This window comes from Spirillospora sp. NPDC048911 (assembly GCF_043198015.1).
Classification (GTDB): domain Bacteria; phylum Actinomycetota; class Actinomycetes; order Streptosporangiales; family Streptosporangiaceae; genus Spirillospora.
Genome location: NZ_JBICUD010000008.1, coordinates 331,338 through 528,475, shown reverse-complemented (window position 1 = coordinate 528,475; position 197,138 = coordinate 331,338). Strand labels below are relative to the sequence as shown.

Genomic DNA, 197,138 nt, shown 5'->3' with positions numbered 1-197,138 from the left:
TCGGCCAGACATCACCGATCAACTACGAGAAAACCGCAGGTAGCCTGGCAACCGCCGTCTGAAACCGGTGTCCACATTCAGGGGTAAGCCCCCGGACACCACGACAACGGTGGCGTCCGCACTGATCCCCACGAGCGCAAGGTCGAACACGAAGGTGGTCACGGGATCCCACCAACGGCCGCCTTCGTCGAGTGCCTCCCCGGACACCTCGCCGGGGAAATGGGTGTTGGTCCACCACCGAGCTTGATCACCGAGTAGCTCGACGACAGCCCGGCAGGCGCTGTGAGCCTCGTGAATCGACCAGGCCCGGCTCAAAGAACGGTACGCCAACTCGGTACAGCAAACCGTCGCGAGCAGATCGGCCATCTGCTCTGCCGACGCCGTCAGCGGACGCAGAATCCCACTGACCTCCGCCACAGTGCAGGGCACGCCCTCACCGGGATATTGCCCCTGCGGCATGTCCGAGCTGGTCACCAACCCGTGCAGCAGTTCGGCAGCCGTCACCCCAGGGTCATCACCAACCTGCAACCGCAGGTGACGGCGAAGATCGGAGTCTTCTCCCGGGACAGCGAGGAGCCGACTGATGTTCAACGCGGTGGTCACACCCACGTTGTATCGAAAAGATCCCACGCTCGGACCAGCGGCACCCTCACCGCGGACCTATGCGCAGACCCATGCGCGTTCGTCGAACCCAGCGCGCTCCTGACGAGGGGCTTGCTTTTCTGACTGGGATTCACAGCACTAAAACGCGCCCGCGCAGTGGCCGTCGTCCGAAACCCCGAGAGATCGAGTTCGCCCGGTATCTGTCTACGGCGGCACGCCGTTCTTCATGGAGATGTCCGTCATGACCAGCACGTTCTCCGATGCGAACGGCATGGCGTCCTGAAGGGTCGGTCCCGGATTTGGCGTGAACGCTGCGCCGAAGGGACGCCCGCGTCGGTCGCGTACGACCCGTCGAACGTTCAGGGTCGTCGACTACGACACCGGCGACCAGGAGCTGCCAGCGTCCGCATGGCGCTGCCGGGTGTAAGGTCGACGCCGCACGCGGGTGTAGTGGCCACGTTGGCGGCGCGAAGCTTGGCCCCCCAGTCTCCTTCCCCCGCTCATCTGGAGGGCGGAAGGCCGGGAGGGGCGGGTGACGGCCCGCAGGACCAGTGACGGAAGTCTTTGGTCCGGGTCCAGATCATGCGGGCGGTCTGGATGTTCCACTCCGGGTCCAGCGCCGAGACAGGGCTGGCCCGAAGCTCCAGCAGTTCCAGGTCGGAGAACTGGAACAGGCCCCAGGTCTGGACGCCGCGGGCGTCCGTCATCTCCCACAGCGGGTCGAGGTAGGACAGGCACCGCACCGGCCTGGTTGCGGTCCTCGGGGAACACCTCGGCGAGCCGCTGTTCGATCTGGACGGCGCTCCAGGCGCGGCGCCGGACTGGCCCCGGTTCAGCCAAGGCACGGCGGGTGCGGTGATCGGCCATACCGGTGGTGGGAGGCCCGGCGAACGCCTGGAGGATAATGATCCGCTGCTTGGTCAGGGGGCCGAACCATGCGTCGTCCGGCAGGGGGATGCCCTTGCGCTGTAACTGCCGCGCGCACGGGCCATAGGTACCCATCATCAGCGGCTCCGGACAGGCGTCGAGCGACGGCGAGCGGGGGTCGGTCGCAGCGGTGTCCGGAACGGTTGGACCACTACCGGCGGCACCCAGCGACATCGCCATGCCGACGGCGACGGCGATCCAGCGCCGGGCCCGCCCGCCGAGGGACTCCGCCTGGGGCGCGCCGTCGCGAACTACACCCGGGAAGCGCGACGCCACCCGACTCGTCAACCAACTCACTCTGACTCGCAGGTCACTCCCTGCCCGCACCGAAGGAGACTAGTGTGCAGCGACGAATGGCCCTCACCATCTTCTCGTTGCACTCTTCGTTGGGTTGCCGATGGCTGGAGCGACGCCCGTCTTTGCCAATACCACCAATGCCGGACACGCTTCTTCGGCCGTTCTCCCGGCGTGTTACTACTGATGTGCGGCGGCCAGCGCTGGTTGGAGTTCGTGGGCGGCGAGGTACGCCTGGTCCAGGATCGCGTTTCGGGAGAAGCCGCCGCCGCGGAGGCTGAGTGCCCGCGTCAGGCGTGAGATCGCCTCCTTGGCGTACTGCGGCTAGGATGACTCCCCTGTTAGGCCTTTCACTTGGGAAGATGTGAGCCTTCGGCCGGGGTCGAACCGGCGACCTCCCCTTTACGAGAGGGGCGCTCTGGCCTGCTGAGCTACGAAGGCGAAGTGGCCTTGTGGCCATCGCTGAGGAACCAGGATTCGAACCTGGATCGCCGCGTCCAGAGCGCGGTGTGCTGCCGTTGCACCATTCCCCATCGGTGACTCCATAGAAGCTCATCGGCCTAATTGCGCACAAAGGGTTTTCCAGGATGATGGCCTCTCGAGGGTCCGGACGGTGCGCGCCCGGACCCTCGGTGACGTGTGATGTTCGTGCATGTGGCTTGAGCGTCCGCCGGAGCACGGGTCGGACTGTCGGCTCGTTCAGAGCCAGGTGGTGGCCAGCCAGGCGGTGGCGGCCGCGGCGACCAGCAGTGCGATGTTGAGCCCGATCAGCCTGGCCTCGCCGCGGGAGAGGTGTACTGCGATTCCGCCTACCTGGATCAGAACGAGGCCGATCGCCGCGGCGATGGCGAGCCAGGGCGCGATTCCGGTCAGCGGCGGCAGGATGAGCCCGGCGGCACCAAGGACTTCGAGGACGCCGATGAGCCGGACGAGCGGCATGGGGACGCGGTCGACCCAGCCCATCATGGGCAGGAGCTGTTCCTGGCTCTGGATGGCCTTCTTGCCTCCGGCGTAGAGGTAGAACGCGGCCAGCAGCGCGGCGATGATCCAGTAAGCGACGTCCATGAAGGCTCCAATGGTTACCGTTCGTAAGTTGCCTCATGATGCGTCACTATCGAGGGGCTTACAAAAGGCACACACGTGTGCGTAAGGCACAGGGGGCTGTCATGTCGGAGTACGAGCACACCTGCATGATCCGCGGCGACGGCGGCCGGACGATCCGTCCGATCCTCGACCGCATCTGCAACAAGTGGACCCTGCTGGTCGTGGCGACCCTCGATCAGCAGCACCTGCGCTTCACCGATCTGCAACGGCAGATACCGGGGATCTCCCAGCGGATGCTGACGCTGACACTCCGGAACCTGGAGCGCGATGGGCTCGTCTCCCGGACGGCCTACGCGGAGGTTCCGCCGAGAGTGGAGTACGCGCTGACCCCTACTGGACGGAGTCTCATCCCGCCTGCGCTGGCCCTCGCCGGTTGGGCCATCAAGCACATCTCACACATCGAGGCCAGCAGAACCGCCTACGAAACCCGAACCTGATGCCGCCAACACGGCGTTGTCTTCGCTACCGCGTGGGGTGCTGAAGACGATGCGCCTGCGGATCCGTCAGGCGCCGGGCGAACAGTGGCTCTCTTCAAGCGGGACGCGGCGCGACGGGCCGTGCCTTTGGAGTGCGAAACCCAGACCTTCGCCCCGACGGCATGGAGCTGCCGATTCCGATCCGACATCTTCTTGCGCGGGCTCGGCCTGTAGGCGAGGTCACGCGTCCCCGATGGGCAAGTGACCTGGTACTCCTGCTGAAGCCACAATTCTCTCGTCGGCCTCAGTGCCGACACCTGACACGACTCGACCCGTTCTGCCCGCGCCGGCGTGATCGTGCCGAGCAGAAGGAGGACGGGGAACGCCACGAAGAGAGCGAGCAGCAGCGTGCCCGTCCCCTGGCCACCACGGCGGCGGGCCAGCCGGACCAAGCCGACCGCCACGCACACAAAGAACCCGAAACCGACCGCGGCTACTGGCCACCGCCACCAACCGTCCACGTCCTCCGTCGCCAGCAGAACGAACAGGACCAGCGGGAACCCGACCCAGCCAGCCGATACCAGCGGCCAGCCCTTCCATGCGCCAGCCCGACCCTGAGCTTCGACCATTGGCAGACCCCCTCCGCGCTTCGACAGGAACAGTGCCAGATCGCACCACGTTCCTCGAACGCCGAACCTGCGCCGCGGAGGGGAGCGCCACTCAGATCGCCTGTCGCATCAGCCTGCCCACCGCGCGGAGAGCAACGTGCAGGTGGCCTTCAACGCCGTCCAGTCACTGCACCGACCTGGTCGAATTCGACCGGCGCGACGGAGTTCGGCCAGTCAGCGGTCTTCGCGACGAACGCGGCGTCCCTGAGCGCGCGGGGGCAGGCAGAGCAGGTCAGCCGGACGACCCGAAACGAACGGAGCGTGCTGGGAGCGGCGGCGGGTTCGTTTGGTCCCAGGTGGCGCCCACTCCGACGATGGCGAGCCCTTGAGTGCACGACCCGTCGGCGTAAACGAACGCCGTGGCGTCGGTGTCATTGCCCGCGTGCGCCGCGCCGCCGTCGAGGGGAAGGCAGACATCGTTGGGCGGATTGAACAGCGCAGCAGCAGCGCCGTTGTCTGCTCTGACGTAGGGGAACTGGCCGTCGGCGGCGTGCGCGCCGGGCGTGGTGGTGGTCAGCAGCATCAGCGTTGCGCCGGCGACCGCCGCGTGGCGGACCAGTCCGCGTGCGTGCATGAACGACCTCCTGAGGGGGTGTCTGTGGCACACCTGTACCCGCATGCCCTCCAGACCACGGCTGCCTCACCGGCCATAGTCGCCTCCCGCGCCAGCGGGCTGTGCTAGCCCCACCGCGGACCCGACGTCCCTCGGTGGTGTCTCCCCGTTCACCCCACAGAAGCTGACCGGCCCAGCGCGGACCAGCCGACCCAGCGCGGACGGGACCACACAACACAGGCCGATCGGCAGGTACGGACCGGTTCACGACGTGGGCGAGTCAACACGGCGCGGGCCAATCAGCACGTCGCGGGCTGATTGGACCGGCGCAGGCTGATTGGAATGGCCTGGGTGGATCGCCACAACGCGAGCCGATCAGCACGGCCTGGGTCGGTCCGCACGACGCGCGTCCGGCCGCATAGCGTGCCTTCACCAGGGCGCTCATAGTCGACCGCGACGCGGTTCCCTGGCGTGGTGGCCGTGCTCGGTCAGATGGCCTGGCGCCAGCGCGACAAGGGGGCCGGTCCGCACGGCACGAGGGCCGATTGATATGACACGGGTTGGTCAGCACCACGCGGATGGTCAGCACGACGCGGATTGGTCGGCACCACGCGGGCTGGCCGGCACGCCGGTTGGTCGGCACCACGCGGGTTGGTTGGCGCCACGCCGGTCGGTCGGGACGGCGTGGGGTACCTTCTTGCCGCTCCGCGGGGCGAGGTGTGGTTCAGGTGAACGGGCGGCCGCGCGATGCCCTTGTGCCTGGTTGGGGCATGGCCGCCGACAGTTGCCGAAAGTACCTTGCTGGCTACTTAGGGTTCTGGGACGCCGTGGTCGAGTGGCCTTCCGGACCCGGCGTTCGGCGACAAGGGGGTAGTGGTGATGCGTAAGACGTCCACTGTGTTCGCGGCGTTGGTTATCGGGGCCACCGTGCTGGCGGCCCCGGCAGGCGCTCAAGCCAGCTCGGCCACCGACGACTGGAAACTCAACCCGGCCGGCACCTGGGAAACCGAGTACGGCTGCGTGAGCGCTGGGAGCCAGGGGTACCTCGGCGGCGCCTGGAAAGAGTTCAGATGCGAGTACATCGGCGCCTTCGGCTGGCGGATGTGGATCCGCACCGGACCCTGACGGCAATACGTCTAGACCCGCCACAGAAGGGGCCTCGCGAGGCTTGGTCTCGTCGAAGTTGAGACGTGTGGGTAATGCCAGCCGTCCGGCACCGCCTGGAAGGTCTGCTCCTCGGTGTGCACACCAGCACACTCTGGCTCGCCAAAGTCCTGAGTGGCGAGGCGAGGTTCGCAGGCTGGACGCCTCGCGGCCGTGCCGCTCGTGGCGCGTCGATCTCGCGACGGTTCGTCTGCCGTACGAGAGCGACGTCCTTTCGGAAAGCGCCGGGGCCTGCGAGGATCGGCAGACTGACCTCGCAGGCATCCTGGATCGCCTAGATGACGGTGCGCCGCCATCGATGTCATTGGCAGTAGCTCGCAGGGACGCCTTGCTTGGCTGGCGACGTACCGAGCCTGCCGCTCCCACTACTCCAAGAACCACCGCAATCGCGCGGCAAAACTGGCGGCCGTGGCGCGGATCGGCCGCCAGGTTCGCCCGCCACAACGGCTTACCCACGTCGCAGAGCGCTGCTCATGTTGCGATGGGTGCTCGCCTGCGGTGATGTCGCGGCTTCTCACGGCGGCAGCATGGCGACTTGCGTGGTCCCCCACGACTCAGTCCGCCAAAAATTGTGAACGACTCCTACGGCGATTTTGACCTCGCGCTTGGTACCGATCTTTCATCTATAGAGACGGACTGGGTTTTTCAGCAGTAACCACGAACGTGCAAGATAGATTGGCGCCCTTTGGAGTTTTCCATGTCCCATCGATATTGTAGCTGAAGAGTCGAATGTAATTAGTGTGACACTTGCCCCAAAAGGCGCCCTCAATGGTGGCCTTCTTTTCTCCGTCTACAGTTTCGTGTTCGTTCACCTCGACTATAGCGGTGAGATTGAAGTTATTTCCTGACACGTATTTGGCCGTGAGGCTCTGGCCCGCGCTGGCGGGCGTGGCCATGGCGGCCGCCAGGGGCAGTGCCGTCATCGGCACGGCGAACATGGCCAGGGCATGCCGGAACGTTCGCGGTGAATAGTGTCGGCGCCGGTAGACACACAGCGAGTATGGTGCGGTGATCACGTCATTCCTCCCGAGCAGGGGCTTGCGGGAACTGCCTGTGGACTGTTCAGTGATGACGGCGGGCGCGAGAGCGGACCGGGCGCCGGCGAGGGCTCGCCTTGAGCAAGAACCCCCGCCCCGGCCGGCCCACCTCGCAATGGCGGCGAGCATGATCGCCCACGAGCGGGGCCGTGCGGCCGGAGTGAGGGTGGCGAGCCCTGCTGGGGCACGCATGATCGCGAGCGGCCGGTGCTACTTCATTGCCTCTTCAGCGAGTTTGCCGGCGGCGCTGGCACCGCCTGCCGTGCCTGTCTGGACGATGTATCGAGCCATCACCGCCTCGACCGCCCACGTCCAAATGGCCAATTGCTCACGCTTCACATGTCGCCGATCGCGTCAGTGCCGGGCGCTGTTCCAGGATGAGGTCGAGCACCACGGTACGGGCGTCGGGGCCGCTTCGAGATCGCCCGATCGGCGCGGCACAGGGCAGGGAGCCGGACGCCGCGCGGCATCGGCCACGCCACGGCCATTCTGCTGCGCGAACGCGGGCCCGGCTGGGCCTGGGAGCAGGCTCGAACCGGATCGTCCTCGGGGGTGGGTGTGGCCCAGCACGAGCAGCCGCTCGTCGTTGCCGAGCCCGAAGGCGTAGGAGATCAGGTCGTGGGCCTCGGGCTGGGTCGTCCCAGTACGGCCGTGACCACCTGCGGAATGCCGACTGGTAGGCCGGTCGCGCCAGGCGGGACAGCGAAAACGAGTTGGCGATCGGCTCACCTTGGACGCCGCGACAGGCGCTGACCCCAGATCTCACCTGGCTGTGGCGCGCGATCCTCTGCTGGTCGATGACGTGACCCACGAGCGAGGCCGACTCGATCGCGTGCACCTGGGTGCGCGAGTAAGGCCGTCCGCCTTGACGGCAAGGTCAGCGCGGGTGGGCCTGCTCGTGAGCCTCTTCGAGAGAAGATCCCGCCAGGATCGCCGCTACCCCGTTCGCGAAGTTGGAGCACTCGAAGATGTCCTGGTGCGGGCAGGCCAGGCCATGGGCGATGGCGGTACGTGCGACCTGAGCCTGGGCGATCCGTTGATCCAGCTCGGTGAGCTTGCGCCGGTAGAGCTCCCGCCAGCCGTCGCCCGACGGCGAACGAGACGCGATGAACGCCTTGATCTCCTGCAACGTGAACCCGACACCTTGCAGTAGCAAGACCATGCCGACCAGCCCGACCATGGACGGCGGATAACGCCGCTGGCCGGAGACGCGCGCCGGGGGCGGCAGAAGGCCGAGCTCCTCCCAGTAGCGCAGAGCGGAGGTGGCGACGCCGGTACGGCTCGCCAGCTCACCGATCGTCAACTGCTCACCCATTGACTTCAAGCGTACTTGAAGCCATTCACTGGCGACCATGCAGAAATCAGGTACATCCCTCAAGCAACGCATACTCAGGAAATTGGTGCGCCAGGCGCACCAGCCCCAAGGCCTCGTCGGGTGGGCGGTCGGCTGGATGTTCGCGCTTCGCCGCTCCAACCGGCAGCGCAACATCTGGGTGGTGTCATTGCTGGACGTGCAGCCCACCGACCGGGTGCTCGAGGTCGGCTTCGGCCCCGGCATCGCCATCGCCGCGCTCGCCGGACGCGCGACCCGGGGCCACGTCTTCGGCATCGACCACTCGGAGACCATGGTCCGGCAGGCCGCCCGTCGCAACGCCGCCGGCGTCCGCGACCACCGCGTGCACCTCACGCGCGCGTCCGTCGAGCAACTGCCGAGCTTCGGCGATCCGCTCGACGCCGTGCTCGCCGTCAACTCCGTGGGGTTCTGGCCCGACCCGGTGGAACGGCTTCGCGAGCTGCGCCGCCTGCTCCGTCCCGCAGGACGCATCGCGCTCGTCAGCCAGCCGCGCTGCCCCGGTGCCACCCGCGACACCACGGCCCGCGCCGCCGAAGAGCTCCAGGACCTGCTCACTCAGGCCGGCTTCACCGATCTGCGAGTCAAGACCCTCGAACTCGACCCGCCCGTGGCCTGCGTGCTCGCCCACAATCCGACTACATGACCAAAGAGACTCCGATCGCAAGGCCATCAACGACCCCGACAACATCGGCGCGGGCAGCGTCGGCGCGGGCAGCGTCGGCGCGGGCAGCGTCGGCGCGGGCAGCGTCGGCGCGGGCAGCGTCGGCGCGGGCAGCGTCGGCGTGGGCAGCGTCGGCGTGGGCAGCGTCGGCGTGGGCGGCGTGGGCGTGGGCGTAGGCGGCGTGGGGGGCGTAGGCGGCGTGGGGGGCGTAGGCGGCGTGGGGGGCGTAGGCGGAGGCGGCGTGGGGGGCGTAGGCGGAGGCGGCGTGGGGGGCGTGCGTGGGCGTAGGCGGAGGCGGCGTGGGCGGAGGCGGCGTCATCGTCGGCACGGGCGGCGGGCGCTTCGGCCGCAGAAACCCGGCGACGCTTGCCCAGCAGCGGATAACTGGCAGGAGCCCGGCAGCCGCAGATCGGCCGCAACCGCGAAGCGGCGGGAGGTTGGCGGGCGCGAAGGTTAGCGGCGGGGTGGGATCGTTTGCGGTCGGCTTGAGTTAGGTTCCAGACGCATATTGCGCCGACTGGCCTGCGCTCAAGGCGATCGGGCGGCCGTACAGCCTGGCGGCGGCCACGGACTCGACTGCATCATGGTGACCGTCCGATCGGGGCGCCGTAGGCCAGGTCCAGACGCGTACGGTCTGGTCCTTGGTCAGTGGCCGATGTCGCGTTCGCCTGCTTCGACCAGTCCGCTCTCGTACGCGAAGATGACGATCTGGGCGCGGTCGCGCAGGCCGAGTTTGGTGAGTATGCCCGACACGTGGGACTTGACGGTGGCGGGTCCGATGAAGAGCTCTTTGGCGATCTCGGAGTTGCTGGACCCGCGGGCGACGGCTGCCATCACCTCGCGTTCCCGGTCGGTGAGGCGTTCCAGGCGATCGGCGACGGCGGTGTTGACGGTGAGACGTTGAGCGAACCGGCTGATCAGCCGCCGGGTGATCGAAGGCGCGAGCAGCGCGCCGCCGTCGGCGACGGTGCGGACGGCGGTCGCGAGCTGGTCGGGCGGGATGTCCTTGAGGACGAAGCCGCTGGCCCCGGCGTGCATCGCCCGGTAGACGTACTCGTCGGGGTCGAACGTGGTCAGGATGAGCACCCGAACAGTCCAGTCGGATTCGGCCAGGATCCGTTCGGTGGCCTCCAAGCCGTCCATGTCCGGCATCCGGATGTCCATGAGGATCACGTCCGGACGATGCCGGCGTGCCACCTCGATCGCCTCGGTCCCGTTCCCGGCCTCGGCGACCACCTCGATGTCGTCGTGAATCTGCAGGATCATGGCGAAGCCGCCGCGGACCAGGGCCTGGTCGTCGACGATGGCGACACGGACGCTCACGCGGGCTCGCCTCCGGTGGGCAGGTGGGCGACGACTTCGAACCCGCCGCCCGGGCGAGGCCCGGCGTCGAGTGTGCCGCCCAACAGTAGTGCCCGTTCCCGCATCCCCACGATGCCGTGGCCTCTCGAGCCGTCCGGGGGGTCGCCCGTTCTCGGCAGGGTGGAGGTGCCGCGGCCGTCGTCGACCACTTCGATGACGATCTCGTCTCCGGTGGCCACTCGCCGCCTGCCGAGCCGCACTTCGGCGTGCGTGCCGGGACCGGCGTGCTTGAGCACATTGGTGAGCGCCTCCTGGACGATGCGGTAGGCGAACAGGTCCACACGGTCGGGCAACTCGGACGGCGGCTTGTGCGTTGAGAGTGCCACCGCGACACCCGTTCCACGGATCTGGTCGGCCAGCCGGGGAATATCGGCAAGGCCGGGCTGGGGCTCCGGCCCAGGGGAACCTTTGTCAGGACGCAGGACGCCGAGCAGGTGGCGCAACTCGGCCAGCGCTTGCCGTCCCTCGTCCTCCACCGCTCCCAACGCTCGCAGGACCTGCTCCGGTATCGGGCCGTCGGCGGCATGCTGGGCCATCGTCTTGGCCGCCCCAGCCTGAATGGTCATGACGCTCACCCGATGGGCGACCACATCGTGCAGCTCGCGGGCGATGCGGGCCCGCTCCTCAGCCACGATGCGGTCGGCCTCGGCGGCCTGCTCGGCCAAGACCCGGGCGGCGTTGCGATCACGCAGCCGGAGCCCACGTCCGATGTACCACAAGCCGGTCATCAACGTGACGCCGAAGGCGACATCACCCCACGGCGCGGAGTCGGTACGCAGGTCGACGGTGACCAGAACGACGGCGGCCATCACACCCGTGGGCCCGCGCCAGGAGCCCGGGCGGGTCGGGTCTACCTGGCGAGGACGATCCTCGGACGAATACCGCCCAGCGCTGTACAGCATGATCAGCACTGGAATGCCGATGACCGTGCGCGTGGTCGGCAACTGCAGCAAGAGCGCCCAAGCCGTCAAGGTGACGCCCAGCGCGGCCAGGGGTGCGCGGCGGCGCCAGTACAGCGCCCCAGCGGACGCGATGAAGACCGGCACGGCCAGGGGGTTGAGATCGCGGAGAGGGCGCCAGGCCAGGTCATCGCCAGGCGTGTCCTGGACCAGAACGAACGCGAGGAAGGCCAGCGCGGCGAGGACGGCGTCCGTGGCGCGGGGCCATCGAGCGAAGGGTCCCCGAAACCGCCGATAGCCGACCCCAGACCCCGTCCCGAATCTAGTCCCAGATCCCGCCCCAGAGCCCTTCCCGACTCCGGCCCCAACACCGACACCAGCGCCCGTCCCAAAGCCCCTTTCGGAGCCGCCCCCAACACCGACACCGGCGCCCGCCCCAGAGCCACTCACGGATCCGGTCCCAACAGCGACACCGGCGCCCGCTCCAGAGCCCGCCTCGGGGCCGGTCCCAGAGCCACCCCCAGATCCGGCACCAGCGCCCGTCTCAGGGTCCGCCTCGGAGCCGGTCCCAGCGCCGATCTCTGAGCTGGTCCCAGCGCCGGCCCCGGAGCCGACCCCGGAACTCCTCCCCGATCCGGCCCCAACACCGACATCGGCGCCCGTCTCAGAGCCAGTCCCAGAGCGCGCCTCGGAGCCGAGGCCGGAGCCCGCACCAGAGTGCCTCCCAGAGTCGGCCCCAGCCCCCGTCCCGGAGCCGACACCAGAGCCGGTTGCAGAGCCAGGCCTGAAGCCGGTCCCGGAGGCGGTCCCGGAGGCGGTCGCGGAACCAGCGCTGGAACCCGCACCGGAACCGGTCTCGGGGCCAGTGCCGGGACCAACCCCGGCACCGGGTTCGGGGTCGTCCCCGTTCGGCGGCCGGGATGGCGGCGTCGTGCGGTTCACCGGCGCTCCACGATGCGAGATGTGGTGGCCCTCCGCGGCTTGTCGGCGGGCGCGGGGCCACCGTATGCGGGAACGGGCCCGCCGGTCATCCGTCCCGAGGCGGAGGCGGCCTCCGCTGCTGGACGGGGAGAACGGCATCCCGCCCTCACCCACAACCCGCCGCGCGGGGGAGGTCCGTTCCGCCGGTGGGCGGGCGACTCAGCCGGCCCGAGCGAGGACGGTTGTTGCGACCGCCCAGCCACCGCGTTGGCCGCCGCGTCCGGCCCCACCGCGCATCCGGCCCCACCGCACATCCGGCCCCACCACACATCCGGCCACGCCGCGTCCGGCTTGCCGCGTCCGGCCCCGCCATATCCGGCCCTCCGAAGGAGCACCGTCATGCATCGCATCATCCGTCGCATCGGCGACGCCAGCGCCCGCCGGCCATGGGTCACGATCGGGCTTTGGACGATGTTGGCCGTCCTGGTCGTCGGTCTGGCGGGCACCGTCGGCGGAAGGTTCGCCGACGACCTCGTCGCCCCGGGCAGTCAGAGCGAGCGCGCGATGGAGCTCTTGGAAGAACGCTTTCCCCAGGCGGCCGGTGGCAGCGCCAAGGCTGTCTTCGCGGCACCGGACGGGCAACGGCTCGACCGTTACCGGCCCGCCGTCCAGGCCGCCCTCACCCAGATCGCCAACACGAAGCGCGTAGCCGCCGTGGCCGACCCCTTCGCCGCCGGCACGGTGTCACCCGACGGACGTATCGGCTACGCCGAGATCACCTTCGATCTCCCATCGACCGAGCTCGGCCCCGAACCGATCAAGGCGATCGGCACGGCGCTGGAGCCGGCCCGGGCCGCAGGCGTGACCGCGGAGGTCGGCGGCGACGCCGCGTTCATCAACGGCGAGACCGAGACTTCGGGCACGGAGGCGGCCGGTCTGCTGGCCGCGCTGGTCGTGCTGCTCGTCGTGTTCGGCACGATCGTCGCCGCGCTGGTACCGATCGCGATCGCTCTGACCGCGATCGGCACCGGGCTCGCCGGCATCGCGCTGCTGGCCCACGCGATGGACGTCACGAGCGCCGCGCCGAGCGTCGGAGCGTTGATCGGGCTGGGTGTCGGCATCGACTACGCCCTGATCATCGTGGCCCGCTATCGCGAGAATCGTGCGGCCGGTCAGGACAACCGCACCGCCCTGTCGAACGCCATGGCGTCGGCGGGCTCATCGGTCCTGTTCGCAGGCGGCGCCGTCATCGTGGCGATGTCGGCGTTGCTGCTGACCGGCTTGGGTCTGCTGGCCTCGGTCGGTCTCGCCACCGCGATGGTCGTCCTCGTCGCCGTAGCCACAGCCCTCACCCTGCTGCCCGCGCTTCTGTCCCTGCTCGGCGACCGCATCGACTCTGGACGCATCATCCGCCGCCGCTCCCCCGCCAGACGACCCGAGGACGGGGCATGGTGGCGCCTGGCCCATCGCGTTTCCGGCCGACCGTGGCCGTACCTGCTCGGCGCGTCGGCGCTGCTGCTCGCGCTGGCCGCCCCGGCGCTGTGGATGCAGACCGGCTATCCAGACGCGGGTGACGACAGAACGAGCACCACTCACCGTCGCGCCTATGACCTGCTGGCCGAGGGCTTCGGACCAGGCCACAACGCCCCGCTGCTCCTCGTCGCCGACCTGCGCCGCCCAGGTGTGACCGCGCAGAGCATCCCCGCGCTGTCCGAACGTCTCGCCGCCGATCCCGGCATCGCCACGGTCGGCACGCCGCGCACATCCGCGCGAGGGGACGCGGTCGTCCTGCCTGCGATACCCACCAGCGCTCCCGCGGATCCAGAGACGTCCCGAACCCTGGAACGCGTTCGCGACCTCGTCCCCGGCAACGTCGCCGTTTCCGGCATGACCGCCATGACCGACGACCTCACCCGGCAGCTCGACAAGACGCTCCCGATCTTCATCGCCGCGGTCCTGGCCGCCTCGTTCGTCCTGCTGATGGTGCTGTTCCGGGCCGTCGTCGTACCGCTGAAGGCCGCCGTCATGAACCTGCTGTCGATCGGCGCCGCGTACGGCGTCGTGGTCGCGGTGTTCCAGTGGGGATGGTGCGCGGACCTGTTCGGCCTGGACGGGACCTACCTGATCGCCTCTCCACTACCCACGATCTTCTTCGCGGTCCTCTTCGGCCTCTCCATGGACTACGAGGTGTTCCTGCTCGCCCGCATCCGCGAGAACTACGACACCACCAGAGACAGCACCGAATCGGTCGCCCGCGGCCTGGCGAGCACCGGCCGAGTGATCACCTCCGCCGCGCTGATCATGACAGTGGTCTTCCTCGGCTTCGTCGCCCACCCGTCACCGCTGGTGAAAATGCTGGGTCTGGGCCTGTCGACGGCGATCCTGCTCGACGCCACGATCGTCCGCATGCTGCTGGTACCCGCCACCATGGCCCTCCTGGGACACGCCAACTGGTGGCTCCCCCGCTGGCTCGACCGCCTACTCCCCCACCTGAACGAGCGCACCCCACAGCCCTCCAGACCAGCGCCCACCCCTGCCTCCGCCACCGCGCCCGGACCTGCATCCGCGTCCATTGACCCAGCTTCCGCATCCGGCGCCGCCCCGTCCGCTGACCCGACGTCCGCCCCCGCATCCGCTCCAGCGTCCGCCCCGGCATCCAGCACCGCGTCTGGGCCTGCATCAGGCCCCATGTCCGGGCGCGCATCCTAGCCTGCACGTGAGCCCGCCCCCGAGCCCCTATCTACGCCCGCAACTGGGTGCGCGTCCGAGCCCGCCTGTGGGCTTGCGCCCGCGCCTGCAAGTGGGCCCGCACCCGAGCCCGCCTGTGGCTCCGCACCCGAGCCCGCGTATGGATCCACGCCCGAGCCCGCGCGTGGGTCCGCGCCCGAGCCCGCGTGTGGATCGGCGCCCGAGCGCGAATGTTGATCGATGTACGAGCCCGCACCTGCGCCTGTGCCCGAGCCTGTCTGCGGGCCTGTGCCCGAGCCTGCGTCCGGGACTGCAAGTGGACCCGCGCACGAGCCCGCAGCTACGCCCGAGCCCGCGTGTGGGCCCGCATATTGATCTGCACACGAGTCCGCACCTGAGCCTGTGTCCGAGCCAGCAAGTGGGCCCGCGTGTGGGCCCGCGCCTGCACGTTGATCTGCGTACGAGCCCGCATCTGGGCCGACGTCCGAGCCCGCGTGTGGATCCGCGCCCGGGCGCGCCTGTCGGCCTGTGTCCGAGCCTGCAAGTCGTCCCCTGAATCACCGGCCGGTTCACTACGACCACACCGCAGCAACCGCACCGCGCGGACCGCACCGCGCGGACCGCACCGCGCGGACCGCACCGCGGGGACTGGACGGCCCCCAGGTCAGCGCGTCACAGAATGATCTCTTTCATGGGAACCGGCGAACATTCCAGGCGGCGACCGGTACTCAGTGATCATGAATAGAGTGATTGCGAAGGTCGCGGGGCTCGCCGCGGTCGTCAGCCTCGGGCTGGCCGGGTGCTCGTCCGGCTCCAAGGCCGCCGACGGTTCCCCGACCGCGAGTGCTTCCGCGACGACGAGCGCTCCGGTGGCGGCGCCCGCCTCCGGAGCGGCCAACCCCGGCAATGGAACCGGCGGAAAGGCCAAGCCGGGCGGTGCCGTCAACCTGACGGTCTCGAGCGAGTTGCGCAGGCTGCTCGGGGACGTCTACTACGCGGCCACCAAGAAGGAGGCCAAGGACAACGCCTCCGGGATCCGCCGCGACAAGGTCATCGGCCCTGAGAAGCTGTCGTACGGGAAGATCTCGGGCTCGACCCCGGCCAAGGACGTCTTCTACGCCATGGGCGACACCGGGTACTCCGACGACCCGACGTCGCGCCAGGACGGGCCGCACGTGTGGCGCAAGCGTGGTGCCTCCTGGGAGTACCTGGGCGACACCGGCGGCGCCTTCTGCGGCAAGGTGCCGGCGGCACTCGTCCGGGTCTGGGGCAAAACCTGCTCCTGAGCACCACCCTGGAGACCCGCATCCGATGCGCAGTCCGACCTGGAGTCCTGCCGCTTGGGCCGCAAGGGTCTGTGCCACGGGGCCTGGGCCTCAGGGGCCTGCGCCATGCGCTGGGCCACTGGGCCTGGGCCACGGGGCCTGGGCCATACTGCGGGCCACGGGGCCTGGGCCACGGCCTGCGCCTTCGAGTACTTACCGGGCTGACCCATGCACGGCGATGCGCTGGTGGTCTCCTTGATGGACCCTTCTGGCTGTTACTTACTGTCGTTTCCGACTACGGAGAGTTGGGAAGTTTCAGGGGTGTCCCCAAGCTGAGGAGCACAGGTGCCCCCGCTTCGTGCCGTCATCACCGCGGCCGCCGTCGCCCTGGCAGTCACCGCGACATCGCACTCCGTCCACGCCGCCGCCCCTCCCGACGCCCCCACCCCCACGTACATCTGCGACAAGACCATCGTCGGTGTCAAGCACAAGGGCTGGGGATGGCTGAACTGCGCCGCTTCCGAAGGCGCCCCACCTTTCGGCGAGGTACAGGGCACCTTTCTGATTCTTTCGCGCAAGAACTCCGGTCCCACGCTCAAGTGCCGGCAAAAGCAGCGTGACAAGTACCCATCCGGACGTGCGCAGTTGCCCGACCAGATCATCGGATTCTTCTGCGCTCCCGTTCCCCCGAGCTGACCCGGGCCGCCCCTGGGCTGACCTGCGGCCAAGTCGACCAAGGTCGGCCTGGCCAACGGTCGGCGGTACGCGGCAAAGCGACGTCAGCGCGCCCCGGACGGCTGGTGAGGAACCGGATCCGGCGCCGGATCTCGTCCTGACGGCATGACGAAAGGCTGGATGATGACCCCTCCCGAGAACCACGACCCGCGGCTGGTCGTCGAGGACACCGATGCGTTCATCGAGGGCGGCAAGCAGGGCGAGAAGCGCCCGAATCCACGAGAGAAGGCCCAGCCCCGGCCCCACACCACGACGCCGGGGCAGGACTCCAAGGCCCACGAGCTGCATGTGTGCATGGGGTTGAACTCATGCCAGGGCCAGGGACGCGACGGTTCCGGATGGATGGCCGGCACGGGCCAGTGCGCCACGGTCTTCCACGAGTGCCACGGCGCGAACGAATGCCGTGGCCAGGGTGGCTGCGGCTACACCGGGCACGATGCCGAGCAGGCCATGCCCGGTGCCCAGCAGTGCCGTTACTCCGGCAGCTGCGCCAGTCCGGTCAACGCCAGCCGGGTGCACGCCGCCGGCCCGTTCCGCGGAACGAGCGTGTGGAAGCGGGCACGCAAGGTCTTCGAGCATCGCATGTACGAGGCGGGCGTCCCGTTCGGCCCGTCGCCGGGTGAGGGATGCCCCGACGACCAGGTGCCCTCCTACGAGACCGGACGCGTCAGCGCGCCGAAGAAGAAATGACGACCGTCCACTCGTCCACGGCGCGCGTTGCGCCGTCCGACGCGGTCGGTTCAGGTCCGCGTCCGAGGCCGGACGGGCGTCTGGGTCTTGGAGTGGGGCTGCGGACGTCGCACCTGCCGTACGTGGTGTCGGCATGGCCGCGGGTGGACTGGTTCGAGATCATCTCCGAGAACTTCATGGACTCCGGCGGCTACCCCCGTCATGCCCTCGGCCAGATCGCCGAGCGGTACCCGCTGGTGATGCACGGGGTGTCGTTGTCGATCGGCAGCACCGATCCGCTGGACATCGGCTACCTGCGTCGGCTGCGCCGCCTGGCCACTGCCATCGGGGCCCGGTGGACGTCGGACCACGTGTGCTGGACGGGCGTCGCCGGGGTGAACACCCACCAGTTGCTGCCGATCCCGTTCACCGAACGGTCCCTGCGGCATCTGGCCCGCCGGATCAGCAGGGTGCAGGACATCCTGGAACGCCCGCTCGTGCTGGAGAATCCCAGCACCTACGCCGCGTTCACCCACTCGACGATGACTGAATGGGAGTTCCTCGCGCGCCTGTGTGAGGAGTCCGGATGCCGGCTCCTGCTGGACGTCAACAACGTCTTCGTCTCCGCGGCCAACCATGGTTTCGACGCCGAGGAGTACATCCGGGCCCTGCCGCACGACCGGATCGCGCAGATCCATCTGGCGGGCCACGCCGACCGCGGCACCCATCTGCTCGACACCCATGACCGCCCCGTCGCCGAACCGGTGTGGCGGCTGTACCGGCTCGCCACCGCGCTGAGCGGGCCCGTCCCGACACTGCTGGAATGGGACGACCGCCTCCCGCCCTTTCCGCAACTGCTCGCGGAGCTGCACAAGGCCAACCGGTACATAGGCGAACCGGACCAGCGCCATGGCTAGGGCATCTCTCGGCGTTTCCACTCCATCGCTTGAAGCGGCCCAGCATTGGCTGCAGAACGCCATCACCATCGCCGCCTTCGCCGAGCCGGAAAGTGAAATCACAGCTGCTACCGACGGGATCACCACGCCTGCCGCCGAAGGCACCGGGATGCTGGCGGGTTTGGCGCGGCTGACCGCCGAGCAGTGCCTGGAGGTCTACCGAATCGACTATCAGGCGCGTCTGCTGGAGACGGTACGGCACCAGCATCCGTCGCTCCGCGTCCTGCTCGGCGACGAACTGTTCGATGACTTCGCCGCCGGCTACCTGCGGTCGTGCCCCTCCCGTTCCTACACCCTGGCACGGCTGAACGAGGGTCTGGCCGACCACCTGTCCGCCCACCGGCCCGACCGGGACGCTCCGCCCGAGCAGCGCGAAGCGTGGATCGACGTAATGATCGACCTGGTGCGCTACGAATGCGCCTTCGCGCAGGTCGCGGACGGTCCTGGGCTAGAAGACGGTCCCGGGCTGGAAGGCCCATCCGACCGGCCCTCGCCGCCGCTCGCACGGCGCCGCGCCGACACCGGTGAGGCCACGGTGACACCGGCGCCCTGCCTGCGCCTGCTGAAGGTCTGCGCGCCGGTGCACATCTACCACGCCGATGTCGGCCAAGGCCGCCGTCCGACTCCACCCGTTCCCTGCCCGGCGCACCTGGTGCTGTTCCGCGATGACTACCGCGTCGTCACCAGTGCGATCACGCCTGGCGCGTTCGCGCTGCTGGATGCGCTCACGCGAGGAGCTTCCCTGGCGCAGGCGGCGGAGACCGCCTGTCTCGACCTCGCCGACGCCCGCCACCATCTGCGCCACTGGACCACTCAACGGTGGGTGCGCATGTCCCACCTCACCGACCAGCTCATCCTCCGTCCGGCCCGCACCCGTCAGGAGACCTCCCGTGAGCAACGGCCCCTCCCCCTCCACTGACTCCGCCCCCACCGCAGGCTCGCCCTCCGCCGGCGGATCCATGGCGGCCGTCCTGGACGCGTTCCCGGTCAATGCCGCCCAAGGCATCACCACCAAAGAGGACCTGCGCAACCACCTCATCCAGGCGGCGGCCGTCGAGACCCAGACGATTCCGATGTACCTGTACGCGATGTATTCCATCGCGGGACAGGGCCATTCCCGATGGGCGGCGGGCACCGGCGCCCACCGCCTGATCCGCAGCATCGTCGTCGAGGAGATGCTGCACCTGTGCCTGGTTCGCAACATCCTGGTGGCCCTGGGCTTCGGCGACCAGGTGCGGTTCTACGATGAGGATTTCGTGCCCGACTTCCCCGAATACATGCTGCACCGCCATCCGGCGTTGCTGCTCCGGCTGAGCAGGTGCGACAGGAACCTCATCAGGAAAATCTTCATGGAATTCGAGCGCCCTGACGCACCGCCGGCCGATGGTGCTCCTCCCAAGGGGCAGTACGCGACCATCGGGCGGTTCTACAAGTCGATCGTCACCGGGCTGGAACGGCTCGACACCGCGGAGCCGCAGAGCCTGTGGGCCGGTAACAAGCCCGAACTCCAGTACGTCGCCGCGTACTGGAACAACGATGGTGGCGGGGAACCCATGCTGGTCAAGGACCTGAAAACCGCCCAGCAGGCTCTGAGGATGATCGTCGACCAAGGGGAAGGGGCCGACCCCGCCAAGCCGTCCGTGCCGATCGATATCCTCTATCCCGTACCGGGCGTCGACGAACTGCCCCACTTCCATAAATTCCAGCGCATCGCCGAGGGAATCGAGCCGATCGGCCCCACATGGAAGGTCCCCACCGATCCCAAGTCCTTCCACTACGCGGACGATGACGCCGCCACCAGTATCAGCGAGCTGTTCAACGCGGCGTACTGCTATGTGCTGCACCTGATAGACGTGCTCTATCAGACCCCGTCGACCGATGTCGTCCCCGGCAAGAAGAGCCTCCGCTACGGCTACGAGCGGCTGTTCATGTCGGCCATGCAGGGAGTGCTGGCCAACATCGCCGAGATCATGATGGCCACTCCCGCCAGGACGGGAGAGATGGCCAAACGTAAACTGCAGATGGCCCCGACCTTCGAATACTCCGCGCTCCCCGCGACGGGCAAGAAGCAGCACTTGATAAAGTTGTGTGACGAGGCCATCGCCCATTTCCCGTCGCTGGGAGGCGACAACGGCGTCCGGTGGCTGCTGGGCAACATGCCCGACGTCTGATGCGCCGACCGGCGGTGAACTACGGAGGCGCCGCTATGGTCGGTGACGTGGGGGCAGGAGTCCTTCTAGTGCTCGGCGCACCTTGGTCACGGCGTCCTCGTCGCCTAGGCGTAGTGCGGTGTTGGCGGCGGTGAGGACGGCGTCGATCTGGAAGGCGGCGAGTTCGGCGTCCAGGTCGGCGATCTCGTCCTCGGTCATCGCGTGCCGCAGTTCGTCGGCGAGGAGCGACAGCCAGTCCTGGTGGTGCCGCGCCAGCGCGTCGCGGACGGGGCCCGGGCGGCTGTCGAAGTCGGCGAGGTTGGCGACCCAGAAGCAGCCGCCGGGGAACAGCGGCGCCTCCGCGTAGTCGATCCAGCGTTCCACCAGCGCTCGCAGCCGCGCGATGCCGTGGGGCACGTCCTGCACCGGAAGCACGACCGCGTCGAGGAACCGCTCGCGGGCGGCCTCCGCGGTCGCCAGGTGCAGGTTCTCCTTGGTCTTGAAGAGGGTCTGGATGCCGCTCTTGCTCAGCCCGAGGTCGGTGGCCAGCCGGCCGAGGCTGAGCCCGTTGAGCCCTTCCAGGGACGCGACGTCCACGGCATGGCGGGTGATCGTCCCGCGAGTCCTGGCCCCACGCAGCAGGCGCCGGTCGTAGACCTCCGAGGTCATGGGCTCCGCACGTTCACTCATCGTCTTCATCCTGCCACACCACTGCCAACAACATACGAACGATCGTATGCACAATCTAGAGTTGTGCGCATGGACATGTTCGAGCTGGCTCAGGAACTGGCCGTCGCCAAAAGCCAGCAGGTCGATCCGGCCCGTTACTACTTCCGGACGAATCCGCTTTTCGAGACGGGAGCCGAGCAGTAGGCGTGGCTGAACGACATCGTCTGCGTGGGGTCGGGATACCTCATCGAAGGCGGAGTCGCCTACAAGGTGTTCCAGGTCCCGTGACGGCGCGGCTTCCGCAGACGGTTCACGAGTCGTCTCTCTGGCGGAGGGCTGAAGCCTGGCTTGCTCCCTCTCATCCTGGCTTGTCCAAGGCCAGTGCGAGGTAGCGGGTCTTGCGCTGCACGTCAGTAGCGACCTGGGCGTAGGTCGCCAGTTGCCGCCAGTCGTCAGTGGAGAGCGCTGCGCTGGCGGGACGATTGAGGCGCAGCGCCATCCGGCCGAGCGCGGTCTGGCCGAGGGCTGTGTAGCCTCGGTAGATACGGGAGATCATGGCCCCGACATGGTGACTCCAGTCGACCATGCGGTTCAGGGTGAATCCGGCTTCTGCGGCTGCGGCCAGGTAGCCCTGCTGCGACTCGAAGTCCTCGAAGTGCCAGAGGTCGCGCATGAGACGTCCCGGGTCCAGTGCGTCGATCTGACCGGGTGCGGGGTCGCGCCAGACCGGGTCGACCAGCACCAGGCGACCACCCGGTCGCAGTACGCGGTGACATTCCCGCAGGAATCGGCGCCGCCCCTCCGCCCCGAAATGGAAAGCCGCCTCCAGGCAGTGCACGCGGTCGAAGGACGCGTCGTCGATGGACAGACCCGCCGCCATGGCGGGCATGCGGGTGACGTCGGCGATGGCGAACCGCGCTGTGGGAATGTGCCCGAACCGCTGCCTCGCCATGGCGATATGTTCCTCCAGCAAGTCCAGGCCCAGCACAGCAGACGCGCGTTCTGCGATTTTGGCCGTGGTGTAGCCGCGTCCGCATGCGGCGTCCAGCACCTGGTGGTCGGCCCGAAGCTCCAGCAGGCCGATCGACCGGCGAACCAGCTGGTGTTGGAAGTAGGTCAGTCCGCCCAGGAGCCGCGGCAGAGTCGGCCAGGTGTAGTAGCCCATGTTGAGCAGGTCGTTCCACCCGTAGATCTCTTGCGCCGCATAGCACAGATTGCTGGAGCTGTAACTTGCCTGCAATGCGTCGATCGACGCTTCGCCCATCATGGCTTCCTTCACGTTCGCGGTCGTGGCGGACCGAAGGCACGAAAGCCAGCGTAGGCAGCCGCCCCGGACGACTCCATGGGAACTAGGTGCAGGTCAGAAGTAACTAGCCATGCCGTCACGCGGTGAAGTGGTACGACATATGGCCATGGCCGACCGGCACGCACTCGAAACACGCCGGCCTGGTGGACGAGCCGCGCGGAGCGTCGGGGGCATGGCCTGACGCGGGTTCTTCGACGTGCTTCCCGCGGTGTCGTTTACCTGGTCGGCGGAATTTTGGTTGTCCGCATCAGGACACGCTCGGTGACAACGCCTGGGACCATGGACCGTCCAGCTAGTGAACGTTCCGTAACCAGGAAAGGGTGTGCGATGAGACGACGGGGGTTGGCGGCACTTTCAGTGCTGGTTCTGCCTGCGGGGGTCATGACCGCCGGCGTGGCGGAGGCGGCTCCCAAGCCGACGCCACAGAAATGGACGCTCGCCAAGCGCGGCAACGTCCCGGGGGATGACGGCCTCGGCGCCCTGGCAGTTACCGGACGCAAGAGCGCCTGGGCGGCGGGCAGCATTTGGCAAGGGAAGCCACTGCTGTTCCGCTGGAACGGCGGCTGGAACCGGGTCAAGCTGCCTGCGCACGTGAACGTCTCGCTCGACGAGCTGGACGCTACCTCGGACAAGAACGTCTGGGCATTCGGCAGCGACAGGTCGTCCGCTCTCAAGGCGTTCCGCTGGAACGGCAAGACGTGGAAGGCCGCCGTCGTCGAAAGGGGCGAGGTCTCCACCTGGGACGCGGATGTGGTCTCCGCTTCTAACGTATGGCTGTCCGTCGAGGAACACTCTGGCCGTGGCCAGCTGCGTAACTGGAACGGCCGTAAGTGGCGGAGCATGCGGGTCCCCGCGGCGAGCCGTCTGTACGGACTGAGTTTCTCGTCGGCCAAGAACGGATGGGCCGTCGGCCTGAAGGCCAATGGCAGCGGGGCCCTGGCCGCGCGGTGGAACGGCTCCTCCTGGAAGTCCACTCCCCTGCCGCGAATCCAGATGCCGAAGGGCGCCACGTCCGAGCTCAGCAGCGTTCTGGCGCTGTCGTCCCGCAACGTCTACGCCGTCGGCTCCTACAGCTGGATGGTCGACGATGACGAGGAGCACCGCCCGATCGTTCTGCACTGGAACGGCTCCAAGTGGCGCAGGCTCGCGGGCCCGAACCTGCACGCCGGCCTCTCCGGCCTGTCCACGGACGGACGCGGCGGCCTCTGGATGAAGGCCGGTGTCGACAAGCTGGCGAACTACCGCGCCGGCCGCTGGACCGTCGCTCCGATCCCGGGCCGGGCGGGCCAGCACGTCAGCGTGGACGCCATGGCGAACGTTCCGGGCACCGCCACGATCCTCGGTGTCGGCTCCATCTGGCCCGACGGCGGCTCGCAGCCCAACACCCAGGACTCCGTCTTCTTCACCGCCCGCTGAAAGGCCGCATGGGTGGGCTCGCCGGAGCCCACCCATGCAGGCTGCGCCGTGGCAACCCCCGGAGCCTGCCCTGCGCGCCGCCTCGGGGGCTTACGTCCAGCCGTTCGATAGTCCACAGTGGACAGCATGGTCGCGAACGTGGTCGTCGTCGGTGCCGGTGTCTATGGCGCGGCGGTCGCCGCCTCCCTGGCACGGCGAGGTGCCCAGGCCGTCGTCGTGGACGCCGGCGCGCCGGCAGGCGGCACATCCGGTGCGACGTTCTCCTGGACCAACTCCTGCGGCAAGAAGCCGCGCTCGTACCACGATCTCAGCGTCGCCAGCATGGAAGCTCACCGGAGGCTGGCGGCCGAGGCTCCCGACGGCTCCTGGTACCACGAGACCGGCAACCTCGAGTGGGCCGCCGACGACGATCGCGAGGAGCTGCGGCGCAAGGTCGCGGGCGTCATCGACTACGGCTATGAGGCGCGCTGGCTCAGCCGTGCGGAGGCGCTGCGCCTCGAACCGGACCTCCAGCCCGCCGAGCTGCCGGACGAGATCGCCTATTTCCCGCGCGAGGGCTGGGTCGAGCCGGCCCGCCTGATCTCCCACCTGCTCTCGAACGCGGTCTCCCGTGGCGCCGAGGTGGTACGGAACCACGCGGTCACCGGCCTGGAGGTGACCGGCGGCAGGGTGCGCACCGTCCGGCTCGCCTCAGGACGACGGCTTTCCGCGGACGCGGTCGTGAACTGCGCGGGGCCGCAGGCCGCCTCGATCGCCGAGCTCGCCGGGCTGGTCCTGCCGATGCGCAACACTCGCGGCGCCCTCGTCTACACCTCGCCGGTCGCGGTGTCGGTGTCTCGCGTCGTTCACGCTCCGCGCGTTCACCTGCGCCCGGACGGTGCCGGACGGCTCCTGCTGCACAGCCCTGACATCGACGGCGCGGCCCATGCGTCCGGCACCGTAGAGCAGGCAGCGGTCGAGAAGCTGCTCAAGGCAGGACGTGAGCTCTACCCGGGCCTGCAAGACGCCACCGTGCAAGACGTTCGGGTTGGTGAACGTCCCATTCCCGGCGACGGCCTACCGGTGCTGGGACGGGTCGCCGAACTGCCCAACTTCCATTTCGCCGTCTCGCACAGCGGCGCGACCCTGAGCGTGCATGCCGGTGACCTGGTCGCGGCAGAGGCACTGGGCGAGGACCAGAACGACGCCCTGGCCCCATTCCGCTTCGAACGCCTCTGACATGGACGCCGCGCCAGGGTCGCCCGAACACGCACTCCGAACGCGCGTCCCGATGGCGGCGCGCCCCGCACAGACGCCCCGCACGCGCGCCTCGAACGGGCGTCCCGAACGCGAGCCCCTATGGCGGCGCGCAGAGGACGACCGCTCGTCCGGTGGCGTTCCTAGCTCGTTCCCTTTCCGCTGGAGATGGCTTTGATGAGGCCAGCGTCGGTGAAGCCGACCATCAGTTGGTGCCCCTGCGGAGAGTCACCTCCGATGACGTCAGCAGACTCCTTCAGGCTGAAGCCGAAGTGCGATAGGAAGCCGCGTACGACCAGTCGATGGTCCGAGGGGAAGACTTCTACCGCCGCCATCAGCAGCCGCGCGGCCGCGAGATGGTCGTACTCCGCCACGGGAAGCTGCGGGTCGTCCAGGTGGAAGTACGCCGATCCCTTGCCATCGTTGATGCGGCAAGAATGGAGGCCGTTGCCGCCAAGTAGTGCTGCGGCCGCGATGGCCATCGTTGTCGCCGCCTGATGAGGCTGCGGGAATCCCGACATGTCGAGGCGGCCTATCACCAGCTCGGGAATGTCGTTCTGCTCCCCGTACTCGCGCAGCTCACGTAGCCGGGCCAGCGCGGGCACGTCCTCGCCAAGGGCAGGGTTGGCCCAGGACCACAGCCAGCTGTTGTCCAGGTGGGAGAAGCTGCCCATATTGGTGACGCCGGTGTACGTCCGCCCGTCCGCGGTAAGAGTCGCCTCGTCCAGGTTGAACCGCATGTCACCGTCACCGAAGGCTCCGTTGAGGATGTCCTGGCGGTGGATCGACGCGGCGGACGTCCAGGCGGCGAACGTCTCGAACTGCGGACTGTAGGCGGTCAGTCCCTTCGTCACCTCGTCCCAGAACTTGGCCTTGGCCGGCTCATCCCGCCGCAGGTAATAGGTGGCGACGTTTTCGGCAGCCTTCTCATGCGCGAACTCCGCTACCGCCTGGCGCCACAGCCCAACCGCCTTGTCCTCGTCACCGTTCTCCAGATGAACAAAGGCGAGACTGAACGCGGCCTGGGGATGCTTGAGCTCGACGGCGAGCCGCCATGCCTCCGCCTGCCCGGCCTTGTCGCCCTGGTCGCTGCGCACATGCCCAAGGTTGTACGCGGCGGCGGCGTTGCCCTTCTCGGCCGCGCGTCCGTACCACTCGGCCGCCGCCGCCAGGTCGCCCTTGCCGTCATCGTCGTAGAGGCGGCCCAGGTTGAACGCCGCCTTGTCGCTGGAGCCCGTTTCCCAGGCGCGACGGTAGAACGTCAGGGCCTCGTCCTTCCGGCCCAGTTTCTCCAGGGCGACTCCGGCGCCCAGCATCCCACCGGTGTGGCCGCCTTCCGCCGCCTGCCGGTGCCAGCGTTCGGCCCCCGCGTAGTCGTTCCGCGTCTCGGCGATATAGCCGAGCTCGAAGGCGGCGCCGGGGTGGCCCGCTTCGGCGGCGACGCGCCACCAGTGCTCGGCACCGTCGACGTCGCGCTGATCGGCCGCCGCCATCCCCCGCTGGTAAGCCTCGGCCGCTTCCGTCGCCTCAGGCGCGTCACCCATCAAAAAGAACCTTCCAGAGAGATCACGAACGTAACTACTGACGCGATCCCCCCTCCGAACGGTTCCCGTGACCTCCCGTCCCAGCAGGTCTAGCTGCGCCGTCCCAGCAAGTCCCAGCTGTCCGTCCCAGTAGGTTCCAGTTGCGCCGTCCAGGTGAACGCCTTGTCCTCCGCCAAGGCAAGCGAGCTCAGTTCTGGCCGGCTTCCTTCGCCACGCGCTCGAGCCGATCCCGGTAGCTCTCCCACCACGCCTGATCGCCGGGCGCCATGTTGCCGTTGCCGACGCGCAAACCCACAGAGCCGTCGATCAGCTCCCTGACGATGTCGGCGTGACCGGCGTGCCGATCGGTCTCAGCGATCATGTGCACCAGGATCCGGTGCAACGTCACCTCGCTCCGCCCGGCCGGCCAGTGCGGCACCCGGCCCGGCGCGTCCAGCGCCAGCGCGCCGATCGTGGCGTCGGCGTGCGCGCACGCCCGGCGGTACAGCTCCGTGATCTGATCACGCGACTCGTCGGCCGCCGCCCACATGTCCGCGTTGGGCTCGGCGTCGTCGGCGAGCCAGGGCAGCGCCACACCGGACGGCCGGTCGAAGGTATCGCCGAAGTAGATCAACTCCATGCCGGCCACATGCTTGACGAGCCCCAGCAGGTTGGTGCCCGTCGGCGTCATCGGGCGACGGACGTCGTACTCCGAGAGCCCCTCCAGCTTCCACATCAGAGCGTCACGCGCAGCTTGCAAGTAATGCTGAAGGTCCGCCTTGGCATCACGTCCAGTCATGCCGAGCAGTCTTCCATCTGCACCAAGTGCCCAGGTGGGAAGCCCGGCCCCCAGAGCGTGACCGCGGCCGTCTCGTGATCGTCACCTACGGCTGCACGGTGATGACCCCGGACATCGCGCCCGTCCTCAGCCACGAGCACAAGCAGCTGGGCCTGTTCGCTCTGAGCGAGGTCCCAGACCTGCACATGCCGGACGGCTACAAACAATCGATCGCCGCCTGGCTCGACCGAATGTGACGCCTGAGGAAGGCGACGCCAGCCGTGCGTCCTCGAAGCTCCCCCGCTCATGAGCCCCGCCCGCTCATGAGCTTTGGTCACGGGCGCATTTGCCAGTCGCCGGGCAGGGTGTCGCGTACGGCTTCGAGTGCTTCGGGAGTGCGTGCCCGCACCCAGATCCATTCCGTGGCGAAGTCGCAGACCAGCACGTCACGGCCGTGGAACCAGCGGATCGGTGGTCCTTCGGGGGTGGTCCACATCGGGTAGTCCGGCAGAGACAGGCGCGTGAAGCGGCGTTCGAGAATGCCGGGGTCGGCGTCGGTGGCCTCCCGGCTGTCGTTGTCCGAGCCGAACAGGGCCTCGTACAGCACCATCTCGATGCAGGCGAGGGAGAGGCGCCCGAGGAACGGGCGCCATGGCTCGGGCGAGTAGTAGGTGGCGTCGAGCTGAAAGATGACGGGCGGATCTGGCAGGCGGAGGTCTTCGACCGGGATGCCCCAGTAAGCGACGCCCTGGTTTTCGCAGCGCCACAGGAGGGCTCGGCCGGTCTCGTCGTAGTCCAGCTGGTCGGGCCGGAACAGGTGGTCCTGGTTGCTGGTGAGGTCTTCGCGCCTGCCGAGCAGCGCGAAGGCTTCCTTGAGCGCCTCGGGCAACTGGACGCCGAGCCGTTGTTCGGCCGCGGACAACTCGTCCTGCCGCCAGCCGTCACCGTCGGCGATCGGAGTCGACCATGCGGCGGCGAACCTCCGGAGGAAACGCCACGCCTGCGCGCGGTCATGGCAAGCGGCCGTCAGGTCGCCGGCGAGATCGAACTCCTCGGACATGGCGCTGACCTTAGCGCTGGCCGGATGTGGCATACGTAGTGCGATCATGCGATCTCGTTGTGTGATCAGGCGGATGGCGTGCGGGGACGTGGCGCAGACCGGTTTCGGACAGTCCGTTTGGGCACGTCCGATTAAAGGTTTGGAACCAGACCTTTCGGGTGGGCCCGGCTCGCGCGTGGTCCGATGGCGGTGCGCCGCACGGCGTCGTCGTCTCATTCGGGTGGAGGTGGGCCCGTGCCCACGATCAAGAACACAGCCGACGCTCCCGGCGGGTACTTCGACCCGCACACGCATTACACGGGGATCGTGCACTACCGGGTGCTCGCGGTCCTGACCGAGGAGGGGAAGACCCTCGTCCGCCGCTGGCGCGCCTCGGACCGCGCCGGAGCCCTCCGCCACCTCACGATCGGCGAGATCGAGGAGTTCCTCGCCCGGCACACGCTCGCTGACGCGACCACGACGGACCCGCCCGTCCATCTGCGTCCGTTCCACGAGGACCAGCCCGCGAAGGCGAAGGCCGGGATCCTCTACGACCTGGAGACCCGGCTGCTGATCCTTCAGGCGCTCGGGCTCGCCTGGGGCCTGGCCGACCCCGACCTGCCCGCGGGCGACCTGAAGCGCGTCCGGGAGAACGCCGGGACGATGGTCGCCATCCTCGCCAACGGCACCGGTGAGGTCCAGAAGAGGTTCACCGGCGCTCTCGCGGGTCGCGGGAAGCTGCTCCAGGCGCGACCGGACGACATGGACGCGCTCTGCGACCAGATCGTCGCGCTGGACATCCCCCAGACGTCCGCCAAGGAGTACGGCGAAGGCCTGCCCAAGCTCGTCCGGCACGTCTGCCAGAACGTGCTTACCGCGACGCCGCAGAACGACTACGACAGCGCCTACGTCGGACGCGGCCTGCTCAAGATCGGCGTCCAGGACCTGATGGACGCGGGCATCCGCGAGCTGGCCCGGCAGAACATCGTCTACTCCGAGCAGTCGCTGCCGCTGTGGTCGCTGACCGGCAAATGGGCGATCCCCGGCATCAAGGAGTCGATCGACAAGGCCGAGCGGTCCGGCGTCGTCGTCCGGTGGCTGCCGATGCTCGTCGGCTCGTTCCTCGGCTGGGTGGGCGACAGCCACGAGAGCCCGACCGAGATCGTGCGCACCCCCGAGGACGGGCCGGCGACCTGGTCGATGTTGCGGTTGTACGACGCGACGGGCTCGGACCAGCCGCCGCGGAAGGCCGAGCCGGTGACGGTGACGCCGTGGCAACCCGGCGAGCGCGGCGCGGCCATGCGGTGCCTCGCGGCCAACCTCGCCCGGCCGCACGACGACTGGACGCTGCGCTGGGCCGAGCCCGCCGCGATGAACTGGCCGGTACGGGCGGGCGTCAGCCTGTACGACGACTTCGACGGCTGGCTCGACAAGCTCGACGGCGCCCTGCGCGGAGCCGTCCCGCACGCGGTCGGCTTCGACATCGCGAGCCCCGAACGGACGTGGTACACCGCGCACGGCGGACGGCTCCTCACCCGCGTCCTGCACCGGATCTTCAAGATCGCCAAGGCCGGGAACATCCGGCTCGTCGCGCACGTCCACGTGGGCGAGGGATACCCGGGGTTCGTCGACAACAGGGCCGCGGCGCAGAACATCGCCGCCCAGGCCAAGCGGTCCGAGCAGGAGCCACTGCGCATCCTGTACGACGGGGAGACGCACCTGCCCGCCCACTACCTGTGCGCGGAGAACAACGTCCAGGTGATGCTGAACGCCGTCGAGGCCCTGCGCCTCATGCTGAGCAAGGACGACCTGGCGTTGTTCGACCACTACGTGCGCGTACGGTTCGGCCACGTCACCCACGCCACGCTGATCCAGGCCCAGCGGATGGCCGAGGCCCGCATCTGGGCGGACGTGAACCTCACCAGCAACCTCGCGACCGGAGCGCTGAGCTTCGTCACCGCGACCGCGGGCCACACGGCCCAGCAGAGCAACCGCACGGACCTGATGAAGCGGGCCGCCGAACTGGTGAACCAGCAGCCCAACCGGGACCTGTTCAAGCACCACGCCCTGCTGACGCTGCTCACCTCCGGCGTGTCCACCGTGCTCGGCACCGACGGCGGCGGCATCGAGCACAGCGAGATCGCGCGCGAGCACGCGCTGGCCGCGGCGCTGCTCGCCAACGCGCGCACCGCGATCGACGAGGAGCTGTTCACGATCCTCAGCTCGGCCAAGGCCGAGAAGCAGATCAAGCTGGAGCCCACGGACGCGCAGACGCTCAAGGACCGCCTGTCCCCGGTCTCCCTGTACGCGGCCCAGGCCGCCCACCACGCGTGGATGGAGGGAGAGGACGACCCGCCGCTCCCGATCGCGCCCGATGCCGAGCTCGACCGGCAGCTGGCCAACGCCTTCATCGAGGCGGTCGCAGGCCACTGACCCCCCTCGCGGCCCCGGCCCGGTCCCCGCACCGGCCGGGGCCGTCCCCGCTTATGCGTCGGCGGGGCGGGCCTGGGCGGACGGGTCAGAGCGGCTGGCCGACGCCGATGAGGTTGCCCTCGCTGTCACGGAACCAGAAGCCGCGCTCGCGGGTCCCCTTGGACGGATAGTTGCCCTCGACCTCGACGATTCCGTCAACGGTCTTGAGCCCGGGAACGTCGACCTCCTCGAACTCCACGCCCCGTCCGCGCAACTCGGCCACGACCGACTCGAGGTCGTCGACGTTGAGGCCCATCTGGGTGAACTCACCGGCCGACTGCCCGGTGCTCTGGAAGATCACGAAGCTCCCCTGCCGGAGGTTGTAGAGCAGGCCGCCAGGGCGTTCCTCCGAGGCCTCCAGGCCCAGCTTCTCGGCGTAGAAGCGCCGAGCGCGTTCCAGATCCTGCGCGGGCAGGCGCGTCGCCACGCCGGCGGCGCCGAGCAGCCCGGTGTGCCCGTGCCCCAGCCGCTCGCGCCGGAGCCGCCAGTAGTCCGCGGTCAGCTCGATGAGCTGCAGGCTGTTGCCGTCCGGGTCGGCCAGCGTCGCGAACCACGCGCCGGCCCCCTCGCGGTACTCCAGCTCGGCGATCCAGGTCACGCCCAGCCCGTCGAGCCGCTCGGCCAGCGCGCGGGCGTCGGTCACGTGCAGGTTGAGGATCACCCGTGCCGGCTCGGCCGCCCGCCCCGCCACGTCGTCCCGCCCGTCGATGAGCACGCCCACCCCACCGAAGTGCAGGAAGCCGTCCCCGTCCGCCTTCATGTCGAAGGCCTGCTCGTACCAGGCGCGCAGCCGGTCAGGCTCGGCGCTCGCCAGCAGAATGCTTCCAATAGGCAGATCCACACGCCCTCCAAAGTCGTTTGCCCATACAGACTGAGCGAAGACCCAAAACTGATCGAACACCAGGCGTTCGCGGAGTCATGGTCGCGTGGCCTGTCGCAGATCGCCGGCCTGGGCAGTGGCCGACCGGACGAAGACCTGCCTGGCCTTCACATCGGTCGAAGTGAGCACGGGCAGCGTGACCGGAACGGGAGGCAACGGCAGGTCGGCCGACAGTGGCAGCGGGAGGAGCCCGAACGGCTTGCCGGAGAGGTAGGTGGTCTCCAGAACCACGTCACCGCGCAGGTCTATGCGTCGCGCACGGACGGTCAACCGGCCATGCCGGTTGACGACGGCCGGGCGGACGGCTTTGACCGTCCAGCGAGGTGGCTGAGATCTTGAAGCTCTTCCCGGAGACGGCGAACGAGGTCGCCAGCGATCCGTTCGCCAGCATCGCGAGCAGCGCCGCGAACGCCGCGGCGGTCGGCACGCCGGCCAGCGCGCACCGTCGCCAGCTGATCCTGCCGCCGGCGGGGCGAGGCCTCGACGAGTTCGGCAACCGGTCACTCCCTGGTCTCGGCGGGCGGCGACGGGACGTCATCCGGCCCGGTGTCACGGGCCGGGGGTTCGTACCAGCGGTGCCGGGCCGCCATCATCGCGGCCTCCGTCCGGCTGTGGACCTGCAACTTCCGGAAGACCGCCTGGACGTAGTTCTTCGCCGTCTTCTCGCTGATACCGAGCTTCCTGGCTATCTGCCGGTTCGTACGCCCGTGGCAGATCTGCTCGAGCACTCTGGACTCCTGCTCGGTCAACAGCGAAGGAGTCTTCTCGCCAGGTGCGGACGTCTCCAGGCGGTGAGACGGCTCGCCCGCACTCGACGCCGAAGGGAACCCGTTCTGGATGGCCTCTGCCTGCCGGAGGGTCTCGGCATTGCAGGCTATGATGCGTCGGCATATTTGCAGCGCGATGTCGAGTTCGTCGATCAATTGCCGCACCGCCTCGGGGTTTTCGTCGATGGCGCCGTCCCCTCCGCGCGGCCGGGGCTCCGAATATCGATTACCTTCGAAACTATAGTTCTTGGCGCAAATAGATGCCTTTACTGCCAGTCCAAAGAAATTATTCTTCCGGGCACCGCACTCTGGCCTTCGAGTGATTGACCGCCGAACCGGAAGGCACTAAGGCCGCCACAATTATGGAGCTATGTCCCGATCCTAGGCATTTGTTTCCATTGCCGGCGCCGCGCCGACCCACCGGCGATAAGCGTCCATGTCGACGTTGCCGCCGCACACGATCGTGGCGATGTGCCGGCCGGCGAAGCGGTCACGGTCTTCGAGGATCGCCGCGATGCCGAGCGCGGCCGAGGGTTCGACGATGAGGCCGGCGTGGTCGTGGAGCAGTCGCATGCCGGTGACGATCGACGCCTCCTGGACCAGGACGGCGTCGTCGGCGACCAGGAGGAGATCGTCCAGGACCTCCGGGATGGGACGCCGGCCGGCGACACCGTCGGCGATGGTGTCGGCCGTGTCGGTGGTGACGACGCGCCGTTGATGCCAGGAGCGCGTCATCGCCGGTGCGCCCAGCGGCTGGACGCAGATCACCTCGACGCCGGGCGCCAGCGCCTTCACCACATGGCCCACGCCGGTGGCCATCGCCCCGCCGCCCAGGGCGATCAAGACGGCGTCGAACGGCGGCGGCGCCGTGCCGGCCAGTTCCAGGCCGATGGTCGCCGCGCCCTCACAGGTCTCGATGTCGAGGCTGTCTTCGACCAGCCGGATGCCCTCATGCCGCGCGATGGCCGCCGCCCGCTCGCGAGCCAGCTCGTGGTCGCCGTCCACCAGCTCCAAGTTGGCGCCCAGCGCGCGGATGCGGTCGAGCTTGGCCACCGTCGCGTTGCGGGACGCGACGACGGTGACGTCGAGCCCCCGGCCGCGGCCGGACCAGGCGAGGGCCTGGCCGAGATTGCCCGCGCTGGCGCACACCGCGGCCCGCGAGCCGTTGTCCGCAAGCCGGCTGGCGACGAGCTCGGTGCCGCGTCCCTTGAAACTGCGGACGGGGTTCGCCGTCTCGAGCTTGATGCTCACCGCGCATCCCAAGGCGGGCTCCAGCGCCTCGCAGCGATACAGCGGCGTGTCGAGGAAGACCGGGTCGATCACCTGGCGAGCCGCCCGTATCCGGGCGAGGTCAAGACGCGTCTCCTGCACGACACAGCAGCGTAACGCCCCAGGCACTGTCCCTCCAGATGAACTGCCCGGCGGTCGGCACAGAGCACATGAACCTGAGCCGAAGTGCTCCTGTCCGGGACCTTTCCGTCCGTGCTTGAGTCGACAGCGAGGACGATTCCAAACGAGTAGGACATGGTGGCAGCAACCCCGCACACCGTCGTTTCCCCGAAGAAACCCCTTACGGGCGAGCACGACGATTCAGCGTCCTTCGCTCCCGATGAGATCACGCGGTGGATCGCCGATATCCGGCGGCCTTTCAGGCTGCTGATCGATCCGTCCACCGGCGGCAGAGGCCTGCAACGCGATAACGGACCTCCACCAGGACCATGGCAGATCGCCGGACTATTGCCCGCGACGTATCCCGAATGGCTCGGCAGCCGCGAATTCTGCGCGGCCCATCACACCCGGTTCCCCTATGCGGCCGGCGAGATGTCGACCGGAATCGCCACGACGACGATGGTGCGGAAACTCGCCGGGGCCGGCCTGATCGGCTTCTTCGGCGCGGCCGGACTGGGCGAGCGGACACTGCGGAACGCCGTCCTGGAGCTCGGCGCCGCGCTGCGCGAACACCGGAACTGGGGCGTCAACCTCATTCACACCCCGAACGAGCCGGCCACCGAGAACCGGACGGCGCGGTTGCTGATCGAACATGGCGTGCCGGCGGTGTCGGCGTCGGCGTACATGGACCTGACGCCGCCGCTCGTCCTGTGCGCGGTGCGCGGTCTGCGCACGGACGGGAGCGGACGCGTCGTCCGGCCCCGGCGGGTGCTGGCCAAGGTCTCCCGTCCCGAGACCGCAGAACGGTTCATGTCACCCGCGCCCGAGTCGATCCTGCGCGTGCTGGTGGAGGAGGGCGCCCTCTCGGCGGAGGAGGCCGGGCTGGCGGCGCGGATACCGGTGGCCGAGGACGTGACGGTGGAGGCCGACAGCGGCGGCCACACCGACAACCGGCCCTTGGCGGCCATGCTTCCCGCGATCCGCGCGATCCGCGACCGGCTGGCGGGTACCTACGGCTGCCCGCGCGCCGTCCGGGTGGGGGCCGCGGGCGGACTGGGCACGCCCGCGGCCGTCGCCACCGCCTTCGCGCTCGGCGCCGACTACGTTCTCACCGGCTCGGTCAACCAGGCCGCCGTGGAGTCGGGCATGTCCGACGAGGGCCGGCGCATGCTGGCGCAGGCCGACATCACCGACGTGGCGATGGCGCCGGCCGCCGACATGTTCGAGATGGGCGTCCGGCTCCAGGTGCTGCGGCGCGGGACGATGTTCGCCGGCCGCGCCGCCCTGCTGTACGACCTGTACCGGGACCACGGGGCGCTGGAGGAGATCCCCGCCGCGCGCCGCGCGATGCTGGAGGACCAGGTCTTCCGTGCCCCGCTCCCGGAGGTCTGGGCCGAGACGGCGCGCTTCTGGGCGGCCCGCGACCCGGACCAGGTCGCCCGCGCCGAACGCGACCCCAAGCACCGGATGGCCCTGGTGTTCCGCTGGTATCTGGGCAAGTCGAGCCGGTGGGCCATCACCGGCGAAGCGGGCCGGCGGGCCGACTACCAGATCTGGTGCGGCCCGGCCATGGGCGCGTTCAACCGCTGGACCGCGGGCTCCTTCCTCGCCGAGCCGCGGCACCGGACCGTCGTGCAGATCGCGCTCAACCTCCTGGAAGGAGCCGCGGTGATCACCCGTTCGCACCAGGCGCGCACCTGCGGGCTGCAGATCACACCGGACGGCTTCACGTTCGCCCCCCGCCGCCTGGCCGAGAGCAGGGAGGCCGAGTGACGACGCCGCACGGTCCCGGCCGCACGACGCCGCACGGTCCCGGCCGCACGACGCCGCACGGTCCCGGCCGCACAGCGCCGCACGGTCCCGGCCGCACAGCGCCGGACGGCTCCGGCCGCACGGCGCCACGCACGTCCGGCCGTCCCCGCCAGGAGCCGATCGCGATCATCGGCCTCAGCGCCCTCATGCCGGGCTCGGCCGGGATGGGCGGGTTCTGGCGCACGGTGGTCGAGGGCGACGATCTCATCACCGACGTCCCGCCCGGCCACTGGCTCGTCTCCGACTACTACGACCCGGATCCGGCGGCACCCGACAAGACGTACGGGCATCGCGGCTCCTTCCTGGACCCGGTGGACTTCGACCCGCTCGCCTTCGGGCTGCCGCCCAGCGCGCTGCCCGCCACCGACACCGCCCAGACCCTCACGCTCATCGCCGCCCAGCGCCTGCTGGACGACGTCGAACGATGCAGCCCGGCGGGGTACGACCGCGACCGGGCCGGCGTCATCCTCGGCGCGGGGCCGCTGGAACTGCTGACCACGATGGCCAACCGGATGCAGCGGCCGGTCTGGACCAAGGCGATGCGCGCGGCGGGCCTCCCCGAGTCCCAGGTGCAGAGCATCTGTGACCGCATCGCCGAGCACTACGTCCCCTGGCAGGAGGCCACGCTGCCGGGACTGCTCAGCAACGTCCTCGCGGGCCGCGTCGCCAACCGGTTCGACCTGCACGGCACCAACTTCGTGACCGACGCCGCCTGCGCGGGCTCACTCGCCGCCCTGTCCGCGGCGGTGAACGAGCTGAGCCTGCGGCAGGCGGACATGGTGGTGACCGGAGGCGTCGACACGCTCAACGACGCCGTCTGGTACACCAGCTTCAGCAAGACGCCCGCGCTGTCGCCGACGGGTGACTGCCGCCCGTTCTCGGCCGGCTCCGACGGCATGGTCCTCGGCGAAGGCATCGTGCTGTTCGCCCTCAAGAGGCTGGCGGACGCCGAACGCGACGGCGACGCCATCTACGCGGTCATCCGCGGAGTGGGCACATCGTCGGACGGGCACGGAACCGCCGTCTACGCTCCCCTGCCGGCAGGCCAGGTCCGTTCCCTTCGGCGGGCCTACCGGGCGGCTGGGTACGGCCCCGCCACCGTCGAGCTGATGGAGGCGCACGGAACCGGTACGCCGGCGGGGGACGCGGCCGAGGTGGCGGCTCTGCGCGAAGTATTCGGAGAAGCCGCCACCTCGTCCGGCGCCTCGTCCGGTGCCTCGTCCGGCACGCCGCCCGCCGCCTGGTGCGCCTTGGGATCGATCAAGTCGCAGTTCGGCCACACCAAATCCACCGCGGGCGCGGCGGGGCTGCTCAAAGCCGTGCTCGCCCTGCACCACAAGGTCCTTCCGCCCACCATCAAGGTGGAGCGTCCGAACCCTCGCCTGGGGCTCACCGACGGTCCGTTCCATCTCAACACCGTCACCCGCCCCTGGATCCGCGACTCGGCCCATCCGCGGCGCGCCTCGGTGTCGAGCTTCGGCTTCGGCGGCACCAACTTCCACGTCACGGCCGAGGAGTACACCGCCGACGACGGCGGCCGCAGCCCGGATCGCCTGAGCACGGCACCGTCCGAGCTGGTCGTGCTGGCCGCGCCTTCTTCGGACGCCCTCCTGCACAGGTGCCGCACCGTACTGGCGGACGACCGGCCGTTCCCGTCGATCGCCCGCGAGACACAACGGGAGTACGACGCGGCCCAGGACGGCCAACGCCCGTCCGACGACCGCGCACGTCCGGAGAACGGCACGACGGCGCGGGCGTCGCAGCCGGCGCGGGCGTCGCGATCGCGGTTGGCGGTCGTCGCCGCCGATGCCGACGAGCTGCGGCGCAAGGTGGAGCAGGCCGCCGCCCGGATCCAGGCGGACCCGCGGTCCTCGTTCAGCACCCCTGACGGTGTCCACTACGGCTGTGGCGATCCGGCCGACCAGCGTGTGGCGTTCCTGTTCCCTGGCCAAGGCAGCCAGTACGTGGGAATGGGCGCGGACCTGGCCATGCACATGCCGGAGGCGCGCCAGGTCTGGGACCGGCTCGCCGACGTCCATCTCGGGGACGCCCCGTTGCACCGCGTCGTCTTCCCGGCTCCGGCCTTCACCGACGACGAACGCGACGCGCAGGCGGCGCTCCTCACCGCGACGGAGTGGGCGCAGCCCGCCGTGGCCACGTACGGCATGGCGATGCTGGCCCTCCTGCGCACCCTCGGCCTGCGTCCCGCCTGCGCCGCCGGCCACAGCCTCGGCGAACTCACCGCCCTCCATGCCGCCGGCGCCCTCGACGCCGAGACCCTGCTGGGCCTGACTCGGCGCCGGGGCGAACTGATGCGGGACGCCGCCCGCGTGCCCGGCGGGATGCTCGCCGTTCAGGCCTCCGCACGGGACGTGGAGGGGGCGATCCGGGCGACCGGGCTCGCCGACCTGTGGCCGGCCAACCACAACTCCCCGGACCAGACCGTGGTCGCCGGGGGAAGCCGATCCATCGACGTCCTCCGCCGGCACCTGGACGGGCAGGGGGTGCGGGCCCGATCGCTCGCCGTGTCGACGGCCTTCCACAGTCCGCTGGTCCAGAACGCGGCACGGCCTCTGCTGGACCACGTCCGCGGCCTGTCCGTCGCACCGTTGACGCTCCCGGTCTACGGGAACCGCGACGCGGCGCCCTACCCCCGCGATTGCGATGCCGGCGACCTCGCGAAGCGGCTCGCCGGGCAACTGATCTCGCCGGTGCTGTTCGCCGACCAGGTGGCCGCGATCTACGACAGCGGGATCCGGACGTTCGTCGAGGTGGGTCCTGGCTCCACGCTGACCGGACTGGTGCGCGCCAATCTACGGGGGCGCGAGCACAGTGCGATCTCGCTGGACAGGCTAGGGAAGAACGGTGTCACGGCGCTCTACGACGGCTTGGCCGCGCTGATCGCGCGCGGTGTGCCACTGAGCCTGGCGGCACTGCGGCGGAACGTCGCGCCCCCGGCCGCACCGGAACCGCCGCGGTCCCCGGCGACCGTGCGGATCTCCGGCACCAACTACGGCAAGGCCTATCCGCCCGCCGGTGGCGTGGACGACCTGCCACCGCCCAACCCGGAGCCGGACGTCGGCTCCCGCCTTGGCCTGGACGACCCGAACACATCGGAGGTAACGACTGCCATGGCGCAGCCAAGCAAGCAGGCGAGTGAACAGTCACCCAACGGCCGAGCCGACTGGCTGCAGACGCTGCGGGAAATTCACCGCCTCGCGGCGGAGACCCATGCGTCCTACCAGCGCTCAACGGCCGACGCCCACCTGGCCTACCTGGCAGCCGTGGACAGGTCGCTCGGCAACGGAAACAGCGTCACCACGGAGAGGCGCAGCTCCGCCCCCGATGACACCGGCACACCGGCCCCTACGGCAGAGGAAATGGCGCCTGCGCCTATGGAGCCGCCTCCGATGGCGCCCGCGCCCGATGCGTTCACCTCCTACACGTTCACCCCCGAACCGACCGCCCCCGAACCGACCCACGTCGAACCCGCCGGCTTCGAACCCGCCAGCTCCGAACCGACCCGCTCCGAATCCGTCCGCTCCGAACCGACCCGCGCCGAACCGATCGCGGCGGACCACGCGCCGGAGACCGGCGCCTCCTCCGAGGCTGCGGCGGATCTGACGGAGCTGACCTTGCAGATCGTCGCGGACAAGACCGGCTATCCCGCCGAGATCCTCAGGCCGGAGATGCATCTCCAGGCTGATCTGGGCGTCGACTCGATCAAACGGGTGGAGGTCCTGTCGGCGCTTCGTGACCGCATCGAGGGGCTTCCGACGCTGGACGCCGCGGAGCTCGGACGGCTCCAGACGATCGGTGAGATCGCCGACCGGCTGGTGTCCGAGGTGCGTGGATGAGAGCTGGGACCGTTGACGGTGAGCTGCACCGGCCGCCGCGGGCCCGGCCGGCCGGCCTGCTGGTGCGCCACCTGGTCCGTGCGACGCCCGCCCCGCCCTCGGGGCTGGAGATGGCGGGGCTCCGCCGAGGCCGGCTGGTGGTGACCGGCGACGGTGGCGGTGTCGCGGTCCGGCTCGCCGAACGCCTCAGCGCCCGGGGCGTCCCCGCGGAGGTCGCGGCGGGGCCCGCCGAGATCCCCGCCGACGCGGCGGGGGTGGTGTTCCTCGGTGGCCTGCGCGAGGTGGACGGCCCGGACGAGGCGATCGCGCTCAACCGGGAGGCGTTCGCGGCGGCCCGCGCCGTGGCCGCACGGTTCACTCGCGACGGCGGGGTGTTCGTCACGGTCCAGGACACCGGCGGCGACTTCGGGCTCGGCGGGCGGCAGGGACACCGGGCCTGGCTGGGCGGGCTGGCGGCGCTGGCCCGTACCGTCGCCAAGGAGTGGCCGGACGCCGCCGTCAAGGCGCTCGACTGCGAGCGGGCGGGCCGTACCCCGGACCAGCTCGCCGATGTGATCGCCGGTGAGCTGTTCACCGGCGGAACGGTGCTCGACGTGGGGCTGCGCTCCGACGGGAGCCGGACGACCCTCGTGGCCAGGGCCGAACCCACGCCCGTGCCGGTCTCCCGATGGCACGCCGGTCCCGCGTGCCTGCCGCCGCGAACGTCGCCCGCGCACCCTCCGCCTGCGCCGCCCGAGTACCCGCCGCTCATCGGCCCGGACTCCGTCGTCGTCGCGACGGGCGGAGGGCGTGGGATCACCGCCGCCGCCGTCCGCGCGATCGCCGCCGCGCACCGTCCACGACTCGTCCTCATCGGGCGCACTCCGCTGACGGACGAGCCGGCGTCTCTCCGCGCCGCGGGCGACGAGACGGCGGTCAGGAGCGCGATCGTGGCGGACCGGCGGCGCGAGGGCGCTCCGATGCCCGCGCCGGCCGAGATCGGCGCGCTGGCACGGCAGGTCATCGCCGCTCGCGAGGTGCGCCGGACGATCGAGGATCTCACCCGGGCGGGCAGCGGCGTCCGTTACCTGTGCCTGGACGTGCGAGACGCGGGGGCTCTCGGCCGGGCGCTGGAGGGGGTGCGGCAGGACTGGGGCCCGGTGACCGGGCTCGTGCACGGCGCGGGGGTGCTGGCCGACAAGCCGGTCGAGGGCAAGACACAGGAGATGTTCGACCGGGTGTTCGGCGTCAAGGTCCATGGGCTGCGTTCGCTGCTCGACGCGACCGCCGATGATCCCCTGTCGTTCGTCTGCCTCTTCTCGTCCGTCGCCGCCCAGTTCGGCAACGTGGGCCAGAGCGACTACGCGATGGCCAACGAGGTGCTGTTCCAGGTGGCGGCGGCGCAGGCCGCGAGCCACCCCGGCCGGGCGGTCACCGCGGTCGGCTGGGGTCCCTGGGACGCGGGGATGGTGACGCCCGAGCTGGCCGGGCACTTCCGCGGCGACGGCGTCGGCCTGGTGCCCGCCGTGGAGGGCGGACGCGCCGTCCTGGCGACGCTGGGCACGGCGCCGCCCGGCAGGCGGCTCCTGGTCGCGGCCGACGGTGACCGGCTCCTGCCCGCCGACGGCCGGCGGCGGAAGGCCGCTCTGCGTGTCAGCCTCGACGGCCGGCCCGAGCTGCGCGACCACGACATCGGCGGTGCCCCGGTCGTCCCGGTCGCGGTCGCCTTGGAGTGGTTCATCGCGGCGGCCAAGGACCTCGACCCGGCCCAAGACCAGATCGCCCTCGCCGATCTGCGCGTCTTCCAGAAGCTGACCGTCGAGCCGGGCCAGACGCGGCGGCTCACGTTGACCATCGACGAGAAGCGAGACGGAACGGAACTGAGAATCCTCGATGAGAACGACAGGCCCTGCCAGTCGGCACGGCTTGCCAACGTCGTGCCAAGCCAGAAGTACGTCGACTGGTCACCGCCAGCGGAGCTGAGACCGCTCAAGCACGCATCGCCCTACGACAGCGACGCGCTCTTCCATGGCCCTTCCTTCCGCGCGCTGCGCACGGTGGACGGAGTGTCGGCCGACGGCGCGGCGGGGACGGTCGTCGGCGCCCGCGAGCTCGGATGGCCCGGCTTGGAACCCGGACGGCCCGGCCGCGACGGTGGAGGGTCCTGCCGGTGCAGGCACCTTGATCCCGCCGCCGTGGACGCCGCCCTCCAGCTCGCCGTGCTGTGGGCCGAGCACATGATGAACGGGGCCACGCTCCCGATGGCGGTGCGCTTCGTCCGCTCGTCCATGAACGGCACCCTGGCGCACCCAGCCCGCTGTGTCGTGCGGGGACGCGAGACCGGCCCTGACCAGGCGCGCTGCGACGTCGCCCTGCTGGAGCCCGGCGGACGGCCGAGCCTGGAGCTCCTCGGAGTCACCCTCGTCAGACGTCCATGACCAGTGCCACGCCCGGACGGAAGGCAGTGATGTTCGAACCCATCGCGATCGTGGGTCGTGGATGCGTGCTTCCCGATGCGCTGAGCCCGTCCGCGCTGTGGGACAACGTCGTCGCCGGACGGGTCAGCCTGCGTCCCGTGCCGGGGACGGACCCGCCCGCACGCGGCGGTCATGTGCGCGGCTTCGAGAAGGTCTTCGATCCGGCCGGTTTCCTCATCGACCAGGACGACCTGATCTCCCTCGACCCGCTCTTCCACTGGGCGATGCACTGTGGCCGCGAGGCCCTGCGCGAGGCGGGCATGGCCGGGCCGCTCCCCCGGGCCGGGCTGATCCTGGGCAATCTCGGCTATCCGTCTCACGGCATGAGCCGGTACGCCGAGCATGTCTGGGCGCGGTCACTGCGAGCGGAGGTGCACCAAGCCGTCGCGCAGGGCCCGGATCGCGATCCGCGCAGGCTGGATCCCGATCCGCGCAACCGGTTCTCCTGCGGCCTGGCCGCCCACCTGACGGCGCGGGCACTTGGTCTCGGGGGCGGCTCGCTCGGGCTGGACGCGGCCTGCGCGTCGTCGCTGTACGCCATCAAGATCGCGGTTGACCGGCTCCACGACGGCTCGGCCGACGTGATGCTGGCGGCGGCGGTCAACCGTTCCGATGACCTGTTCCTGCGCGCGGGGTTCGGCGCTCTGCAGGCGATCAGCCCGACGGGGCGGAGCCGCCCGTTCCACCGCGGTGCCGACGGGCTCGTACCGGCGGAGGGGGCTGCGTGCGTCGCGCTCATGCGGCTGGCGGACGCGACGCGCGCGGACGTACCGGTCCTGGCGGTCATCCGGGGCATCGGGCTGTCGAACGCGGGGCGCGGGCAGGGCCTGCTCGCCCCGTGCCAGGAATCCCAGGAACGCGCGGTGCTCGCCGCGTATCGCGCCGCGCGGGTGCCACCCGCGTCGGTGGCCCTCCTGGAGTGCCACGCCACGGGCACGAGGCTCGGTGACGCGGTCGAGGTGCGCGGCGCGGCGAAGGTCTTCGCCGATGTCCGTGACCTGCCCGTCGGCTCGGTCAAGTCGAACCTGGGGCATCCGGTGACGGTCGCGGGGCTCGCCGGGCTGCTGAAACTGATCGGTGCCCTGCACGCCGGTGTCCGTCCGGCCACGCTCGGCGCCGACGAGCACACCGATGCCCTGGACGGCACGCCGCTGCGGCCCCTCCAGGAGAACGAGCCCTGGGAGGGGCCGCGGCGCGCGGGTCTCAACACGTTCGGCTTCGGCGGCAACAACGCCCATCTCGTCCTCGACGGCTGGCCTTCCCCCGCCGGATCGGTCCGGGAGTCGCCCCGTCCGGCTCCCGACCCCGACCCCGATCCCGGTCCCATCGCCATCGTCGCCATCGGCACCCGGGTGGGCGACGGCCGTGACGAACACGACTTCGCGGACGCGCTGCTCGGCGGCAAGGCGACCGATCCCAGGCGCGACAACATCGAGACGCCCCTCGCAGGTCTGCGGTTTCCACCCAGCGACCTCAAACAGGCCCATGCGCAGCAACTGCTGATCCTCGACGCGGCGCGTGCGGTGGTGGCCGGGCGGCGGCTGCCACGCGAACGCACGATGGTCCTGATCGGCATGGGCTGCGACGCCGAAGTGGCGCGCTACACGGCCGGCTTGCGCGGCCCTTCCTGGCCGGCACGGCCCCTTCCGGACGGGTTCTCGCCGCCGCTGACGGCCGCCGGTGTGGTCGGGACGATGCCCAACATCGTCGCCAACCGGCTGAACTCACAGTTCGACCTGGCCGGGCCGGGGTTCTCCGTCTTCGCCGAGGAGGCGTCGGGACTGGCGGCACTCGAACTCGGGTGCCGTGCGCTGCGCGCGGACGAGGCGGACGTGGTCATGGTCGGCGCCGTCGACCTGTCCTGCGAACCGGTCCACGAAGCGTCCCTCCAGGCCATGGGGCACGCCCGCCCACCGGGAGACGCCGCCGTCGTACTCCTGCTGCGCCGCCTGCCGGACGCCGAACGCGACGGCGACGACGTCATCGCGCTCGTCGACGACTCCGGCTCCCCCGGTACGGAGCCGGGGCTCAGAATCGGTCCCGGTGCGCCGCGCGACGGCATCCCCTCGTTCGACCCCGTGACCCGGTTCGGCAGCCCGCACGCGGCCGAGGGCCTGGTCGCCGTCGCCGCGGCGGCGCTGGCGGTGCGGCACCGGGCCGTCCCCCGCACGCGCGGCCCGGCGGACCCGCTGCTGGGCGAGGCGCTCGCCGACGTGACGGCCGAACCGCTCGGCACCGCCCCCGCCCGGGTCAGGATCCGGGGCGCGGCACCCGCGTCCTGGTCGGCCGGTTCGTACTCCGTCCATCTGTTCCGCGGCCGGGACCGGCAGGAGGTCGCCGCCGCGCTCCACGGCGACCGGGACACATCGGCCACCGGCCCCTGCCGCCTCGCCCTCGTCGAACGGCCCGGCGACGACCTGGCCGATCGCCGGGAGGCGGCGCGGCGATGGCTCACCGGCCAGGGCGAACGGCCCGCCGCGACGGCGTTCAGGACGACGCCGCTGGACGGAGAGATCGCGTTCGTCTACACCAACGGATCGGCGTGCCATCCCGCGATGGGCCGATCGCTGATGCTCGGCTTCCCCGACGTCATGGACGAGATCAAAAGCCATTGCGGGCCCCTCGCCGAAATCAGCGAGCCGGTGCTCGCGGGGCGCCCGACGACCCCCGTCCAGCGGAACCTCGCCGCGACCCTCCTCGCCGACCTGCACACCCGCCTCACCCGGGACCGGCTCGGCATCCGCCCGGACGCGGTGCTCGGCTACTCCTCGGGCGAGGGCAGCGCCATGGTGGCGCTCCGGCTCTGGCAGGACGTCCCGGCCTTCGTCACCGAACTGATCCGGACCGGCGTCTTCACCCACGGCCTGATCGGCGAGCAGCGGATCCCGCGCCGGGCCTGGCGACGCATGGCGCTTCCCGACGACCGCTGGGTCAACCTCCTGGTGGCGGCCCCCGCCGAACGCGTACGCGCCGCGCTCCAGGACGAGCGCGCGGCCCACCTGCTGGTCGTGAACGCGCCTGATTCATGCGTCATCGGAGGAGCGGCGGACGCGTGCGAACGCGTCACACGCAGCCTCGGCGGATCCGTGGTCCCTACCGGATACGACATCGCCGCCCACACCCCCGTGCTGAACGAGGCGCACGAGGAGTTGTGGCGCCTGTACAACCGGCCCGTCCATGCCGAAGGGCCCACGCGCTTCTATACCGGGACGAGCGGAACCGCCTACGTCCCCACGTCCAAGACCGTCGCGGACGCGCTGACGACGCTGACCCTCTCCCAGGTCGACTTCGCGCGCACGGTCCGCACCGCCTGGAACGACGGAGTCCGGATCTTCATCGAACACGGTCCCGGCGGCCTGTGCTCCGGATGGATCTCGACGATCCTCCAGGATCGGGATCACCTCGCCGTCCCCCTGGACGGCGAGGACTCCTGCGGCCGGCTCGTCCAGGCGATCGCCGAACTGGCCGCCGCGGGCGTGTCCATGAAGCAGTCGGCCGTGCTCGACCAGCTGACCTCCGCGTCCAGGACGGCCGCACAGCCTCCGCACACGGTGGTGACCCCCGCGCACCCCCCGCCCGTAGCGGACCGCGCCGACGCCCTCATCACGCGGCAGACCGCTCCGTCGCTTGACCGGACGCAGCTTGAACGCCTCGCTTCGGGGAGGCCGTCGGACATCCTGGGTGAACGATTCACCGCTCTCGATGACCGGGCGCGGCGCACTCGCCTGCCGGAACCACCGATGCTGCTCGTCGACCGCGTGGCCGGCATCGACGCCGAACCGTGCTCCCTCGGCAAGGGCACCATCCGAACCGAGACCGACATCGACCGCGATGCCTGGTACCTCGACGGAAGCGGACGCATGCCCGCCGGACTGCTGATGGCGGCGGGCCAGGGTGACCGGCTGCTGCTCACCTGGCTGGGCGCCGACCTCCACGTCGCCGAAGACCGCGTGTACCGGCTGCTCGGCTGTGACCTGACCTTCCATGCGAGCCCGCCACAGATCGGCGAGACGCTCACCCATCGCATCAGCGTCGACGGCCACGGCACGCACGACGGGGTACCCCTGTTCTTCTTCAACAGCCGGTGCGAGGTCGGCGGGCGACCGAAGCTCACCGTGAGCAACGCGCAGGCCGGCTACTTCACCGACGACGAGTTGACCGCCTCGCAAGGTGTGCCGTGGGATCCGACCGGAACGGCGCCACCGCGCGGACGGGTGGACGCGCCTCCAATCGTGGGATCGCGAACCTCGTTCGACTGCACGCGAGTCAGGGCCTTCTCCGAGGGCAGACCGGACCGTTGTTTCGGTCCCGGCTGGGAGGGGACGCGGGCGCATCTCCGGCCGCCCCGCATCGGAAACGGCCGTATGCAGCTCCTGCACCGGGTCTGCGACTTCGACCCGCAGGGCGGCCCGTGGCAGCGCGGCTACCTGCGCGCCGAGTTCGCCGTCAGCCCGCAGGAATGGTTTTTCCGCGGACACTTTCCCAACGACCCGTACATGCCTGAGGCACTCATGCACGAAGCCTGCCTCCAGGCGATGGCGTTCTACCTGGCCGCGCTGGGATTCACCATCGACCGCGACGGCTGGCGCTTCGAGCCGGTCCCGGCGCAGACCTGCCGGCTCCGGTTCCGGGGGCAGGTCACGCCGGCGAGCCGCTCCCTCACCTACGAGATCTTCGTGTCCGAGGTCGCCGGCGGCCCCCGGCCCGTCCTGTACGCCGACGCGTTGTGCACGGTCGACGGTGTCAAGGCCCTCCACGCCCGGCGTCTGGGCCTGCGCCTGGTCCCGGACTGGCCCTTCGAGCACTGGAGCCGGCTCGGCCGGCCCGCGGCGCAGCACAGCGGAGAGCCCGTTCCACCCGAACGCCTCGGCGGTCTGGTCGGCCACCGGCAGGATCCGGCGACCGTCGAAGACCGCCGGCACGACTATCCGGCCCTGCTGGCCTCCGCGTGGGGAACGCCGGCTCACGGCCGTGAGCAGGCGGCGGTACGGCTGCCCGGTCCGCCGTACCTGTTCCTGTCGCGAGTGTCGGAGACCGGCTCCGCCTTCAACGGTACGGGCGCGGGAGCCGGTGCCGTCGCGGAGTACGACCTGCCGAGCCGTGCCTGGTACTGGCGGCAGAACGGGTTCCCGACAACGCCGCTGGCCGTGCTGCTGGAGATCGCACTCCAACCCTGCGCGTGGCTCATCGGCCGTCTCGAGCTGCCGGCCGCGGCCCGGCCGGGGATCCGCCTGCGCAACCTCGGCGGATCCGCGAGCATCCTGGGAGAATTGTTCCCCGCCAGCGGCGGCGTCCGAACGAACGCGCAGCTCACCGGCGTCCGCGACGACCCCGACGCCACCGTCCTCACCTTCGAGGTCACCTGCCGGACCGGCGACCAGGTGCTCCGCCTCGACACCGAGTTCGGCCTGCTGGCCGTCGACTCCAGGGCCTGGCGATCGGGCGCACTCCCGTCCGCCCTCGAACAAGGGCCGCCTCCGCAGCCCCATGGCGACCCGATCGACCTGCGAACGCGTCCCCGCGACCTGTTCGGCGGCCGGCTCCGGCTGGCCGGTTCCATGCTGCTGATGATCGACCGGCTGACCGGGTGGTGGCCGGACGGCGGCGCGGCCGGTCTCGGCCGCGTCCGCACCGAGACCGACGTCGATCCCGCCGACTGGTACTTCAAGGCGCATCTCTTCCAGGACCCGGTCCTGCCCGGCAGCCTCGCTCTTGAGGCCATGGCCCAGACCCTGCAGCTGTACATGATCGAAAGCGGCCTCCACACCGGTGTCCGCGATCCCCGGTTCGAACCGTTCCGGCTCAGCCACGCCGTCACCTGGAAACACCGGGGACAAGCGGACCCCGGCTCCGTTCGCGTCACCATCGACCTGGAGATCGTCTCGACCGGTGCGGACCCCACCGGCCCTTACGCCGTGGCGGACGCCTGGTTGTGGGCCGACGGCGTCTGCATCTGCGAGGCCCGGGGGATGGGAATGCGCATCGTTCCACGAAGGTCCGCCACCAGCCGTTCCCTGCCACCGCAGTGACCAGAGCAGCGCCGGCGCAGTGCCAGAACACGGTCGGCGCAGTGCCAGAGCAGGGACGATCGACTGTGCGCGGGAGCCGCAGGGCTCGTCCGCCTCACCGGTGCCCAGGCGGCTTCTTGGCGGGGCCGATCTAGGGCAGCGTCGGACGGCCATCGCGCAGGAACACGTAGGTATCAGCGACCTCGTAGGCGTGCGCGGCCGCAAGATGGCGACGGTGCTCGGCGTTCAGGCGCGCCAGCCGCGGCGAGGCCAGGGCCGTGACCAGGTCATGCCGGCTGGCCGCACCGAGGATCAAGCAGCCGTGGAAACGGTGAGCCGCCGGATAGTCGTGGGCCACGTTGGGAGAGTTCCACAGGTGCCGGCACCAGGGCAGGAACACCATGCTGCGCGTCTCGCCCAACGCGTCCAGTCCGGCCAGGCGCGGGGCCAGCAGGTCGTTGACGTACGTACCGAACCGGACACGGCCCACGCTGGGACGGGCCCGCAGCAGAACCACGGTCCGGAACCCGACGGTCTCCGCGTTTCCATGCCAGCGGCCGCCCCTCGGCGCGGTGAGGTGCAAGATTGTGCGCCCGAACGCGTTGGCCTCGTCCCGTTGAACCTTCTGGCTCTGGCGGAAGCCCAGCAGCGGGCCCAGTGCCGTGCTGAAGGTGACTTCGGGTACGCCATCGATGCGCCGCTCGTCCGGGATGCGGGTCTGCACCCCTTCCAGCTCCGGCCACAGACCCTGGCCGTCCGAGGTGAAATGGTGCTGCCGGTACTCGGCATAGCCCGGAGTTCGGGCGACCAGTCGCGCGTGGGGACCACGCCAGTGATCCATCGCTTCCTGCCGGGGAAGGTCTGGTCGCATCCACAGCAACGTTGCCGATGTCCAGGTCTTTCTCATCGTCTCCTCGCTTCGGCGCGTGGACCGCCGAGGCCGGTGCGCCCGGCCACATCGGCCGTTCCCATCGGCCGGAGCGGCCCGTGCGGTTGTGTCAGGTGAGCACGTACGTACCTGGAGCCGGGTCCATGGGGGGATATCGAGCGCTGCCGGTCGAGGGCGGGACGCGCTGTGGTCCTGCCCGTTCGGCGAGCCAACGCGACCAGGGCCGCCACCAGCTGTCCTCGTATTCGGTCGCCTCGGCGGACCAGGTGTCGGCGTCCGGACAGGCGCGGCCGGTGGTCGTCCGGTAACGCGCCCCGGTGTCCGGAGGGGCGATCAGCCCCGCGATATGGCCGCCTACCGAGAGGTAGTACCGGACGTCGCCCGGCAGCAGGGCGACGGTCTTGTGTGAGATGCGCCAGGGGACGAGGTGGTCGTCGCTGGTACCGACCAGGAAGACGTCCTGGGTAATGCGGTCCAGCGGCAGCGGTCTGCCCGCGAGTTCCGCGGTGCCCCGGGCGAAGGCGTTGTCGATGCACAGGTCGCGCAGCAGGTACCGCTGCGCGCGGTGAGGCACGTTCAAGGTGTCACAGTTCCAGTAGAGAACGTCGTAGGCCGGAGGTTCCTTGCCCATCAACCAGTTGTCCTTGACCTGGTTCCAGAGCAGCTCGTTGGACCGCAGGAGCCGGAAGAAGGCTTCGAAGTCCTTGCCTCCGGTGAAGCCCTGGCGTTCGGTCAGGCGATCCAGCAACCGGACACCGGGCCCGCGCAGGAGCCTCCCCACGGCACCGGTCGTTATCAGCCTGGTGATGTCGCCGAAGTCGGCGGGGGTGTTCAGAGCGGTGACGCTGCGCAGCCGGGGCCTGTCGTCGTCGCGGTGCCAGGCCGCGAGCATGAGGCCCAGCAGGCCTCCCAGGCAGGATCCGCAGAAGTTGACCTCCTCTGCACCGGTGATGTCCCTGATCACCTCCAGCACGGGGAGCAGCCCCGCGCACAGGTAGTCGTCGTATCCGACGTTTCGGAGTGTGGCATCGGGATTGCGGTAGCTGATGACGAAAACGGTGTGGCCCTGATCCAGAGCCCACCGGATCAGGCTGCGGTCAGGGGTCAGGTCGGCGAGGTAGAACTTGTTCACCCACGACAGGTTGAACAGCAGCGGCAGCGCATGGACCGTCTCCGTGCGCGGCTCGTACTGGATCAGTTCCACGAGATGGTTGCGGAAGACGACCCTGCCCGGCGTGGTCGCCAGGTCACGGCCGACGACGAAGGCGCCCTTGTCCACGAGCGCGGGCATTCCCCGGTTGTCGCGCACGTCGGTCAGGAAGTTGCGCGCGCCGTGCGCCAGGCTGCGTCCCCGTGTGCTCCAGGCCCTGCGTGCGGCGGTGGGATTGGTGAAGAGGAAGTTCGGCGGAGCCACGGCGTCAGTGGTCGCCCGGGTGAGGACCCGCAAGGCCAGTTGATCGGTCGGGGCGAATGGCAGGGATTCCGTCACGCCGCGGACCAGACCGCTTCCCCGCAGATAGGTGCGCCGCAGCAGCCGCAGGCAGGTGTTCGACTGCCAGGCTGGATCGCAGAAGCGCGGATCGGGCACCGGCGCACCGGCCACGGCCCGGAGTGCGACCGACGGCCGGCGAAGCAAAGCCGGCGGGAGTCCGCCGACATCGACAGGTGGCTTCACAACGGCCCTTCCCCACGTGGTCAGGTGCCGACGGCAGCGGGCTCCACAGATTCATCACGTACGAAGGGACCGAGAGCGTCGACGAACTGACGGTGATAATCCAGATATGCGGCGTGACCGGCGACGTTGAGGACCTTCAGCCGGGCTTTGGGTATCTTCTTGACCGCGGCCCGGGCCTGCCGGACGGGGAACACCTCGTCATTCGCGCCCCAGATGACCAGTGTCGGCATCGCGAGGTCCTTGAGCCGGTCGCCAACGAGCCAACGCTGCCCGCTCAGCCCGTTCGCCCCGCGAATCGCCTCGTACGACGTCCGCAGCAACGTTTCGGATTCGGTGTTGCGGATCTGCTCGATCCATTCCCGGGGCGTCACCCGCCACGGGCGTCGGAACAGCATGCTGACCATCGAAGCCCTCAGCACCTCCCCACCCGGGGCCAGCATGGCTGCAATCATGGCTTCGGTGACCGGACGGGGAAGCATGGCGGTGACGACGAACGAGGGGTGCACGGCGCGGCCGAGCCCCGCCGAATCGGTCATGACCAGCCGCGTGACCCGCTCCGGATGGGCGAGCGCGAGTTCCGCCACTATCAGACCGCCACTGGAATGCCCGACCGCGATGACCTCGTCGATGGAGAGCGCGTCCAGAAAGGAGACAATGAACGACGCGAGCCGACCGGGGGTGACATCGCCGATGGGACTGGTCCCGCCATAGCCCGGTAGCGCCAAGGCCACGACACGGTGGGTGGACATGAAGTCCTCCATCGTCCTCTTCCAGTTCTCCGCGTTGGCGAAGTTGCCGTGCACCAGCAGCAGCACCGGCCCGGAACCCATCTCGTAATACAGCGTGGAGACTCCCTTGACGAGGATACGCCGTTCGATCAGCGCGGTCTCTCCCATCGCCACCTGTCCCTCCATTATCTGATGGTGGTCTGACAGATTCTTATCCCCATTACCTTTGTCCTTCTTGTAACGAAAACACATGCGCACAGCGTTCAGAAAGAAGCACTTCGGGCCGAGTCGAATTCCTTGGCGAACCTATTGCAACGGCGCGGCCGGCAGGTCCGGGGCACCCGCGAGGCCCTCGGCATGTGGCTCGCCGGCCGCGACGCGGTCCGGGACGAGATCACCTTCCGCCGCGGGGGCGGCCGAAGAGCTCCTGGGCCTTGGTCTTGAAACCCTTCCTGGTGAAGGCCCAGGCGTCCGGGTCGCCCTTCATGATGGCCGCGACGATGTCCTTGACCTGCTCGAACTCCGCGTGCGGCGGGATCGGCGGGATGTCGGGGTCGACGTGCACGTCCAGCACGACGGGGCGGTCGGCGCTCAGGGCCCGGTCCCAGGCCGGTCCGATCGCCTCGGGTTCTTTCACCTCGATCCCCTCAAGGCCCAGTGAACGGGCGAACGCGGCGTACGAGACGTCCGGCAGCAGTTGCGACTCGTCGAACCTGGGCTCGCCCTCCATCGCCCGCAGCTCCCAGGTGACCTGGTTGAGGTCGTTGTTGTGCAGGACGGCGACGATCAGGCGGGGGTCGGCCCAGCCGTGGTGGTAGCGCCGCACTGTGATCAGCTCGGCCAGCCCGTTCATCTGCATCGCGCCGTCGCCGACGAGCGCGATCGCGGGCCGGTCGGGCAGCGCGAACTTGGCGCCGATGGCGTACGGCACGCCCGGCCCCATCGTGGCCAGCGTGCCGGAGAGCGAGCCGCGGATCCCGCCGCGGAACTTCAGGTCGCGGGCGTACCAGGTGGCCGCCGAACCGGAGTCGGCGGTCACGATCGCGTTGTCGGGCAGCCGCGAGGACAGCTCCCAGAACAGCCGCATCGGGTTGATCGGGTCGGCGTCGACGTGCGCCTGCCGCTCCATGGTGTCCCACCACCGGGCGACGTTCCGTTCGATCCCCTGCCGCCAGGCGCGGCCGTCCTTGCGGCGCAGGAGCGGGATGAGCGCGCGCAGCGTCTCGGCGGCGTCACCGACCAGATTGACCTCCGTCGGATAGCGCAGGCCGATCATCCGGCCGTCCACGTCGATCTGCACCGCGCGGGCGGATCCGAACTCCGGCAGGGACTGGACGTACGGAAGGTTGGAGCCGACGATCAGCAGCGTGTCGCAGTCGCGCATCAGCTCGTACGAGGGCCGGGAGCCGAGCAGGCCGATCGCCCCGGTGACATAGGGCAGGTCGTCGGGCAGCACGTCCTTGCCCAGCAGCGCCTTGGCCACCCCGGCGCCGGTGCGTTCGGCGACCTCCTTGACCTCGTCCTGGGCACCGCGGGCACCCTGGCCGATCAGGATGGCCACCTTCGAACCGGCGTTGACCACCTCGGCGGCCCGTTCGATCTCGCTCCGCGGCGCGCAGGTCACCGGAGGGGTGTAGCCGGGCGGTGACGACGGCACGTTCTTGAAGGCGTGCACCGGCGGCGAGTACGGCTCCTCCTGCAGATCGGACGGGATGATCACACAGGTGGGGGCCCGTTCCGCCAGCGCGATGCGCATCGCGCGGTCGATCAGGTTGGGCAGCTGCGCGGGCACCGTGGCCAGCTGGACGTACGCGGCGACGTCCTTGAACAGGCACGGCAAGTCGATCTCCTGCTTGGAGCTGCCGCCGATGGCCGTGCGCGCGGTGTGCCCCACGATGGCCACCACCGGCACATGGTCGAGCTTGGCGTCATAGAGCCCGTTGAGCAGGTGGACGGCACCAGGCCCTCCGGTGGCCATGCACACGCCGGGCCGCCCGCTGAACTTGGCGTACCCGACCGCCTGGAACGCCGCCATCTCCTCGTGCCGGCTCTGGACGAACCGCGGCGGGTCGTCTGACCTGCCGAACGCCGCGATGACCCCGTTGATGCCTTCGCCGGGATAGCCGAAGGCATGGTCGACCTTCCATTCCCTGAGCCGTTCGAGAACGTAGTCGCCGACAGTTCGCCCCATACCCACCCCTTGGAGGTTCCGCCCCGAACGTCCCCTGGGCCGCCACCGGCAAACGCGTTCGCACACCACCCTCACCAGCGCCAAGTAACACTGGCGACCCGAACAGTCACGGACGGCTCTCGCCATGGCGGGATGTCGTACCCGTGTGGAAGGCTGCCCGGGTGTTGGAATCGTTCAAGGACTTCGATGAGTTCGACGTCGCCACGTCCGGCACGACGATCCACGGACGTCGCGGCGGCACCGGGCCACCGGTGCTCCTGCTGCACGGCATCCCCGAGACGCATCTCATGTGGCACCGGGTGGCGCCGCGGCTCGCCGAGCGCTTCACCGTGGTCGCCACCGACCTGCGGGGCTTCGGCTTCAGCGGCACTCCGCCGAGCGCGCCCGACCACGCCCCGTACAGCATGCGCGCGATCGCCCGCGACCAGGTCGAGGTCATGCGCGCGCTGGGCTACGAGCGGTTCGCGGTGGCGGGCCACGATCGGGGCGCGCGCTGCGCGTACCGGATGGCCCTCGACCATCCCGAGGCCGTCACCCGGCTGGCCGTGCTCGACATCGTGCCCACCGGGGAGGCCTACCGGCGCGCCGGCATGGAGTTCGCGCTCGGCTACTGGGCATGGTCCTTCCTGGCGGCGCCGGAGCCGGTGCCCGAGCAACTGATCGCCGCGGCTCCCGCCGTCCTGGTCGACCACATGCTCGACACCTGGTCGCAGAAGCCGGACGCCTTCCCTCCCGAGCTGCGGGCCGCCTACACCGCGCAGTTCGCCGACCCGGCCACGGTGCACGCCATCTGCGAGGAGTACCGCGCCGCCGCGACGCTCGACTACGCGCACGACGAGGCCGACCGCGGCAGCCGTCGCATCACCTGCCCGACGCTGGCCCTGTGGAGTGCGAGCGGCCCGGTCGCCGAGTGGTACGAACCGCTGGAGATCTGGCGGGATTGGGCCGACGACGTACGAGGCGGCCCCGTGAACGCCGGGCATTTCCTCCCCGAAGAAGCTCCCGACGAGACGACCCGCCACCTCCTCGACTTCCTCACCTGAACACACCCGCAGTCTGGGGGCGTCCCGGCAGAGGCCGTCATCTCAAGGCCCTCAGCTTTCAAGCTGTGCTGCCACCCCCTCGTCAGAAGCTTCGCTCGGCTTGCCAGCCGTAGGCGCTGAGGGTGTTGTGGAAGTACGTCGAAGGCATGGATCCGACACCGCCGGGCAGGTCGCCCAAAACGATGGAGTAGCTCTTCAGCGTCCGGACGGTCCTCGTCAGACAGTTGCTGTGGAACACGTCGTACTGCGAATGGGCTTGACGGCGGAATTGAGCCACCGCCGCCGCCGAATCCCCTGGGACGTTCCGGCAGCGAAATGCCCGGTAAGGGGTAACTGGCCGCTTGGAACGGAAAGCCGCCAGCAACCGGGGGAATTCGTACGGGCCTGTCATCCAGCTCTTTCCCGGCAGCCTCGGCCAGAACTCTTTGGTCTCCGTCGCTCCGCCGTACCAGAGCCCACTATCGGTGCGCACGGCCCATCCGACATGGCCCATGCCAACGAGCGGCGCATAGACCATGCAGGCCCGCCCGCCGGGCGAACGCGTCGTCACGGCACGCCCCCGGCCCGCCTGCGAGGCCACCGTCACGAGCAGCAATGCACAGAGGACGATCGAAATTCGTCGCCGCATAGGAAATATGCTCCGTTTGCTCCTTGCTCGACATGTCAGCACCGTCGGTGGACTTCCCGGAAGGTCGAGCGCGTATACCTCCGAGTTCGACTTCGCTTCACGTGGATCGAAACCGATCCCTCCGCACATACCTCGGCCCACCCCATATGGGCGATTAGTTTCCGTCGACCTCGGCCACCAAGGCACTTCACTCGCTGTTGGGTCTCCTAGTACCGCCGCATGGCGGTAAGTTCTTACCCCGTTACCCTCCGTATCCATTTGATGGCGCGAGGGTAGGCATTTGCCTATCGAGATGAGCGGTGTCGTTCCCTCCGCGATCCTGCATCGAGAACGGAAGGCCATGAGGAGAAACAGGCTCCGACCTGTCATCAAGGATGTGCTCGGTGCTCCAGCGGTGCAGGCCGAGACCGCCGAGCTCGCCGCCGGGCTGGGGATGCCGGCCGGGAAGGCCGAAGAGAAGCTCACGGCCCATCTGCGGCTGCTGGTGCCGACGCACGAGACGGGGCCCACGCGGCTGCTGCACGCGCTCTTGCATCCGGCGTTGTCCTGCTGGGACCTCCAGGTGGACCGGTCCGTGGCCGCCGAGCTCCGCCAGCTGGGCGGGCTTCACCCGTTGGTGTTCCTGCCCGCACACCGGGGCTACGCCGATCCCATGCTCCTGGCCACGACGTTCCGGGCGGTCGGGCTCCCACCGACCATCCGGTTCGCCGGCGACAACCTGTCCTTCTGGCCCATCGGGCCTCTGGGCCGTCGTACGGGCTCGGTGTTCATCCGGCGCAACTTCGCCGGCGACCGTCTCTACACGCTGGCCATCCGCAGTTTCATCAGGTACGCGGTGCGTCACGGCCACAACCTGGAGTGGTACCCGGAGGGCACCCGTTCGCGCACCGGACAGCTGAGCCCGTTCCGGCACGGCCTCACCCGGACCCTGGTCGAGGTCCTGGACGACAGCCCGTCCGGTGATGCGTATGTGGTGCCGGTCACCATCTCCTACGAGCTCCTCCCCGACGCCGAGCGGCTGGTCGCCGAGGACGCCGGCCGGCCCAAACGGCCCGAAGGGGTGCGATGGCTCATCGAGCACTGCCGGGCCAGCCGACGGCTGCGCGGCGGCCGTGCCTGGATCAGTTTCGGCACGCCGTTCTCGATCCGGGAGCACATCGCCCCGGCGCAGCCGGGCACCGACGCGAAAGACGACGGCCGCGGGGTGACCGCACCGGGCGCCGGCAAGGCCGAAGCCCCCGCCAGCGGGTGGCGAGCGGCCCGCGCGGTGGGCAGGGAGCTGGACTGCCGGCTCCGAGCCGCGAGCCCGGTGACCCCCGGTTGCCTGCTCATTCTGGTCTTGACCGGCGGGCACCGCGAGCCGCGCGACGTGTGGCAGATCATGCGCGAGCTCAAGTCGCTGATGGCGTTCATCGGCAGCCGAAAGATACCGGGGGTCGGGCTGCGACCGCTGAGCTCGCAGCGGGAGGTCCAGCGCGTACTGGGCCGGCTGGTGCGCGCCGGCGCGGTCGCCGTCGACGTTCCCGGCCCCGCCTCTCCGAGCCGCTACCGCATCGGCGCCGCGCAGGCCCACCTGGCCGCGTTCTACCGCGAACAGACCGTCCACTGGTTCGTCACGCGAGCCATCGCCGAACTCGCGCTGGCCACCGCCACGGACGGCACGGCGGCCGAGGTCGAGTCATGGGCCTTGCGCCTGCACGGCCTGCTCGGCGGCCTGATCCCGCTGCCCGAACCCACGGCCTTCTTGGCCGAGCTGCACCACGAGCTGGCAGAGATCGGCTGGCCGGACGGAGAACCGGAGGCCGTCGCGGCCCTCTCCCCCACCCGGCTGCTGGCCGAGCAGCCGTTTCTGCTGGGGCATCGCGTGCTCGGCGGTGCCCTGGAGGCGGCGCTCGCAGCGGCCACCGCTCAGGCCGACTCCCATGAGCAGGCGGGACGTCCGGAGTTCCCCGGCGGTCAGGGCGCGCTCACGGGACGCTGGCCCGAATCGCGCTCCCAGAACCGATGGCGGGCCGCGACCGCCGCCGCGACCAGGGCCACCGCCGCCAAGAACACCGCCGGTCATGACTCCGAGCCTGATACGGCCGACCGCAGGGCCGAAAGACGGCGCGCGTACGTCGCCGACCTTGCCGCCGCCGTCCGCGGCCTCGACCTCGTCGCCGACCTCGACGTCCGAGCCGACCAGGGCCGAGCCGACCAGGGCCGAGCCGCCGGCGACCGGACCACCGACGGGCGGAGCACCGACGGGCGGAGCACCGACGGACGGAGCGCGACCGATGCCGGGGGCCCGCACGCCGAGGCCGCGTCCGAATCAGATGCCGCCGGCGTGCCGCCGCCGTCGCCGGCGTTCGCCGACAGCAGGCCCGTGGCCTCCAGCGGCGGCGTCGCCGACAGGAACGATGAAGAACGAGAGAAGCCATGACCACCACCGAACCCCCGATGCCCGCCGAGGTGGGCATCGAGGCGTCCATGCGGACGTCGATGGTCGAGCAGGCACGGGTCGAGCACATCCTCGCCGGCCCGCGGGGTCCGCACATCGGTGCCTTCTTCGACTTCGACGGGACCGTCGTGGCCGGGTACTCGGCCAGCGCGTTCCTGAACGCCTATCTGCGCCGGCTCGCAGCCGACCCGGCGCACCTGCGCCGGGCGGCCGGAACGATCGGCGTCTCCCAGGTCGTCCGCCTGATGTCCACGACCAGCCGCGCGGAGACCCGCGACCGCGACATGCGGGCCCTCTACGAACTGTGCCTGGCCGTCCTCGCCGGACGCGAGGAGGAAGAACTCGGCCGCCTGGGCGAGCAGGTCATGGCCGCGAAGCTGGCCGCGCGGCTGCACTGCCAGGTCTGGCGGATCATCCAGGCGCACCAGCGCATGGGCCACACCATCGTCCTGGTGTCGTCGGCCACCCGCTACCAGATGGCGGCGCTGGCCCGCGAACTGGGCATCGAGCACATGTTGTGCACCGAGATGGAGCTCGACGGCGCGGCCTTCACCGGCCGGCTGGCCGGCCCTCTGATGCGCGGCCCCCGCAAGGCCACGGCGACCGCCGCGTTCGCCGCTGACCGCGCCATCGACCTGACCCGCAGCTATGGCTACGCCGACACCCACGACGACCTGGACTTCCTGCGGGCCGTCGGAGAGCCGTGTGTGATCAACCCCACCGGCGCCATGGCGCAGGCGGCCGCCGGGGCCCGCTGGCCGATCCTGCCGCTCGGCCGGCGCCCGCCACGGCCGGAGACCCTGGTCCGCTCGCTGCTGGCCTGGGGCAGTCTCGCGCCGACGCTGCTCGCGGCCGCCGGGTTGGGCCTGCCGGCCGGATCCGGAGGGCTGACTGCCGGTCTCGAACTCTCGCTGGCCTCCCGCGCGTTCCTGCGGGCCGCGGGAGTACGGCTGCGGATCGAGGGAGGACAGCACCTCCGCACGCAGCGTCCCGCGGTGTTCATCAGCAATCACCAGAGCCCTCTGGACGCGACGCTCGTCACGCAGCTCCCGATCTCCGGCTTCACCATCGTGGTCAAGGACGAGCTGCGGCGCATACCGGGGCTGAGCCGGGTCACCAACCTGCTGTACGTCGAGCGCACCTCACCGCAGGCGGCGCAGCAACTGCTCGACGAGGCCCTGGGCAGACTCGGCGGCGGTACTTCGGTCGTCATCTTCCCCGAGGGCAGCCGATCGCTCACCCCCACTCCCGGACCCTTCAGGAAGGGCGCCTTTTTCATCGCCAGAAAAGCGGGAGTTCCCGTGATTCCGATCATCATCCACAATTCGGGTCAGCTGATGGGACGTTCTCGCAAGACGGTGACCTCGGGTGAAGTGAGAATCACCGTCGCCCCGCCCATCGATGTCTCCACCTGGAAGATCCGCCAGTTCGACGATCGGATCGCCGAAGTCCGAGACCTGTATCTGAGCACCCTCGCCGGATGGGGATGAGGGGCTTCGTTCCTCTCATACGCAGCCGGGGCCGACAGAACGAGATGGAGAACGATGGACAGCAACGAGACCACTTCGCGCCTGACGTTCCAGCACCTCGCCGAGTTGGTGAGCCGGGAATTCGACGTCCCGCTGGAGCGAGTCACCGAGAAGACGTCGTTCGCAGATCTGGATCTGGACTCGCTGTGCGCGATCGAGCTGGTCGCCCTGGTCGAGGAGGAGTTCGGGACGATGGCCGTCGACTCGTCGCTCAACCTGCAGCAGCCGCTGGGCGAGGTCATGGCCATCCTCGACCGGAGCGCCTCCTGACATGCCGGCTCCTGATGTCGTGATCACCGGTCTCGGCCTGGTCACCGCCGCGGGCATAGGGACGGCGGCCACCTGGCAAGGGGTGTGCGCCGGGCGGTCGCCGGCCGTGCGCCAGCCGCAACTGGACGGGCTGGGGGTGGACTTCGCCTGTCACGTGCCGCAGTTCGACGCCGACGCGATATTGGGCAAACGGCTGGCGCGCACTCTCGACCGGGGGCACCAGTTCGCGCTGACCGCCGCCATGGAAGCCGTGGCCGATGCCGGGCTGGATCCGCGCGGCTGGGACGGCACGCGCGTCGGGGTCGTCCTGGGGTCGGCCATCGGCGGCATCGCCTCCCTGGAGGACGCCCACGGCCGGCTGCTGCGGCAAGGACCGCGCGCCGTGCCGCCGCTCACCATGCCCAAAGTGCTGAACAGCATGGTCGCGGGCCAGGTGGCGCGTGTTCTGGAGGCCCGGGGCCCGTCCCTGGCGAGCTCGGCCGCATGTGCCTCCGGGTCCGCCGCCTTGCACCTGGCAAGGGATCTTCTTCGGGCCGGCAGCGCCGACATCATGATCTGCGGAGGCGTCGACGCCTCGCTCACCCCGCTGGTGGTGGCCGCCTTCGATCGCCTGGGCGCCCTGTCCAGGCGGCGCGACGACCCCGCCGCCGCGTCCCGCCCCTTCGACGCGGACCGTGACGGCTTCGTGATGGGCGAGGGAGCCGGTGTGCTGGTGCTGGAACGCGCCGCCGGCGCCCGTGCCCGCGGTCGCACGCCCTACGCCGGGCTGGCCGGATGCGGATCGACCAACGACTGCCATCACCCCACCGCTCCCGACCCCGAGGGCCGCGGCGCCGAAGCGGCGATCCGCCTGGCCCTGGCCGACGCCGGAGCTGACCTGGCCGACGTCGACCACATCAACGCTCATGGCACCGGCACCCGGCTCAACGACGCCGTGGAGGCCCAGCACATGCACCGGCTCATGCCGGCCGGTGTGCCGGTGACGGCCAACAAGGGGGTGCTCGGCCACACGCTGGCGGCCTCCGGCGCCATCGAGGCGGCTCTGACGGCCTTGACCCTTCGAGAAGGAATGATCCCCCCGGTGGCCAATCTCGACCGGCAGGACCCCGATATCAAGCTCGACATGGTCACCGGCCAGGCACGCTCTGCCGACATCGAGCTCGCTTTGAGCAACTCTTTCGGCTTCGGCGGCCACAACGTGGTCTTGGCGCTCGCCCAGCCCTGAGCAGAACTTCCGAACCATTCACCCGGCGCGCGCCGGCCACCGGCTGAGTCCGCCGCCTTATGGCCCATTGCCTGCATAAACTACAAAGAGTTAAGTTTCGAATTCGTAAGGTCATGGTAGGTGAAGGAGTGCGTCAAGCCCGGGTGCCGTTCTTCAGTTCTTGGGCTGCGCATGCCCAGGACGACCAGCATCGACGCCAAGGACCACTTCTGATGACCGTCCAACATGCCGCTCAGTACGTCGCCCTGCGTCTCCACGGACCTCTCGTCCGGCGCGCCGCGGGCGGACAGAGCGGTGGGCGCCGGTGAGCCGGCCCTGGTATCGGCCGAGGCATGCCCCTCGGTCACGGCGTCATCCCGGTGGTCTGGCTCGCTACGCGCGCTGGTGCGTGATTCATCGACGGCGGCTGCTGGCCGTCGCGTTCGTGCTGATGGCCGTGCTGGGGATGATCTCGCTCGGGCTGGACCGGCGGCTGTCCAACGGCGGGTTCATCGCCGACGGCACCGAGTCGACGCGAGCCGATGCCGTACTGGCGCGGCGGTTCCAGGCCGGCCCGTCCGACCTGGTGTTGCGGGTGACCGCCGACGACCGCGTGGACTCTCCCGAGGCGGCCAGGGCGGGCGTCCGGCTGAGCCGCTGGATCGCCGCCCAGGAGAGCGTCGAGCTCGTCCAGTCGTACTGGCTGTCGCCGGACCCGGCGCTGCGCTCCGCCGACCAGCGGTCGGCGCTGCTCCGAGTGGCCTTCAGGGGAGATGGGGCGGACGCGACGCGGGCGGCCGAAGAACTGGTGCCACGGATGACCGAGCAGGCACGGCCCTTGCGCGTGGCCACGACCGGGCTCGCCTGGGCGGAGGTACAGGCCCTGCGCATGGCCAGACAGGATCTGCACCGCGCCGAACTGCTGACCGCGCCGCTGCTGGCCATCATTCTGCTACTGGCTTTCCGGTCCGCCTACGCGGCGCTGCTGCCATTGCTGATCGCGAGCCTGACCATCGTCGCCACGCTGGCCGTGCTCCGGCTGAGCACCCACGTCATGCAGGTCACGGTGTACGCGCCCAACGTCGCGATGGGGCTGGGCTTCGGCCTGGCGATCGACTACAGCCTGTTCATCACCACCCGGTTCCGCGACGAACTCAGCCGCGGCGCGGGAGTCGAGGAGGCGTTGCAACGGACCATGATGACCGCGGGCCGCACCGTGCTCTTCTCAGGCCTCACCGTGGCCACCGCCACCGCATGCCTGTTCGTCATCCCGCTCGATATCGTACGGTCGCTGGCGTGGACGACGATCGTCGTCGTGGCGATGGGCGCCGCGTCCACCATGCTCGTCCAGCCGGCCATGCTGGCGGCGGTCGGTGCCGGCATCGACCGTGGCGACCCGGTCGGCTGGCTCCGCCGCCGATCCGCCCATCGGCCTTCCCCCGCCGCGCCGGGAACAGACCCCCGCATGCGGCTGCCGTGGGCGCGACGACGCCGAACGGGCGGCCGCGAAACCGCGAAGGGGGCATGGCACCGCATCGCGGCGATGGCCACGCGGTGGCCGGTGTGGGTGGGCGGGTCGTGCGTGGTGGTGTTGTGCCTGCTGGCGATGCCCTTCGCCCACGCCCAGTTCGGGGTCGCCGACGAGCGGGTGCTCCCCGCGTCCGCCGAGGCGCACGCCACCAGCATCGGTATCGGCCGCGACTTCGCCACCCCCCTCGACCGCGATTTCTACATCGTCCTGCCGCACACCGGCGCCACCGGCCATCGTGCCTGCCAGAAGATCGTCAGCTACGCCGAACGGCTGGCCTCCGTGCCCCAGGTGTCAGTCGTCCGGACCGTGACCGGCGTCTACCGGGGCACCACTGTCCGCCCCTCCGCGCCCGATGCGGGGATGCCGTCCGACGAAAGGTTCGCCTGCCGCGACCACCCGCCGTCAAGCCCGTCCGCACCCGAGAACCGACCCGTGCCCGCGAGCAACGCGGGGCATCCGCCGGGTGGCTGGGCGTCGCAGTCGCAGGAAGCACGGGAGGCGTTGTTCGTGCGCCGCTTCACCTCCGGTGACGCGACACTGATCACCGTGTCGGGACCGCATGGCTTCCAGAGCGCCGGAGCCCGCCGCATGCTCGCGCGAATCCGCCAGGTGCCCGCCCCCGGCGAACGTCTGATCACCGGCCGCACCTCGCAGGCGACCGACACGCTCGCGGTGGTGCAGGGGCATCTGCCGCTGGTCGGGACGCTGGTCGCGGGGTCGGTGCTGGTGCTGCTGTTCCTGTTCACCGGTGGCCTGCTGGTGTCGGCCAAGGCGGTGGCGATGGGCGCGCTCAGCCTGACCGCCATCTGCGGCGCCGTCGTCGCCGTCTTCCAGGACGGACATCTGCGCACGGTACTGGGCAGCTTCACCATGACGCACCAGGTCGAACTGCTCGCGCTCATCTTCACGGTCACGGTGGCGTTCGGGCTGTCGGTGGACTACGAGGTGTTCCTGCTGTCACGGATCAAGGAGCACTACCGGACCGGCGGCGACCACACGGCCGCCGTGGTCAAGGGCATCGCCGGCACCGGACGGCTGGTCACCGTCGCGGCGGTGGCGGTGGCGGTGTCGACCGGCTTCCTGGTCGCCTCCAGCATCATGCTTCTGAAGATCATCGGTGTCGGGCTCGCACTGGGCGTCCTGGTCGACGCCACCGTCGTCCGCGGCCTGCTCGTACCGGCCTTCATGCGGCTCACCGGCCCCGCCAACTGGTGGGCACCAAGACCGCTCGCCCGGCTGCAGCAACGCGCCGGACTGACCGAGGTCGAAGTGCCCGAGCACCGGCCACGGCGCCCCCATCGGCTGGCGCGGACGCTGGCGCTCCTACGCGGGCCGGAGCGGCGGACGGGAGATCGGACCGTCCACCACGACCTGACCCGCCCCTGACGCTTCACACGCTCTTCAGTTCATCCATTCCAGCGCAAGGAGTGAGATATGGACGCGACCGACCCGGCCGCCGGCTCCCACACCCCCGGACCGTGGGAGCTGGACCCCCGTGCCGCCGGTCAGCCCGACGCCGGCGAGACCGCGCAACTGGATCTGGAGACCATGATTGCAATGGCCCACCGTGTCCTCATCCTGCAGATGAAGTTGCTACGGCAGCTGGAACAGGCCCGGAACGGCGTCCGCGGGCTGCCGGCGTCCGAACCCGCATCCGTCCCCGGGCCCGGGCCGGCGCCTGAGCAGCGGACCGAACCCATCGCCGAGCTGGTTCATCAGGACGGCGGCGACCTGTGGCTGACCAGCCAGCAGCGCAAGGTCCTGGCGCTCATCGGCCAGGGCATGTCCAACAGGCGCATAGCCCGGACACTGGGCATCGCCGAGAACACGGTGAAGAACTACGTCCACGCCATCTTCCAGAAGCTGGGATTGCAATGCCGGGTCGAGGCCGCCCTCTACGCCCAGCGACACGGCTTGCTGGCGGACGAGCACCACCTGCGGCCGCCGGGCTGACGCGGCGCCGCGGCCCCCGTGACCAGTAGCGGGAACGGGGGCCGCGGGCAGTACTCACCTGTAAGACGGGCTCATTCGCTGAGCGGGGGGCCTGCCACCGGGAAGAACGGCTGGCAGGTGGCGGCACGACCTACCGAGGTGTCGGCGCGCTTCGGGTCGAGTGCGTTCTTGATGTAGTGGAGGGTTCGGGGGTCGTACGTGATGCCGAGGTGGTCGGTGAGGTCGACCTCGCACCCGTTCTGCAGGACCACGTTGTGGACGGACGCTCCGGGACCGGCCGACAGGAACGTCTGCCGGTAGGGCGTGGCGACCTCGTCGTACCGGGTGCCGAGCACGGTGTAGCGCACGCCGGGCATGGTGTCGCCGCCGCGGTTGAGGGCCAGCAGCAGACGCGACCCGGTGCCCTGCTGGACCGCCGCCGTGCTGATCACGCGTCCGGCCTGCTCCTGCACCCCCAGGATGTCCAGGATCGAGTTGACACCCATGATCGAGGTGCCGTGGTGCGTGCCCGCCAGCGTGACCAGCCGGGCCACCTTGTTGCGTTCGGGATGGGCGGGATCGGTGCCTCCCTCGTACTTGAGGTACCAGCGCGGCATCATGCCGCCCTGGGAATGCCCGACGAGGGAGACCTGGCGGGCGCCACTGGCCTTGCGGACACGATTGACGAAATCACGCAGGGTCCGTGCGGACAGGCGGATATCACCGGTGCCCTTGATGGGATTACCGCGACGACCGCCATAGTTCACGGCATAGACGCAATAACCCTCCCTTTTCAAGGCCGGTGCCACATAGGCCCAGGCGTTGTAGGCGTTGGCGAAGGTGCCGTGCACCAGCACCACCGGTTCGGGGTGGGTTTCCGAGGGCTTGCACGACCAGTCGTTCGCCCCCGGCGGCGATTGCTCAGGGGCCAACATCGACAAGGCGAACGCCGCGGGGAAGTTCGTGAGCGGAGTCGGACCCGGCGGCGGTGCCGGCTTCGCGCCGACCTCGGCCCGGGCCGCCTCAGGCGCGACCACCGAGCCGGCGAGTGCCGACGCGGCGATCATCGCCGCCGACAATGCCGCGCTTACCACGCGGCATGAAATGAACATGCAGAAACGCCCCTTGAGTTGTCTTTCTTTGGGTGGATCTGGACCCTAGCAATAACGCCGACCGCGATCAGCCGGAAAGAGCTTTATCCATATCCGCCCGAAGGGCAGGAAATGCACGCCCAGGAGATTTGCCCGAAAGAGCGATGATCTTGGGAATCAAAGAGCGCGGCCGGACCGGCCGGCGTACCGAGCCATCGTCGCGACGCCGCCGGTTATCTGGCGGTTCCGTCATTCGGCGCGCTCACCTCGGTCAGCAGGGTGTGGGCCGCGGCGGAGATGTGCTGCTCGGTGAGCGGCCCGATCCAGACGTCGAGGGTGTGCTCGGTTCCGTCGTCGCCGGGTGAGGCGGCGCGGGCGAGCAGGTGGTCGCCGGCCAGGGACAGGTCCAGCCGGTAGCGGTCGGTGAACACCATCGGGCACGGCCCGGCGGCCGGATGGAGCAGGACGTTGGCGAACACGCGAACGCTCTCCTGGTGGACCGGTGCCGTCAGAAGGTTGGGGAGGTTGATCTGCCACTCGTCGCCGCGTCGTTGCAGCAGCAGTTGCTGGCGGCCGGGGAAGGAGACGACGGTCTCCGCAGCGGTCGGTGCTTGCGGCGGCGTTTCCGTTGCCGCGTCCAGGCGTCCCAGCAAGGTCCGCGCGGACGCGACGAGTCGTTCCTCATCGGGAACGGAACCGGCCAGCGACAGCAGGGACCAGCCCACATGATTGTGGTAGAGCGCCTGCCCGCCGGGCCCGACTCCGGCGAAGTCCTGCTGGCTGTCGTACCAGGCGCTGACCGTCAACTCGATCGGGCCGTCCACGTCGGAGAAGCCGACGCCGGCTTCGACCTGCGCATAGCCATCATCGGACAGAACGACGTCATAGTCGCCGACGCGTGTCTGCGCGGCGGTCAGGATTCCCTGCGCGAACGTGCGCAAGGCCTGGGCGGTGGTGACGTCGCTCTCGTAGCGGATGTCGTACAGCCACTGCCCTCGTCCGGCGTGCCAGTGGACGGTGAACGGGACGTCGTCACCCAGCCCCGTGCGCAACCCCTCGAACCCGGCGACGAGTTCGGCCGCTCGCAGATCCTCATGGCCGATCATGACGGCAGGCTAGCGACGTGGCCGCGTCCTGGCACCGCCTGCGTGAAACCCCATGACCGGCAGGGCCATGGGGCTCACGGAAACCCGCAGGTGCTAGCTCATTGGCCGGGAATCGGCTCGGTGTCGCCGGGGGTTCCGGGGCAGGCCGGGGTGTTCCATGGTGACGTCGGGACTCCTCCCGCGCCGATCGGCGCCGCCAGAGGCAACAGCGTCGAGGTGTCGGTGCAGGGGGGTGCGTCGGCCACGGCGGCGGGGGCGAGGACGAGCAGCGCGACACCGAACGCGAGGCCCGTGAGCGAGACGCGTGAGCAGTTGTGGGTCATTGGCCAACAATAACCGAGAGTTATTGATTGTTACCTTATGTAGCCACTCCGAGACCTGAGGACTCCATGGGAAATAGGTGCGGGCAAGAAGGTACCTAGCCGGGCCACCCCCGGAACGCCCACCCGGCAGTCTGCCTGTGCCGATGGCGGCAATGATCCACAACCGCATCGACACCCGGCCACAATGACACTGGGGATTCGTTTGACTACCTTTAGTCACGGGAATGTTTGGCGCGTGAACACGAAGGGTCCGGCGTGGCCGGGCCCGACTGGCCGTTCCAGCCCCCGCACACGAAGGAGCGCGTTCATGCCTCCCACCCCCAGGCGCCTCGGCCGTCGGGCCGCCCTGTTCGCGGCGGCCACCGCCCTGCTCGCGGCCGGTCCCGTCACCGCCGCCGCGCCCGCGCACGCCGCCGGGCCGAAGTCGTTCTGGCACTACGTCGGCTCGTTCCCCCACTTCCTGCCCTGCAACGCCACCGGGCAGTGGCTGGTGACGATCGGCAGCGCCCGCGACTACCGGTGCCTGGACGGCCGGGACGGCGCGCAGCTGTGGGCGCTCTCGGGCCCGAGGGTCTGATCGGAGTACAGGCCTGGTCCAAGCCTTGAGCTAGGAGGTGCGGTGTCGCAGGCACGGCGTAATCCCCGGCGGGCCGGCGATCGGCCGCTCACCGTCCTGACCCGATGGTCGGTGCGTCAGCAGCACTATGTGCTGGCCATCTCAGCGGTACTGGCCCTGTTCGCGCCGATCCCGGCGACCGGCGCCCTGTACCGGCTGACCGCCGGCGCGGCCGCCGCGCACGGCACCGCGTCGACCGACGCCGACGCGTTCCTCGATCGCCGCTTTCCCCACGACAGCGAACCGGATCTGACGCTGCGGGTGGCGGCCCGCGCGGAGGTCGACTCCCCCCGGGTGTCGGCGGACGGAGGGCGGCTCACCCGCCTGGTCGGCCGGCACCGGGGGGTGGCCGAGGTCCGGTCGTACTGGCCGGACAGGCCCGCCGACCTGCGCTCGCGTGACCGGCGTGCGGCGCTGGTGGTGGTGCGGCTGTCCGGCGACGCGTCCAGCCGGGCGCGCACCGCCCGTCACCTGGTGCCCGCGGCCGCCCGCGTGTCCGACGAGCTCCAGGTGACGGCCGCGGGCAGCACCTGGACGCTGGTGCAGCAGACCCGTGAGCTGCGGCGTGAACTACCGCGTGCAGCACTCCTCACGCTCGCGCTGGCAGTGGTCGCGCTGCTGCTCATCGTCGGGCCGGTGTGCGCGGTGCTCGCGCCGGTCGTGATGGCCGCCTTGGCGGCGGCGCTCGCGCTGGCCCTGCTGTGGCCGATGAGCCGGCTGACTCCGCTGCCGATGGCCGCACCGCCGCTGGCCGGGATCATCGCGTTCGGCCTGGCGCTGTACTTCTGCCTGCTCATCGTGTCCCGCTACCGGCGGGAACTGTCCGCCGGGGCGGGCAGGCAGGCGGCCCTCGAACGCGGCTTGACCACGGCCGGCCACACGGTGGCCTGCTCGACGGCCATCGTGATGGCGACGCTGGTCAGCCTGCTCGTGGTGCCCGTCGACTCCGCACGCATCCTGGCCCTGGCCGCACTGACGGCGACCGTCCTCCCCGCAGTCGTGGCGCTGGTGGTGCTGCCCGCGCTTCTGGCACTGATCGGCGACCGCATTGAGAGCGGCGACATGCTGGCCCGCCTGCGCCGCCGCACCATCCCCGCAACACCGGCCAGGCCCGTACCCACCGACTGGCCGACGCAACAGGCCACCCCGTGGGGCGTCCTCGCCTCAAGCCTCAGTCACATCGCGCGCCTGACCACACCGCCAAGCAAAGGCAGGCGTCCAACAGGGAAGCCAGCCACGGACCTGAGCGAACGCCTGACCGGATGGCTGAGCGGGGAGGCGGCCAAGAGGCTCGGTACGAGGCAGAACGAAAGCCCGAGCGGAGGGTTGAGCCATGCGCCGAGCACGAGCCCGATCGAGACCTCCGGTAGGAAGCCGAACAGCGCGCCGGGCGGGCGGCTCAGCAGGCGGCTGCCCGGAGTGCTCAGCAGAAGACCGAACGGACGGCTGGGCAGGCGGCCCGGCGCAAGGCCGGGCGAAAGGCCTGGCACGGTACTGAACGATGCGCCGAGCGCGAGCCCGAACGGGGGGCCCGGCAGGAGCCCGAACGGGGGGACGGGCGAGGGGCTGGGCTCGGGGGCTCGGAGGAGCTCGGGCCGGGGGCGCGGCATTCGGCGTGTGGTGACGTTCGGCATCGCCGTCGCTGTCCTGCTCAACGTCGCGGTGCTCACTACCGCGTCCGGGCCCGGAGGCGCGTCCCGGCGGTCTCGATCGCGGAGCGACTGGCCGTTGCTGACGCTTCTCATGGGCTACCTGGTCGGCACTGTGCTGCGCGGCGTGAGGCCGCGTGGCGCCACGTCTCGTGCCCAGCCGCCCATCGAGCTTCCCGTGGTACCGATCGGCGGGTTCGGGGAGGGGGCCTGGCTCCGGGTGGCCTCGATGTCGGCGCGGCGTCCGATGGCGCTGGGCTGCGTCGGTCTGCTGCTGGCCGCGGCCGCGGTCATGGTGGGGTCGCAGGCCCGCCTCGGGGTTTCCGACGAGCGCATGCTGGCCGCCGACGCGCACTCCACCGCGCGCCGCATCGGGCGCGAGTTCGACTTTCCTCCCGACCGGCAGCTCAAGGTGGTCCTGCCTGATCTGGACGCCGGCGATGACGGGGAACGCAGGCAGGTCGAACGGTACGCCCGCAGCCTCGCCGAGATCCCCGGGGTGCAGCAGGTGCAGACGGTCACCGGCACGTACGTCGGTAAGGCGCCCGACATGCGGGTGGCGGCGCGGTCCTCGTCACCGTTCCCGCCCGCGCCGCCGAACGGGTCACTGACGTATCCTCGTCCGCCCCGCCGGCTGCCCCCGCCTCCTCCGGACTTCGTCCCGTCCGGTCCCTCCTCCATGGCCGCGCTCCAGGCCGGGCGTGCGGCGCAGGCCAAAAGGGCCCTGCTGGCCAAGAAGGCAGCGCTGATGAGGCAGGTCGCGCAGGCCAGGAAGGCGGCTCTCGCGCAGCAGGCCGCCCTTGCCCAGCAAGCGGCGATGGCGCAGCAAGGCCTCCTGGCTCAGAAAGCGGCGCTGGCTCAGAAGGCAGCGATGACCAAGGCCGAGCTGGCCAAGAAGGCAGCGCTCATGGAGAAGGCGGCGCTGGCTCAGAAGGCGGAGCTGGAAAGGCAGGCGGCCCTGGCCAAGGAGGCGGTCCTGGCCGAACAGGCCCGGCGCGGCGCACCTCCCAGCCGCTTCAGCTATCTCGGCGCGACCCTGGTAACGGTCTCTGCCAAGCAACATTCACAGACGGGCCAGGGCGATCGCCTGCTGCATCGCGTCCGTGCTGTTGAGGCACCGGGCCGGACGCTCATCACGGGGTCCGCTGCCCGCGCCGCCGACACCACTGCCCAGACGAGCAAAGCTCTGCCGCTGGCAACGCTCACCGGGGCACTTCTCGGCCTGGCGCTGCTGTTCCTTTTCTGCGGCGGTCTGATGGCGGCGTTCAAGGGAGCCGTGCTCAGCGCGCTGGCGCCGGTGACGGCCTGCGCGGCGCTGGTCATGGTCATGCAGGACGGCGGGCTGCGCACGCTCACCGGGGCCCTCCGGCCGCCGGGGTTCCTGGAGGCCACCGCCCTGCCGCCTATCCTCGCCGTCGCGACCGGCCTCGCGATGGCGCACACCGCGCTGCTGCTCGCCAGCGCCCGTCAGCACTACGAAGCCGGCCTCAGTCATCCGGACGCCGTGGCCACCGGTAGCGCGAAGGCCGCCGTGCCGGCCTTCACCGCGGCCGTCGCAATGATCATTCCGGCCTGTGTACTGGCGTTCTCCAGCGCCACCGTGATGCGGATGATCGGGCTCGGCGTGGGCGTGGCCGTCCTCGCCGACGCGGTCCTGGTGAGACTGCTGCTGGCACCCGCGGTGCTATGGCTGGGGGGCGGCGCCAACTGGCGGGCCCCGGCCCCGCTGACCCGGCTGTACGAGGACTCCGCACTCGCGCCGGGCGAGCCGCCCCCGCTCCCGCCCGCTCCCCCACCGCCCCGCGGTCTTCAGCGCCTCACGACCATGATCGCTGACCTGGGGCGCCGTGCGGACGACCGTTACCTCAATCGCCGCCCCAGAAAGTAAGGTGCGTCCAACTCCCTGAATCGAGGATGTCAGTGCTCGAATTTGTCACCTATATCCCAAATCTGGCTTCTGCCGGTAAAGCGGCCGAGCTGAGAAAACGTAAAAGAAGTATCTACCGACGGCTACGGGTGGCCAATTATCTGGCGGGTAGGTCATCAACGTTCCACCAGCCGAATCCGGAGACGTGGAGGTAGAATGAAAAAGGTCCCCCCGGTCGTCCGCAGACTCACCCTGGTCTCGATAATGGCGGCGCCGCTGGTCTTCAGCACAGCACCGGCGATGGCAGAGCCCAAGAACTGCAAGACCTTCTATCCCTTCGGCGGCGGCTGCGCAATGACGCACGACCCGCAAACCGGGCCCTTCGCGTCATTCGACAAGGTCATGCAGCTCTTCGGGGCCCCCTAGCCGACATCCCGCCGCTGGAGATCCGGGGGCGACCAGAGAATTGTCGCTCTCATCCGAGGTCCTTGTATCTCGGTTCGGTGCTCGTGTCGGCTCCCGAAGGGGACGGGAGCCGACATCCTTGGCGAGGGAGATCATTCACCTCGCCCCGGCGCTACCTCGTCCTGCCTCTTCCCAGGGTCCGACGAGGAAGGACGAGGTGGCTCCCGGCTCGTTCGTGCCCGTCTTCCCAGTGCCAGGATTCGGTGCGGATTGCGTTTGGCGCTGGTCTACCCGCGCCGGGGCGGCAGGGCCGCCGGTGAGGATCGCTGGTGTTCACCTGTCGAAGAGAGGAAACACCAGCATGAACGGTTCCCTTCGTGTGGCGGGCCTGGTCCTGGCCACTGTCGTGACCACCACGGCGGTGGCCTCCGCGGTGCCGTCCGCCGCCGTCGCGGACGTCGCCGCCCCGCGCACCGCCCGCTCGATCGACCCTGACCGTGGGCTGACGTACCTGCTCGCCCGGTTCAGCAACCTCGGCCCGGTGCGGCGGCTCGGGGCGCTGGGCAAGATGGGTTCCAACCGGCCCGGGGTCGCCGCCGCACTCAACCGGATCCAGAACCTCAAGGTCATGGACCTGCTGGACTCCTCCGCCCCGGACTCGCCCGACCATCCGACGGTCAGCGTCCTCAAGGAGGACCGCGAGTACCAGGCCGCTCTGGCCACCTTCAAGGCGCAGCCCCAGTACAAGCTGGCGCAGGCGATCATGCAGCAGTCGGTGAACCGGGTGGTCTGACCGGCACCGGCGGCCCGCCGCTCGTCGCACCGGAGGCGCCGTTCGCCGCTCGGCAGGCGCGACGCGCGCGTCGCCGCCGACGCGAGGCACCTCATCTGTAGCCTTCTACGTGCCAGCACGATTGAGTGCCGCCCAGGGTGCGGCGATACGCCGTCACCTTTCGGCCGGCAAGCTCACGCAGGCGCACAGCAGAGGGGCCACGACGCTACTCACAGGGCGTCGTGGCCCTTCGTGCGTTCCGCCCCTCGTCTCACTGACGTCGCGGCATGGCGTCCCGGCCCCGCGTCGCGGCATGGCGTCCGGCCCCGCGTCGCGGCATGGCGTCCGGCCCCGCGTCGCGGCATGGCGTCCGGCCCCGCGTCGCGGCATGGTGTCGCGGGCAGATCCATCAAATTAGTTTGATGTATTCTGGGGGCATGGCGCTCCAAGCCCCGGCGTTCGTGCAGATGGCCGCCCACCCGGTGCGGTGGGGGCTGCTGACCGCGCTGGCCGGGAGCGACTACCGCGTCCGCGAGCTCGTCGACCTGCTCGGTCAGCCGCAGAACCTGATCTCGTACCATCTGCGGCTGCTGCGCCGGAGCGGGCTCGTCACCGCCCAGCGGAGCAGCTTCGACGGGCGCGACAGCTACTACCACCTCGATCTGGAACGTTGCGCGAGCGCGCTGGCCGAGACCGGCAGCGCCCTCCACCCCGCGCTGCGCCTCGATCCCATGCCGTCGTCCGGCGAACAGCCGGGTCACAGCCGGGTGCTGTTCGCGTGCACCGGCAACAGCGCGCGCTCGCCGATCGCCGAGGCGCTGCTACGTCACCGCACCGGCGGCCGCGTGGAGGTGACCAGCGCGGGCAGCCACCCGCGGTCGCACCTGCATCCCCACGCCGTGCTGGTCTTGCGCGAGCAGTACGGCATCGACCTCGGCGACCGGCGGCCACGCCATCTGGACACGGTGACCGCCCACCGTTTCGATCACCTGATCAGCCTGTGCGACAAGGTCCGCGAGGTCCGGCCCGAGTTCGGCGACCGGTCGCGGCTGATCCATTGGAGCATCCCCGAACCCGCAGGTTACCCCGCGTTCAGGCGGATGGCGGCGGAGATCGACACCCGTATCCGCCATCTGCTGCCCGTCCTCGCCACGAAACCGGAGGTCCGGTCATGACGACTCAGGAACTCGCCAGCGTCCGTTACATCGTCGACGATGTCGGCACCGCGGTCGACTTCTACACCGCTCATCTCGGCTTCACGCTGCACACCAACCCCGCGCCCGCCTTCGCCGACGTGATCCGCGGGCCGCTGCGGCTGCTGCTGTCCGGGCCTGCAAGCTCCGGCGCCCGGGCCACGCCCGATCACTCCGCCGTGCCGGGCCGCAACCGCATCCATCTCATCGTCGACGACCTCGACGCCGAGATCGACCGCCTGCGCGGTGCCGGGATCGCCTTCGACAGCGAGCTCACCGCCGGGCCGGGCGGACGCCAGATCCTGCTCTCCGACCCGGCCGGCAACCTCATAGAACTCTTCGAACCCGCCACCCACTGATCTCATTCGGGCCTGAATGGGCCCGATCAGTTGACTGTTGGTTTTACCTCTCCGCAGGCGCATAGTGAGGTCCCGTCCTCCCCACGGAGGTTCCTATGCACTCCCGGCGAGAACTCCTCAAGAGCGGCACGGTCGCAGGCGGCTCCGTGCTCTCGGCCATCGCGCTCGACGGCAAGGCCTCCGGCACGGCCCGTGCGGCGGATCAGAGATCGGCGGCCGCCCCGTTCGACTTCGACACCGGAAACGCCATAAGGGAGGTGGTCATCCCCACGGAGAACCCCCTCTTCGTGTCGACGGGGGCCACCGGAGCCGACGTCCCGCTCGCAGTGCGGCACGCCATACTTCTGAACAACGCGTGGTTCGACTCGACCGCCCCCTACCATCCGACGGCCGTCGGTGTGGCCTCCAAGCTCGGTCGCAGGCCCGCGTCCGAGGGCAGGACCAACCGCAATCGCAACATCGCGATCATGTATGCCAGCCTCCGCGTCCTCAACACCGAACTGCCGCAGTTCCGTGCGCAATGGCGCGCGATGATGACCTCGGTCGGGCTGAACCCCGACGACACCAGCGAGAACACCACGACCCCCGTCGGCATCGGCAACAAGGCCGGAAACGCGGTGCTCGCCTTCCTGCTGCACGACGGCATGAACCAGCTCGGCGACGAGGGCGGCCGGAAGTACAACCGGCAACCCTTCGCCAACTACGTCGGATACCGTCCGGTCAACACCGCCCACGTGCTGCGGGATCCGTCCCGCTGGCAACCGAACATCGTCACCACGGGCAACGGGATCTTCCGGGTGCAGGAATTCATCACCCCCCAGATGGCCATCACCCGCCCGTATTCGTTCCGGAACCCGGCGGCGTTCGATGTGCCACCACCCAGTAACAGCGACTGGGCGCACAACCGGCAGGGCTACAAGCGGCAGACGGACGTGGTACTGAAGGAATCGGCCGAGCTGACCGACGCCAAAAAGCTTCTCGCGGAGAACATCGACGACAAATTCAGGGCGTATCCCCCGACCATCTGGTACATCGCCGACTCCCGCGGGTACAGCCTTGAGCGGTACATCTCCCTCAACTTCATGGTCAACGTCTGCATTTACGACGGAACCATCGCCGCATGGCACTTCAAGCGGCACTACGACTCGGTGCGGCCGTTCAGCGCGGTCCGGCTCCTCTACGGCGACAAGAACGTCACCGCCTGGGGCGGCCCGGGAAAGGGAACGGTCAACGACATCAAAGGGAGGGAGTGGCGCAGCTACATCAACACCGCCGACCACCCCGAGTACCCCTCCACCTCGTCCACGCTCTCCTTCGCGCACGCCCAGGCCGCCCGCCGGTTCACCGGAACCGACGAGTTCGGCTACTCGATCACCTTCGCCCCCGGCAGCTCCTTGATAGAGCCCGGCATCACCCCGCGCAGGCAGACCACGCTGTCGTGGGACACCTGGACCGCGTGGTCGCAAGACTGCGCACGCGCCAGGCTCATAGGCGGCGTCCACTTCCCCGACTCCCTCGCGGCCGGCAGCGCGCTCGGAAAGCGCGTCGGTGACATCGTCTACGACTTCGTCACAGCGCACATCCGCGGCCAGACACCATAACCGCACCCGCCCGGCTCGGCTCGAAGAGCGCCGCAGATCTCCCGCGACGCGATCGACTTGGTGAGCGGCTCGCCACAGGGCCTCCTCGTTCGTGCTGGACGAATCCGCCCACCGACTCGGAATGGCCTGGAGGCGTTCAGATGCTGCGGCTACGCCTGCGTTCGGACGGTCTCCAGGAGAGCCGCACGCACCATCTTTCGTAGGTACTCAAGCGAGTCGTCTACCGAGAGGGCGCGGCTCTGGAGGAGAGCGAACGACTTGCTCGCATGGAGCGTATCCGCCGGTCCCCGCCGTCCACGAGGAGTGAGATCGCGTCAGGTTTCAGCACCTCGGCGAGCCGCCGGTGGATCACTTGAGCAGTGCCCAGACGCATTTCCACATCGGGCCGTTCGGCCACAGGGTGGCGTGCCGGTAACCCCAGCGCGCCGCGAGATCATTGACGATCAGCAGTCCCCGTCCCCCGAGGTCTTCCTCGGTGGCGCACTTGATCCGGGGGACCTCGCCGAGAATCGCGTCCCACGCCTCCACCAACGGCCGACCGTCGTTCTCGTAGAGGACGAAGGGCACGTGCCTCGCGGGGCTGCCGTCACGGCTGTTCTGGTGCAGCGCGTTCGTCACCAGTTCCGAGACGACGGTCTGCCCGTCGCCGACCAGCTCCAGGTGGCCGAGATCGGTGAGTGCGCGGGCGGTGGCCTCCCGGGCCCTGCTCACCTCACTCCCGTGCAGGCGGAGGTCGAGCCGCAGATACGGCGGCCCGATCATCGTCATTGCGTCACCCACCGGTACTCCCTGGTGTAGACAAGCCGCGTGACCCTTCGGCCACGGCTGAACAAATGTGCGTTCACGACACAGAGTCACACGGCGACTACTAATCTGGCCCCGTCTCGCGAGAAGGTCGAGAGTCACGGAGGGGCAATGGGCAGCACCGCGGAGTCAATAGACCCGATGGCCGGATTGTGGGAGTGCCTTGCCGTTCAACTGCGCAAACACCGGGTGGCGGCGAAGGAATCGCAGGCGGGGGTGGGCAAGCGCGTGCTCGTCGACCACAAGACGGTCTCGAATTGGGAGGCCGGACGGAATCATCCGCCTGTTGAGGCTCTCAGAACTCTCGATGAGGCATGGGGAACGGGTGGGCTGCTGGAGGCTCTGCATCACTTCGCCAACACCATGCAGGCACCGGCGCAGTTCCTCGCGGTGGTCGAGTACGAGGCGCTCGCGACCATGATGCGCGTCAACGGGGTGGCCATCATTCCTGGCCTTCTCCAGACGCCGGAGTATGCACGGGCGATCTTCACCATGGCGGGTTCTGCCGACGTCGAAGGCCAGGTCGCCCAGCGTGCCGTGCGACAGTCGACACTCACGCGCGCCGACCCTCCCTACATCTCGGTGTTGCTCTCGGAGGTATCACTGATACTGATCCCTCCCGAATACCGGGAGGATCAACTCAAGAAGCTCGCGGAGATCGCGGAGCTGCCTCACGTCACGCTCCGGTTGGTCCCGGTGAACGCTGGGCTTGTGGTGGGCCTTGAGGGCGAGTTCTACCTCTTCAGTACTCCAGAGCGGGAGGTAGGCTGGGCCGAGAGTTCGTCCCGCGGCAGGCTTGTGACAGATCGGGACGACCTGCGTAAACTCGCCGTCAGCTTTGATCGCACCAGCGGGCGGGCGCTCTCGCCGGAGGCCACCCGTGCCAGGCTCCGAGACATGATCGAGGGCAACAGTGACGAAATGGCGTAAATCCAGCCGCAGCGCGAGTTCCGGCCAGGACAACTGTGTCGAGCTCGCCCGGCTTGCGCGGGCGGTCGGCGTCCGAGACTCCAAGGCTCCCGCAGATGGGCACCTCGCCTTGTCGAGCGGAGCATTCGCAGAGCTGGTCACCCGCGTACGGCAGGGTGAGCTGGACCTGTAACGACACGACACCAAGAGAAGAGAGCCACGGCCGACCAGGGCCGTGGCTCTTTTGATATCAGGGGGTGGTGGACTCGCGGATTATCAGTTCGGGTTGGAAGAGGATCTCTTGGTGGGCGTGGTCTTCTGGGCTGTCGCACTCTTCCAGGAGAAGTTCGGCGGCTATGCGGCCCAGCTGGTAGGTCGGCTGGCGGATCGAGGTCAGCTGGACGGCCGAGGCCGTCGCGAACTCGATGTCGTCGTAGCCCATCAGCATGACCCGCTCGGGCACCCGGATGCCCTGCTGGAGGAGGGCCCGCAGGACGCCCATGGCGAGCAGGTCGTTGGCGCAGAAGATCGCGTCGGGGAGCTCCGCCAGGAGGTGTTCGGCCGCCTCTTGGCCTGAGCGGGGGGTCAGGTCGGACGCTTCTACTTCGCGCAGTCTTGCGCCTGGGGTCTGCTCGATCGCCTTGAGGGCGCCTGTTCGGCGGTCGGCGCATTGGCGGATCGTCAGGGGGCCCGAGACGTAGGCGATGTCGCGGGCGCCGCGTTCCAGGAGGTGGGCGACGGCCGTGCGGCCTCCGGCGATGTCGTCGACGCTGACCGAGCATTGCTGGGGGCGGGTGGCGGCGTGGTCGAGCATGACCGTGCCGATCCCGCGTTCGTGGAGGAGCTTAAGGCGGTCGCGGCCATCTTGGACGGGGGTGACCAGGACGCCGCGTACGCCCTGTTCGGCGAGCATGCGGACGTTGCGGTCCTCGCGTTCGACCGAGGTGGCGGAGCTGCAGAGGATCACCGCGTAGCCGCGCTCGCTCATGAGGTCCTCGACGCCGGCGGCGAGGGCGGTGAAGAACGGGTTGGCGAGGTCGTGCACCATCAGGCCGACGAGCTTGCCCTGGCCCGCGCGGAGGCTGGAGGCCGATCCGTTGCGGACGAAGCCGAGCTCGCTGATCACCTGCATCACGCGGGCCCGGGTGGTGGCCGCGACGCGTTCGGGCCGGTTGAGCACGTTGGAGACCGTTCCGGGTGACACCCCGGCCGCGAGCGCGACCTCCTTGATGCCGATCGTCCCGTCACTGCTCGCCATGGGCCCTCGCTGGCTGTCCGTCGATGAACGGGTGAAGCATGCCACATGGTGGCGGGCCAAGTAAAACGTGTCAATTCGTTGCCCGGCAGGTCTTGACTGGTGTCTCAGCTCACATCTACTGTCCACAGGCATCCGGGCATTAAAACGATTTTTGACCACAGGAGGGCGCAGGTGAGCGATCCGACGCCCGTGCTGGCGCTGACCGAGGTGAGCAAGTCGTTCGGCGCCGTCCAGGCGCTGCGCGGAGTGCGCCTGAGCATGTACGCCGGGGAGATCCACGCGCTGGCCGGAGAGAACGGGGCGGGCAAGTCCACGCTGGTGAAGACCTTCGCCGGCGTGCACCGTCCCGACGGCGGCCAGGTCCTGCTGAACGGCGAGCCGGTGGTCTTCCACAGCCCGGCCGACGCGCAGAAGGCCGGGGTCGCGGTGATCTACCAGGAGCCCACCCTGTTCCCCGATCTCACGGTCGCGGAGAACATCTTCATGGGACGCCAGCCGCGCGGCGCGTTCGGCCGCCTCGACCGGGGGGCGATGAACGCGGCCGCCGAGGAGCTCTTCGCGCGGCTCGGGGTCGTCCTGGACCCGGCCGGGCCCGCGCGCGGGCTGTCGATCGCCGACCAGCAGGTGGTGGAGATCGCCAAGGCCATCTCACGCGACGCCAAGATCCTGATCATGGACGAGCCGACGGCGGCGCTGACCGGGCGCGAGGTCCAGCGGTTGTTCGCCGTGGCCCGGACGTTGGCCGAGCAGGGTTGCGCGCTGCTGTTCATCTCGCACCGGCTGGAGGAGATCTTCGCCCTCTGCCAGCGGGTGACGATCCTGCGGGACGGCGCCTGGATCGCCACCGAGAAGGTGTCCGAGCTGAGTGAGGACGATCTCGTCCAGCGCATGGTCGGGCGCGAGCTGACCGAGCTCTACCCCAAGGTCGCGGTCGACCCGGGCGAGGTCGCCCTTGAGGTGTCCCGGCTCACGCGCGAGGGCGTCTTCACCGACGTCTCGTTCAGCGTGCGACGCGGGGAGATCGTCGCGCTCGCCGGGCTGGTCGGCGCGGGCCGCTCCGAGGTCGCGCGGGCGATCTTCGGGGTGGACCGGTGGGACGCGGGGTCGGTGACGGTCGAGGGCAAGCCGCTGCGCGCGGCGTCCCCGAACGCCGCGATGGCCGCCGGGGTCGCGCTGGTGCCTGAAGATCGGCGGCAGCAGGGCCTGGTCATGGAGCTGTCGATCGAGCGGAACATGGCGGTCACCGGGATGAAGCGGCTCCGGAAGGGCCCGATCATCCGCGGCTCGGCCGAACGCGCCCTCGCCACCGACTGGGCCAAGCGGCTCCAGCTCAAGTACGCCCGCCTGTCGGACGCCGTGGGCGTCCTGTCCGGCGGCAACCAGCAGAAGGTCGTCCTCGGCAAGTGGCTGTCGACCGGCCCGAAGGTTCTGATCATCGACGAGCCGACCCGCGGCATCGACGTCGGCACCAAGGCCGAGGTCCACCGGCTGCTGTCGAACCTGGCCGCCGAGGGCCTGGCCGTGCTGATGATCTCGTCCGACCTGCCCGAGGTGCTCGGCATGGCCGACCGCGTCCTCGTCATGCACGAGGGCCGGCTGACCGCCGAGATCGCCCGGGCCGACGCCACCGAGGAGAAGGTCATGGCCGCCGCCACCGGACGCGGGGAGGCCGCCGCGTGAACGGCACGCAAGCGAACGGCACGCACGTGGACGGCTCGGAGGCCGCCGGCGCGCCCGTGAAGGTCGCGCGCATGAACGGCACCCTGGAGCGGCTGGGCCGGATCCGGGAGCTCGGCATCGTCGGCGCGACGGTCCTGCTGTTCGTCGTCACCGGGCTGGCCAACTCCGGGTTCCTCTCGATCGACAGCTTCCGCGACATCCTGCTCAACGCCTCGATCATCGGGCTGCTCGCCATCGGCCAGGCCATGGTGATCATCACCCGCAACGTGGACCTGTCGGTCAGCTCGACCACCGGCCTGTCGGCGTTCATGGCGGGCGTGCTGCTCGCCGACCACAAGGGCCTGCCGGTGATCGTGGTGGTCCTCGCGTGCGTCCTGATGGGCGCGGCGTGGGGCGTCCTCAACGGGGCGCTGGTCGCCTACTTCCGGATCCCGGCGCTGGTGGCGACGCTCGGCACGCTGTACGTGATCCGCGGCGTCGACTACTGGTTCGCGGGCGGCCGCCAGGTCAACGCGGCCGACATGCCGTCGGGCTTCCTGTCGCTCGGCACCGCGAAGATCGTCGGGATCCCGGTGCTGCCGCTGATCACGCTGGCGGTGCTGGCCGCCGTCGGCTGGGGCCTGGCCAACTTCCGGTCGGGCCGCGAGCTGTACGCGATCGGTTCCAACCCTGACGCGGCCGTCCTGGCCGGTGTGCCGGTCACCCGGCGCCTGCTGACGGTCTTCGTGCTGAACGGGGCGATCGCGGGGCTCGCCGGAGTGCTCTGGGCGGCCCGGTTCGGCACGCTCGACGCCACCGTGGCCACCGGCAAGGAGCTCGACGTCGTCGCCGCGGCCGTCGTCGGCGGCGTCGCGATCTCCGGCGGCGTCGGCAGCGCGTGGGGCGCGGCGCTCGGCGCGCTGCTGCTGACCTCGATCAGCAGCGCCCTCGCGGTGCTGAAGGTCGACTCGCTCGCCCAGTACGCCATCAACGGCGCGCTGCTGCTCGCCGCGATCGTCCTGGACCGGCTGCTCGCGCTGCGGCTCGCCGCCCGGCTGCGCAAGAAGAGCCGCGAACGGTCCGTCGAGACGACCAACGGTCGTGGCGGCGGCCCCAAGAACACGGTCGCGGAGGTGACCCGGTGAACGACGTCAAGAGCAGGCTCATGACCTGGGAGAGCGCGCTGCTGGTGCTGCTGATCGGCTCCTGGTCGGTCGCCTCCCTGACCGTCGAGGGCTTCGCCGGCAGCTCCAACATGTCGTTCCTCCTGCTGGACGTGTCGGAGATCGCGCTCATGGCGATCCCGCTGACCCTCGTCGTCATCACCGGCGAGATCGACCTGTCGGTCGCCTCGACGCTCGGGCTGACCAGCGCGATCATCGGCACGCTCTGGGACGCGGGCCTCACCATCGAGTCGATCTTCGTGATCGCGCTCGTCGTCGGGGCCGTCTGCGGCCTGGTCAACGGGCTGCTGGTGACCCGGCTCGGGCTCCCCTCGCTAGCCGTCACGATCGGCACCCTGGCTCTGTATCGAGGGCTCGCGTACGTGGTTCTCGGTGACAAGGCCGTGGCCGACTTCCCGCAGGTCTACACCGGCTGGGCGACGGGCTCCATCGGCCCGATTCCGAAGCCGATCCTGCTGGTCGCGGTGCTGGCGGTCATCGCTGGGGTGATCTTGCACGCCACCCCGCTCGGCCGGTCGGTCTTCGCGCTCGGCTACAACCAGGAGGCGGCCTACTTCGCCGGCATCCGGGTGAAGCGGATCAAGCTCTGGCTGTTCGTCGCGTCGGGCGTCTTCGCGTCGCTGGCCGGGATCGTCTACACGCTCCGCTACTCCAGTGCCCGCGCCGACAACGGCACCGGGCTGGAGCTGGCGGTCGTCGCGGCCGTCCTGCTCGGCGGGGTGTCGTTCTTCGGAGGCCGCGGCACGCTGCCGGGCGTCCTCACCGGCGTGCTCGTCTTCGGCGTGCTGCGCAACGCGCTCATCCTCGCGGACGTGTCCAACGAGGTCCTCAACTTCGTGACCGGTCTGCTGCTCATCTCGTCGGTGCTCGCTCCCAACCTCGCCACGCTCGTCCGGAATCGCAGGTCCCGGACGGTCACACCACCACCTCTCATGGAAGGAACGTCCGTCTGATGTCCCTCTTGCCGAAGCTCACGGCGCTGGCCGTGGCGAGCGTGCTGCTCACCGCCTGTGGCGGAACCACGAAGGACGACGCGAAGACCGAGGCCCCGGCGGCGGGCGGTGGCGCGACCGCCAACCCGAACGCGCCGCTCAAGTCCGGGCTGAAGATCGCCTTCCTGCCCAAGCAGATCAACAACCCCTACTTCACGATCGCCAACAAGGGCGGCGCCGACGCCGTCTCGGCGTTCAAGGGCCAGAGCAAGGAGGTCGGCCCGTCCGACGCCAGCGCATCCAGCCAGGTGTCGTACATCAACACCCTGACCCAGCAGAAGCAGGACGTCATCGTCATCTCCGCCAACGACTCCAACGCGGTCGTCCCGGCGCTGAAGAACGCCCGCAACGCGGGCATCAAGGTCGTCACCTACGACTCGGACGCCGCCGTCGCGGGCCGTGACGTCTTCATCAACCAGGCCAGCGCCGAGGACATCGGCCGCACCGAGGTCCAGCTGCTCGCCAAGCAGATCGGCAACAAGGGCAAGATCGCGGTGCTGTCGGCGACGCCGAACGCCACGAACCAGAACACCTGGATCGACTTCATGAAGGACGAGCTCAAGAAGCCCGAGTACAAGGACATGGAGCTCGTCAAGGTCGCCTACGGCAACGACGACGACCAGAAGTCGTTCACCGAGACCCAGGGCCTGCTCAAGTCCTACCCGGACCTCAAGGGCATCATCTCGCCGACCACCGTCGGCATCGCCGCCGCGGCCCGGTACCTGTCCGGCTCGCCGCACAAGGGCAAGGTCGCGCTGACCGGCCTCGGCACGCCCAACCAGATGCGCAAGTTCGTCAAGGACGGCACGGTGAAGGAGTTCGAGCTCTGGAACCCCGCCGACCTCGGCTTCCTGGCCGCCTACGCGGGCGGCGCGCTCGCGTCCGGGCAGATCACCGGCAAGGAGGGCGAGACCTTCGACGCCGGCAAGCTCGGCAAGAAGACGATCGGCAAGGACGGCGTCGTGATCCTCGGCCCGCCCACCGTCTTCAACGCCGCGAACATCGACAAGTTCGACTTCTAGGCCTGCGCCTGGGCCCAGGCGTGCGCCTAGGTCCACGCCTAGGTCCGCCTAGGCCCAGGCACCTGACACTGAAGGCTCCCATGCGACGCGTTTGTTTTCTCCTGAAGGTCCGCCAAGACCGGCTTGAGGAATACCGCACGGCTCACGAGCGCGTCTGGCCCGAGTTGCTGGACGCGCTCCGTGAGACCGGTTGGCACAACTACTCCCTCTTCCTGCGCGAAGACGGCCTGCTCATCGGTTATCTGGAGACCGACGACTTCGCCGCCGCGCTGGCCGGGATGGCCGCCACCGACGTCAACGCCCGCTGGCAGAGCGAGATGGCCCCCTACTTCGAGGACCTGGACGGCGCCGCCCCCGACTCCGGGATGGTGCCGCTTCCAGAGCTCTTCCACCTTGACTAGAAGCGACGAGAAGCGCCGATTCGGGGATGAGAGACGATGACCGACAGCACTAACCCCCCAGGTCTTTCCGCCGGGCTGGACGACTTGGCGATCGAGACGCCGTCCTGGGCGTACGGCAACTCCGGCACGCGGTTCAAGGTCTTCGCGCAGCGCGGGGTGCCCCGCGACCCGCGTGAGAAGATCGCCGACGCGGCGCGGGTGCACGCGTTCACCGGGGCCGCCCCGACCGTCGCGCTGCACATCCCGTGGGACAAGGTCGACGACTACGCGGCGCTCGCGGAGTACGCGCGCGAGCAGGGCGTCGGGCTCGGCGCGATCAACGCCAACGTCTTCCAGGACGACGACTACATGCTCGGCTCGGTCACCAACCCCGACGCCGGCGTGCGGCGCAAGGCGATCGACCACCTGCTCGAATGCGTCGACATCATGGACGCGACCGGGTCGCGCGACCTGAAGCTGTGGTTCTCGGACGGGACGAACTACCCCGGCCAGGACGACATCCGCGCCCGCCAGGATCGCCTGGCGGACGCACTCGCAGAGGTGTACGAGCGGCTCGGCGAGGGCCAGCGGATGCTGCTGGAGTACAAGCTGTTCGAGCCGAGCTTCTACACGATGGACGTCCCGGACTGGGGCACCTCGTTCGCGCACTGCGTCGCTCTCGGCCCCAAGGCGGTCGTGTGCGTCGACACCGGCCACCACGCGCCGGGCACCAACATCGAGTTCATCGTGGCGATGCTGCTGCGCGCCGGGAAGCTCGGGGCGTTCGACTTCAACTCCCGCTTCTACGCCGACGACGACCTGATGGTCGGCTCGGCCGACCCGTTCCAGCTGTTCCGGATCATGCACGAGGTCGTGCGCGGCGGCGGGCTCGACCCGGCGACCGCGGTGGCGTTCATGCTGGACCAGTGCCACAACATCGAGCCGAAGATCCAGGGCCAGATCCGCTCGGTGATGAACGTCCAGGAGGCCACGGCCAAGGCGCTGCTCGTCGACGCCGCCGCGCTGAAGGCGGCGCAGGACGCGGGTGACGTGCTGGGCGCCAACGCGGTGCTCATGGACGCCTACAACACCGACGTCCGGCCGCTGCTCGCCGACTGGCGGGCAAGCAAGGGCCTGGCGGGCGACCCGATCGCCGCGTACAAGGCGTCGGGCTACTTCGAGAAGATCGTCGCCGAGCGTGTCGGCGGCACCCAGGCCGGTTGGGGGGCCTGAACCACCATGAGCATCGTCGACGAACTGCTGGACCGCTGCCACACCCTCGGCGCGGACCCGCGCAACACCAACTACGCCGGCGGGAACGCCTCGGCGAAGGGCATCGAGACCGACCCGGTCACCGGCGAACCCGTGGACCTCATGTGGGTCAAGGGCTCGGGCGGTGACCTCGGCACGCTGAAGGCGTCCGGGCTGGCCGTGCTGCGGCTGGACCGGCTGCGCGCCCTCGTGGACGTCTACCCCGGCGTCGACCGCGAGGACGAGATGGTCGCGGCGTTCGACTTCTGCGCGCACGGCAAGGGCGGCGCCGCGCCGTCGATCGACACCGCCATGCACGGGCTGGTCGAGGCCGAGCACGTCGACCACCTCCACCCCGACAGCGGCATCGCGATCGCGACGGCCGCCGACGGCGAGGCGCTGACGCGGTCGATCTTCGGGGACCGGGTCGCGTGGGTGCCGTGGCGGCGGCCGGGCTTCCAGCTCGGGCTGGACATCGCCAAGATCAAGGCGGCGAACCCGCAGGCGATCGGCGTGATCCTGGGCGGCCACGGCATCACGGCGTGGGGCGAGAGCTCCGCCGAGTGCCAGGCCAACTCCCTGGAGATCATCCGGCTGGCCGAGGCGTACCTGGCCGAGCATGGACGTTCTGAACCGTTCGGGGCGGTGCTGCCCGGCTACGAGCCGCTCCCGGAGACGGAGCGGCGCGCGCGGGCGGCCGAGCTGTTCCCGCTGCTGCGCGGGCTGGCGTCCACCGACCGGCCGCAGGTCGGTCACTTCACCGACAGCGACGTCGTCCTGGATTTCGTGTCGCGGGCTGAGCACCCGCGGCTGGCCGCGCTCGGCACGTCCTGCCCGGACCACTTCCTGCGGACGAAGGTCGCGCCGCTCGTCCTCGACCTTCCGGCGAACGCGCCGCTCGACGAGGTCAAGCAACGGCTGGGCGAGCTGCACGCCGCCTACCGGGAGGACTACGCCGCGTACTACCAGCGGCACGCCACGCCCGATTCCCCTGCGATGCGTGGTGCCGACCCTGCGATCGTGCTCGTGCCTGGCGTGGGGATGTTCTCGTTCGGCGCGAACAAGCAGACCGCTCGCGTGGCCAGCGAGTTCTACGTGAACGCCATCAACGTGATGCGTGGCGCTGAGTCTGTCTCGTCCTACCAGCCCATCGACGAGGCAGAGAAGTTCCGGATCGAGTACTGGTCGCTGGAGGAGGCGAAGCTCCAGCGCATGCCGAAGCCCAAGCCTTTGGCGACGCGGGTCGCGTTCGTGACCGGGGGCGGATCGGGCATCGGCGCGGCCACCGCGCGGCGGCTCGCGGCCGAGGGCGCGTGCGTGGTCGTGGCCGACCGCGACCTGGCGTCCGCCGAGAAGGTCGCGGCCGAACTCGGCGCCGGGGCCCTGCGTTCGTCGGACGTGGCGATCGCGGTGGCGGCCGACGTGACGAGCGAGGACGACATCCGGGCTGGTCTGGCCGCGGCCGTTCTGGCGTTCGGCGGGGTGGACCTCGTGGTCAACAACGCCGGGCTGTCGCTGTCCAAGCCGCTGCTGGAGACCACGGTCGCCGACTGGGACCTCCAGCACGACGTCATGGCCCGCGGCTCGTTCCTGGTGTCCCGGGAGACCGCGAAGATCATGATCGAGCAGGCGATGGGCGGCGACGTCGTCTACATCTCGTCCAAGAACGCGGTCTTCGCAGGCCCGAACAACGTGGCCTACAGCGCCGCCAAGGCCGACCAGGCCCACCAGGTGCGCCTGCTGGCCGCGGAGCTCGGTGCTCATGGCATCCGCGTGAATGGAATCAACCCGGACGGGGTCGTGCGCGGCTCGGGCATCTTCGCGTCGGGGTGGGGAGCCAACCGCGCGGCCGTCTATGGCGTCGAGGAGGAGAAGCTGGGCGAGTTCTACGCCCAGCGGACGCTCCTCAAGCGGGAGGTGCTTCCGGAGCACGTGGCCAACGCGGTCTTCGCCCTGACGGGTGGCGACCTCACGCACACCACTGGGCTGCACGTACCGGTCGACGCCGGCGTAGCCGCCGCCTTCCTCCGCTAGCCGGGACGCGCCGCCGTGAAAATCGCTCTGTTCGTGACGTGCGTGAACGACACGTTGTTTCCTGGGACTGGCAAGGCCGTCGTGTCTGTGCTGGAACGGCTTGGGCACGAGGTGGACTTTCCTCTGGCTCAGACGTGCTGCGGGCAGATGCACCTCAACAGCGGGTATCCCGAGCAAGCGTTGGGGATGGTGGAAGGCTTCACGGCGGCGTTCGAGGATTACGACGCGGTCGTCGTCCCGTCGGGGTCCTGCGCGGCGATGGTCCGCGACTGGCACGGCTCGGTCGCCCGGGAGGCCGCCGGACGACCGAAGCCGGGCCGTCGTGTGAAGGCGCGCGCGGCGGGGCTTGTTCCGCGCGTGGAGGCGCTGGTGCCGCGCGTTCATGAGTTCTCCGAGTTCCTCGTCGACGTCCTCGGCGTCACCGATGTGGGCGCGGTCTTCCCGCACCGGGTCACGTATCACCCGACCTGCCACGGGCTGCGGATGCTGAAGCTCGGCGACCGGCCGCAACGGCTGCTCGGGGCGGTTCGCGGGCTCGAACTCGTCGACCTTCCCGACGCGACCGAGTGCTGCGGGTTCGGCGGCACGTTCGCCCTCAAGAACGCGGACGTGTCGGCGGCCATGTGCGCCGACAAGGTGGCCGCCGTCAAGCAGACCAAGGCCGAGGTGCTCTGCGCCGTGGACAACTCCTGCCTCATGCACATCGGCGGCACGCTCTCCCGGCAGCGCAGCGGGGTTCGCGCGATGCACCTCGCCGAGATCCTGGCGAGCACCGCATGAGCGGCTCGAACAGCGGCGGCGGCTCGAACGGCGCCATGCCCACGTACGTCGGGATGCCCGCGTTCCCCAAGGCCGCGCGCGAAGCGGTCGCAGACACTCGGCTGCGGTCCAACCTCGCCCACGCCACCGGGACGATCCGCGACCGGCGGCAGCGGGCCGTCGCCGAGCTCGCCGACTGGGCGGAGTTGCGGGAGGCGGCCAAGCAGATCAAGGACCACACTCTCCGGCATCTCGACCACTACCTGGTGATGCTGGAGGAGAAGGTCACCGCCGCCGGTGGAACGGTGCACTGGGCGCGCGACGCCGACGAGGCCAACGCCATCGTCGCCCGGCTGGTCAAGGAGACCGGCGAGCGCGAAGTGGTCAAGGTCAAGTCCATGGCCACCCAGGAGATCGGCCTGAACGAGGCGCTCGCCGAGGAGGGCATCACCGCGTACGAGACGGACCTCGCCGAACTCATCGTCCAGCTCGGCGACGACCGGCCGTCGCACATCCTCGTCCCCGCGATCCACAAGAACCGGGCCGAGATCCGCGAGATCTTCCAGCGGACGATGCCGTCGGCGCCGGACGACCTCACCGACGATCCCGCCGCGCTCGCCGAGGCGTCCAGGCGGCATCTGCGGGCGAAGTTCCTGTCGGCGAAGGTCGCCGTCTCGGGCGCGAACTTCGCGATCGCCGAGACGGGCACCGTCCTGGTGGTCGAGTCGGAGGGCAACGGACGGATGTGCCTGACGCTTCCCGAGACGCTCATCACGGTCATGGGCATCGAGAAGCTCCTGCCGACCGCCCGCGACCTCGAAGTCTTCTTGCAGGTGCTCCCCCGCTCCTCGACCGCGGAGCGCATGAACCCGTACACCTCGGCCTGGACGGGGGTGCATGAGGGTGACGGGCCGTCGGCCTTCCACCTGGTGCTGCTCGACAACGGGCGAACGGCGGTCAACGAGGATCCCGTAGGGCGCCAGGCGCTGCGTTGCATCCGCTGCTCTGCCTGCCTCAACGTCTGTCCGGTGTACGCGCGGGCGGGCGGGCACGCGTACGGCTCGCCGTATCCCGGGCCGATCGGCGCCATCCTGTCGCCTCAGATCCGGGGCATCGGCTCTGAGGTCGATGCCTCGCTGCCGTTCGCGTCGTCCCTGTGCGGGGCGTGCTATGAGGTGTGCCCGGTCGCGATCGACATCCCCCGGGTGCTCGTTCACCTGCGGGCTCGTTCGGCCAAGAAGACGCCCGAACGGTTGGCGATGGGCGTGGCGGCGTGGAGTTTGCGTACGCCGAAGCGGCTGGCCGCCGTCCAGCGAGCGGCTTCGCGGGGACGGCGGTTCGCCCGGCATGTCCGGGTGCCGAGGGCGTGGGCGGACACTCGGGACGTTCCCGTCCCACCCGCGGAGTCGTTCCGTCAGTGGTGGCAGCGGAGGGAAGGCCGATGACCGACGCACGCCAGGCGATCCTGGGCCGGCTCGGCGCATCCGGCGGCGATCCGGCGGCCGAGTACGAGCAGATCGCCCGCGACTACCTGCCCCGCCATCACGACCACGACCTCCATGAGCTGCTGGCCGAACGCCTGACCGACTACCGCGCGATCGTCCACACCTCGATCGACGAGCTGCCCAAGGCTCTGCGCGACGGCCCCTACGTGGCGCCGCCCGACCTCCCCTGGATCACCGGGCTCGGCGACCGCGTCGTCACCGAGCCGTACGACCTGGAGGCGGTCGCCGGGGTGATCACCGGCTGCGCCGTCGCGATCGCCGAGACCGGAACGATCGTGCTCGACCACGGACCCCGGCAGGGACGCCGGGCGCTGACCCTCGTGCCCGACCACCATCTCGTCGTCGTCTCGTCCGACCAGATCGCCGCCGACGTCCCCGAAGCCCTCGCACGCCTCGACGTGACGCGTCCCCTGACGTTCATCTCCGGCCCCTCGGCCACCAGCGACATCGAGCTCTCACGGGTCGAAGGCGTTCACGGCCCCCGCACTCTGGAGGTATTTCTCCTATGACCATGTTCGCCGCGGTCGATCTCGGCGCCTCCAGCGGCCGCGTCATCACGGCGGACGTCGGGCCCGACCGGCTCGACATCACCGAGGTGCACCGCTTCGCCAACCAGCCGGTCCGCGTCAACGGGACGCTGCACTGGGACGTGCTCGGCCTCTACCGCGACATCCTCGACGGCCTCAATCGCATCGACTCCCCCGACCTGGCGTCCGTCGGGATCGACTCATGGGCCGTCGACTACGGGCTCCTCGACGCCAATGGCCGCCTGCTCGGCAACCCCGTGCACTACCGCGACGAACGCACGGCCGCAGCGATCGACAACGTCCACAGCCGCGTCTCCGCCGAGCGGCTCTACCAGGTCAACGGCCTGCAGTTTCTCCCGTTCAACACCATCTACCAGCTGATGGCCGAGCCGTTCCTCGCCCAGGCCGACACGCTCCTGCTCATCCCCGACCTGATCTCGTTCTGGCTCACCGGTGAACGCGGCGCCGAGCAGACGAACGCCTCCACCACCGGCCTCTACGACGCCCGCACCGCAACGTGGTCAGAAGAACTCATCGGCACCCTCGACCTCCCGCGCAAGATCTTCCCCGACCTCCGCGCGCCGGGCAGCCCCGCAGGCAGGCTCCGCGACCTCGGCCGCCTCACAGGCACCCCGGTCACCGCCGTCGCCTCCCACGACACGGCCTCCGCGATCGCCGCGATCCCAGTCGCGGACCCCTCGTTCGCTTACATCTCCTGCGGCACCTGGTCGCTGGCCGGGGTGGAGCTGGCCGCCCCAATCCTCAGCGAGCCCGGCCGGGCGGCCAACTTCACGAACGAGGCAGGCGTCGACGGCACCGTCCGCTACCTGCGCAACATCATGGGCCTCTGGCTGCTCACCGAATCCCTGCGCACATGGAACCTGGGGGCCTCCGACCTGCCCCGCCTGCTAGAGCTGGCCGCCGCCACGAAGCCACTGCGCAGCGTCATCGACCCGAACGACCCCTCGTTCATCGCACCGGGCGACATCCCGTCCCGCATCGCGGTCTACTGCGAACGCACCCACCAACCCACGCCGCACACCCACGCCGAATACGTCCGCTGCATCCTGGACAGCCTCGCCCTGGGCCACCGCGCAGCGATCCGTCAAGCTTCAGAGCTGTCAGGCCACGAAATCGAGGTCGTTCACCTCGTCGGAGGAGGCTCCCACAACCCCCTCCTCTGCCAGCTGACCGCCGACGCCCTGGGCCTCCCGGTCATCGCAGGCCCAGCCGAAGCCACCGCCCTGGGCAACATCGGCATCCAAGCCCGCTCAGCCGGCGTGATCGAAGACCTCAACTCCCTACGGGCCCTCATAGCCCGAACCCAACCCCTACGCCGCTACGAGCCCAAGGGCTCAACCACCCCTTGGACCGACGCAACAGCCCGCCTCACAACCTGACGACAGGTGACAGGCCGTTCAGCAGCGATGGTTTGTGTGCGTTAGCCGATCTGTTCGGCCAGGGCGACGATGATGCCTGCGGGGCCGCGGAGGTAGCAGAGCAGGAACATGTTCTCGTACTGCGCCACCTCGCCGAGGAGTTCGGCGCCGTGGGGACGCAGGCGGGCGATGGTGTCGTGGATGTCGTCTACGGCGAACATGACGCGGTGCAGGCCGAGCGTGTTGGGCGGAGGGATCGCCGGCTCGGGAGCGGACGCGGCGGGGGTGTGGTACCTGGTCAGCTCCAGCTTGCTGTGGCCGTCCGGGGTCCGCATCATCGCGATCTCGCTCTGGATGCCGTCGAGTCCGACGGTGCGGTCCGCGAAGAGGCCTTGGATCTGGCCTCTGCCTTCCAGCTCCATGCCCAGCTCGGCGAAGAACGCGATGGCCGCGTCCAGGTCGTCGACGACGATGGCGACGTTGTCCATCCGCTGAATTGCCATGCCGCCGAGCATAGAGATCGCGGCCGTACGCCGGCTCGCGGCCGCGAAGCGGAGCGCACGGCTCGCGTTGGCCGTCATTTGTGGTCGCGGAGGAACGTCGGGATGTCCGTGGTCTTCGGATAGTTCGGCAGAGGGGCCGGCTTGCCCTGGAGGAACGCGGTGATGGTGGTGGCGGCTCGCTCGTTGTTGTCGTCCAGGCCGTTCCAGATGCGGTGTCCGACGCCGGGCATGAACTGGGTGCGCTGGATGGCCGGGTCGTTGGCGAGGATGGTGGTCGCCCACTGGCGGAGCTGGGACGAGCATTCGGCGATCATCAGCATCGTGGGCGTGCGGGAGAGTCTCAGTCGCGGGGTGAGGGAGGGCGCGTCCTTGATCGTCTGCTGGAGGCGCAGGCTCGCGGCGGGGTTGAAGGAGAAGTTCTGTGGGGTGTCCTCGGTGGGAATGCGGTGTGCGTCCTTGGCGCAGTAGGCGGACGCTGTGTCGCTGCCCAGATCGGCGGCCTTGAAGGCGTTCACGCTTTCGGCCTGCCCGATCAGGCCGGTGTCGGGTGCCAGCAGGCCCAGTCGCATGAGGCCGAGCGCGACGGCGTATCGGGGGACGCGCGTCGACCGCGGTCCGGTCATGGCCGGGGCCAGGCCGCGCGCGGACGGCCGGCCCTTGTCCCCGCTGATCCGCGCGGTGGGCCCGTCCATCGGACCGGGCTCGGCGATGATCGCTCGCCGCACGTGGGCGGCTGCCCGCGGGGCGGAGAGGGCTTGGGTGAGCACGACTCCTCCTGCGGAGAATCCGAGCACGTCGGCCCGCCCCAGTCGTTCGAGGAAGGCCGCGAGGTCGCGGACGGACCTGGAAATGGAGTACTGGCTCATGGGAAGCAGGGCGCTTCGCCCGCCGCCGGCGTGTTCGTAGGCGTAGACGTCGTGTCCCTGGCGCGCCAGAAGCTGCAGGAACTTGTGGTCGAGCACGGAGATGCTGCGGACGGGGCCGCCGTGCAGGTAGACCAAGGGCGTTGAGCGCCGGGAGGTGCCGGGGGCGGGCGGGTAATGGTAGACCGCGATTCGGCTTCCTGTGTTCAGGCTCCAATGCTGCGTCGCCACGAACGGGAGGGCGGGCGGATATCGCCGCTCGGTGGGCACGGTGGGGACGCAGACCGACACCGTGAGCGCGGCGGCGACGACCACCGGCACGAACGGCCGGAGACGGCCGCGCCAGGAGCGGCGGCGGCCCCGCCACAGCGCGGCGAGGGTTCCGCATCCCAGGGCGGTCAGCCACGCGGCCAGTCCCGAACCGGCTCCGTCCGTCGCGACGATCAGCACGAGGAACAGCACGACCAGGCCCGCGACGGCGGCGATGGCCAGGAGCAGGCGGGCGAGGGGGAGGAGAAATCTTGGCATCACGGTCCTCGGGGGTGTTTCCAAACATTGTTTCAAAACAATGTTAGCACCTCCGGCTAGGCTGTTGATCGTGGGAAGACCGAGAACCAACGACGACGCCGTGAAGGACCGCCTCGTCGAGGCCGCGACCGAGATGTTCGCCACCCGGTCACGCGAGTCGGTCACCGTCCGCGCCCTGGCCACCGCCGCCGGGGCCTCGACTGCGGCGGTGTACTCGCTGTTCGGCGGCAAGGACGGGCTCGTCCAGGAGGTGCGCGACAAGGCGGTCGCCGGGCTGTTCCATGATCTGTCGGCGGTGCCGGCCTCGGACGATCCCCTGGCCGACCTCTACGCGCTCGGCGTCACCTACCGGCGGTGGGGACGTGAGCACCGCCACCTCTACGCGGTGCTCTTCGGCGGTGTGCAGACCTTCGACCCCTCGGGCGAGGTGGGCACCGCCGACCCGGTACGGCCGCTCGTCGAGGCGATTCACCGCGGCCTCACGGCGTCCATGCTCATCGGGGACCCGACGTCCATCGCCCTGTCGATCTGGGTGACCCTGCACGGACTGGTGACGCTCGAACTGGCCGGAGCGCTCGACACCGCCACGGCCGACAGCACTTTCGAATCGTCCGTTCGCGCCACGCTGCGGGGCTGGACGATCCAGCCACACTGACCCGGGTCACGTGCGGCGCGATGCCGGTCGTGGTCACCGCACCCGACCGCCCGGCGTCAGCGGGCGAACTTGGCGATGGCGGCCGGGGTGACCGGGGTGAAGAAGTTGACGAGGTTGCCGTCGGGGTCGCGGAACAGCAGCGACCGGTTGCCCCAGGGCATCGTGGTGGGCTCGGTGACGAAGTCGGTGATCAAGCCGGTCAGGTTCTCGTACACGCGGTCCACGTCCTCGACCAGGAACTCGGTGATCACGCTGTGGTTGTCGGCCGGGCGGGAGGAGCCCGGAGCGAACAGCGGGACGGTGCGGGTGCCGGCGATCGCCAGTGTGGCGCTGGCGGTCTTGAGCTCGGCGAAGTCCTCTGTGAACCAGTCCGCCTGCACGCCTGTGGCCTTCTCATAGAACGAGACGAGGCGTGCGACGTCACCGGTGATGATGCGGATCGAAACGAAATCCATGGCGCTGCTCCTAGATGTGTGTTCGTCCTTGGCGCTTCGCACGCTAGACGCAATAGTGGACAGAATCAGTCCACTATTGGTCATAGGATCGTCAGTGTGTCCCGTCCCACTGGCCGCGTGCTCACCCTGCTGGAACTGCTTCAGTCGGGCGGCACCCGGACGATCGCCGAACTCGCCGACCGGCTCGGCGTCGAAGGCCGCACCGTCCGGCGGTACGTCGACCAGTTGATCGAGCTCGATGTGCCCGTCGAGGCGGTGCGCGGCCGCTACGGCGGGTACCGCCTCGCCCGGGGTTACCGCCTGCCGCCGCTCATGCTGAACGACGACGAGGCGCTGGCGGTGCTGCTCGGCCTGATCACCGGCCGGCGCACCGGGTCGGCGGCGGACACCGCGGCCGAGACGGCGGCGGCCAAGATCCGCCGGGTGCTTCCCGGACGTCTCGCCGGCAGGCTCGACGCGGTCGAACAGTCCCTCGCCTTCACCAAGCCGTCCGCTGGTTCCATCGCCCCTGATACCGGGACATTGCTCACCATCGCCGATGCGGTGCGCCACCGCCGTCCCGTCTCGATCAGATACACCGATCGCGACGGCCGGCGCACTGACCGCACCCTGCATCCGTACGGGATCGTCAACCATTCGGGCCGCTGGTACGTCACCGGTGCCGATCCGGCGGCCGGCGAGAACCGGACCTTCCGCCTCGACCGCATCACCGACGCCAGAACCCAGCCCGGCACCTTCGACGAACCGGCTGGACCGGCGCCGGCCGAGCGCGTCCTGACGGGGTTGGCGGCGACGCCCTACCGGCACGAGGTGACCCTGCGGATCCACGGAACGCTCGGCCAGATCCGTGCCCGCCTTCCCGCCGGCATCGCGAACGTCGAAGAATCCGCGACCACGGCGGCGGAGGATGCAGCGACCGAACGTTGGCGCCGCGTCGAACTACGGGCCGAACGGCTCGACTGGCTGCCCGCGGTCCTGGCCTCGCTCGACCGGCCGTTCGTCGTCGAGCGCCCCGGCGAACTACGCGACCTCGTGGTCGCCTTCGCCGACCGCCTCACCTCCTACGCCCGCCAAGACTGAGGAGCGGGAGGCATCGTCGCGATGTCTCTCCTCCACACGGCACCACCCGCTCTCAGTCCGGTCGGATACCTGAAAGCGGGGCCTGCGGCGGGAAGATGCCGCAGGCCCCTCGGTGTTGTCGCCCCACCGCGGTCTCGCTGGGACGTCAGCCCTGGTTGAGAGGGAGCGCGACGTCGACGACCTGGCGCTGGCTCGGGAAGGCTCCGACCGGGATGGCCCTCCCGGTGAGGAGGTTGATCCGGTGGAAGCGGTACTGGCTGCCCACTCGCAGCGAGGCGTACCCGGTGTTGGTGCCGTTGGCGGCCGAGTAGTAGACGTCGAAGCCCGCGTTGGGGCCGGCGTCGCCGCGCAGGGTGCCGGCCGGGGCGAGGTTGCCGGCGTTGGCGGGTGACTGGAGCGTGGTCTGGTCCAGGGTGGTGTTCAGGTCGAACAGGGTGGTGGAGGTGGCCGCGTCGAGATCGTTGTTGGTGTAGGCCGCCCCCGTCACGCCGGTGGCGGTGGCACCGGTCTGCGCGGGCGGGACGGGCGGGTTGGTCAGGGTGCCGTCGGTGGCGGTGACGCCCGCGGCCGGTGCGCCCGCGGGGTCGTCGATGTTGTGCCTGAGGTTCTGGCCGGTGTCGCTGATGACTCTGAGGCGGTTGGCGGCGGGGTTGAAGTCCACTCCGAAGCTCGTTCCCTGGAGGGGCGCCGTCAGCTGCGAGACCTTCGTCGCGTAGGCGTTGCCGGTGTGGAGGGTGTAGATGCCGCCTTGGTTGCCGACACCGTAAAGCTTGCCGTTCTGGACGCGGTAGTCGATCCCGATCAGTTTGAGGTCGCCCTTGAGCCCCGAGACCTTGCCCAGCGTCGACACCGCTCCGGGGTTGTTGGACCCGAAGGCGACCAGCCGCTGGTCGCCGGTGAGACCGATGACCTTGAGGCTGGGAATCTTCGGAGCCTGCGGCGCGGACTCGGTGGACCCCGCCGGCTGGATGAGGCTGAGGGCGTCGTCGTGGCCCACGGAGGCGATCGCGGCCCCCATCGCGGTGGCTCCCGCGGCCGTGACCAGCACCCCAGCGATCAGTACTTTGCGCATGCGCTCCCCTAGTAGATCGGCGCGGCCTTGATCCCCGGGCCGCTTGCCTGTTCTTCGGCGCGACGGGTGCGACGGATTGCCCTTAGGCGGACTTTTTTTGAAATAGGGGGTGATCTGCCCGTTGGGTCAGGCGACGAGACGGCCGGAGCCCGTCGCTACGCCGCGGCGTCGGGGTGCGGCAGACGTTCCGGCGCGACCGTGCGGTACTCGAAGTGCCACCACTCGTTGTCGTAGACGCGGTAGAGGCCGTACCGCCAGCCGTGCCGTTCGAGCCACAGCGCGCCCTCGGCCGGGCGGACGTCGAGCGCGAGCCCCCGCACGTGGCGGGACTCCTCCGCCGGCAGCACCCGGCGCCGCGCCGCCGCCACCGAGCCGGTGCGCCGCACCTCCGCGACGAAGATCCGGTGCTGTTCGGCCGGGTCGCGATAGCCCGAGGTGAGGCCGATCAGCTGCCCGTCGCGCCAGAACGCCTCGGCCCGCGCGTGGGTGAACGCCATCAGTGCCTGCGGTGCCAGCCCGCGCAGATCCTCGGCGGGAAAGCGCAGGTCCAGCGCCCACTGGCAGGCCAGGTAGCGGGCCTGGCCCGGTGCGCGGCAGTAGGCGACCGGCACCAGCAGCACCGCGATGAGCCGGGTGACGGCCGCCAGCACGCGCGCTTTGATCGTCGAGAGGGGATTCGCCATGACTCACCACCCAGGGGTCAGGCCGTGCGCAGGGCCTCGGTCGGCGACAGCCGGGCGGCGCGCAGCGCGGGCAGCAGGCCGGCGATCGCGCCGATGAGGACGGCCGAGCCGATGCCACCCGCCCAGGCCTCCGCGGGGACGACGACCGTCCATCCTTTGACGCCCGCGTACACCGCGGTCGCCACCGCTCCGGAGGCCACGCCCACCACGCCGCCGAGGACCGCCAGCATGATCGCCTCCGCGAGGAACTGGGTGCGGATCTGTCCCCGGGTCGCCCCGAGCGCGCGGCGCAGACCGATCTCCGAGCGGCGTTCGAGCACGGAGATGATCATGATGTTGGCCACTCCGACGGCTCCGACGATCAGCGCCACGACGCCGAGCCCCAGGAACAGGCTGTTGAACGCTCCCTTCGCCGCGGCACGCGCGGTGAGGGCGTCCGACGGCTGGCTCACATCGACCTCGTTCGACGCCTCCGGGTTCGCGGTTCGGGCGAGCACCGACTGCACCTTCTCGACCGTGTCGGTCTCGGAGCGTACGTAGATCGTGCTCGGCGGGCCGTCCGCGAGCTCGCCGCGGGTCATGCTGGTATGGCCGAGGTAGCGCCGCGCCGCGGGATATCCGACCAGGGCGCTGGTGTCGACGTCCGGCGCGAGCGTCGCGGGGGCGAGCGTGCCGGCGACATAGAACCACTGCCCGCCCAGCCACACCCGCTGCCCGGGATAGACGCGGCTGATCCCCAGCCGCTGTGCGGCCGCCGCGCCGAGCACGACGGCGGGTTGCGTCGCCGTGGCCTCGTTGAGCCAGCGGCCGTGGGCGACGCTGGTCCCGGCCACCTGCGGCAGATTGAGACTCGTCGCCTGGACCGTCAGCCCGTTGGTGTTGATCGCGGGTATCAACGGGCTCCGGTACACCCTGGCCTCGCCGACCGTGCCGGTGTGCGCCACCTGCTCGACGTCCGCGAGCCGCGACACCCGGGCGGGCGCGGCGACCGGCATGACCGCCTGCTCCTGGGTGAAGCTCTGGCCGGTCTTGACGGTCAGCAGGTTCGTGCCGAGCCGGTCGATCTCCGCCAGCAGACCTGCCTGGGACGACGCCGACAGCCCGAGGACCGCGACGATCGCCGTGGTGCCGATCGCGATGCCGAGCGCGGAGAGCCCCGCTCGCAGCGGCCGGGCACGCAGCCCGGTGCTCGCCACCCGCGCCTGGTCCCCGGCGCGCAGGCGCGCCGGCACGAGATGGGTAGGAATCCGCATGTCACTCCACCTCTCCAGGCCCGCCAAAAGCACGAGCACCTGCACCGGTGCCGGCCCCCGCGTTCGCGGCCGGGTGCGTAGCCCCAGCCTCGTCCGCGCCGGTGCCTGCGGGCGGAGCCGCACCTGCGTCGGCGGAAGTCGCGCTGTCTGAGGTGATTCGGCCGTCCAGGACGTGCATCCGGCGTGGTAGGCGCGCGGCCAGGTCACCGTCGTGCGTGATCATGATGATCGTCGCGCCCTCGCCGTTGAGCTCCCGCAGCAGTTCGAGGATCGAGGCCCCCGTGGTGCTGTCGAGGTTGCCCGTCGGCTCGTCGGCCAGGACGATCGCCGGCCTGCCCACCAGGGCGCGGGCGATGGCCACGCGCTGGCGCTCCCCTCCGGACATCTTCGTGGGACGGAAGCCGCTGCGATGCGCGAGCCCGACCCGATCGAGCGCCTCGGCGGCACGGCGCCGTCGCTCGCTGACCTCCACTCCCGCGTACAGGAGGCCGTCCGCGACGTTCTCCAGGGCGGTGGAGTGCTCGGCCAGGAAGAACTGCTGGAAGACGAACCCGATGCTGCGCGCGCGCAAGGCCGCGAGCTGACGGTCGCCGAGCCCCGCCGCGTCGACCCCGTCGATCCGGACCAGTCCGTCCGTGGGCCGCTCCAGCGTCCCCATGACGTGCAAGAGCGTCGTCTTGCCCGACCCCGACGGCCCGACGATCGCGACCAGTTCGCCATGGCGGACGGTGAAGCTCACACCGCGCAGCGCGGGCACGGGTGGCTGCCCTCCATAGATCTTGGTGACGCCTTCGAGTTCGAGCGCGGGAGCCCGGCCGTCCTGAAGGGTGCTCATGAGGCCGGCACCACCACTTGATCGCCGACGGACAGGGCGCCCGACACCTGGACGAGCCCGTTGTCGTTGTCGAAGATGCCGAGCGTCACGGGAACCAGGCGGCGCGCCTGACCAGCGGCCACCTCGACGACGTAGCCGCCGCCGGCCTTGCCCATGAGCGCGGTGACCGGGACGGTCAGCGCCTTCTTGACCCCCTCGGTCGTGATCTGCACCTGGACGGGGGCCTCGTCCAGCTTCCCCGCGTCCTTGGGGCGGCTCAGCGTGATGTACACCGGGAGCGTGGGGCTCGGCGCGTCCTTCTTGGCGTCGTCGGCCTTCGCGACCCGTCCGATGCGGCTCACCCTGCCCGGGGTCGTCCTGTTGTCCGGAAGCGTGATCTGGACACGGTCGCCGACCTTGACCTGCGACTGCTGCCCCGGGTCGAGTTCCACGATCACCTGGCGCCGGGCCGAGGTGGTCTGGGCCACCTGAGCCCCCGGCACCGCCCGCGTTCCGGCCTTGGCCATCGCCTTCGTCACCCGGAGCGGGCCGGGCAGGAACACGGCGTCTCCGAGATTCAGTCTCCCGGTCTCGTCGACGCCCAGGGCGTCCTGCAGTTCGGCGACCGCCTCCGCGGTCTCGGCCCCGTAGTGGTCGGACCTGGGATTGAGCTCGGATCTCTCGGCGTACCCGAGTCGCACGAGGTTCGCGTTGAGGTAGCGCACCTCGCGGCCCTCGTCCCCCACCGACAGGGCTCGGTACGCCGGTGTGGCGCCGCAGATCAGCACCACCGGTTTCTCGTCCACCCGGTAGAGGGTCCTGCCGCAGCCGATCTCCTTGCCCGCGCCGGGGACGCGGGTGTAGGTGCCCTTGGCCTGGTTGACCACGGCGTACGGGGTGCCGTCGCCACTGGCCGCGTACGAGAGCGTCCCGCTCTGCGTCACCTGCGTGGACAAGGGCCCTTCCCGGACGGCCGCCAGCGAGGTGCCGTCGGCCGAGGACGCGGGCCGGGCGTCCCCGTCGTCGAAGGGATCCATGACGACGGCGGCGACACCCGCGGGGGCCAGCAGCACCAGGACCCCCGTCCCGGCGAGCACCTTCCGCCGCCCGCGCCCCTGCCCACGCCGGCGCGGCATCCGGCGGTCCGGGGCCGGGGCGCCGGACGCGGCGCCTTCGGTCCCGGGCATGCCGGAGGGCGCCTCATCGACATCGGTGCTCATCCCCCACCGCCCGCCGGCCGCAGCGCCTGGCACTTCTGGTCCGCGGCCTTGTACTGCGGCGATTCGGGATTGAGGTCACCGGGGTCCAGCGTCCCGCCCTGAGGGTCGGGGAACTTCGGCAGCCCGTTCCTGCGCATGCACTGCGCGTACTTGAGCATCTGGGCCTGCGTGGCCGGGTCCTTTTTGGAGGTCCAGCTCGGCGGCCGCAATGGCTCGCATTTCCGTCCCGCGGCCTTGAACTGCGGCGAGTTGGGATCGACGGTTCCCAGCTTGAAGCGGAACTTGTTCCCGTCAATGGGGTCGGGCCACTGCGGAACTCCGTTCTGGCGCATGCATTGCGCGTATTTCACGTACTGGGCACTGTCGTCACCAGCGGTACCACCGCCCGCCGCCTTGCCCGAGCCGCTGCTTCCCGTCGCGGACGTGCCGCCGCCACCTGAGGAATCGTCCGATCCGCCGCAGGCCGCGAGCCCCGGCAAGAGGATCGAGAGCGCCACCAGCGGCAGCGCCAGGCTCCGTTTCGGCTTCGCTTTCGGCATGTCATGGTCTCCTTCGCGTCAGTGGATGAGCGGTGGAGGCCATTTCTAGGCAACCGGCGGTCACACCATGGTCAGCGCTCCTGTGACCGGGCTGTGACCGCGGCAATGGTTAACCTGGGGACACGATGAGAGTGCTGGTGGCCGAGGATCACGCCGAGCTCGCGGCGTCCGTGGCGAGAGTCCTGCGCCGCGAGGGAATGGCCGTCGACGTGGTCCACGACGGCGCGGCGGCGATCGAGCGGACCTCCCTGCTCGACTACGACGTCGTCGTGCTCGACCGCGACCTGCCCGCCGTCCACGGTGACGAGGTGTGCCGGTCGCTGGTGAACGGGACGCGCCGTACCCGCGTCCTGATGCTGACCGCGTCCGGCACGATCGCCGACCGGGTGTCGGGCCTGAGCCTCGGCGCCGACGACTACCTGCCCAAGCCGTTCGCCTACGCCGAGCTCGTGGCCCGGATCCGGGCGCTCGGCCGCCGGGCGCAGCCGGCGCTGCCGCCGGTCCTCGTCCACGGTGACGTGCGCCTGGATCCGGCCCAGCGGATCGCGACCCGGGCGGGAATGCGCCTGGCGCTGAGCCCGAAGGAGTTCGCGGTCCTCGAATACCTCCTCGGCGCCGGGGGACGAGTCGTGTCCGCCGAGGAACTGCTGGAACGGGTGTGGGACGAGATGGCCGACCCGTTCACGACCACTGTCAAGGCCACGATGAACCGGCTGCGGTCCAAGCTCGGCCCACCACCGGTGATCGAGACCGTCCAGCAGGGCGGTTACCGGATAGGTGGGGCCCATGCGCCTTCGTGACCTGCTCGACCCGGGCGTCTCCCCGCAGCTCTCACCCCGGTCCGTGCGCGTGCGTCTCACGGCCTTGTACAGCGCGCTGTTCACGATCTCCAGTACGGTCGTGCTCGCGTTCGCCTACTGGTTCATGGTCCGCGCCAAGTGGGTGGTCATCGTCTACGACGACAGCGGGCCGCAAATCCGCGACCAGCTGCAACGCTACAAGCACGAACAACTGCGCGACCTGCTGACGCAGTTCGGGATCGCCTTCACGATCATGGTGGTGATCTCGGTCGCGCTGGGCTGGGTGGTCGCCGGACGTGCCCTGCGGCCACTGCGCATCATGACCGCCACGATCCAGCAGATCTCGGCTCGCAACGTCCACGAACGGCTGGCCGTCACCGGCCCCCGCGACGAGATGAAGGACCTCGCCGACACCGTCGACGGCCTGCTCGGCCGGCTGGAGACCGCCCTCGACGCGCACAAGCGCTTCGTCGCCAACGCAGCGCACGAGCTGCGCACGCCGCTCACCCTGGAACGTGCACTCCTGGAGGAGATCCTCACCGACCGCGAGGCCACGCTGGAGTCGTACCGGGCGACCTCGGAGCGGCTGCTCGCACTCAGCAAGGACCAGGGACGGTTGCTGGAGGCCCTGCTCACGCTGGCCAGCAGCGAGCGCGGCCTCGACCGCCGGGAGTCCTTTGATCTGGCCGATCTCGCTCGCCAGGCGCTCGACTCGTCACGCTTGGAGGCGGACGCGCGCGGCGTGCGGGTCCATGCCCAGATCGCGCCCGCCCCGTCCGCGGGCCACCCCGCGCTGGCCGCGCGCCTGGTCGCCAATCTCGTCGAGAACGCCGTGCACCACAACGTGCCCGGCGGCCACGTGGAGGTCGTGACCGAGATCAGGGCGGGACGGGCGTTCGTCTCGGTGGCCAACAGCGGACCGGTCATCTCCCCGCAGCAGGTCGGCCGGCTCTTCGAGCCCTTCCAGCGGCTCGGCGGACGGACGGCGCGCGCCGACGGCCACCACGGTCTCGGCCTCTCGATCGTCCGGGCCATCGCGGCGGCGCACGGCGCCGGCATCACCGCGAACGCCCGCCCGGGCGGCGGCCTCTCCGTAGAGATCAGCTTCCCCGCGGACCGCCGCACCCAGATCCCCGTGCGCACCCACGCCTGACACCGCGCTCAGCCGGGCCAGGTGGATTCGGCGCCTGTGCGTTCGGGTCCCACATAGGCGCCGGGCCGTGCGTTCGCCTGCGGTGGCGACCAGGCGGCTCGCTTCGGATCATTCTGCGGACGGGGCGATGACCAATGTCGGTGCCATCGCGTTTAATCAGGGGCGTGGACGTTGAAGAGCGCATCGCGGAGCTGACCGCCGAGGTCAAGCGGCTGAACGATCTGTACTACGGCGCCGGTGACAGCCCGCTGCCGGACGCTGACTACGACGCGTTGAAGGACGAGCTGGCCGCGCTCGTCGCCGAGCATCCGGAGCTCGAGCCGGCCGACAGCCCGCTCGGCAAGGTCAACGCGCCGGCGGAGCTGACCGGCCCGACCGTCCGCCACGCGCGTCCGATGCTCTCGCTGGCCAAGGCGACCGACGAGGAGAAGGTCCGCACGTTCTGTGAACGCTTCGGCGGCCAGGTGTTCCGCGTGTCGGAGAAGCTCGACGGGCTCTCGCTCAGCATCGTCTATGTCGATGGCAAGCTCGACTACGTCGCCACGCGCGGCACCGGGGCGGTCGGCGAACTGGTGACCGAGAAGGTGCGGCACGTGATCCCGGGCCTGCCGGCCGAGATCGACGCGCCCGGGCGCGTCGAGGTCCGTGGTGAGGCCGTGATGCTGCGGTCGGTGTGGGCCGCCTACAACGAGGCCCACCCGGAGCGGATCCTGACCAACCCGCGGTCGGGCGCCGCCGGGACGCTGGTGCTGAAGGATCCCGAGGCGGCCGTGCAGGCCAAGCGGGTGCTGCGGTTCTTCGCGTTCGGCGCCGACCGGGGCGGTGCGGCGGTGGAGATCCCGGCGGGTTTCGAGCCGGTCGCCCAGTACGTGTGCGCGGGCGTGGACGAGGTGATGGACGCGATCCACGAGATCGGCGACCGCCGCGACGGGCTCGACTATGACACCGACGGCGCGGTCGTGCGGCTGCACGAGCCGGCGGCGTTCGACGCGGCGGGCTTCAACAGCGCCGAGCCGCGCGGCGCGATCGCGTTCAAGTACCCGCCGGAGGAGAAGCTGACGACGCTGCTGTCGGTCGAGTGGCCGGTCGGCAAGATCGGCCGCATCCCACCGCGCGCGAAGGTCGCGCCGGTGTTCGTCGGCGGTGTGACCGTGGAGAACATCACCCTGCACAACCCGCGCCTGGTCCGCGAGCGCGACCTGCGCATCGGCGACACGGTGGCGGTCGTGCGGCGCGGCGACGTGATCCCGTTCGCGGGCCGCTCGCTGCCGGAGAAGCGCGACGGCAGCGAGGTGGAGATCGTCCCGCCGACGCACTGCCCGTCGTGCGGCTCCGAACTGGAGGTCCGCGGCACCGGCGAGGAGCTCTGGTGCCTCAACCTGCAGTGCCCGGCGCAGGCGACGCGCCGGCTGATGCACTGGGCCTCGCGCCACGCGGCCGACATGGAGGGCGTCGGCGACACCTGGATCGAGAAGCTCGCCGAGGAAGGCGTGCTCAAACGCCGCAGCGACTTCTACGACCTGACGACCGACCAGCTGCTCGGCTACGAGCGGATGGGCGAGGTCAGCGCCAAGAACATGGTCGACTCGATCGCGTCCTCCAAGGGCATGGGGCTGCGGCGCGCGCTGATCGGGCTGGCGATCCCGATGGCCTCCGAGGGCACGGCCAAGCGCCTGTGCCTGGCCGGGTACGAGCGCATCGAGGACGTCGCGGCGGCGACGGTCGAAGACCTGGTGGCGATCCGCGACATCGGGCCGAAGGCCGCCGAGAGCATCGTGGCCTTCTTCGCCCGCCCAGAGGTGCAGCAGGAGATCGCGGCGCTCCGTAAGCGCGGCGTCCACCTCGATGTGCTGGACGAAGACCGGCCCGTCGACGCGGCGGCCGCGGGCGACTCGCCGCTCAAGGGCAAGTCGGTCGTGATCACCGGCGCGTTCACCAACCCGCACTCGGGCGCCAAGATCAGCCGACCGGACGTCACGCGCCTGGTCGAGCAGGCGGCGGCCACGACCGCCTCGTCGGTCTCCGCGACCACCGACTACCTGCTGGCCGGCGCCAACGTCGGCGCCGCGAAGACCGGCAAAGCCGAAAAGCTCGGCGTCACGGTCGTCGACCAAGACCAACTGTGGCGCTGGCTGGCCGAAGCGGGAGTCATCTGACCCAGGCCGTTCCGTGGACCCTCGGGCCGGCGCCGGCCGGTGTCGGGGCGTTCAGGCCCGCCTGTCGTGGGAGCCGGCACCGGGCACGGTGAGCCCGGTCTCGTATGCGGTGATGACCGCCTGCACCCGGTCGCGTAGCCCCAGTTTGGACAGCACATTGCTGACGTGCGTCTTGACCGTGTGCCCGCTGACCACCATGGCCTCGGCGATCATCCGCAGGGTCTCGCGCTCGCGGCCGGTCAGCACGTCCAGCCGCCCGGCGGGCAGCGGTGTCCGGGCCGAGCCGGCCACGACCCTGACCGCGTGGACGAGGTCGTCGCGGCACACGTCCTTGAGCAGGAATCCGCTCGCCCCGGCGCGCAGGGCGTCGAAGACGTAGTCGTCGAGGTCGAAGGTGGTCAGCATGACCACCTTGCAGCCGGTCTCGGCGCACGCGATCCTGGCGGCCTCGATCCCATCCCCGGCATCCGGATGTCGAGCAGCGCCACGTCCGGCCGGTGCTCGCGGATCGCCGCGACCGCCTGGAAACCGTCGCCGGCCTCGGCCAGCACCTCGATGTCCGGCTGCACTTCCAGGATCAGTGCGAACCCGGCGCGGACCAGTTCCTGATCGTCGGCGACCACGACCCGGATGCTCACACCGCCTCCCGGACGCTCAGCGGCAGGGACGCGCGCACCTGGAAACCCCGGCCGCCGGGCCGTGGCCCCGTGGCGCGTTCCCGGATGCCGGCCAGCCCGTTCCCGCCGGACGGCAGCCCCGCTCCCGTGCCGTTCCCGTCGTCCTCGATCTCAATGATCAGGTTCTCCTCCCGCCGGCGCAAGCTCGCCGAGCAGTACGGGGTGTCCGATCGTGTCGCCGTCGAAGCCGCCCGGCTGCCGACCGCGGGCCGGCACTCTCGCGCCGGGGCACCCGAAATCGCCGACCACGTCGAGTGCCTGTTGAACGGGCAGAGGCGCCGGTGCGCGCAACTGGTCGGCCTGTCATCGCCAGGCCGAAGACCGGCCGTGGGCTTCACTGCCAGAGGCGGGCAGGATCCCGGGTCTGCCAAGGTCACGGTGCTCGCGACTGCCAGGAGCCCGCCTTCGTCTGGTGTCCGGGCCAGGGGTGGCCTGGTGCTGGGTACAGGGTCGAGTCGGGTCTCCGCGTCATGGTTTCGGTATGGCCCTGGCCTCTAGCGTCGAGGTCATGCACAGCGAAGCCATGGTCAGGGTCAGTCAGGTCAGCAAGACCTACGGCCGCCGCGACAACAAGGTGGCGGCACTGGAGAACGTCTCGGTCATGTTTCCAGCCGGACGGTTCACCGCCGTCATGGGGCCCTCGGGATCGGGAAAGTCCACCCTTCTTCAGTGCGCGGCGGGAATCGACCGTGTCGACTCGGGAGAAGTGGAGCTGGCCGGAACTTTCCTGAACGGGCTGAGCGAGGGTGCGCTGACCAAACTGCGCCGCGAGCGTATCGGGTTCGTCTTCCAGGCGTTCAATCTCGTGCCGTCGCTGACGGCCCGGCAGAACGTCGCGCTGCCGCTCATGCTGGCGGGCAAGCGGCCCAAGCGCCGGGACGTGGACGCCGCGCTGGACCGGTTGGGCCTGGCGGACCGGCGGCGGCACCGGCCCGGTGAGATGTCGGGCGGTCAGCAGCAGCGGGTGGCGATCGCCCGCGCGCTGGTGACGCGGCCTCAGGTGCTGTTCGCCGACGAGCCCACCGGCGCGCTGGACTCCCGCTCCTCCCGGGAGGTCATGAGGCTGCTCCGGGAACTGGTGGACCGGCAGCGCCAGACGATCGTGATGGTCACCCACGACCCCGTCGCGGCGGCGTTCGCCGACGAGGTGCTGTTCCTCGCCGACGGCCGGATCGCCGGGAACCTGGAGGCCCCGACCCCGGAGCTGGTCGCGGCGCGGATCACCAAGCTCGAGGAGGAGCGGTGATCCGGATCGCGCTGGCCACCCTGCGCAGCCGCGCGGCGAGTTACGCCGGGGCGTTCCTGGCGCTGGCCCTGGGCACCGCCATCATCGCGATGACGGCCCTCACCCTGCGGGCGGTGACCACCACCGAGTTCCACGGTCCGCAACGTTACGCACAAGCCCCGGCGGTGGTGACCGCACCGGTGACGTTGACGCTCAAGGACGACGACGGCGATCCGCGCGAGTTCCCGTTGGCCCGGCCGAGCCCACTGCCCGCGCGGGTCGTCCAGGCTTTGTCGGGCACGGGTCGGACGGTGCCGGACCGGACGTTCTCCGCGCGGCTGCCCGGCGGCCCGGACGGGCAGGTGGGCCACCCCTGGAGCGCCGCCGCGTTCACCCCGTACCGGCTGGTGAAAGGGCATGCGCCCGGGTCGGTCCACGAGATCGTCGTCGGCGGTGGTGACCCGTCGCTGGTCGGCGGGACCGTCCGGGTCGCGACCACCGCCGGCTTCGGGGACTACAAGATCGCTGGGGTCACCGCTCCGGTCTGGTTCGAGAATGCGGTGTTCTTCGCCGACAAGGAGGCGGCGCGGCTGTCACCTAAGGTCAACGCCGTCGTCGCCTACGGCTCGGCAGAGTCGGTGCGTGCGGCGGTTCAGGGGACCGGCGCACGGGTGCTCACCGATGACGATCGGCTGCTGGCCGAGCGCGACCAGTATGGCGGCCGTGACCAGCTCCGCGACGCGGAGGGAATGGCCGGCACGTCGATGATGCTGGTCGTCTTCGTGGTGGTCTTCGTGGTGATCGCCACCTTCGCCTTCGTGGTCGACCAGCGGCGGCGGGAGGTGGCGCTGCTGCGGACCGTGGGTGCGACGCCGGGGCAGGTGCGCCGGATGCTGCTCGCCGAGGCCTTCCTGCTGGCCGTGCTGGCCTCGGCCCTCGGGTGCGCGGTCGGCGTCCAGTGGACCGGGGTGCTGCGCGGCTGGATGGTGGACCATGGCGTCGCGCCGTCCTGGCTCGCGGTCGACGCCCGGCCCGTCCCGCTGGTGATCTCGTTCTTGCTGGGACTGCTGGCGGCGATGATCGGTACGGCCGTGGTGTCGTGGCGGGCGGGCCGCGTGCGCCCCGCGGAGGCGCTGCGCGAAGCCACCGGCAGGCGCCGGGCGGTCACGCCGGTGCGGCTGGTGCTCGGCGGTGTGCTGCTCGTGCTGGGTGTCCAGAAGAGCGTCGGCGCCATCAATGCCGATCAGGTCGTGGCGCTCAGCATGCAGAACTACCTGTTCGTTCCGGTCCTGCTGGTGGGCGGCTGCGCGCTGCTGACCCCGCTGCTGGTCCGCCCCGTTCTGGCCGCGTTGGCCTGGCCGCTGAGCAGGCTGGGCGCGGGCGCCATGGTGGTCCGCGAGGGCGCGCTGTTCGCAGGACGGCGCACCGCCGCGGTCGCCACCCCGGTGGTGCTGGCCGTCGGCCTCGGCGCCGCGCTGTTCACGGCGCAGGACGCGGCGAACGCGGCGAACGTGGCCGGGCTGCGTGCCGAGAGCGGAGCCGACTACATCCTGTCGGCCCAGGGCGACGGTGAGATCGGCTCGGCCGTCGTCGACCGGGTGCGGGCCATCCCGGGCGCCACGGTCGCGGTCTACACCCCCGCCGAGGTGCGGCTGAGCGGGGACGGCGGCCGCTATCTGGGCACGCTGTCGGCCTTCGCCGTCGATCCGCGGTCGCTGAACGCGACGCGGCGTCCCGCCGTCGTGGACGGGTCCATGCAAAATCTCGGCGACGACTTCCTGGTCCTGGACCGCGACAGCGCGCGAGAATTCGGCATTCGCACCGGCGACCGGGTGCGGGCCTGGCTGCCGGACGGCACGTCCGCGCCGCTGCGCGTGGCGGCCCAGTCCAGTACCACGGTCACCGGCGAGATCGGATACATCCCCGCCGCCCACACCGGCGGAAGCCCCCCGACCCAGATCGAGGTCAAGGTGGCGGCGGGCGGCGACGCCGCGGCCGCGGCGCTGCGTTCGGCCGTGCGCGACCAGCCCGTGACGCTTTCCACCAGGTCGTCCCTCCTTGATGCCGAGCAGGCCGACCAGCAGCGCAAGACCAGGCTGGCCACCGGGAACGTGTTCGGGATCGCGCTGGCGTTCGCGCTGATCGCGATCGCCAACACCCTGGTGATGGCGGCCCCGGACCGCCGCCGCGAGCTGTCGGCCCTCACCCTGGCCGGCGCCACCCGCCGCGAGACGCTGACGTATGTGGCCGCCGAGACCGTGGTGGCGACGATCGCCGGCGCCTTCCTCGCCGGCGTGGCGGCGATCATGGTCGTGGCGGGTCAGCGGGCGGCGCTGACCAAGCTGGTGGGCGGGTTCCCGCTGGCCGTCCCGTGGACGTCGATCCTCGCGGTCACAGCGGTGTGCGCCGCGACCGCCGTCTGCACCTCCGTGGTCGCGACCCGCCTCCTCGTCGGCGGGCCGGCCCCGCGCGGCGACTGATCCACGACCAGCGCGCCAGCCGGAGCCCGGTCGTACGCCTCCGGCATCCGAACTCCGCAGCTCCGCACCAAGGGCCAGCGCGACCAAGCGCCACAGCTCGGCATCAAACGCGCCTGCCGGGCCGGACGGCCCGCTTGGGCTGGACGGTCCTGGGGCTGGGCGGTCCGTTCGGCTGGGGCGATCCGCTCGGGCCCGACAGTCCGGGCGGGCGGCGACCGCCTGGACGGTCAGGCGGTTCGCTCGCGTTGGGCGGTTCGGGCGGGGCCCGGCGGTTCGGGCGGGCGGTGAACATCCGAACGGTCAGGCGACGGTTAGGCGGTCCGCAGGCGCACGTCACCGCTGTTGCTGCGGGCTTTCAGGGTTGGCCAGGGGGCGGTGCTCCCTGGGACGGCGACGTCGCGCCGGCCGGAGACGGTGTCGGCGCTGATCCGGTACCGGCCCGCGGGAACCGCCAGCTCGATGTCGCCGGTGTTGGTGGTCACGACCGTCCGCTGCGGCGCGGCGGCGAACGCCAGCGTGACGTCGCCGGTGTTGGTCTGCGCGTCCACGGTGGACGAACGCAGGGCCGTGGCCGTCACCTCGCCCGAGTTGGTCATCACCCGAACCTGCCCGCTGACATCCCGCAGCTCGATGTCGCCACTGCCGGACGTTACGGACACCGCGCCGGTGCGGCCGGCCACGGTGAGATCGCCCGTAGCGGCGCGCGCCTCGATCTCGGCAGCCGCCGGCACCTGGAGGACGTACCCGGACTGGCAGCGCGTGACGCGCTTGCCTTTCGCGTCGCGGCAGCCGCCGGCGAGCCGGAGCCGATCCCCGTCCCAGCTCTCCTTCAGGTCGAGGATCCGGCCGTCCCGGGGCCGCCGCTCGACGTCGACGCGCCCGTTGAGGCCCGCCCTGACCAGCACGTAACCGCTGTCGATCTCCACGACCACCTTGGTCACCGCGTGGATGCGTGAGTAGCGGACGGTCGGCTGGGAGGGCTCGTCCGCATCGCTCAGCCACATCCGCCCGCCGACGATCCCCGCGCCCAGCAGCGCGACGGTGGCGACTCCCCCCACCGTGATCCAGAGCAGGCGCGGCAGTTTCATCGTTCACACACCGCTGAGGAACTTCAGCACGGCCAGAACCCGGCGATGCTCCTGCGCCGTGCCGGGCAGCTCGAACTTGGCGAAGATTCCCGCGACGTGCTTGGCGACGGCGCTCTCGCTCACCACCAGCTTCTCGGCGATCCCGCCGTTGGAGCGTCCCTCCGCCATCAACCGCAGCACCTCGTGCTCGCGCGGTGTCAGCCGGGCGAGCGGGCCGTCGCTGCGGCTCAGCAACTGCGATACGACCTCCGGGTCTATCGCGGTCCCGCCATCGGCGACCCGTCGCACTGTGGCCAGGAAGTCCTCCATGTCCGCGACCCGGTCCTTGAGCAGGTATCCGAAGCCTTTGGTGTCGCCCCGCAGCAGTTTGGTGGCATGCCGCTCCTCGACGTACTGCGACAGCACGAGCACGTTGGGCCGTGGTCCGCGTTCCCGCAGCGTCAGGGCGGCGCGCAGGCCCTCGTCGGTGTGGGTGGGCGGCATCCGCACGTCCACGACCACCAGGTCGGGGTCGTGCCGGTCGACCGCCTCCAGCAGCGTGCCGGCGTCGCCCACCGCCGCGGCGACGGTCAGGCCGCCCAGCTCCAGCAACCGGACCAGGCCCTCGCGCAGCAGGAACGAGTCTTCGGCGATCACAATGCGCATGGCAGTTCCACGGTCAGGCGAGTCGGGCCGCCGGTCGGACTGGACAGGGACAGGGCGCCGTCGACCGAGGCGACCCGGCGCGACAGCCCGGCCAGGCCGCTGCCGGCCGCCATGCTGGCGCCGCCGCGGCCGTCGTCGACCACCGTCAGCACGATCCGGCCGTCCCGGCGCGCGAGAGCCACCTCGGCGCGGGACGCGTCGGCGTGCTTGACCACGTTGGTGAGTGCCTCGGAGACGACGAAGTAGGCCACCGCCTCCAGCGCGGGGGCGGGCCGTTCGGGCAGGTCCACCCGGACGTCCACGGGAATCGGGGTCCGCCCCGCCAACCCGGACAGCGCCGCGTCCAGCCCGAGCTCGTCGAGCACGGCGGGATGCAGGCCGCGCACGAAGTCGCGCAGCTCGGTCAGCGCCAGCTTGGCCTCCTCGTGGGAGCGGACGACGGCCTCCCGGGCGGGATCGGGCAGATCCTTGAGCATCGCGCGGGCGATGCCGAGGTTCATCGCCAGCGACACGAGCCGCTGCTGGGCACCGTCGTGCAGGTCGCGCTCGATCCGGCGGCGCTCGGCGTCGGCGGCCTCGACGGTCGCAGCCCGGCTCGCGGCCAGCCCGGACATCCGGCGGGTCAGGGCGGCGCGTTCCTCGCGCTGGGTCGGCCCCAGGAACGTGCGCGCCAACGCCAGATCGGCGCGCGCCAGGGCGGTGGCCAGCGCCGGGGCGAGCAGGAGCAGCAGCAGCCCCGCGACGGTCATCGCGGCGACGGCAAGGGGCGCGCGCGGATTCCAGCCGAGCGGCCCGTCCGGCGGCAGCGTCCAGGCGTGGACAGGCGCGGAGCCGAGCAGCAGGCCGCCGCTCCAGGAGGCGCCGACCAGCGCCGCCATGGCGACCCCGACCGGTCCGGCCACGAAGTGGTAGACGACCTGGCGCCAGGCTCCGGCGGTGAAGGGATAACGCCGCCAGGACGGTCCGGGGCGGTCCCCAGCGGGATCGACGTCGGTGAAGACGGTGATCCGGGAGCGCTGCAACGCGGTGCAGCCGCGCACCGCGGTCAGGATGACGATCAACGCCACCGCCGGGGCGACGATCGACCGCGCCAGCTCGATGCCGACCGCGATCGGCGCGGCGACGGCGGCCAGGCCCGCCAACCCCACCACACCACCCGCCGCGACCTGCGCGGTGGCCAGCCACGTGGCGGCCCTGACCGGCGAACTCCACCACGCCCCGATCCCCGGGAAACCGCGCAGTCTCAAGATCACGGCCGCCAGGTTATCCGACGCCTGACAGCGCTAAGGCCCCGACACGACCCGGTTCGAAACCCCACCCCCCCACCGTGATCACAGAAGACATGGACGGCCCTATCCCTCCGGCGACCTTCCGTGGAGTTGATGGAGTCCTGGCAGTGGGGCTCGGAGGCGGCGATGACCTTCTGGGCGTGGGGTGTTGGTCAGGGGGGTGGGGCGGTTGAGCGGCGTTGGACGAGGCTTGGGGTCACCGAGAAGCGGACGGCTGAGGTGCGGCCTTCTATGCGTTCAAGGAGGAGGCGGCCCGCGGTTTCGCCCATGAGGGCGCCGTTCTGGTCGATGCTCGTCAGGGCGATGTTGGGCAGGGCGGCCAGGCGGGTGTTGTCGTAGCCGGCGATGGAGACGTCCGCGGGGACGGAGAGGCCGGACTCGTGGACGGCGGCAAGGGCGCCGAAGGCGGCCTGGTCGGCGCCCGCGAAGATGGCGGTGGGGCGGGGTGCGCGGGCCAGGAGTTCGAGGGTGCCCTGGTAGCCGCCCTCTTCGGTGTAGTAGGTCGTGGCGATGGCGATCTCGTCGGCGAGGCCGTGCTCGCGCATGACGCGTTCGTAGGCCTCGGAGCGGATCTTGTGCAGGAGGTCGGCGGCGCGGGCGACGCTGTCGTCCTGGTGGGTGATGTGCGCGATGCGGGTGTGGCCGAGGTCGATCAGGTGCTGGACGGCCAGCTCGGCGCCGGTCTCGTCGTCGTCGAAGACCGCGTCGTACACCGCGGAACGTTCGTGCCGTGCGAGCACCACGGTGGGGGTGCCCTTGGCCACTTCTTCGAGGCGGGTCTTGGAGGCGAGGGGGGCGACCATGATGATGCCGTCCACCTGGCGGTCGACCAGCGCGTCGACGGCTCGCTGCTCGGTCTTCCGGGTGGCGCCGCCCTGGATCATGATCGCCTGGTAGTCGGTGCCGCCGAGCTGCTCCATGAGGCCGTCGAGGATGTCGGCGAAGAACGGGTTCCTGATGTGCGGGAGCATCAGGCCGATCGTGTAGGTGCGTCCGCGCATCGCGCGGGCGGCGGCGTGCGGGCGGTAGCCGAGTTCTTCGATGGCGGCGTTGACGCGCTCGCGCATGGCGGGGCTGACGCCGTAGGCGTTGCGGATCACCTTGGACACCGCGGTGGTGGAGACCTTGGCGTGGCTGGCCACGTCCGCGATCGTCGCGCGACGCCGCTCAGCCATGATCTTCCTCCTTCGGACGGCGCCTCGATTGTAGGGGCACCGGGGCCGGACGCGATGGGTAACGTTATCCATGGATTCGATGATTATTCTGAGTTATAGCTGATCTAGCTGGAGAAGTCATGGGGATCGTTACTCAGATTGGCTCTTGACGAGTGTCTGAGGTTACGCCTACGTTAAGCGCATCGGGGAGCCGTTAAAACGATTTAATGCACCCGGAGGGCGCCGTGAAGACACTGCTCGGAGCCGCCGCGACCGCGCTCGCGGTGGCGGCCCTGACCTCCTGCGGCTCAAGCGGGTCGTCGTCGGACGGCACCGTGACGCTGTCGTTCCTGATGGGCAACGACCCGTCCACCGTCGACACCACGAAGGCGCTCGCGAGCGCCTTCACCCAGGCCAACCCGAAGATCAAGATCAAGACGGAGGTGATCGCGGGCGGCAGCGAGGGCGACAACATCGTCAAGACCCGGCTCTCCACCGGCGACATGGCCGACGTCTTCTGGTACAACCCGGGATCGCTGCTGCAAGCGCTCAACCCCGCGCAGACCATGGCCGACCTCACCGGCGATCCGGTGCTGGCGAACGTCAAGAAGGACTACCTGCCGGTCGTCACCCAGGGCGGCAAGGTCTACGGCGTCCCGGCCGCCGCGGCGACCGGCGGCGGCATCCTGTACAACCGCAAGGTCTACCAGCGGCTCGGGCTGAAGCCGCCCGCGACCTGGGCCGAGTTCATGGCCAACAACGAGAAGGTCAAGGCCGCCGGCGTCACCCCGGTGATCACCACGTTCAAGGACACCTGGACCTCGCAGCTGATGGTCCTGGCCGACTACTACAACGTGCAGGCCACGGTGCCCGGCTTCGCCCAGGAGTACACGGCGGGCAAGATCAAGTTCGCGACGACGCCGGCCACGGTCGCCGGCTTCCAGCATCTCGCCGACATCCACGCCAAGGGTTACGCCAACAAGGGCTTCGGCTCGGCCACCAACGAGCAGGGCCTGAAGATGCTGATCGAGGGCAAGGGCGCGCACTACGCGATGCTCAGCGTCACGCTGCCGCCGCAGCTCGCGAACTACCCGCAGGCGGCCACGGACGTCGGCTTCTTCGGCATCCCCGGCGACGACCCGGCCAAGCACGGGGCCACTGTGTGGGAGCCGCCCGCCATCTACATCGCCAAGACCACGAAGCATCTGGCCGAGGCCAAGAAGTTCCTGGCCTTCGTCGCCTCTCCAGCGGGCACCGCCGCTGTGACCAAGGCGGTTCCGCCGTCCGGACCGTACCGCGTTGAGGGCGCGACGCTGCCCGCGAACGCGCTGCAAGTGGCCAAGGATCTGCAGGCCTACCTGGACCGTCGAGCCACTACGCCTGCCCTGGAGTTCCTGTCACCGGTCAAGGGGCCGTCGCTGGAGCAGATCACGGTCGCCGTCGGCTCGGGACTCACCCAGCCTGCCGACGGCGCGGCCCAGTACGACAAGGACGTCGCCAAGCAGGCCAAGCAGTTGGGTCTCCCCGGATGGGGATGACGAGGAGGACGCCCCGGAGGTCAGCCAAAGCGGCCGAAAGCGCCAGAGGGGCCGTCGAGCGAGCGGGCAACGAGCACGTGCCGAGCGACGAGCGCGTTCCGGCAGACGAGCGCGTTCGGTCGCGCGGTGCCGGGCGCGGCCGATCACGCGGCGCTGGGCGGCAGGGTTCCTATCCCTTCGCCCTCTACGCGCCGGCCGCCGCCGTCTACCTGGTGATCTTCCTGGTGCCGACGGTGATGGCGTTCTACTTCTCGCTCACCCGCTGGACGCTGTTCGACAGCACCTTCGTCGGGCTCGACAACTTCCGCGACTTCCTGGCCGAGCAGAATCTGCGCGTCGGCTTCCAGAACACCATCGTCTACGCCGTCGTCACCAGCGGGCTCAAAGTGGTGCTCGGGATGGCGCTCGGCGTCCTGCTCACCAGCACTCTGCGGTCACGCGGGTTCCTGCGGTCGGTGGTCTTCTTCCCCGTCCTGGTCTCCACCGTCGCGGTCGGGATCACGTTCAGCATGCTGCTCAAGCCCGACACCGGCCTGGTCGACCGGGCACTGGGGCTGGTCGGCGTCGACGGCCGCGACTGGCTCGGCGACGCGACCACCGCGCTGCTGTCGGTGGCGCTGGTGGACGTGTGGAAGGGCGTCGGCCTCGCCACCGTCATCTACATCGCGGGCATCGTGTCCATCCCGCGTTCCTACTTCGAGGCGGTGATGGTGGACGGCGGGTCGGCGTGGCACCGGTTCCGGCATGTGACGCTGCCGCTGAGCCGGCCCGCCACCTACTCGGTGATCGTGCTGTCGTTCATCGGCGGGCTGCGCACGTTCGACCTGATCTGGACGATGACCCGCGGCGGGCCCGGCTTCACCAGCGACACCATCTCCTCGATCATCTACAAGCAGTACCAGGCCGGCTTCTACGGCCTGTCGACCGCGGGCAACGTCCTGCTCTTCGTCATCGTGACCGCGCTGGTGGTGCCGCTCACGTACCTCCTCGGCAAGCGGCAGGTCACGCCATGAGAACGTTCAAAAGGCTCGGCGCCGAGGTGGTCGCGCTGACGGTGGCCACCATGGTCTTCCTGGTGCCCTTCGCCTTCATGCTGCTGAACGCGGTGAAGAACGAGAAGGAGGCCACCGACCTCGGTTTCGGGTGGCCCTCCGAGTGGCGGATCGTGCAGAACTTCACCGAGGTGGTCCAGGCGCGCGACTACGTCCTGCTGCGCGCCTACGTCAACAGCACGATCCTCACCGTCGCGTCCGTCACGCTCATCGTCGTCTTCGCGGCCATGGCCGCGTTCGTCCTGCAACGCCGCCCCGGGAAGCTGAGCTCGGCCGCCAATTTCCTGGTGCTCACCGGGCTGATCATTCCGCCCGCGGTCGTGCCCACGATCTGGCTGCTGCAGAAGCTGGGCCTGTTCAAGACCCTGCCCGGGCTGACGCTGGTCGAGGTCGCCTACGGGCTGCCGTACGCGGTGCTGCTGTTCCGCGCGTTCATCGCGGCCATTCCCCGGGAGTTCGACGAGGCCGCCATGATCGACGGCTGCGGCGGGTTCCGGCTGTTCTTCCAGGTGATCTTCCCGCTGCTGCGGCCGGTCGCCATCACGGTGATCCTCACCAGCTCGGTGGCCGTCTTCAACGACTTCGTCAACCCGCTGTACTTCCTGCCCGGCGACGACAACGCCACGGTGCAGGTCACCCTCTACAACTTCCAGAGCCAGTACAACACCCAGTGGAATCTGCTGTTCATGGACATCGTCCTGATCACCATTCCGCCGCTGCTGATGTTCGTCTTCTTCAACCGCAAGATCGTGAACGGCATGACCGACAAGGCGCTCACAGGCTGAACCCTGCCCCCTCCCCCGCCCGCGCCGACGCCCGCGTCCCTCACTCACGTATCCCCTGTCTCCGCCAGGAGACCTCTCATAGGAACCAACACCTGTGACGACCCTGCGTGCCGAAGCCCCTGGCTTCGAACATCACCGGCAGCCCCTCGGGATCGGCGAACCCGCCCCACGCCTGTCGTGGACCGTGACGACCGACATCCCGAACTGGCGGCAAGCCGCCTACGAGCTCGAACTCACCGACCAGCCCCCGCTCGGCGACCAGGCTTTGGGTGGACGCCGCGCTCGGACTGGACGTCTCGACTCGGATGAGTCGGTCTTGGTGTCCTGGCCCTTCGAGCCGCTGCGCTCGCGCGATCTCCGGGGCGTACGCGTGCGCGTGTTCGGACACGATGGCACCGCCACCGGCTGGAGCCCGTGGTCTTGGGTTGAGGCGGGGCTGCTCAACACTGGTGACTGGCGGGCGGACGCGGTGGCACCGCCACGGCAACTGCTGGGAGAGCCCGACGGCCCGGCTCCCCTGCTGCGCCGCGATTTCGGTCTGCGCGCGCCCATCGCCTCGGCCCGGCTGTACGTCACCGCGCACGGCCTGTACGACGTGGAGATCAACGGCGTCCCGGTCGGCGACGACGTGCTCGCCCCCGGCTGGACCAGCTACGACCACCGGCTGCGCTACCGCACCCACGACGTCACCGAGATCCTGAACGTCGGCCCGAACGCCATCGCCGCCATGCTCGCCGACGGCTGGTATCGCGGCCGGGTCGGCTTCGGCGGCGGCAGGACGGCCATCTACGGCGACCGCACCGCGCTGATCGTTCAACTGGAGATCACCTACGCCGACGGCACCACCGAGACGGTGACGACCGACCGCGACTGGCGCTGCGGGCCCGGCCCCATCGTCGCGGCGAGCCTGTACGACGGCGAACGTTATGACGCCCGGCTGCTGCCGCCGGGCTGGTCGCGGCCCGGCTTCGACGACTCCGGCTGGCTGCCCGCCGAAACGTTGCCCCACGATTCGGCCAGGCTGGTCGCGCCGTCCGGCCCGTCCGTCCGCCGCGTGGAGACCCTCGCCCCGGAGGACGTCCTCATCGGCCCGTCCGGGGAGACGATCCTGGACTTCGGCCAGAACATCTCCGGGCGGCTGCGCATCCGGGTTCAGGGCCCGGCCGGTCACACCGTCTCGTTGCGGCATGCCGAAGTCTTGGAAGACGGCGCCCTCAGCACCCGTCCGCTGCGCCAGGCCGCCGCGCACGACACCTACACGCTGCGCGGCGACGCCACGTCCGAAGTATGGGAGCCGCGCTTCACCATCCACGGCTTCCGCTACGCCCAGATCGACGACTGGCCCGGCGAGCTGGATCCCACCGACGTCCAGGCCGTGGTCTGCCACACCGATCTGCTTCGTATCGGTGAGTTCTCCTGCTCGGATCCACTTCTTAGCCGTCTGCACGACAACGTCGTCTGGAGCATGCGCGGCAACTTCGTCGACATCCCCACCGACTGCCCGCAACGCGACGAACGCCTGGGCTGGACCGGCGACATCCAGGTCTTCGCACCGGCCGCCTCGTTCCTCTACGCCTGCACCGGCATGCTCGGCTCCTGGCTCGAAGACCTGGCCGCCGAACAGCACCAGCACGGCACCGTCCCGCTCTACGTACCGTGGATCGAACTCGCCCCGTTCGTCCGGCTGGAGCCGATGGCGGCCTGGGGAGATGCCGCGGTGCTGCTGCCCTGGACGCTCTACCAGCGCACCGGTGATCTCGAACTGCTGCGCAGGCAGTATCCCAGCATGACCGCCTGGGTCGATCAGGTCGCTGGCCTGGCCGGCGAATCGCTGCTGTGGGACACCGGTGAGCAACTCGGGGACTGGCTCGATCCGGCTGCCCCCGCCGACCGGCCCGCCGAGACCCGTACCGACCCGAGCCTGGTCGCCACCGCCTACCTGGCCCACTCCGCCCGGCTCGTCGCCGAGACCGCCCGGCTCCTCGGCGATGCCGATGCCCACCGCCGCTACGACGATCTCGCCGGACGGGTACGCGCCGCGTTCGACAGCGCCTACGTCTCGGCCGAGGGCAAGGTGTCGAGCGACTCCCAGACCGCCTACGCGCTCGCGCTGATGTTCGGGCTCATCGACGGCGAGGAGCGTCGCGCGCACGCGGGCCGGCGGCTGGCCGAACTCGTCCGGGACGGCGGCCACCGCATCGGCACCGGCTTCGTCGGCACCCCGCTCATCTGCGACGCCCTCACCGAGGCCGGTGTCCTCGACGACGCCTACCGGCTGCTGCTGCAGACCGAATGCCCGTCCTGGCTGTACGCGGTGACGATGGACGCGACCACCATCTGGGAACGCTGGGACAGCCTGCTGCCCGACGGCGGCGTCAACCCCGGCGAGATGACCTCGTTCAACCACTACGCCCTCGGCGCGGTCGCGGACTGGATGCACCGCACCGTGGCCGGTCTCGCCCCCGCCGAACCCGGATATCGCCGCCTGCTCGTGCGCCCGCGTCCCGGCGGCGGCCTCACCCACGCGCGCGCCTCCCACGTCACGCCCTATGGCCTGGCCGAAGTGAGCTGGGAGCTCAACGGCGACCTTCTGACCGTGAACGTTCTCGTCCCGCCCAACACCACCGCCACCGTCCACCTGCCCACCGAAGAGAACGAGGCGGTCGACGTCGGCTCAGGACGGCACGTCTTCACCTGCCGGTGGCCCGCCCACCGCACCCCCACCCCCCGATAGAAAGAGGAGGATCGATGCCAGTCGGCAAACGTTCGATCTGTGTCTTGGGAACCACGGCCCTGCTCGTGGGCCTGGCGGCACCGCCTCCGGTGGCCGCCTTTGCCCCCGGGCCCAGGGGTTATGTCGAGCCGGTCCACCTTGGAGTGGACGGGCGGTACGACTCGCCTCAGGGCCTCGACAACCGGCGTCCCACGTTGACCTGGCAGATCGCCGAGACCAGCCGCGCCAGGTCCCATCCCTGCCGTCGGCCCGGCGCCCGTACGCCGTGTCCAGGCGACCGGCAGACCGCCTATGAGGTGCAGGCGGCGGAGACACCGGCGAAGCTCAAGGCCGGGCGGCTGGTCTGGTCGTCCGGCAAGGTCAGCGGCACCCAGCAGAGCGCCGCGTTCACCGCGTCCCTGAAGTCACGCGACACCGTCGCCTGGCGTGTCCGGGTCTGGGACGCCAACCGGCAGCCGTCCGGCTGGTCGGCTCCGAGCACCTGGACGATGGGTCTGCTGGAGCGAAGCGACTGGGGCAATGCCCGGTGGATCGACTATCCCGACCGCGCCGAGAACCAGCCGCTGCCGATCTTCGCCCGCCAGTTCCGCGTCCCGCGCGGTAAGAAGGTCGCCGACGCGCGCCTGTATCTGTCCGGCGTCGGGCTGCACCATGCCACGGTCAACGGCAAGGAGATGACCGATGAAGTGCTTGCGCCCGGCAACTCCAACTACCAGCTGTCCAGTGAGTACCGTGCCTACGACCTCACTCGTACCGTCCGGGCAGGCGACAACACGATCGGTGTAGAGCTGGGCAATGGCACCGCCTACGTCCGCCGTACCGTGACCAACCCCGCGGTAGGACGGACCTCGCCCTACTCCTGGTGGCAGAGCCAGCTCAAGGGCGCGGGCGCGCTCGCGTCGGACGCCGCCGCCGGAGCCACGACGGTCAAGCTCGACTCGGTGACCGGCTACCACGTCGGCGGGACGATCAACATCGCCACCGGCGGAGGCGGCGACCGGCTCGAGTCGCGCACGATCACCCAGATCGGCACCGCGGGAGCCGACGGCACCGGCATCGCGTTCACCCCGGCGCTCACCGGCGCGCACACGGCCGGGACGAAGGTCACCGGCTCCGGCAACAACATCGCCGCCAGCGACCCGTCCGCCGGGGCGGCGGTGACCCCGCGCTTCATCGGACGCATGGAGATCCGCTACAGCGACGGCAGCAAGGACGCCGTCGTCACCGACCGTTCATGGCGCACCGCCCTCGGCCCGCTGGTCACCGACGCCTGGTACTCGGGCTCGGACCATGACGCGCGCCGCGAGCAGCCCGGCTGGAACCGTCCCGGCGCCGATCTCACCGCGACCGCCAAGCGACGCGACGGCTCGTCCACCGGATGGGTGAACGCGGGCATCGCGCCGCCGCCGAACCTGGCGACGACACTGGTGGCCCGGACCGCCGAGCCGATCCGGGCGCAGGAGCGGCTGCGGCCGGTGTCGGTGACCAACCCGGCGCCCGGCACGTGGGTGTTCGACCTGGGCCAGAACATCACCGGCTGGCCCGAGCTGCATCTTGGCAAGGTGCCGGCCGGGACGACGGTCAAGATGGCCCCGGCCGAGTCGCTGAACCCCGACGGAACCGTCAACCAGGCGTCCCTCATGGGCGGCGGCGGGTCGCGCGGCGTCGATCTCTTCAACACCTACACCGCCTCCGGCGACGGCCGCGGCGAGTCGTGGCACCCGAGCTTCAACTACTTCGGCATGCAATGGATCCAGGTCACCGGGCTTCCCGAGGGCTACAAGCCGGCCCGCGACCTGGTCACCGGCGTCCGCCTCCAGGCCGACACACCCGGGGCCAGCGAGTTCGGCAGCTCGAACGCGCGGATCAACCGGATCAACAAGATGGCCTACTACTCGTTCGCCAGCAACATCATGTCGACCTTCACCGACTGCCCTGGCCGCGAGAAGCTCTCGTACCCGGCCGACTACACCATGCCGATGGGAGCCATCCACCGCGACTTCCAGCTCGCCGCCTACATGCGCACGACCATGCGGCACCTCGCCGAAGGCCAGTCGGTCGCCGACACCCCGATGCGCGGCAACGTGGCGCTCAAGACCCCCGTCTACGACTGGGGTTACTCCGGGCGGTTCGGCGACGAGATCAACTGGGGCAACGCGATCGTCCTCGTCCCGTCCATGCTGTACGAGCTGTACGGCGACACGCAGACCATGGCGACGTACTACGGCCAGATGGTGAAGTACATCGACTACATCCGCCGCGAGAAGGCCGGCACCGGCGCGAACGCGCACATCGTGGACGCGGCCCTCGCCGACTGGGTCGCCGCCGATCAGACCTCGGGCCGCATCACCGGCACGTGGGGCTACTACGTCATGATCGCCAAGATGGCGCGGATGGCGGAGCTGACCGGCCACACCGCCGACGCCGCCACGTACCGGCAGCTCGCCGCCGACATCAAGAGCGCGTTCAACAACGCCTTCTTCAACGAGTCGCTCGGCCGCTACACCGCCACCGGAAACGCCGGTACCGCCGGCGCCACCCAGACGGCCCAGGCGCTGGCGCTCGACGCGGACCTCGTCCCCTCGGACAAGCGCCCGCAGGTCCTGAACGCTTTGGTCGAGCTCGTGAAGTCCTTCGGTGAGGGGCCGCACTTCAGCGGCGGCACCATCGGCCTGGCCCCGACGATCCGGGCCCTGGCCGACGGTGGGCGCGACGACATCCTGTGGGACGTCCTTCAGAAGAACGACCAACCCAGCTACGGGTACTTCATGGAATCCACGCCCGCCAACCCCAACGGAATGACCACCATCGGCGAGCGCTGGACCAGGGGCGACTCCAAGAACCACATGATCTTGGCCCAGATTCAGGAGTGGTTCCACAGCGGCATCGCGGGCATCCGCACCGCCCCCGGCGCCACCGCCTACAGCAAGCTGATCTTCCAGCCCAAGCCCGTCGGCGACCTGCGCTACGCCCACGGCAGCTACACAACGCCGTACGGCACCGCACGCAGCGCCTGGACCAAGACGAAGGAGACCTTCCAGCTCAAGATCACCGTCCCTTCGGGGACCACGGCCGAGATCCGCGTCCCGTTCAATAACCGCCCCGGACCGACCCCGCCGCGCGCAACCTTCCTGCGGCTCGAGAACGGCCACGCCGTCTATTCGGCCCCCGCGGGCCAGTTCACCTTCACCACCCCCTCGACGCCGTGACCATCGGCGCGTGACCCCTCTGATCGGACGTACGGGTGCCGCCACAACCCTGCACCCGTACGTCCACCGCGAAGGGCGGCCAATGATCGGTAACCACGACTTCCAGCACAACGATCTGGCCCTGCGGTCGACCGTGCACATCCCGGACGGCCCAGCGACGCGGTGGCCCACCGTGATTTTCATCCACGGCTTCGCCAACAACCGCATCGAGACCGGCGCCTCGTTCGTCCGCATGTCACGGCTCCTGCAGGACGCGGGCATCGCCTCCGTCCGCGTCGACCTTTCAGGGCACGGCGAGAGCGACGGCGACTTCGCCCAGGTGACCATCACCGGCGAGATCGCCGAAGCCCGCTCGGTCGTCCGCACCGTCCGTACCTTCGACTTCGTCGATAGGGACCGGATCGGCCTGGTCGGGATGAGCATGGGCGGCGTCGTCGCGGGCATCGTCGCCGCCGAAGAACCCGGCATCACCGCCGCGTGCCTGTGGTCACCCGCCGCCGTCGCCCCGTTCGAGGTCGGCGCCGGCCGCCTCAAGGGCCGCGACATCAACGCCGAGATCAACGAGAAGGGCTACTTCGACGCCGACGGCCACCGGATGAGCCCCGCCCTGGTCGAGGACATCACCAAGCTGGACGTGTACGGCCGTTCGTGCGCCTACACGGGCCCCGTCCGCATCATCCACGGAGACCAGGACGACATCGCCCCCATCCACTACGCCCGCCGCTACCTGGACCACTACAACGGCAACGCCGAACTGGAAACCGTCGAGGGCGCCGACCATGGCTGGAGCACAGTCCCGCACCGCACCCACCTGCACCAGTCAACCCTGAACTTCCTAAGCCACCACCTCAAGCCCGTCGATCTCGGGGGTGAGCGTTAGGGCGGAATGGTGCTGCGTGTGGTGGTGAAAGGCCGTGCGCGGGTGGCGGGGATGGCAAAATCAGCGGAATGGCAAAGCCTTCCAGGCAGGTACGGCGTGCCGAGTCTCTCCTTGAGATTGCCAAGCGATCCGGAGATGGCCGGGCCGCGGCTGCCGCGGCGGAGGCGTGGAAACGAGCCATTGAGCACGGGAAGCACGAACCGGAGGAGCTCACCGGCCACCTGCGGCGATATTGCGACGCGCTGAAAGTCGTCTTCGATGTCACCGGCGACCTGAACGCGCTGGACGCATTGGTGGATGTGCTGTCGGACGTCGTCCTGAAAAGGTTGCCCCAGCACGATCCCGCCTGGTCGACGAGCGCCGGATGGCTGGGGATCATGCTTTTCAGGAGATACGGGATCCGCGACGATCCACACGACCTCACTGCGGCGATCACCTGTTGCGAGGAGTCGCTCGGGGCGGCGGCGGACGGGTATCCCGTGGCGGTGGCGCGCACACTGGTCAGCGGGTACGTCGCGCGATTCGACCTGGCGGCAGATCTCGATGACTTGAATCTCGCCGTCATGGTCGGGCAGGCCATGGCGAGCGCGTCGCGGTCCCGCTCGCCGGAGATGAGCGGGCTGAAGCTGATGGTCGCATTGGCGTTCCAGTTGCGCTTCCAGCGGACAGGGAATCCGCAGGACCTCGACGAGGCGGTGGCGTTCGGCGTCGAGGGGCTGGAGGGGGTGACGCCGGGCGATCTGAAGGCCGCACGTCTGTGCGCGATGGTCGGTGTCTCGCTCCGCCTCAGATTCGCGCAACACGGAGACGCCGCCGACCTCGATTCGGCGATCGCGCTCTTCGAGGCCGCGGTGGAGCTCGTCCCGCCCGGCGACCCGCAGTCGGCGAACCGGCTGAACGATCTGGCGATCGGGTTGGGGAACCGGTTCACTCTCACCAACGATCCGGCCGACCTGGCACGCTCGGTCGAAACGGCGCGGCGGGCGGTGGCGGCGGCACGGCCGGCCGACGGGTCCATTCCCACCTATCTGAACACGCTCAGCGTCGCACTGCGCGAAACCTACGAGGTCACCGGAGAGCGCTCGGACCTCGACGCCGCCATCGAGGCGCTGCGGCGGGCGGTGACGGCCGCGGCGGAGGACGACCCGATCAGGTCCTCCTACCTCGCGAACCTGTGCGCGGCGCTCGTCCATCGCTACGAGCGGGGCGGTGGCCGCACGGATCTGGAGGAAGCGGTGGCGGTGGGTCGCGAGGCCGTCGGCGCGGTGCCGCCGTCCTCGCCCGGCAGGTTCGGGATGACCTCCAATCTCTCGGTCGCGCTCAGCCACCTGTACCGGCTCACCGGCGACCCCGACCTGCTCGAGGCCGCCATCGACGCGGCAGGGGCCGCCGCCCAGATCCCCGCCGGGCACACCATGCGAGCCGAGCTGATCGCGAATCTCGCGTCCCGGCTGCGGGACCGCTACCACCGCGACGGTCGGCGGGAGGATCTGGACGGCGCCGTGACCCTCCTCCGCGAGGCGGTCACCGGAGCCACGGCCCCCGACCTGCCGTCCCTCCACGTCAACCTGGCGGTGCTGCTCAGCGACAGGTGGGAACACGCCGCCGACCCCGCGGACCGCGTCGAGGCGCTGGCCTCCTTCGACGCCGCGATCGAGTCGCCCAGCGCCCAGCCCTATCTTCAGGTCGTGGCCCGGCGGGCCGCCGTCCGGCTCACCGAAGATCCCGGACGGGCCGCCGAGTTGCTGGAACAGGCCGTGCTGCGGCTGCCGGAGGTCGCACCGCAGCGGATGGTCCGCGACGACCAGCAACATGCGCTGCGGCGGTTCGCCGGGCTGGCCGCCGACGCCGCCGCGCTCGTCCTGGATCAGACCGGCGACGCCGCACGCGCACTCGGACTGCTCGAGACGGGCCGGTCGGTGATCTTTTCGCAGGCCATCCGGACCCGTGGCGACCTCACCGGCCTCACCGCACACCATCCGGGCCTGGCCGCCGAGTTCGTTCGCCTTCGCTCCGGCCTCGACCGTGGCAGGGGGCGCAGGCAGGCGGCAGCCGAACTGGCCGAGCTGACCGAGCGAATCAGGCGGCAGCCGGGTTTCGACCGGTTCGGGCTGCCGCCCGGCATGGGCGAACTCGTGGCGCAGGCCGAGCAGGGGCCGGTCGTGACGCTCACCAGCGGGCGCGGACGCACCGACGCGCTCCTGCTCACCACGGACGGCGTGCGGGCGCTGCCACTGCCCGCCTGCCCGCCGGAGGTCCTGGCCGAGCGAGTCGCGGTGTTCGGTCAGGCGGTCGTGCGGTGGAGCGGCCCGGGAACGGCAGAGCGCCGCGCCGCCCAGGAGGACTTGGGCGGCGTGCTCGCCTGGCTGTGGGACGCCGTCGCCGAACCGGTCCTCGACGCCTTGGATCTGGCCGGGCCGTTCCCTCGGGTCTGGTGGGCGCCGGGCGGGCCGCTGGCGGCGCTGCCGATCCATGCGGCCGGCCATCACACCGATGGGTCCGGACGGACCGTCCTCGACCAGGTGGTGTCCTCATACACGTCGACGATCCGGGCGCTGGCCCACACGCGCGGCCAGCGCGCCGGAGTCGGCCGCGCCGAACGTGATCTCGTCGTCTCGATGCCCATCGCCGAGGGCATCCCCGGCGTCCTGGAGCATGCCGCCGCCGAGGCCGAAGCGATCGCGGGCCTCTTGCCGCGGGCGACCTTCCTGTCCGGGCGGCAGGCGACCCCCGGCGCGGTGCTGGCGGCGCTGCCCGGCAGCGGGATCGCGCACTTCGCCTGTCACGCGGCCCTGCACCCGGACCCGGCGCGAAGCGCCCTGCTGCTGGACGGCGGCTCGCTCGCCGTCGGCGACCTCGATCCGATCCGGCTGAACGGGGCCACGCTGGCCTACTTGTCGGCCTGTGACACCGCGTTCGCCATCGACGACACCCTGGCCGACGAGGGCATCCATCTGGCGTCGGCGTTCCAGCTCGCCGGGTTTCCGCAGGTCATCGGGACGCTGTGGAGCGTCGCCGACCATGTCGCCGCCGAGATCGCCAGGGGCTTCTACGCTGCGCTGCCCAGCACCCACGCCGGCGCCAGCGGCAACGCCAGCGCCAGCGCCGACGGGGCGCGGGCTTTGCACGCCGCGCTGCTCCGCGCCCGAGACCTCAAGCCGGGCCGTCCGTTCCTGTGGGCGGCGCACATCCATGCCGGAGCATGACAATCGGAGCACGACGAGGGAGACCTGATGACGCTCGGGCTCGACGAGAAGGTGGCGGCGTTCTGCAGGGAATTGAACACGCCCGTTCTGCCCGACCTCGCCGCAGAGCACGGAGCGGCCGACATCGTGGAGCGGCTCAGGAACGCGGTCACGGCCGGACGCGTCGGCCCTGCCGAGGAGGCTGATCTGGACGCGCTGGACGCCCTCGTCCGCCAGGTCGAAGGCGTCGGGCTCTATCCCGGTGATGTCCGCTCCTACCGGCCGCTGACCGGAGCGGCACCGGCCAGCGGGGCCGCCTGGTGGTCGTGTCCAGCCGGGTTGTGCGCAGGATACGGGCGGGTCAAGCCGGGGCAGGATCCGCCGGTCTGCGGAGCCATCGGCACCGAGCTCGTGTCCCGGCCGACGCCGCTGTGAACGGTTTCCTCGCCGAGGTCGGCAAGAAACTGGCCGAGCGTTGGCTGGCACTGCTGGCACTTCCGGGGCTGCTCTATCTCGCGACGGCCGCCGTCGCCATCACTCTCGGCCACGGCCACGCCCTCGACGCCGCCCGGCTCGGCGACCGGATCACCGCGTGGTCGGCGTCCGGTCCGCTGCGTTCCGTGGGCGGAGCCGCACTGATCATGCTGGCGGCCCTGCTGGCCTCGGTCGCCGCCGGACTCCTCGCCTCCGGCCTCGCGGTCCTCATCGAGCTCGCCTGGACGACCCCGGGACGGCGCCGTCCGGCCCGCTGGCTCACCGATCTGCGCCGCCACCGCTCACGTACCGCCAAAGCACGAGCCGACAACGCGACCACGCAGATCGCGCTGGTCCGCGCGATCGCCGCCGCCGACCGGATCTGCCTGCTCGAAGCCGACCGGCCGACCTGGCTGGCCGACCGGCTGCGTGTCACCCGCCTGCGAATGGCGGCCGCCTATGACCTCGACCTTGACACGGCCTGGCCAAGGCTCTGGCTGCTCATCCCCATCGAAACCCGTCAGGAGCTCGCCGCCGCCCGTGACGCCCTCGGCTCGCTCTTCCGCCTCAGCGCCTGGAGTCTCCTGTATCTCCCACTCGCCATCTGGTGGTGGCCCGCCATCCCGATCGCGGCCGCCCTCCACGGCACAGCCGTCCTCCGTGTCCGCCCCGCCGCGACAAATCTGGCCGACCTCGTCGAGGCAACGGTGGACCTTCACATCATCGAACTCTCCGAACGCCTCTCCGTACAGCTTCCCGACCTCACCACCCGCCTCAGCAAGAGCCGCTGGGATCCACGCTCCAAACTCGCCGACTGACAAGGTGAGATGACCGTCGCGGTCAGACGACTCGGGCGCAGAGGACGCCTTTGAGGTAGCCCTCCCATGTTCGCGAGCCTTCGGGGCAGCTGCTCTTGTAGTAGCCGGTGAACTTAAGGATGTAGTCGAAAGCCTTGGGGACGGTGCTTTTACCGCAACCCCACGAAGTCATCAGGCCGTGGCCGTTGATGGCGACCCGGCCTGACTCCTTGCCCTTCTTGCCCAGGAAGCATTCGCCCTCCTTGAACTCCCGCCGCACGCAGAGATAGATGTTGTCGCCGTCGTGCGTGGGCGACCGCCACCATGACTCTCCGTCGAGCGCCTCGGCGTCGCAGGAGGAGCTTGAGTCGGCGACTTTGTACACCTTTATGTAGGCGTCGCTCCGGCCGCAGGAAACCGCGTTCGGCATGTTCTCGCTCCACTCGGCGGCGTCATAGGGGTCCTGATAGGCGTCCAGGCAGTCGCCTACCGAGATCTCGTCGAACGCGTCGTACGTCGGGTCGGGCGTCGGGGTCGGGCTGTAGGTGCTCTGGCTGCCGCTGGTGAAGCTGCTCGTCCTGCTGGAGGTCGGAGTTTCGGACGGCGTCCAGGTGCGGGTCGAACCGGCGCTGGTGTTCCTCGACCCGCCGGACCGGTCGGCGTTGGCCACGGCGATCCACACGACGAGCAGCAGGACTCCCACGACCCCGGCCACGACCCCGAAGTTGGGCTTGGCCGCCGCCCCGCCCGGCGGTTTGACCGGCGGCCCGCCCGGGGGACGCTGCGCCTGCGGAGTCCGCGCCTGAGCGGACTTTCCCTGCGCCGACTTCTGCTTCTGCTGCGGGGGGCGCTGCACGGACGGACGGTCGCGGCGCGTCGCCTTCTCGCCCTGCGGAGGGCCTGTGCCGGGCTTTCCCGCGAAGACCTCGGTCTCGGCCACGCGCGTGGCGATCATCGTGCTGAACGTCTTCGGCAGGGGCATCTCCTCGCCGGTCGCCAGCGCGGAACAGCGGTCCAGGAACTCCCCCACCGCGGGCCGGTCGTCCGGATCCTTCTCCAGGCCGGCGGCGATCAGGGACCACAGCGACGCTGGGACGCCCGTCAGGTCCGGGTCCTCGTGGCGGACGCGATAGCCGAGGGCATCGGGCGGCCCCTCCCCGAAGGGGTGCCGGCCGGTGGCCGCGAAGGCCAGCACGGCGGCCAGGCAGAACACGTCACTGGACGGTTCGATGTCACCACCGACGTACTGCTCGGGCGACATGTACCCCGGCGTCCCAACCACCACCATGGACATGCTTTGCGAGGACGCGTCCATCGCGCGGGCGATGCCGAAGTCGATGATCCTCGGCCCGTCCTGCGCCAGGAGCACGTTGCCCGGCTTGAGGTCCCGGTGGATCACGTTCTGATCGTGGACGGCCCCCAGCCCTTCGGCGAGCCCAGCGCCCAACGCCGCGACCGCCACTTCGGGCAGCGCGCCGTTCTGGTCGATCGCGTCCTGCAATGACGGCCCAGCGATGTACTCCGTCACCAGCCACGGGGGATCGGCGTCGGTGTCGGCGTCCACCACCTGCGCGGCGTAGAAGCCCCCGATGCGCCGTGCCGCCGCGACCTCTTTGGCGAACCGCCGCCGGAACGCCGCGTTGTCGGCGAAGTGCGGGTGGACGACCTTGACGGCGACCAGCCGCCGCCCCTGCGAACGGCCGAGGTAGACCTGACCCATCCCGCCGGCTCCCAGCCGTGCCAGCAACCGGTAAGGCCCCATCCGTTCCGGATCACCGGCCTTGAGCGCCCTGAGTCCCGCGCCAGACATCCCACCTCCCCTAACAAACACCTCTGTTCTCTTGAGCTAAGCCTAGAGGAGGGAGATCATCAAGCTCTGCGTCTTACGACGCACTCGCGCATGACGCGGCATATCTGAGACCTGAACGACCGTGGCTGGACGCCGTGGGTGTCGGCGCCGTTCTACGACGCCGACGGATCCACCGGCTCGGCGCCGGTGCGAGCTACACCTCGGGAAACCGTAATGCGACACAACAGCACCGGGTCTCCACTGCGGAGGTGTGTTGGCGAAGTTGCACGGGAGCGCTTCTAGCCAGAAAAACCGCTCTTGACGAGTCGTGCGAAGTCGTTCCAGGTCGTTCGGGGGGAGGTGAGGATTGGGCCGCCGGGGTCGGGGGCAGGTTCACGCCCCCGCACCCGCCGCGCTGGGGCACTGAGGGCTTGTTGGCCGCAGCCAGCCACTGGCTGGTCTTCTCTCGGTAAGGGCTGAGGCGGATATTTGCGGCGTGGAGGCGCAGAGCCTGATGCGCGCCGGCGTCCGTGCCCGGGTGACCCGGTTGACGGGCGTGACGCGCCGATGGTCGTCGCCTGTTCTGCTGGCGATGTTGTCGGCCGGGGCGGTGGGCCCCTTGCTGCTCTCCGGCGTCGGGACGGCGGCCCTGGCGACGGCTGGGATCGGTGCGCTCACAGCGGTCGGCGGCAACGTCCTTACCGACATCGTGAAATCCGGTGTCGCTCATATGAGCGGGAGGCCCTCGCAGGAGGAGGTGGAGACCGAGCTCGAGCGGCGCATCCAGCAGATTCTCGAGGAAGGCGGGGAAGTCGCGGAGCGGCTCCGCGGCGAGATCGCCGGCGTGCTTCGCGAGGTGGGGGCTGTCGGCGCGGCGATCGAGGCCGCTGTGGACATGGGAGACCGAGAACTGCAGGCTCGGCTGGCGGCGGGCCTGGCCGCGATCGGTGAGGACTTCGCCGAGTTCGGCTTCGTTCTCGCAGATCTGCGCATGCAGCTGAGCCAGATCCGTGACGGCGTCGACCGGCAGAGCGCCGAACTCCAGGTGGCCGTGGGTCTGGGATACCGGCAGGCCGCCGACACCCGCCTTCTCCTGGAACAGGTAGCAGCCATCGAACGGCGTACTCGCCCGGGTGTCCCGCACGTGGAGAGACCCTGGTCGGAACGTTGTCCTTACCGGGGGCTCGTTCCCTTCGACGAAGCCGACGCCGAGGTCTTCTACGGACGCGAGCTCCTCACCGCCCAGCTTGTGACGACCGTGGCCCAGCGTGGCCTCCTGGTCGTAACGGGGGCTTCTGGCGCCGGTAAATCCTCGCTGCTGCGCGCGGGACTTCTTCCGGCGCTTGCCCGGGGCGAACTTTCTCAGCCCGCTCGCGATTGGCCCCGCCACGTCTTGAACCGGCCCGCCCTGCCTCGCCTGGCCACACTCCTGGCGGGACTGGCCGGGTTGGACGCCCCCACCGTTCTACGCAGCCTCGCCGACGATCCTGACCAGGCCGATCTCCTGGTCCGCCAGGCCGTTGAGGCCGACGCCCGCCGCCGTGGCCTCGCCGCCGACGGTCTCAAGCTCGTCCTGGTGGTCGACCAGTTCGAGGAGATCTTCTCTCACGACCAACGAGTGGAGCTGATCACCGCCCTGCACCGCGCGGCGTCGGAGGCGCTGATCGTCATCGCCGTCCGGGGGGACTTCATCGACCGCTGCGCCGGGCACCCCCAGCTCGCCGCCGCGCTGCAGGACGGCCCGTTCATCGTGGGCCCGATGACCGTCACCGACCTCCGCCGGGTGATCACCGGCCCCGCCGACGCCGCCGGCCTGGAGATCGAGTCCGATCTGATCGACACCATCCTCACGGAACTGCGTTCCGAGTCAGGCGGCTACGACGTGGGAGTCCTGCCTCTCCTCTCACAGACCATGCTCACGATCTGGGAGAACCGGGAAGACCACCAGCTCACCAGCCGTGGCTACGCGCTGACCGGCGGCGTGACCCAGGCCGTGGCGACCAGCGCCGAAACGGTCTACGCCGCTCTCGACCCCTCGGACCAGACGCAGACCCGCCGGCTCTTCCATCAGCTCACGACCGTCTCCGCCGACGGGAGACTCGCCCGCCGCACCGCGCCGCGCACCGCCTTCGACTCCGAACTTCTGGACACCTTCGCCCGCAAGCGCCTCATCGTCGTCGACGACTCCTCAGCCCAGATCGCACACGACACCTTGCTCCACGCGTGGCCTCGCCTGAGGGGCTGGCTGGAGGCGGACATCGCTGGCCGTGTTCTCTATGACCAGCTCTGGGATGCCGCTGAGGAGTGGACGGCCCACGATCATGCCCCGTCCTTCCTCTACAGGGGCGAACGCCTCGCCAGCGTCGTCAACGCTCAACCCGACTGGCAGGCCGACCAGGACCGCTATCCCCCGCTCTCCGACATCCCGCGCACCTTCCTCGAAACGAGCATCGCCGCCTAACGAAGAAGCCGCGGAATACGCCGTATGACCCTCGCCGCACTAGCCGTTCTCCTCGCGGCCGCCCTGGTCCTGGCCACTGTGGCCTTCCGCTCCGCGGGCGAGGCCTCGCGTCAGCGCGATCTGGCGGTGTCCCGCCAGCTCACTGCGCAAAGCGAGGCGCTCAGTGCGGATCCCGTAGCCTCCGCGCTTCTGGCCGCGGCCGCGTGGCGCATCGCACCGACCCGTGACGCCTATACAGGACTGGTGTCGGTTCTCAGCCGGCCCGGGCGGGGCACCTTGTCCGGTCACACGGAACCGGTGCTGTCGGTGGCCTTCAGCCCGGACGGCCGTACGCTCGCGAGCACCGGTTCGGACAAGACCGTGCGGTTGTGGGATGTCAAGTCCCGGCGCCAGATCGGCGCCCCGCTCACCGGCCACACCGACCAGGTGAACTCGGTGGCGTTCAGTCCCGATGGCCGTACCCTCGCCAGCGCAGGCAAGGACATGGTGGTCCGGTTGTGGGATGTGAGAACGCAGCGTCAACTCGGCGCTCCACTTGCCGCCGAGCACACCGGATGGATCACCACAGTGGCGTTCAGCCCGGATGGGCGGATGCTCGCCAGCGCAGGCCAGGAGGACGGCAAGGTACGTCTGTGGGATTTCAGGGCACATCGTCAGGCCGGTGCCGCCTTCACCGTTCATGGATGGGTGGACGCGGTTCTCTTCACCCCCGACGGCCGGACGCTGATCGCGCCGGACGGGCAGTCCGCGCACGTGTGGGATGTCCGGAGACATCGGGAAGTCGGGACCCCTATGAAGAGCAAAGAGCCCATGAGCTCGGTGGCTCTCAGCCCTGACGGCCGGACTCTGGCCGCGAGCAGCCAGACCACGATGCAGTTCTGGGATGTACTGAGCCGTCGCCCCTTGGGGCCGCCCATCACCGGACGCGCCGACTGGGTGAAGACGATGGCCTTCAGTCCCGATGGCCGGACCATGGCGACGATCGGCGAGGGCATCGTGCGGCTCTGGGACGTCAAGTCTCGTCTCCAGCTCGGCGCGCCCGTCGCCGACCAGGCAGGTTGGGTCAACTCGGCAGTGTTCAGCCGCGATGGCCGCACCCTGGCCACTGCGGTCAACGACGGCACCGTACGACTGTGGGACGTCAACGCCCACCGGCAATTGGGCGATCCGTTGACCGTTGAAGGCCCGATCACCTACAGCCCTGACGGATCTACCTTGGCCGTCGCCTCCAATACCTCGGTGTGCTCCGGAGGCCGGGGTGATCGATGGCGGCCAGCAATTCCGCCCAGTGCTCGTCTGGCTCCGCCGCGGAGGACAGTAGGTCGTCGGGACTGTGGCCAGTGGCGAGGGCGGCCCGCAGCGCGTCCAAGAGGGTGCCGTCGGAGACGAGCCGGGGGAAGAAGACGGTCCAGGTTCCGTCGAGGGCGGGGGAACTGCGGCGGCGAAGTCTTCCGGGAGTGATGTCTTCTCCCCCTCGGGCGTCCAGAACTCGAAGATCGATCCGCTCGCGTCGAAGAGCGGGAGCCGTTCGGTCTCGCCGTCCGCCATGTCCCAGACGACCGGTTCGGCGCCGCTCAAAGCCGCGGGGCGCACCCAGGCCGCGTCCTGCCGAAAACCGGTCTCGTCCATCAGATTGCCGTAGAGAGAGGCCGCGTAGACCGCGTTGGGATCGTACTCCCGCAGGGGACGGCCGAGCAGGACGGCGAAGGCGTCGGCGAGCTGGCGGCTCCAGTCGCTGCCCGTGGACGTCGGGGCCCGAGTATCCACAGGCGGGGAGGGCTCATCTGGCATGGCGGCACTGTAGCCATGCCCACCGACATCTCTTCCGGCCGTGCAATCGTGCGGCCAAATCTCGTCTCGCCTCCGGGAAATCGTGTTGCCGCCCGTGCCTTTCGTCCACGCTGAAGCGGCGCCCTAGGAAAGGCTGGCCAGCCGAGGAAACAGGCGTCGACATTCAGGGGACACGATGAGCCGTATCAACCCGGCCGCCGCGATCGCAGCCGTTGCCGCAGCGCTGGCTGTTGGGACCGTGCACACTCCGGCCTCGTCGGCTGCGGGCATGGACGCACGTCCGCCCTCCGTCAAGGTCACCCGCGCCACGGTGATCGGCAAGACCACCGTGAAGGTGCAGGGAACCTACGTCTGCCGGCAGAGCACCCGGCTCGTCGCCGTGGTCGGGCAGCCGCCCGGCAAGGGCATGGTCGTCCAGCGTGCGGGCGCCGGCGACATCGGCAACCTCAGCTGCGACGGCCGGTCGCATCGCTTCACCATCCGCGCCGGGCGGCAGCGCCCGTTCTCGGGTTCCTGGAAACGCACCAGTGCTTCTGTGGCCGCCCTCCTGATGTTCGCCAAGAACAACACTTGGTATTCCGAGGCCCGCTACCAGCGGGTCCAGCGTCTGCGCTGAGCACCGCCGCCCCAAACGGCGCGGAATGGCGGCGGTCAGCTGTTGGTCGGCGCCCTGAAGTCGGTCGCGGTGGTTGGAACGGGTGAGGCGTCCCAGAAATCGCATTGGTGTTGTGCGCGATATTCGGCGAACGTGATGCGGGCGCTCTTGCCTCCGGGACGGAGGGAGAGGAGAGCTCCTGACCTCATGTCCGGCCAGTACGCCAGGTGGGAAAGCGGCGCGTTGGGCGTGCCGCGGCGGACGAACGTTCCCCAATAGCGGCTCATGTCGTCGGCCAGCCGATGTTGGGCGGCGGTGAAGTACGGGGTGATCGGCGTGCCGTTGTCGAAGCTCGGGAACAGATACGGCAGGTCACCCGCGTGCGGGGCGCCCCACTCGTATCCGGGCGGGCGGCCCGGAGTGAGGCCGGGGAACTGCCTGTCGTCGAACTGGTACAGGTAGGCGCGGGTGTGCGTGGAGAGCTGGCGGGCCAGGCGCAGGTTCGGGCATCCGCCGATACCGCCCACAAGGCCCGCATCTGTCAGGATCGCCGCGACGGCGTAGGCGGCGGCGTACTGACCCGTGTAGTCGCCGATCGGGTAGCGCCGCAGCACCTCGTCCGCCCTGGCACCGAAGATCGCCCGGACCCAGGCCTCGTACTGCGCGGGCGTGGATCCGGCGAAACCGAGCGCGAACGTCCGTCCCTCGTCACGGGTGGCGCCGACGACGACTGGTACCTGGGCGAAACGGCCCGCCGCCACCGCGTCCGCAGGCGGGACGGGAAGCGAGTCGCCGCCGTTGACCAGGCTCGGCTGGAAGCGCGTGCTCGCGTCGAGCAGTTCTGATGTGGGCTTGGCCCGCAGGCAGGTCACCACGGTGGACGGGTCGGAACAGCCGACCGACCGGGCGAACGCGGTGCCGTTGGATTCCGCCTGTGCCTTCGGCGTGGAGATGCAGCTGCCGCTCTGGAGGATCGCGCCGTTGAAGAGGCCGGCCGAACCAGGCGCGGTCAGGTGCGCGCACACCGAGAACGCACCGGCGGACTCACCGCCGATGGTGACGGCGCGGGGGTTTCCGCCGAACGCGGCGGCGTTCGCCCGCGTCCAGCGGAGTGCGGCCTGCTGGTCGTGCAGCGCGTAGTTGCCGCTGAGTCCGGGCAGCGTGAGGAGGCCGAAGACGTTGAGGCGGTAGTTGGCGGTGACGACGATGACGTTGTTGTCGGCGGCCAGCTTTGACCCGTCGTACTGCTGGGCGCCGCCGTTCTGCAGGCCGCCGCCATAGATGTAGAACAGCACGGGAAGCCGACGGTGAGCGCGCCGTGCCCCGGTGGGCCGGAAGACGTTGAGGTAGAGGCAGTCCTCGGCCTCGGACCTTGGCCCGTTGCCGCTCGGAAGCTGCGCGCAGGCCGGGCCGTACGCGGTGGCGGGACGAACACCGCGCCAGCGGGACGCGGGTGCGGGCGGGGCCAGGCGGCGGTCCCCCACCGGAGGCGCCGCGAACGGAATGCCAAGGAATCGGTCGACGCCCTCGGTGGTGCTCCCCCGCACCGCACCCTTGTCCGTCCTGACGATCACCCGATCACCACCTTGCGGCCTGGCGGTCGGCGCACCGGGCGAGGTGCTCGTCCCGGCGGACGCGGCGGTGCCCGGCCCCGCGGACGTGGCGGTGCCCGGCCTGGCGGTCACGGCGGTCGCGGTGGCGGGCTTTGCGGCCGCGGCGGCGGCTGGGTCGACTGTCGTGGCGGACGGGAGCAGCAGGGCCAGCCCGACGGCGAATCCGCGAAGCGATCTGTGAGGGATCATGCGTGCCTGCCTCCGACACCGGACCACACGATAGATCTTCTTGGAAGCCTAAATTTCGGCGCCTCCGCGGTCAATGAGTGCTCGTCGCCACCCGTTTGTCCGAATGTTGCCGCACATGACGGCACACGGAGGGGGTTGGACCCGGCCGGGGTGTGGCCGGCCGGGTCCGTCTGGGTGGGTCAGGGGGCGTTGACGAGCTGGTGGGGCGGCACCTTCACGGTGCGGGCGCCGGGCTTGCCGCCGAGGATGACCTTGCGAAGCGCGACGTTGTTCTTGAGGTTGGACTCGAAGAGCCGGTGCGCGGGGTTGGCGATCACCTGGATGTAGTAGGTCCCGTTCGGCAGGTTCGTCACGTCGAACGACTGGCCGGGCAGGTCCTGGTTGTAGGTGTCGCCGCTGCCGACCTCCAGCACTTCGCGGACCGACAGCGATGACAGGTCACCGCAGGCCGTGTGCAGGTCGGTGTTCTCCGGCTTCCAGTTGGCATTCTTGACCAGGTAGTTGATGGCGTCGGTATTGGCCAGGCAGAACGCCTCCTTCTGGCTTCGCACGACCTCTTTCTTGTTGGCCTTGAGGAGCCGGTAGCTGGCGAAGTCGGTGAAGTGCCAGTGCTCGTGGCCGTCTCGGGCGTCCCATTCCATGGCGCCGGTCTTGGCGTGACCGACTTCCTTGCCCTTGGCGTCGTAGAAGTATTGGTAGGCGTCCATGAGGCCCTGCTTGACGCGGAAACCGTCCACGACGAGAGGGGACGGGCCCGCATTCCAGACGTTGGCGCTGAACGCGAGATACTCCTTCTTCGGATCCGCCGCCGTCTGAGGGCCGCCGTGCCCGCCGCCCTTGCCGTCGGTGAGCATGATGTTCCACGCCGGCAGGGAACGCAGGTCGGGCTTGGGGCCCTTGGGCACCACGTCGGGCCCGGTGGGCCGCGAGGCCGCCGCTCTGAGCGCGGACACCTTCCTCTGCGGCCGCGGGTGCTCGGGCTCCTCCCTGATGCGCACCTCGACCTGCACGGTCTTCGGAGCCGCGGGGATCCCGAAGAGATCCCGGTAGGCCTTGTTGACGGTGATGGTGGCCTTGTAGGTGCCTGCCGCGAGCTTGACCGGCTTCTCGTTGCCGTAACTCGCGGTGCCGACGGCCCAGTCGCGCTGGATGCCCCAGACCGACCCGAGCGTGAACGGGTTGCCCCAGCAGCCCGACGGATACGGGGACGTGGCCGGCCCGCCGGGCTTGGCCCGCGCGCCCTCACCGGCGGGACAGATGCTCTGGTCGCGCTCGACGACCTTCTTGCCCTTGGCGTCGGTGAGCGTGATGTGCAGGAACTTCTTCAGGCCCAGGAAATCCCTGACCATGCTCTTCGGCAGCGTCCGGGTTCGGACCTTGCCGCCCTGCCGGATGATCTGCGTTCCCACGACCGGGTCGCCGTAGGACTTGCGTTTGACCTGAATCTCGAAGGGCGAGCCCACCGCGCCCAGGTACGTGCCGAGCTCGAGGTCGACGCCGCGTGGTTTCGGAGTGTCGTAGAGGGTCACCGTGTTGGAGGCGACCAGGAGTTGAAGGGCCGGCTTGGCAGGAGCGGCCGCGGCCTGCGTTCCGCCGGCCGCGAGCAGTGAAAGCGTTGCGGTGGCGAAAGCCAGAGAACGCATCGGACGAGGGGAACTGCTGAAGATGGCAAGCCTCCAAACACGTATCCGCGAGGTGTCACGGAACTCTTCGGGGCAGGCGGGGGTGCGGTCGCGGCCGTTTCCATCGGGAAACGCAGGCCCGCGACCGCCTGAACTCCATGGCATATCTAGAGACGCCCGAGCGGCCGCAGATGGTTGCCCAGCAATTAAAGTATTCACGCGAGCACGAAACGTGATAACAGCCCCTGGATCAGGCTTCAGTCAGGGTCGTAGAAGTAATCACGCCGGAAGGCCTCCCACTCGTGCAGGTCTTCACTGGTTTCCTCGTATTCGGCCAGGGCTTGGGCGATGTCGGCCCGTCCGTGGGCGTTGAGGTAGTCCAGGGTGGCTTTCACACCTGCACCAAGTAGGAACTGCACGTCGAATCCGATCGAGGTGTCGAAGTCGAGGTGTTTGGCCTGCCACATCATCGGGACGTCGCTGGGGTCACCGATCAGGTAGAGCAGGAACGCGCAATGGTAGAGGTTTTCGAAGAACTCGTCGCCGCCGGTGTCAGGCCGCTGCCGCATCTCCGCCTGAAAGATCTCGCGCAGGAGTGCGTGCTGCTCCCCTACGTCATGGGGGTCGATGTCGTCCAGAAGACGTTGGCGGTCGAGTGGGCCGAGCGGATTTGTCACAGGCTGGGAGCTTAACCGGCCGGTCAGAGGGCAGACGGCGCCCTCGACCACTGGACGTGTCGCGTGTCGGAGGAGTTGCTCCCAGACCCAGGTGCACCGGCTGCCGGTGTTGGAGGAGCTGCTCCTAGGCCGGGTGCGCCGACCTCCTGGTGTCGGACGGCTCGCTTATGTGCCTGCTTCTGAGGTGCGGCGGGGGTCGACGTGGAACTTGGGGCCGGGGCCCGCGTTCGCGGGACGCCGGCCGGCCAGGATGGCGCCGACCTCGTCCAGGCCTACGGTCGCGGCGACCAGGGGGCGCGGGTCGACGGTGCCGTCGGCGTAGGCGCGGATGGCGGCCGCCAGGCCCGGGGAGCCCGACAGGGAGATCGGCGGCCCGGGCCGCGCGCAAAGCATTGCCGCCGGGCTCCACCAGCGCGCCCAGTACGGGGTCGACAGAGTCCGGGAGCGCGTGCAGCGAAGACGTTGGGACCGCTAGTTGCTCGGCGAGTGCGCCAGGACGACCGTCGCGGATGCCGAGTTCCTGACGGTTGTCGCATACGTGCTGGTTGCCGCGTCGGCACCGGCGGCAGGTGCCGTCGCCGATCATGGTGTCTCCGATGACGTGCCGCCCGAGCCAGATGGGATCGACGCCGTCGGCGACGGCGGAGACGACGCCCGTCCACTCGTGGCCCAGCCGGAGCGGGTAGGACGAGTGGCCTTGGTGGAGGTAGGCCATCTCGCCGGTGAAGAACTCCACGTCGGTGCCGCAGACGCCGACGCGTTCGACGTCGACGACCACTTCGCCTGGCGCGGCCGTCGGCGCCGGCACTTCCTGTACCGAGCCTTCGCCGGGCGCGGTGAGCACGAACGCCCTCATCGCGGGACGAGTACGTTCTGCCGGCGTGCGGATGTCCCGTCGGCCAGGACGGGACGGATGCGGTCCAGGCTGCCGGCGGCGGTCACCGGGGGTCACTCAGGTGGCCGAGCAGGTTGCGGACGTCCTCCACGGATTCGACGAGCGACTGCAATGGGGTGCGGTAGGTCAGGGCGCTGATGCTCACCGCGCCCGAGGGCGTCACCCGCGAGACGGTGTAGACCGGCAGGGCGAGGCAGTTGACCCCGACCTCGTTCTCCTGGTCGTCGACCGCGTAACCCCGCTCGCGGGTCGACAGCAGGTCGCGGTGGAGCTCCTCGGCCGTGCACAGCGACTGGGGCGTGCGGCGTTCCAGCGGCGCGTCGCCGATCCACTTCTCGACCGCTTCCAGAGTGTCGAGGTGATACGCCAGCAGCAGTTTTCCGACGCCGGTGGTGTGGGCGGGATTGCGTCCACCGATCGTGGACGTCAGCCGGACCGCGCCGGTCGGCGGGTCGACCTTGGCCCGGTAGACGACCTCCCTGCCGTCGAGCACGGCGTAGTGCGCGGTCTCGCCGAATCGCGCGGCCAGCGTCTCCAGCAACGGGCGGATGCGCACGTGCTCGGGACGTGCCTCGTGGTGGGTGAAGGCCATCCGGAGGAACTCGTCGCCGAGCACGTAGCGTCCGCGCGCGTCCTGGTCGGCCAGGCCCGCGCGGCGCAGGGCGCCGAGCGCCCGGTGGACGGTCGGCTTCGGGCTGGCGATGACCCGGGTCAGCTCTTCCAGCCCCACGCCGTCGGGGTACCTCGCGAGCTCCTTGAGGACGGCCAGCACGCGGTCCGAACCCACGAGACGACCGTCGCCGACCGCGTCTGTCGTCTCGGTGACCATCTGTGTATCCTCCGTGTACGTTCCAAAAGTTAGACCATGGTGTCGATTATTGGAAGCAGGCGTCCATGAGGCTTCGTAGTGCGCAGTGGTACGAGGGCCAGGACCGTAACGCCTACATCCACCGCGCGTGGATGCGCCGGGGCGTGCCCGGCGACGCCTTCGACGGACGGCCGCAGATCGCCATCGCCAACACCGCCTCGGACCTCACCCCCTGCAACGCGCACCTGAACGAGGTGGCGCAGTCGGTGAAGAACGGGGTGTACGAGGCAGGCGGCGTCCCTCTTGAACTGCCCGTCGTCTCACTGGGTGAGACGCAGGTGCGGCCGACGGCGATGTTGTGGCGCAACATGGCCGCGATGGCCACGGAAGAGATGCTGCGGGCCAATCCGATCGACGGCGTCGTCCTGCTCGGCGGCTGCGACAAGACCATCCCGTCGCTGCTGATGGCCGCCGCGTCGGTCGACCTGCCCGCCGTCGTCGTCCCCGGCGGGCCGATGCTCACCGGCACCTTCCGCGGCGCGCCGCTGGGCTGCGGCACCGACGTGTGGCGGCTGTCGGAGGAGGTCCGGGCGGGCACGCTGTCGCAGGAGCAGTTCACCCGCTCGGAGTCGGCGATGATCCGCAGCCGCGGGCACTGCAACACGATGGGCACCGCCTCGACGATGGCGCTGGTGGCCGAGGCCCTGGGCACGGTCGTCCCCGGCCTCGCCGGCACGCCCGCCCCCGACAGCCGCCTACTGGGGGCCTCGCACGGCACCGGACGGCTCGCCGTCGACATGATCGCCGCCGACCGGCGGCCCAGCACGTTCCTGACCAAGGCGTCCTTCCACAACGCGATCGTCGCGCTCGCGGCGATCGGGGGCTCGACCAACGCCGTGGTGCACCTGCTGGCCATCGCGGGACGGCTGGGCGTGGAGGTGTCGCTCGACGACTTCGACCGCATCGGCTCGCGCGTGCCGGTGCTGGTCGACCTGCTGCCGGCGGGACGGTTCCTGATGGACGACTTCCACCGGGCCGGCGGGCTGCTCGCCGTCCTGCGCGAAGTGCGCGACCTGCTCGACCCCGACGCGCTCACCGTCACCGGCAAACCCTTGGCCGACTACCTGGACGACGCGCCGATCTGGGACGCAGAGGTGATCCGCACGCGTTCGGCGCCGCTGGTCGCCGAGGGCGGCATCGCCGTGCTGCGGGGCAACCTCGCGCCCGACGGCGCGCTGATCAAGCCCGCGGCGGCCTCGGCGCACCTGCTGCGGCACCGCGGCCGCGCCGTGGTCTTCGACAACATCGAGGACTTCCACGCCCGCATCGACGATCCGGACCTGGACGTGGACGCCGACTCGGTCTTGGTCCTGCGCGGCTGCGGCCCCAAGGGGTATCCCGGCATGCCTGAGGTGTCCAACATGCCGCTGCCGAAGAAGCTGCTGGCCCAGGGCGTGCGCGACATGGTCCGCGTCTGCGACGGACGCATGAGCGGCACGGCCTACGGCACCGTGGTCCTGCACGTCGCGCCGGAGGCCGCCGCCGGCGGGCCCCTCGCCCTCGTCCGCACCGGAGACGTCATCAGCCTGGACGTCGAGGCGCGCCGCATCGACATGGAGGTGCCCGACGACGAACTCGCCCGCCGCACGCCGAACAAGGCCACCGTCGCCGGCTTCGCCGACCCGAAACGGGGCTGGGAACGGCTCTACATCGACCACGTCCTCCAAGCCGACACCGGCGCCGACCTGGACTTCCTCCGCGGCTCCAGCGGCTCAGAAGTAACCCGAGAATCCCACTGACCCCCGACCAAGACCACGCCGCCCCCCGCCAAGACCACGCCGTCCCACCGAGACCACCCCCTCCCCCGCGAAAGCCACGCCGTTCCCACCTGGGCCACGCCGTCGCCCGCCCAGGCCACGCCCTCCCCCGCAGAGGCCACGCCCTGCTCCGCCGAGCCACACGCCGCCCGCCAAGCCCAAACCGCCCCCGCCAAGGCCGCGCCCTCCCTACCCAGGCCGCGCCGTCCCCGCGAAAGCCACGCTTCCCCACCGAGGCCACGCTTTCCTTCCTGTGCGGCGTCCCTTCGGGCTTCGCCGCCCGCGACTCGCCGCGTGGGCGCATCGAGTCGTCCCGGCCCCTGGACGGTGATGTACTGCGCCTAGCCACGCTCCTACCGCCCGGCACGATCGCCGACGCCGTACCGCCCGCCGAACGTCCCCGGGCGTGCCGGTTCGGAGCGCCACCGCCTCATCACCGCCGAAACGGAGAGCGAACGCGCATGATCGACCGCCTGCTGAGCAGCCTCGACCTCGACGCCAAGCTCCGGCTCATCACCGGGACGGGGCTGTGGTCCACGGCCGAGGCGCCCGAGATCGGCCTGCGCGCGCTGCACCTGTCCGACGGGCCCGTCGGCGTTCGCGGCTGGTGGGAGAACGAGCGGAACACCTCTGCCAACCTGCCCTCCCCCACGGCGCTCGCGGCCAGCTGGGACGAGGACCTGCTCCGGCGCGTCGGTGAGTTCCTCGCCGCCGAGGCCGTGGCCAAGGAGGTCGAGGTCGTCCTCGGCCCCACCATCAACCTGCACCGGGCGCCGCGCGGCGGCCGTCACTTCGAGTCCTACTCCGAAGACCCGCTGCTGACGGGCCGGCTCGCCGCCGCTTATGTGGACGGCATCCAGCGGCGCGGCATCGCGGCCTGCCCCAAGCACTACGTCGCCAACGACTCCGAGACCGACCGGTTCACCGTCGACGTCCGTGTCGCCGACCGCACGCTGCGCGAGCTCTACCTCGCCCCGTTCGAGCACGTCGTCCGCGAGAGCCGGCCGTGGTCGATCATGGCTGCCTACAACGGTGTCAACGGCGCCTCCATGACCGAGAACCCGCTCCTCGACGACCCGCTGCGCAGCGAATGGGGCTTCGACGGCGTGGTGGTGTCCGACTGGGGCGCCGTCCGCTCCACCGAGGCGTCCGCCCGCGCGGGCACCGACCTGGCGATGCCGGGCCCCGAAGCCCGCTGGGGCGAGGCCCTGGCCGAGGCCGTGCGCTCGGGCGCGGTACCGGAGGACGCGATCGACCGAAAGGTGCGCCGCCTGCTACTCCTCGCCGAACGCCTCGGAGCCCTCACCGCCGCCGCCATCCCTAATGACCCGGCCGCCCCCGGAGACACCGCCTCGGGCAGGGTCGCCAGCCCCGCCAGCGCTGTCTGGCCCAGCAGTGTCGCTAGCCTCAGCGTTCCAGGCCCCGACGATGCCAACTCTGCTCTCGGCAGCGCCGCGAGCCCTGCCGACGCTAGCCTCGCCGACGATGCAAGCCCGAGTGACGGTGACGCTGACCCCGGCAGCGCTGGCCTTGGCGGTGTCGCTACCCCTGGCGGCGCTGCCCCTGGCGGGGCCGCTGGCCCCGGCGGCGCTGGCCCTGGCGGTGTCGCTGCCCCTGGCGGCGCTGGCCCTGGCGGCGCTGGCCCTGGCGGCGCTGGCCCTGGCGGCGCTGGCCCTGGCGATGTTGCTTGCCCCGGTGGCACTGGCTGCGGCGGCGCTGCTGGCGCCAGCGATCACGCAGACGCCGCCGGTGTGACTGGCCTAGGTGGTGACGGTCGCTCGGGCGACGGGGCTGGCTCTGGTGGCGTTGCTGTGCTTGGGGGTGGTGCTGCGCTGGCCCGGGAAGCCAGCGCGGCGGGGATGGTGTTGCTGCGTAACGAGGGCGGTGTCCTTCCCTTGGCGGCTGATGCGACGGTGGCTTTGATCGGTCCTGGCTCGCGTGAACCACGCATTCAGGGCGGCGGCAGCGCCGCGGTCACCGCCCCCTACACCGTGACGCCCGAGCAGGGGATGCGGGCCGTCTGGGGTGAGCGGCTGGTGCAGGCCGACGGGGTTCGCCTGCACTCGGGGCTGCGCCAGCCGGCGGGCGACGACATCGTCTCGGGCACCGTGTCCTGGCTCTCGGTCGACGGTGCCGAGCTGGTGACGGAGCCCGCCCACACCGCAGGCGTCTTCCGCAGCAAGGCCACCACGCCGGCGGGTGCCACCGCCTGTGAACTCCGGGCGACCCTGCGCGCCGCGGAGTCCGGTACGTGGGAGCTGGGCGGTTTCGGCACCGGTGACCTGGAAGTACGCATAAACGACGGCCCGGTCGTCGCCGAGCACACCGTCACCGACCCGCGGGCCCTGATTCATGCCTTCTTCGATCCGCCGCAGGCGAGTACGAGCCTCGATCTACAGGCCGGCGAAGAGGTCGCTGTCACCGTCCGCTTCACGTGGCCCTCCGAACTCCCGATGTTCCGCGTCCAGGTAGGCCTGCGCCAAGCGGAGCTTCCGGCGGAGGACGAGTTCAGTCGCGCCGTCGACGCCGCCCAAGCGGCGGATGTGGCCGTCGTGGTGATCGGGACGACCGAGGCGATCGAGAGCGAGGGCTTCGACCGCGCCGGCCTGAGCCTGCCCGGCAGGCAGGACGAGCTGGTCGCCGCCGTGGCGGCGGTCAATTCGCGCACCGTGGTCGTCGTCAACACCGGTGCTCCGGTGCTGATGCCCTGGCGTGCGGACGTCGCCGCCGTGCTGCTCGGCTGGTTTCCCGGCATGGAGTTCGGCAACGCTCTCGCCGATGTGCTGTCCGGAGCGGTCGAACCGGGCGGACGGCTGCCCACCACATGGCCGGCCACGTCGGTGCCGGTCGACAACGTCACGCCCTCAGACGGAGTGCTCACCTACACCGAGGGCCTGCACATCGGGCACCGCGCCTACCTGCGCAACGGCGTCACCCCCGCCTACTGGTTCGGTGCAGGAACTGGCTATACCCACTGGGAACACGAGGGTTTCACTGTCGAAGGCACCACCGCCCACGTCGCGGTGCGCAATACCGGAGACCGGCCAGGCAAGCACGTCGTCCAGCTCTACCTTTCGCGTCCAGGCTCCGCAGTCGAGCGACCGGTGCGCTGGCTCGCGGGCTATGCGACGGTTCATGCCGCGCCGGGAGAACGCGTCGAGGTGACCGTCCCGATCGCCGAACGAGCCTTCCAACATTGGAACGGCCGCAACTGGGAGACCGAACCCGGCCCGTTCGCCCTGCACCTTGCCCGTTCGGCCGGAGAGGTCCTAGCCGAACGCCCCGTCCAGCCCTGTACATCATTGTGAATATCGCCGACGCAATCGCGCCACATTCGCCACAACTCTGACTGCCCTTCGTACGCGAACCGAAGCTCCCGCAGAGGGGCCGCGCCGGGTTTCGTCAGCTTGATTGTGGGTCGGCCGTGCTGCCGCGAGACCGTTCGGTGAACTCGTCCGAGGTGAAGGCGGTTCAGACCGCTGGGTGCGGGTGGGTGAAATGCTCGTGGGTTGGCGGACATGTGGTGATCGTCCGGTCCGTACGGCGAGAGGAAGCACGTGTCAGCCACTCCGGAGGCGTCACATCCACCTGATGAACGACGACGACGTTTCGAGCGGGTCTACGCGGCCCACCAGGCGCAGATCCTCGGATACGCGTTGCGCCGCACTGCCGATCCGCAGGACGCGGCCGACGTCCTGGCCGAGACCTTTCTGATCGCCTGGCGGAAGCTGGACGACGTGCCGGCAGGCGAGGCGGCCAAGCTCTGGCTGTACGGCGTCGCCCGCCGCGTCCTGGCCAACCATCACCGGGGTGAGCGCCGCCGGTCGGCGCTGGTCGGTGATCTGGCCGGGCAGCTGCGGATCGATCTCGCGTCGCACCGTCCGCCCCGGCCGGAGGGCGATCGGGCCGCGATCGCGGCGGCGTTCGGCGAGCTGTCCGAGGGCGAGCGGGAGCTGCTGTCCCTGGTCGGCTGGGAGGGCCTGGACCACGGCGAGATCGCCGCGGTGCTGGGCTGCTCGCGCAACGCGGTGCGGATCCGGTTGTACCGGGCACGCCGCCGGTTCGCTCGCGGACTCGACCTGCACGGAGCCCAAGCCCCGCACACCCGCACGCTGTCGGCGGCGGTCATCAACGGAGAACGCTCATGAACCACGACATCGACACCCTCATCGGACGCATCGCCCCGGTCACCGACGCTCACGCCGCCGAGTTGCTCAGCGACGAGACGGCCGCCGACCTCTCCCGGCGGATCACCACCGCGGCGGCCACGGCCGACGAACCTGCCACGTCGCGCGTCCGGCGCAGGCTGACCATCGGGCTTCCGCTGCTGGCCACGGGGGTGGCCGGGGCGGTGGCCGCCGTCGCGTTCGTCGCGCAGCCCGGCCACTCCGGCGCCCCGGTCCAGGCCACGTCGTCCAAGGCCGCGCCCGGCCAGATCAAGCTGGTCGCCGCGCTCAGCTTCACTCGCAAGGACCGCTACCTCAACGTGCGGGTCCGCGACCCGTACGCCGACCCCAAGCGGTACAAGGCGGAGTTCGCGCAGCACGGCCTGAACGTCAGCCTGAGCTTGGTGCCCGTCTCGCCGTCGATGGTGGGAACCGTCGTGATGCAGGACACCAGCGACGGAACGCGGCCGGGCGACGTCTCCGACCTGCGCGTCAAGGGCGCCTGCGAGGTGCCCAGCGGCGGGAACGACTGCACGGTGGGTGTGCGGGTCCGGATCGGTTACAAGGGCACCGCCGCCGTCGTCTTCGGCCGCGCCGCGCGCCGCGGTGAGAAGTACACGAGCACCGCGCAGGTGGACGCGCGTGGCGAGGCCATGCACGGGATGGTGTTCCGCAAGCGCAAGGTGTCGCAGGTGCTGGCGGCGCTGAAGAAGCGGAACGTCACCGTCCCCGAGTACCGGGTCATGGAGGGCAACCAGAGCAAGGCCCGTTACCCGGGGCAGGTGCCGGGGAACTGGTACGTCCACGACGCCGTCCCGTGGGCGGACGGTCAGGTGCTGCTCTTCGTCGGCCCCAAGCCCACCGAACCGAAGTCGCCGAACTCCTCGCCGCCGGGCGCGCCGGCACCGGGCGCCCAGGTCCCGTCCAGCCCACCGGCCGCCGCCCCCAGCGTGACCCCCACGAACTGACCGCCAGAACCAGGCAGCCGCCGCGGCAGCGATGCCAAGGCGGACGAGCGCCCCCGATCCCGCCGCGCCCGCAATTTCGGAGCGCGGCGGGGATCGGAATCTCTGATCGCTGCTGCTGCGAGTCGGGTCATTTCGGCTGTAGGTCCCGCTTTGCCTGGCCGGTGGCGGGGTCGTACGGGTAGGAGAGGTGCTGGTGGATCATCGTCCAGGCGCCGTCGCGGCGCTGGAAGACGCGGGTTCCGCGGGACCAGCTGTCGCCCCCTGGGTCGAGGTGGACGTGGTTGAGGCCCCACGCGATCGCCAGGTCAGCCCGGACAAGGATCTTCAGGTCGGGGACCTCCCAGCGGAGGGCGGCGTCGCCGGATGCCGCCAGGCCGGCCGCGCAGACCTCGCGTACGGCGTCGGCCCCGGTGTACTGGAGTGGTGCGTCGTGCTCGTAGGAGACGACATCGTCGGCGATGACGGCCATGAGGCCGTCGAGGTCCTTGGCCTCGGAGGCGGTGAACCACGTGTCATGCAGTGCCCGCACCTCCTCGGTGCTCGATTGATCGGTGGACGGGAACGAATGGTGTTCGTGCGTGACGATCCACCGGCCGTCCTCGTTGCGCAGGCCCAGCGTCAGCCGCAGGCGGGTGGCCGGGTTGGCGGCCAGTTCCTCAGCGGTGCCGCAACGCAGCAGGGCGTACGCGAACGCGACGTCGGCACCGGCGGTGACCTCAAGCGACTCGATTTCGAAGGCGGCGCCGGCGGCCTGCCATTCAAAGAACGGCGGCCAGGTCTCGCGGTAGGCCTCGATGCCGTGAACGCCTTCGAACGGCGGCGGCACGTCGAACATCACGATGTCCTTGGCGTGGTCGGCGAGCACCCCGTCCATGTCGCCTGACTGCACGGCCTGGGCCCAGCGCTCTATCAGGGCGCGGATCTGGTCTTCTGCTGCGGTCATCGCGTCCTCCCGGGTCGGAGTTCTGTCAGAGCTACAACCCGCGCCGGTTCGCGAAATCATCGCGCCGCGCCGAATTCGCTACCGAGCAGGCTCGGCCGGCAATCCGTACACCGCGAAGTCCGCGTCCAGGAACGAGATCACCTCGGCGACCAGCCCGTCCCGCAGCACCAGCACGTCCAGTCCCGCCGGGACGTAGTTGTCCTGGTTCCACATGTACGTGCCGAACGCCAACTGCCCGCTGGCCCGCGTCGGCAGGAAACGCCAACGTTCGCGCATCGGCCCCTTCGCGAGGAAGCCGCGGATGCCGTCGTGTCCCTCGTACCAGGACGTCAGCGGCGGCATCGAGAACCTCGCGTCCGCCGTCAACATCGCCACCACGGCGTCGACGTCCCCGGCCTCCCACGCCGCCATGTATCGCTGGGCGAGGTCGCGCACCCTCGGCTCTCCGAGCGAGGCCAAGGTCTGACGCTGGGCGTGGTCGGGGAGCAGCCCGGCGGCGGCCTTGCGGGCACGCTGGAGGGTGCTGTTGACCGCCGCGACCGACGTTTCCAGCAGGCTCGCCGTCTCGCCGGCGCTGTAGCCGAGCACGTCGCGCAGGAGCAGGACGGCGCGCTGGGAGGCGGGCAGGTGCTGGAGCGCGGCGACGAAGGCGACCTCCACGCTCTCGCGCGCCACCGCCCGCTCCTCTGGAGTGAGCCGCGCCGTCCAGTTCATGAGCCGATCCGGGTAGGGCTCCAGCCAGACCGTCTCGGCCAGCGGCGCGCGTTCCGGACTCAGATCAACGGGCAGCTCGCGCCGCCCCCGCCGTTCGATCAGCGTCAGCGAACGATTTGTCGCGATCTTGTAGAGCCACGGCCGCACCGACCCGCGATCCTCGAACCGCTCCAGGCCGCGCCAGGCCCGGTCGAGCGTGTCCTGGACGACATCTTCGGCATCATGGAACGACCCCAGCATCCGGTAACAGTGCGCCCGCAGTTCCCCTAGGAACGGCTCCACCAACCGTCCGAAGGCGGCACCGTCCCCAGCGCGTGCCGCCGCCAGCTGGTCCTGCGATGTGCCGTCGTCCATGCAGCCGAACCTATTCCACACTCCCGTCCCGAAAGCGACGCGCTGCCCAGCCTCATTCGTAGAAGGCGGCTCGGTTGCGTTTCCCTTGCAGGGGTCGATCAGCGCTCGTGCGCTTCGCCCAGCTTGAGCCGGCGTGTTGGTCTGGCGCGACGGCGGAGGCGTCCGGTGTTGAAATGATCTTCCCGTGCCGGACATGTCCTCCACGAGGCCGGCGAGATCTGCCGGCCGTTTCCATGGAGGGAAATCCCTTGGCAGAGAAGAAGACCCTTGCCGTGACCGCGGCGGCCGTCGCGGCCGTCACCGCGAGCATGGTGGGTGCCGCGGTGCTGAGCGGTCCGGACGGGGTGAGCGCGGGCCGCGTCTCGGCGACGGATCGCGCCACGGCACAGGCCGCCTCGCAGAAGTCGCAGGGCGTCCGTGACCGCTACCCGCACGGCCTGCGGAAGGAGGCGGTGACCAAGGGCGCGCGCCGCCCGGCGAAGGCACGGCGGCTGAGTGCCCGGGACGGCGTCCAGGAGGGTGTTCAGATCGCGGTCGATGTGCTCGATCGAAACGGCAAGCCTGCCGCGGACCAGACGCTGGTCGAGTTCTACCCGCTGACCGGTGACGACCCGTTCTACGCCGAACTGCAGAACGGCCACGTCGAGGGCGAGCTTCCGGCGGGCCAGTACGCCATGCTGACCCGCGTCAGCACCACCGAGCAGGACGGCACGACGTCGTCCGCCCTCGTCTACCGGCCCAAGGTCGAGATCACCGCGACCACCAAAGTCCTGCTCGACGCGCGCGAGGCCAAGCCCATCGCGGCGACGGTCGACCGCGCCGATGCCCGGCTCCTGACCGGCGAGGTACGCGTCGTCCAGAAGATCGCGGGCCGGTCGGTCGTCACCTCGTCGATGATGCCGCTCGAGAACGCCTACATCACGCCGACCGGATCCGCGCCGGAATTGTCCGTCGGTTTCCAGGCCGTCTTCACCCGCAAGGGCGCCGAGTCCGGCAGCCCGTACGTCTACAACGTGGTGGAGCAGCAGGACGGCGGCGTGCCGCAGAAGCCGGGCCTGAACGTGCACACGAAGGATCTGGCCGCGGTGAAGACCGCGTACGGCACCGAGGGAAGCCCGGTCTGCGTCGGCGGGCATGCCATGCCGATCTGGACGGACGGCGGCCCCAGAATCGGCTTCTTCACGGGCGTGGGAGCGGCACCCGGCACTCGCACCGAGTACTACTCGCCCGGCGTCGCGTGGGAGCTCGACTGGATGAACACCACGCCGGACTGCGAGTTCGGATTCGAGACGACAGAGCTCTGGTCACGCCAGGAGCGCTTCACGAAGGCGGGCTCGTACCAGCGTCGCCTTACCCCCGCCCTGTTCGGTCCGCGTGAAGGGGTCGTGATCTGGAACGAGAACGAGGGCGGCGAGCCGGCGCTGGCGATCGGCATGCACTCGACAGGCGCGGGCAGGAGCCCTATGGCTCCGTACCCTGGATCAACTGGCACTTCGGTCCTGCGCGACCCGAGCGGAAACACCGTCTACACCTACGACCTGCCTGGCGCCGCCTGGAACTGGGGCTTGCTCAAGCCGGGAAACTACAGCCTCACGGTGGACGAGAGGCGCGCCGCCCCGTTCTCGCCCCTCGCCGTCCGCCAGCACGTCGTGTGGAACTTCGCCGTCAAGGATGACCAGGTCATTCGTCTGCCGTATCTCACCTACCGCACTCCCCTCGACGAGCAGTCGAGGGCCAAGGCGGGCGCTCGCCAGCAGGTGACCATGACGACCGGCCGGGCAGGCACCGCCGCTCCGAAGCTGTGGGCCTCGTCCGATGACGGCGCGACCTGGAAGGCCGTCACGGTGACCCGCAAGGGCAAGGACTGGATGGCGACCCTGACCAACCCGAAGGAGGGCTTCGTCTCGCTGCGGGCGACCATCCCCGGAGCGCTCGACCAGACCGTGATCCGGGCCTACGCCATCAACGGCTGACAAACCCTCGGGGGGCGAGGATCTCCAAGCTTGAACCCGACGTACAAGATCCTCGCCCCGACCGGCCGACCACCGAACTGGTCGACAGCCACTCGACGTGAGCGGCGTGGACGCGAGCAGATTGGGCACAGCAGACTGCACACGGGCGGACCGGACGAGAGCCGCAGGATGCGGGCGGACTGCACGCAGGCGGACTGGACGCGAGCGAACTCCATATGGGCGGCGGACCGTCTCTGCCAGCCCGGAGCGCCATCCGAACGACGGGCGCCTCGCGAACCGTCCGCCGTCTCGTTCGGTCACCAAGCGGCGATGATGTGGAAGTCGGTGTAGCGCGGGTCGCCCAGCCGGACGACGCGCCGGGTGGTCAAGGACACACGGCTCAGCGGAAGTCCGGCACCGTGCACAAGCAGCTCCGTCAACTGCCGGTTGTAGAGCACGACCCCGAAGGACGAGGTGACCACCTCTTTGGGGGCGGTGTAAAGGGTGCGGGGCTTGGCCCCGGACGTCAGCGGGAATTCGGTGATTCGTGTGGGCCCGTCCTTCTGCGACATGCTCACCGCCACGGCCGTGCCATCTGGACGCATGGACAGTCCGCCATCGGCGTCGAAATTTCCCAGCCGCGATCGTTCGTCGACCAGAACGCGGCTGTTGAGGAGGTCATGGCCAGGTCGCGTGAGGTCCAGGACGCGCAACTCACTGGTACCGCCCGTCTCCGACGCCCACGAGAAGGCGATCTGGCGGCCGACGGCGTCCAGCGACGACGCGAAGATGTTGCCTTTACGCCGAGTGGACCACTGGGTGACAGCACCGGTCCGGACGTCGGCCACGCGGAGATCTCCGACAATGCCCTCGCACCCCTTGACCGGGTGGAGGCGGCACGAGGTAGAGGGGTCCTGCACGGTGAAAGCCAGCCGGGAGCCGTCGGCCGTCACGGTCATGGAGTCGATGTGCCCGGTGACGGCGGGGATCGGCAGCCGCGACACGGCGGCCTTCCCCTGGCGATCGAGCACGATCTTGTGGAAGGTATTGGCGCTGGTCCGCGATCGGACGGCGGCGAAGAACGTACGGCCGTCGGCGGCGGCCGCCACCTCCTCCGCCCTGATCGCGAGACGGTGGACCAGTCTGCCGTCCAGGACGTTGTACACGGCAAGCCCTTGGGTGCTTGGGTCCTGCGTGAGGAAGCGGGCGGGTGGTGCCTGCGCCGCCCTTTCCGGCTCGGGACGGCCGACGGCGTACATCGTGCCGACCATGATCACCGCCAGGGCCGCGGCGGCGACGAGCGGGACCGCCCAGCGGTGGCGCGGCCGCCGCGGTTCGGGCAGCAGAGGCGGCACGCGCGGCCCCCAGGCGTCGGCGGCCGCGTACGCGTCGCGGATCCGGTCCTCGAGCGCGCTCATGATTCCTCCTCCAAGATCTGCGCCAACGCGGTCAGTGCCCGGGACGTGGTGGACGAGACGGTGCCGCGGCTGATGCCCAGCACGCCAGCGATCTCGTTCTCGGGAAGGTCGCAGTAGAACCTCAGCGCCAGTACCTCACGTTGCCGGAGCGGCAGGCGGGCGATCGCCGCCAGCATCTGGTGCCGCCGTTCGGTGGCCAGAACACCGTCCTCGGCCGACCAGGCGGGCGGCTGCTGCGACTGGCCGAACCGCCGTGCCACCGCTCGACGCCGCAGGACCGACCGGCATCGGTTGAGCACCGCTGATCGCACATAGGCCAGGGCGCGGTCGGGGTCCCGCAGAAGCCCCTGCCTGCGGTGCAGCCCGAGGAAGGCCTCCTGCACGACGTCCTCCGCGGTGGGCGAGTCCCCGACCATCAGCATCGCGAGCCGGATCAGGCTCAGAACATGGTCGCGGTAGAGCCTGCCTACGTCAGCCGGGGTTGAAGACTCCAGTATTCGTTGGTGGTCCACAGACAAGAGACGCGCAGCACGCCGAAATGCTGCGTCCCCCAAGCAAACTTCCGCCACGCCAGACCAAACCAGACCGCCACCACCACCCCTCCGCACCACCGCTTCACACCGCCGCCGCCGCCAGCAAGATCGCAGTGATCGTGCCTGTCTGGGTGATCCGTTCCCTGAGGTGCGTCAGCTGGCTTCTGAGCGTCGGGCCGGAGGATGCGGGCCGACGTCATGATCGAAAGCCTTGAGCTCCTCCCGATACTCGCTTCGCCTGACCTCGATGTTCGTCCGTGGAGTAGTACCGGGCCGCGCACAGATGGTTGACTAAGGAACCATGGCGGCGCCGAACACCAGCAGTGGCCGTCGGCGACAGCCCCGGAAGAACGGGGACCGGCGCGACCGGTATCCGCTGCTGGCCGAATGGGTCGCGGCTGACCGCCGCGACCCCGGTCTGGGTCGCCGGGTCGCGGCGTGGGTGGACGACCACTGGCGCCGTCGCCAGCGCGGCCCCACCTGGTACGCCGTCGCCGAGCACGTCCGGCCCGACCTGGCCATGATTCCTGACGAGGCCCGCCGCTGGTACGCCAGCCAGCTCGTCAACCGCCTGATGGATCAGGGCTGGCTCGCCGAGAACACCGGTACCAGCCCGCTGGCACCCGGTCCGCGCTTCCAACCAGACCCGGCCGCGCGACACGATCCTGACCCATCGGCCGCGGACGCCGAGGACGACGAGCCGCAATGGACCCCCGGGCGGCTGTTCTAAGAGAACGCCTTGGACGCCGGGTCATCACCACAAAACGCATGGCAGTGTTTCCTGCCGGGCCGATTCGATGTCGCAGGAGCGCCGTGGCCCTGCGTCAAATGCAGTTGCGTGCGGCGGCTCCTATTTCGATGATCGGAGAATGAGACCGCCCGGACGCATCGCGCTCGACGGCGGACTGTTGCGCCGCTGGACGCCCGCCGACGCCCCGGCGCTGCACACCGCCGTCCTGGAATCCTTCGAACTCCTGCACCCGTGGATGTCCTGGGCCGCCGAACGGCCCGAGCCCACCGATCAAGAGGAGCTCATCGCAGCGGCGATCAGGCGATGGGAAGACGGGGAGGCCTACCTCTACGGCGTCTTCGACCCGGCCGGCGAGCAGTTGCGCGGTTCCATGGGCCTGCACGCCCGAGTGGGGCCGGGCGCCTTCGACATCGGCTACTGGCTGCACGCCGAGCACATCGGCAAGGGCCTGGCGACCAGAGCGGCCGGGGCTCTGACCGAAACGGGACTCGCGCTACCCGGGATCGAGCGGATCGAGATCCACTGCGACGAGGCCAACACCGCCAGCGCCGCCATCCCGAAACGGCTCGGCTTTCACCTGGACCGCATCGAGGACGACATCCCGGAAGCCCCCGCGAGCACCGGCCGCCGGATGATCTGGATCAAGTACGGCTCGTGAGATCGGCGTCACCACCGCCGCGTCCAGACAAGGCGGAGGTGACCTGCTCTCTGCGCAGCCACGGACGCGACGCTTCACCACTCACAAGGCGAGCTGGGTTGACGCCGATGTGAAGCAGCGCTGAAACGGCTGTGTGCTGTCGTGAGTACTCATTCAGGAACCAGGTCAACGAAGCTGCGGTCGAGTTCTGGTTCAGCTGAGGACGGCGGTGGCGGATTGCATTCGAGAAATGCCGAGCCGACCCCACTGTGGTGGGTCATCAGTTCAGCCGAGGTTCCTGCAGCCGAGCGGTGTGAGGAGGGCTCGAAGATCTGGGTGCCCTACGCGCCACGCCACGACGGCAGATTCCGGGCCGCAGTGGGTATCAGCGAGTTCGGTTCCGTGCGGGTGACGTTGACGACCACGCCGCCGCCGCGGGTGCAACTCATTCACCAGACTGATCCGGAGGTCTTCAAGCAGGGCTGCATCGTGCGCAGTGCCAGCACGATAAGGCAGGACGGCACGGACAGTCTGGCACGGCATATGGACGAGTTGAGCCCGGCCGACACCGCTCGGCTGTCCACCCTGACGTTGGACGTGCTGACCATGGCGTTGGCCAACGGGCTGGAAGTTCAGAGCGCGGTCCCGCCCCACGCCAAGCAAAGACCTCTGATGACGCAAATTTACGCGTTCATCCGGGACAACTTGGGCGATGCTCAGCTGACTCCGGGCACGATCGCGGCGGCGCACCATATCTCCTTGCGCTATCTGCACAAGCTGTTCCATGCGGAAGGGCAGACCGTCGGCGGCTGGATTCGCGAACGCCGTCTGGAGCAGTGCCGGCGCGACTTGGCCGAACCCTTGCTGGCCTCCCGTCCGATCAACGCGATCGCGGCCCGATGGGGATTCGCCAACCCCGCGCATTTCAGCCAGGCGTTCCGCAACGCCTATGGCCTCTCCCCCAGCCAGTACCGCCGCCAGCGCACGGCTCGCCCATAAAGGCCGTGCCTCAGCCGGTACCGCCACCAGCCCACAGCCCGCCCGCAAAGGAGCCCTACTCCAGCCAGTACCGCCGCCAGCGCACAACTCGCCCGCAAAGAAGCCCTGCCCAGCCAGTACCGCCACCAGCGCACAACTCGCCGTAAGAAGGCCCTGCCCCAGCCAGCCCCAAAGGGCCGTCGTCTCCTTCGCCGGGCATGGCCGACTATGCCGAGTCCCCGCCGATGTACGAACGTCGAATCCCAAGCTGAGGCTCAGGGGGCGAGTGTGATGGTGGCGGGGATTCCCTGGCGGGTCATCTTGGCGTAGGGGCAGAGCGTGTTCGCTTGCGTGAGCAGTTGAGTGGCCGTCTCGCGTTCGACTCCGGGCCAGTGCACCGCCAGGTCGGCTTGGAGTTGGTAGCCGCCGTCGGCGGGGTCGCGGCCGAAGGCCACGGTGGCCTCGATCGTGATCGGGGTGGGGTCGAGCGAGTGCTGGCGGGCCACCAGGCTGAGCGCGCCGTGAAGACAGGCGGCGAACGCGGTGGCGAAGAGTTGCTCGGGGTTGGGGTGGGTGGCGTCACCGCCCAGTTCGTGGGGTGTTCGCAGCTCCAGATCGAGGGCGCCGTCGGAGGAACGGGCCCTGCCCGTCGCGCGGCCGTGGGCGGAGCCGCCGCCGCTCACGGTGACGTGAGTGGTGTAGATCGGTCTGAACGTGGCGCCGCTGTAGTCGTTGTCCGTGGACAGCGCCGGGGCCGGGTCGTTCACTGATTGCGCCTTTCGGTGTCGAGGCTGCTCAACGGCGATGCCAGCGCCGCATTTTGTCGGGGTTCAGCACGATCCAGACCGCGGTGACCTCGGCGGCGGCGATGCTCAGGCTGACCACCGCGACGGCCTGCCCGGCCCGGCGCAGCACCAGACCTGTGCGGCCGTTGACTGATTCGACGGACACGACGGTGCGGGGTCGTCCGGCGAGCAGGGCCGTGACAAAGTGAGCGACGGCGTCCGCACCGTGGGTCGGGTGCATGGCGGCGCGGACCTTGCCACCGCCGTCGCTCACCACCATCGCGTCGACGGCGAGGACCTTCTTCAGCGCCGCTGTGTCCGCAGTGTCGCATGCTGCCGCGAACCGGCGCACAACGTGATCGTGCCTGGCGAGCAGTGCCTGATCGGAGTGGTCTTGCTGCGGACGCCGCTGGAGCCAGGCGGAAACGGGGTCGGGTGCTTGGTGAGGGTGCTGCTGCAGCCGGACGGAAACAGGGTCGGGTGCGTGGTGGGGATTGGGTGGATGAGCCTGGCCCTCGCCGATGACCGGGCCACCGTGTGCTGGTGCGTCGGTGGTGGGGGCGAGCAGGTCCAGGCAGATGCCTCCCGCGGCTCGGGTGAGCCAAGCTCGGGGTGACGCGATGCCCGCGCGTTCGTCAGGGTCGAGTGTGTACCAGCGGCGGTAGGTCTCCTGAACGATCTGGTCGGCGGCGGCCGTGCCGAACATCCATCCGGCGATCTCCAGCAGGTGCCGCCGTTCGTCGAGCATCTCCGCCAGCGATGCGGCGGCACCCGTGTCGGTCATGGCCGCCCGTCCTCATGGCGAGTCGCCGGCGGCTGGGCATCGGCTGTCCGGGTCGTCCGCACGTTGTCCTCTCTTCTGTCGCGTCGCCAGCTAAGACCGGACAGCTCGCCGAGTTGTGACTCCCCGGCGCTGCGGAAGTGACGGCGGGTCAGGCGGTGGACGGTTTGTGGGAGAACCCGATGATCTTGACGGGGTTCAGGCACCACATGATCTGGTAGATGCCGGAGTCAGAGGCGTCGACGGACATAACGGCGATCTTCCTGCCGTCGCGGTAGAGAATGGCGGCCAGCTGCCCGTTCATCAGGGTCCATTCGACGCGGACGCCGGGCCAGAAACGACCCGCGAACGCTCTGACGTACTTGGCGACCCGGGACTTGCCCACCACGGGGAACTTCGACGCTTGGACGGCGCCGCCGCCGTCGGAGTAGCTGACCACGTCCGCGGCGAGGATCTTCTCCAGCGCGGCGAGGTCACCGACACGGGCGGCGGCGAGGAAGGCGGTCAGCAGCCTGCGCTGTTCGGCGTCGGTCACCGGTGCCCGGCGCTCGGACCGCAGGTGTTTGCGGGCCCTGCTGACGAGCTGCCGGACCGCCACTTCGCTCGTCTGGATGACGTCGGCGATCTGCGGATAGGGGTACTCGAAGGCTTCCCGCAGAACGTAGGCGGCGCGTTCGGTGGGTGAGAGCTTCTCCAGCAGGAACAGGACCGCGAGGCTGAGGGCCTCACCGCGTTCGGCGCCGAGGTACGGGTCGGCGCTGGTGTCGACGGGCTCGGGTAGCCAGGGGCCGATGTAGGTCTCGCGGCGGACCCGCGCGGACTGCAGGACGTTGATCGCGAGCCGGGTGGTCGCGGTCGCCAGGAACGCGGCGGGATCGGTCACGGTGTCGCGGTCGCACGTCTGCCATCGCAGCCACACGTCCTGCACGAGATCCTCGGCCTCGCTGGAACTGCCCAGCATCCGGTACGCGATGCCGAACAGGCGCGGCCGGACGTCCGCGAAGATCGCTGTAGCCCGGTCGAGATCGCCCGGGCCGCCTGAATGGCTCGCCGGTTCGGTGTCCTCCACGTGATCGCCCCGTTCCGTTGATGCTGGACTCATCCAGCCCTTGTCTGCCTTCGAACGGCTTGGTGCTGGACTCATCCAGCCCATCGCCGGGCCCCCGAACGGCCGGTGCTGGACTGACTCCAGCCTGTCACCCGGCCCGTCAGACAGCTATGACAGGACAGCGGGGCCATCTGTGACAACCGACGGCTGTCAATTTTCCCGGCGGTCCGGGGAGCTCGGCAGCGCGAAGGCGTCGAGCTTGGCGGGATTGATGATCCACATGAGCTGATGGATGCCCTCGGGTGAGGCTTCGATGGTGAGAAGTGCGAAGTCGGCGCGACCACGAGGGACGAGCAAGCCGGCACGCCCGTTCACCTCGACCCAGGTCAGCTCGGCGCCGGGCCAGAATCTCGGCGCGTACGCGGCGACGAACTTCGTCACCCGTGTGACGCCCACGAGGGGGAACCGGGCCGCCCCGGGGATGCCACCGCCGTCGGAGGTGCTGACGACGTCGGCGGCGAAGAGGTCCTCAAGGGCAGTGATGTTCCCTGTCTGGGCGGCGTCGAGAAAGAGGGTCAGCAGGCGCCGGTGTTCGGCCCTGTCGATGGATTCGCGCCGGACGTCGTGGAGGTGTTTGCGGGACCGGCTCACCAGTTGGCGGACGTTGGCCGGGCTGAGCTGGAGGATTTCCGCGATCTGCTCATAGGGGCAGGCAAAGGCTTCGCGGAGGATGTAGGCGGCCCGTTGAGTCGGCGTGAGTCTTTCGAGCAGCAGGAGAAAAGCGAGTTCGAGGGCTTCGCCGCGTTCGGCACCGAGGTACGGGTCGGCGCTGGTGTCGACGGGTTCCGGCAGCCAGGGGCCGATATAGGTCTCGCGTCGTGAACGGGCGGACTGCGCGACGTTGATCGCCAGGCGGGTGGTGGTCAGCGCCAGGAAGGCCGCCGGGTTGGCGACGGTCGAGCGGTCGGTGTTCTGCCAGCGCAGCCAGGTGTCCTGGACGACGTCCTCGGCCTCCGCCGCACTGCTGAGCATCCGATAGGCGATGCCGAAGAGGCGCGGGCGGACTTCGACGAAAGTGGCAGCGGCCTGTTCGAGCGAACCCGCCGTTCCTGAGGCCTCTGGACGCATGCTCACTCCCGCCTTCGACGCCAGGATGGCATCTCCACAATTCGATTTCACGGTGACGAATGCAAGGCCGGGCAGGTACGGCTTTTCTCATTTCAAGGGTTCGGCGCTTCGTCCCGCTCCAGCTCAGCCCTTCCTCAGGCGTCTTCGGCGGGGTCTGGGTTGGAGTCGCCGCTCAGCTTCTCTACCGCGCCAAGGAGGTTGCGGAGCTCGACCTCTTCTCGTTGGACGTCGGTGGGGTCGAACAGCCACTCCGAGGCGGGCTGGCCGAAGAGCTCCTCCGGGCGGCTCGACTCGGCCAGGGTCAGTTCGGCTTCGACTTCCGTCTCAAGCTCGATCTCAAAGTTGTCGCCGGTCGAAGTGCTCATCGTTCCTCCACGTATGGCTTGGGCGGGTGTCTGGCGGGCCGGTCGTCTGGCTGCATGGATCAGTTGCGTCGAGATCTGTCCGGACGCGAACAGGCGGGTGAAGGTCTCGCTCTGGTGGGCCGCCAGCGCGTGGGCCCGGTCGGCCCGGTGTCTGGTGGCGATGACCGCGGCGACCCGTTCGGCGCGGCGGGACCAGGAGAGTGGCGCGTCGTTGGGCTGGTCGATCTGTTCGACGAGGTCGAATCCCGTGCCGGCGAGCAGCTCGACGAGCTCGTGTTGGGTGGGGAACAGGTTGCCCTCCGGCGCCGGGACCACCCGCGGGCGCCGGGCGACGACCACCAGGAGCCCGAGGGGCGCCCCGGGCGGCAGCACCCGGTGGATCTCGCGGAGCACGGCGGCCTTGTCGTGGACGGTGCACAGGACTCCCAGGCACCAGGCGGCGTCGACGGACTCGGTTCGAAGCGGAATCCGTCCGCCGCTCGCCAGGATGACCGGGAGACCGAACAGCCGGGCGGCTGCCCGGCAGGCCGCGGGCATCGGCTCCAGCAGGATCGGCCGGACACCGAACCGCTTGGCCGCCCAGGCCGCCGGACCGCCGGCGCCGGCGCCCACGTCCAGCAGCCTGGTCCCGGCTGACAGCTCGCACGCCTCGGCCAGCCAGGCCAGCGCCGCCGGGCTCGCGCTGCCGCGGCACGCGGCCGGGATCGCGTACCGCTCGCCGAGCTGCTCGACGGCGTCGGCGGTCCAGCCGGCGACATCATCGAACTCGGCGACCATCGCCGATGCGGTCAAAGCGGACCTCCTGTGCGGTGGCCGGCACCGAGGTTGCGGACGCTAGTTTCCGCCCAGCCAGTCGGCGTACTTGATCTCGCCGAGAGTCGCGCCGTCGCCCGGCACGAGATCATGCTCGTGCAGCTCGGCTCCGAAGTAGTGCGCGTGCGGGTCGGTGACCACCTCGCGCGAGTCTCCCCAGGCCGTCAGGGCGTCCCGGAAGAACTCGTCCATCCGGGACTGCTCGGGCCCGGCGATCTCGACCCGCCCGTTCAACGGCGAGCCCACCGCGACCTTGCCGACCGCCTGGGCGACCTCGTCACCCGCGATGGGCTGGAAGAGCACCGGCGGCATCCGGACGGTGTCGCCGTCGGTGGCGCCGTCGGCGATCCGCCGGGCGAACTCGAAGAACTGCGTCGCGTGCACGATCGAGAAGGGGATTGGCGACTCCTTGATCAGCTCCTCCTGGGCGATCTTCGCCCGGAAGTAGCCGATGTCGGGCCGCCCCTCGGTGCCCACCACCGACAGCGCGACGTGATGGCCCACGCCGGCCGCCTTCTCCGCGGCAAGGAGGTTGCGGGTGGAGGTCTCGAAGAACTCCAGCACCGCCGCGTCCTCGAAGGACGGCGAGTTGGACACGTCGATCACCACGGACGCGCCGGTCATGACCTCGGCCAGCCCTTCGCCGGTGAGCGTGTCGACGCCGGTGTTGGGCGAGGCCGCCACCGCCTCGTGGCCGTGCTCACCGAGCCTGGTCACGAGCTTCGATCCGATCAGGCCGGTGCCGCCGATTACCACGATCTTCATGACAGGCCTTCCTGTTCGCCGGGGCGTCGGTCGCCACCCGGTCGCCAGCTAAGACCGGGCATCTCCTCGGGCTGTGACAGGTTCGAGGAAATCTTGTCGAAATCGCACATATTCGGCGCTGGCTGTCACAGGCGGGGACGCTGCCCGGTCTTTGTCAGCAGGACGGACTCACGGAGCGACGGGAGCGAGACCGTGCCACCAGCAGTTGCCAGGTACCGGATCCGGGTCCGGATGACCGCGCGTGCGATCGACGAGCCGCACCGCGCCGCCAGCCAGCTCGAGTTGCTGTTCGACCTCACCTTCGTGGTGGCGGTCGCGGCCGTCACCGCCCAGTTCGCGCACACCATCGCCGACGGGCACGCCCTGACCGGGCTTGTCCCGTTCCTGCTGATCTTCTTCGCCGTGTGGTGGGCGTGGATGAACTTCACCTGGTTCGCGTCGGCGTACGACACCGACGACGTCGCCTACCGGCTGCTGACGATGGTGCAGATGGCCGGCGTCCTGGTCATCGCCGCGGGCGCGCCGGCCGCGGTCGACGACTCCGACTATCGCGCCGTCACGATCGGCTACTTCATCATGCGGATCGCCCTCGTCGCCCAATGGCTGCGGGCCGGTACCGAGAACCCGGCAGGCCGTCGCACCGCGTTCCGCTATGCCGGTGGCATCGCCATCCTGCAAGCGGGCTGGATCCTGCGGCTCGTTCTCGCAGAGACGGATGCCCTGCCGTCATCTGCCCAGGTGCCGTCCTTCGTCGGCCTGGCCATCCTGGAGCTTGCGGTGCCCTTGTGGGCGGAACGGCCCAGCCCCACCAACTGGCACCCGCACCACATCGCCGAGCGCTACGGCCTCTTCACGCTCATACTCTTCGGCGAAAGCGTCCTCGCCGCGTCCAACGGAGTACGAGGAGCACTCGACGCAGGCAAAATCAGCGGGCCGCTCGTCATCATCGCCGTCTCCGGTCTCGTCCTGCTGTTCGCGCTCTGGTGGCTCTACTTCCTCGCCCCCGCCGGTGAAGGACTCAACGACCGTCGCCACCTTTCCTATCTGTGGGGGTACGGCCACTACGGCGTCTTCACAGCCCTCGCCGCCCTAGGCGCCGGGCTCGAGGTCGCGGTCGAGCAAACCGGCCATGACCTCAAGGCCTCACCCCTCGCGATCTGCTATGCCGTGGCGATCCCGACCGGAATATTCGTGGTTCTGCTCTGGATGGTCCACACGCCCATCCTGGCCGAGGCCGTCATCCGTCCCGCCGTGGTGCTGTGGAGCGTCGCCGCCGTCCTGCTCCTGCCACTCGCGGCCCCGCAAATCGGAGTGGTCGCCGTCATAGCGGCGATCGCCGCCGTCTGCGTCCTGATGGTCGCCGTCACCATCACCCCAAAGGCGCAGGCCACAGCCATGACCCCCATCACCGAACAAACCATGTCCGACCGCTGACATCCACGCGGCCGGCAGTGCGATGCCGCAATCGCGCGGGCCGGACCTCGCGCGGGCCGGACCTCGCGCGGACCAGACGTCGCGCGGACCAGACGTCGCGCGTACAGGACGACCGCCTGTGCCGGACGACCGCTTGTGCCGGACGACCGTGCGTGCCGATGACCGTGCGTACAGGGCGATCGCGCGGACTGGACGACCGTGCGTTCCGACGATCACGTGGGTCCGGACGATCACACGGGTTCGAGAATCACGCGTGCCGGACGACCGTGTGCCGGACTTGTGACTCAGCGTCCCCAGACTCCTTTCTGGCGAAGGCGAACCTCCAGCGGGGCTCGCATGGAGATATTCGCGAGAGAACTTGGAGACGCTCGGACGGCCAGCTTCGAACAGCCCCAGCGGCCTTGCGGTCCAGCGGCTCATCAAACGGAGATGAGCACGACCTGATCACGGCCGTTCCAGCTCACGAATGAGGCTGAGGCGCCGATGACTTGACGCGAGAGAGGTGCCGGGCCATGTGTCTCACGTCAACCCTGGTTGACATTCACTCTCATGTCAACCTACGTTGACATCATGGATTTTCAGTCACGCATGTTGTTGTGGTGTGGAGCGATCGCGGGTCCGCTCTTCACCCTCGCCTACCTCGTCGAAGGTGCTGCACGCGCGCACTACGACCCGCTGCGTCATCCGGTCAGCTCGCTGGCCCTCACCGACCGCGGTTGGATACAAGCCTCCAACTTCCTGCTGGCGGCCGTGCTCACGTTCGCGTTCGGTATTGGCCTGCGCCGCGCATCGCGGCCACGGCAGCGAGGGCGGAAGGAGCGAGAGAAACGGAAGCCTGAGCAGCGGCAGCCCGAGCCGGAGCAGCGGCAACGGGAGCAGGGACGGGGACGGGGACGGGAGCAGCGGCAACTGGTTTGGGGGCCGCTCCTCATCGTCCTGTGGGGAGCAGGCCTGCTCGGCGCCGCGATCTTCGTGACCGATCCGATCAGCGGCTACCCGACCGGCACCCCGGACCGGCTCCCGGAGCCCACCACGCACGGCGCCCTGCACGACTATCTCTCGCTGGCGGGCTTCGCCGCGTTGGCCGCCGCCTGCCTGGTGTTCGCCCGCTCGGGCCCACGCCCATGGCGGTTCTACAGCGCCCTGAGCGGGCTCGGCTTCGTGGCCGCCATGCTGCTCGCCAGCGCCACCTTCGGCACGTCAGGAGATCTAAGCGACCTCGCCGGGCTGTTCCAGCGCATCGCCATCACCACGGCCTGGTCCTGGCAAACTCTCCTCGCGCTCCGCTTCCTCACCAATACACACCACGACGAAACAACACAGTTCGCCCCGGAATAATGAACGACCCCGTGATGACACTGCCGCGACGTCCAACAGGTCGGCAACGGCCTTCAGTCGCCGCCGCGTGCTTGAGCTCGTTAGGAGCACCTATGAGGCGCTGCGTCCCGCCGATCGACCAGTCCTCGCAGGACAAGCAAACGCAGCGTTCCCCCTGGAGCTCCCAATGAAGAAGGAAGGTAGCGCCATCAGCAGCCGCCGCCCCGCCAACCCGTCCGATGCCGATGTAGCCCTCGTGCTCAAGGCGTACGAGGCCTTCGCGGCCGGCGACATCGACTCGGCGACCGTCGCCCTGCACCCCGACGTGGAGTGGATCGAGCCAGATGAGTTCCCCAACGGCGGCCGCCGGGTCGGGCCGGCCTCCGTCGCCGAATACCTCACCGCTTCACGCGCGATGTGGTCCGAGTTGACTTCCGAACGCACGCCCTACCGGCACGGCGACGACATCGTCATCATCCACCGGGTCTACGGCATGCTTGCCGATGGCACACCCAACGAAGCCACCGTTGCCGACGTCTTCACCGTTCGCGATGGCCAGGTCGTCAAGATGCAGGCATACGCCGACCCTGAAGAGGCCTTCAAGTCTTAGCCACGCCGGGCCAGGCTGGCGATTCCGCTGGTGGAGCTGTCGGCCGACGACTACGCCGAGCCGATCAACGCCTACACGCGCACCAGCTTCGTCCCGCCGAGGCCACGGCGCAGCACATGATGACGGCGGGTACCGGAACGGTCCTGACCCCTGTCACCGCCGATGAGCCGGATGCCCGCAGCATTGTCAGGACCGTTCCCGCCCTGAGTGGGAGTTTTATCCTGTCTCTGTGGTGTCGAGTGCCCGCCAGGTGACAGTGGTGGGGACCGGCTCGGCGTATGCCGGGTCGCTGTGGGAGTGGGTGCGCACCTTCTTGGCCTGACCCTCAACGTGGTCACCCGCCCGCGCGGCACCACCGGGTTCGTCGTGGTGCCATGTCGCTGGGTGGTGGAACGCAGCCTGTCGTGAGTGCTGCGCGCCCGCCGCAACATACGCGACCACGAACGGCTGCCCATGTACGAGCCATGAGCACCTGGTCGGGCATCGTCCAGATGACGCGCCGACTGACCCGCGGCCCGTGCACGGCAACGTCGTGCTGGAGCCGCGCCTGGCGGCCTGGGCGCGCCCTAGCGCGCTCAACTCGCTTCAGGTCGGTTTGTCAGTCCCGGAGAGTACGGTCTTGGTGATGTCCACCAGTCGCTGTGCGGCGGCGGGATCGAAGGGCTCGCCAGCAATAGTGACCTTGGTCTGCTGCATGTAGGCGCTCAACGGTTCCGGGTCGGGATTGTCGAGGTGGCGTCGCAGCATGTCCACGGCCGCGTGGATCGGCTGGCCCCGGTCGCGCATTCCAGCGACCAGCGCGGCGTCGGCTTCGTTGTAGTCGCCGGCGAAGGCGGTGGCGGTCAGGCCGGGATGCGCCAGGACGTAACGGATCCGGCTGCCAGGACGTGCGGCGGTGAACCCGACGGCGGCCAAGTCGCTGAGCTTGCCGCACTGGGCCATGACCCGGTCCGGCCGGTAGCCGCTGTTGAATTGAATGTCGTCCCAGTTCATCGCCGACAGGTCGCCACCCGGACCGGCCAGGTCCAGGATCACCGGCCGTTCCCCCTCCTCCAGCCAATCCGCCAGCCCGTGGCTGAGCAGATACCGGCTGAGATAGAACAGCGCGAAGTTGTGCTCGATGCCCTCGGCGGTCTCATGGCGGGTCGATCGGTAGAAGCGCGCGGCCAGCACCAGGGCGTCCAGGACCGGGTAGCTCTCCGCGATAGCGGCGACGACCCGCCGGTTCTCGGCCACCAAACTCAAGTCGGCCTGGATGTACACGGCGCGCTCGCCCGAGCCGATGGCCCGAGCCTCGTCCAGGAACCGGCGACCCTTGTCCGGGCTGCTGCCGACGACGACCACCCGGTCGCCACGGCCCAAACAGTGCAGGCCAAGCCCCTTTCCCAGGCCGTCGGTGCCGCCGGTGATCACGATGGTCCGCATTGGACGAACTTCCTCAACTAGACTCATGAGTTCAATTTAACAGCTTCATCAGTACAGTTCCAGTCGCAGTCGACCAAACTGAACAGCCTGGTCGACCAGACGCCCCGGTATGATCGGGAGATGAGCCCACAGCCAGGCAGGGGCCGCATCGACAAGCGGAAAGACATCCTGGACGCCGCGTTCAGCGTCTTCACGCGCGAGGGCTACCCGCAGGCCCGCGTCGACCAGATCGCCGCGGAGGCGGGAGTCGCCAAGGCCACGGTCTACAGCCACTTCGGCGACAAGGAGACCCTGTTCCGCCAGACCATCGCCGCGCTGTCCGAGCGGGCGCTGGCTCGCAACCTCGCCGCGATCGCCCCGCTGGCCGCAGCGGGCGACGACCTGCCCGCCGCGCTGACCGACGTCGGAATCCACCTCATCGACTGCTACTGCGACCCGCACTCCTGGGCGCTGCGGCGCCTGCTGTACGCCGAGATCCCGCAGTTCCCCGATCTGCTCGAACTGACGCAGACCGGCGTCGCCGAACCGGTCGCCCAGGCGCTCGCCGACCGCCTCGCCCGGCTGGCCGTGGAGGGCCGCATCGACCTCTCCGACCCGGCGCTGGCCGCCGAACACCTCACGGCGCTGCTGACCGGGCCGCTAGAGGCGCGGTCACGCTTCGGCACCCGACGCGTCTCCCGCCTCGAACGCAAAGCCATCGCCGAATCCGCGGTGACCACGTTCCTCAGCGCCTTCGCACCCCGGCCTTAACAGGACGTTCGATCACGCGGAGTCTGGTCGAGTTCGCGGCTCGGATGCCGCGCCAGCGTGGCTTCGCTGGTGAGACGGTGGCTCATGTGAGCGAGGAGCCATGGCTTTGGGCTTGCGCATCGTCGCCTCAGCAGGATGCGGCTTCCAGGTGGGCCCGCCAGGACGCCGGGTCGCGCCCTTCTCGACGGCCTCAACTAGACGGCCCGCCGCCCCCGCCGCGCCGGACCAATCCCCGCGACGATGCCGTCGCCGGGCCGTTCATCGGCCCGGCCAACTGGCGCCGCATCCCCGAACTGTGCCGCGTCGCGCACGGCCCGGCTGTCGAGGTCAGGGAAGGGCCGCATCCCGGTGTCCGGGGCGGCACGGATGAAAGCGTAGCCACCCAAAGTTCGTGCTCTGCCAGGCACAGAGGTCCTTCAACACGCACCGAACCAAGGATTCAACCTCGGAATCGGGCGTGGATGCTGTTCAGCGCGGGGGTGGGCGGTCTTGAGGACGGGCCTGGCATCTGCGGAGGTGTCTGGCTTGTGTTGCCGGTCACAGGTGTTGTTCGAGGCGGGCGGCGACCTGCCGGTATCGGCTGACCGGTACCAGGTGGACGCCGTCGAAGGCGCCGCTGTCGCGGATGGCCAGGATCTGTTCGCAGGCGGCGGTGACGCCGGCGTCCCGGTCTTGCTCGACGGCGGTGACCAGATCGCCGGGGATGGCGATGTCGGGGATGGCGGCTGCCAGGTTGCGGGCCATGGCGACGCTGGCCACCACCATCACCCCGGCGTAGACCGGGGCGTCGGTGTTGATGCTGTCACGCCACCGCAGCAGGTTCTCCATCGAGTAGCTGACCTGGGCGAACACGAAGTCGGCCTGCTGCTTCCAGGCGGGCAGTGGGCGCAGTCCTGAGGTGACGCCGACCTGGAACGGTGAGCAGCCCTCGAACGCGGGGTCCTCGCCGGTGTCGCGGGCCTGCTCGATCATGGCACGGACGGTCAGTTCGCTGGTCCGGCCGCCGGCGGTGGGTTTGTCGCCGTAGACGAACAAGAACCGGTCCACCCCGTAGGCCGCGGCCGTCAGCAGGTCACGGCGGAACCCCAGCAGGTTACGGTCGCGGGAGTTCAGGCACGCGATCCCCGCGGCGCCCATGGCCTGCACCTCGTGGGCGACCGCCACACTCGACACCGTTGCCCGGCCGATGTGGTTATCGGGGATCAGGAAGGAGTCGGCGACCGGGCTCATGACACCGATCTGATGACGCACCCGCGTCAGGTCCGGGCGGGTCGGGGGTTCGATCTCGCAGATCAGCTCAAAACGACGCTCGGGCATCCCCGGATGCTATCGAGCCTCTGGGCCGAGGCGCGGACGACGGGGTGGCGTTGGGCTGGGCCGGAGAGTGATCCTTTGGGTCGTCCGGGTCCGGCCTTGGCGGGTTTCGGGACATGGGCGGGGTGCCGAGCAGGCATCGGATGTTGCGAAACCCGCGGCGGACCCTGCCGGGGGTGGTCGGCCGGTCGGGGTGAGGTGGTTTCTCCCATGGTCGGCGCAGGTCGGTGGTGAGGTCGCGGGCCAGGGCGAGCTGGGTAAAGGCGGCCACAACCAAATGGACCCACCGGTCGGTCTGCTCGGGAGTGCGCAGCTTGGCCGCGATGAGCCCAAGAACGCCCTTGGCGGTCTTGAAGGAGTGTTCCTCGTCGAAGCGAGCCAGGCAGGCCCGCCAGATCTCGTCGATCGGCAGGGTGGTGGGGCCGGCGTGCCACAGCCACATGCAGGCGGACGGTTTGCGGCCGTCGGGCAGGTGCTCGACCTGAACGCGCACCAGATCGCCCTTGACGATCGGCAGGGGGCCGTCCCAGGCGGCGAAGTAGGTCCGGTCGCCATGGATCATGGGGTGGACATGCCGCCAGCACGACAACCGCACGTCGCCATAGCGGCTGGTGTCGGGCAGCAGGATCGTCTTGCGAGCGCCGTCGCACCGGCACGCGTCATGGTGCACATGCCAGCGGCCGGGCGAGCACTCCGCGTCCGGCCGTGGGCAGGGCGTCCCGTCGACGGCGAACCGCAGCCGACCGCCTCTGGGCAGGCACGCCTCCCGCACAGCCCCAGCCTGCTCGGGCGGGAGTACGGCGAGCACGCCGGTCAGCGCCCGGGGTCTCCGCCTCACCTGCGGTCCCGACGTCGGGCAAACCCTCCGCAGATGCCAGGCCCGTCCTCAAGACCGCCCACCCCTGCACCGAACAGCATCCACGCCCGATTCCGAGGTTAAATCCTTAGCTGAACCTCGATCGCGCCGATGCTCGTGATCGCCGGGCTGCGCCGTCCAGCAGGAGCTTGACCCTCCGTAGAGGCGGCAGGGGTGATGGGTGGCCTGGGCGCATGCGGCTGCCTGCGACTTGTAGAGGGGACGGCTTGTTGCGCGTCTAACGGTACGGGTGCGACGAACGCACTATGGGTGTTGGCCATGCGTCGAGGGTCATCATGTGCGGGGCGCGTACATGATGACCGCGACGCCGGCCAGGCAGATCAGGGCGCCGATGATGTCCCACCGGTCGGGACGGAATCCGTCGGCGACCATGCCCCATGCCAGTGATCCGGCGACGAAGACGCCTCCGTAGGCGGCCAGGATGCGGCCGAAGTTCGCGTCGGGCTGCAGGGTGGCGACGAATCCGTACAGGCCGAGCGCGATGATTCCAGCGCCGATCCAGATCCAGCCACGGTGTTCGCGTACGCCCTGCCAGACCAGCCATGCGCCGCCGATCTCTGCGAGGGCGGCCAGCACGAACAGGGCGATGGAGCGGGCGATGAGCATGTTCATTTCCAATGGGATCAACGGCTGGGGCCGCGCCGTGTGCCAGCGGGAGCATTCACGCTGGCGGGAGCAGGCAGCCGGGTTTAGGCGCCGCCGGGCATCAGTGTGCCATCTGGTGGGGTGCGGGCCAGCGACGACCTGCTTATAGGCGGCTGGCTTGCTGGTGGGTGGGTGTGGTCGAGCGAGTAGCCGCTGGCGCGCCCCCGGCCCGCGCCGCCCACGCCACCGTCGTTTCCTTGCCGGTCAGTGCTCACACTCCTGCCCGCCGCAGCCAGGTGGGTTACCGGGGGTCTTCCGCCGGTTCCGCGGCACGTTTGGGCCCTGCGCCAGCCGTACCGGGGTCGCCTGCCAGACCGGCGAACGGCAACGGGCAGTCTTGCTCCGCGGCGCAGGCGACCAGGTCGTCGCATCCGGCTGCCAAAGCCTGGCGGAGTGTGTCCGCGATGATGCCGAGGTCGGCGATCTTGGCCTCGACCTCGGCGAGCTTGGCGGCCGCCCGCTCGGCCAATCCGGTGGCGGGCAGCTCGTCGCCAGATGGACGGTGCCGGTGCGCCGCAGCTTCCAAGAGCTCGCCCACCTCGTCCAGAGTGAATCCCAGCCGTTGCGCGGTCTTGATCACCCTGAGCAGGGTCACTGCCTCGGCTGGATACAGCCGGTGCCCGCCAGGCGTCCGGTCCGGCTCCTGCAGCAGGCCGCGGCGCTCGTAATACCGCAGCGTCTGCAAATTCACCCCGGCCGCCGCCGCGACCTGCCCACTACGCAATCCGCCCCCAGACCCACCACTGACCGCACTGCCACTGACAGCGCTCGCGCTGATCGCGCTGCCCGTCCCGGCACTACCCGTCCCGGCACTACCCGTCCCGGCACTACCTGTCGCCGCACTGTCCGTTGGCGGACTATCCGCCGCCGCACTGCCCGTCACGTCATTGCGGGTCATCGCACTGCTCGCCGCCACGCCCGTCCCTGCGCTGTCCGTCGCCACATTGCTGGTGACCGCGGTGCCTGTCAGCGTGCTGCCTGTCACAGGGGTGGCGGAGTTGTCGGTCATGGGTGCGTTCCTGCGGGCTTCATCATTTGGCTGGCCCTGGCGGTCAGTGCGTCTAGCACGTCGGCGTGCTGGTCGCTGACGCTGATTTCCAGCGTCAGCGCACCGCCGGTGATGCTCAGGGTGAACGTGAAGAACGAGCAGCATCCCGTCTCTCGCGCCGCCAGCTCGGCCGCGCGGGCGGCCACCTGCGGCTCCGGCCGCAACCTCATCCGCACCGTGCGCGGGTCGGCGGGTTGTAGCTCAGTCACCGCCTCGCCGAACAGCGCGTCGAACTCTGCCTCGCGCAACGGTCGCTCTGCTGTCGGCAGGGTGCATGCCTGCGGAGCCCAGCTCTCCGGTCCTGGCTTTGCCTGCTGAAGTTCCATATCTGAACGGTAAGCCTGTACCTAGGTACCGGATGCAACCCCTCCACCGGGTGCTCTCGCAAACCGTTGCTGCTCCTGGGTCGGTCAGGCTGGTCTTTGTCCGTGGAATATCCTGGGCGCGACCCTCCCGGGGAGGTTGCGGTGGTGGGGCCCACCGCCTTCCGTCTGCGGGCTCGATCCGTGGGCGGGGGTAACCGCGGCTTGCTGCGCAGGCCGCCAACGGTCCCTGCCGATGACCTTGTCATGCCGGTAGGGAGCTGTGATGTCAGAGACGAGCAGGCACGCCGCTGAGGCGGTGGATCCGGATGTCGATCTTTCGGTGCCGCGGCAGCGGTGGGAGCCGCGGCGGGCGCCGTGGAGCACCCTGGCGGTGATCTCGGCGGGAGGGGTGCTCGGGGCGCTGGCCCGCTACGGAATCAGCACCGCGTTTCCGCATCCGCCGGACACGTTCGGGTGGGCGACGTGGGGCATCAATGTCTCCGGGTGCATGATGATCGGCATCCTGATGGTGGCGATCACCGAGATATGGCAGGCGCACCGGCTGGTCCGCCCGTTCCTGGGGGTTGGCGTGTTGGGAGGTTTCACCACGTTCTCCACTTCTATCGTGGAGGCCCAGCAGGCCGTTCAGGCCGGCGCCGCCCGCATCGGCCTGATCTACCTGGCCGCGACCCTGGCCGGTGCGTTGGTGGCGGTGTACACCGGGGTGCAGCTGACCCGGCTGCCGGCCCGGGCGCTGAGGCGGCGCCGCGAGGGGACGGAACGGTCATGAAGCTGGAAGGGTCCGCGCTTCGACTGACGATCTTCGTTGGGGAGAGCGACAGCTGGCATCACAAGCCGCTCTATCACGAGATCGTGCGCCGGGCGCATGCCGCCGGGCTGGCGGGCGCCAGCGTGATCCGCGGCATCGAGGGCTTCGGCGCCTCCAGCCGCATCCACACCAGCCGCATCCTGTCGCTGTCACAAGATCTGCCGCTGGCCGTCGTCATCGTGGACGCCGCTGACAAGGTTCGCGCGTTCCTGCCACAGCTGGACGAGCTGGTCACGGAGGGGCTGGTCATCATCGACCCGGTCGAAGTGATCCGTTACGTCGGCAGATCTGCTGATGGCCCCGGCACACCAGAAGGCGGGCGGTGACCGTGGGGGCCGTGCTGCTGGTCGCGGTCGGCGCCGCAATCGGGGCGCCACTGCGCTACCTGGCTGACCGGACGATGCAGGCCCGCCACGACAGCCTGTTCCCCTGGGGCACCTTCACCGTCAACGTCTCTGGCTCGGCGTTGCTGGGCTTCCTGGCCGCTCTCCCGGCTGGCGACGGTGTGATGACGTTGGCTGGGACGGGGTTCTGCGGCGCGCTGACCACCTACTCCACGTTCGGCTACGAAACCCTGCGGCTGGCAGAAGATGGCGCCCGCACCTACGCCGTCCTCAACGCCGCCGCCTCCATCGCTGGCGGGCTAGGCGCCGCCTACTGCGGCATGGCTCTAGCGCAGGCGCTCGCAACCTCATGACCCGCCTTGACAGGTGAAAGTGCTGGCGGCACATCGCGGTGTGTGACGGATGGACCGGTGCCGCTCTGTGGACGGACCGGGTGCCGCTAGGCGGACTGCGGGTGCTCGCTGGCGCCCATGAAGCGTGCCGGCTGACGACCTGGGACGTCCTGGTGGACGGGCAAATCGGTGCGGCCTAACGGACACGGGCGTCCGAGCCATGACCGGACGAGGATGGCGGCCCGGTGATGAAGCTCTACGTCGGTCGCGGTCTGAGCGCAGCGGAGCTTCCATTGTCAGTAGCGATTGAATTGATCGGAAATCATCGCTTTTCACGATGTAGCTGGCGACTCTAGCGTGACTGGAGCAGCTACCGGGCCACAGCGATCTGACGGTCAGAAGGCGGTGGCGGCGGCACGTCCACGACGATACGAAGGAGAACCCTCATGACCGGGACGCTCGCCCACGATGAACAGCTCCTCAAGATCAACGGCGTCGAGCTGTGCGTCGAGACCTTCGGGGATCAGGGGGATCCGGCGATCCTGCTCGTCGCCGGGGCCGCCGCCTCGATGCTGTGGTGGGACGCCGAGCTGTGCGAACGCATCGCGGCAAGCGGCCGGTACGTCATCCGCTACGACCACCGGGACACCGGCCGGTCGACCTCCTATCCGCCGGGCCGGCCGGCGTACTCGTTCACCGATCTGGCCCTCGACACGCTCGCCATCCAGGACGCCCTGGGCATCGAACGCGCGCATGTGGTCTGCCAGTCGATGTTCGGCGCGGCCGGGCTCATTCTCGGTGTCGATCATCCCGATCGGGTCGCGTCGCTGACGTTCGTCTCCACCACGACGGGGGCCGGTGACCTGCCACCACCGTCGGGCGATCTGGCCATGCCGGCTGAGCCGGATCCCTCCGACACGGACGCGGTCGTCGAGTACGTGATCGCCGGTGCGAGGGCGTTCGCCGGCGGCTCGCCGTACTTCGACGAGGCCGCGATCCGAGCGTTGGCCGAACGTGACGTGGCGCGCGCCAGGAACTACGCGTCGACGCTGGTCAACCACTACGCCATCGAGGCCGAGGGGCCCACGGGAGGCGGCTTCGGCGACATCGCGGCACCGACGCTGGTGGTCCACGGCGACCGCGATCCGTTCCTGCCGCTGCCGCATGGCGAGGCACTGCGCGATGCGATCCCCGGCGCGGAGCTGCTGGTACTGGAGGGGGCGGGACATGACCTGCCCAGGCCGGTATGGGACGGCTTCGTCTCGGCCCTGGTCGAGCACACGCACGGGGGCCGCTCATGAACCGGCTGCGTTCGGCGCTCTGGCTGCCGCTCTTCGACGAGCTCGCCGACCCGCGCGTGGTCGCGCGCCTCGCCGCCGACGCGGAGGAGGCCGGGTGGGACGGCTGCTTCGTGTGGGATCACGTGGACTGGCGGGCGCCGATCCGGGAGGTCGCCGACCCGTGGATGACGCTGGCGGCCATCGCCACCGCGACCGAGCGGCTGCGGCTCGGCCCGATGGTGTCGCCGCTCGCCCGCCGCCGGCCGGCCAAGGTCGCGCGGGAGACGGCGACGCTGGACCTGCTCAGCGGTGGCCGCCTCACCCTCGGCGTCGGCCTCGGCAGCGACCGGTTCGCCGGCGAGCTGTCCAAGACCGGCGAGGAGCTCGACGACCGGCGGCGCGGGCAGATGCTCGACGAGTCCTTGGAGATCCTGTCCGCGGCCTGGTCCGGCGAGCCGGTGCGTCATCGCGGCGAGCACTACCTCGTCGACGACATCACGTTCCTGCCGCGGCCGGTTCAGCGGCCCGGTGTGCCGGTGTGGGCCGCCGGATTCCCCGGCAACCTCAAGCCGATCCGCCGCGCCGCCCGGCTCGACGGCTTCTTCCCGGTCAATCTCGAGCACCCGGACCAGCTCGCCGAGGTCGCCGGCACCCTCGCCGAACTCCGCCACGGAGACATGGCCTCGTACGACATCGCCGTCCCGCTGCCCCCCGGCACCGACCCCGAGCCGTACGTGAAGGGCGGCGCGACCTGGTGGCTGGCGGAGATCGACCCGGGTGCGCGGCTCGACGAGGTGCGCGGCGTGCTCCGCGACGGCCCAGCGACGTGAGGGGGCGCGGTGTTCGACTACGACTCGGAGCTCACTCGCTACCACGAACGGCTGCGGCGGGCCCTCGACGTCCGGCCCGGTGATCGCGTCCTCGACATCGGCTGCGGCACCGGCCAGACCACCCGGGACGCGGCCCGAGCCGCGGCGCCGGGGACCGCGGTCGGCATCGACGTCTCGGGTCCGATGCTGCTGAAGGCCCGCCGGCAGGCCACGTCGGAGGGGGTCTGGAATGTCAGTTTCGTCCAGGCCGATGCTCAGGCCCATGCTTTCCCTGCGGAGCACTTCAGCCTGGGCACCAGCCGATTCGGCACGATGTTCTTCCGCGACCCGGTCGCGGCGTTCGCCAACATCGGGCGAGCGCTGCGTCCGGGCGCGCGCTTCGTGCAACTGGTCTGGCAGGCGGGCGAACGTCAGGAGTGGCATACCGCGATCCGGGCGGCACTGAGGGGCGGGCACGCGTCAACCTCGTCCGGAGCGGACGACGCCCCCTTCACCTTGACCGATCCGGACGTCATGATCGACGTCATGGCCGCGGCCGGCTTCACCACGTCGGACGTCATCGACGTGCACGAGCCCGTCTGGTACGGCCCGGACGCCGACCGCGCGAGTGTCGCCGTCCTCCAGCTGTGGACGGCGAAGGAGCTGGTCACCGATCTGGACGCCGCGTCCGTCGAGCGGCTTCGCGTGACCCTCGACGCGCATGACACCGGCGACGGCGTGTGGTTCGACTCCCGCGCCTGGTTGATCATCGCGCGCCGGCGCTGACCAGCCGCTCGGGGCCGCCCGCCGGTTCGACTTGGTGGCGATCACCCCAAATCGATATTACCTAACGTGTTCGCGCAGCTACGACGGGTACGTGCCCGGAGGGCGATGCGAGCAGCACGAGAGGAGCGTGGCATGGCCGAGTCAGGTCAGATCGATCGGCTGCACGGACAGACCATGATCGATTCGGACGGGCAGAAGATCGGCAGAATCAACCAGATCTGGGTGGATGATCGCACCGGCCGGCCGATGTGGGCGACCGTGCACACCGGGCTGTTCGGCGCGAAGGAGAGTTTCGTGCCGATCCGCGAGGGGTTGCGGACCTCCGGCGACGAACTGCAGGTCCCCGTGAGCAAGGAGCGCGTAAAGGACGCGCCTCGCGTCGACCCTGAGGGCGGGCACATCGACGAACGCCAGCAGAACGCGCTCAACCAGTACTACGGACTGGACGGGGCCGCCCATCAGAGCGACCATGCGCGCCACGGATCGGCCCAGGACGCACAGAACGTGCATGGGCCCGATTCCATCACCCGGTCGGAAGAGCGCCTCAAGGTCGGCACCGAGTCGATGGAGACGGGGCACGTCCGCCTGCGGAAGGTCGTGGTGACCGAGGAGCAACAGGTCAGCGTTCCGGTCTCGCACGAAGAGGTGCGAGTGGTGCGCGAGCCCGTCACTCCGGGGGACCGGCAGGGCGATGCGCACATCGGTGAGGAAGAGCGGGAGGTCACCCTGCACGCCGAGCGGGCCGTGGTGGACACCGAAACCGTCCCGGTCGAGAAGGTCGGCCTGGAGACCGAGACCGTCACCGAGGAGCAGCAGGTCGGTGGCCAGGTCCGCAAGGAACGCATCGAGGTCGACGACGACTCCGGGCGCCGGACGCCTCGTCCAGGTGACCGGCCCGAGCCTGGTGCCGGACGCTGAGTCGACGGCGGCACCGACGAGCGGCCGGGCGCACACGCGTGCGCCCGGCCGAGCCGCATGCGTCCTTGAATAAGAAGACGGGGAAGAGCCCACCCCGTCCCGCCCGGCCGACGGGTGACTCGTCAGGGCGACGATCCGGCTGATGCGCGCCGGGCGTACGCACGGGAGGCGTTCGCAGAAGACCTAAGGGCGGGATCTGCGCGCGGAACGCATACGCGCGGCAAGCGCGCGTGCGTGAGGCGCGCGTGGGAGGCGGGCGCGTGGGAGGCGGGCGCGTGGGAGGTGTGCGGGGGGCGATTGGCTGCTGCGTGCGCGGTAGGTTCGCGGCTTCTGCGGCGCTCGTAGTAGATCGGTGCGGCCTGGGCCGTAGCGCGAAGTGCCTGCGTCTGCTGGACGACCGGCGGTGGGTCCGGCGGACAGGATTCAGGCTACGTCCAGTCGTCGAAGGAGTCCTTCATGTCAGTCCGAGTTGTGCTTGCCGTCGCCGCTGCCGCCCTGATCGGAGTTTTCGGGCTTGCCGGACCGGCGACCGCCGATGCGGCGGTCCAACCGGCCGCCGCCGGTGTTTACGACATGAGCGCCGGGCGGCTCGGAGCCATCGTGGCCGCGCTGCTGGGGTTGTTCGGCATGGTCATCGGTGGGCTGGCCCTGGCCCGCCCCGCCGGTCGGGTCGGGTCCAGGCGTGGCGGAGCCACCATGGCCCTGGTCGCGGGGCTGATCGGCGTGGCGCTCGGCGGGCTGGTCGCCGCCACCGCCGAGGGTGGTCTCGGCTCCGGCAATGGGCTGGGCGGAGCCTACGTGGCCCTGATCGTGGGGTTGATCGGCATGGCTCTCGGCGGACTCGCTCTGGCCCGTTCCCGTCGAACCCACTGAACCCGAACGCCTGCGCCGCGCCGAACGCCACGTCCCGGTTGGCCAAGGTCGCGGTCGAGCGCCGCGATGTCGTCGACGAGATGGATGATGCGAAGCGGCGTCCGGTCCACCAAGTCACCGTCGCTGGCTCGGCGGGCGACAGTACCGGCGGCTGCTGCGTGCGGGCGGTCGCCGCACGCACAGCCGCCAAGGCTCGTTCATGCGCGGTCACCCCATGGTCGAGAGCAGCCAGTCCCTGCCGGACCTGCACTGCCTCGTTGTCGAGCAGGTGACGGTCGCGGGTGGCCCAGTCCGCGTCGATGCGGAAGCCATCGCCTTGGAACCGCGGGAAAACGTGCAGGTGGAAGTGGAAAACCTCTTGGAAGGCGGCCTCGCCGTCCGCGAGGAACACGTTGACGCCCTCGCAGCGCAGGCCGCAACGTCGCAACGACTGCTGGTCGAACGAAACGATCGAGCGTTGCGAGAGTCATGGGCCGGCGGAGATTGATTCCATTCGGATCGAGGAAGGTGGACAGGGGGGGCGCCAATCGAGGGCGCGGGGAAAAGAGGTTTCGATGGGACTGCTTGATGGGCGTCGGGTGCTGGTGACGGGGGCGTCGCAAGGGCTGGGCCTGGCCATTTCCCGGCGCGCGATGGCGGCGGGTGCCCGGGTGGCGATGCTGGCACGGCCGACACCGCGGCTCGACGCGGCCACCGCGGAGCTTGGCGCCCTGGCGGTTCCGGCGGATCTCCGCGAGCCGGAGGCCGCCGCGGCCGCGGTCCAGCGCGCATGTTCCGACCTCGGCGGACTGGACGCGCTGGTCAACAACGCCGGGGTCTTTCCGCTCGGTCACGTGCGCGACGGTGACATCTCCGACTGGCAAGCAATGGTCGATATCAACATCGTCGGTCTCCTGGCCGTCACCCAGGCCGCGCTGCCCGCGTTGCTGGACGGCGAGTTTCGGCAGGTCGTGAACATGAGCTCCATGTCCGGCCGGCGCGTCCCGCAGTCCACCAGCGGCGTGTACGCAGGCACCAAGCACGCGGTGCACGCCATCAGCGAGGCGCTGCGCCGCGAGCTGCACGACGACCGCCTGCGCGTCACGGTGATCGCGCCCGGACTGGTGCGCACCAACGAGGGAGAGGGGATCCGCGACCCCGAGCTGCGCGCCACCATGGCCCGCAGGCAGCACGAAGCGGGCCTGGACGCCGACGACGTCGCGGCTCAGGTCGTGCACGTCCTCGCGGCTCCTCCCGACGTGCACATCGTCGAGATCGCGCTGACGTCCACCCGGCAACAACCCGCTTAGCGCCCGATCGCCCGGAATGGACGCCTTCAGTGACGCTTTGATTGACCTGGCCGGTTGCGAACTCGGCATCGTCGAGGAACCATGACCGGCCTGCGCGCCGCCTACGCTCGCAGCGGGCCTGTCGGTGCGGCGCGTCCGTCCTCGCTTGGACGACTAATACGTTGAGTGACTGCGACATTACCCCTCGACACGTCGTTGGTGGACCGGAGAAACTACGTGTTGTGCGGCCAGGCTCCGTTGGATCGGCTGTACGCAGGGCGTTTGGCGTCATGTCCGATTTCCACGAGAGGGTGAGCGGTGCTGGACTCCGTCGACGTCAGTCTGCTGGCTGTGCTGCAGGAGGATGGTCGCGCCAGCTACCAGACCCTTGCCGACAGGGTCGGGCTGTCCCGCACCGCGGTGCGGTCCCGGGTTCACCGCTTGCTGGAGAGCGGGATCGTCACCATCGTCGGCGCGGTGCATCCCGCGGTATGCGGGCTGGATGCCGACGCGTGGTTGCTGGTACGTGCGCAGGGGGATCCTGTGTTGGCGGCTAGAGCGCTCTCCGCGCGCACGGCGGTGTACGCCAGTCAGGTCACTACTGGAAACCATGACGTCGTGGCCCGGATCCGCGCGCGTGACGACGCCGCCCTGGTCGCCGAGGTGGACGAGATCCGTGACGAGGAACGGGTCCAGGCCGTGAGTGTCTTTCGTACCGTCACGACCGTTCGGGACACGCAAGCCATCGCGGCGTTGTACGAGCCATGCCCCTTGGACCCCGTGGACTGGGAACTGCTGGCGTTGCTACAACGCGACGTCCGCGGCAGCTTCGTACGGCTCAGCCAAGCCGTCGGTCTGTCGCGGGCAGCGACGCGTACGCGGGTCTCGGCACTGCTGCAATCGGGGATCATCCGGGTGGTCGCCGTCGCCGATCCGCGAACCATGGGCCAGGCCGTGAGCGCGGGGTTCGGGTTGACGATCACGGCTGGCGCCCGCCAGACCACGGCTCGGGTGGCCATGGTTCCAGGGGTACGGGCGCTGGCGAGGGGCTGGGGGCCCTACGACGTCCTCGGCGAGATCACCGCTTCGTCCCCGCCGGTGCTCGCCACGTCCCTGAGCGAGATCGGCGCGATCGCGGGCGTCGCCGCGTGCACCTCCTGGTCGGTGCTGGAGGTCGTCGCCACCCCGGCCCCGGTCGACGTGTCGGCCGAACGCCAGGTGATCACGACGGTGCCCGACCCCCGAGCGCAGACCGTGTGCTGAGGAGATCCGCCGGAGTGGGCGGGGCGAAGGTGCGCAGTACGTCGTGCGCCTCGTCGCTCTTGTTCGCTGGGCGAACGAGGGCGACGAGGCGCTGGACGAACATCACCTTCGGCCGGAGAGGGTCAGCTCCACGGGAGGGCGGCCGGGGGGACCGGCTTGGTGTCGGTCCACTTCGCCGAGCGGACGGTCCAGTACTCGATGATGAAGCCCGGCTTCATCTGCGAGTACTTGCCGCCCGGCTTGGTCAGGACGTCCTGCCGGGACAGCACGTCGCCGGTCTTCTCATCGAAGATGATCACTTCACGGGAGCGGTAGGTGCCCTGCTCCGCCTTCGGCCCGCCCCACTCGCCCGTGGCCGTCGTGGCGAAGTCGTCGGAGGCCAGCGCGATGCCCTCGCGACCCAGCGGGTCGGTGGTGCGGCCGATCGCGTGGATGCCCGGCTGGTCGGCGAGGGCCCGCATCAGGCCCGCCCGGACCTTCTGCGGGACCGGGTTCATCCCCAGGACCGACATCACCATCGAGATCTGGGTCCTGGCGTTGACGGGATTGAACCTCTTCGTGCCGCTGGGGTCCGCCTTTGCCGCCCTCCCCAGCATCCCGCCGGGGCCCAAGAACATCTTGGCGAGTTTGGCCGGGTCCGTGGGCAGGTTCTGCAGGTCCTCGACCGAGTGCTTCCCATCCAGGAACTTCCCGCCGCCACGGGGGTAGGTGCCCTTTTCCGGACCTTCCAGCTCCCACTTCTTCTCCTTGCTGGAGAAGGTGAGAGCCTTGTCTCCGGACCAGACGGGGAACCTCGACGGCGACCCGGCCTTGCGCCACAGCGCCCTGTCCTGCTCGGTCTTCAGGTGGGCGGGGAGATCACGGCCGGCGTATCCCTCGCCCATGCCGGTCTTCGCGCCGAACCAGCTGAACGACTCGGTGAGCGCGCCGTCGATCGCGTAGGTGCCGGTCTTCGGACGCAGGATGTAGGCCTGACCCTGGATCACGTTGGTGTACCAGTACTTGCCGCCCGGCTGCTGCTCGGCCTTCTGCGCCGCCGCGAGCACCGCGCTCTTCGCGTCCAGGTTCACCTGGCCGGGCGGCACCACCGTGGTGGAGTCACCGTTCCCCCCGACGAGCGTGATCGCCACGGCCGCGGCCGCGCCCACCGCCACCAGGCCGCCCAGGCCTCCGATGCCCCACCGGATACGGGGCAGCGAACGGCGCGGCGACTCGGTCAGCCTCGCCTTCACCTGGGCGATCTCCTGGGCGAGCTGCTGGGCGCTGGGCGAGGCGGGCTCGGGGTAGAGGTCCCGGACCATCCGCACCTCATCCATGTTGTTCCTCCAAAGTGAGCATCGGATTGGTCCCGCCCAGTGCCTTGCGCAGCTTGGTTCGGGCACGGTTCAGGCGAGAGCCGACCGTGCCATAGGAGATCCCCAGTGCCGCCGCGACCTCGTCGTGGCTGAGGTCGGCGAGGGCCACGAGCAGCAGTACGTCGCGCTGCCCGCGTGGCAACGCCGCGATGGCGCCGGCGAGTTCGCCTCGCAGGCCCTCGGCGCTGACCCTCGAATCGACCCGTTCGGCATGCTCCTCGGTGTGGCGGCCAGGCCCGAGCCGGGCGCGAGCCCGCAGGGCGCGCGTCTCCGTCCGCTGGTGCCTGCCGATCACGTTGGTCGCGATGCCGTACAGCCAGGTGCGCACGCTCGCACGTTCCGGGTCGTAGCGCCGGCGTTGCCGGAACGCCTCGAGGAACGTCTGCGCGGCGACATCGGCGGCGGCGTCCGGGCCGAGCCGCTTGGCCGCGTACCGACGGATCTCGGCGAAATAGGCGTCGAAGACCTCGTCGAAACGCTCAGCCAGGCGGGGCGGGGGATCCCCTGTCATGTGGTGCCTTTCCATGGCGGATGGCGGTCACATGGGTATCAACCGCAACCCGCTTTTACTTTCCCGCCTCTTTTGGACAAGTTTGCCCTGGGCCTGGAGTGGTCGAGCCGGGCCCGGGCGCGGGCCCGGCCGACGGTCAGGAGATCTTGGAAAGATCGATGATCAGGTAGGACTTGCCCTGGTCGTCGTGGTGGAGGCGGCTCCCCTCGGCGAGCAAGGTGAAGGAGCTGCCCGCCTTCTCACTGTGACCGTAGGTGCCGCCCCTGCCGGTTTCCAGGTCGACGAGGGTCATTCGGGACGGGTCGCCCATGCCGGGCTCGCTCCCCATGAGGACGAACCGGTCGAGGACCGGGGCCCAGCCGCCACCTTTGAACGCGTGGCCGGGTGCGGGCCGGACGATGCGGCGGCCGTCGCGGGAGAGGGCCCGCGGCTCGTCGACGCACCAGGTGACGGCACAGGTCCAGCGGCCCTTGATGTCGGTGGTGAAAGACCGGCGCTCGCCGGTGACGAGGTTGAGGATGTCCTTGTATGCCTGCTGGCGGGGGGTCATGTCGGCCATGACGCTGCCGCCGTCGGAGTAGGCCGGGCCACCCGCCCACGGCCACGTCATCAATCTGAACCGCTTGGTCCCGGGGAGTTGCGCCGGGGTACCGCCGGTGAGGGGGACGCGGAAGACGCCACCCGTGGTGAGGGACCAGTAGGCGGAGTTCCCGGTGAGGGTCAGGTTGGTGACGTCCGCCGCGGGAAAGATCGGGCCGGTGTACAGCCTGGTCGCCGGGCCACCGGAGAGAGGAGCCGTCCAGATCTCGGTGGCCTTCTTGGTCTTGCTCAACCAGCCCACCCGCCCGGACCCGGCGGTGAAGCCCTCCGTCGCCGTGACCTTGGCGCTCACGGGGAGATCGAGCTTGCCGGTGCGGTGCGTCTTGACGTCGTAGGTGAGCAGGGCCGAGGCGACATTTGAGGAACGCCACGTGGCGATCAGGATGGTCCTGTCATCGATGAAGTCATGTGGGGTGAAGTGGGTGCCGTCGGCGAGCGTGTCAGGGATGCGCCCGACCGCGCCGGGCCACTGCTTCTCGATCGGCGCCGACTTGGGCGTGACGACGGTGGGGGTGGTCAGGGACGGCGGCCGCTTGTCCGCGTCCCACTCCTGAAGGCCGAAGCCCAGGGCTCCGACGACCATCGCCGTGAACGTGACGGCGCCCGTCGCCCGGGTGATCCGGCGGCGGCGGTGCTTGACGGCGATCCGGCGCGTCAGATCGGCCGGTGGGGTCGGAGCCCTGCCGGCGTGGCGGTTCAGAGCCGAGGCGAGGGCGTCTTCGAGGTTCGTGTCGTTCATCGCTCGCTCCGTTCGAGAACGTCGGCGGACTTCCAGGCGGCGCGGAGCTTCTCCAGGCCGCGGGACGCCTGCGAGCGGACCGTGACCCGGGAGATGCCGAGGTGAGAGGCGATCTCCTCGTCCGCGAGGGACTCGTAGTAGCGCAGGACGATCACCGCGCGCTGCTTGCGGGGCAGGGTCGCGAGCGCCTGCCACAACGCGTCGTCCAACGGGGCCGGGTCGTCGTAGGAACGCTCCGGCACGGCCTCGGTCAGCGTCTCGCGGCGGCGCCGGCGCCACATCGAGATGTGCTGCCGGGCCATCGTGGTCCGCACGTAGCCCTCGGGATTGGCCTGGTTCTTCACTCGCGGCCAGGCGCCGCGGAGCTTGATCAGGGCTTCCTGGACCAGGTCCGCGGCATCATGCGGATTGCCGCTGAGCACGTAGCCATAGCGCAGCAGCGCCTGCGCCCGGCTGACCACGAAGTCCTCATAGGCCTCGTCCACAATGGCATCTCTCCCTTCACGACCTGGACGCAGGGAAAGATCGAACTGTTGCATCACCGGCCCGCGCAAATCCCCAGAGGTCGCACATCGGCGACAGCGGAGGTGCGCTCGTCCACCGGGCCCGCGATGCGCCGCAAGCTCGGCGCCACCGCAATCGAGCTCGCCGGCCGGCTCGTTCAGGTCTCGGGAGTCGACTCGCCGGGCGGCTCAGAAGGCGACTCGCCAAGCGGCGCGGCTCGGTCAGGAGGCGACTCGCCAGGCGAGCACGCGGCCGTGGCTCGACTGGCCGTACACGTGCAGGTCTCCCCCGATGGCCGTGGCGGCCCACGAAACGCACCAGCCGGACGAACGCGCCCAGCACCGCAAGGCAGCGGCTGGAGTCGACGTCCCAAAGAGCGACCGTGCCGTCCTCGATCAGCCTAAAGATCCTGATCATTGAGGGAGGTGGTTTCGCCGGGGCGATGACGATCGGTCAGTCGGCCTCGGCGCTGCCGCTGACGCGCAGCTTGCGCCGGGCGCGTTCGTAGAACGTGGTGTCGCCCAGCCGGACGACCCGGGCGGCGGCGCGGTCCGCCGTCACCGTGACGCGGTCGCCGGGCTTGAGATGCGCGGCGACGGCGCCGTCCACCTCCACGGCGAGCGAGCCGCAGTTGGGCAGCAGCTCCAGCTCGACGGTCTCGTCCGCCGCCAGCATCAAGGCGCGATTGAACGTCGAGTGCGCCGCCGCGGGCACCACCAGGAAGCCCTCGACGGCCGGCGAGACGATCGGGCCTCCGGCCGCGTAGCTGTAGGCCGTCGAACCGGTCGAGGTAGCCACGATCACGGCGTCCCCCGCGTACCGGACGAACGGCTGGCCCTCGACGATGAGCTGCACCGCCGCGAGCCCCTCCCCCGGAACCCGGACCAGCGCGATGTCATTGAACGCGCTGACGGCCTGCCCGCCCGGCAGCCGCGCCGTCACCGACATCCGCGGCTCGACCTGGTAGCGGTGCGCGTCGATGCTCGACAGCGCGGCCGGCAGCTCCTCGATGTCGATCTCGGCGAGGAAGCCGAGCCGGCCGAGGTTCACCCCCAGCACCGGCGTGGTGGCCCCGGACGCCAGCCGCATGCACCGCAGCATCGTGCCGTCGCCGCCGAGGCTGACCAGCAGGTCCGCGCGCTCGACGAGCGGCCCGGCCTCGACCGGGACGGCGCTGCAGTCGATGCGCCGGATCTCCTCCGGCAGCCCGAGCACGGTCCCGTCCCGGCCCGCCGCCCACCCGACGATCGTGTCCACGGCGATCTTCGAATCGCGCTGCGGATGCAGAACGAGCCCCACCGTGTGCACCAGTCCCATGCCATTACAGTACGGCCCCGATTCCGGCCCCGAAACCACCGGCCTCGAGCCGTCCGCCGCCCCAGGCCTGCGAGAACCGCAAGCGCGTGATCCCCGAAAATCCCGAATCTTTTCCTTGACGGGCCGGCTCTGGCATGCTGCCTTTCGTGATTCGACACCGAAAGGGCGATGCCGCGTAGACGGCCGCGAGTTCAGAGAGTGAACCGCCGACCGGGCTGGGCCTGTCCCCACTGCGGTCGCAAGCAGGACTACTCCGAGTGCTTCGACGCATACCTGTGCACCTGGTGCGACCGATGGTGTGAAACCGCCTGCGGCGACGACGCTTGCACGTACTGCCGGGGGCGGCCTGAACGGCCGAGCCTGGCGTGGGAACTCGCCCGGCGAGATGTCGCCATCCGCAGGGCGACTCGCCGCGCCGCCCGCTCGACCCGCCGCTCGAAGGGCCCCGAGCCCCCGCGATTCCCCGGCGTTTGAACACCGATCCGATCACCCGTCCCGCTGCCGTGCGACCGGACGGTGACGGTCGGTGCGCGCCGATGGTGGTCCGGTTGCCGAACTGAAGGCCCGGACGAGCGAAAGCGGATCGGGGGGTCGGCGAAGTACTCGGTGAACAACGCAGTCAAGGAGAGGGGTGGCGTTTGTCCACCGATATCGAGGACACGGACGAGCTCACGTTTCCCGAGGATCTTGAGGCGTTCACGGCCGTCTACGACCGGTACTTCGACCAGATCTACGCCTACGTGGCGGGACGTCTCGACTCGCAGACAGCCGACGATCTCGTGGCCGACGTGTTCACCGAGGCCTTCCGGCACAGAGAACGGTTCGAGCCGGGACGCGGGAACCTCAGGTCATGGCTGTTCGGAATCGCGACGAATCTCGTGGCGCGGCATAGGCGGACCGAGGCGCGGCACTACAAGGCTCTGGCGCGAGCCGCACCGGAGTTGCCCACGGACAGCCATGAGGGCCGGGTCCTCGCGTCGGTGAGCGCGCAACGCCTGCAACCCGGACTGGCCAAGGCCCTTGCCGGGCTCACCGCGAAGGAACGTGACGTCGTGCTGCTCGCCGCACTGGCCGAGCTCAGCCACGAAGAGATCGCCGCAGCGCTCGACATCCCCTACGGGACCGTCGGCTCCCGGCTCAACCGGGCCAGGGGCAAGCTCCGTGCCGCACTGGAAGGAACCGAACGATGAACGAACTGCAGTCACTGAAGGAGCTCCTGGCCAAGCCGGCGGCCGCGCGGGAGGTCCGCGACGCCGGGAGGCAACGAGTCCAGCGGACGGTTCAAGGCCATGGCCCGGTGATCCGGCGCCGTCGCGCGCCGTGGGTGGCGGGGTCGCTCGGCCTGACGGCCGCGGCCGCCGCCGTGACCGTCGCGATCACCACTCTCGGCACCTCGGCCCCGCACGAGCCCAACAGCCCACCGTCCACGCGGCAGGTCGTCCTCCCCGCGGACACGGTCCTGCTCGCGGCCGCCTCCTCCGTGCGCAGGCAGCCGACGACCGGGGCCTACTACCGGATCGCGACGACTCTGACCTCGGACAGGATGCAGGTTCCCGGCAAGCGCTACTGGATCCGGCAGTCGATGGCGAAGGAGGTATGGATCGCGCCCAAGGGTCAGAGCTGGGTGATCTTCCAGGAGCTGGGGTGGGCGCCTGCCACCGGCTCCGATCGCGCCGCCTGGAAGGCCGACGGCTCCCCGGCTTCGTGGCGTATCAAGCCGCAGGACGACGCCAGCCCGAGGCTGGCCAAGAAATGCGCGGTGGCGAAGAAGCTGTGCAAGGACGAGATCCTCACCTCCAAGCCAGGCCCGCGGCAAGTCAGCCGGGGCACTCCGGGGGTCCGTTCCCTGGGCGAGAAGGCCCCGGCGGGAGTCGTGGGGAGTCTCGGCAACCACGAGATCACCATGGACCAGGTGCGGCGGTTGCCCGCCGACAAGGACGGGCTGCGTGCGGAGATCAAGCGGCGTCTGCCGGGCGCCGGAAAGATGCTCGACACGATCACCTACGAGGCCGGTACCGGCCTGATCTTGGAACTGCCGGTCTCGCCGGCGGTCATGGGGGCCGCCTACGAGATGCTGGCCGCGACGCCCGGCGTCCGCTCGGCGGGAAAGGTGACCGACTCGCTGGGACGCAAGGGGAACGCCGTGACCATGGGCACCGACGGCAGTAAGACCATCAAGACCAGGGTCATCATCGATTCGGCCACGGGACTTCCTCTGGGCACGCAGACGTACCAGGTCAAGGATGGCTCCATCCTGGATTCCGAGACGGTCACGAAAATCGGTTGGACGAACGAGCAGCCCAACGTGTCCTGACGTTGAAGCCCGTAAGCCCGGTGGCCGAGACTCGGCCACCGGGCGTTCGCGGTGCTTCAGCAGACACGTTCCGTACGATCGCCAGCCGTCGTCGCCGTACGATCGCCAGCCCTTGCCGGGTCGGCAGCGCGGGGCCTCAGGTTCGTACGGGCACGGGTGGGATCTTGGTCAGGCAGGAGGTGTCATTCAGCCGCAGGTCACGGATGAAGGCGGTCTCGATGCCGGCCACGCAACCGCTCGGCTCCTTCTCCGCCACGTGGCCCACGTTGGGGACCTCGACAACACTGGCGCGGCGGAACTGGCGGGCCGCCAGACGTCCCGATTCGGTCGGGGTGTTGGCGTCCAGGTCGCCCGACACCACCAGCACGGGGACGTTGGGGAACGGGCCGTTCACCGGCTGCACCGGACCATCGCGGTCGGGCCAGCGGACGCAGGCGTTGCCCTGGTCGGTGATGGCGCTGGTCCAGGCCTGCTTTCCGAACGGCCAGTACGCGCGTTCGGGCAGCGCGGCGCGTCCGGCCGCGAACTGCCGGAGCCGGGTCGAGACGGGCGCCTTGCGATCCCACAGCGTCGGGTAGTCGTTGCACATCACGGCCGCGGCCTGCTGGGGGTTGAACGGCTGCTCGTCCTCCCGCGGAGCCGCCGACCCGCTCATCGGAGCCTGCTCCCGAGCGGCGGCGATCAGCAGCGTGTCGTCACCGCGCAGCGCGGTGCGGACCATCGCGGGGACGTCGCCGATGGCCTCGGGGGCCTGCCCGGAGGCGCCGAACACGATGGACGCGAGCGCGGTGTCGTCCAGCCGCCGCTGCTCGCTGCCGATCGTGTACGAGATCGGCCGCTCGCGCAGCCGTCCGGCGAGCCGCGCGATGTCCCGCAGCACCTGGTCGCCCTTGCACGCGCCACCACTGCGTTCACACAACAACTGGATCGTCCGGCGTGCGGCGCGGGCGCTGGGACGCGCCCACATGTCGAGCGCGAGCGGGTAGGCGCTGGAGAGCACCACCGAGCGCACCCGAGCCGGATGCCGCTGGGCGTAGATCGTCATGAGGTACGTGCCGTACGACTCCCCCAGCAGGTCCAGCCGCTCGATGCCGAGCTCGGCGCGGACGGCGTCGAAGTCGTCGGCGATCTCTGCCGAGGTGTAGCCGCGCGAGCGCTCGCCCAGAGCCCGGCCGCATTCGCCGATCGTCCGGACGAAACCGTCCCGGGTCGCGGGGAGGGAACGGAAGACCCCGCAGTCGACCGGGTCCGAACGATTGACCCCGCGCGGATCGATCAGCAGCAGGTCGTGATCGTTCAGGAGCTCGCCGAACGCCTGGACGTACCGCTGCGCGGACGCGATCGCCGAGTCTCCCGGCCCGCCCGGATTGACCGCCACCGTCCCCTTGGCCGGCCGGGACGCGTCGCGGTGCCGGATCACCGCGTAGGCGACCGTGGTGCTGCCCAACTCGGGACGCGCTCGTTGCAAGGGGACCCGCACAGTTCCACATTCGGCACCGGGCACGGGGAGGCACGACTCGGCCCGCGGCGCCTGCGCGGACACGGCGGTGGCACCGCCGGTCACCGTGAGAGCGAGCGCGACCACCGCCACGCTCACATTCCTGAACAGCTGTTTCATCCCGAAATCATGAACGCCGACCAATCGCCCGCACATCGTCCACGATGGCCAACCACCAGCAGAGACCTTGGAGTGATCTAGAGGCCATCCACTGCCCCGAAAGTCCCGCCGCCCCTCCCCCGGCGTCCGGCGGCCTCCCGCGGCATCGGCCAGCTAGCATCGCCGGGGCTCACCCACGACACCCTTGGACGGTCGCACATGTGGGATCACCTCGCCCGGCTCCACAGCGGTTGCCTCTCGGACGTCGACGAACAGACGCTCATCTTGAAGATCGCCGAGGAGCTCGGTGAAGCCGTCCAGGCGTACCTCGGCGTCACCGGCCAGAACCCGCGCAAGGGCGTCTACGGGTCACGCGACGACGTGCAGAAGGAACTCGCCGACGTGATCCTCACCGCCGGCATCGCCATGATCGGTGTCGCGGACGGCGATCCCGACCAGGCCAGCGCCCATCTGGAAGAGCGCCTCGCGCTGGTCACCGAACGCGCCGGGGTCTGATCCGAGCAGGCCACCTGCCTGCGGCGTCACCATGCTGGACTGCCCGCCGGCCAGGGCGGGCAGTCCAGGTGTTCCGGCGGCTCCATGTGAGGATCAGGAGCAGGGGGCCTCGATCTTCTTGTTGGTGGCCTCCTTGAGCCGGTAGAACCGTTTGCCGGTACCGGTGCAGAAGTAGGTGGCCACGCCCTCGTTGCCGTCGTCGTGGGCGACGGTCACCCAGCCGGTGGTCCCGTTGAGGCTCCGCTGCACGGTGACCGGAGCGGGACCCTCTCCACCGGGGTTGCAGATGATGCTGCGGCTGCCCATGATCTTCCCGGGGAAGTGGCTGATGGTGCTGGGGAAGAGGCAGGCACGGGCCTGCACGCCCGCATCAGCGGGGGGTGCCGTCACCAGCGACAGAACGGCCGCGGTAACGCCTGCGCCTGCCAGAGCGCGGGCGGTGTTAACAGGTGTGAACCGAATTGTGCGCACGTTGTTTTCTCCTTGCGGTGATGAAGGGTGCCCGGAACGTTGCCGCTCACGAGCAGGGCACGGTGATCTGCCGGCTCGGCTTCTGGAGGCGGTAGGTCCGCGACCCCGTACCGGTGCACTGGTAGAGCGCGACGCCGCTGCCCTTGGCCACGGTGACCCAGGTCGTGGAGTTGACGCGACGCTCGACGACGACGCCGAGGGGGTGCTCCAGCTCACCGGGCGGGCTGCAGTAACGGAAGTGCTCGCCGTAGACGGCTCCCTCGAAGAGATAGAGGTCGCCTCCTTCATGGCAGGCGCGGGCGCTGGCGGACGAACCGGTGCTCGTGACCAGCGCGGCGGTCAGGCCCGTGGTGAGAACGGCTCCGGCGAGTGCCGCACGGATGAGTTTGGTGATGTGAGCAGACATCGATGAACGGCCTTCCTGTGACCTTGGCCGTCGTGGTGGCGGCCTGTGACAGTTCTACGAGGCCGTCTCAGACCGGACATCGGTAATCGATACCGACTTAAGCCAGCCGAAGGCGGTAGATCCAGGGGCGGTCGCGCCACTTCGGAGACCTACCGACCATGGCGGCGATCATCGACGTCCAGGTCACCGATCACCGAGATCCGGGGTCACCGGTCAGCGAGGTGAGGTCGGCGATGATCTCTGAGACGGTCACCGGGTCGAGGTCACCGAAGAGGGCTTCGCTGGTCAGCTGGACGGTGGTGATCCGCTGCTCCGGCTCGTCGTCCGGGCTGCCGAAGGGCAGGCCCGGGTCTACTTCGAGCAGGACGTTCCGACCGGCTGGCAGAACGCGGGCAAGCCCGTAGCCGGAGCGCTCCCAGCCACGGTGGCGCAGGGCGAGGACGCGCCCCGTCCGCACGGTGAGATCCTCGAAGCGGACGAGCCGGTCGCCGCGACGCTCCTCCTCGGTGAACGCGTAGGTCCCCCTGTCGATCTGGGGGAACGGTTGCAGGATCTCGTAGTCCTCCAGCACCTGCCGCCAGGCGGCGAGATCGTCACCCAGGTCGAGGGGGTGCGCGATGCCGACCGTCGTCGTCGCCTTAGCCATCGTCGTCGCGGTCGCGGGGAGCGTGAACGGGTCGTCGTGGACGTCGGCGAACGTGCGGTCTTCGGCGATCCGGAACGCGGTCGACGTGCCGTCCTCCTCGGCCAGCCAGACGATGCGGCGGGCGATGTGCCAGACCAGGGGGTGATCGACGAACAGGTCCTGGAACTCCGCCGCGGTCCACCGCCGGCGCGTGACCATGGCCCGCTCCAGGCGCCGGATCTGTTCGGTGCCGCCGGCCTTCGCGACCTTCTTCATCGAGGAGAAGCGCTGATGGGCGGCGGGGGCGAGTTCGGGGTCGTCGTTCGCGTTCGGACGAGGCAGCGTCTTGCGCCGGTGGCCGTCCTCGTCGAGGACGAACGGGACGAGCGCCTCGTCGAAGCCGACGGTGAAGCGGCGCGGCCCGTAGTCGAGCGTCATGCTCCCGTCGTCGTCCAGCCCGAAGTCCGGCACCGTGCGGTCGGCGAGCTGCTCGGTCGTGAGACCGCGGCTCCTGGCGATCTCCTCGATCTTGCTCTGGGCCTGCGACTTGAGCCCCTTGAACACCAGCACATCCTCATCCCGCGCCGGGAGATGTTGATCATCCATGCCGCCTCACCGTAGGCCACCTACCCGACAATCCACCGCCTTCGGGACTTCAGGCGTGGGAACGCCGGTATGCGGCCACCCGTTCGCGGGTCGCGCAGCGGCGCGAGCAGTAGCGGCGGGGCGGGCCGCTGCCCACTGTGAGATAGACGTTCTGGCAGCTCGGCGATGCGCACACCCCGCCGGGCGGACGCTGGTGATCCCAGATGAGGACGGCCAGAGCCAGGCAGGACGAGGCCAGGAACCACTCGCCCCACGGCGCGTCGTCATGGCCGTCCAGATGCGGATGCCAGGGGCTGCGGCCATCGTGGGACGTAAGCCGCAAAGCACCGATATTGCGCCCAAGCAGACCGTTCAGCGCCGATGCCGCTTCGTCGACGTCGCGGGCAGTGAAGATCTGGCCGAGCAAAGCGGCAGCCGTCCGCATTTCATTGACGTCGTCCGGCGTCACCTCGACGGGGTCGGTCTCGCCGTGCGCGCGCAACACTTCGGCGACCGCGTCCGGTGTTGCCTGGAGGCTCAAGGCGTTCATGAGCGCGACCGTCCGCTCGGCGACCGCGCGTACCGAATGAGCGTGTGACACCATCCCAATGTAACGCATCTTGCACACCTTTGAGTTACACTCGTAACGTCATCTATATGAGAAAGCGTTACCGATACGCCCTCGGTGCGGCGGCGGCACGGACGGGCGACGAGATGTCAGGCCCGGCCCTGCTGCTGACCGGAATGGCGGTCACCGGATCGGCCTCGACGGGATCGACGTTGCTGGCCGCCATCACGATCGCGGCCGCCGTAGGTGGGCCGCTCCTCGGCGTGCTGCTCGACCGGACGCGGAGGCCGGGCCGGCTGCTGGCCTGGGCGCTCACCCTCTACGCCTCGGCGCTCGTGGTGATCCAACTGACCCTGGGACACGTCCCCCTCACCGCCGCAGTCCTGGTCGCCGTGGGAGCGGGACTGCTGGGACCCGCTCTGACCGGCGGCTGGACGGCACAACTCCCCCGCGTGGTCCACCCCGGCGAGCTGCCACGCGCCACCGCACTAGACGCCATGACGTTCAACCTCGCAGGCCTGACCGGCCCAGCACTCGCGGGTCTGGCCGGAGCCCACACCGGCGTCATCGTCTCCGCTACCTTGATCGTCCTAGCCCTCCCCACCACCCGCATGATCTCCACCCCACACCCACCCCCCGCCGCACACACGCCCCCCGCCGCGCGGGTGGCGGTGGGGGTGCGGGGGGTGGTGGGCGGGTGCGGTGCGGCGGTGGTTGAGGGGTTTCGGGCCATCGTGCGTGGACGGGTGTTGCTGCGGGCCACGACGACCTCGGTGATCTCGTGTGCGGGTCAGGGCATGTTGATGGCCAGCGCTCCGCTGCTGGGAGCGCGGGCGTTCGGGTCTCCCGACCATGGGGCGCTTCTGCTTTCGGGCATCGCCGCCTCGGCCCTCGTGGCCAACGTGGCGCTCGCCCGGCGCACACGGCCGATCGTCCCCGACACGATCCTGTGGAGCAGCACGCTCGTGCTCGCCGTCGCCCTGCTGCTGGCGGCGACCGTGCATCCCATATTGGTTCTCGTCGCCGCCGCGGTGGCGGGGCTGGCCGAGGGTCCGCAGTTGACGGCTCTGTTCGCGGTGCGGCATCGGGAGGCGCCCGAAGGGTTGCGCGGCCAGATCTTCATCACCGGGGCGAGCCTGAAGATCACCGGCTTCGCCCTCGGAGCCGCCGTCGCCGGGCCGATCGCCGTCCGGTCTCTGCCCGCGGCGTTGCTGACCGCCGCCGCGGTCCAGCTCATTGCCGTTCTGAATTACGCCTGGTGTACCCGACGGATGTCAGGCACCTCGGCTCTTGCGTCGCGCTGACGGATGGCGCCGGGATGAAGCGCTTCTTTCATGATCAAAGGAAGATCTACTCGCAAAGAGTTGTGAGTTCAGACAAGCCAGCCTTATCACTGAAAGTGAACATGTAAGCACGGGCAGCAAACGGGCGGCACAGTGCAGCGTCCGCCGCTGCGACACAAAGGAGAGCAGTGTGAAAACGAAGCGCATCCTTGCGACGACCGTCGCGATAGGCGGCCTCATGGCCGGATCCCTCGCCGCGTCGCCCGCCCAGGCCAACGCCGCGACGGCCAGGCCCGCCGCGACAGCAGGCTGCTACGACCACGGATGCGGATGGGGCTACGGTCACGGCCACGGCTACCACGATGACGACGGTGACGGTGGTTACCACTGCGCTGCCCTGCTCATCTTGCTGGGGTGCGGCCTCCTGTAATTGACCAGAGCCCGGACGGAGAAGCCACCACTTCTCCGTCCGGGCTCGTTTTGGCCGCGTGCTGACCATGGCCGTTCCCTGGGCTTTGCTTTGCCAATACGGAGTTGGGCCTCATTGGGCGTGGAGAGTAATCACCCATTGCACATAGAGGCTCATCGCAGTAAAGGGTCTGCCAGGGCGACAAATCGTCAGGTCAGCAGGTAGCGCCCTCATGGGTCTGGGGCGCGGCCGCCGATGATCGTCCGGTGGCGTCGGGTCGATCAAGCGCGGTCGTGGAGAGTGATCTGGTAGCCGTCGGGGTCGGCGAAGGTGAAGGTCCGGCCGAAGGGGCCGTCGATCGGCGCGGAGACGATGGCGTGGCCGTCGGCGACCAGAGCGTCGTGAATGGCTTGGACGTCGGTGGCGTGGAGCCAGATCGCGGCACCGATGCCGGGCTGGGCGACGGACGCGAGGTCGGTGCCGGGAATGACGTCGCGGACCGCGAACGCGATCGGCTTGGTCTCGAAGACGACGGCGTGCGGAGGTCCGGCCTGCGAGCGGACGAGGCCCAGGTACTGCTCGTAGAACGCCTGCGAAGCGTCGAGGTCGCGCACTTGGAGCGAGATGAAGTCGGGGCCGGTGGCGGGCATGATGACGCTCCTCGGTTTCGTGTCAGTTTTCTGACACACAGCAATCTATGTCAGAATACTGACATGAGTCAAAACGGTGCCGGTGTCGACCTGGAGACCTCCCTGGGCTACCTGCTCAAAGAAGCGTCGAGCGCCCTGCGCGCGGCCATGGAGGAAGTGCTGCGGCCGCTCGGGATGAGCGTGACGCACTACTCCTGCCTCGAACTGCTGGCGCAACGACCGGGCTTGTCCAACTCCGAGCTCGCGCGGGGCGCGTTCGTGACACGGCAGACGATGAACGTGCTGCTCCAGGCCCTGGAACGAGACGGCTACGTGACCAGGCCCGCGGCGGCACCCGTCGGGAAGGCGCTTCCCACACGGCTCACGCCTCGCGGCCGACGAAGCCTCGAAAAGGCGAGCGCGGCCGTCCGGTCCGTCGAGGCCAGAATGCTGGCCGGCCTGACCGAGACCGAGCAGGCAGAGGCGTTCCGGGTCCTGCGGAGCATGATCCATTCCCTGCGCGGCAACGAGGACGCCTAGCTCGTTCCGCGGCGCACGTCCCGTCCTGCTCGAAGAGGAGTGCACCTACGCAAGCGTGTTACCTTGTTACCGTGGTAACAGTTGAGCGACAGCAGACCGGCTTGCGGATCGAGCGGAACGTGCTCAAGGTCCTCAAGGGTCTCGCGGAGTATCTGGACATGTCCCTGGGGGATCTCGTCGAGGGCATCGCGCTTCATGCCTTCGAGGGCACGTCGCCCTTCTCGCCGACGACGCTCGGCAAGATCGAGCAGCTCAAAGAGGTGTACGGGCTGACGCTGACCGCGGCCGACGCCCACCTCCTGGACGAGAAGGACGAGCAATGAGCGGAGCTTCGATCACGCTGACCGGCGACCTCACCGTCGCCCTGCGCCCCGCCGACGCGTTCGAGCTCTTCACACCGCGCGGCGAGGAGCGCTGGGTGGCGGGCTGGCGACCGCGGTTCCCGGCGGCCGGCTCCGACGACACCGCGCCGGGCACGGTCTTCGAGACCACGTCCGACGGCGAGACCACCACCTGGATCGTGCTCGACCGCGAGCCCGGCCGCCGCGTCTCGTACGCCCGCGTCACCCCCGGCTCGCGCGCCGGGACGGTCACCGTCGAGCTCGCCGAACACGAGGGCGGCAGCTCCGTGCGCGTCACCTACGAGCTCACCGCCCTCTCGCCCGACGGAGAAGAGGAGTTGCGGACGTTCGCGGCCGGGTACCCGGAGTTCCTGCGGTCCTGGGAGACGGCGGTCCGCGACCTCAGCTGAGTGCCAGTCAGGCGCGGTCGTCGTACGCGCGCCGGGCCGCGAGCAGGTCCGGGGCGGCGTGGCGGGCCCAGTCCGCGAGCGCCTCCAGGGGATCGTGGATCTGCGCGGCCAGCGGGGTGATGGCGTACTCCACGCTCGGCGGCGCGGTCGGGTGAACGGTACGGCTGACCAGGCCGTTGCGTTCGAGGTTGCGGAGGTTGAGGGTCAGCATCCGGCGGCTGACGCCCGCGATGGCGCGTTCGAGCTGGGTGAATCGCCGAGGTCCCTCACCCAGCTCGACCAGGATCTGGATGCACCATTTGTCGCCGATCAGCCTCAGTACCTCCGGGAGCGGGCACTCGTCGTCGGGTGAGGGGATGACCTGGTCTGTTACCACGGTGTTCCGTTGCGCCAAGAAAGTGCCTCCTTCCGGACGCGTCGATCATGTCTCAGGATGTGGCCCTGTTACAAGTCGTAACGTTCCTGGACAGAGGGATGTCTTCCATGCCTTTCACGCGAAGCAACGGCCACAAGATCGCTTACGAGGTCTCGGGGAGCGGCTCGCCCGTCGTCCTGCACCCGGGGATGTTCGAAGACGGAGGGCATTGGGCCCACCTCGGCTACACCGGCGTGCTGGCGGCGTCTCACACGGTGATCTCCATCGATCCACTCGGGCTGGGTGCCAGCGACGCGCCTCGTGAGCGCGCGGCCTACGCGGCGGAGCGCCGGGCCTCGTACGTCGTCGCCGTGCTGGACGACCTCGGCCTGGACCGAGCGGCCTTCTGGGGGTATTCACTGGGCGCGATGACGGGTTACGCGGTGGCCGCGCACGCCCCCGAGCGGCTGACCCGGCTGGTGGCCGGGGCCTTCGATCCCAACGGCTTCACGGCGGTGGTCCCCGACACGCTGGCCGCCCTGGGCCTGCCCGCTGACTTCGACGTCTACGAGATCGTCAAGCAGGGGGCGCTGGAGTCGCCCTACCAGACCGCTCTGGTCGAGTCCGGCGACCCGGCCGCACACCGCGCCAACTATGAGTCGTTCTCCCAGGAGCCCGCCCTGGGCGGCGGGTTGGCTGCCTCTGGCGTGCCGACGCTGATGTACGCGGGGACAGCCGATCCCTGGCACGACCCTATGCGTGACTACGCCCGCGCTCAGGGCATCGAGTTCTTCTCCATTGCGGACGCCGACCACGGCGGTGCCATCCGGCGCCCCGACGAGGTCCTGCCCCGAGTACTGCCCTTCCTTAGGTGATCAGGGAACCGGCGTCGGTCCAGGCTTTCTGGCGTCGTGCACCATCACCAGTGGCCTGCCGTCGCCGCGTTCTTCGTGGCGCAGCCGGGTGCCGTCGTTGGCGGTGACGTAGGTCATGGGATTTCCGTGGTCTCGCCCAGCGCGGCTATCGCTTCGGGGCCGTAACCAGCGGCGATCAGGGGCGCATGGATGTCTGTCTCCAGGTCCGGTAGGTAGCCCACCATCACGTCGGCTGGGCCAGTGACCTCTACCTCGCCCAGGGCAGCGGGTAGGAGAAGGGTGCTCGCCGCTGGCAGAGTGCCGGTCCAGCCGCCCGTCTTGAGCTGGACGGGGGCGCCGACGTTGCTCACGATCGTCGCCGTGGCGAGGGCATACGAAAACGTGCTTCCCGTAGCTGCTCGCCATCGTTCCAGCGCGAAGTAGGGACCGGCACAGCAAATGACCCGCTGGACGTCGTCGTCGATGCGCAGCGAGAGGCCGGGGTGGAAATCGGGTCGCGGCTCCGGTTTCCACTCGGCGAGGAGCATGCCGATGTTGTGGCGCCACTCGTCCTCTGGGAGCCGCGAGCCGTCCTCCATGCGGTGGCGCATGGCCGAGCGTTGCGTGTCGGAGGTCTGCTCGATCTCGTACACCAGGGTCTTGGGGCCGAAACTGTGCAACGTTCCGCCCGGCACGTACAG

At 69.7% G+C, this 197,138-nt stretch carries 171 protein-coding genes, 2 tRNA genes and 3 pseudogenes (1 of these 176 only partly in view); 95 read left to right on the top strand and 81 right to left on the bottom strand.

Going from position 1 to position 197,138, the window contains the following annotated elements; genetic code table 11:
• Positions 1-18 precede the first annotated feature (18 nt).
• From ACGFNU_RS34835 to ACGFNU_RS34810, 6 genes and pseudogenes are all read right to left on the bottom strand, one after another.
• Positions 19-603, bottom strand: coding sequence for a hypothetical protein (locus tag ACGFNU_RS34835; RefSeq protein WP_392600675.1), 585 nt, complete (start codon positions 601-603; stop codon positions 19-21).
• A 500-nt stretch (positions 604-1,103) separates the two neighbouring features.
• Entirely contained in the window at positions 1,104-1,346 is a 243-nt protein-coding gene (locus ACGFNU_RS34830; protein WP_392600700.1) for a hypothetical protein, read from the bottom strand.
• 106 nt (positions 1,347-1,452) lie between these two features.
• A pseudogene (locus ACGFNU_RS34825) lies at positions 1,453-1,605 on the bottom strand (peptidoglycan-binding domain-containing protein); the annotation flags it as partial.
• A gap of 586 nt (positions 1,606-2,191) precedes the next feature.
• A tRNA-Thr gene (locus ACGFNU_RS34820) sits at positions 2,192-2,265 on the bottom strand.
• Positions 2,266-2,286: 21 nt separating this feature from the next.
• Positions 2,287-2,357 (bottom strand) — tRNA-Gln (locus ACGFNU_RS34815).
• Positions 2,358-2,523: 166 nt separating this feature from the next.
• Positions 2,524-2,889, bottom strand: coding sequence for a DoxX family protein (locus ACGFNU_RS34810; RefSeq protein WP_392600673.1), 366 nt, complete (start codon positions 2,887-2,889; stop codon positions 2,524-2,526).
• A gap of 101 nt (positions 2,890-2,990) precedes the next feature.
• Between ACGFNU_RS34810 and ACGFNU_RS34805 the strand changes: the two genes are divergently transcribed.
• On the top strand, positions 2,991-3,365 hold the full coding sequence (locus ACGFNU_RS34805) for a winged helix-turn-helix transcriptional regulator (protein ID WP_392600671.1): 375 nt from the start codon (positions 2,991-2,993) through the stop codon (positions 3,363-3,365).
• Positions 3,366-4,244: 879 nt separating this feature from the next.
• On the opposite strand, the gene ACGFNU_RS34800 is transcribed toward ACGFNU_RS34805, so the two are convergent.
• Complete coding sequence (locus tag ACGFNU_RS34800) at positions 4,245-4,586, bottom strand: hypothetical protein (RefSeq protein ID WP_392600669.1); 342 nt, start codon at positions 4,584-4,586, stop codon at positions 4,245-4,247.
• Positions 4,587-5,444: 858 nt separating this feature from the next.
• On the opposite strand from ACGFNU_RS34800, the gene ACGFNU_RS34795 reads away from it, so the two are divergent.
• Positions 5,445-5,690 (top strand): hypothetical protein, encoded by a 246-nt coding sequence (locus tag ACGFNU_RS34795; RefSeq protein WP_392600668.1) that lies wholly within the window; start codon positions 5,445-5,447, stop codon positions 5,688-5,690.
• Positions 5,691-6,352: 662 nt separating this feature from the next.
• On the opposite strand, the gene ACGFNU_RS34790 is transcribed toward ACGFNU_RS34795, so the two are convergent.
• Together ACGFNU_RS34790 and ACGFNU_RS34785 are read right to left on the bottom strand one after the other, a co-directional pair.
• Entirely contained in the window at positions 6,353-6,745 is a 393-nt protein-coding gene (locus tag ACGFNU_RS34790; protein WP_392600667.1) for a hypothetical protein, read from the bottom strand.
• A gap of 898 nt (positions 6,746-7,643) precedes the next feature.
• Positions 7,644-8,081, bottom strand: a complete 438-nt coding sequence (locus tag ACGFNU_RS34785; RefSeq protein ID WP_392600665.1) for a MerR family transcriptional regulator — start codon at positions 8,079-8,081, stop codon at positions 7,644-7,646.
• Between the two features lie 85 nt (positions 8,082-8,166).
• Here ACGFNU_RS34785 and ACGFNU_RS34780 point away from each other — a divergent pair, with 85 nt between their 5' ends.
• Positions 8,167-8,763: a class I SAM-dependent methyltransferase gene (locus ACGFNU_RS34780; protein WP_392600663.1), complete on the top strand. Its 597-nt coding sequence runs from the start codon at positions 8,167-8,169 to the stop codon at positions 8,761-8,763.
• A gap of 663 nt (positions 8,764-9,426) precedes the next feature.
• Here ACGFNU_RS34780 and ACGFNU_RS34775 read toward each other — a convergent pair.
• Positions 9,427-10,104 (bottom strand): response regulator, encoded by a 678-nt coding sequence (locus ACGFNU_RS34775; protein WP_392600661.1) that lies wholly within the window; start codon positions 10,102-10,104, stop codon positions 9,427-9,429.
• Positions 10,101-11,189, bottom strand: a complete 1,089-nt coding sequence (locus ACGFNU_RS34770; RefSeq protein ID WP_392600659.1) for a sensor histidine kinase — start codon at positions 11,187-11,189, stop codon at positions 10,101-10,103. The genes ACGFNU_RS34775 and ACGFNU_RS34770 overlap by 4 nt, the downstream gene beginning before the upstream one ends.
• A 1,173-nt stretch (positions 11,190-12,362) precedes the next feature.
• On the opposite strand from ACGFNU_RS34770, the gene ACGFNU_RS34765 reads away from it, so the two are divergent.
• From ACGFNU_RS34765 to ACGFNU_RS34735, 7 genes are all read left to right on the top strand, one after another.
• Complete coding sequence (locus ACGFNU_RS34765) at positions 12,363-14,672, top strand: MMPL family transporter (RefSeq protein ID WP_392600657.1); 2,310 nt, start codon at positions 12,363-12,365, stop codon at positions 14,670-14,672.
• A 716-nt stretch (positions 14,673-15,388) separates the two neighbouring features.
• A complete protein-coding gene (locus tag ACGFNU_RS34760) occupies positions 15,389-15,937 on the top strand; it encodes a hypothetical protein (RefSeq protein WP_392600655.1) in 549 nt (182 codons plus the stop codon).
• Positions 15,938-16,261: 324 nt separating this feature from the next.
• Positions 16,262-16,612: a hypothetical protein gene (locus ACGFNU_RS34755; protein WP_392600654.1), complete on the top strand. Its 351-nt coding sequence runs from the start codon at positions 16,262-16,264 to the stop codon at positions 16,610-16,612.
• A 144-nt stretch (positions 16,613-16,756) separates the two neighbouring features.
• Positions 16,757-17,341, top strand: coding sequence for a hypothetical protein (locus ACGFNU_RS34750; RefSeq protein ID WP_392600652.1), 585 nt, complete (start codon positions 16,757-16,759; stop codon positions 17,339-17,341).
• A gap of 92 nt (positions 17,342-17,433) precedes the next feature.
• The gene (locus ACGFNU_RS34745) at positions 17,434-18,237 is read left to right on the top strand and encodes a DUF692 domain-containing protein (RefSeq protein WP_392600650.1); all 804 of its coding nucleotides are present in this window, start codon (positions 17,434-17,436) and stop codon (positions 18,235-18,237) included.
• Positions 18,230-19,195, top strand: coding sequence for a putative DNA-binding domain-containing protein (locus ACGFNU_RS34740; RefSeq protein ID WP_392600648.1), 966 nt, complete (start codon positions 18,230-18,232; stop codon positions 19,193-19,195). The genes ACGFNU_RS34745 and ACGFNU_RS34740 overlap by 8 nt, the downstream gene beginning before the upstream one ends.
• A complete protein-coding gene (locus ACGFNU_RS34735) occupies positions 19,167-20,447 on the top strand; it encodes a ferritin-like protein (RefSeq protein WP_392600646.1) in 1,281 nt (426 codons plus the stop codon). The genes ACGFNU_RS34740 and ACGFNU_RS34735 overlap by 29 nt, the downstream gene beginning before the upstream one ends.
• Before the next feature lie 33 nt (positions 20,448-20,480).
• On the opposite strand, the gene ACGFNU_RS34730 is transcribed toward ACGFNU_RS34735, so the two are convergent.
• The gene (locus ACGFNU_RS34730; RefSeq protein WP_392600644.1) at positions 20,481-21,116 is read right to left on the bottom strand and encodes a TetR/AcrR family transcriptional regulator; all 636 of its coding nucleotides are present in this window, start codon (positions 21,114-21,116) and stop codon (positions 20,481-20,483) included.
• A gap of 337 nt (positions 21,117-21,453) precedes the next feature.
• A complete protein-coding gene (locus ACGFNU_RS34725) occupies positions 21,454-22,374 on the bottom strand; it encodes a class I SAM-dependent methyltransferase (protein ID WP_392600642.1) in 921 nt (306 codons plus the stop codon).
• A gap of 408 nt (positions 22,375-22,782) precedes the next feature.
• Between ACGFNU_RS34725 and ACGFNU_RS34720 the strand changes: the two genes are divergently transcribed.
• Together ACGFNU_RS34720 and ACGFNU_RS34715 are read left to right on the top strand one after the other, a co-directional pair.
• Positions 22,783-23,817, top strand: coding sequence for a hypothetical protein (locus tag ACGFNU_RS34720; RefSeq protein WP_392600640.1), 1,035 nt, complete (start codon positions 22,783-22,785; stop codon positions 23,815-23,817).
• A gap of 126 nt (positions 23,818-23,943) precedes the next feature.
• Positions 23,944-25,035 carry an NAD(P)/FAD-dependent oxidoreductase gene (locus tag ACGFNU_RS34715; protein WP_392600638.1) on the top strand — a complete coding sequence of 364 codons (1,092 nt, stop codon included), beginning with the start codon at positions 23,944-23,946 and terminating at the stop codon, positions 25,033-25,035.
• A 161-nt stretch (positions 25,036-25,196) separates the two neighbouring features.
• Here the strand turns inward: ACGFNU_RS34715 and ACGFNU_RS34710 are convergent, their stop codons facing one another.
• Positions 25,197-26,597, bottom strand: coding sequence for a DUF6882 domain-containing protein (locus ACGFNU_RS34710; protein ID WP_392600636.1), 1,401 nt, complete (start codon positions 26,595-26,597; stop codon positions 25,197-25,199).
• Between the two features lie 187 nt (positions 26,598-26,784).
• Positions 26,785-27,375, bottom strand: a complete 591-nt coding sequence (locus ACGFNU_RS34705; protein ID WP_392600634.1) for a DinB family protein — start codon at positions 27,373-27,375, stop codon at positions 26,785-26,787.
• 26 nt (positions 27,376-27,401) lie between these two features.
• Here ACGFNU_RS34705 and ACGFNU_RS34700 point away from each other — a divergent pair, with 26 nt between their 5' ends.
• Positions 27,402-27,611, top strand: coding sequence for a hypothetical protein (locus ACGFNU_RS34700; protein ID WP_392600632.1), 210 nt, complete (start codon positions 27,402-27,404; stop codon positions 27,609-27,611).
• A gap of 77 nt (positions 27,612-27,688) precedes the next feature.
• Here ACGFNU_RS34700 and ACGFNU_RS34695 read toward each other — a convergent pair whose 3' ends face one another.
• A complete protein-coding gene (locus tag ACGFNU_RS34695; RefSeq protein WP_392600630.1) occupies positions 27,689-28,414 on the bottom strand; it encodes a hypothetical protein in 726 nt (241 codons plus the stop codon).
• Between the two features lie 234 nt (positions 28,415-28,648).
• On the opposite strand from ACGFNU_RS34695, the gene ACGFNU_RS34690 reads away from it, so the two are divergent.
• Entirely contained in the window at positions 28,649-30,826 is a 2,178-nt protein-coding gene (locus ACGFNU_RS34690; protein ID WP_392600628.1) for a hypothetical protein, read from the top strand.
• Positions 30,827-30,911: 85 nt separating this feature from the next.
• Here the strand turns inward: ACGFNU_RS34690 and ACGFNU_RS34685 are convergent, their stop codons facing one another.
• From ACGFNU_RS34685 to ACGFNU_RS34670, 4 genes are all read right to left on the bottom strand, one after another.
• On the bottom strand, positions 30,912-31,706 hold the full coding sequence (locus tag ACGFNU_RS34685) for a VOC family protein (RefSeq protein WP_392600626.1): 795 nt from the start codon (positions 31,704-31,706) through the stop codon (positions 30,912-30,914).
• Positions 31,707-31,781: 75 nt separating this feature from the next.
• Entirely contained in the window at positions 31,782-32,015 is a 234-nt protein-coding gene (locus tag ACGFNU_RS34680) for a hypothetical protein (RefSeq protein WP_392600624.1), read from the bottom strand.
• Between the two features lie 230 nt (positions 32,016-32,245).
• Positions 32,246-32,473 (bottom strand): response regulator transcription factor, encoded by a 228-nt coding sequence (locus ACGFNU_RS34675; RefSeq protein ID WP_392600622.1) that lies wholly within the window; start codon positions 32,471-32,473, stop codon positions 32,246-32,248.
• A 420-nt stretch (positions 32,474-32,893) separates the two neighbouring features.
• Complete coding sequence (locus ACGFNU_RS34670) at positions 32,894-33,883, bottom strand: threonine/serine dehydratase (RefSeq protein ID WP_392600620.1); 990 nt, start codon at positions 33,881-33,883, stop codon at positions 32,894-32,896.
• Between the two features lie 366 nt (positions 33,884-34,249).
• Between ACGFNU_RS34670 and ACGFNU_RS34665 the strand changes: the two genes are divergently transcribed.
• From ACGFNU_RS34665 to ACGFNU_RS34650, 4 genes are read left to right on the top strand one after another with little or no spacing between them, the layout of a single operon-like run.
• Positions 34,250-35,674: a PfaD family polyunsaturated fatty acid/polyketide biosynthesis protein gene (locus ACGFNU_RS34665; RefSeq protein ID WP_392600618.1), complete on the top strand. Its 1,425-nt coding sequence runs from the start codon at positions 34,250-34,252 to the stop codon at positions 35,672-35,674.
• Positions 35,671-39,570: a beta-ketoacyl synthase N-terminal-like domain-containing protein gene (locus tag ACGFNU_RS34660; RefSeq protein WP_392600616.1), complete on the top strand. Its 3,900-nt coding sequence runs from the start codon at positions 35,671-35,673 to the stop codon at positions 39,568-39,570. The genes ACGFNU_RS34665 and ACGFNU_RS34660 overlap by 4 nt, the downstream gene beginning before the upstream one ends.
• Positions 39,567-41,987 (top strand): SDR family NAD(P)-dependent oxidoreductase, encoded by a 2,421-nt coding sequence (locus tag ACGFNU_RS34655; RefSeq protein WP_392600614.1) that lies wholly within the window; start codon positions 39,567-39,569, stop codon positions 41,985-41,987. Before ACGFNU_RS34660 ends, ACGFNU_RS34655 begins: the two co-directional genes overlap by 4 nt.
• A gap of 29 nt (positions 41,988-42,016) precedes the next feature.
• A complete protein-coding gene (locus tag ACGFNU_RS34650) occupies positions 42,017-48,055 on the top strand; it encodes a beta-ketoacyl synthase N-terminal-like domain-containing protein (protein WP_392600612.1) in 6,039 nt (2,012 codons plus the stop codon).
• A gap of 130 nt (positions 48,056-48,185) precedes the next feature.
• Here the strand turns inward: ACGFNU_RS34650 and ACGFNU_RS34645 are convergent, their stop codons facing one another.
• From ACGFNU_RS34645 to ACGFNU_RS34630, 4 genes are all read right to left on the bottom strand, one after another.
• Positions 48,186-48,875, bottom strand: a complete 690-nt coding sequence (locus tag ACGFNU_RS34645; protein WP_392600611.1) for a hypothetical protein — start codon at positions 48,873-48,875, stop codon at positions 48,186-48,188.
• A gap of 157 nt (positions 48,876-49,032) precedes the next feature.
• Entirely contained in the window at positions 49,033-50,511 is a 1,479-nt protein-coding gene (locus tag ACGFNU_RS34640; RefSeq protein WP_392600610.1) for a PHA/PHB synthase family protein, read from the bottom strand.
• Positions 50,512-50,618: 107 nt separating this feature from the next.
• Positions 50,619-51,512: an alpha/beta fold hydrolase gene (locus ACGFNU_RS34635; protein WP_392600608.1), complete on the bottom strand. Its 894-nt coding sequence runs from the start codon at positions 51,510-51,512 to the stop codon at positions 50,619-50,621.
• Positions 51,513-51,720: 208 nt separating this feature from the next.
• A complete protein-coding gene (locus ACGFNU_RS34630) occupies positions 51,721-53,517 on the bottom strand; it encodes a thiamine pyrophosphate-requiring protein (RefSeq protein ID WP_392600605.1) in 1,797 nt (598 codons plus the stop codon).
• A gap of 161 nt (positions 53,518-53,678) precedes the next feature.
• Between ACGFNU_RS34630 and ACGFNU_RS34625 the strand changes: the two genes are divergently transcribed.
• Positions 53,679-54,560, top strand: a complete 882-nt coding sequence (locus ACGFNU_RS34625; protein ID WP_392600603.1) for an alpha/beta fold hydrolase — start codon at positions 53,679-53,681, stop codon at positions 54,558-54,560.
• Between the two features lie 82 nt (positions 54,561-54,642).
• Here the strand turns inward: ACGFNU_RS34625 and ACGFNU_RS34620 are convergent, their stop codons facing one another.
• On the bottom strand, positions 54,643-55,188 hold the full coding sequence (locus tag ACGFNU_RS34620; protein WP_392600601.1) for a hypothetical protein: 546 nt from the start codon (positions 55,186-55,188) through the stop codon (positions 54,643-54,645).
• A gap of 376 nt (positions 55,189-55,564) precedes the next feature.
• On the opposite strand from ACGFNU_RS34620, the gene ACGFNU_RS34615 reads away from it, so the two are divergent.
• The 6 genes from ACGFNU_RS34615 to ACGFNU_RS34590 all read left to right on the top strand — a co-directional run bounded on the left by ACGFNU_RS34615 (position 55,565) and on the right by ACGFNU_RS34590 (position 64,115).
• The gene (locus tag ACGFNU_RS34615) at positions 55,565-57,610 is read left to right on the top strand and encodes a 1-acyl-sn-glycerol-3-phosphate acyltransferase (RefSeq protein WP_392600599.1); all 2,046 of its coding nucleotides are present in this window, start codon (positions 55,565-55,567) and stop codon (positions 57,608-57,610) included.
• Positions 57,607-59,118, top strand: coding sequence for an HAD-IB family hydrolase (locus ACGFNU_RS34610; RefSeq protein ID WP_392600597.1), 1,512 nt, complete (start codon positions 57,607-57,609; stop codon positions 59,116-59,118). Before ACGFNU_RS34615 ends, ACGFNU_RS34610 begins: the two co-directional genes overlap by 4 nt.
• Before the next feature lie 54 nt (positions 59,119-59,172).
• On the top strand, positions 59,173-59,427 hold the full coding sequence (locus ACGFNU_RS34605) for an acyl carrier protein (RefSeq protein ID WP_392600595.1): 255 nt from the start codon (positions 59,173-59,175) through the stop codon (positions 59,425-59,427).
• A 1-nt stretch (position 59,428) separates the two neighbouring features.
• Positions 59,429-60,652, top strand: a complete 1,224-nt coding sequence (locus ACGFNU_RS34600; RefSeq protein WP_392600593.1) for a beta-ketoacyl-[acyl-carrier-protein] synthase family protein — start codon at positions 59,429-59,431, stop codon at positions 60,650-60,652.
• A 388-nt stretch (positions 60,653-61,040) separates the two neighbouring features.
• Positions 61,041-63,548, top strand: a complete 2,508-nt coding sequence (locus tag ACGFNU_RS34595) for an MMPL family transporter (protein ID WP_392600591.1) — start codon at positions 61,041-61,043, stop codon at positions 63,546-63,548.
• A gap of 48 nt (positions 63,549-63,596) precedes the next feature.
• On the top strand, positions 63,597-64,115 hold the full coding sequence (locus tag ACGFNU_RS34590) for a response regulator transcription factor (RefSeq protein WP_392600589.1): 519 nt from the start codon (positions 63,597-63,599) through the stop codon (positions 64,113-64,115).
• A gap of 71 nt (positions 64,116-64,186) precedes the next feature.
• On the opposite strand, the gene ACGFNU_RS34585 is transcribed toward ACGFNU_RS34590, so the two are convergent.
• The 3 genes from ACGFNU_RS34585 to ACGFNU_RS34575 all read right to left on the bottom strand — a co-directional run bounded on the left by ACGFNU_RS34585 (position 64,187) and on the right by ACGFNU_RS34575 (position 66,614).
• Positions 64,187-65,206, bottom strand: coding sequence for an esterase/lipase family protein (locus ACGFNU_RS34585; protein ID WP_392600587.1), 1,020 nt, complete (start codon positions 65,204-65,206; stop codon positions 64,187-64,189).
• A 212-nt stretch (positions 65,207-65,418) separates the two neighbouring features.
• Positions 65,419-66,291: a hypothetical protein gene (locus ACGFNU_RS34580; RefSeq protein WP_392600585.1), complete on the bottom strand. Its 873-nt coding sequence runs from the start codon at positions 66,289-66,291 to the stop codon at positions 65,419-65,421.
• A 98-nt stretch (positions 66,292-66,389) separates the two neighbouring features.
• Positions 66,390-66,614, bottom strand: a complete 225-nt coding sequence (locus ACGFNU_RS34575) for a hypothetical protein (RefSeq protein ID WP_392600583.1) — start codon at positions 66,612-66,614, stop codon at positions 66,390-66,392.
• A 307-nt stretch (positions 66,615-66,921) separates the two neighbouring features.
• Here ACGFNU_RS34575 and ACGFNU_RS34570 point away from each other — a divergent pair, with 307 nt between their 5' ends.
• From ACGFNU_RS34570 to ACGFNU_RS34540, 7 genes are all read left to right on the top strand, one after another.
• Positions 66,922-67,191 (top strand): hypothetical protein, encoded by a 270-nt coding sequence (locus ACGFNU_RS34570; protein ID WP_392600581.1) that lies wholly within the window; start codon positions 66,922-66,924, stop codon positions 67,189-67,191.
• Between the two features lie 42 nt (positions 67,192-67,233).
• Positions 67,234-70,767: an MMPL family transporter gene (locus ACGFNU_RS34565; RefSeq protein ID WP_392600579.1), complete on the top strand. Its 3,534-nt coding sequence runs from the start codon at positions 67,234-67,236 to the stop codon at positions 70,765-70,767.
• Between the two features lie 195 nt (positions 70,768-70,962).
• Positions 70,963-71,172 carry a hypothetical protein gene (locus tag ACGFNU_RS34560; protein ID WP_392600577.1) on the top strand — a complete coding sequence of 70 codons (210 nt, stop codon included), beginning with the start codon at positions 70,963-70,965 and terminating at the stop codon, positions 71,170-71,172.
• Positions 71,173-71,512: 340 nt separating this feature from the next.
• Positions 71,513-71,944, top strand: a complete 432-nt coding sequence (locus ACGFNU_RS34555) for a hypothetical protein (RefSeq protein ID WP_392600575.1) — start codon at positions 71,513-71,515, stop codon at positions 71,942-71,944.
• Positions 71,945-72,360: 416 nt separating this feature from the next.
• The gene (locus ACGFNU_RS34550; RefSeq protein WP_392600573.1) at positions 72,361-73,098 is read left to right on the top strand and encodes an ArsR family transcriptional regulator; all 738 of its coding nucleotides are present in this window, start codon (positions 72,361-72,363) and stop codon (positions 73,096-73,098) included.
• Positions 73,095-73,475: a VOC family protein gene (locus tag ACGFNU_RS34545; protein WP_392600571.1), complete on the top strand. Its 381-nt coding sequence runs from the start codon at positions 73,095-73,097 to the stop codon at positions 73,473-73,475. Before ACGFNU_RS34550 ends, ACGFNU_RS34545 begins: the two co-directional genes overlap by 4 nt.
• A gap of 95 nt (positions 73,476-73,570) precedes the next feature.
• On the top strand, positions 73,571-75,076 hold the full coding sequence (locus ACGFNU_RS34540; RefSeq protein ID WP_392600569.1) for a vanadium-dependent haloperoxidase: 1,506 nt from the start codon (positions 73,571-73,573) through the stop codon (positions 75,074-75,076).
• 348 nt (positions 75,077-75,424) lie between these two features.
• On the opposite strand, the gene ACGFNU_RS34535 is transcribed toward ACGFNU_RS34540, so the two are convergent.
• Complete coding sequence (locus ACGFNU_RS34535; protein WP_392600567.1) at positions 75,425-75,856, bottom strand: ATP-binding protein; 432 nt, start codon at positions 75,854-75,856, stop codon at positions 75,425-75,427.
• 135 nt (positions 75,857-75,991) lie between these two features.
• Here ACGFNU_RS34535 and ACGFNU_RS34530 point away from each other — a divergent pair, with 135 nt between their 5' ends.
• Together ACGFNU_RS34530 and ACGFNU_RS34525 are read left to right on the top strand one after the other, a co-directional pair.
• Positions 75,992-76,810, top strand: a complete 819-nt coding sequence (locus ACGFNU_RS34530; protein ID WP_392600565.1) for a helix-turn-helix domain-containing protein — start codon at positions 75,992-75,994, stop codon at positions 76,808-76,810.
• Positions 76,794-76,982, top strand: coding sequence for a DUF397 domain-containing protein (locus ACGFNU_RS34525; RefSeq protein WP_392600562.1), 189 nt, complete (start codon positions 76,794-76,796; stop codon positions 76,980-76,982). The genes ACGFNU_RS34530 and ACGFNU_RS34525 overlap by 17 nt, the downstream gene beginning before the upstream one ends.
• Positions 76,983-77,039: 57 nt before the next feature.
• On the opposite strand, the gene ACGFNU_RS34520 is transcribed toward ACGFNU_RS34525, so the two are convergent.
• Positions 77,040-78,047 carry a LacI family DNA-binding transcriptional regulator gene (locus ACGFNU_RS34520; RefSeq protein ID WP_392600560.1) on the bottom strand — a complete coding sequence of 336 codons (1,008 nt, stop codon included), beginning with the start codon at positions 78,045-78,047 and terminating at the stop codon, positions 77,040-77,042.
• A 207-nt stretch (positions 78,048-78,254) separates the two neighbouring features.
• On the opposite strand from ACGFNU_RS34520, the gene ACGFNU_RS34515 reads away from it, so the two are divergent.
• From ACGFNU_RS34515 to ACGFNU_RS34465, 11 genes are all read left to right on the top strand, one after another.
• The gene (locus tag ACGFNU_RS34515; protein ID WP_392600696.1) at positions 78,255-79,727 is read left to right on the top strand and encodes a sugar ABC transporter ATP-binding protein; all 1,473 of its coding nucleotides are present in this window, start codon (positions 78,255-78,257) and stop codon (positions 79,725-79,727) included.
• On the top strand, positions 79,724-80,851 hold the full coding sequence (locus ACGFNU_RS34510; RefSeq protein WP_392600558.1) for an ABC transporter permease: 1,128 nt from the start codon (positions 79,724-79,726) through the stop codon (positions 80,849-80,851). Before ACGFNU_RS34515 ends, ACGFNU_RS34510 begins: the two co-directional genes overlap by 4 nt.
• Complete coding sequence (locus ACGFNU_RS34505) at positions 80,848-81,843, top strand: ABC transporter permease (protein ID WP_392600557.1); 996 nt, start codon at positions 80,848-80,850, stop codon at positions 81,841-81,843. Before ACGFNU_RS34510 ends, ACGFNU_RS34505 begins: the two co-directional genes overlap by 4 nt.
• Positions 81,843-82,904, top strand: a complete 1,062-nt coding sequence (rhaS, locus tag ACGFNU_RS34500; RefSeq protein WP_392600556.1) for a rhamnose ABC transporter substrate-binding protein — start codon at positions 81,843-81,845, stop codon at positions 82,902-82,904. The genes ACGFNU_RS34505 and rhaS overlap by 1 nt, the downstream gene beginning before the upstream one ends.
• 80 nt (positions 82,905-82,984) lie before the next feature.
• A complete protein-coding gene (locus ACGFNU_RS34495) occupies positions 82,985-83,305 on the top strand; it encodes an L-rhamnose mutarotase (protein ID WP_392600554.1) in 321 nt (106 codons plus the stop codon).
• Positions 83,306-83,341: 36 nt separating this feature from the next.
• Positions 83,342-84,517, top strand: coding sequence for an L-rhamnose isomerase (gene rhaI / locus ACGFNU_RS34490; RefSeq protein WP_392600552.1), 1,176 nt, complete (start codon positions 83,342-83,344; stop codon positions 84,515-84,517).
• Between the two features lie 6 nt (positions 84,518-84,523).
• The gene (locus ACGFNU_RS34485; protein WP_392600550.1) at positions 84,524-86,569 is read left to right on the top strand and encodes a bifunctional aldolase/short-chain dehydrogenase; all 2,046 of its coding nucleotides are present in this window, start codon (positions 84,524-84,526) and stop codon (positions 86,567-86,569) included.
• Between the two features lie 15 nt (positions 86,570-86,584).
• Complete coding sequence (locus ACGFNU_RS34480; RefSeq protein ID WP_392600548.1) at positions 86,585-87,349, top strand: (Fe-S)-binding protein; 765 nt, start codon at positions 86,585-86,587, stop codon at positions 87,347-87,349.
• Positions 87,346-88,773 (top strand): lactate utilization protein B, encoded by a 1,428-nt coding sequence (locus ACGFNU_RS34475; RefSeq protein ID WP_392600546.1) that lies wholly within the window; start codon positions 87,346-87,348, stop codon positions 88,771-88,773. The genes ACGFNU_RS34480 and ACGFNU_RS34475 overlap by 4 nt, the downstream gene beginning before the upstream one ends.
• Entirely contained in the window at positions 88,770-89,342 is a 573-nt protein-coding gene (locus tag ACGFNU_RS34470) for a lactate utilization protein C (RefSeq protein WP_392600544.1), read from the top strand. Before ACGFNU_RS34475 ends, ACGFNU_RS34470 begins: the two co-directional genes overlap by 4 nt.
• A complete protein-coding gene (locus ACGFNU_RS34465) occupies positions 89,339-90,760 on the top strand; it encodes a rhamnulokinase family protein (protein WP_392600542.1) in 1,422 nt (473 codons plus the stop codon). The genes ACGFNU_RS34470 and ACGFNU_RS34465 overlap by 4 nt, the downstream gene beginning before the upstream one ends.
• A gap of 41 nt (positions 90,761-90,801) precedes the next feature.
• On the opposite strand, the gene ACGFNU_RS34460 is transcribed toward ACGFNU_RS34465, so the two are convergent.
• Both ACGFNU_RS34460 and ACGFNU_RS34455 read right to left on the bottom strand, forming a co-directional pair.
• A complete protein-coding gene (locus ACGFNU_RS34460) occupies positions 90,802-91,227 on the bottom strand; it encodes a VOC family protein (RefSeq protein WP_392600694.1) in 426 nt (141 codons plus the stop codon).
• Positions 91,228-91,316: 89 nt separating this feature from the next.
• Positions 91,317-92,633, bottom strand: coding sequence for an alpha/beta hydrolase (locus ACGFNU_RS34455; protein WP_392600540.1), 1,317 nt, complete (start codon positions 92,631-92,633; stop codon positions 91,317-91,319).
• 70 nt (positions 92,634-92,703) lie between these two features.
• Between ACGFNU_RS34455 and ACGFNU_RS34450 the strand changes: the two genes are divergently transcribed.
• A complete protein-coding gene (locus ACGFNU_RS34450; RefSeq protein WP_392600538.1) occupies positions 92,704-93,288 on the top strand; it encodes a TetR/AcrR family transcriptional regulator in 585 nt (194 codons plus the stop codon).
• A gap of 56 nt (positions 93,289-93,344) precedes the next feature.
• Here the strand turns inward: ACGFNU_RS34450 and ACGFNU_RS34445 are convergent, their stop codons facing one another.
• Complete coding sequence (locus ACGFNU_RS34445; protein WP_392600536.1) at positions 93,345-93,743, bottom strand: VOC family protein; 399 nt, start codon at positions 93,741-93,743, stop codon at positions 93,345-93,347.
• A 96-nt stretch (positions 93,744-93,839) separates the two neighbouring features.
• Here ACGFNU_RS34445 and ACGFNU_RS34440 point away from each other — a divergent pair, with 96 nt between their 5' ends.
• Entirely contained in the window at positions 93,840-94,823 is a 984-nt protein-coding gene (locus ACGFNU_RS34440; protein WP_392600535.1) for a helix-turn-helix transcriptional regulator, read from the top strand.
• Between the two features lie 145 nt (positions 94,824-94,968).
• Here the strand turns inward: ACGFNU_RS34440 and ACGFNU_RS34435 are convergent, their stop codons facing one another.
• The 6 genes from ACGFNU_RS34435 to ACGFNU_RS34410 all read right to left on the bottom strand — a co-directional run bounded on the left by ACGFNU_RS34435 (position 94,969) and on the right by ACGFNU_RS34410 (position 100,404).
• Positions 94,969-95,895: a DUF4394 domain-containing protein gene (locus ACGFNU_RS34435; protein ID WP_392600533.1), complete on the bottom strand. Its 927-nt coding sequence runs from the start codon at positions 95,893-95,895 to the stop codon at positions 94,969-94,971.
• Positions 95,896-96,050: 155 nt separating this feature from the next.
• Entirely contained in the window at positions 96,051-96,578 is a 528-nt protein-coding gene (locus tag ACGFNU_RS34430) for a M15 family metallopeptidase (RefSeq protein WP_392600531.1), read from the bottom strand.
• A gap of 17 nt (positions 96,579-96,595) precedes the next feature.
• Complete coding sequence (locus ACGFNU_RS34425) at positions 96,596-97,831, bottom strand: ABC transporter permease (protein ID WP_392600529.1); 1,236 nt, start codon at positions 97,829-97,831, stop codon at positions 96,596-96,598.
• A gap of 1 nt (position 97,832) precedes the next feature.
• Positions 97,833-98,666, bottom strand: a complete 834-nt coding sequence (locus ACGFNU_RS34420) for an ABC transporter ATP-binding protein (RefSeq protein ID WP_392600527.1) — start codon at positions 98,664-98,666, stop codon at positions 97,833-97,835.
• Entirely contained in the window at positions 98,663-99,865 is a 1,203-nt protein-coding gene (locus ACGFNU_RS34415) for a peptidoglycan-binding protein (protein ID WP_392600525.1), read from the bottom strand. The genes ACGFNU_RS34420 and ACGFNU_RS34415 overlap by 4 nt, the downstream gene beginning before the upstream one ends.
• Positions 99,862-100,404, bottom strand: a complete 543-nt coding sequence (locus ACGFNU_RS34410) for a hypothetical protein (RefSeq protein ID WP_392600523.1) — start codon at positions 100,402-100,404, stop codon at positions 99,862-99,864. Before ACGFNU_RS34410 ends, ACGFNU_RS34415 begins: the two co-directional genes overlap by 4 nt.
• Before the next feature lie 125 nt (positions 100,405-100,529).
• Here ACGFNU_RS34410 and ACGFNU_RS34405 point away from each other — a divergent pair, with 125 nt between their 5' ends.
• The 3 genes from ACGFNU_RS34405 (at position 100,530) to ligA (ending at position 104,513) form a co-directional block, all read left to right on the top strand.
• Positions 100,530-101,204 (top strand): response regulator transcription factor, encoded by a 675-nt coding sequence (locus ACGFNU_RS34405; protein WP_392600521.1) that lies wholly within the window; start codon positions 100,530-100,532, stop codon positions 101,202-101,204.
• Complete coding sequence (locus tag ACGFNU_RS34400; protein WP_392600519.1) at positions 101,191-102,357, top strand: sensor histidine kinase; 1,167 nt, start codon at positions 101,191-101,193, stop codon at positions 102,355-102,357. Before ACGFNU_RS34405 ends, ACGFNU_RS34400 begins: the two co-directional genes overlap by 14 nt.
• A gap of 164 nt (positions 102,358-102,521) precedes the next feature.
• Positions 102,522-104,513, top strand: a complete 1,992-nt coding sequence (ligA, locus tag ACGFNU_RS34395; RefSeq protein ID WP_392600518.1) for an NAD-dependent DNA ligase LigA — start codon at positions 102,522-102,524, stop codon at positions 104,511-104,513.
• A gap of 51 nt (positions 104,514-104,564) precedes the next feature.
• On the opposite strand, the pseudogene ACGFNU_RS34390 reads toward ligA, so the two are convergent.
• Positions 104,565-105,151, bottom strand: a pseudogene (locus tag ACGFNU_RS34390) (response regulator).
• Positions 105,148-105,333 carry a hypothetical protein gene (locus ACGFNU_RS34385; RefSeq protein ID WP_392600516.1) on the bottom strand — a complete coding sequence of 62 codons (186 nt, stop codon included), beginning with the start codon at positions 105,331-105,333 and terminating at the stop codon, positions 105,148-105,150. Before ACGFNU_RS34385 ends, ACGFNU_RS34390 begins: the two are co-directional and overlap by 4 nt.
• 365 nt (positions 105,334-105,698) lie before the next feature.
• Between ACGFNU_RS34385 and ACGFNU_RS34380 the strand changes: the two genes are divergently transcribed.
• Both ACGFNU_RS34380 and ACGFNU_RS34375 read left to right on the top strand, forming a co-directional pair.
• Positions 105,699-106,436, top strand: a complete 738-nt coding sequence (locus ACGFNU_RS34380) for an ABC transporter ATP-binding protein (protein WP_392600515.1) — start codon at positions 105,699-105,701, stop codon at positions 106,434-106,436.
• A complete protein-coding gene (locus tag ACGFNU_RS34375) occupies positions 106,433-108,895 on the top strand; it encodes an FtsX-like permease family protein (protein ID WP_392600513.1) in 2,463 nt (820 codons plus the stop codon). The genes ACGFNU_RS34380 and ACGFNU_RS34375 overlap by 4 nt, the downstream gene beginning before the upstream one ends.
• A 311-nt stretch (positions 108,896-109,206) precedes the next feature.
• Here the strand turns inward: ACGFNU_RS34375 and ACGFNU_RS34370 are convergent, their stop codons facing one another.
• The 4 genes from ACGFNU_RS34370 to ACGFNU_RS34355 all read right to left on the bottom strand — a co-directional run bounded on the left by ACGFNU_RS34370 (position 109,207) and on the right by ACGFNU_RS34355 (position 113,092).
• Entirely contained in the window at positions 109,207-109,983 is a 777-nt protein-coding gene (locus tag ACGFNU_RS34370; RefSeq protein WP_392600511.1) for a DUF4097 domain-containing protein, read from the bottom strand.
• 3 nt (positions 109,984-109,986) lie between these two features.
• On the bottom strand, positions 109,987-110,628 hold the full coding sequence (locus ACGFNU_RS34365) for a response regulator (RefSeq protein WP_392600509.1): 642 nt from the start codon (positions 110,626-110,628) through the stop codon (positions 109,987-109,989).
• Positions 110,616-111,881 (bottom strand): histidine kinase, encoded by a 1,266-nt coding sequence (locus tag ACGFNU_RS34360; protein ID WP_392600507.1) that lies wholly within the window; start codon positions 111,879-111,881, stop codon positions 110,616-110,618. Before ACGFNU_RS34360 ends, ACGFNU_RS34365 begins: the two co-directional genes overlap by 13 nt.
• Before the next feature lie 188 nt (positions 111,882-112,069).
• Positions 112,070-113,092, bottom strand: a complete 1,023-nt coding sequence (locus ACGFNU_RS34355) for a LacI family DNA-binding transcriptional regulator (protein ID WP_392600505.1) — start codon at positions 113,090-113,092, stop codon at positions 112,070-112,072.
• A 224-nt stretch (positions 113,093-113,316) separates the two neighbouring features.
• On the opposite strand from ACGFNU_RS34355, the gene ACGFNU_RS34350 reads away from it, so the two are divergent.
• From ACGFNU_RS34350 to ACGFNU_RS34310, 9 genes are all read left to right on the top strand, one after another.
• Positions 113,317-114,609, top strand: a complete 1,293-nt coding sequence (locus ACGFNU_RS34350) for an ABC transporter substrate-binding protein (protein WP_392600503.1) — start codon at positions 113,317-113,319, stop codon at positions 114,607-114,609.
• Between the two features lie 77 nt (positions 114,610-114,686).
• Positions 114,687-115,622, top strand: a complete 936-nt coding sequence (locus tag ACGFNU_RS34345; RefSeq protein ID WP_392600501.1) for a carbohydrate ABC transporter permease — start codon at positions 114,687-114,689, stop codon at positions 115,620-115,622.
• Positions 115,619-116,446: a carbohydrate ABC transporter permease gene (locus ACGFNU_RS34340; protein WP_392600499.1), complete on the top strand. Its 828-nt coding sequence runs from the start codon at positions 115,619-115,621 to the stop codon at positions 116,444-116,446. The genes ACGFNU_RS34345 and ACGFNU_RS34340 overlap by 4 nt, the downstream gene beginning before the upstream one ends.
• Positions 116,447-116,540: 94 nt before the next feature.
• Positions 116,541-119,180: a family 78 glycoside hydrolase catalytic domain gene (locus tag ACGFNU_RS34335; RefSeq protein ID WP_392600497.1), complete on the top strand. Its 2,640-nt coding sequence runs from the start codon at positions 116,541-116,543 to the stop codon at positions 119,178-119,180.
• Positions 119,181-119,224: 44 nt separating this feature from the next.
• Positions 119,225-122,389 carry a family 78 glycoside hydrolase catalytic domain gene (locus ACGFNU_RS34330; protein WP_392600495.1) on the top strand — a complete coding sequence of 1,055 codons (3,165 nt, stop codon included), beginning with the start codon at positions 119,225-119,227 and terminating at the stop codon, positions 122,387-122,389.
• 10 nt (positions 122,390-122,399) lie between these two features.
• Positions 122,400-123,269 (top strand): alpha/beta hydrolase, encoded by an 870-nt coding sequence (locus tag ACGFNU_RS34325; RefSeq protein ID WP_392600493.1) that lies wholly within the window; start codon positions 122,400-122,402, stop codon positions 123,267-123,269.
• A 68-nt stretch (positions 123,270-123,337) separates the two neighbouring features.
• Entirely contained in the window at positions 123,338-126,475 is a 3,138-nt protein-coding gene (locus ACGFNU_RS34320; protein WP_392600491.1) for a CHAT domain-containing protein, read from the top strand.
• Between the two features lie 27 nt (positions 126,476-126,502).
• Positions 126,503-126,889 carry a hypothetical protein gene (locus ACGFNU_RS34315; RefSeq protein WP_392600490.1) on the top strand — a complete coding sequence of 129 codons (387 nt, stop codon included), beginning with the start codon at positions 126,503-126,505 and terminating at the stop codon, positions 126,887-126,889.
• Entirely contained in the window at positions 126,886-127,746 is an 861-nt protein-coding gene (locus tag ACGFNU_RS34310; protein WP_392600488.1) for a hypothetical protein, read from the top strand. The genes ACGFNU_RS34315 and ACGFNU_RS34310 overlap by 4 nt, the downstream gene beginning before the upstream one ends.
• A gap of 22 nt (positions 127,747-127,768) precedes the next feature.
• Here the strand turns inward: ACGFNU_RS34310 and ACGFNU_RS34305 are convergent, their stop codons facing one another.
• Positions 127,769-129,535 (bottom strand): serine/threonine-protein kinase, encoded by a 1,767-nt coding sequence (locus ACGFNU_RS34305; RefSeq protein ID WP_392600486.1) that lies wholly within the window; start codon positions 129,533-129,535, stop codon positions 127,769-127,771.
• A gap of 475 nt (positions 129,536-130,010) precedes the next feature.
• On the opposite strand from ACGFNU_RS34305, the gene ACGFNU_RS34300 reads away from it, so the two are divergent.
• From ACGFNU_RS34300 to ACGFNU_RS34290, 3 genes are all read left to right on the top strand, one after another.
• Complete coding sequence (locus tag ACGFNU_RS34300; RefSeq protein WP_392600485.1) at positions 130,011-131,975, top strand: hypothetical protein; 1,965 nt, start codon at positions 130,011-130,013, stop codon at positions 131,973-131,975.
• Between the two features lie 24 nt (positions 131,976-131,999).
• Positions 132,000-133,436, top strand: a complete 1,437-nt coding sequence (locus ACGFNU_RS34295) for a WD40 repeat domain-containing protein (RefSeq protein ID WP_392600483.1) — start codon at positions 132,000-132,002, stop codon at positions 133,434-133,436.
• Between the two features lie 505 nt (positions 133,437-133,941).
• On the top strand, positions 133,942-134,382 hold the full coding sequence (locus tag ACGFNU_RS34290; protein ID WP_392600481.1) for a hypothetical protein: 441 nt from the start codon (positions 133,942-133,944) through the stop codon (positions 134,380-134,382).
• A 35-nt stretch (positions 134,383-134,417) separates the two neighbouring features.
• Here ACGFNU_RS34290 and ACGFNU_RS34285 read toward each other — a convergent pair whose 3' ends face one another.
• The 6 genes and pseudogenes from ACGFNU_RS34285 to ACGFNU_RS34260 all read right to left on the bottom strand — a co-directional run bounded on the left by ACGFNU_RS34285 (position 134,418) and on the right by ACGFNU_RS34260 (position 140,186).
• Positions 134,418-136,163 carry a carboxylesterase/lipase family protein gene (locus tag ACGFNU_RS34285; protein WP_392600480.1) on the bottom strand — a complete coding sequence of 582 codons (1,746 nt, stop codon included), beginning with the start codon at positions 136,161-136,163 and terminating at the stop codon, positions 134,418-134,420.
• Positions 136,164-136,342: 179 nt separating this feature from the next.
• Positions 136,343-137,806 carry a lysyl oxidase family protein gene (locus tag ACGFNU_RS34280; RefSeq protein ID WP_392600479.1) on the bottom strand — a complete coding sequence of 488 codons (1,464 nt, stop codon included), beginning with the start codon at positions 137,804-137,806 and terminating at the stop codon, positions 136,343-136,345.
• A gap of 236 nt (positions 137,807-138,042) precedes the next feature.
• Positions 138,043-138,462, bottom strand: a complete 420-nt coding sequence (locus ACGFNU_RS34275; RefSeq protein ID WP_392600477.1) for a hypothetical protein — start codon at positions 138,460-138,462, stop codon at positions 138,043-138,045.
• 165 nt (positions 138,463-138,627) lie between these two features.
• The gene (locus ACGFNU_RS34270) at positions 138,628-138,855 is read right to left on the bottom strand and encodes a hypothetical protein (RefSeq protein ID WP_392600699.1); all 228 of its coding nucleotides are present in this window, start codon (positions 138,853-138,855) and stop codon (positions 138,628-138,630) included.
• A 103-nt stretch (positions 138,856-138,958) separates the two neighbouring features.
• A pseudogene (locus ACGFNU_RS34265) lies at positions 138,959-139,318 on the bottom strand (alcohol dehydrogenase catalytic domain-containing protein); the annotation flags it as partial.
• Positions 139,319-139,400: 82 nt separating this feature from the next.
• Positions 139,401-140,186: an IclR family transcriptional regulator gene (locus tag ACGFNU_RS34260; protein ID WP_392600475.1), complete on the bottom strand. Its 786-nt coding sequence runs from the start codon at positions 140,184-140,186 to the stop codon at positions 139,401-139,403.
• Positions 140,187-140,251: 65 nt separating this feature from the next.
• Here ACGFNU_RS34260 and ACGFNU_RS34255 point away from each other — a divergent pair, with 65 nt between their 5' ends.
• From ACGFNU_RS34255 to ACGFNU_RS34240, 4 genes are all read left to right on the top strand, one after another.
• A complete protein-coding gene (locus ACGFNU_RS34255; protein WP_392600473.1) occupies positions 140,252-141,964 on the top strand; it encodes an IlvD/Edd family dehydratase in 1,713 nt (570 codons plus the stop codon).
• Positions 141,965-142,443: 479 nt separating this feature from the next.
• Entirely contained in the window at positions 142,444-145,290 is a 2,847-nt protein-coding gene (locus tag ACGFNU_RS34250; RefSeq protein ID WP_392600471.1) for a glycoside hydrolase family 3 C-terminal domain-containing protein, read from the top strand.
• Positions 145,291-145,539: 249 nt separating this feature from the next.
• Positions 145,540-146,130 carry an RNA polymerase sigma factor gene (locus ACGFNU_RS34245; RefSeq protein WP_392600469.1) on the top strand — a complete coding sequence of 197 codons (591 nt, stop codon included), beginning with the start codon at positions 145,540-145,542 and terminating at the stop codon, positions 146,128-146,130.
• Complete coding sequence (locus tag ACGFNU_RS34240; RefSeq protein WP_392600467.1) at positions 146,127-147,116, top strand: hypothetical protein; 990 nt, start codon at positions 146,127-146,129, stop codon at positions 147,114-147,116. The genes ACGFNU_RS34245 and ACGFNU_RS34240 overlap by 4 nt, the downstream gene beginning before the upstream one ends.
• Before the next feature lie 127 nt (positions 147,117-147,243).
• On the opposite strand, the gene ACGFNU_RS34235 is transcribed toward ACGFNU_RS34240, so the two are convergent.
• Positions 147,244-148,059 carry a YybH family protein gene (locus ACGFNU_RS34235; RefSeq protein WP_392600465.1) on the bottom strand — a complete coding sequence of 272 codons (816 nt, stop codon included), beginning with the start codon at positions 148,057-148,059 and terminating at the stop codon, positions 147,244-147,246.
• Between the two features lie 78 nt (positions 148,060-148,137).
• Entirely contained in the window at positions 148,138-149,127 is a 990-nt protein-coding gene (locus tag ACGFNU_RS34230; RefSeq protein WP_392600463.1) for a sigma-70 family RNA polymerase sigma factor, read from the bottom strand.
• Positions 149,128-149,375: 248 nt separating this feature from the next.
• Here ACGFNU_RS34230 and ACGFNU_RS34225 point away from each other — a divergent pair, with 248 nt between their 5' ends.
• Positions 149,376-151,100, top strand: a complete 1,725-nt coding sequence (locus tag ACGFNU_RS34225; RefSeq protein WP_392600461.1) for a hypothetical protein — start codon at positions 149,376-149,378, stop codon at positions 151,098-151,100.
• Positions 151,101-151,396: 296 nt separating this feature from the next.
• On the opposite strand, the gene ACGFNU_RS34220 is transcribed toward ACGFNU_RS34225, so the two are convergent.
• Both ACGFNU_RS34220 and ACGFNU_RS34215 read right to left on the bottom strand, forming a co-directional pair.
• Entirely contained in the window at positions 151,397-152,497 is a 1,101-nt protein-coding gene (locus ACGFNU_RS34220; RefSeq protein ID WP_392600459.1) for a hypothetical protein, read from the bottom strand.
• Positions 152,494-153,009 carry a SigE family RNA polymerase sigma factor gene (locus tag ACGFNU_RS34215; RefSeq protein WP_392600457.1) on the bottom strand — a complete coding sequence of 172 codons (516 nt, stop codon included), beginning with the start codon at positions 153,007-153,009 and terminating at the stop codon, positions 152,494-152,496. Before ACGFNU_RS34215 ends, ACGFNU_RS34220 begins: the two co-directional genes overlap by 4 nt.
• A gap of 322 nt (positions 153,010-153,331) precedes the next feature.
• On the opposite strand from ACGFNU_RS34215, the gene ACGFNU_RS34210 reads away from it, so the two are divergent.
• The 3 genes from ACGFNU_RS34210 to ACGFNU_RS34200 all read left to right on the top strand — a co-directional run bounded on the left by ACGFNU_RS34210 (position 153,332) and on the right by ACGFNU_RS34200 (position 155,417).
• Positions 153,332-153,760 (top strand): hypothetical protein, encoded by a 429-nt coding sequence (locus tag ACGFNU_RS34210; RefSeq protein ID WP_392600455.1) that lies wholly within the window; start codon positions 153,332-153,334, stop codon positions 153,758-153,760.
• 139 nt (positions 153,761-153,899) lie between these two features.
• Positions 153,900-154,439: a GNAT family N-acetyltransferase gene (locus ACGFNU_RS34205; RefSeq protein WP_392600453.1), complete on the top strand. Its 540-nt coding sequence runs from the start codon at positions 153,900-153,902 to the stop codon at positions 154,437-154,439.
• A gap of 357 nt (positions 154,440-154,796) precedes the next feature.
• Positions 154,797-155,417 (top strand): helix-turn-helix transcriptional regulator, encoded by a 621-nt coding sequence (locus ACGFNU_RS34200; RefSeq protein ID WP_392600451.1) that lies wholly within the window; start codon positions 154,797-154,799, stop codon positions 155,415-155,417.
• Positions 155,418-155,671: 254 nt separating this feature from the next.
• On the opposite strand, the gene ACGFNU_RS34195 is transcribed toward ACGFNU_RS34200, so the two are convergent.
• From ACGFNU_RS34195 to ACGFNU_RS34170, 6 genes are all read right to left on the bottom strand, one after another.
• Entirely contained in the window at positions 155,672-156,163 is a 492-nt protein-coding gene (locus tag ACGFNU_RS34195) for an Ohr family peroxiredoxin (RefSeq protein WP_392600449.1), read from the bottom strand.
• Between the two features lie 28 nt (positions 156,164-156,191).
• On the bottom strand, positions 156,192-156,965 hold the full coding sequence (locus ACGFNU_RS34190; protein ID WP_392600447.1) for a hypothetical protein: 774 nt from the start codon (positions 156,963-156,965) through the stop codon (positions 156,192-156,194).
• 148 nt (positions 156,966-157,113) lie between these two features.
• Positions 157,114-158,031, bottom strand: coding sequence for an RNA polymerase sigma-70 factor (locus ACGFNU_RS34185; RefSeq protein ID WP_392600445.1), 918 nt, complete (start codon positions 158,029-158,031; stop codon positions 157,114-157,116).
• Between the two features lie 189 nt (positions 158,032-158,220).
• Positions 158,221-159,138 (bottom strand): sigma-70 family RNA polymerase sigma factor, encoded by a 918-nt coding sequence (locus ACGFNU_RS34180; RefSeq protein WP_392600443.1) that lies wholly within the window; start codon positions 159,136-159,138, stop codon positions 158,221-158,223.
• A gap of 134 nt (positions 159,139-159,272) precedes the next feature.
• Positions 159,273-160,295 carry a class I SAM-dependent methyltransferase gene (locus ACGFNU_RS34175; RefSeq protein ID WP_392600441.1) on the bottom strand — a complete coding sequence of 341 codons (1,023 nt, stop codon included), beginning with the start codon at positions 160,293-160,295 and terminating at the stop codon, positions 159,273-159,275.
• A 42-nt stretch (positions 160,296-160,337) separates the two neighbouring features.
• Positions 160,338-161,081, bottom strand: coding sequence for an SDR family oxidoreductase (locus ACGFNU_RS34170; RefSeq protein ID WP_392600439.1), 744 nt, complete (start codon positions 161,079-161,081; stop codon positions 160,338-160,340).
• 231 nt (positions 161,082-161,312) lie between these two features.
• Here ACGFNU_RS34170 and ACGFNU_RS34165 point away from each other — a divergent pair, with 231 nt between their 5' ends.
• From ACGFNU_RS34165 to ACGFNU_RS34155, 3 genes are all read left to right on the top strand, one after another.
• On the top strand, positions 161,313-162,515 hold the full coding sequence (locus ACGFNU_RS34165) for a low temperature requirement protein A (RefSeq protein WP_392600438.1): 1,203 nt from the start codon (positions 161,313-161,315) through the stop codon (positions 162,513-162,515).
• A 570-nt stretch (positions 162,516-163,085) separates the two neighbouring features.
• Positions 163,086-163,853 carry a DUF998 domain-containing protein gene (locus ACGFNU_RS34160; protein ID WP_392600436.1) on the top strand — a complete coding sequence of 256 codons (768 nt, stop codon included), beginning with the start codon at positions 163,086-163,088 and terminating at the stop codon, positions 163,851-163,853.
• A gap of 166 nt (positions 163,854-164,019) precedes the next feature.
• Positions 164,020-164,442, top strand: a complete 423-nt coding sequence (locus tag ACGFNU_RS34155; protein ID WP_392600434.1) for a nuclear transport factor 2 family protein — start codon at positions 164,020-164,022, stop codon at positions 164,440-164,442.
• Positions 164,443-165,027: 585 nt separating this feature from the next.
• On the opposite strand, the gene ACGFNU_RS34150 is transcribed toward ACGFNU_RS34155, so the two are convergent.
• Positions 165,028-165,867, bottom strand: coding sequence for an SDR family NAD(P)-dependent oxidoreductase (locus ACGFNU_RS34150; protein WP_392600432.1), 840 nt, complete (start codon positions 165,865-165,867; stop codon positions 165,028-165,030).
• A gap of 120 nt (positions 165,868-165,987) precedes the next feature.
• On the opposite strand from ACGFNU_RS34150, the gene ACGFNU_RS34145 reads away from it, so the two are divergent.
• Positions 165,988-166,617, top strand: a complete 630-nt coding sequence (locus tag ACGFNU_RS34145; RefSeq protein ID WP_392600430.1) for a TetR/AcrR family transcriptional regulator — start codon at positions 165,988-165,990, stop codon at positions 166,615-166,617.
• Positions 166,618-167,154: 537 nt separating this feature from the next.
• On the opposite strand, the gene ACGFNU_RS34140 is transcribed toward ACGFNU_RS34145, so the two are convergent.
• The 5 genes from ACGFNU_RS34140 to ACGFNU_RS34120 form a co-directional block, all read right to left on the bottom strand.
• Entirely contained in the window at positions 167,155-167,934 is a 780-nt protein-coding gene (locus ACGFNU_RS34140) for a methylenetetrahydrofolate reductase (protein ID WP_392600428.1), read from the bottom strand.
• Positions 167,915-168,769 (bottom strand): hypothetical protein, encoded by an 855-nt coding sequence (locus ACGFNU_RS34135; RefSeq protein ID WP_392600426.1) that lies wholly within the window; start codon positions 168,767-168,769, stop codon positions 167,915-167,917. Before ACGFNU_RS34135 ends, ACGFNU_RS34140 begins: the two co-directional genes overlap by 20 nt.
• 312 nt (positions 168,770-169,081) lie before the next feature.
• The gene (locus ACGFNU_RS34130) at positions 169,082-169,414 is read right to left on the bottom strand and encodes a YnfA family protein (RefSeq protein ID WP_392600692.1); all 333 of its coding nucleotides are present in this window, start codon (positions 169,412-169,414) and stop codon (positions 169,082-169,084) included.
• A 280-nt stretch (positions 169,415-169,694) separates the two neighbouring features.
• Positions 169,695-170,462 carry a MerR family transcriptional regulator gene (locus ACGFNU_RS34125; protein ID WP_392600424.1) on the bottom strand — a complete coding sequence of 256 codons (768 nt, stop codon included), beginning with the start codon at positions 170,460-170,462 and terminating at the stop codon, positions 169,695-169,697.
• The gene (locus tag ACGFNU_RS34120; RefSeq protein WP_392600422.1) at positions 170,459-170,827 is read right to left on the bottom strand and encodes a hypothetical protein; all 369 of its coding nucleotides are present in this window, start codon (positions 170,825-170,827) and stop codon (positions 170,459-170,461) included. Before ACGFNU_RS34120 ends, ACGFNU_RS34125 begins: the two co-directional genes overlap by 4 nt.
• Before the next feature lie 295 nt (positions 170,828-171,122).
• Here ACGFNU_RS34120 and ACGFNU_RS34115 point away from each other — a divergent pair, with 295 nt between their 5' ends.
• The 10 genes from ACGFNU_RS34115 (at position 171,123) to ACGFNU_RS34070 (ending at position 179,508) form a co-directional block, all read left to right on the top strand.
• On the top strand, positions 171,123-171,596 hold the full coding sequence (locus ACGFNU_RS34115; RefSeq protein WP_392600420.1) for a fluoride efflux transporter FluC: 474 nt from the start codon (positions 171,123-171,125) through the stop codon (positions 171,594-171,596).
• A complete protein-coding gene (locus ACGFNU_RS34110) occupies positions 171,593-171,961 on the top strand; it encodes a DUF190 domain-containing protein (protein WP_392600418.1) in 369 nt (122 codons plus the stop codon). Before ACGFNU_RS34115 ends, ACGFNU_RS34110 begins: the two co-directional genes overlap by 4 nt.
• Before the next feature lie 11 nt (positions 171,962-171,972).
• Positions 171,973-172,332 carry a fluoride efflux transporter CrcB gene (gene crcB, locus ACGFNU_RS34105; RefSeq protein ID WP_392600416.1) on the top strand — a complete coding sequence of 120 codons (360 nt, stop codon included), beginning with the start codon at positions 171,973-171,975 and terminating at the stop codon, positions 172,330-172,332.
• Between the two features lie 425 nt (positions 172,333-172,757).
• Positions 172,758-173,612: an alpha/beta fold hydrolase gene (locus ACGFNU_RS34100; protein ID WP_392600414.1), complete on the top strand. Its 855-nt coding sequence runs from the start codon at positions 172,758-172,760 to the stop codon at positions 173,610-173,612.
• Positions 173,609-174,421, top strand: a complete 813-nt coding sequence (locus ACGFNU_RS34095) for an LLM class flavin-dependent oxidoreductase (protein WP_392600412.1) — start codon at positions 173,609-173,611, stop codon at positions 174,419-174,421. Before ACGFNU_RS34100 ends, ACGFNU_RS34095 begins: the two co-directional genes overlap by 4 nt.
• Positions 174,422-174,430: 9 nt before the next feature.
• Positions 174,431-175,186 (top strand): class I SAM-dependent methyltransferase, encoded by a 756-nt coding sequence (locus ACGFNU_RS34090; protein ID WP_392600410.1) that lies wholly within the window; start codon positions 174,431-174,433, stop codon positions 175,184-175,186.
• A gap of 132 nt (positions 175,187-175,318) precedes the next feature.
• A complete protein-coding gene (locus ACGFNU_RS34085) occupies positions 175,319-176,104 on the top strand; it encodes a DUF2382 domain-containing protein (RefSeq protein ID WP_392600408.1) in 786 nt (261 codons plus the stop codon).
• A 456-nt stretch (positions 176,105-176,560) separates the two neighbouring features.
• Complete coding sequence (locus ACGFNU_RS34080) at positions 176,561-176,977, top strand: DUF6223 family protein (protein ID WP_392600406.1); 417 nt, start codon at positions 176,561-176,563, stop codon at positions 176,975-176,977.
• A gap of 554 nt (positions 176,978-177,531) precedes the next feature.
• On the top strand, positions 177,532-178,266 hold the full coding sequence (locus ACGFNU_RS34075) for an SDR family oxidoreductase (RefSeq protein WP_392600404.1): 735 nt from the start codon (positions 177,532-177,534) through the stop codon (positions 178,264-178,266).
• 297 nt (positions 178,267-178,563) lie between these two features.
• On the top strand, positions 178,564-179,508 hold the full coding sequence (locus tag ACGFNU_RS34070; protein WP_392600402.1) for an Lrp/AsnC family transcriptional regulator: 945 nt from the start codon (positions 178,564-178,566) through the stop codon (positions 179,506-179,508).
• Between the two features lie 122 nt (positions 179,509-179,630).
• Here the strand turns inward: ACGFNU_RS34070 and ACGFNU_RS34065 are convergent, their stop codons facing one another.
• The 5 genes from ACGFNU_RS34065 to ACGFNU_RS34045 form a co-directional block, all read right to left on the bottom strand.
• Entirely contained in the window at positions 179,631-180,824 is a 1,194-nt protein-coding gene (locus ACGFNU_RS34065; RefSeq protein ID WP_392600400.1) for a CU044_5270 family protein, read from the bottom strand.
• Complete coding sequence (locus ACGFNU_RS34060) at positions 180,817-181,374, bottom strand: RNA polymerase sigma factor (protein WP_392600398.1); 558 nt, start codon at positions 181,372-181,374, stop codon at positions 180,817-180,819. Before ACGFNU_RS34060 ends, ACGFNU_RS34065 begins: the two co-directional genes overlap by 8 nt.
• Positions 181,375-181,510: 136 nt before the next feature.
• Complete coding sequence (locus tag ACGFNU_RS34055; RefSeq protein WP_392600396.1) at positions 181,511-182,713, bottom strand: hypothetical protein; 1,203 nt, start codon at positions 182,711-182,713, stop codon at positions 181,511-181,513.
• A complete protein-coding gene (locus ACGFNU_RS34050) occupies positions 182,710-183,198 on the bottom strand; it encodes a SigE family RNA polymerase sigma factor (protein ID WP_392600394.1) in 489 nt (162 codons plus the stop codon). Before ACGFNU_RS34050 ends, ACGFNU_RS34055 begins: the two co-directional genes overlap by 4 nt.
• 472 nt (positions 183,199-183,670) lie before the next feature.
• Positions 183,671-184,534 carry an NAD(+)/NADH kinase gene (locus ACGFNU_RS34045; RefSeq protein WP_392600392.1) on the bottom strand — a complete coding sequence of 288 codons (864 nt, stop codon included), beginning with the start codon at positions 184,532-184,534 and terminating at the stop codon, positions 183,671-183,673.
• Between the two features lie 638 nt (positions 184,535-185,172).
• Between ACGFNU_RS34045 and ACGFNU_RS34040 the strand changes: the two genes are divergently transcribed.
• Together ACGFNU_RS34040 and ACGFNU_RS34035 are read left to right on the top strand one after the other, a co-directional pair.
• Positions 185,173-185,724, top strand: coding sequence for an RNA polymerase sigma factor (locus tag ACGFNU_RS34040; RefSeq protein ID WP_392600390.1), 552 nt, complete (start codon positions 185,173-185,175; stop codon positions 185,722-185,724).
• A complete protein-coding gene (locus ACGFNU_RS34035; RefSeq protein ID WP_392600388.1) occupies positions 185,721-186,848 on the top strand; it encodes a CU044_5270 family protein in 1,128 nt (375 codons plus the stop codon). Before ACGFNU_RS34040 ends, ACGFNU_RS34035 begins: the two co-directional genes overlap by 4 nt.
• Positions 186,849-186,984: 136 nt before the next feature.
• Here the strand turns inward: ACGFNU_RS34035 and ACGFNU_RS34030 are convergent, their stop codons facing one another.
• Positions 186,985-188,466 carry an alpha/beta fold hydrolase gene (locus ACGFNU_RS34030; RefSeq protein ID WP_392600386.1) on the bottom strand — a complete coding sequence of 494 codons (1,482 nt, stop codon included), beginning with the start codon at positions 188,464-188,466 and terminating at the stop codon, positions 186,985-186,987.
• A 198-nt stretch (positions 188,467-188,664) separates the two neighbouring features.
• Between ACGFNU_RS34030 and ACGFNU_RS34025 the strand changes: the two genes are divergently transcribed.
• Complete coding sequence (locus ACGFNU_RS34025; RefSeq protein ID WP_392600384.1) at positions 188,665-188,961, top strand: MazG-like family protein; 297 nt, start codon at positions 188,665-188,667, stop codon at positions 188,959-188,961.
• A 93-nt stretch (positions 188,962-189,054) separates the two neighbouring features.
• Here ACGFNU_RS34025 and ACGFNU_RS34020 read toward each other — a convergent pair whose 3' ends face one another.
• The 4 genes from ACGFNU_RS34020 to ACGFNU_RS34005 all read right to left on the bottom strand — a co-directional run bounded on the left by ACGFNU_RS34020 (position 189,055) and on the right by ACGFNU_RS34005 (position 191,598).
• Positions 189,055-189,351, bottom strand: coding sequence for a hypothetical protein (locus tag ACGFNU_RS34020; RefSeq protein ID WP_392600382.1), 297 nt, complete (start codon positions 189,349-189,351; stop codon positions 189,055-189,057).
• A 127-nt stretch (positions 189,352-189,478) separates the two neighbouring features.
• Complete coding sequence (locus tag ACGFNU_RS34015) at positions 189,479-189,838, bottom strand: hypothetical protein (protein WP_392600380.1); 360 nt, start codon at positions 189,836-189,838, stop codon at positions 189,479-189,481.
• Between the two features lie 190 nt (positions 189,839-190,028).
• Positions 190,029-191,069 (bottom strand): DUF4132 domain-containing protein, encoded by a 1,041-nt coding sequence (locus tag ACGFNU_RS34010; RefSeq protein ID WP_392600379.1) that lies wholly within the window; start codon positions 191,067-191,069, stop codon positions 190,029-190,031.
• Positions 191,070-191,118: 49 nt separating this feature from the next.
• Entirely contained in the window at positions 191,119-191,598 is a 480-nt protein-coding gene (locus ACGFNU_RS34005; RefSeq protein ID WP_392600378.1) for a CGNR zinc finger domain-containing protein, read from the bottom strand.
• Positions 191,599-191,705: 107 nt separating this feature from the next.
• On the opposite strand from ACGFNU_RS34005, the gene ACGFNU_RS34000 reads away from it, so the two are divergent.
• Complete coding sequence (locus ACGFNU_RS34000; protein WP_392600376.1) at positions 191,706-192,920, top strand: MFS transporter; 1,215 nt, start codon at positions 191,706-191,708, stop codon at positions 192,918-192,920.
• A 169-nt stretch (positions 192,921-193,089) separates the two neighbouring features.
• On the top strand, positions 193,090-193,329 hold the full coding sequence (locus ACGFNU_RS33995; RefSeq protein ID WP_392600374.1) for a hypothetical protein: 240 nt from the start codon (positions 193,090-193,092) through the stop codon (positions 193,327-193,329).
• A gap of 260 nt (positions 193,330-193,589) precedes the next feature.
• Here the strand turns inward: ACGFNU_RS33995 and ACGFNU_RS33990 are convergent, their stop codons facing one another.
• A complete protein-coding gene (locus ACGFNU_RS33990; protein ID WP_392600372.1) occupies positions 193,590-193,958 on the bottom strand; it encodes a VOC family protein in 369 nt (122 codons plus the stop codon).
• A 63-nt stretch (positions 193,959-194,021) separates the two neighbouring features.
• Here ACGFNU_RS33990 and ACGFNU_RS33985 point away from each other — a divergent pair, with 63 nt between their 5' ends.
• The 3 genes from ACGFNU_RS33985 (at position 194,022) to ACGFNU_RS33975 (ending at position 195,228) form a co-directional block, all read left to right on the top strand.
• Positions 194,022-194,477, top strand: a complete 456-nt coding sequence (locus tag ACGFNU_RS33985) for a MarR family winged helix-turn-helix transcriptional regulator (protein WP_392600370.1) — start codon at positions 194,022-194,024, stop codon at positions 194,475-194,477.
• 71 nt (positions 194,478-194,548) lie between these two features.
• Positions 194,549-194,800, top strand: a complete 252-nt coding sequence (locus ACGFNU_RS33980; RefSeq protein ID WP_392600368.1) for a hypothetical protein — start codon at positions 194,549-194,551, stop codon at positions 194,798-194,800.
• Positions 194,797-195,228 (top strand): SRPBCC family protein, encoded by a 432-nt coding sequence (locus ACGFNU_RS33975; protein WP_392600366.1) that lies wholly within the window; start codon positions 194,797-194,799, stop codon positions 195,226-195,228. Before ACGFNU_RS33980 ends, ACGFNU_RS33975 begins: the two co-directional genes overlap by 4 nt.
• A gap of 7 nt (positions 195,229-195,235) precedes the next feature.
• Here the strand turns inward: ACGFNU_RS33975 and ACGFNU_RS33970 are convergent, their stop codons facing one another.
• Positions 195,236-195,622 carry a winged helix-turn-helix transcriptional regulator gene (locus ACGFNU_RS33970; protein WP_392600364.1) on the bottom strand — a complete coding sequence of 129 codons (387 nt, stop codon included), beginning with the start codon at positions 195,620-195,622 and terminating at the stop codon, positions 195,236-195,238.
• A gap of 89 nt (positions 195,623-195,711) precedes the next feature.
• On the opposite strand from ACGFNU_RS33970, the gene ACGFNU_RS33965 reads away from it, so the two are divergent.
• Positions 195,712-196,458, top strand: a complete 747-nt coding sequence (locus ACGFNU_RS33965; protein WP_392600362.1) for an alpha/beta fold hydrolase — start codon at positions 195,712-195,714, stop codon at positions 196,456-196,458.
• A 113-nt stretch (positions 196,459-196,571) separates the two neighbouring features.
• On the opposite strand, the gene ACGFNU_RS33960 is transcribed toward ACGFNU_RS33965, so the two are convergent.
• On the bottom strand, positions 196,572-197,138 hold the 3' portion of the coding sequence (locus ACGFNU_RS33960) for a class I mannose-6-phosphate isomerase (RefSeq protein WP_392600360.1). Its footprint extends 504 nt past the window's final position; only the last 567 of its 1,071 coding nucleotides appear in the window; the start codon falls outside the window, past its right edge — the gene reads right to left on this strand; the stop codon is at positions 196,572-196,574.

Coding starts and splice junctions, on each gene's coding strand:
- ACGFNU_RS34160 (WP_392600436.1), top strand. CDS start 163,086: ATGGATTTTCAGTCACGCATGTTGTTGTGGTGTGGAGCGATCGCGGGT.
- ACGFNU_RS34235 (WP_392600465.1), bottom strand. CDS start 148,059: ATGACCGCAGCAGAAGACCAGATCCGCGCCCTGATAGAGCGCTGGGCC.
- rhaS (WP_392600556.1), top strand. CDS start 81,843: ATGTCCCTCTTGCCGAAGCTCACGGCGCTGGCCGTGGCGAGCGTGCTG.
- ACGFNU_RS34240 (WP_392600467.1), top strand. CDS start 146,127: ATGAACCACGACATCGACACCCTCATCGGACGCATCGCCCCGGTCACC.
- ACGFNU_RS34765 (WP_392600657.1), top strand. CDS start 12,363: ATGCATCGCATCATCCGTCGCATCGGCGACGCCAGCGCCCGCCGGCCA.
- ACGFNU_RS34190 (WP_392600447.1), bottom strand. CDS start 156,965: ATGACCGACACGGGTGCCGCCGCATCGCTGGCGGAGATGCTCGACGAA.
- ACGFNU_RS34475 (WP_392600546.1), top strand. CDS start 87,346: ATGAGCGGCTCGAACAGCGGCGGCGGCTCGAACGGCGCCATGCCCACG.
- ACGFNU_RS34800 (WP_392600669.1), bottom strand. CDS start 4,586: ATGCACGCACGCGGACTGGTCCGCCACGCGGCGGTCGCCGGCGCAACG.
- ACGFNU_RS33975 (WP_392600366.1), top strand. CDS start 194,797: ATGAGCGGAGCTTCGATCACGCTGACCGGCGACCTCACCGTCGCCCTG.
- ACGFNU_RS34590 (WP_392600589.1), top strand. CDS start 63,597: ATGGACGCGACCGACCCGGCCGCCGGCTCCCACACCCCCGGACCGTGG.
- ACGFNU_RS34650 (WP_392600612.1), top strand. CDS start 42,017: ATGTTCGAACCCATCGCGATCGTGGGTCGTGGATGCGTGCTTCCCGAT.
- ACGFNU_RS34320 (WP_392600491.1), top strand. CDS start 123,338: ATGGCAAAGCCTTCCAGGCAGGTACGGCGTGCCGAGTCTCTCCTTGAG.
- ACGFNU_RS34015 (WP_392600380.1), bottom strand. CDS start 189,838: ATGTCTGCTCACATCACCAAACTCATCCGTGCGGCACTCGCCGGAGCC.
- ACGFNU_RS34460 (WP_392600694.1), bottom strand. CDS start 91,227: ATGGACAACGTCGCCATCGTCGTCGACGACCTGGACGCGGCCATCGCG.
- ACGFNU_RS34055 (WP_392600396.1), bottom strand. CDS start 182,713: ATGAACGACACGAACCTCGAAGACGCCCTCGCCTCGGCTCTGAACCGC.
- ACGFNU_RS34110 (WP_392600418.1), top strand. CDS start 171,593: ATGAAGCTGGAAGGGTCCGCGCTTCGACTGACGATCTTCGTTGGGGAG.
- ACGFNU_RS34000 (WP_392600376.1), top strand. CDS start 191,706: ATGAGAAAGCGTTACCGATACGCCCTCGGTGCGGCGGCGGCACGGACG.
- ACGFNU_RS34170 (WP_392600439.1), bottom strand. CDS start 161,081: ATGAAGATCGTGGTAATCGGCGGCACCGGCCTGATCGGATCGAAGCTC.
- ACGFNU_RS34495 (WP_392600554.1), top strand. CDS start 82,985: ATGCGACGCGTTTGTTTTCTCCTGAAGGTCCGCCAAGACCGGCTTGAG.
- ACGFNU_RS34540 (WP_392600569.1), top strand. CDS start 73,571: ATGCACTCCCGGCGAGAACTCCTCAAGAGCGGCACGGTCGCAGGCGGC.
- ACGFNU_RS34600 (WP_392600593.1), top strand. CDS start 59,429: ATGCCGGCTCCTGATGTCGTGATCACCGGTCTCGGCCTGGTCACCGCC.
- ACGFNU_RS34005 (WP_392600378.1), bottom strand. CDS start 191,598: ATGAACGCCTTGAGCCTCCAGGCAACACCGGACGCGGTCGCCGAAGTG.
- ACGFNU_RS34165 (WP_392600438.1), top strand. CDS start 161,313: ATGACCGCGCGTGCGATCGACGAGCCGCACCGCGCCGCCAGCCAGCTC.
- ACGFNU_RS34230 (WP_392600463.1), bottom strand. CDS start 149,127: ATGGACGACGGCACATCGCAGGACCAGCTGGCGGCGGCACGCGCTGGG.
- ACGFNU_RS34705 (WP_392600634.1), bottom strand. CDS start 27,375: ATGACTGGACGTGATGCCAAGGCGGACCTTCAGCATTACTTGCAAGCT.
- ACGFNU_RS34715 (WP_392600638.1), top strand. CDS start 23,944: ATGGTCGCGAACGTGGTCGTCGTCGGTGCCGGTGTCTATGGCGCGGCG.
- ACGFNU_RS34085 (WP_392600408.1), top strand. CDS start 175,319: ATGGCCGAGTCAGGTCAGATCGATCGGCTGCACGGACAGACCATGATC.
- ACGFNU_RS34150 (WP_392600432.1), bottom strand. CDS start 165,867: ATGCGGACCATCGTGATCACCGGCGGCACCGACGGCCTGGGAAAGGGG.
- ACGFNU_RS34415 (WP_392600525.1), bottom strand. CDS start 99,865: ATGAGCACCGATGTCGATGAGGCGCCCTCCGGCATGCCCGGGACCGAA.
- ACGFNU_RS34730 (WP_392600644.1), bottom strand. CDS start 21,116: ATGAGTGAACGTGCGGAGCCCATGACCTCGGAGGTCTACGACCGGCGC.
- ACGFNU_RS34410 (WP_392600523.1), bottom strand. CDS start 100,404: ATGCCGAAAGCGAAGCCGAAACGGAGCCTGGCGCTGCCGCTGGTGGCG.
- ACGFNU_RS34740 (WP_392600648.1), top strand. CDS start 18,230: ATGGCTAGGGCATCTCTCGGCGTTTCCACTCCATCGCTTGAAGCGGCC.
- ACGFNU_RS34045 (WP_392600392.1), bottom strand. CDS start 184,534: ATGGGACTGGTGCACACGGTGGGGCTCGTTCTGCATCCGCAGCGCGAT.
- ACGFNU_RS34380 (WP_392600515.1), top strand. CDS start 105,699: ATGCACAGCGAAGCCATGGTCAGGGTCAGTCAGGTCAGCAAGACCTAC.
- ACGFNU_RS34655 (WP_392600614.1), top strand. CDS start 39,567: ATGAGAGCTGGGACCGTTGACGGTGAGCTGCACCGGCCGCCGCGGGCC.
- ACGFNU_RS34405 (WP_392600521.1), top strand. CDS start 100,530: ATGAGAGTGCTGGTGGCCGAGGATCACGCCGAGCTCGCGGCGTCCGTG.
- ACGFNU_RS34575 (WP_392600583.1), bottom strand. CDS start 66,614: ATGACCCACAACTGCTCACGCGTCTCGCTCACGGGCCTCGCGTTCGGT.
- ACGFNU_RS34250 (WP_392600471.1), top strand. CDS start 142,444: ATGATCGACCGCCTGCTGAGCAGCCTCGACCTCGACGCCAAGCTCCGG.
- ACGFNU_RS34750 (WP_392600652.1), top strand. CDS start 16,757: ATGACGAAAGGCTGGATGATGACCCCTCCCGAGAACCACGACCCGCGG.
- ACGFNU_RS34140 (WP_392600428.1), bottom strand. CDS start 167,934: ATGCCCGAGCGTCGTTTTGAGCTGATCTGCGAGATCGAACCCCCGACC.
- ACGFNU_RS34445 (WP_392600536.1), bottom strand. CDS start 93,743: ATGGATTTCGTTTCGATCCGCATCATCACCGGTGACGTCGCACGCCTC.
- ACGFNU_RS34095 (WP_392600412.1), top strand. CDS start 173,609: ATGAACCGGCTGCGTTCGGCGCTCTGGCTGCCGCTCTTCGACGAGCTC.
- ACGFNU_RS33965 (WP_392600362.1), top strand. CDS start 195,712: ATGCCTTTCACGCGAAGCAACGGCCACAAGATCGCTTACGAGGTCTCG.
- ACGFNU_RS34530 (WP_392600565.1), top strand. CDS start 75,992: ATGGGCAGCACCGCGGAGTCAATAGACCCGATGGCCGGATTGTGGGAG.
- ACGFNU_RS34025 (WP_392600384.1), top strand. CDS start 188,665: ATGTGGGATCACCTCGCCCGGCTCCACAGCGGTTGCCTCTCGGACGTC.
- ACGFNU_RS34425 (WP_392600529.1), bottom strand. CDS start 97,831: ATGCGGATTCCTACCCATCTCGTGCCGGCGCGCCTGCGCGCCGGGGAC.
- ACGFNU_RS34295 (WP_392600483.1), top strand. CDS start 132,000: ATGACCCTCGCCGCACTAGCCGTTCTCCTCGCGGCCGCCCTGGTCCTG.
- ACGFNU_RS34435 (WP_392600533.1), bottom strand. CDS start 95,895: ATGCGCAAAGTACTGATCGCTGGGGTGCTGGTCACGGCCGCGGGAGCC.
- ACGFNU_RS34280 (WP_392600479.1), bottom strand. CDS start 137,806: ATGCGTTCTCTGGCTTTCGCCACCGCAACGCTTTCACTGCTCGCGGCC.
- ACGFNU_RS34080 (WP_392600406.1), top strand. CDS start 176,561: ATGTCAGTCCGAGTTGTGCTTGCCGTCGCCGCTGCCGCCCTGATCGGA.
- rhaI (WP_392600552.1), top strand. CDS start 83,342: ATGACCGACAGCACTAACCCCCCAGGTCTTTCCGCCGGGCTGGACGAC.
- ACGFNU_RS34760 (WP_392600655.1), top strand. CDS start 15,389: ATGAATAGAGTGATTGCGAAGGTCGCGGGGCTCGCCGCGGTCGTCAGC.
- ACGFNU_RS34145 (WP_392600430.1), top strand. CDS start 165,988: ATGAGCCCACAGCCAGGCAGGGGCCGCATCGACAAGCGGAAAGACATC.
- ACGFNU_RS34130 (WP_392600692.1), bottom strand. CDS start 169,414: ATGCTCATCGCCCGCTCCATCGCCCTGTTCGTGCTGGCCGCCCTCGCA.
- ACGFNU_RS34630 (WP_392600605.1), bottom strand. CDS start 53,517: ATGGGGCGAACTGTCGGCGACTACGTTCTCGAACGGCTCAGGGAATGG.
- ACGFNU_RS34635 (WP_392600608.1), bottom strand. CDS start 51,512: ATGGAGGGACAGGTGGCGATGGGAGAGACCGCGCTGATCGAACGGCGT.
- ACGFNU_RS34550 (WP_392600573.1), top strand. CDS start 72,361: ATGGCGCTCCAAGCCCCGGCGTTCGTGCAGATGGCCGCCCACCCGGTG.
- ACGFNU_RS34155 (WP_392600434.1), top strand. CDS start 164,020: ATGAAGAAGGAAGGTAGCGCCATCAGCAGCCGCCGCCCCGCCAACCCG.
- ACGFNU_RS34585 (WP_392600587.1), bottom strand. CDS start 65,206: ATGTTCATTTCATGCCGCGTGGTAAGCGCGGCATTGTCGGCGGCGATG.
- ACGFNU_RS34805 (WP_392600671.1), top strand. CDS start 2,991: ATGTCGGAGTACGAGCACACCTGCATGATCCGCGGCGACGGCGGCCGG.
- ACGFNU_RS34545 (WP_392600571.1), top strand. CDS start 73,095: ATGACGACTCAGGAACTCGCCAGCGTCCGTTACATCGTCGACGATGTC.
- ACGFNU_RS34420 (WP_392600527.1), bottom strand. CDS start 98,666: ATGAGCACCCTTCAGGACGGCCGGGCTCCCGCGCTCGAACTCGAAGGC.
- ACGFNU_RS34720 (WP_392600640.1), top strand. CDS start 22,783: ATGACCGCCGGCGTGGCGGAGGCGGCTCCCAAGCCGACGCCACAGAAA.
- ACGFNU_RS34555 (WP_392600575.1), top strand. CDS start 71,513: ATGAACGGTTCCCTTCGTGTGGCGGGCCTGGTCCTGGCCACTGTCGTG.
- ACGFNU_RS34030 (WP_392600386.1), bottom strand. CDS start 188,466: ATGAAACAGCTGTTCAGGAATGTGAGCGTGGCGGTGGTCGCGCTCGCT.
- ACGFNU_RS34220 (WP_392600459.1), bottom strand. CDS start 152,497: ATGAGCGCGCTCGAGGACCGGATCCGCGACGCGTACGCGGCCGCCGAC.
- ACGFNU_RS34695 (WP_392600630.1), bottom strand. CDS start 28,414: ATGTCCGAGGAGTTCGATCTCGCCGGCGACCTGACGGCCGCTTGCCAT.
- ACGFNU_RS34370 (WP_392600511.1), bottom strand. CDS start 109,983: ATGAAACTGCCGCGCCTGCTCTGGATCACGGTGGGGGGAGTCGCCACC.
- ACGFNU_RS34340 (WP_392600499.1), top strand. CDS start 115,619: ATGAGAACGTTCAAAAGGCTCGGCGCCGAGGTGGTCGCGCTGACGGTG.
- ACGFNU_RS34610 (WP_392600597.1), top strand. CDS start 57,607: ATGACCACCACCGAACCCCCGATGCCCGCCGAGGTGGGCATCGAGGCG.
- ACGFNU_RS34060 (WP_392600398.1), bottom strand. CDS start 181,374: ATGACAGGGGATCCCCCGCCCCGCCTGGCTGAGCGTTTCGACGAGGTC.
- ACGFNU_RS34210 (WP_392600455.1), top strand. CDS start 153,332: ATGGCGGCGCCGAACACCAGCAGTGGCCGTCGGCGACAGCCCCGGAAG.
- ACGFNU_RS34315 (WP_392600490.1), top strand. CDS start 126,503: ATGACGCTCGGGCTCGACGAGAAGGTGGCGGCGTTCTGCAGGGAATTG.
- ACGFNU_RS34485 (WP_392600550.1), top strand. CDS start 84,524: ATGAGCATCGTCGACGAACTGCTGGACCGCTGCCACACCCTCGGCGCG.
- ACGFNU_RS34605 (WP_392600595.1), top strand. CDS start 59,173: ATGGACAGCAACGAGACCACTTCGCGCCTGACGTTCCAGCACCTCGCC.
- ACGFNU_RS34180 (WP_392600443.1), bottom strand. CDS start 159,138: ATGCGTCCAGAGGCCTCAGGAACGGCGGGTTCGCTCGAACAGGCCGCT.
- ACGFNU_RS34400 (WP_392600519.1), top strand. CDS start 101,191: ATGCGCCTTCGTGACCTGCTCGACCCGGGCGTCTCCCCGCAGCTCTCA.
- ACGFNU_RS34305 (WP_392600486.1), bottom strand. CDS start 129,535: ATGTCTGGCGCGGGACTCAGGGCGCTCAAGGCCGGTGATCCGGAACGG.
- ACGFNU_RS34795 (WP_392600668.1), top strand. CDS start 5,445: ATGCGTAAGACGTCCACTGTGTTCGCGGCGTTGGTTATCGGGGCCACC.
- ACGFNU_RS34645 (WP_392600611.1), bottom strand. CDS start 48,875: ATGGATCACTGGCGTGGTCCCCACGCGCGACTGGTCGCCCGAACTCCG.
- ACGFNU_RS34580 (WP_392600585.1), bottom strand. CDS start 66,291: ATGATCGGCCATGAGGATCTGCGAGCGGCCGAACTCGTCGCCGGGTTC.
- ACGFNU_RS33990 (WP_392600372.1), bottom strand. CDS start 193,958: ATGCCCGCCACCGGCCCCGACTTCATCTCGCTCCAAGTGCGCGACCTC.
- ACGFNU_RS34570 (WP_392600581.1), top strand. CDS start 66,922: ATGCCTCCCACCCCCAGGCGCCTCGGCCGTCGGGCCGCCCTGTTCGCG.
- ACGFNU_RS34520 (WP_392600560.1), bottom strand. CDS start 78,047: ATGGCGAGCAGTGACGGGACGATCGGCATCAAGGAGGTCGCGCTCGCG.
- ACGFNU_RS34075 (WP_392600404.1), top strand. CDS start 177,532: ATGGGACTGCTTGATGGGCGTCGGGTGCTGGTGACGGGGGCGTCGCAA.
- ACGFNU_RS34120 (WP_392600422.1), bottom strand. CDS start 170,827: ATGGAACTTCAGCAGGCAAAGCCAGGACCGGAGAGCTGGGCTCCGCAG.
- ACGFNU_RS33985 (WP_392600370.1), top strand. CDS start 194,022: ATGAGTCAAAACGGTGCCGGTGTCGACCTGGAGACCTCCCTGGGCTAC.
- ACGFNU_RS34065 (WP_392600400.1), bottom strand. CDS start 180,824: ATGGATGAGGTGCGGATGGTCCGGGACCTCTACCCCGAGCCCGCCTCG.
- ACGFNU_RS34290 (WP_392600481.1), top strand. CDS start 133,942: ATGAGCCGTATCAACCCGGCCGCCGCGATCGCAGCCGTTGCCGCAGCG.
- ACGFNU_RS34255 (WP_392600473.1), top strand. CDS start 140,252: ATGAGGCTTCGTAGTGCGCAGTGGTACGAGGGCCAGGACCGTAACGCC.
- ACGFNU_RS34560 (WP_392600577.1), top strand. CDS start 70,963: ATGAAAAAGGTCCCCCCGGTCGTCCGCAGACTCACCCTGGTCTCGATA.
- ACGFNU_RS34465 (WP_392600542.1), top strand. CDS start 89,339: ATGACCATGTTCGCCGCGGTCGATCTCGGCGCCTCCAGCGGCCGCGTC.
- ACGFNU_RS34470 (WP_392600544.1), top strand. CDS start 88,770: ATGACCGACGCACGCCAGGCGATCCTGGGCCGGCTCGGCGCATCCGGC.
- ACGFNU_RS34355 (WP_392600505.1), bottom strand. CDS start 113,092: ATGGCTGAGCGGCGTCGCGCGACGATCGCGGACGTGGCCAGCCACGCC.
- ACGFNU_RS34810 (WP_392600673.1), bottom strand. CDS start 2,889: ATGGACGTCGCTTACTGGATCATCGCCGCGCTGCTGGCCGCGTTCTAC.
- ACGFNU_RS34205 (WP_392600453.1), top strand. CDS start 153,900: ATGAGACCGCCCGGACGCATCGCGCTCGACGGCGGACTGTTGCGCCGC.
- ACGFNU_RS34125 (WP_392600424.1), bottom strand. CDS start 170,462: ATGACCGACAACTCCGCCACCCCTGTGACAGGCAGCACGCTGACAGGC.
- ACGFNU_RS34035 (WP_392600388.1), top strand. CDS start 185,721: ATGAACGAACTGCAGTCACTGAAGGAGCTCCTGGCCAAGCCGGCGGCC.
- ACGFNU_RS34710 (WP_392600636.1), bottom strand. CDS start 26,597: ATGGGTGACGCGCCTGAGGCGACGGAAGCGGCCGAGGCTTACCAGCGG.
- ACGFNU_RS34270 (WP_392600699.1), bottom strand. CDS start 138,855: ATGCTTTGCGCGCGGCCCGGGCCGCCGATCTCCCTGTCGGGCTCCCCG.
- ACGFNU_RS34100 (WP_392600414.1), top strand. CDS start 172,758: ATGACCGGGACGCTCGCCCACGATGAACAGCTCCTCAAGATCAACGGC.
- ACGFNU_RS34010 (WP_392600379.1), bottom strand. CDS start 191,069: ATGGATGATCAACATCTCCCGGCGCGGGATGAGGATGTGCTGGTGTTC.
- ACGFNU_RS34285 (WP_392600480.1), bottom strand. CDS start 136,163: ATGATCCCTCACAGATCGCTTCGCGGATTCGCCGTCGGGCTGGCCCTG.
- ACGFNU_RS34430 (WP_392600531.1), bottom strand. CDS start 96,578: ATGGCGAATCCCCTCTCGACGATCAAAGCGCGCGTGCTGGCGGCCGTC.
- ACGFNU_RS34620 (WP_392600601.1), bottom strand. CDS start 55,188: ATGCGGCGACGAATTTCGATCGTCCTCTGTGCATTGCTGCTCGTGACG.
- ACGFNU_RS34455 (WP_392600540.1), bottom strand. CDS start 92,633: ATGCCAAGATTTCTCCTCCCCCTCGCCCGCCTGCTCCTGGCCATCGCC.
- ACGFNU_RS34785 (WP_392600665.1), bottom strand. CDS start 8,081: ATGGGTGAGCAGTTGACGATCGGTGAGCTGGCGAGCCGTACCGGCGTC.
- ACGFNU_RS34260 (WP_392600475.1), bottom strand. CDS start 140,186: ATGGTCACCGAGACGACAGACGCGGTCGGCGACGGTCGTCTCGTGGGT.
- ACGFNU_RS34365 (WP_392600509.1), bottom strand. CDS start 110,628: ATGCGCATTGTGATCGCCGAAGACTCGTTCCTGCTGCGCGAGGGCCTG.